The sequence below is a fragment of the Brachybacterium tyrofermentans genome (assembly GCF_039526165.1).
GTDB lineage: Bacteria > Actinomycetota > Actinomycetes > Actinomycetales > Dermabacteraceae > Brachybacterium > Brachybacterium tyrofermentans.
In genome coordinates this window covers 1-227,103 of record NZ_BAAAIR010000006.1, presented here as the reverse complement: position 1 = coordinate 227,103, position 227,103 = coordinate 1, and the positions used below count along the sequence as shown (strand labels likewise).

Annotated in this window: 193 protein-coding genes and 7 tRNA genes; 89 read left to right on the top strand and 111 right to left on the bottom strand. The window is 69.8% G+C overall.

Annotated elements, in window-relative coordinates; translation table 11 throughout:
- The first annotated feature begins 115 nt into the window (after positions 1 to 115).
- The 3 genes from ABD093_RS02060 to ABD093_RS02050 all read left to right on the top strand — a co-directional run bounded on the left by ABD093_RS02060 (position 116) and on the right by ABD093_RS02050 (position 3,143).
- A complete protein-coding gene (locus tag ABD093_RS02060; RefSeq protein ID WP_377802374.1) occupies positions 116 to 1,249 on the top strand; it encodes a quaternary amine ABC transporter ATP-binding protein in 1,134 nt (377 codons plus the stop codon).
- Complete coding sequence (locus tag ABD093_RS02055; RefSeq protein ID WP_193116725.1) at positions 1,246 to 2,154, top strand: ABC transporter permease; 909 nt, start codon at positions 1,246 to 1,248, stop codon at positions 2,152 to 2,154. The genes ABD093_RS02060 and ABD093_RS02055 overlap by 4 nt, the downstream gene beginning before the upstream one ends.
- 65 nt (positions 2,155 to 2,219) lie before the next feature.
- A complete protein-coding gene (locus tag ABD093_RS02050) occupies positions 2,220 to 3,143 on the top strand; it encodes a glycine betaine ABC transporter substrate-binding protein (protein ID WP_193116724.1) in 924 nt (307 codons plus the stop codon).
- A 116-nt stretch (positions 3,144 to 3,259) separates the two neighbouring features.
- Here the strand turns inward: ABD093_RS02050 and ABD093_RS02045 are convergent, their stop codons facing one another.
- Both ABD093_RS02045 and ABD093_RS02040 read right to left on the bottom strand, forming a co-directional pair.
- Positions 3,260 to 4,372 carry a Gfo/Idh/MocA family protein gene (locus ABD093_RS02045; RefSeq protein WP_343922134.1) on the bottom strand — a complete coding sequence of 371 codons (1,113 nt, stop codon included), beginning with the start codon at positions 4,370 to 4,372 and terminating at the stop codon, positions 3,260 to 3,262.
- A 136-nt stretch (positions 4,373 to 4,508) separates the two neighbouring features.
- The gene (locus ABD093_RS02040) at positions 4,509 to 5,699 is read right to left on the bottom strand and encodes an ROK family protein (RefSeq protein WP_343922132.1); all 1,191 of its coding nucleotides are present in this window, start codon (positions 5,697 to 5,699) and stop codon (positions 4,509 to 4,511) included.
- Between the two features lie 111 nt (positions 5,700 to 5,810).
- Here ABD093_RS02040 and ABD093_RS02035 point away from each other — a divergent pair, with 111 nt between their 5' ends.
- Genes ABD093_RS02035 through ABD093_RS02025 form a run of 3 tightly spaced genes read left to right on the top strand, consistent with a single transcriptional unit; the run spans position 5,811 to position 9,022 of the window.
- Positions 5,811 to 7,091 carry an ABC transporter substrate-binding protein gene (locus ABD093_RS02035; RefSeq protein WP_343922130.1) on the top strand — a complete coding sequence of 427 codons (1,281 nt, stop codon included), beginning with the start codon at positions 5,811 to 5,813 and terminating at the stop codon, positions 7,089 to 7,091.
- A gap of 36 nt (positions 7,092 to 7,127) precedes the next feature.
- Complete coding sequence (locus ABD093_RS02030) at positions 7,128 to 8,084, top strand: carbohydrate ABC transporter permease (RefSeq protein WP_343922128.1); 957 nt, start codon at positions 7,128 to 7,130, stop codon at positions 8,082 to 8,084.
- The gene (locus ABD093_RS02025; protein ID WP_193116719.1) at positions 8,081 to 9,022 is read left to right on the top strand and encodes a carbohydrate ABC transporter permease; all 942 of its coding nucleotides are present in this window, start codon (positions 8,081 to 8,083) and stop codon (positions 9,020 to 9,022) included. The genes ABD093_RS02030 and ABD093_RS02025 overlap by 4 nt, the downstream gene beginning before the upstream one ends.
- 260 nt (positions 9,023 to 9,282) lie before the next feature.
- Here ABD093_RS02025 and ABD093_RS02020 read toward each other — a convergent pair whose 3' ends face one another.
- The 4 genes from ABD093_RS02020 to ABD093_RS02005 form a co-directional block, all read right to left on the bottom strand.
- Positions 9,283 to 9,843: a hypothetical protein gene (locus tag ABD093_RS02020; protein WP_343922126.1), complete on the bottom strand. Its 561-nt coding sequence runs from the start codon at positions 9,841 to 9,843 to the stop codon at positions 9,283 to 9,285.
- A complete protein-coding gene (locus tag ABD093_RS02015; RefSeq protein WP_343922124.1) occupies positions 9,843 to 10,139 on the bottom strand; it encodes a Dabb family protein in 297 nt (98 codons plus the stop codon). The genes ABD093_RS02020 and ABD093_RS02015 overlap by 1 nt, the downstream gene beginning before the upstream one ends.
- Positions 10,140 to 10,181: 42 nt before the next feature.
- Entirely contained in the window at positions 10,182 to 11,810 is a 1,629-nt protein-coding gene (locus ABD093_RS02010) for an HNH endonuclease (RefSeq protein WP_343922122.1), read from the bottom strand.
- Between the two features lie 369 nt (positions 11,811 to 12,179).
- Positions 12,180 to 14,039, bottom strand: coding sequence for an FGGY family carbohydrate kinase (locus tag ABD093_RS02005; RefSeq protein WP_343922120.1), 1,860 nt, complete (start codon positions 14,037 to 14,039; stop codon positions 12,180 to 12,182).
- 199 nt (positions 14,040 to 14,238) lie between these two features.
- Between ABD093_RS02005 and ABD093_RS02000 the strand changes: the two genes are divergently transcribed.
- From ABD093_RS02000 to ABD093_RS01990, 3 genes are all read left to right on the top strand, one after another.
- Positions 14,239 to 14,700 (top strand): VOC family protein, encoded by a 462-nt coding sequence (locus tag ABD093_RS02000; protein WP_343922118.1) that lies wholly within the window; start codon positions 14,239 to 14,241, stop codon positions 14,698 to 14,700.
- An 81-nt stretch (positions 14,701 to 14,781) separates the two neighbouring features.
- Complete coding sequence (locus ABD093_RS01995) at positions 14,782 to 15,114, top strand: MazG-like family protein (protein ID WP_193116713.1); 333 nt, start codon at positions 14,782 to 14,784, stop codon at positions 15,112 to 15,114.
- An 82-nt stretch (positions 15,115 to 15,196) separates the two neighbouring features.
- Complete coding sequence (locus tag ABD093_RS01990; RefSeq protein WP_193116712.1) at positions 15,197 to 15,640, top strand: hypothetical protein; 444 nt, start codon at positions 15,197 to 15,199, stop codon at positions 15,638 to 15,640.
- A gap of 66 nt (positions 15,641 to 15,706) precedes the next feature.
- Here the strand turns inward: ABD093_RS01990 and ABD093_RS01985 are convergent, their stop codons facing one another.
- Positions 15,707 to 17,134 (bottom strand): acyltransferase family protein, encoded by a 1,428-nt coding sequence (locus ABD093_RS01985; RefSeq protein ID WP_343922114.1) that lies wholly within the window; start codon positions 17,132 to 17,134, stop codon positions 15,707 to 15,709.
- A gap of 204 nt (positions 17,135 to 17,338) precedes the next feature.
- Between ABD093_RS01985 and ABD093_RS01980 the strand changes: the two genes are divergently transcribed.
- Entirely contained in the window at positions 17,339 to 17,572 is a 234-nt protein-coding gene (locus ABD093_RS01980) for a hypothetical protein (protein ID WP_343922112.1), read from the top strand.
- A gap of 70 nt (positions 17,573 to 17,642) precedes the next feature.
- Here the strand turns inward: ABD093_RS01980 and ABD093_RS01975 are convergent, their stop codons facing one another.
- The 7 genes from ABD093_RS01975 to ABD093_RS01945 all read right to left on the bottom strand — a co-directional run bounded on the left by ABD093_RS01975 (position 17,643) and on the right by ABD093_RS01945 (position 24,214).
- Entirely contained in the window at positions 17,643 to 18,818 is a 1,176-nt protein-coding gene (locus ABD093_RS01975; RefSeq protein ID WP_343922110.1) for a Mur ligase family protein, read from the bottom strand.
- Between the two features lie 271 nt (positions 18,819 to 19,089).
- On the bottom strand, positions 19,090 to 20,871 hold the full coding sequence (locus ABD093_RS01970) for a hypothetical protein (RefSeq protein WP_343922108.1): 1,782 nt from the start codon (positions 20,869 to 20,871) through the stop codon (positions 19,090 to 19,092).
- A 181-nt stretch (positions 20,872 to 21,052) separates the two neighbouring features.
- Positions 21,053 to 22,045, bottom strand: coding sequence for a phosphotransferase family protein (locus ABD093_RS01965; protein WP_343922106.1), 993 nt, complete (start codon positions 22,043 to 22,045; stop codon positions 21,053 to 21,055).
- A gap of 61 nt (positions 22,046 to 22,106) precedes the next feature.
- Positions 22,107 to 22,406 (bottom strand): hypothetical protein, encoded by a 300-nt coding sequence (locus ABD093_RS01960; RefSeq protein ID WP_343922104.1) that lies wholly within the window; start codon positions 22,404 to 22,406, stop codon positions 22,107 to 22,109.
- Positions 22,407 to 22,456: 50 nt separating this feature from the next.
- On the bottom strand, positions 22,457 to 22,981 hold the full coding sequence (locus tag ABD093_RS01955) for a GrpB family protein (protein ID WP_343922102.1): 525 nt from the start codon (positions 22,979 to 22,981) through the stop codon (positions 22,457 to 22,459).
- Positions 22,982 to 23,073: 92 nt separating this feature from the next.
- Positions 23,074 to 23,244 (bottom strand): hypothetical protein, encoded by a 171-nt coding sequence (locus ABD093_RS01950; protein ID WP_343922100.1) that lies wholly within the window; start codon positions 23,242 to 23,244, stop codon positions 23,074 to 23,076.
- 247 nt (positions 23,245 to 23,491) lie between these two features.
- The gene (locus ABD093_RS01945; protein ID WP_343922098.1) at positions 23,492 to 24,214 is read right to left on the bottom strand and encodes a TSUP family transporter; all 723 of its coding nucleotides are present in this window, start codon (positions 24,212 to 24,214) and stop codon (positions 23,492 to 23,494) included.
- Between the two features lie 575 nt (positions 24,215 to 24,789).
- Between ABD093_RS01945 and ABD093_RS01940 the strand changes: the two genes are divergently transcribed.
- A complete protein-coding gene (locus ABD093_RS01940) occupies positions 24,790 to 24,990 on the top strand; it encodes a hypothetical protein (RefSeq protein ID WP_343922096.1) in 201 nt (66 codons plus the stop codon).
- Positions 24,991 to 25,212: 222 nt separating this feature from the next.
- Here the strand turns inward: ABD093_RS01940 and ABD093_RS01935 are convergent, their stop codons facing one another.
- Entirely contained in the window at positions 25,213 to 25,707 is a 495-nt protein-coding gene (locus ABD093_RS01935; RefSeq protein ID WP_343922144.1) for an NUDIX domain-containing protein, read from the bottom strand.
- A gap of 117 nt (positions 25,708 to 25,824) precedes the next feature.
- Between ABD093_RS01935 and ABD093_RS01930 the strand changes: the two genes are divergently transcribed.
- Positions 25,825 to 26,466 carry an HAD family hydrolase gene (locus ABD093_RS01930; RefSeq protein ID WP_343922094.1) on the top strand — a complete coding sequence of 214 codons (642 nt, stop codon included), beginning with the start codon at positions 25,825 to 25,827 and terminating at the stop codon, positions 26,464 to 26,466.
- A gap of 106 nt (positions 26,467 to 26,572) precedes the next feature.
- Here ABD093_RS01930 and ABD093_RS01925 read toward each other — a convergent pair whose 3' ends face one another.
- Positions 26,573 to 27,583, bottom strand: coding sequence for an IS30 family transposase (locus ABD093_RS01925; RefSeq protein ID WP_425546203.1), 1,011 nt, complete (start codon positions 27,581 to 27,583; stop codon positions 26,573 to 26,575).
- A gap of 1,625 nt (positions 27,584 to 29,208) precedes the next feature.
- Here ABD093_RS01925 and ABD093_RS01920 point away from each other — a divergent pair.
- From ABD093_RS01920 to ABD093_RS01910, 3 genes are read left to right on the top strand one after another with little or no spacing between them, the layout of a single operon-like run.
- Complete coding sequence (locus ABD093_RS01920) at positions 29,209 to 30,384, top strand: phospholipase D family protein (protein ID WP_343922090.1); 1,176 nt, start codon at positions 29,209 to 29,211, stop codon at positions 30,382 to 30,384.
- 39 nt (positions 30,385 to 30,423) lie between these two features.
- Positions 30,424 to 31,359 (top strand): DNA methyltransferase, encoded by a 936-nt coding sequence (locus ABD093_RS01915; RefSeq protein ID WP_343922088.1) that lies wholly within the window; start codon positions 30,424 to 30,426, stop codon positions 31,357 to 31,359.
- The gene (locus tag ABD093_RS01910; RefSeq protein WP_343922086.1) at positions 31,356 to 32,468 is read left to right on the top strand and encodes a DNA methyltransferase; all 1,113 of its coding nucleotides are present in this window, start codon (positions 31,356 to 31,358) and stop codon (positions 32,466 to 32,468) included. The genes ABD093_RS01915 and ABD093_RS01910 overlap by 4 nt, the downstream gene beginning before the upstream one ends.
- 132 nt (positions 32,469 to 32,600) lie before the next feature.
- Here ABD093_RS01910 and ABD093_RS01905 read toward each other — a convergent pair whose 3' ends face one another.
- Complete coding sequence (locus ABD093_RS01905) at positions 32,601 to 33,347, bottom strand: hypothetical protein (protein WP_343922084.1); 747 nt, start codon at positions 33,345 to 33,347, stop codon at positions 32,601 to 32,603.
- Between the two features lie 99 nt (positions 33,348 to 33,446).
- On the opposite strand from ABD093_RS01905, the gene ABD093_RS01900 reads away from it, so the two are divergent.
- From ABD093_RS01900 to ABD093_RS01890, 3 genes are all read left to right on the top strand, one after another.
- Positions 33,447 to 33,866, top strand: a complete 420-nt coding sequence (locus ABD093_RS01900) for a plasmid replication, integration and excision activator (RefSeq protein WP_343922082.1) — start codon at positions 33,447 to 33,449, stop codon at positions 33,864 to 33,866.
- 107 nt (positions 33,867 to 33,973) lie between these two features.
- Positions 33,974 to 35,413 (top strand): hypothetical protein, encoded by a 1,440-nt coding sequence (locus ABD093_RS01895; RefSeq protein ID WP_343922080.1) that lies wholly within the window; start codon positions 33,974 to 33,976, stop codon positions 35,411 to 35,413.
- Entirely contained in the window at positions 35,410 to 36,420 is a 1,011-nt protein-coding gene (locus ABD093_RS01890) for a replication initiator (protein ID WP_343922078.1), read from the top strand. Before ABD093_RS01895 ends, ABD093_RS01890 begins: the two co-directional genes overlap by 4 nt.
- Before the next feature lie 11 nt (positions 36,421 to 36,431).
- On the opposite strand, the gene ABD093_RS01885 is transcribed toward ABD093_RS01890, so the two are convergent.
- From ABD093_RS01885 to ABD093_RS01865, 5 genes are all read right to left on the bottom strand, one after another.
- Positions 36,432 to 37,594 (bottom strand): IS3 family transposase gene (locus tag ABD093_RS01885; RefSeq protein WP_343922076.1). Its coding sequence is split into 2 segments (ribosomal slippage): positions 36,432 to 37,307 and positions 37,310 to 37,594, totalling 1,161 coding nucleotides; the frame shifts between segments, so codons are not numbered across the junction.
- Positions 37,595 to 37,983: 389 nt separating this feature from the next.
- Positions 37,984 to 39,183 (bottom strand): MFS transporter, encoded by a 1,200-nt coding sequence (locus ABD093_RS01880; protein WP_343922074.1) that lies wholly within the window; start codon positions 39,181 to 39,183, stop codon positions 37,984 to 37,986.
- Positions 39,184 to 39,943: 760 nt separating this feature from the next.
- Positions 39,944 to 40,016, bottom strand: a tRNA-Lys gene (locus ABD093_RS01875).
- Between the two features lie 26 nt (positions 40,017 to 40,042).
- Positions 40,043 to 41,071, bottom strand: coding sequence for an acyltransferase family protein (locus ABD093_RS01870; protein ID WP_343922072.1), 1,029 nt, complete (start codon positions 41,069 to 41,071; stop codon positions 40,043 to 40,045).
- A 158-nt stretch (positions 41,072 to 41,229) separates the two neighbouring features.
- Complete coding sequence (locus ABD093_RS01865) at positions 41,230 to 42,738, bottom strand: alanine/glycine:cation symporter family protein (RefSeq protein WP_343922070.1); 1,509 nt, start codon at positions 42,736 to 42,738, stop codon at positions 41,230 to 41,232.
- Between the two features lie 459 nt (positions 42,739 to 43,197).
- Here ABD093_RS01865 and ectA point away from each other — a divergent pair, with 459 nt between their 5' ends.
- The 3 genes from ectA (at position 43,198) to ABD093_RS01850 (ending at position 45,512) form a co-directional block, all read left to right on the top strand.
- Positions 43,198 to 43,638: a diaminobutyrate acetyltransferase gene (gene ectA / locus ABD093_RS01860; RefSeq protein ID WP_343922068.1), complete on the top strand. Its 441-nt coding sequence runs from the start codon at positions 43,198 to 43,200 to the stop codon at positions 43,636 to 43,638.
- 104 nt (positions 43,639 to 43,742) lie between these two features.
- Positions 43,743 to 45,014, top strand: coding sequence for a diaminobutyrate--2-oxoglutarate transaminase (gene ectB, locus ABD093_RS01855; RefSeq protein WP_343922066.1), 1,272 nt, complete (start codon positions 43,743 to 43,745; stop codon positions 45,012 to 45,014).
- Between the two features lie 105 nt (positions 45,015 to 45,119).
- Positions 45,120 to 45,512, top strand: coding sequence for an ectoine synthase (locus ABD093_RS01850; RefSeq protein ID WP_343922064.1), 393 nt, complete (start codon positions 45,120 to 45,122; stop codon positions 45,510 to 45,512).
- A 235-nt stretch (positions 45,513 to 45,747) separates the two neighbouring features.
- On the opposite strand, the gene ABD093_RS01845 is transcribed toward ABD093_RS01850, so the two are convergent.
- Positions 45,748 to 46,392, bottom strand: a complete 645-nt coding sequence (locus tag ABD093_RS01845) for a hypothetical protein (protein WP_343922063.1) — start codon at positions 46,390 to 46,392, stop codon at positions 45,748 to 45,750.
- A 146-nt stretch (positions 46,393 to 46,538) separates the two neighbouring features.
- Between ABD093_RS01845 and ABD093_RS01840 the strand changes: the two genes are divergently transcribed.
- Positions 46,539 to 47,192 carry an IMPACT family protein gene (locus tag ABD093_RS01840; RefSeq protein ID WP_343922062.1) on the top strand — a complete coding sequence of 218 codons (654 nt, stop codon included), beginning with the start codon at positions 46,539 to 46,541 and terminating at the stop codon, positions 47,190 to 47,192.
- Between the two features lie 229 nt (positions 47,193 to 47,421).
- On the opposite strand, the gene ABD093_RS01835 is transcribed toward ABD093_RS01840, so the two are convergent.
- Positions 47,422 to 47,706, bottom strand: coding sequence for a GlsB/YeaQ/YmgE family stress response membrane protein (locus ABD093_RS01835; RefSeq protein WP_193118867.1), 285 nt, complete (start codon positions 47,704 to 47,706; stop codon positions 47,422 to 47,424).
- A 272-nt stretch (positions 47,707 to 47,978) separates the two neighbouring features.
- Here ABD093_RS01835 and ABD093_RS01830 point away from each other — a divergent pair, with 272 nt between their 5' ends.
- Together ABD093_RS01830 and ABD093_RS01825 are read left to right on the top strand one after the other, a co-directional pair.
- On the top strand, positions 47,979 to 51,866 hold the full coding sequence (locus ABD093_RS01830; protein ID WP_343922061.1) for a Pls/PosA family non-ribosomal peptide synthetase: 3,888 nt from the start codon (positions 47,979 to 47,981) through the stop codon (positions 51,864 to 51,866).
- Complete coding sequence (locus tag ABD093_RS01825) at positions 51,863 to 53,194, top strand: M1 family metallopeptidase (RefSeq protein WP_343922060.1); 1,332 nt, start codon at positions 51,863 to 51,865, stop codon at positions 53,192 to 53,194. Before ABD093_RS01830 ends, ABD093_RS01825 begins: the two co-directional genes overlap by 4 nt.
- Before the next feature lie 169 nt (positions 53,195 to 53,363).
- Here the strand turns inward: ABD093_RS01825 and ABD093_RS01820 are convergent, their stop codons facing one another.
- The 3 genes from ABD093_RS01820 to nrdF are packed head-to-tail and all read right to left on the bottom strand — an operon-like array spanning position 53,364 to position 55,728.
- Entirely contained in the window at positions 53,364 to 54,068 is a 705-nt protein-coding gene (locus ABD093_RS01820) for a dTMP kinase (RefSeq protein WP_343922059.1), read from the bottom strand.
- Positions 54,069 to 54,082: 14 nt separating this feature from the next.
- Positions 54,083 to 54,739, bottom strand: coding sequence for a 4'-phosphopantetheinyl transferase family protein (locus ABD093_RS01815; protein ID WP_343922058.1), 657 nt, complete (start codon positions 54,737 to 54,739; stop codon positions 54,083 to 54,085).
- Between the two features lie 20 nt (positions 54,740 to 54,759).
- Positions 54,760 to 55,728 carry a class 1b ribonucleoside-diphosphate reductase subunit beta gene (gene nrdF, locus ABD093_RS01810; RefSeq protein WP_343922057.1) on the bottom strand — a complete coding sequence of 323 codons (969 nt, stop codon included), beginning with the start codon at positions 55,726 to 55,728 and terminating at the stop codon, positions 54,760 to 54,762.
- Positions 55,729 to 56,331: 603 nt separating this feature from the next.
- On the opposite strand from nrdF, the gene ABD093_RS01805 reads away from it, so the two are divergent.
- Together ABD093_RS01805 and ABD093_RS01800 are read left to right on the top strand one after the other, a co-directional pair.
- Positions 56,332 to 57,762, top strand: a complete 1,431-nt coding sequence (locus tag ABD093_RS01805) for a DUF418 domain-containing protein (RefSeq protein ID WP_343922055.1) — start codon at positions 56,332 to 56,334, stop codon at positions 57,760 to 57,762.
- Positions 57,763 to 57,994: 232 nt separating this feature from the next.
- A complete protein-coding gene (locus ABD093_RS01800) occupies positions 57,995 to 59,485 on the top strand; it encodes a sugar porter family MFS transporter (RefSeq protein ID WP_343922053.1) in 1,491 nt (496 codons plus the stop codon).
- Between the two features lie 81 nt (positions 59,486 to 59,566).
- Here ABD093_RS01800 and ABD093_RS01795 read toward each other — a convergent pair whose 3' ends face one another.
- The 7 genes from ABD093_RS01795 to ABD093_RS01765 all read right to left on the bottom strand — a co-directional run bounded on the left by ABD093_RS01795 (position 59,567) and on the right by ABD093_RS01765 (position 68,771).
- Positions 59,567 to 61,108 (bottom strand): MFS transporter, encoded by a 1,542-nt coding sequence (locus ABD093_RS01795; protein ID WP_343922051.1) that lies wholly within the window; start codon positions 61,106 to 61,108, stop codon positions 59,567 to 59,569.
- Between the two features lie 159 nt (positions 61,109 to 61,267).
- Positions 61,268 to 62,041: an IclR family transcriptional regulator gene (locus ABD093_RS01790; protein ID WP_193118873.1), complete on the bottom strand. Its 774-nt coding sequence runs from the start codon at positions 62,039 to 62,041 to the stop codon at positions 61,268 to 61,270.
- Positions 62,042 to 62,154: 113 nt separating this feature from the next.
- Positions 62,155 to 63,306, bottom strand: a complete 1,152-nt coding sequence (locus ABD093_RS01785; protein ID WP_343922048.1) for a D-2-hydroxyacid dehydrogenase — start codon at positions 63,304 to 63,306, stop codon at positions 62,155 to 62,157.
- A gap of 181 nt (positions 63,307 to 63,487) precedes the next feature.
- Positions 63,488 to 65,620, bottom strand: coding sequence for a class 1b ribonucleoside-diphosphate reductase subunit alpha (gene nrdE / locus ABD093_RS01780; RefSeq protein ID WP_193118875.1), 2,133 nt, complete (start codon positions 65,618 to 65,620; stop codon positions 63,488 to 63,490).
- Between the two features lie 5 nt (positions 65,621 to 65,625).
- Positions 65,626 to 66,024 carry a class Ib ribonucleoside-diphosphate reductase assembly flavoprotein NrdI gene (gene nrdI, locus ABD093_RS01775; protein WP_343922047.1) on the bottom strand — a complete coding sequence of 133 codons (399 nt, stop codon included), beginning with the start codon at positions 66,022 to 66,024 and terminating at the stop codon, positions 65,626 to 65,628.
- Between the two features lie 30 nt (positions 66,025 to 66,054).
- Positions 66,055 to 66,312, bottom strand: a complete 258-nt coding sequence (gene nrdH, locus ABD093_RS01770; RefSeq protein WP_193118877.1) for a glutaredoxin-like protein NrdH — start codon at positions 66,310 to 66,312, stop codon at positions 66,055 to 66,057.
- 641 nt (positions 66,313 to 66,953) lie between these two features.
- Positions 66,954 to 68,771: a Gfo/Idh/MocA family protein gene (locus tag ABD093_RS01765; RefSeq protein WP_343922046.1), complete on the bottom strand. Its 1,818-nt coding sequence runs from the start codon at positions 68,769 to 68,771 to the stop codon at positions 66,954 to 66,956.
- A 256-nt stretch (positions 68,772 to 69,027) separates the two neighbouring features.
- Between ABD093_RS01765 and ABD093_RS01760 the strand changes: the two genes are divergently transcribed.
- Positions 69,028 to 69,702 carry a lysophospholipid acyltransferase family protein gene (locus ABD093_RS01760; protein ID WP_343922045.1) on the top strand — a complete coding sequence of 225 codons (675 nt, stop codon included), beginning with the start codon at positions 69,028 to 69,030 and terminating at the stop codon, positions 69,700 to 69,702.
- A 113-nt stretch (positions 69,703 to 69,815) separates the two neighbouring features.
- Entirely contained in the window at positions 69,816 to 70,199 is a 384-nt protein-coding gene (locus ABD093_RS01755) for a universal stress protein (protein WP_343922044.1), read from the top strand.
- Positions 70,200 to 70,397: 198 nt separating this feature from the next.
- On the opposite strand, the gene ABD093_RS01750 is transcribed toward ABD093_RS01755, so the two are convergent.
- Positions 70,398 to 71,891 (bottom strand): catalase, encoded by a 1,494-nt coding sequence (locus ABD093_RS01750; RefSeq protein WP_343922043.1) that lies wholly within the window; start codon positions 71,889 to 71,891, stop codon positions 70,398 to 70,400.
- Between the two features lie 107 nt (positions 71,892 to 71,998).
- The gene (locus tag ABD093_RS01745; RefSeq protein ID WP_343922042.1) at positions 71,999 to 72,496 is read right to left on the bottom strand and encodes a Fur family transcriptional regulator; all 498 of its coding nucleotides are present in this window, start codon (positions 72,494 to 72,496) and stop codon (positions 71,999 to 72,001) included.
- A gap of 277 nt (positions 72,497 to 72,773) precedes the next feature.
- Here ABD093_RS01745 and ABD093_RS01740 point away from each other — a divergent pair, with 277 nt between their 5' ends.
- Positions 72,774 to 73,319 carry an STM3941 family protein gene (locus ABD093_RS01740; protein ID WP_193118883.1) on the top strand — a complete coding sequence of 182 codons (546 nt, stop codon included), beginning with the start codon at positions 72,774 to 72,776 and terminating at the stop codon, positions 73,317 to 73,319.
- Positions 73,320 to 73,389: 70 nt separating this feature from the next.
- On the opposite strand, the gene ABD093_RS01735 is transcribed toward ABD093_RS01740, so the two are convergent.
- The 5 genes from ABD093_RS01735 to ABD093_RS01715 all read right to left on the bottom strand — a co-directional run bounded on the left by ABD093_RS01735 (position 73,390) and on the right by ABD093_RS01715 (position 79,425).
- Positions 73,390 to 75,204, bottom strand: a complete 1,815-nt coding sequence (locus ABD093_RS01735; protein ID WP_193118884.1) for a glycosyltransferase — start codon at positions 75,202 to 75,204, stop codon at positions 73,390 to 73,392.
- A gap of 265 nt (positions 75,205 to 75,469) precedes the next feature.
- Positions 75,470 to 75,542: transfer RNA gene (locus tag ABD093_RS01730), tRNA-Thr, on the bottom strand.
- 151 nt (positions 75,543 to 75,693) lie between these two features.
- Positions 75,694 to 77,340 carry an alpha/beta hydrolase gene (locus tag ABD093_RS01725; protein ID WP_343922041.1) on the bottom strand — a complete coding sequence of 549 codons (1,647 nt, stop codon included), beginning with the start codon at positions 77,338 to 77,340 and terminating at the stop codon, positions 75,694 to 75,696.
- Positions 77,341 to 77,575: 235 nt separating this feature from the next.
- Positions 77,576 to 78,310 carry an ABC transporter permease gene (locus ABD093_RS01720; protein WP_193118886.1) on the bottom strand — a complete coding sequence of 245 codons (735 nt, stop codon included), beginning with the start codon at positions 78,308 to 78,310 and terminating at the stop codon, positions 77,576 to 77,578.
- Between the two features lie 77 nt (positions 78,311 to 78,387).
- Positions 78,388 to 79,425 (bottom strand): ABC transporter ATP-binding protein, encoded by a 1,038-nt coding sequence (locus tag ABD093_RS01715; RefSeq protein WP_343922040.1) that lies wholly within the window; start codon positions 79,423 to 79,425, stop codon positions 78,388 to 78,390.
- Between the two features lie 210 nt (positions 79,426 to 79,635).
- Here ABD093_RS01715 and ABD093_RS01710 point away from each other — a divergent pair, with 210 nt between their 5' ends.
- Both ABD093_RS01710 and ABD093_RS01705 read left to right on the top strand, forming a co-directional pair.
- Positions 79,636 to 80,772 (top strand): histidine kinase, encoded by a 1,137-nt coding sequence (locus ABD093_RS01710; protein WP_343922039.1) that lies wholly within the window; start codon positions 79,636 to 79,638, stop codon positions 80,770 to 80,772.
- A complete protein-coding gene (locus tag ABD093_RS01705; protein ID WP_193118888.1) occupies positions 80,754 to 81,428 on the top strand; it encodes a response regulator in 675 nt (224 codons plus the stop codon). The genes ABD093_RS01710 and ABD093_RS01705 overlap by 19 nt, the downstream gene beginning before the upstream one ends.
- A 72-nt stretch (positions 81,429 to 81,500) precedes the next feature.
- Here ABD093_RS01705 and ABD093_RS01700 read toward each other — a convergent pair whose 3' ends face one another.
- Positions 81,501 to 81,866 (bottom strand): metallopeptidase family protein, encoded by a 366-nt coding sequence (locus tag ABD093_RS01700; RefSeq protein ID WP_193118889.1) that lies wholly within the window; start codon positions 81,864 to 81,866, stop codon positions 81,501 to 81,503.
- Between the two features lie 187 nt (positions 81,867 to 82,053).
- Between ABD093_RS01700 and ABD093_RS01695 the strand changes: the two genes are divergently transcribed.
- The 5 genes from ABD093_RS01695 (at position 82,054) to ABD093_RS01675 (ending at position 84,105) form a co-directional block, all read left to right on the top strand.
- Positions 82,054 to 82,126, top strand: a tRNA-Glu gene (locus tag ABD093_RS01695).
- 139 nt (positions 82,127 to 82,265) lie between these two features.
- Positions 82,266 to 82,339: transfer RNA gene (locus ABD093_RS01690), tRNA-Asp, on the top strand.
- Between the two features lie 244 nt (positions 82,340 to 82,583).
- The gene (locus ABD093_RS01685) at positions 82,584 to 83,606 is read left to right on the top strand and encodes an NADP-dependent oxidoreductase (RefSeq protein WP_193118890.1); all 1,023 of its coding nucleotides are present in this window, start codon (positions 82,584 to 82,586) and stop codon (positions 83,604 to 83,606) included.
- Positions 83,607 to 83,798: 192 nt separating this feature from the next.
- Positions 83,799 to 83,874, top strand: a tRNA-Phe gene (locus tag ABD093_RS01680).
- A gap of 45 nt (positions 83,875 to 83,919) precedes the next feature.
- Complete coding sequence (locus tag ABD093_RS01675) at positions 83,920 to 84,105, top strand: hypothetical protein (RefSeq protein WP_377802383.1); 186 nt, start codon at positions 83,920 to 83,922, stop codon at positions 84,103 to 84,105.
- 2 nt (positions 84,106 to 84,107) lie between these two features.
- Here ABD093_RS01675 and ABD093_RS01670 read toward each other — a convergent pair whose 3' ends face one another.
- Positions 84,108 to 84,470 carry a hypothetical protein gene (locus tag ABD093_RS01670; RefSeq protein ID WP_193118891.1) on the bottom strand — a complete coding sequence of 121 codons (363 nt, stop codon included), beginning with the start codon at positions 84,468 to 84,470 and terminating at the stop codon, positions 84,108 to 84,110.
- A gap of 97 nt (positions 84,471 to 84,567) precedes the next feature.
- On the bottom strand, positions 84,568 to 84,858 hold the full coding sequence (locus tag ABD093_RS01665; RefSeq protein ID WP_193118892.1) for a hypothetical protein: 291 nt from the start codon (positions 84,856 to 84,858) through the stop codon (positions 84,568 to 84,570).
- A 265-nt stretch (positions 84,859 to 85,123) separates the two neighbouring features.
- Here ABD093_RS01665 and ABD093_RS01660 point away from each other — a divergent pair, with 265 nt between their 5' ends.
- Positions 85,124 to 86,806, top strand: a complete 1,683-nt coding sequence (locus ABD093_RS01660) for a formate--tetrahydrofolate ligase (RefSeq protein ID WP_343922038.1) — start codon at positions 85,124 to 85,126, stop codon at positions 86,804 to 86,806.
- Positions 86,807 to 86,854: 48 nt separating this feature from the next.
- Here ABD093_RS01660 and ABD093_RS01655 read toward each other — a convergent pair whose 3' ends face one another.
- Genes ABD093_RS01655 through ABD093_RS01630 form a run of 6 tightly spaced genes read right to left on the bottom strand, consistent with a single transcriptional unit; the run spans position 86,855 to position 93,820 of the window.
- Positions 86,855 to 87,445, bottom strand: coding sequence for a cation:proton antiporter (locus ABD093_RS01655; protein WP_193118894.1), 591 nt, complete (start codon positions 87,443 to 87,445; stop codon positions 86,855 to 86,857).
- Positions 87,442 to 88,092: an MrpF/PhaF family protein gene (locus ABD093_RS01650; RefSeq protein WP_343922037.1), complete on the bottom strand. Its 651-nt coding sequence runs from the start codon at positions 88,090 to 88,092 to the stop codon at positions 87,442 to 87,444. The genes ABD093_RS01655 and ABD093_RS01650 overlap by 4 nt, the downstream gene beginning before the upstream one ends.
- Complete coding sequence (locus ABD093_RS01645; protein WP_343922036.1) at positions 88,089 to 88,625, bottom strand: Na+/H+ antiporter subunit E; 537 nt, start codon at positions 88,623 to 88,625, stop codon at positions 88,089 to 88,091. Before ABD093_RS01645 ends, ABD093_RS01650 begins: the two co-directional genes overlap by 4 nt.
- Positions 88,622 to 90,184, bottom strand: a complete 1,563-nt coding sequence (locus ABD093_RS01640) for a Na+/H+ antiporter subunit D (protein ID WP_343922035.1) — start codon at positions 90,182 to 90,184, stop codon at positions 88,622 to 88,624. Before ABD093_RS01640 ends, ABD093_RS01645 begins: the two co-directional genes overlap by 4 nt.
- A complete protein-coding gene (locus ABD093_RS01635; protein ID WP_343922034.1) occupies positions 90,181 to 90,906 on the bottom strand; it encodes a Na(+)/H(+) antiporter subunit C in 726 nt (241 codons plus the stop codon). Before ABD093_RS01635 ends, ABD093_RS01640 begins: the two co-directional genes overlap by 4 nt.
- The gene (locus tag ABD093_RS01630) at positions 90,896 to 93,820 is read right to left on the bottom strand and encodes a Na+/H+ antiporter subunit A (protein ID WP_343922142.1); all 2,925 of its coding nucleotides are present in this window, start codon (positions 93,818 to 93,820) and stop codon (positions 90,896 to 90,898) included. Before ABD093_RS01630 ends, ABD093_RS01635 begins: the two co-directional genes overlap by 11 nt.
- A gap of 137 nt (positions 93,821 to 93,957) precedes the next feature.
- On the opposite strand from ABD093_RS01630, the gene ABD093_RS01625 reads away from it, so the two are divergent.
- Positions 93,958 to 95,340 carry an MFS transporter gene (locus ABD093_RS01625; protein ID WP_193118900.1) on the top strand — a complete coding sequence of 461 codons (1,383 nt, stop codon included), beginning with the start codon at positions 93,958 to 93,960 and terminating at the stop codon, positions 95,338 to 95,340.
- 102 nt (positions 95,341 to 95,442) lie between these two features.
- Here the strand turns inward: ABD093_RS01625 and ABD093_RS01620 are convergent, their stop codons facing one another.
- A complete protein-coding gene (locus ABD093_RS01620; protein WP_226850789.1) occupies positions 95,443 to 96,402 on the bottom strand; it encodes a hypothetical protein in 960 nt (319 codons plus the stop codon).
- Positions 96,402 to 96,992: a dCTP deaminase gene (gene dcd, locus ABD093_RS01615; RefSeq protein ID WP_193118901.1), complete on the bottom strand. Its 591-nt coding sequence runs from the start codon at positions 96,990 to 96,992 to the stop codon at positions 96,402 to 96,404. Before dcd ends, ABD093_RS01620 begins: the two co-directional genes overlap by 1 nt.
- Before the next feature lie 219 nt (positions 96,993 to 97,211).
- On the opposite strand from dcd, the gene ABD093_RS01610 reads away from it, so the two are divergent.
- Both ABD093_RS01610 and ABD093_RS01605 read left to right on the top strand, forming a co-directional pair.
- Positions 97,212 to 97,282 (top strand) — tRNA-Gly (locus tag ABD093_RS01610).
- A 266-nt stretch (positions 97,283 to 97,548) separates the two neighbouring features.
- Entirely contained in the window at positions 97,549 to 98,124 is a 576-nt protein-coding gene (locus tag ABD093_RS01605) for a TetR/AcrR family transcriptional regulator (RefSeq protein ID WP_193118902.1), read from the top strand.
- Positions 98,125 to 98,195: 71 nt separating this feature from the next.
- Here ABD093_RS01605 and ABD093_RS01600 read toward each other — a convergent pair whose 3' ends face one another.
- The 7 genes from ABD093_RS01600 to ABD093_RS01570 all read right to left on the bottom strand — a co-directional run bounded on the left by ABD093_RS01600 (position 98,196) and on the right by ABD093_RS01570 (position 108,567).
- A complete protein-coding gene (locus tag ABD093_RS01600) occupies positions 98,196 to 100,688 on the bottom strand; it encodes a pyrophosphatase (RefSeq protein WP_343922033.1) in 2,493 nt (830 codons plus the stop codon).
- Positions 100,689 to 100,732: 44 nt separating this feature from the next.
- Positions 100,733 to 102,676, bottom strand: a complete 1,944-nt coding sequence (locus tag ABD093_RS01595) for a thioredoxin-like domain-containing protein (RefSeq protein ID WP_193118996.1) — start codon at positions 102,674 to 102,676, stop codon at positions 100,733 to 100,735.
- 175 nt (positions 102,677 to 102,851) lie between these two features.
- Positions 102,852 to 103,544, bottom strand: a complete 693-nt coding sequence (locus ABD093_RS01590) for an HAD family hydrolase (protein WP_193118995.1) — start codon at positions 103,542 to 103,544, stop codon at positions 102,852 to 102,854.
- Positions 103,541 to 104,245, bottom strand: a complete 705-nt coding sequence (locus ABD093_RS01585; protein WP_343922032.1) for an HAD family hydrolase — start codon at positions 104,243 to 104,245, stop codon at positions 103,541 to 103,543. Before ABD093_RS01585 ends, ABD093_RS01590 begins: the two co-directional genes overlap by 4 nt.
- Before the next feature lie 64 nt (positions 104,246 to 104,309).
- Positions 104,310 to 105,605, bottom strand: a complete 1,296-nt coding sequence (locus ABD093_RS01580; protein WP_193118993.1) for an O-acetylhomoserine aminocarboxypropyltransferase/cysteine synthase family protein — start codon at positions 105,603 to 105,605, stop codon at positions 104,310 to 104,312.
- A gap of 143 nt (positions 105,606 to 105,748) precedes the next feature.
- Positions 105,749 to 107,467 carry an ABC-F family ATP-binding cassette domain-containing protein gene (locus ABD093_RS01575; RefSeq protein WP_343922031.1) on the bottom strand — a complete coding sequence of 573 codons (1,719 nt, stop codon included), beginning with the start codon at positions 107,465 to 107,467 and terminating at the stop codon, positions 105,749 to 105,751.
- A 125-nt stretch (positions 107,468 to 107,592) separates the two neighbouring features.
- Positions 107,593 to 108,567, bottom strand: a complete 975-nt coding sequence (locus ABD093_RS01570) for an N-acetylmuramic acid 6-phosphate etherase (RefSeq protein ID WP_343922030.1) — start codon at positions 108,565 to 108,567, stop codon at positions 107,593 to 107,595.
- A gap of 322 nt (positions 108,568 to 108,889) precedes the next feature.
- On the opposite strand from ABD093_RS01570, the gene ABD093_RS01565 reads away from it, so the two are divergent.
- The 3 genes from ABD093_RS01565 to ABD093_RS01555 all read left to right on the top strand — a co-directional run bounded on the left by ABD093_RS01565 (position 108,890) and on the right by ABD093_RS01555 (position 112,443).
- Positions 108,890 to 109,879, top strand: coding sequence for an N-acetylglucosamine kinase (locus ABD093_RS01565; protein ID WP_193118990.1), 990 nt, complete (start codon positions 108,890 to 108,892; stop codon positions 109,877 to 109,879).
- 182 nt (positions 109,880 to 110,061) lie between these two features.
- Positions 110,062 to 110,847, top strand: coding sequence for a DUF1345 domain-containing protein (locus ABD093_RS01560; protein ID WP_193118989.1), 786 nt, complete (start codon positions 110,062 to 110,064; stop codon positions 110,845 to 110,847).
- A gap of 171 nt (positions 110,848 to 111,018) precedes the next feature.
- On the top strand, positions 111,019 to 112,443 hold the full coding sequence (locus ABD093_RS01555) for a flavin-containing monooxygenase (protein ID WP_193118988.1): 1,425 nt from the start codon (positions 111,019 to 111,021) through the stop codon (positions 112,441 to 112,443).
- Between the two features lie 75 nt (positions 112,444 to 112,518).
- On the opposite strand, the gene ABD093_RS01550 is transcribed toward ABD093_RS01555, so the two are convergent.
- From ABD093_RS01550 to ABD093_RS01515, 8 genes are all read right to left on the bottom strand, one after another.
- Positions 112,519 to 114,336 carry a CopD family protein gene (locus tag ABD093_RS01550; protein WP_193118987.1) on the bottom strand — a complete coding sequence of 606 codons (1,818 nt, stop codon included), beginning with the start codon at positions 114,334 to 114,336 and terminating at the stop codon, positions 112,519 to 112,521.
- Complete coding sequence (locus ABD093_RS01545) at positions 114,333 to 114,746, bottom strand: fluoride efflux transporter FluC (protein ID WP_193118986.1); 414 nt, start codon at positions 114,744 to 114,746, stop codon at positions 114,333 to 114,335. The genes ABD093_RS01550 and ABD093_RS01545 overlap by 4 nt, the downstream gene beginning before the upstream one ends.
- Complete coding sequence (locus tag ABD093_RS01540; protein WP_343922029.1) at positions 114,743 to 115,525, bottom strand: fluoride efflux transporter FluC; 783 nt, start codon at positions 115,523 to 115,525, stop codon at positions 114,743 to 114,745. The genes ABD093_RS01545 and ABD093_RS01540 overlap by 4 nt, the downstream gene beginning before the upstream one ends.
- A gap of 100 nt (positions 115,526 to 115,625) precedes the next feature.
- Positions 115,626 to 117,158 (bottom strand): dihydrolipoamide acetyltransferase family protein, encoded by a 1,533-nt coding sequence (locus ABD093_RS01535; protein ID WP_193118985.1) that lies wholly within the window; start codon positions 117,156 to 117,158, stop codon positions 115,626 to 115,628.
- A gap of 31 nt (positions 117,159 to 117,189) precedes the next feature.
- A complete protein-coding gene (locus ABD093_RS01530) occupies positions 117,190 to 118,182 on the bottom strand; it encodes an alpha-ketoacid dehydrogenase subunit beta (RefSeq protein WP_343922028.1) in 993 nt (330 codons plus the stop codon).
- Positions 118,179 to 119,318 carry a thiamine pyrophosphate-dependent dehydrogenase E1 component subunit alpha gene (locus tag ABD093_RS01525; protein WP_114307570.1) on the bottom strand — a complete coding sequence of 380 codons (1,140 nt, stop codon included), beginning with the start codon at positions 119,316 to 119,318 and terminating at the stop codon, positions 118,179 to 118,181. Before ABD093_RS01525 ends, ABD093_RS01530 begins: the two co-directional genes overlap by 4 nt.
- 94 nt (positions 119,319 to 119,412) lie before the next feature.
- Positions 119,413 to 120,630 (bottom strand): anhydro-N-acetylmuramic acid kinase, encoded by a 1,218-nt coding sequence (locus ABD093_RS01520; protein ID WP_343922027.1) that lies wholly within the window; start codon positions 120,628 to 120,630, stop codon positions 119,413 to 119,415.
- Positions 120,631 to 120,641: 11 nt separating this feature from the next.
- Complete coding sequence (locus ABD093_RS01515) at positions 120,642 to 122,180, bottom strand: glycoside hydrolase family 3 N-terminal domain-containing protein (protein WP_096165205.1); 1,539 nt, start codon at positions 122,178 to 122,180, stop codon at positions 120,642 to 120,644.
- Between the two features lie 293 nt (positions 122,181 to 122,473).
- Here ABD093_RS01515 and ABD093_RS01510 point away from each other — a divergent pair, with 293 nt between their 5' ends.
- A complete protein-coding gene (locus ABD093_RS01510) occupies positions 122,474 to 123,682 on the top strand; it encodes a CPBP family intramembrane glutamic endopeptidase (protein ID WP_343922026.1) in 1,209 nt (402 codons plus the stop codon).
- Positions 123,683 to 123,842: 160 nt separating this feature from the next.
- Here ABD093_RS01510 and ABD093_RS01505 read toward each other — a convergent pair whose 3' ends face one another.
- Together ABD093_RS01505 and ABD093_RS01500 are read right to left on the bottom strand one after the other, a co-directional pair.
- On the bottom strand, positions 123,843 to 125,135 hold the full coding sequence (locus ABD093_RS01505) for a Gfo/Idh/MocA family protein (RefSeq protein WP_343922025.1): 1,293 nt from the start codon (positions 125,133 to 125,135) through the stop codon (positions 123,843 to 123,845).
- A 195-nt stretch (positions 125,136 to 125,330) separates the two neighbouring features.
- Complete coding sequence (locus ABD093_RS01500; RefSeq protein WP_193118980.1) at positions 125,331 to 126,680, bottom strand: MFS transporter; 1,350 nt, start codon at positions 126,678 to 126,680, stop codon at positions 125,331 to 125,333.
- Between the two features lie 515 nt (positions 126,681 to 127,195).
- Between ABD093_RS01500 and ABD093_RS01495 the strand changes: the two genes are divergently transcribed.
- Entirely contained in the window at positions 127,196 to 127,732 is a 537-nt protein-coding gene (locus ABD093_RS01495) for an RDD family protein (protein ID WP_193118979.1), read from the top strand.
- Here the strand turns inward: ABD093_RS01495 and ABD093_RS01490 are convergent.
- The gene (locus tag ABD093_RS01490) at positions 127,698 to 128,813 is read right to left on the bottom strand and encodes a histidinol-phosphate transaminase (protein ID WP_193118978.1); all 1,116 of its coding nucleotides are present in this window, start codon (positions 128,811 to 128,813) and stop codon (positions 127,698 to 127,700) included. The genes ABD093_RS01495 and ABD093_RS01490 overlap by 35 nt on opposite strands.
- Before the next feature lie 113 nt (positions 128,814 to 128,926).
- On the opposite strand from ABD093_RS01490, the gene ABD093_RS01485 reads away from it, so the two are divergent.
- From ABD093_RS01485 to ABD093_RS01470, 4 genes are all read left to right on the top strand, one after another.
- Entirely contained in the window at positions 128,927 to 129,337 is a 411-nt protein-coding gene (locus tag ABD093_RS01485) for a phage holin family protein (protein ID WP_343922024.1), read from the top strand.
- 147 nt (positions 129,338 to 129,484) lie between these two features.
- On the top strand, positions 129,485 to 130,912 hold the full coding sequence (gene purB / locus ABD093_RS01480) for an adenylosuccinate lyase (protein ID WP_343922023.1): 1,428 nt from the start codon (positions 129,485 to 129,487) through the stop codon (positions 130,910 to 130,912).
- On the top strand, positions 130,912 to 131,328 hold the full coding sequence (locus ABD093_RS01475; RefSeq protein WP_343922022.1) for a metal-sensitive transcriptional regulator: 417 nt from the start codon (positions 130,912 to 130,914) through the stop codon (positions 131,326 to 131,328). The genes purB and ABD093_RS01475 overlap by 1 nt, the downstream gene beginning before the upstream one ends.
- Before the next feature lie 16 nt (positions 131,329 to 131,344).
- Positions 131,345 to 132,034 (top strand): DNA-3-methyladenine glycosylase, encoded by a 690-nt coding sequence (locus tag ABD093_RS01470; RefSeq protein ID WP_343922021.1) that lies wholly within the window; start codon positions 131,345 to 131,347, stop codon positions 132,032 to 132,034.
- Positions 132,035 to 132,039: 5 nt separating this feature from the next.
- On the opposite strand, the gene ABD093_RS01465 is transcribed toward ABD093_RS01470, so the two are convergent.
- A complete protein-coding gene (locus ABD093_RS01465) occupies positions 132,040 to 132,765 on the bottom strand; it encodes an SDR family oxidoreductase (protein WP_343922020.1) in 726 nt (241 codons plus the stop codon).
- Positions 132,766 to 132,908: 143 nt separating this feature from the next.
- On the opposite strand from ABD093_RS01465, the gene ABD093_RS01460 reads away from it, so the two are divergent.
- Positions 132,909 to 133,670 (top strand): CPBP family intramembrane glutamic endopeptidase, encoded by a 762-nt coding sequence (locus ABD093_RS01460; protein ID WP_377802387.1) that lies wholly within the window; start codon positions 132,909 to 132,911, stop codon positions 133,668 to 133,670.
- Here the strand turns inward: ABD093_RS01460 and ABD093_RS01455 are convergent.
- The 12 genes from ABD093_RS01455 to mshD all read right to left on the bottom strand — a co-directional run bounded on the left by ABD093_RS01455 (position 133,660) and on the right by mshD (position 146,193).
- Positions 133,660 to 134,280, bottom strand: coding sequence for a rhodanese-like domain-containing protein (locus ABD093_RS01455; RefSeq protein WP_343922140.1), 621 nt, complete (start codon positions 134,278 to 134,280; stop codon positions 133,660 to 133,662). The genes ABD093_RS01460 and ABD093_RS01455 overlap by 11 nt on opposite strands.
- 76 nt (positions 134,281 to 134,356) lie before the next feature.
- Positions 134,357 to 135,739 carry an FtsX-like permease family protein gene (locus ABD093_RS01450; RefSeq protein ID WP_226850831.1) on the bottom strand — a complete coding sequence of 461 codons (1,383 nt, stop codon included), beginning with the start codon at positions 135,737 to 135,739 and terminating at the stop codon, positions 134,357 to 134,359.
- 183 nt (positions 135,740 to 135,922) lie between these two features.
- On the bottom strand, positions 135,923 to 136,249 hold the full coding sequence (locus ABD093_RS01445; protein ID WP_193118971.1) for a rhodanese-like domain-containing protein: 327 nt from the start codon (positions 136,247 to 136,249) through the stop codon (positions 135,923 to 135,925).
- A 369-nt stretch (positions 136,250 to 136,618) separates the two neighbouring features.
- Positions 136,619 to 137,968, bottom strand: a complete 1,350-nt coding sequence (locus ABD093_RS01440; protein ID WP_193118970.1) for an FtsX-like permease family protein — start codon at positions 137,966 to 137,968, stop codon at positions 136,619 to 136,621.
- Positions 137,965 to 138,966: an ABC transporter ATP-binding protein gene (locus tag ABD093_RS01435; RefSeq protein WP_377802388.1), complete on the bottom strand. Its 1,002-nt coding sequence runs from the start codon at positions 138,964 to 138,966 to the stop codon at positions 137,965 to 137,967. The genes ABD093_RS01440 and ABD093_RS01435 overlap by 4 nt, the downstream gene beginning before the upstream one ends.
- A gap of 106 nt (positions 138,967 to 139,072) precedes the next feature.
- Positions 139,073 to 139,858, bottom strand: a complete 786-nt coding sequence (gene pstB / locus ABD093_RS01430) for a phosphate ABC transporter ATP-binding protein PstB (protein ID WP_343922019.1) — start codon at positions 139,856 to 139,858, stop codon at positions 139,073 to 139,075.
- Positions 139,859 to 139,886: 28 nt separating this feature from the next.
- On the bottom strand, positions 139,887 to 141,077 hold the full coding sequence (gene pstA, locus ABD093_RS01425) for a phosphate ABC transporter permease PstA (RefSeq protein WP_193118968.1): 1,191 nt from the start codon (positions 141,075 to 141,077) through the stop codon (positions 139,887 to 139,889).
- Between the two features lie 7 nt (positions 141,078 to 141,084).
- Positions 141,085 to 142,098, bottom strand: a complete 1,014-nt coding sequence (pstC, locus tag ABD093_RS01420) for a phosphate ABC transporter permease subunit PstC (RefSeq protein WP_319021683.1) — start codon at positions 142,096 to 142,098, stop codon at positions 141,085 to 141,087.
- Between the two features lie 99 nt (positions 142,099 to 142,197).
- The gene (gene pstS, locus ABD093_RS01415; RefSeq protein WP_193118967.1) at positions 142,198 to 143,334 is read right to left on the bottom strand and encodes a phosphate ABC transporter substrate-binding protein PstS; all 1,137 of its coding nucleotides are present in this window, start codon (positions 143,332 to 143,334) and stop codon (positions 142,198 to 142,200) included.
- A 256-nt stretch (positions 143,335 to 143,590) separates the two neighbouring features.
- Entirely contained in the window at positions 143,591 to 144,166 is a 576-nt protein-coding gene (locus tag ABD093_RS01410) for a DUF4190 domain-containing protein (RefSeq protein WP_193118966.1), read from the bottom strand.
- Between the two features lie 143 nt (positions 144,167 to 144,309).
- A complete protein-coding gene (locus ABD093_RS01405) occupies positions 144,310 to 145,254 on the bottom strand; it encodes an NUDIX hydrolase (protein WP_193118965.1) in 945 nt (314 codons plus the stop codon).
- A 3-nt stretch (positions 145,255 to 145,257) separates the two neighbouring features.
- Positions 145,258 to 146,193, bottom strand: a complete 936-nt coding sequence (mshD, locus tag ABD093_RS01400) for a mycothiol synthase (RefSeq protein WP_343922018.1) — start codon at positions 146,191 to 146,193, stop codon at positions 145,258 to 145,260.
- Between the two features lie 138 nt (positions 146,194 to 146,331).
- On the opposite strand from mshD, the gene ABD093_RS01395 reads away from it, so the two are divergent.
- The 6 genes from ABD093_RS01395 to ABD093_RS01370 all read left to right on the top strand — a co-directional run bounded on the left by ABD093_RS01395 (position 146,332) and on the right by ABD093_RS01370 (position 151,223).
- On the top strand, positions 146,332 to 147,081 hold the full coding sequence (locus tag ABD093_RS01395; protein ID WP_193118963.1) for a hypothetical protein: 750 nt from the start codon (positions 146,332 to 146,334) through the stop codon (positions 147,079 to 147,081).
- Positions 147,082 to 147,257: 176 nt separating this feature from the next.
- The gene (locus tag ABD093_RS01390; protein ID WP_343922017.1) at positions 147,258 to 147,890 is read left to right on the top strand and encodes a heme-binding beta-barrel domain-containing protein; all 633 of its coding nucleotides are present in this window, start codon (positions 147,258 to 147,260) and stop codon (positions 147,888 to 147,890) included.
- Positions 147,883 to 149,025 (top strand): CAF17-like 4Fe-4S cluster assembly/insertion protein YgfZ, encoded by a 1,143-nt coding sequence (ygfZ, locus tag ABD093_RS01385; protein WP_343922016.1) that lies wholly within the window; start codon positions 147,883 to 147,885, stop codon positions 149,023 to 149,025. The genes ABD093_RS01390 and ygfZ overlap by 8 nt, the downstream gene beginning before the upstream one ends.
- Before the next feature lie 97 nt (positions 149,026 to 149,122).
- Positions 149,123 to 149,557 (top strand): hypothetical protein, encoded by a 435-nt coding sequence (locus ABD093_RS01380; RefSeq protein ID WP_193118960.1) that lies wholly within the window; start codon positions 149,123 to 149,125, stop codon positions 149,555 to 149,557.
- Positions 149,554 to 150,843 carry an FUSC family protein gene (locus ABD093_RS01375; RefSeq protein WP_343922015.1) on the top strand — a complete coding sequence of 430 codons (1,290 nt, stop codon included), beginning with the start codon at positions 149,554 to 149,556 and terminating at the stop codon, positions 150,841 to 150,843. Before ABD093_RS01380 ends, ABD093_RS01375 begins: the two co-directional genes overlap by 4 nt.
- 59 nt (positions 150,844 to 150,902) lie before the next feature.
- Positions 150,903 to 151,223, top strand: a complete 321-nt coding sequence (locus ABD093_RS01370; RefSeq protein WP_193118958.1) for a DUF2516 family protein — start codon at positions 150,903 to 150,905, stop codon at positions 151,221 to 151,223.
- A gap of 111 nt (positions 151,224 to 151,334) precedes the next feature.
- Here the strand turns inward: ABD093_RS01370 and fbaA are convergent, their stop codons facing one another.
- The 3 genes from fbaA to ABD093_RS01355 all read right to left on the bottom strand — a co-directional run bounded on the left by fbaA (position 151,335) and on the right by ABD093_RS01355 (position 153,914).
- Positions 151,335 to 152,360: a class II fructose-bisphosphate aldolase gene (gene fbaA / locus ABD093_RS01365; protein ID WP_343922014.1), complete on the bottom strand. Its 1,026-nt coding sequence runs from the start codon at positions 152,358 to 152,360 to the stop codon at positions 151,335 to 151,337.
- A gap of 136 nt (positions 152,361 to 152,496) precedes the next feature.
- Positions 152,497 to 153,162: a TrmH family RNA methyltransferase gene (locus ABD093_RS01360; RefSeq protein ID WP_377802393.1), complete on the bottom strand. Its 666-nt coding sequence runs from the start codon at positions 153,160 to 153,162 to the stop codon at positions 152,497 to 152,499.
- Between the two features lie 50 nt (positions 153,163 to 153,212).
- Complete coding sequence (locus ABD093_RS01355; RefSeq protein WP_343922013.1) at positions 153,213 to 153,914, bottom strand: DedA family protein; 702 nt, start codon at positions 153,912 to 153,914, stop codon at positions 153,213 to 153,215.
- A gap of 256 nt (positions 153,915 to 154,170) precedes the next feature.
- On the opposite strand from ABD093_RS01355, the gene ypfJ reads away from it, so the two are divergent.
- The gene (gene ypfJ, locus ABD093_RS01350; protein WP_193118218.1) at positions 154,171 to 155,121 is read left to right on the top strand and encodes a KPN_02809 family neutral zinc metallopeptidase; all 951 of its coding nucleotides are present in this window, start codon (positions 154,171 to 154,173) and stop codon (positions 155,119 to 155,121) included.
- Between the two features lie 94 nt (positions 155,122 to 155,215).
- On the opposite strand, the gene ABD093_RS01345 is transcribed toward ypfJ, so the two are convergent.
- Together ABD093_RS01345 and ABD093_RS01340 are read right to left on the bottom strand one after the other, a co-directional pair.
- Positions 155,216 to 155,827 carry an orotate phosphoribosyltransferase gene (locus ABD093_RS01345; protein ID WP_193107329.1) on the bottom strand — a complete coding sequence of 204 codons (612 nt, stop codon included), beginning with the start codon at positions 155,825 to 155,827 and terminating at the stop codon, positions 155,216 to 155,218.
- A 76-nt stretch (positions 155,828 to 155,903) separates the two neighbouring features.
- Complete coding sequence (locus ABD093_RS01340) at positions 155,904 to 156,752, bottom strand: SDR family NAD(P)-dependent oxidoreductase (protein WP_193107330.1); 849 nt, start codon at positions 156,750 to 156,752, stop codon at positions 155,904 to 155,906.
- 74 nt (positions 156,753 to 156,826) lie between these two features.
- On the opposite strand from ABD093_RS01340, the gene ABD093_RS01335 reads away from it, so the two are divergent.
- The 7 genes from ABD093_RS01335 to ABD093_RS01305 all read left to right on the top strand — a co-directional run bounded on the left by ABD093_RS01335 (position 156,827) and on the right by ABD093_RS01305 (position 163,043).
- A complete protein-coding gene (locus tag ABD093_RS01335) occupies positions 156,827 to 157,627 on the top strand; it encodes an exodeoxyribonuclease III (protein ID WP_193118219.1) in 801 nt (266 codons plus the stop codon).
- A 582-nt stretch (positions 157,628 to 158,209) separates the two neighbouring features.
- Positions 158,210 to 159,370, top strand: coding sequence for a septum site-determining protein Ssd (gene ssd / locus ABD093_RS01330; protein ID WP_193118220.1), 1,161 nt, complete (start codon positions 158,210 to 158,212; stop codon positions 159,368 to 159,370).
- Entirely contained in the window at positions 159,367 to 160,707 is a 1,341-nt protein-coding gene (locus ABD093_RS01325) for a TadA family conjugal transfer-associated ATPase (RefSeq protein ID WP_193118221.1), read from the top strand. The genes ssd and ABD093_RS01325 overlap by 4 nt, the downstream gene beginning before the upstream one ends.
- Positions 160,704 to 161,816 carry a type II secretion system F family protein gene (locus tag ABD093_RS01320; protein ID WP_343922012.1) on the top strand — a complete coding sequence of 371 codons (1,113 nt, stop codon included), beginning with the start codon at positions 160,704 to 160,706 and terminating at the stop codon, positions 161,814 to 161,816. The genes ABD093_RS01325 and ABD093_RS01320 overlap by 4 nt, the downstream gene beginning before the upstream one ends.
- A gap of 260 nt (positions 161,817 to 162,076) precedes the next feature.
- Entirely contained in the window at positions 162,077 to 162,277 is a 201-nt protein-coding gene (locus tag ABD093_RS01315) for a DUF4244 domain-containing protein (RefSeq protein WP_193118223.1), read from the top strand.
- Positions 162,277 to 162,672: a TadE family type IV pilus minor pilin gene (locus ABD093_RS01310; protein ID WP_343922011.1), complete on the top strand. Its 396-nt coding sequence runs from the start codon at positions 162,277 to 162,279 to the stop codon at positions 162,670 to 162,672. Before ABD093_RS01315 ends, ABD093_RS01310 begins: the two co-directional genes overlap by 1 nt.
- On the top strand, positions 162,669 to 163,043 hold the full coding sequence (locus tag ABD093_RS01305) for an Rv3654c family TadE-like protein (protein WP_343922010.1): 375 nt from the start codon (positions 162,669 to 162,671) through the stop codon (positions 163,041 to 163,043). The genes ABD093_RS01310 and ABD093_RS01305 overlap by 4 nt, the downstream gene beginning before the upstream one ends.
- Before the next feature lie 11 nt (positions 163,044 to 163,054).
- Here ABD093_RS01305 and ABD093_RS01300 read toward each other — a convergent pair whose 3' ends face one another.
- On the bottom strand, positions 163,055 to 165,544 hold the full coding sequence (locus ABD093_RS01300) for a DEAD/DEAH box helicase (RefSeq protein WP_193118226.1): 2,490 nt from the start codon (positions 165,542 to 165,544) through the stop codon (positions 163,055 to 163,057).
- A 76-nt stretch (positions 165,545 to 165,620) separates the two neighbouring features.
- Between ABD093_RS01300 and ABD093_RS01295 the strand changes: the two genes are divergently transcribed.
- The 9 genes from ABD093_RS01295 to ABD093_RS01255 all read left to right on the top strand — a co-directional run bounded on the left by ABD093_RS01295 (position 165,621) and on the right by ABD093_RS01255 (position 178,210).
- Entirely contained in the window at positions 165,621 to 167,360 is a 1,740-nt protein-coding gene (locus ABD093_RS01295; protein WP_343922009.1) for a DUF7059 domain-containing protein, read from the top strand.
- A gap of 71 nt (positions 167,361 to 167,431) precedes the next feature.
- A complete protein-coding gene (locus tag ABD093_RS01290) occupies positions 167,432 to 168,436 on the top strand; it encodes a phosphatase PAP2 family protein (RefSeq protein WP_193118228.1) in 1,005 nt (334 codons plus the stop codon).
- Positions 168,437 to 168,539: 103 nt separating this feature from the next.
- Entirely contained in the window at positions 168,540 to 171,305 is a 2,766-nt protein-coding gene (topA, locus tag ABD093_RS01285) for a type I DNA topoisomerase (protein WP_343922008.1), read from the top strand.
- Between the two features lie 374 nt (positions 171,306 to 171,679).
- The gene (locus ABD093_RS01280; protein ID WP_343922007.1) at positions 171,680 to 173,026 is read left to right on the top strand and encodes an ABC transporter substrate-binding protein; all 1,347 of its coding nucleotides are present in this window, start codon (positions 171,680 to 171,682) and stop codon (positions 173,024 to 173,026) included.
- Positions 173,023 to 174,186, top strand: a complete 1,164-nt coding sequence (locus tag ABD093_RS01275) for a carbohydrate ABC transporter permease (RefSeq protein ID WP_319021618.1) — start codon at positions 173,023 to 173,025, stop codon at positions 174,184 to 174,186. The genes ABD093_RS01280 and ABD093_RS01275 overlap by 4 nt, the downstream gene beginning before the upstream one ends.
- On the top strand, positions 174,183 to 175,037 hold the full coding sequence (locus ABD093_RS01270; RefSeq protein WP_193118231.1) for a carbohydrate ABC transporter permease: 855 nt from the start codon (positions 174,183 to 174,185) through the stop codon (positions 175,035 to 175,037). The genes ABD093_RS01275 and ABD093_RS01270 overlap by 4 nt, the downstream gene beginning before the upstream one ends.
- Before the next feature lie 139 nt (positions 175,038 to 175,176).
- Positions 175,177 to 176,253, top strand: a complete 1,077-nt coding sequence (locus tag ABD093_RS01265) for a Gfo/Idh/MocA family protein (protein WP_343922006.1) — start codon at positions 175,177 to 175,179, stop codon at positions 176,251 to 176,253.
- Complete coding sequence (tmk, locus tag ABD093_RS01260; RefSeq protein ID WP_193118233.1) at positions 176,250 to 176,981, top strand: dTMP kinase; 732 nt, start codon at positions 176,250 to 176,252, stop codon at positions 176,979 to 176,981. The genes ABD093_RS01265 and tmk overlap by 4 nt, the downstream gene beginning before the upstream one ends.
- Before the next feature lie 20 nt (positions 176,982 to 177,001).
- Positions 177,002 to 178,210, top strand: a complete 1,209-nt coding sequence (locus ABD093_RS01255; RefSeq protein WP_377802394.1) for a DNA polymerase III subunit delta' — start codon at positions 177,002 to 177,004, stop codon at positions 178,208 to 178,210.
- A gap of 41 nt (positions 178,211 to 178,251) precedes the next feature.
- On the opposite strand, the gene ABD093_RS01250 is transcribed toward ABD093_RS01255, so the two are convergent.
- The 4 genes from ABD093_RS01250 to ABD093_RS01235 form a co-directional block, all read right to left on the bottom strand.
- Complete coding sequence (locus ABD093_RS01250) at positions 178,252 to 179,553, bottom strand: DUF3027 domain-containing protein (protein WP_343922004.1); 1,302 nt, start codon at positions 179,551 to 179,553, stop codon at positions 178,252 to 178,254.
- Positions 179,554 to 179,557: 4 nt separating this feature from the next.
- Positions 179,558 to 179,944 carry a cold-shock protein gene (locus ABD093_RS01245; RefSeq protein WP_193118235.1) on the bottom strand — a complete coding sequence of 129 codons (387 nt, stop codon included), beginning with the start codon at positions 179,942 to 179,944 and terminating at the stop codon, positions 179,558 to 179,560.
- 309 nt (positions 179,945 to 180,253) lie between these two features.
- Positions 180,254 to 180,952, bottom strand: coding sequence for an NUDIX hydrolase (locus tag ABD093_RS01240; RefSeq protein ID WP_343922003.1), 699 nt, complete (start codon positions 180,950 to 180,952; stop codon positions 180,254 to 180,256).
- A complete protein-coding gene (locus ABD093_RS01235) occupies positions 180,949 to 181,659 on the bottom strand; it encodes an endonuclease III domain-containing protein (protein ID WP_343922002.1) in 711 nt (236 codons plus the stop codon). Before ABD093_RS01235 ends, ABD093_RS01240 begins: the two co-directional genes overlap by 4 nt.
- 156 nt (positions 181,660 to 181,815) lie before the next feature.
- On the opposite strand from ABD093_RS01235, the gene ABD093_RS01230 reads away from it, so the two are divergent.
- Entirely contained in the window at positions 181,816 to 182,493 is a 678-nt protein-coding gene (locus ABD093_RS01230; protein ID WP_076808401.1) for a Crp/Fnr family transcriptional regulator, read from the top strand.
- A 245-nt stretch (positions 182,494 to 182,738) separates the two neighbouring features.
- Here the strand turns inward: ABD093_RS01230 and ABD093_RS01225 are convergent, their stop codons facing one another.
- From ABD093_RS01225 to ABD093_RS01210, 4 genes are all read right to left on the bottom strand, one after another.
- Positions 182,739 to 183,569 (bottom strand): MBL fold metallo-hydrolase, encoded by an 831-nt coding sequence (locus ABD093_RS01225; RefSeq protein ID WP_193118238.1) that lies wholly within the window; start codon positions 183,567 to 183,569, stop codon positions 182,739 to 182,741.
- 7 nt (positions 183,570 to 183,576) lie between these two features.
- Entirely contained in the window at positions 183,577 to 184,095 is a 519-nt protein-coding gene (locus ABD093_RS01220) for a RidA family protein (protein WP_193118239.1), read from the bottom strand.
- A 4-nt stretch (positions 184,096 to 184,099) separates the two neighbouring features.
- Complete coding sequence (gene sp36 / locus ABD093_RS01215) at positions 184,100 to 184,270, bottom strand: Sp36 family protein (RefSeq protein WP_264298765.1); 171 nt, start codon at positions 184,268 to 184,270, stop codon at positions 184,100 to 184,102.
- Between the two features lie 252 nt (positions 184,271 to 184,522).
- Complete coding sequence (locus tag ABD093_RS01210; RefSeq protein ID WP_193118240.1) at positions 184,523 to 184,825, bottom strand: WhiB family transcriptional regulator; 303 nt, start codon at positions 184,823 to 184,825, stop codon at positions 184,523 to 184,525.
- Positions 184,826 to 185,599: 774 nt separating this feature from the next.
- Between ABD093_RS01210 and ABD093_RS01205 the strand changes: the two genes are divergently transcribed.
- The 6 genes from ABD093_RS01205 to ABD093_RS01180 all read left to right on the top strand — a co-directional run bounded on the left by ABD093_RS01205 (position 185,600) and on the right by ABD093_RS01180 (position 193,148).
- Positions 185,600 to 187,999, top strand: coding sequence for a penicillin-binding protein (locus tag ABD093_RS01205; RefSeq protein WP_343922001.1), 2,400 nt, complete (start codon positions 185,600 to 185,602; stop codon positions 187,997 to 187,999).
- A 1-nt stretch (position 188,000) separates the two neighbouring features.
- Positions 188,001 to 188,939, top strand: a complete 939-nt coding sequence (locus ABD093_RS01200; RefSeq protein WP_343922000.1) for a metallophosphoesterase — start codon at positions 188,001 to 188,003, stop codon at positions 188,937 to 188,939.
- A gap of 57 nt (positions 188,940 to 188,996) precedes the next feature.
- Positions 188,997 to 189,070: transfer RNA gene (locus ABD093_RS01195), tRNA-Pro, on the top strand.
- A gap of 688 nt (positions 189,071 to 189,758) precedes the next feature.
- Positions 189,759 to 190,757: a C40 family peptidase gene (locus ABD093_RS01190; protein ID WP_319021620.1), complete on the top strand. Its 999-nt coding sequence runs from the start codon at positions 189,759 to 189,761 to the stop codon at positions 190,755 to 190,757.
- 368 nt (positions 190,758 to 191,125) lie between these two features.
- Positions 191,126 to 192,535, top strand: a complete 1,410-nt coding sequence (locus tag ABD093_RS01185) for a beta-N-acetylhexosaminidase (protein ID WP_193118244.1) — start codon at positions 191,126 to 191,128, stop codon at positions 192,533 to 192,535.
- A gap of 1 nt (position 192,536) precedes the next feature.
- Positions 192,537 to 193,148, top strand: a complete 612-nt coding sequence (locus ABD093_RS01180) for a LytR C-terminal domain-containing protein (protein WP_343921999.1) — start codon at positions 192,537 to 192,539, stop codon at positions 193,146 to 193,148.
- Positions 193,149 to 193,220: 72 nt separating this feature from the next.
- Here the strand turns inward: ABD093_RS01180 and ABD093_RS01175 are convergent, their stop codons facing one another.
- The gene (locus ABD093_RS01175) at positions 193,221 to 195,185 is read right to left on the bottom strand and encodes an Ig-like domain-containing protein (RefSeq protein WP_193118246.1); all 1,965 of its coding nucleotides are present in this window, start codon (positions 195,183 to 195,185) and stop codon (positions 193,221 to 193,223) included.
- Between the two features lie 86 nt (positions 195,186 to 195,271).
- Between ABD093_RS01175 and ABD093_RS01170 the strand changes: the two genes are divergently transcribed.
- The gene (locus ABD093_RS01170; protein ID WP_343921998.1) at positions 195,272 to 196,780 is read left to right on the top strand and encodes a maltokinase N-terminal cap-like domain-containing protein; all 1,509 of its coding nucleotides are present in this window, start codon (positions 195,272 to 195,274) and stop codon (positions 196,778 to 196,780) included.
- A 25-nt stretch (positions 196,781 to 196,805) separates the two neighbouring features.
- Here ABD093_RS01170 and ABD093_RS01165 read toward each other — a convergent pair whose 3' ends face one another.
- The gene (locus tag ABD093_RS01165; protein ID WP_343921997.1) at positions 196,806 to 197,531 is read right to left on the bottom strand and encodes a hypothetical protein; all 726 of its coding nucleotides are present in this window, start codon (positions 197,529 to 197,531) and stop codon (positions 196,806 to 196,808) included.
- Positions 197,528 to 200,878: an ATP-binding protein gene (locus tag ABD093_RS01160; protein ID WP_226850543.1), complete on the bottom strand. Its 3,351-nt coding sequence runs from the start codon at positions 200,876 to 200,878 to the stop codon at positions 197,528 to 197,530. Before ABD093_RS01160 ends, ABD093_RS01165 begins: the two co-directional genes overlap by 4 nt.
- Before the next feature lie 355 nt (positions 200,879 to 201,233).
- On the opposite strand from ABD093_RS01160, the gene ABD093_RS01155 reads away from it, so the two are divergent.
- Both ABD093_RS01155 and ABD093_RS01150 read left to right on the top strand, forming a co-directional pair.
- The gene (locus ABD093_RS01155; RefSeq protein WP_343921996.1) at positions 201,234 to 202,997 is read left to right on the top strand and encodes a glycosyltransferase; all 1,764 of its coding nucleotides are present in this window, start codon (positions 201,234 to 201,236) and stop codon (positions 202,995 to 202,997) included.
- 3 nt (positions 202,998 to 203,000) lie between these two features.
- A complete protein-coding gene (locus ABD093_RS01150) occupies positions 203,001 to 204,263 on the top strand; it encodes a CDP-glycerol glycerophosphotransferase family protein (RefSeq protein ID WP_343921995.1) in 1,263 nt (420 codons plus the stop codon).
- A 70-nt stretch (positions 204,264 to 204,333) separates the two neighbouring features.
- Here the strand turns inward: ABD093_RS01150 and ABD093_RS01145 are convergent, their stop codons facing one another.
- Positions 204,334 to 206,214, bottom strand: coding sequence for an SIP domain-containing protein (locus ABD093_RS01145; RefSeq protein ID WP_343921994.1), 1,881 nt, complete (start codon positions 206,212 to 206,214; stop codon positions 204,334 to 204,336).
- A gap of 541 nt (positions 206,215 to 206,755) precedes the next feature.
- On the opposite strand from ABD093_RS01145, the gene ABD093_RS01140 reads away from it, so the two are divergent.
- The gene (locus ABD093_RS01140) at positions 206,756 to 207,442 is read left to right on the top strand and encodes an IspD/TarI family cytidylyltransferase (RefSeq protein WP_343921993.1); all 687 of its coding nucleotides are present in this window, start codon (positions 206,756 to 206,758) and stop codon (positions 207,440 to 207,442) included.
- Entirely contained in the window at positions 207,435 to 208,142 is a 708-nt protein-coding gene (locus ABD093_RS01135; RefSeq protein WP_343921992.1) for an SDR family NAD(P)-dependent oxidoreductase, read from the top strand. Before ABD093_RS01140 ends, ABD093_RS01135 begins: the two co-directional genes overlap by 8 nt.
- A gap of 172 nt (positions 208,143 to 208,314) precedes the next feature.
- Here ABD093_RS01135 and ABD093_RS01130 read toward each other — a convergent pair whose 3' ends face one another.
- The 6 genes from ABD093_RS01130 to ABD093_RS01105 all read right to left on the bottom strand — a co-directional run bounded on the left by ABD093_RS01130 (position 208,315) and on the right by ABD093_RS01105 (position 216,802).
- Positions 208,315 to 209,502, bottom strand: a complete 1,188-nt coding sequence (locus tag ABD093_RS01130; protein WP_343921991.1) for an acyltransferase family protein — start codon at positions 209,500 to 209,502, stop codon at positions 208,315 to 208,317.
- A 90-nt stretch (positions 209,503 to 209,592) separates the two neighbouring features.
- Positions 209,593 to 210,471 (bottom strand): ABC transporter ATP-binding protein, encoded by an 879-nt coding sequence (locus ABD093_RS01125; protein ID WP_343921990.1) that lies wholly within the window; start codon positions 210,469 to 210,471, stop codon positions 209,593 to 209,595.
- Positions 210,464 to 211,411 (bottom strand): ABC transporter permease, encoded by a 948-nt coding sequence (locus ABD093_RS01120; protein WP_343921989.1) that lies wholly within the window; start codon positions 211,409 to 211,411, stop codon positions 210,464 to 210,466. Before ABD093_RS01120 ends, ABD093_RS01125 begins: the two co-directional genes overlap by 8 nt.
- Before the next feature lie 271 nt (positions 211,412 to 211,682).
- The gene (locus ABD093_RS01115) at positions 211,683 to 212,489 is read right to left on the bottom strand and encodes a polysaccharide pyruvyl transferase family protein (protein WP_343921988.1); all 807 of its coding nucleotides are present in this window, start codon (positions 212,487 to 212,489) and stop codon (positions 211,683 to 211,685) included.
- Entirely contained in the window at positions 212,489 to 214,516 is a 2,028-nt protein-coding gene (locus tag ABD093_RS01110) for a glycosyltransferase family 2 protein (protein WP_343921987.1), read from the bottom strand. The genes ABD093_RS01115 and ABD093_RS01110 overlap by 1 nt, the downstream gene beginning before the upstream one ends.
- 315 nt (positions 214,517 to 214,831) lie before the next feature.
- Positions 214,832 to 216,802: a glycosyltransferase family 2 protein gene (locus tag ABD093_RS01105; protein WP_343921986.1), complete on the bottom strand. Its 1,971-nt coding sequence runs from the start codon at positions 216,800 to 216,802 to the stop codon at positions 214,832 to 214,834.
- A gap of 391 nt (positions 216,803 to 217,193) precedes the next feature.
- On the opposite strand from ABD093_RS01105, the gene ABD093_RS01100 reads away from it, so the two are divergent.
- The gene (locus tag ABD093_RS01100) at positions 217,194 to 219,065 is read left to right on the top strand and encodes a CDP-glycerol glycerophosphotransferase family protein (protein ID WP_343921985.1); all 1,872 of its coding nucleotides are present in this window, start codon (positions 217,194 to 217,196) and stop codon (positions 219,063 to 219,065) included.
- Between the two features lie 197 nt (positions 219,066 to 219,262).
- Here the strand turns inward: ABD093_RS01100 and ABD093_RS01095 are convergent, their stop codons facing one another.
- The gene (locus ABD093_RS01095) at positions 219,263 to 219,979 is read right to left on the bottom strand and encodes a DUF4194 domain-containing protein (protein ID WP_343921984.1); all 717 of its coding nucleotides are present in this window, start codon (positions 219,977 to 219,979) and stop codon (positions 219,263 to 219,265) included.
- Between the two features lie 161 nt (positions 219,980 to 220,140).
- On the opposite strand from ABD093_RS01095, the gene ABD093_RS01090 reads away from it, so the two are divergent.
- Positions 220,141 to 222,906: a hypothetical protein gene (locus ABD093_RS01090; RefSeq protein ID WP_343921983.1), complete on the top strand. Its 2,766-nt coding sequence runs from the start codon at positions 220,141 to 220,143 to the stop codon at positions 222,904 to 222,906.
- A gap of 111 nt (positions 222,907 to 223,017) precedes the next feature.
- On the opposite strand, the gene ABD093_RS01085 is transcribed toward ABD093_RS01090, so the two are convergent.
- Complete coding sequence (locus ABD093_RS01085; RefSeq protein WP_343921982.1) at positions 223,018 to 223,248, bottom strand: sulfurtransferase TusA family protein; 231 nt, start codon at positions 223,246 to 223,248, stop codon at positions 223,018 to 223,020.
- 143 nt (positions 223,249 to 223,391) lie between these two features.
- Entirely contained in the window at positions 223,392 to 224,471 is a 1,080-nt protein-coding gene (locus ABD093_RS01080) for a YeeE/YedE family protein (protein WP_343921981.1), read from the bottom strand.
- A gap of 104 nt (positions 224,472 to 224,575) precedes the next feature.
- Between ABD093_RS01080 and ABD093_RS01075 the strand changes: the two genes are divergently transcribed.
- Positions 224,576 to 224,947 (top strand): MGMT family protein, encoded by a 372-nt coding sequence (locus ABD093_RS01075; protein WP_343921980.1) that lies wholly within the window; start codon positions 224,576 to 224,578, stop codon positions 224,945 to 224,947.
- A 43-nt stretch (positions 224,948 to 224,990) separates the two neighbouring features.
- Here the strand turns inward: ABD093_RS01075 and ABD093_RS01070 are convergent, their stop codons facing one another.
- Positions 224,991 to 225,872, bottom strand: a complete 882-nt coding sequence (locus ABD093_RS01070) for a helix-turn-helix transcriptional regulator (RefSeq protein WP_343921979.1) — start codon at positions 225,870 to 225,872, stop codon at positions 224,991 to 224,993.
- 101 nt (positions 225,873 to 225,973) lie between these two features.
- Between ABD093_RS01070 and ABD093_RS01065 the strand changes: the two genes are divergently transcribed.
- Positions 225,974 to 227,065 carry an MFS transporter gene (locus ABD093_RS01065; RefSeq protein WP_343921978.1) on the top strand — a complete coding sequence of 364 codons (1,092 nt, stop codon included), beginning with the start codon at positions 225,974 to 225,976 and terminating at the stop codon, positions 227,063 to 227,065.
- The last annotated feature ends 38 nt before the right edge of the window (positions 227,066 to 227,103 follow it).

Below are 227,103 nucleotides of genomic sequence, written 5' to 3'. Positions count from 1 at the left end.
GTTCCTTGCAGATCATCCTCGGGAAGGTGCGTCCCTTGCACGCCACCTCGCCGAGAGCCATCCACAGGTTCTGATCATTCCTCTCGACGCGAGTTTCAGTGTCGACCCCGGTGAGATGTTCGTGGTGATGGGGCTGTCCGGATCGGGCAAATCCACGCTGATCCGCATGGTCAACGGCCTTCTGCCCGCCACTGCAGGCACCCTCGACATCGGCGGCAAGGACCTCAACTCCATGTCTACGGCTGAGGTTCGTGACGTGCGGCGCAAGCGCATCTCGATGGTCTTTCAGCACTTCGCTCTCCTCCCCCACCGCACCGTCGGCGAGAACGCCGCCTTCGGCCTGGAGATCTCCGGCCTCAATCGCTCGGAACGCGAGGCGAAGGCCAGCGAGGCTCTCCAGATGGTCGGCCTGAAGGGCTGGGAGGGCTATCGCCCCTCGGCGCTCTCCGGCGGCATGCAGCAACGTGTCGGTCTGGCCCGAGCGCTCGCGGCCGGCACCGACATCCTGCTCATGGACGAGGCGTTCAGCGCGCTGGATCCGCTGATCCGACGCGATATGCAGGACCAGCTCATCGACCTGCAGCAGCGGCTGGAGAAGACCGTCGTGTTCATCACGCACGACCTCAACGAAGCCATGCGCATCGGCGACCGCATCGCGATGATGCGCGACGGTCGCATCGTGCAGGTGGGCACCTCCGAGGAGATCCTCAACGAGCCGGCGAACGACTACGTCGCGAAGTTCATTCAGGACGTCGACCGCAGCCGGGTCCTGACCGCCTCCGCCATCATGGAGCATCCCCCGGCGGTGCTCGGCGCCGCGCAGGGTCCGCGCACCGCCCACAAACTCCTGCGTGAGACGCAGAATCCCTGGCTCGTGGTCCTGAACCGTGATCACACGCCCGCAGGAGTGATCTGGGAGAACGACATCGCCGACGCCGTCCAGTCCGGCCGCGACGACCTCCCGCTGACCGCCGCGCACGGCGTGCACATCGTGCAGCACGACACCCCGATCGCTGACCTGTTCGCCCCGGCCGCGCAGCACCTCAACCCGCTGGTCGTCGTGGACGACGACGGAAAGTTCGAGGGCGTCATCCCGCGCGTGACGCTCCTGACGGCTGCAGGCGCAGTCGCCGACAGCTCCCCGGCATCGCCGCCCTCACCGGATGCCCCGACCGAGTCCGGGTTCGGACACGGAGCGCAGACCGGCTTCCGCGACACCGCCGACCACGAGGGGAACGAGAACCGATGAACCCTGATGACAGCCTCATCCCCCGCACCCCCGTCGGCGACTGGGCCGAGTCCGGCATCGACTGGCTCACACAGAACGCCAGCGGACTTTTCGACCTCATCAGCACGATGTTCAACTTCCTGGTCGGCAACCTGACCTACGGGCTGACTGCGCTCGAGCCGCTCGTGATGATCGTGATCCTGGCCCTGATCGCCTGGATCGTTCGCTCGTGGAAGCTCGCCCTCGGCACGGCGCTGACGTTCCTTCTGGTCCTGTCCATGGAGCAGTGGGTGCACATGATGGAGACGATGGCCCTGGTCCTCGTCGCGACTGTGATCGCGGTGCTGATCGCCGTACCCGTCGGTATCCTCGCCGCCCGCAACCGGGTCGTCAGCAGCATCGTGCGTCCCGGCATGGACTTCATGCAGACCATGCCGGCATTCGTGTACCTCATCCCTGCCGTCACTTTCTTCTCCATCGGTGTCGTCCCCGGCATGGTCGCGACGATCATCTTCGCGCTGCCCCCGGGCGTACGCATGACCGAGCTGGGCATCCGCCAGGTCGACGGAGAGACCGTCGAAGCCGGTGAGGCGTTCGGTGCGAGCCCCTGGCAGATCCTCCGTGGCATCCAGCTTCCGCTGGCCGTCCCGACGATCATGGCCGGCGTCAATCAGGTCATCATGCTGTCCCTGTCCATGGGCGTGATCGCCGGCATGATCGGCGCTCCTGGCCTGGGCAAGGAGGTCGTCGCGGCAATCTCCAGCCTCGACCTCGCACTCGGCGTCGAAGCCGGGCTCGGCGTCGTCATCCTCGCGGTGTACCTCGACCGCCTCACGGCCGCCCTCGGAGATCGCGGCTCGTACACCGGTTCACTGCTCGCTGCGATCCAACGGGCCCGGGCACGACGCCTCACCCCGACAACCTGACCCGTGCGCGCCCTCGACGGCGCGCACCCCCGACCCACCGCACCTCGATCGAAGGAGAATTTGAAATGCACACCGCACGCACCCCCATCTCCCGCCCGCTCACGCGCCGCTCCGCCCTCGTCGGCTCGGCCGGTCTCATGGGGCTCGGCCTCGCGGCCTGCTCGGACAATGCGAGCACCGGTGGCGCCGACACCGGCGAGACCATCACCCTGGGCTACGTCCCCTCCTGGACCGATGGGCTGAGCACCGCCTACCTGCTCGACAACCGCCTGCAGGCCATGGGCTACAACGTCGAGCACCAAGAGATCAGCGAGCCCGCTGCTCTCTACGCCGCACTCGCCAAGGGCGACATCGACGTGTACCCCTCGGCGTGGCCGGAGGTCACGCACAAGGAGTACATGGAGAAGTACGGCGAGGACATCGATGATCTCGCCACGTACTACGGCAGCGCAGTGCTGACCATCGCCGTTCCGGACTACACCGACATCACGTCGATCGCCGATCTCAAGGGCAATGCCGACATGTTCGGCGGCAAGATCATCGGCATCGAGCCCGGCGCCGGTCTGACCGGGGTCACCCAGGACTCGATGATGCCGACTTACGAGCTCGAGGGCGAGTACGAGCTGGTCACCTCCTCGACCACCGCCATGCTCAGCGAGCTGAAGAAGGCGACCGAGGCGGAGACCGACATCGTGGTCACCCTGTGGCGCCCGTTCTGGGCGAACTCGGCCTTCCCCGTGCGCGACCTCGAGGATCCCGAGGGCGCAATGGGCGACAAGGAGGGCCTGCACTTCCTGGCCCGCACGGGCTTCGGCGACGACTTCGCGGACGCCGCGGAGTTCATCGGCGGCATCAAGCTGGATGACAAGCAGTACAACTCCCTCGAGGACCTCGTCGTCAACGAGTTCGGCGATGGCAAGGAAGCTGAGGCCATCGACAAGTGGCTCGAGGAGAACCCGGATGTCCTGCCGGAGGTCGAGGAGGGCTGAGGGCTCCCCTCGCACCACCACTCGCCCCACCACGCACGGCACGGGCCGATCGCGTCTGTTCGCGATCGGCCCGTGCCGTGTGCTCGTGAGACTCGGCGGGCCCAGCCCGCAGAGGATCAGGCCCCGATCGCGACCTCGGCTCCGGCCTTCGCGGAGGCGTAGCAGGCGTCGATGACCTCGGCGCGGCGCAGGGCGAGCGCCCCGTTGTGCTCGGCCCAGCTGTCCGAGCGCACCTTATGCAGGAAGCCGGCGACGGCCGCGGCATGGCGGCCGTCCTCGCCGACCACGGGCTCCAGCACGGCCGGCATCCCGGCGACCTCGGTCCACACGGTGATGCTGGGCCCGTCGGGCCCGCCCCACTCGATGGTGGCGCCGCCGTCGGCCCCATAGAGGGTGACGTAGCAGAGGTCGTGCGGGATCCACTGGGCCCAGCTCGACTCCAGCAGCAGCGTGCCGCCGCCCTCGAGGCGCAGGAAGGCCGTGGCGAGGTCCTCGACCTCGAAGGGCACGCCCTCCTCGACCTGGGAGATGCCGAAGCCGGAGCCGCCGCGGCCCAGCGGGCCGAACTCGGCGTGGGTGGAGGCCGACGCCGCGGTCACCTCCGGCTCGCCCATCAGGTGCAGGGCCATGTCGAGCATGTGGATGCCGATGTCCATCATGGCGCCGCCGCCGGAGCTCTTCGCCTTGGTGAACCAGGTGCCCAGGCCCGGGATGCCCTGGCGACGGATCCAGCCGGTCTTGGCGTAGTACAGCGTGCCGAGCACGCCGGAGTCCACGACCTGCTTGAGCGCGGTGACATCTCCGCGCTGGCGGTGGTTGAAGGACACGTCGAGCACGCGCCCGGCGCGGTTCGCGGCCTCGACCATGCGCGCGGCGGACTCCGCGTTCTCGGCCATCGGCTTCTCGGTGATCACGTGCAGACCGGCCTCGAGAGCGGCGATCGCCATCGGGGCGTGAAGGAACGTCGGGGTGGCGATCGAGACCGCGTCGAGCTCGGCCTCGGCGATCATCTGCTGCCAGTCCTGGTAGCGCCCGGGGACATCGTGCAGGTCGCCGAACTGCGCGAGGAGGTGGTCCTCCATCGCGGAGAGTGCGGCGAGGTCGACGGTGGGGTCGGCGGCGTAGGCGGCGACGTGCTGCTGGCCGGCCCAGCCCAGGCCGATCACGCCGACGCGCAGTCGGCGGTCGCTCCCCTGTGCTGCGGCATCTGGCTGAAGTGCATCGGTCATCGTGCGTGGTCCTCTCATCGGTGGTCTTCGGTGGTCTTCGGTGGTCTTCGGTGGTCTTCGGTGGTCTTCGCGTCGGCCGGAGGTCCCGGACCGTGTGCGAAGGGCGCCCGTCCCCTCCTCCGAGGGGGCGGGAGATCTACGGACTGGCGGACGGCTCGAGGGACTCGAGGAGCTCGAGAGGGTCCTCCCGCAGGCGCGTGAGGGCGTGCTCGATCGCCCCGCGCACGACGGCGTCGCGCCCCAGACCGCTCGCGACCAGCTCGGGGAACGGCGCGTAGGCGATGTCCGGGAGCACCTCCCGGGCCCGGACCAGCACGGGCTCCAGGGAGGAGGCGACGGCGCCGGCCAGGACGATCCGTTCGATGCCGAGCAGGCTCACGAGGATGGCGGCGATCCGCGCGATGCGCTCACCGATCCGGTCCAGGACGTCCCGGGCGAGGGCGTCCCCGGCCTGCGCGGCGGCGAACACGTCGACCGCGGTGAGGCTCTCGGCAGGCAGCGCCGCGAGCAGGGGCGACTCGCGCCCGGCGGCGAGGCTCTCGAGCGTCCAGCGACGGGCTAGCGACCCCACGCCCTCGGCGCCGATGTCGTCCTGGAGCACCGTCTCGAGGAAGCGCATCTCGCCGGCGCCGCCCAGCGCACCGTGCAGAAGACGCCCGTCGACGATGAGTCCGGCCCCGACCCGCTCCCCCACGAGCAGCGCGGCCATGTTCGCCTCGAGGTGCTGCCCGTGCTCCGCCAGGGCGCTGAGGTTCGCGTCGTTCTCGACGACGACGCGGCCGTCGAGGTGCTCGGGGAACCCCGAGTTCATCAGGCGCCAGAACGTGCCCACGTCGATCGGGGACCTCCCGTGGGTGTCGACGGGTGCCGGGATCCCGATCACGGTGACGAGCAGGGGCGCCGCAGAGGCCGACGCCTCGCGCACCTCCCGCACCAGGTCCTGGACGGTGCTGATCCGCAGCTCGCGGTCCACGACATCCGGATCGAGCTCTCGCCGACCGGTGGCGAGGACCGTTCCGCGCAGGTCCGCGGCCATCGCGCGGTAGCCGCTGCGCCCGGCGTCGACGCCGATCACGAGCCCGGCACCGCTGCGCAGGCGGTGACGGCGCGCCGGCCGGCCGCGACGCGAGAGGCCTGCGGTGCGGCTGTCCTCGACCTCCTCGATCCAGCCTGCCGCCGTGAGCTCGTCGCACAGTCCCAGCACCGTCGCTCGGGTCAGGCTCGTGGCCTCCATGGCCTCGGCGGCGGTGAAGGTCCCGGAGGTGAACGCGTGGCGCAGCAGCGCCTCGATGTTGAGACGACGCAGCACGCTCGTCGACACGTTCATGCCCACCTGCACCCACCTCCTTGACGTCCGCTGTGACGCCAACCATACTTTCTCCAAGCATTAAATCTAGCAACTGAATTTACCAGTTGCGATGCCGCCGAGGAGACACCGTTGTCACCCAGACCCTTCAGCACCGGTCGCCCGACCCGTCGCTCCCTGCTCACCGCGGGAGTCGGCGCCGCCGGCGTGCTCGCCACCGGCGGGCTCGCAGGATGCAGCTCATCGGGCCGCTCACGCGTGACCTTCTACCAGTCCAAGCGCGAGGTGATCTCGCACTTCCGTGAGCTGGTCAGCGAGTTCAACGCCGAGCAGTCGGACTACACCTACATCCACGATGTGGCGACGAACCTGCAGGCCGGATTCGTGCGCTCCAACCCGCCGGATCTCGCCCTCCAGAACTACAACCTCGACATGAACCGCTTCATGGCGCGCGGCGCCCTGTCGGACCTCTCGGACCTTCCCGAGGCCGGCATGGTCCGCGACGACGTGCTGGACCTGGTGGACTGGTACCCCGGGTACGAGGGGCGCACCAGCGTGATCCCCTACTCCGTCGCGGCCTCCTCCGTCATCTACAACAAGCAGATCTTCGCGGACAACGGCCTCGAGGTCCCCACCACCTGGGACGAGCTGCTCTCGGTGTGCGAGGACCTGCTCGCCGCCGACGTCACCCCGATCTACGGCACCTTCCCCGAGCTGTGGACGATCACGCAGGGCCTGTTCGACTACGTCATCGGCGGCCGGGTCGACGTGCGCGAGTTCTTCACCCAGCTCAACGAGATCGGCGAGGACGTCGGCCCCGATTCCGAGGTGTCCTTCCAGAAGACCCTGCTCGAGCCGGTCCAGCAGATGCTGGAGCTGCTGCCCTACTTCAACGAGGACGCCTCCAGCCGCAGCTACGGCGACGGCAACACGGCGATGGCGAAGGGCGAGGCCGCCATGTACCTCCAGGGCCCCTGGGCGCTGGTGGAGATCGAGAAGGCCGGCACGGACGTCGAGCTCGGGTCGTTCCCGCTCCCGGCGACGGACGATCCCGAGGATCTGAAGATCCGCGTGAACATCGACCTGTCGCTGTGGATCCCGGAGCAGGCCGACGAGAAGGAGGGCGCCCGGGAGTTCCTCCAGCACCTGATGCTCCCGGAGATCCAGTTCCCCTACAACGAGCTGGCCCTCGCGTTCTCCACCACCGATGACGCCCCGAAGGTGAGCGATCCGCGCATCTCCGAGATGCAGCCGTACTACGACGACGGCCGCTTCTACATGGGCGCCTCGCAGTTCGTCCCGCCCACGATCCCCTTCCCGAACTATCTCCAGTCGATCGTGTTCGGAGCAGATCCGGAGCCGATCCTCGCTCAGATCGATTCCGACTTCGCCCGGCTCGCCTACCGCGCCTGAGCGGCCCCCATGCCGTCGACCCCAAGGACGCCCACCATGTCAGCGCAGACATCTCCCGCCCCGAGGACCCGTGAGAGCGGGCCCGCCGCCCGTTCAGGGAACTCCCCCGCCCCCGTGCCGAGCCGAGCCCGACGCAAGGTCGACCCGGTCTACTACGTCTTCCTCTTCCCCGCCCTGGTGATCTTCACCCTGGTGATCACGCTGCCGGCCGTCGTCGGCTTCTTCTACAGCTTCACGAACTCCGTGGGCTTCGGCGACTACGAGTTCATCGGCCTGCGCAACTACATCGCGCTGTTCCAGGACCCGAACATCCTCAGCGCCTATGTGTTCACGCTGGGCTTCGCCCTGATCACGGTGATCGTCGTGAACATCATCGCCTTCGCCCTCGCGGTCATGCTCACCGCGAAGATCCGCTTCCAGACGGCGCTGCGCACCATCTTCGTGATCCCGATGGTCATCTCGGGGATCATCATCGCGTTCGTCTTCAAGTTCCTGCTGTCGAACTCGCTGCCCGCCCTGGGCCAGACGCTCGGCCTCGGGGTGCTCTCGGAGTCGATCCTCGCCAACGAGGACCTGGCCTGGCTCGGCATCGTGATCGTGACGGCCTGGTCCGCGATCCCCGGCGCGATGCTCATCTACATCGCCGGCCTGGTCACGATCCCGGCCGAGCTGTATGAGGCGGCCGCGATCGACGGCGCCTCGGGATGGCAGCGGCTGCGGCGCATCACCCTGCCGATGGTCTCCGGCTTCATCCTCATCAACACGATCCTGGGCTTCAAGGGCTTCCTCAACGCCTACGACGTGATCGTGGGCCTCACCGACGGCGGTCCGGGCACCGCCACCACGTCCATCGCGATGTCGATCTTCAAGGGCTTCGGCGGCGGCGACTACGGCTATCAGATGGCGAACGCCGCGGTGTTCTTCCTGATCACCATCATCCTTGCCGGCCTCCAGCTGCGGCTCACCGCCGGGAAAGCGAGCTTCGGAGCATGAGCACCACCCAGTCCTCCACCCCTGTCTCCTCCACCCCCGCCTCGGATCGGTCCACCTCCGGAGCGTCGGGACGCACGCCGTCCACGCGCCGCCCGGGCCGGCGCAGCGGGATCGGCACCGACCGCTTCAACTGGCCGCTCACCGCGATCCTCATCGTGTGCTCGCTCGCGGTGCTGGTCCCGCTGCTGGTCACCGTGAACATGTCGCTGAAGACGACCGCTCAGGCCGTCGACGGCTCCGCATTCTCCCTGCCCGCGCCCTTCTCCCTCGAGGGGTTCCGTGAGGCCTGGCAGCTGACGAACTTCCCGCGCGGCCTGGCGATCTCCGCCTTCATCACGGCGATCTCCGTGGCCGGAGAGATCCTCATCTCCTCGCTCGCCGCGTTCGCGATCGTGCGCAACTGGGACCGTCGGCTGTTCCGCTGGTCGTTCTTCTACCTGCTGGCCGCGATGTTCATCCCGTTCCCGGTGGTGGCTCTGCCGCAGGTGAAGCTGACCGGCATCGTGGGGCTGGACAACCCGCTCGGCGTAGCGATCCTGCACATCGTGTTCGCGCTCGCGTTCAACACGCTGCTGTTCACAGCGTTCCTGCGCTCCATCCCCCTCTCGCTCGAGGAGTCGATGCGAGTGGACGGCGCCACCACCTGGCAGGTCTTCGCGCGGCTGATCTTCCCGCTGCTCGCGCCGATGTCCGCCACGGTGGGGATCTTCGCGTTCCTGGGCTCGTGGAACGACTTCATGATGCCGAGCCTGATCACCACGAATCCCGAGCTGCAGACGCTGCCGGTGCTGCAGCAGATGTTCCAGACCCAGTTCAGCAACAACTACAACATCGCCTTCGCGTCGTACCTGATGGCGATGGCTCCAGCGGTCGTGGTCTACATCCTCACGCAGAAGTGGGTGATCTCCGGCCTCACCCAGGGCGCTGTGAAGTCCTGATCCGTGAAGCCCTGGTCAGCGAAATCCTGGTCAGTGAAGCTCTGGTCAGTGAAGCCCTGGTCAGCGAATTCCTGATCTGGCCGCCCGGAGCCACGGTCCGACGACGCATCGACCGGGCTCTCGCGCACAGGCACAGGCACCGGCCCTCACCTCATCACTGAGGGGAGGGCCGGTGCCTGTTCCGGTGCGGGCTTCGGTCGGACTGCACCGCGACGAGCTGGACCGGGCCACAGGTTGAGCCGGGCGCCTGCATGACGGGATCAGGCGGCGAACCGAGGCGGCACGCCGTGGAGCTCGCACCATCGTCCGTAATGCTCCATCACGGTCTGCACGTCGGGGTGCTGGGCGAGCTCATCGGCGCTGCCGGACGGGAGCAGGAGGTTCAGTCGGTCAGGCAGGACGATCTCGCCGCCGCGCAGGTGCACGGCCACGCGATAGGAGCCGTAAGCGGCGCGCGCAGGTTCCACGGCGTGGACGTCGCGCCAGAGGATGGCGGGGCGGCGGGCACCCCAGGTCTGTCGCATCGACACGCCCTCGTCGTGCAGCGTGAAGGTGGTGCGCAGTGCGCCGACGGCCAGCAGTGCGACGTAGGCGAACAGCGGCACAGCCACCACGCCGACGACGATTCCTACGATGGCCAGGGCTCCGTCGGCGCGAACCGCGGCCACGATGAGGAGCACGAGTGCTGCCCCGAGTGCCAGGAAGGTCAGGACGGCGAGCGAGATCCGCTCCCGCAGCATCCTTCGCCCGCGCACGGTATCGCGCATCGGGCTCAGCTGAACCCGTTCCGCTCCCAGCGAGGCCTGACCTCCCGTGCTCATCAGGAGTAGGCGACGAAGTCGAGCTCTTCGAACTCGGTGACCTCGCTCTGCCACCGGGTGGCGACGAACTCCTGGTGGGCGTCGCTCTGGTCGTAGGCGGCGTAGGCGGCCTGATCCTCGAAGCTCATCGCGAACTGGAAGCGGTAGCTGCTCTTCGGGCTGACCTGCCGGGAGACGACGAAGTCCTGCACCCCGTCGATCGCGCGCAGCAGGGCCGGTGCGCTGGTGAGGAACTCGTGCTCCTCCGCGGAATCGGGAGCGTGCACGAGGGTGAAGGAGACGGTGTGTCGGATCATCGCATCAGCCTACTGAGATTGGCCTGTCGGATCATCCCTCGTTCAGGGCTGGTCCTCACCGCACTCGTCGTCCGGTGCCGCATCAGCGGTGTTGGCTTCGTTCGGTGCCGAGTCGGCCGTGTTGACGCCGTCCAGTGCCGAGTCCGCCGTGCCGGTGCCGTCCGATGTCGCGTCGGCCGTGCTGACGCCGCCCGCCGCATCGCCCCCGGTGCTGCGCTCCGGCTCGATGAGCGGGGACGGGGTCGTGGTCCGCGTCGTGCCGCCGTAGCCGGTCCAGGCGACGCGATGGCCCGGCCGCTCGGGATCCTCGACGCGCTCCACGGCGAGCGCGTCCTCCTCCTTCTGGTTGCAGTGCGCGCAGGCGTCCTGCCCGTTGTCCAAGCTCGTGGGGCCGCCTCGTGCAGAGGGAGTGACATGGTCGTGCTGACGGATCGAGGCATTGCAGAAGGGCCCTCTGCAGGACGTATCGCGCCAGGTCAGGAAGCGAGCCATGGCCGCTGGGAAGGCTCGGGCGCGGGAGTCCTTGGCGACCAGCTCACCGGTGGCGGGGTGTGTGTACAGCCGGCGGATCACCGCACGGATCGCGGGGCCGTCTGCACCGAACGGGTCCTCCTGGGAGTGGGCGGGATCCGCCGTGACGGCGAGCAACTGGGCACGGACCGCGTCCGCCGGGACTGCGCCGTATCCCTCGATCTGGGCGACGTCTCCGCTGCCTGGGTGGAAGAGCGCTCGGTCGGTGATGATCACGCCGACATCGAGCGTCACCTGTCCTGCGCCGTTCTCGGGCGCGAGCACGGCATCGTGCAGCACATCGGCCATGTGCGCGCCATGCGGACCCTTCTTCCCGGCGACCACACGCCGCTCGGCCTCGAGCGTCAGCCTCTTGTGGATGAGGCGCGCTTCGATCGCCGGCATATAGGCGCTGATCGTGGCCATCCCGTGGGCACCGGGGGTGAAGGTGACGTGGCGCTGCTTCCGGGCGCGGCGGTGCCGGAGCGCCTCGCCCTCGGGATCCAGGCCCCCGATTGCCAGCGCGACAGCCTGCTTCCATCGCCGCGTGCCCGCTCCGTCGAGGTCCGGCAGGCGCTCCCCGAGGAGCGCATCGACCTGCGCGCGCTGATCATCATCCAGAACACCGGTCGCCTCGGCGGCCGCGTAGACGGAGTCCGTTGCGGCCTGCCCCGACGCCATCGCCTCGAGCAGGGTGGGCATGGACTCCACGAGCCGCCGCGCGGAGGCCATGGTGCGCCCGGCGCCCGACGGGGATCTCCTGGTCATGAGCGAGATGTCCCGACGGGTCTTTCCGTCAGCCCTGCCGTGCAGCTCCTCGAGCGGAGGCATCGCGGAGAGCTCATGGCCCACGGAATCCTGCGCACTGCGAACCTGCTCGTGCCTGGTCGCGTCCCCGATGGAGACCAGGGTCCGCGCCTCGACCGTGTCGAGGGCGGCGCGCACCTCCTGCACGCTGCGCAGAAGATGCACGAAGGTGTCCCGCCCGCGTTCCTCCACCGCGAACATCGCCTCGGGACCAGAGGCGATCGAGCCGAGGAGGAAGCCGACGTCGCCGAGGAATTCGGCCATCGCACGCGGGCCGCCCGCATGCAGCTCAGCCAGATGCGCCGACGGGCCTGTGGGCCCCTCGGTGGGTTCTGGCGGTGTCGGCATCAGCATGGTTCCATCGTCCAGGAAGCTTGCCGCAATCGAAAGCCTCTTCGAGGATTGTGGATAACTCCGCAGAAATTACCGAACGTTCACCGTATATTCCATCGCGGCAGGTCGGGAACACCTGCGACTCACCTGCGCATTTCACCCGGAGAGACCTTTCCTCCCCAATTAGTCGACCCCGCGGGTACACAGTGACTTTCCGAGGAGAAACCCACGGAGGTGGAGTGGGGGCCGTGGGACGCGCGAATCGGCACGCACAGCTCGGCACGCACAGCTCGGCGCGCACGGGTCAGCACCCGCAGTGCAGCGCACCCGTTGCAACGCACGCGGTACGACGCACGCGATGCCGCTCACGCAGTGCGGCGCACACACGGTTCAGCGCAGCACGCCCACCTCGGCGATGGCGCGGTACAGAGCGCGGTGGCCGCGGCTGAAGCGGGCGTGGCGGCGTACGGCCGACGGGTCCGGATCCACGATGCGGCCGCCCTCCCGTTCGGCGAGGGGGCGCATCGTGTGCTCGAGCTGCAGAGCGTCGGCCGCCGCGAGGGCGCATCCCAGCAGTGCGGCGTCGGCGTCCTCGACGACGCGCATGGGGCGGCCCATGACGTCGGCCAGGATCCGCAGCCACGGCTCGGATGCGGCGCCTCCCCCTGCGACGGCCAGCGGTCTCGGTGCGGACGGTGACACAGCAGGCGAGGCGGGTGGGGTCAGCGAAGCGGGCGGGATGAGCGAGGCGGGTGAGGCAGGCGAGACGGGCGACGCAGGGGGTGTCGGGGCAGCACCCACCGCAGAGCCACTCGTACCGGCCGCGCTCTCGACGGCGGCATGGGCGAGTGCGTGCGCAACGCCCTCGAGCACGGCCGCGTACATGTCGATCGCGGCGGTGCTCGGACCCATGCCGATGATCGCTGCGCGCAGATCCGGCTCGCGCACGGGGTAGCGCTCCCCATGGATCGACGGCAGTGCGAGCAGGCCCGTGGGTCCGCGACCGTGCTCCGCCTCGCGGTGTTCGAGCTGCTCGTCGGCCTCTTCGGGCGTGATCCCGGACAGCAGCGCTTCCCGCGCCCACTCCGCCGCCGCGCCGGCGGCACGCAGGGCCGAGATCCGCAGGGTGCGCGGAGACGCGGAGGGTGACGGAGACGAGCAGGGCGACGGGGATGAGGACGAGGTGGAGGGGAAAGAGGTCACGGATGAGACGGAGGGCGAGGCGGCGGAGTCGTCTCGTCCGCCGATGGCCAGGTGGTGCGAGACGCCGGCGGCGAGTTCGTCGGTGCGCAGCGAGCTCACCAGACCGTCGGCACGCTGCGAGCTCGCGGGAACGTCGGCGCGCTGCGAGCGCACTGGACCGTCGGCGAACGCCTCGTCGCCCAGCCCGTCGCGCCCTGCACCGTCCCCGGCTCTCCGAGCCTCCGGGACCACGGCGGCCAGCCATCCGCTGGTGCCGAGATAGGCGTACTCGTCACCTGCTTCGAGGCCGACGATCCCCAGCGTGGTCGCCCCGGCATCCCCCGGCGCAAGGATCACGGGCAGCCCGACGGGCAGGCCCAGCAGCTCAGCAGCGGTCTCGTCGGTGCGGCCGACGACCTGACCGGTCGCCCTGGTCAGCTCGGGCAGCATCGCCCTGCTCAGCCCGGCGGCGCAGGCGATCCGGTCGCTCCACCGGCGGGTCCGGGCGTCGAGCAGCCCGGTCGCGGACGCGGTGGTCACATCGCACCAGGCCCCGAGGCCCAGAGCGTGCACGAGGTGACCCGCCGGGCCGAAGACGACGCCCCGGGCGCGGCCGACGACCTCCGGCGAGATGCGCGAGAGGCGGCGGAACATCGCGGCGCAGCTGGTCGCGTCCTGCTCGTTGCCGGTGATCTGGTCCCAGTCCGCGCCTGCTGAGTCCCTGCCCTCGCGTCGCAGGATCGTCCCGATCTCTGCGGCCTCGGCGACGGCGCGGGTGTCGCTGTAGAGGATCGCGGGAGCGGGGTCCCCATCGGTCAGGAGCACGAGGTCCTGCATCTGCCCGGTGATGCTGAGGGCGACGGGCTTCTCGTCCGTTCCGTGCAGCAGCTGCGCGATCGCGTCCCGGGCGGCGCGGAGCCAGTCGGCAGGGTCCTGCTCGGCGCCGCCGTCGGCCGTGACGACCGTGGGATACCCGCTGCTGGCCTGCGCTCTCGTCGTGCCGTCGAGGGTGAGGAGGGCGGCTTTGGCGGCAGAGGTGCCGAGGTCCAGGCACAGCAGGGAAGGCATGGGATGAGGGTAGGCCGCGGGCGCCGCATCCGGCCGACGGGCCCGGTGCCCGGGACGCGACGATCGGTGCGGCCCCTCCGATCGCCACGACGGCTCCGATCCCGTTCCCTCAGCGGACAGGATCTGTCCTCGCCGTGATGAAGAGTGGCCCGAACCCCAACCCGATCCCGACCCCGACCCCGCTCTGATGGAGGGCCCCATGAGCAGCACCGTCCAGATCACCTTCGACGCCCGCGATCCACGCTCGCTCTCGACCTTCTGGCGCGACGTGCTCGGCTACGTCCATCCGCCGCCCCCGGGCGTCGAGCTGCAGGACGGCATGGATCCGCTGGTCGCCTGGGACGAGTTCCTCGAGCGAAGCGGCGTTCCCGAGGAACAGCGCAACAGCGCCTCCGCGCTCGAGGACCCGGACGGTGCCGGGCCGCGGATCTTCTTCCAGCAGGTTCCGGAGGGCAAGACGGCCAAGAACCGGGTCCACCTGGACGTGCGCACCGCCTCGGACCTGCACGGGGAGGAACGGATGGAGGCCCTCGAGACTGCCTGCGAGCGTCTGGTCGCGCTCGGTGCCCATCGGCTCGCGCGCCATGAGCCCGCACCACCGATGAGCATCGGCTTCCTCGTCCTCGCGGACCCGGAGGGCAACGAGTTCTGCCTCGACTGATCGACGCCCTCGGGACCTGCCTTGCCCTCCGCGCGGCACGCCGCCCGGCCGCCGCTCCACGAGGTGCGGCAGACTCGTGCGATGGACAGCACCGACCTCTCCCACGGCATCGCCGCGCTCAGCCTCTGGATCGACGAGGGCAACCGGGGCCGGGACCCCGAGGCCGCCACATGGGCCCGGCTCGCGAAGATCACCGAGGAGGCCGGCGAGGTGGTCGCCGCGCAGATCGGCGCCACGGGCCAGAATCCGCGCAAGGGCGTGACCCACACCGAGGCGGACGTGCAGGAGGAGCTGCTGGACGTGGCCCTCACGGCGCTCGCCGCGCTCGAGCACCTGCGCGACCATGACGAGCGCTCGATCGAGCTGCTCACAGACAAGCTCGGCCGCACCCTGCAGCGCGCTGGCCTGCACTGATGACCTCCGGTGCGGCGCGGCCCTCGACCGGCCGCGCCGTCACACGGATACTGGGAGCCACCGCACCCGCCAGGAGGCATAAATGCTCGACGAGGACGATGCGACAGCACACGACGCCACCCACCGCTCCGCCCCGCTGACAGCTCTCGAGCTCCGCGCCCGCGCCGAGATGACGGCCCCTGCGGGCACGGGACGCCACGGAGCCAGACATCGGGCCGACGACTCCGCACCCCACGGGGCCCTGTTCACCCGCCTCGACGACCTCTCGGAGGCGGCCCGGGAGGATCTCTTCGGCCCGCCCGTGCAGCATGCGCTGTACGTGTACTACGCCGAGGGGCCGACGCTCGTGGGCGCCGTGCTGGATCCGCCGGTCGCCGTGCACGCCCCGTCGGCGAGCACTCTCGACGCCAGGATCCGCACCTACGTCGCGGAGCACCGCGGGGTGGTCGAGGCCGACGTGCAGACCTTCGGCCGACGCGTGGAGCGCGATCACGCACTGCGGATCCTGTCGGCCCCGAGGAGCTAGCGGCGCGCGGGGGATCGCAGGCGAGGAGCGTCCGGCCCAGGCCCGTCCCCGTCGCGTCCACGCAGATCATCGACCGGCAGCGCCCGTGACCTGAAGGGTCCCGACGTGCGGCTCAGCCCCAGAAGCCTGCGGTGCCCCAGCAACCTGCGGAGCTCCGGAGACGTGCGGTGATGCGGGAGCCTGTGGCGCCTTGGAAGCGAGCGGGACCCGGGAGACACGCGGAGCCTGGACCCTCGACAGCGCTGTCAGGAACAACCCCGCGGCCAGCAGTGCCGTGAGCACCGTGGTGCCCGCCAGCAGCGGGACCAGCACGCCGGCGAGCGCGAGCAGCACGGCCTGCTGCGCCCGGGACGACGAGGTCGTGGGGTGGTGGAGCCGGCGGCGCTCCATGCCTCCGAGCGCCCAGGCCACGGCGGCGGTGAGCACGAGGGACAGCACGAGCCACGAAGGCCGCAGCGTCCACCACAGCAGCCCGGAGGGATCCGGCAGCAGCAGTCCGCCGTGCTCGGCGAGATAGGCCGAGACCCCTGCCATGGTCAGCAGAACCGGCAGGTTCCACAGGTAGATCGTCATGGTGCGTGCGGTGACGAAGGCGGTGACCGCGCTGAGGCGTGGGCGCTCGATCAGTGCTGCGAGCGTCGGCCGCAGGAGCGTGAACGCAGCCGTCTGCGCGACGCCGACCAGGAGCAGGGCCGAGGTGGGCGGGTTCATCTGCGCGATGAGGTCGGGCGAGAAGATCCCGAGCGCGAACGCTCCGGCCAGGAGCGCGACCGCTCCCGCACCGATCCGCACGCGGGTCACGGGGCGCAGCGCGTCGAGGCGTCCTTCGGCGAGGAAGAAGCCCAGCTGCTGCAGGGCGAGCCAGGCGAAGGCGAGGTTCGCATAGCCGACGGCATCGAGCCCGGTCAGGCTCCGCAGGGCGTCGACGCCCAGGGCGCCTGCCCCGAGCACGGCAAGAGTGCCCAGAGGCGCCCGCTCATGGGCGCGGAGCAGCGTGGGCAGGACAGCCTGGCTGCCCAGGAACACGCCGAGGAACCACAGCGGCTGGCCGTAGCGCACCCCCGCCTCCAGGAGCAGCTCCGGCGGGACGCCGCGGACCTGCAGCACGGCGAGCACGACGCCGACCACGGAGATCGTGACCACGGCGGGCAGCAGGAGGCGGTGCACGCGGCCGACGACGAAGTCCGTCGCGGTGCCGCCCCGGTCGCGGAGCCGCCGGAAGGCGAGCATCCCGGAGAAGCCGCCGATGACGAAGAAGACCGGCAGCACCTGTAGCAGCCAGGTCACCGGCGGGTACCAGGACGCTCCGACGGTGGCGTACTCGAGCACCGGGCCGTGCGGCCCCACGGTGACGCCCATCTGGAGGCCGTGGAGCAGCACGATGGCGACGACGCACAGCGCGCGGACGAGGTCGATCACCGGGTCACGCCCGGTGGCTGCAGTGGGTGATGTCGGCGCGGTTCTCGGGCTGCGGGGCGCCTGGGTGATGGTCATTGATCGCTCTCCTCGGTGATACCGAGGACGGTAGGGACGAGATGGCGGGGCGCACATCACTCCAGCGGATGAAGCGCTCCCCCTACACCGGAGTGATGGGGACGGCCCGAACACACCCCTGTGCGATCTCGTCCGGGGCCTTGCCAGGCGCGCTCCGACCACGTTGACTCTGTGGTGCACCGCACACAACGCGAAGGAGGAACTGTGGCTGGCTACGACGTGGACTCCGGATACGACCCGGATGGGGGCTACGACCCGGACAGCGGCTATGACCCCGATGGGGGTTACGACCCCGACGGCGGCTATGACCCCGACGGTGGGTACGACCCCGACGGCGGCTATGACCCCGACGGTGGGTACGACCCCGACGGCGGCTATGACCCCGACGGTGGGTACGACCCGGACGGGGGCTACGACCCGGACAGCGGCGTGATCTGAGCTGATCGTGTGCGCGGCGTCCGCATCTCGCGGGCGCCGCGCCACGCTGTCCGCTGCCGCACGGTGCGCCTCACAGGGACCGCATCGCCTCGCGGATCACGGCTCGGTCGTCGTGGGGAAGGCGACGGGTGCCCACCAGCTGCTCGGTCTCGTCGCCCTTGCCCGCGACCAGCACCGTGTCCCCGGGGCCGGCCATGAGGAGCGCCGCGATGATCGCGTCCCGTCGGCGCGGGATCTCCAGGCACTCTGGGCACCCGGCACGCACCTCGCGGCGGATCCGCCCCGGCGGCTCTCGGCGCGGGTTGTCGTCGGTCAGGATCACCAGATCCGCGAGGTCGGCGGCGAGGGCGCCCATCTCCGGTCGCTTCGCCCGGTCCCTCTCCCCACCGGCACCGAACACCACGAGGAGTCGGCCCTCCGTGCGCTCCCGCACCGTGAGGAGGGCGGTGCGCAGCGCTCCGGGGTTGTGCGCGGTGTCCACCATCGCGGTGACGCCCCGGCGCTTCGCGATCACCTCGAGCCGGCCCGGCGGCGGGGCGACGTCAGCCAGAGCGGTCGCGACCACGGCCGGGTCTCCCCCGGCACCGACGACGACCGCTGCGGCGAGCAGCAGGTTCGTGATCGCGATGGCGTGCACCGTGGGCAGCGTCGCCTCATAGGCGTCTCCCCCGAGGGTGAGGACGCCGGTGACGCGCCCGTCGGCCTCCTGCGCCGGCGTGAACGAGAGATCCCCTCCTTCGCCGACCACGAGCAGGCGTGCCCCGCGCCGGGCCACGGCCGCCTCGACCAGCTCCCGCCGGGCGCAGTCCTCGGCGATCACGGCGATCCCGTCGGCCCGCAGGTGCTGCTCGAACAGCGAGAGCTTCGCCCCCCAGTACGCCTCGACGCTGCCGTGGACGTCCAGATGGTCGCGCTCCAGGCCGGTGCAGACGGCGACATCGACCGGGACCCGCTCGAGGAGCCCGTCGGCCAGGATGCCCACGAAGGCCTCGAGCGAGAAGGCCTGTGCACCGGCCCGGGCCTGGGCATCGATCATCTCGGGGAGGTAGTCCGGGGAGCGGCGGGGGCGCGCCGTGTGCAACGCGCCGTCGACATCGGTAATGCCCGTCGAGTCGTAGCCGGCGGTGCGCCATCCGACCACCCGCAGCAGCTGCACGGTCGCAGTCGCGACGCTGGTCTTGCCGTTCGTGCCGGTCACGGCCGTGATCAGCGGGCGGCCGACGGGGTGGTTGACGGGCTGGATCATGGGACTCCCGAGCTGGGTGCCGACGAACTGGGGGCCGACGAGACGGACTGCGCGGCCGACGGATTGAGTGGCGGACGAACAGGGCGGCCGACGGGGCGATTGACGAACAACTGGGTGCCCGATGAACTGGGTGCCCGACGAACTGAGTTCCCGACGACGGAGCGCGCAGGGCTCCATCCCATCACAGGGCCGTGCCCCGGGCGACGGAGTTCAACAGACCGCCTGCTCTCCGATCGGGCTCCCGGATCAGCGTCCCGGTTCAGTGTCCGGCTCAGACCCCCGGGAAGAACGGAGCGCCCGGCGCCTGTCCCTGCGGTGCCTGCCCGTGGGAAGGCTGTCCTGTGGGTGCCTGCCCGTGGGAAGGCCGTCTCGTGCTGGGCGTCCCGTCGGCGCGGCGCGTCCGTGCCGAGCGGCGGAACCAGTTCACGAGCATCCCGGGCACGAACCGATCCACGAACGGGGCGCCGAACCGGGCGAGCACCTCGACCAGCAGTCCGATGAAGAAGGCGACCACGGGCGTCCACGGGGCGAGGCCCACGCTGATGCCGAGCTCGCCCACCATCCCCATCTCGGCCTGCATGGTCGTCCAGACCAGCGCGAGCAGAACGGCCGAGCAGCCGAAGTAGGCGAGCGGAAGGGCGACCCAGGAGACGACCAGCGCGAGGATGTTCCCCGTCTCGATCTCACGGTCCCGGTTCCAGAGCAGCGCGACCACCACCGGCATGAGCAGCGCGATCAGCACCAGGGGGATCCACAGGTACCAGGGCAGGTCGAAGAACCACAGGAAGTCGTTGCCGCGCTCGACCCCGAAATCCTCGACGCCGCCCCGTGCGTTCAGATGCAACGGCACGGCCAGCATCCCCAGCCCGGGCAGCATCGCGAGGCCCGTGAGTCCCCAGATCGGGAGCGACAGGAACAGGGAGAGCACGGACTGCCCGTCGCCCTCGACCACCATCCGGATCGATATGCCCGCTGCCATGAGGATCCAGACCGGCACCGCGAAGGCCAGGGCGTGGACGAACGCCAGCCGGGGTGCGGCGGCGAGATCCGCGACCACCGACCACCAGGCGGGCTTCGCGAGCCCCGCGACATGTCCCAGGAACAGGGGAAGCGCGATGAGCACCCAGGTGCCGAAGAACATGTCCACCCCGGCGGAGTGCATCGACAGGGACAACCCGAGCGTGTCGTCCTCGATCGTGAGCGCGGTGACACGGGTGGCGATCACGGCGAAGATCGCGACGGCGAGCCCGGAGATCCCCGACCACAGCAGGGCACCGAGCACGCCGTTCGAGCCCCAGCGTCCGGTGCCCCAACGGCGTTGGACGAGACGGCCGACGACGAAGGCGGTCGCGACCATCGCGACGGTGATCAGCAGCGGCAGTCCCCGCCAGCTCATCGTGGCATTGCCGAAGAAGCCCAGGTTCAGCTCGGCATCGTAGGAGCCGAACGAGGCGAGGGAGACCAGCTGGAACGGCATCCCCACCAGACCCACGATCGCTCGCCAGCCGCCGTCCCCGGACGGGGAGGCCGAGCCGTCGGTCGGGACGGTGCCGCCTCCGGTCAGGTCACCGGTGTCGGCGGTGAGGGCGACGAGCACGGCCGAGATGATCACCAGCAGCGCGGCGCCGAGGGCCACGATGTAGGCGAGCGCCCCGACGGCGAAGGTGGGGAGGGGGTTGCCGATGCCGACCTTCCGCAGGGTGTAGCCGGCCTGCGCTGCGGAGAAAGTCTGCGTTCCCTGCGTTCCCTGTGCGCCCTGTGCGCCCTGTGCGCCCTGTGCGCCCGATGGTGCCGCCGACGCCGAGGGGGCTGCGGCACCCCACGGTGACGGTGCAGCGGATGACGCCGAGGTGGGCGATGTGGGTGGGGCCGCAGAGTCGAAGGAGGGGCCGGAGGTCGTGCCCGGCAGGCTGGAGCCGAAAGCGCCCCCGGAGGGTGACGACGAGAACGGGGCCTCGCCGTGTCCGTTCGATCCGGGCTCATAGGCCGGGAGCTCGCCGCCGGGTCGGTTGTGCTCGTCCCCGTGGCCGTAGGGATAGTTCGTCTCCGGCATGTCTCCCCCTCTCGCGTGACCGGCCATCGTGGGCGCGGCCAAGTACCCCGGATGCCGAGCCTAGCTGGTGGTGGACTCTCACTGAGCCGTAGACGGACGGGGTCGCGATGCGGCGAGGCGAAGGAATCGACCCACTCCCCTGCGGCGACGCACCCACCACCGGGAGGGTGAGCAGAGCTTCCTAACGTGCCCGATCGGCACTCTCCTTCAGCGGCGCCCGACGCAGGTGCGCGGGCCAGGACTCCGACGACATGCCAGCGGTGAATGCGAGGAGATCGATCAACGTCGCACTCCGTGGCGCCGCCCAGTTGCGATCCTCGGACGTGGACGGCTCCTTCAGGAGCCGCGCCAGCGCCAGGTAGAGGTGGTACCAGAGCGCGTCGCGCTCGAGGGCGGTGCCGGCGTCCGGGCCGTCCGCGGACAGCGCGCCTCCGCTCGCCGATCGGTATCCGGCCAGCAGGTCAGGCAAGTCCCGGATTGGCAGGCCGACGAGATCTCGGGCCGGCGATCCCCACTCAGCACAGCCCCAGTCCAGCAGCGCCGTGACCTGACCTCCGTGGTCGATCATCACGTTCGAGGGACTCACGTCGCGATGGAGCAGCACCGGGTCGGCCTGCGTCGGGCCCTCCGGCTGCAGGAGAGCGAACTGCTCGCGGAGCCAGTCGTGCTGGGCGCCGCCGATCTCGCCCGCCTCCACGAGCCGACCGAGCAGCTCCGCGGGTGAGAACGTGTAGGGCTCCGGGATCGCGCCGCCGGGACCGACGTCGCTGCGCCGGATGCGGTGGAGCGCCAGCAGGATCTCGCCGAGGGATCCGAGTGCGCGTCGGCGCCCCATCGGGTCGAGCGTCTGCTCCGCCAGCGTCGCGCCGTGCACCCGCTGCAGGACCATGGTCGGCACGCTCGCGATGCGACGGGCGGGGTCATAGCTGACGAGCTCGGGTGTTGGCACGCCAGCGGCCTGGACCATGGGGATGACCTGGGCCTCCTTCGCGAGCAGCTCAGCGGCCCGGGGCGTGCGCGGGATGCGCAGGACCAGCTCCCCGCCGAGGAGGACCGTCAGGTTCACGGTGCCTTGGATGGGGACCGGCGCCACGTCGGCCTCCGCCACGGAGAAGTGCGTCGCCACGGCCTGCACGTCGTCCGCGAACGGGGCGTCCTCGAGCATGCTCATCATGAGTGATCTCCTCGTCGTGCGCGGCTCGTCGAGGTCGCGCGTGCAGCGGATCGTCCGGCGATCATCCGGGATCGGTGAACGTGACCGGCTTTCCGGAGGCGCGGGCATAGTCGATCTCCCGGCTCGTGGACTCCCCGACGTACCCGCCGGGATTGACGACCACGACCCGATCAGCGAGATCGATCTTGCGCCGGTGCAGAGCGTCCAGCGCCGTCTTCTGCTCGTCGGTGATCACCACGTCGCCGTCGCCGGGGGCCACGACGATGGCGCCGGCGATCGTCAGATCACGGTTCACCTCACGCATCTCGTCCGCGAAGCGCATCGAGCCGCAGAGGCAGACGATCTCAGGTCGATCAGGCACGGTTCTCTCCTTCGGTCCCCATCGGTCCGGTCGACGCAGCGGCCCGAACGCTACTTGTCCCAGGCCGTCACGGGCGGCAGCCCGCGTCTCTGGCGCTCCTCATCGAGCAGCTCCTGGATGAGCGAGCTCTTCGCCGCGGTGTACGCGCGACCTTCGGTGGTCGCGGCGATCTCCTCCTTGAGCTGCTGGTATCGACGGCGGGCGTCCTCGTCGTGGAGGAGCTTGTCGCGGAACAGCCGCTGATTGCACTGCGGCCACTGGTCCTCGCGGAAGACATGCAGGATATGAGTGCGGCGACCGTCGACGCTGCGCACGTACACGGCATGGTTCTTCGGTCCCGCGCCGTGCAGGGCAAATCCGAGGCCCTCCAGCGCCTCCCCCATCCCGAAGGGGTCTGCGCCGCAGGCAGAACGCGCGGCCATGTCGATGATCGGCTTGGCGGGGAGACCGGGCACTGCCGTGCTCCCGATGTGCTCGATCGCGTCGACCCGCCCCACCAGTGCAGCAGAGATGTCACCCGCGGCCTGCGCGAACGAACTCGCCCACAGGGCGTGGTTCGACTGGAGTTCGACCATGCGGCGACACTACCCGCGTGCTCGGGCACCCGTCAGAAAAATGGACAGCTCGCCAGCTCACCGGCTCGACGGGGCGCGTCGTCGGCCGGACGTCAGTTCGGAGTCGTCTCGGTGAGCCAGTCGAGGATCTCGTCCTTCTCCACGGCACCGACCGTCACCTCGTCGGCTCCACTGGTGCACGTCACCCAGACGCTCTCCCCGTCGGCCTGGAGGGTGAGGGAATCGTTGTCCCGATCTGACAGCTCAAGGGGGAGTTTGCTCATCCTGGGTCCTTAGATTCTCTGGTGGTGCAGGAGAACATAGCGCTTCCGACGCGTGGATCGACAGTGGACGCCCTACCACTCGATCAGACCCATGGCTGCCGTCACGACAGGTGTGACCTCAACGGTCCCCGCATGACCTGGGCCCCATGGTGAAGTGGCGATCGCGCCGAGGCCGAGGCCTTTCCCGGCGGGACTCGAGCAGCGCGGTACCAGGCGCCCGTCTTCCTGGACCGGTCCCTCGCCGAATTCAGATGAGCGCCTGGGCGATCGTCATCACCGCACCCGCGATGGACAGGGCGAGTACGACCCGCATCAGCGTCTTGCCCGCGAAGCGGCCGGCAAGTCGCTGCCCGATCGCGGCACCGACCAGGATCGCCGCGATCGTCACCACCCAGCCCGACCCTTCCATCGAGGGCAGTGACCCCTTCGCGACCAGCGAGAGTGCGCTGAGGAGCAGGAAGTGAGCCTGCGCCGACGCTGCGAAACCCTTATGGGCCCACCCAGTGGCGGCCGCATAGACGGCCAACGCGGGACCACCCACGCCTGCTGTCACGTTCATGAAGCCCGAGGCTGTCCCGAACCCGGAGCTCACCGGGAGGCCGTCGGTCACGGCCCCGGGCCGGGCGACCACGGTGACGCCGATGGCGATCAGGATCATCACTCCGACCAGCACAGCCAAGGGATCCGCGGGAAGCACCTGCAGCACGAGCACTCCCAGCACGATCCCCACCAACGAGAACGGGGTGAAGCGCAGCAGGCGTCGCCACTCGACGTCGCGGTGCACGAGCCCGAGGTTGAGGAGCGACGACACGACACCGCACGCGTTCGTCACCAGCACGCCCTCGACGGGCCCCGCTGTCAGGACCAGGAAGGGTGAGGCGACGAGGGCGAATCCCATGCCGGTGAGCCGTTGGAGCCCCGCTCCGACGCCGATGATCGTCGCGAGAAGAGCGAGGTCGGCGAAGGTCACCGGGCAAGCCTACGGGGGCGATCCACCGAGGACAGGGCGAAGCATCCCGAACGACGGCTCACTCAGTCGGTGCCCTTATCCGAACCGGACTCATGACGCTCTGCCCGCCGCAGATCAACGTCGAGCAGCTGACCGACTATCGGGGCCTTGGCGCGGGTGTCGTCACTCCACCCATCCGCCGTCGCGGCGGCGCGTACTTTGGCGTCCAGACAGATGGCATGCGCCGTCGGCGAGCATCTGCTGTCGCGGAACTTTCGACGCCTGCTGAAGGGGGTCGAGCGCGTGAGGCGGCCCGTCACTGCTTCTAGCGCGCTCCTGGCCTCGATCTTTCATCGGGTCAGTATCCGGGCTCGGTGTCGCCGTAGGCGGCGGTCCTCCTTTCCGAGCGAGTTGTGCGCGCGGCCCACCGGCCCCCGATCTCCCAGGAAGGCCCGTCATGAACCCCGCCGCCCCGTCCAGATGTGAAGCCGTTCACAGTGCGGCTCGCTCCTCGTGACGAAACCGGTCGCCGTGACGTCCTCACGCGTAAACGACCCACGTGCTGCAACCCAGCGCCTACCCCTTCCGGAGACATCATGTTCCCCATCGAGCTCAGCGACCACGACGGCGACGCCCTCACCATCACCACCCGCGGCACCGACGTGTGGATCACGTGCACCACTGAACGGTCCGAAGTCACCATCGGTCCCATCCCCCGCTCTGCGCTCCGCGACGCACTCGCCGACAACCCCGTGGACAGCGACGTCGCCAGAGCCCCCAGCGAGAATGGAAGCTGACCGGCTCATGACGCCCCGGGATGATTCTGAGCGCGGGAAGCGGTTGCGGCGCACCGCGACCACTGACGAATCTGGGCGGGCAATGACGTCGAAGCTACTACGTCGAAGCGAGCTGGTGCGGTCTGAGCTCGACCCGTGTGGCGGCGCTTCCGGCTCGCGCGGCCCGAGGCAGAATGAAGATCAGCTCGGGGGTGAGGAGCTCTCCCTGGCTCGTCGACACCGTTATCCGCGGCCAGAGCCGGTGGTCCCCTCATCGCGATCGAACTCCACGAGACCGCCCCGGTCCAAGGACTCCAGTCCTGACTGGACGAACCGGAATGCCAGTGGACTCAGCAGCTGATGCAACTCCGCGTCCTCCAGCCGGGCGACACTCCGGATCTCGTCGTCCGCCAGGTCGAGGCTGTCGAACGTGGACGGGCTCATCGGGGCGTCATAGATGAATGCCAGCGCTCCGTGCGGGTCCTCCGCTCCGGGTTCGATATGCCCGACGGCGAACAGTCTGCCGAGGTCGATCGAGACACCCAGCTCTTCTCGGCACTCGCGGATGCACGCGTTCGACGGCGACTCTCCCTGCCCCACGGTGCCGCCCGGGAGATGCCAGGTGCTTTTGTAGGTGGGTTCGATGCACAGCACCCGACGATCCTCGGCGACGATCAACGCGCTGGTGATCACCCGCTTCCGCGGCAGGCTGGCCAGGTACTCGGCGTGCGGAACCATCGGAGGAGGCGGCAGACGGTGCACCATGCCTTCGAGCGTACGGCGAAGCGCGGCGTGAACGAGGGCATCCTCAGTCAGCGCCTGAGACGAGTCGCGTGTGGTCAGTAAGCTGCGGTCGTGCCACTTGCGATCTTCGATCTGGACGGAACTCTTGTGGACCAGGCGGCCGCCGCACGGGACTGGGCACGCGGGTTCGCGCAGGCATGGAGCCTTGATGAGCGGGATGCTGGCGTCATTGCCGCCGCGTCGGCCCAGCGCCGCCCGAAGGGCGAGATCTTCTCGATGATCGTCCAGTGCTTCAGCCTTCCTATGACACCCGAGGCCGCATGGAGCGACTATCGCGCTCACATGCCGGATCTCGTCCGATGCTCCGATACCGACCGATCAGCGCTGAGGGCACTCCGAAACGCCGGATGGCGACTGGGGATCGTCACCAACGGCATGGTCGATAACCAGGAGGGCAAGATCCGGAGCACGGGTCTCGCGGATCTCGTGGACGGATGGGTCATCTCCTCCGAGTTCGGAGAACGCAAACCAGAGCCGAGCATCTTCCACGAGCTGGCCCGACGTCTCGAGTGCCCGCTCGACGGATGGATGGTGGGCGACAGCCTCGAGACGGACGTGGCGGGAGGGCTGGCGGTAGGCCTCGAGACCGCTTGGATCACGTCGGCCCCGGCAACCGATCCCCGGCCCGCTCCCACGGTCTCTGCGCCGACCGTGAAGGATGCCGTCGACAAGATCTTGACTGGCCAGCGATGATCGCGGTCAGCTCCGCGCCGTCCAGCGTACGGCCTATCCGCCCAATACGCCCGCTGCGCAGTGAAACCTGGCATAGCCCGAGATATCGCGTTGCAGGACGGTGGTGTCAAAGCGTGGAAGCAACATGGGGTTCGCCGGCCAGTAGTCGGGCGAAGGATTCTGTCGGTGTCAGGAAGCCGAGTCGGCGTCGGGGTCGGTTGTTGATCTCTTCGGCGATGGTGGTGAGGTAGGGCTGGTGGTCGGGGATCGCGGTGCCCTTGGGGAGGTACTCCCGGTAGAGCCGGTTCGTGTTCTCGTTGCTGGGCCGCTGCCAGGGCGAGTGGGGCTCAGCGAAGTAGACCGGCATGTCCGTGGCCAGGGAAACCTTTGCGTGCTGGGCCATCTCGCTGCCCTGGTCCCATGCCAGCGACGCCTTCATCATCTTGGGCAGCTCGGTGAAGTACTCGATGACCGCGTCCGCAGTGCCCTCGGCGTGCTTGGAGGGCAGGGCAAGCAGTCCGGTGAAACCGCTCATCCGCTCCACCAGCGTCGCCGCGCACGAGGACCCGTTCTTCCCGATGATCAAGTCGCCCTCCCAGTGCCCCGGAACCCGCCGCTCCGCGGCATCCTCGCTTCGCTCCGAGATGGGCACCATCCCCACGATCGGTCCGCCCCGGGTGCGGCCGGGTGTGCGGGGTCGGCGCTTGGTCCGTTTGGACTGCAAGAAGATCCCTCGCGTGGCGAGTTCCCCGCGGGGGATCGCGTAGATGTACTGGTAGATCGCTTCTCCGCTGACGGTGCGGCCCTGAGCGTTCGGAGAATTCGCCATGCGTTCAACGGTCGGGTCTGCGGCCTCCAGACGCAAGCGACCCGCGATCTCGTTCGGCGTCCACGACGCCGCGAGGTCGGCGTTCACCCTCGCCTGGAGCACCGGGTCCTTCGCCACTTTTCGGACTTGTGGGCGCGAGCGTTGGCGTTGCGCTTTCACGTCCGCGGTCACCGCTTGATAGCCACGGGTCTTCGTCGAGTTCCGTCGTAGCTCCCTGGAGACCACTGACGGGCATCNGAGATCTCCATCCGCTCCGTGAACGTGAGCCGCCGCCGCACCATCCCAGGCCTCCTCGCCTCGAGCCCCCACCGACCGGGAGTGTTGCTACGACGCTATGACACCACCGACGTCGGGCGGTGCATTGGTGGGCCCGGTGGGGATCGAACCCACGACCCGCGGATTAAAAGTCCGCCCCGACACCCAGCGCGATGCAAGTTGCGGCAGGTCAACGCCACCAGGTCGCCCATCCGCTCCCACTCGACTCTGCCGCGTTGCTGTCAGCGTTGCTGTCAACCTGCGAGCCTCCCCGTCTCTTGGAGACGGTCCCGCCCGAAAGCCGGCGCCCCAGCCTAGAGTGTCCTCATGGCGTGGGCGTGGACTGAGGAGGAGCTCGTACCGGCGTGCGCGCTGGTCCGAGACAACAACTGGCGAGGGCTCCACGCCAATGGCCCTCGGGTCCAAGAGCTATCAGCCATCCTCCGCCGGGCGACCATCACCCCCAGAAGGGCCGCCCCGACTCCTTCAGGCCTGCGAACAGCGTCCACAGGAAGACCTGGGACCTTGCGACCCGCCATCCGGACTACACCGGGAAGCCCACTCGCGGCAACCACCTCGATGCCGAGGTACTCAGACGTTTCTTGGCCAGCGAAGACGACATGGAGCTGCGAGCCAGATCGGTCAGAGGGCGCCTCAGCACCGCGACACCCTCGAGTCTTTCGGCGCCCGTCACGCCTACGCCGTCATCGCCAGCTCCAACTCGAAATGTGTGGACGGTAGAGGAGATGATTCTGGCGGCTGATGTGGCAGACGACCTATCTCGGGGACGAGTCAACGCAGCGAAGCCTGAGGTCATCGCGCTATCTAAGCTTCTGCGATCGGCCGAGATCCATGTTGGGCATCCGCCGATCCAAAGTTCCGATCGCCAGGCAGCGTCGGCATGAAGATCAACAACCTCCGAGCTTCACACCCGTCCCATTCGGGCAAAGGCCTTCGATCCCCCAAGGCGGAAGAGCCGATCGTGCGGGACTTCGTCGCAGACCGAGCCGCTATGAAGGAAGCTGCTGCCGAGTTTCGCCGACGGAGCGCTGTACAAGCCAGTCCAGACAAGGATTTGCCCACACCCGACGAAGAACTAATTGGTGCCGCCGCTGAGGGTGGTGCACTCGCCGTTCGAGTCCTGCGCCGTGAACGGGATCCCAAACTCCGCCGAGCCAAGCTAGCCCGAGTGAAGGCCGATGGTCGAAGCATCGCCTGTGAGGTCTGCGGCTTCAACTTTGGGACACAGTACGGAGCACGCGGAGAGGGCTACATCGAGGTCCACCACAGGCTGCCACTCCATGTGAGCGGCGCCGTGACAACGACGCTCGCTGCCTCGCACTACTCTGCGTCATTTGTCATCGAATGGTCCACTTTGGCAAGTGGATCAGCGTTGAAGACTTGCGGGAGATCCACCGCAGTCCAGGGGCCCGGCGATCATGAGGGCTCGGAGTACAGGTCGGCGGCACAGCAGCCGAGGCCCGCAGCGGAGCGAGGACACGAGGCCTGCTGTGTCGCGGGGGCGGCGAAGCCGCCCCCTTGAAGGAGTAGAGAAACTTCTCACCAGGTGCGGGTTGTGACAAACTGCGCAGACGACAACCTCTTCGGATCGGAAGCTAATGCGACTTCAAATTATCCCCCAACCGTTCTCTGCACAGATCGGCACCCACCTATCCGAGGTGCTGCGCGACGACCAAATCCAGGACTACTACATCGTAGCGGCATGGGCAAAAGCTTCCGGTCTAAGGAGAGTCGGACGCGACCTCCTTCATGCCATCGACCGCGGGGCACAGGTGCATGCAGCAATAGGCGTCGACCAGGGCGGAGCGTCCATCGAGGGACTTGCCGCACTCAACAAACTAACTACCGAGTCGTTCATATTCTTTAATCCTGGGTCACCAAAGCGCACATTCCACCCCAAGTTCTACTTTGGAATCGGAGACCGCAAGGCTGAGGTCATACTCGGATCCGGGAATCTCACAAATGGCGGGCTCTACTCGAATTATGAACTCGCGACCAGGGTGACGGTCAGCGGAGATGATCCTGAGGGATGGCGCTTCGTCGATGAAATATTTGAATACTACATGCTCGTGACGGGTGACCCCGAGTCATGCCGCCCGCTCAATGCCGAACTAATTGAAGAAATGAAGAACGACGATCGGATCCTTCTAGGCAGCGAGCGTCGCAGATCGCCCTTCAGCGGTGCGGGACGTAGACAGGGGCGGATATTCAACCCCAGCAATGAGCCCTTAATGATCCCACCGAAGCCATCAATCGACATCGATGGAATGATCGACATCCTAGATGACGACGCGAGCCCGGTAGGGCAGGCGAGCCAGTCGCCAGCAGGCGGTCGAAATCGCAGCTCAGAATCTAGTCCAGATGTTCAAACAGTAGCCGGTTCAGAATTGGAAAGTGGCGATAATCGCTGGGCAAAATTCTTTAAGCGCCTCTCGAGATTCGACGCCAGCCTCAACACCGCCCCGGGGCAAATAGTAATTCCGAAAGCATTTGCTGACTTCTTCGGCGAACTGGAGATTGAACTTGACGGAAGCGAAGCAACTGGAAGTCGACAGCGCGCTAGAAAATTCAGAGCAATACTTGTCGGGGACACACGAACAGTCGTCGCCGAAGACGCGAGAATCATCGAGTATGTGCCCGCACCAACACATAAGCGCACCAATACCGAACTCCGATTCGCCTTTCGCACGCCGGAAGTTCGCGGGATGCTGGCCGAGGATGACTACCTTACGTTCGAGTGGCTCGACGATGGGACACTGCAGGTCGCTCTGACGCAGAGCAACCCCAGTCCGGACGACCAGCTACGATACGGGTGGCTAAGCTCTCCTCTGTGAGGTCTGGTCAAACCACATGGATGCAACTAAGCTACCTCCATGACAGCCGCACCCAGCCGAGCCCGCGTAGACTACCCCTGCGTTCGATGCAACAACGAGACCGACGCCTTTGTCGGCACTGAACGCCTCAAGGCTGGGCTCTGCCGCGATTGCTATGGGAAAAAGCCGGACTTGCGGCCACGCGAACTTAACGATCTAAGCGGAAAAGAATGGGCTCAGTCCAGCAGGAGCATCCAAGAATATCCCGACACACGTTCACCTAAGCAGCGGGAGCACGGTGCCGCATTCCCGATGTCACTCGCAAAGCAGCAAATCTCTGTCTACACGAAGAAGGGGCAGACGGTACTCGACCCCTTCGTTGGAGTAGGGACAACACTAGACGCGTGCGCAGATATTGGCCGTCGCGGCATCGGAATCGAGCTAAACGACCATTATGCCGACCTGGCCGAAGCGGACCTCACTAGCTCCGATCAGGTACTCATTCGCGGGGACGCAATGAAGCTCGATTCCTACGTCGCGAATGAGTCCGTTGACATGGTTCTCACCAGTCCGCCCTACGGAGATTTACTTAAGAACGTCAAAGGCGCCTTTGCGCACAAGTGGCGGGAACACAGCACTATCGCCCCACTAGCAAATCCCGAGCCATACTCAGACAGTGAAGACGACCTTGGCAACATGAAATACGACAAGTTCCTAGATGCCATCGAAGTTGTCCTGCGGAAGACCCACGCGGCCCTTAAGCCGGGTGGCTACGCAGTATGGGTGGTTAAGGACTTCCGAGCCATGAAGGCTAAAATTCCTTTCGTTCCGTTCCACATGCATGTAATGGAACGTGCCGAAGCGGCTGGATTCCGACTCTGGGATATTCAGATCTACGATCAGACACGATTTCGTCCGCTTGTATGCCTAGGGTATCCTTCAAGTAACTACTACCTCAATATCGGACATTCCTACAACTTGGTTATCCGCAAGTGAAGGATTATTCACGGCTATCCGAGTTCTTTGCCGATCTGGACACATTGCCGTCGCGCTCTGAATCCCCTCATCAGTTCCACCCCTACCCGGCCAAATTTAAACCTCAGATTCCTGCAGAGCTAATCGCTGCATTTTCTTCTGAGGGTGATACCGTACTTGACCCGATGTCTGGGTCGGGCACAACAGCGGTGGAGGCGCTCCGTCTTGGACGGAATGCGATGTCGTCTGATTCAAATCCGATTTCTGCGCTGATCACTCGAGCGAAAACAACTCGATTGAGTGAGACCTCTCGCTCCCAGCTAGAAGATCTGCCTGATGCAATTTACTCTAATGAAGCGACAACGGCCGGCGCTCCAGATTTTCTCAACAGGGAACACTGGTTCTCTCTCCCGGCAACTGCGGCACTCGTTCGAATAAAGTCAGCGATTCGTGAAATTGACGATCCGGCGGCTAAGGATGTTGCTCTCGCGACGATGAGCGCGATACTTGTCGGAGTATCAAACCAAGAGAGTGAGACCCATTGGCGCCGTGTGGAGCGCGAAGTGAACGTCGACCTAGTGCTCGATCGTTTCATACGAAAACTCCGCACGAACGTTGAGTCTTTGGCGTATTTGGAAGAGGTCGATGGTACGTCCAAGACACTACTCGCGGACGCCAATAATCTTCCGCTTGACAACGCGTCGCAGGATCTTATCGTAACATCGCCGCCTTATGCGAACTCTCACGACTACTATCTATACCATAAGCTTCGACTTTTCTGGCTCGATTTTGACGTCCGCAAGACTCAGGAAGTAGAGTTTGGATCACGCAATAAGCACTCGGATAAGAAGCAGCCTGTCGAAGCATATCTGTCCGCCATGGAGACTGTATTTAGTGAATGCCGTAGGGTATTGGTCCCGGGAGGCCATCTAGCTATGGTTGTGGGCGATTCTGTAATTCGAGGAGAGTTTTTCGATATGGGAGAACTTCTTGTCGGGGTGGCAAGGAATTGCAACCTAGGTCTAGCGTATTCTACGAGCTACGACCAGCGTAGGTACTCGCGCGTTTTTAGGCAGAATCGCTACACAGCCATTCAAAAGCGATCCCATGTTCTGGCCTTTCAGAGATAACGCTATTGGTCTGTTCCCATTCCGTCGCACACGCCGAGGATCCGATTGTGAATGATCCCTTTAGTAATTGACGTCACTTGACGGTCGAGTTACACTTCGCGATCCTCGTCGCGGCCCAATACCTCGTGGTGATCAAGTGCGCGAGAAAACTCCGGCCTGTTCGATCGTATGCCGCTCGAACTCAAAATATTCAGCGTGATTGCCGCTGAGACGGGACAGTGCGTGGTTCACTAGGCTCGGCGAGACGCCTGAGATTGCTCTTCTACTTTCCACGCTCAGGGCGCTCACGCCGGTATACCCGCGCAACGGGTTCGGGTCGAACTTAGATTCCACCAGCGTACGATCTCTCCAACCCTCGCCGTGCAGCACGCCGGCAGTCTCATCGATGAAGGCCGTAAATGCGTTGCGAATATCCGCACGCAAGCGGTAATCATGCCGGGCCTGGTCATTTCGATCGCGAAGCATCTCATCATCTACAGACGGGAAGGCGGTCTCGACGAGATCGAAGGACACTCGGTCGCTCAGAAGGGACCTGACGGCTTCTAGGTGAATCGGAGCGTACCTGCGCCGCAAATTCCCCGGGGTGACTCTTTGCCAGCTCGCAACCTCCTGCAGGCTGGGCCGCTCGCTAGCGACGGCGTGAGCATAAGCCGTCAGTAGCGTCCGGAGATCCTTTGCCTCGCGCTCGGACTCGTTCGCGAACCCGAGAGACGCCAGGAGGAACAGCTCGTCGCGCTGCCCCGGCTCGAGCTCCTCTTTCGCTGCCTTGCACGTCTCGAGCGCACGCAACCTCATCTTTTCTGCCAAGTCGCGGATTGGCTCGGGCAGCTCGAAGACGTCTCCGACCTGCACGTTGGTAGCGATGTACGGCTGGCTCATGCGCTCATCATACCCATCACTCCACATTGTCACTTGACAAGAGTCAAGCGCCGTGTGTCTACTGATCTTGCAGTTGATCCCAACCCAAGGAGGCCAACCATGGCTGTGCAGACTCGTTTCCCCGTCCAGATGGAGGACGTGTTCCCGCAGGGTGCGTACATGATCGGCGAGGTCATCGCCGCCGATGACTTCGACAAGAAGAGGGCAGGCGAGGTCGACCCTCAGCTGCGAGACAAGATCTCGGGCCAGCGTGTCTGGCAGGTCCGGATGCTCGATCCCGACCCGGAGAGTCGGAAGGGACAGGCCGAGGTGACCGTGAAGGTCTCCTCCGACCATCAGCCGGTGCCGCCCAAGGGACCGACTACCGGTCCCTTCCGCGCTGTTGCCTTCGAGGGGCTCACCCTCACGCCGTACGTCGACACCAACGGGAACTTCCCGAAGATCGCGTACTCGCTGCGGGCCACGGGCTTCGCCGAGGCCAAGACCTCCGCCCGCACCTCGAGCACCGAGGCGGCGTGATCATGGAGCGGAAGGCGATGCGTCTGCTCAACGTCGCAGCGATCGGGCTCCTGCTCTGGCAAGTCATCCCGCTCGGCTGGCAGCTGGCGTTCGGGGGTGCGTGAGCGATGCACACCGCCTCCCTCGCCTTCCGCTTCGGCCTCGCCGAGCTGCGATGGATCACCGCTGGCCTATGGGGCCACGTGCGATGGTTCCATCGGTTATGGTTCGTCGTCACGATGTTCACCTGGCTCGCGGCCGACCTGCTCGAGAGCTGGAAGCCCTTCGCCATCGTCGGAGCCATCGCGCTGTACTTCGCGCTCTGGGCCCGGTTCTACCCCGAGACCTACTACCGAGCCATCTCTCGCCCTCTCTGGCGCCGGGAACTCTGGCTGGATCTGATCGAGACCTGGCCGCTGCTCATGGAGGAGTGCGGGCTCACCTCGGTCGTGATCGACCCGGCGGGCGAGAAGCACCTGCGCGTTCCCTCGATAGCCAGCAAGCACTGGCGTCACAACGAGCTCGTTCTCGCTCCCGGGCTCCTCACCGGACAGACTGTCGAAGACTTTCAGGCGGCCGCTGATCGGCTGCGGACCACTGTGGGCGCGACTCACATCCGGGTGACCGGAGACCTCTCCCCCACGCTCAGCTTCACCTTCGGCGATGCCCTCGCCGAGACCGTGAACCGTGGCCTCCCCGATGCTGGAGAGCCGTGGGGCGGCCGCTCGGTATGGATGGGGGTCGACACGACGGACGATGACTTGTGGCTCCGCATCGCGGGTACCCACACCCTCGTCGCCGGCTCCTCCGGCTCCGGCAAGGCATCGCTCGTCTGGGGCGTGACCATCGGCCTCGGTCCCGCCATCGCTCGAGGTGAAGCACAGGTCCACGGGATCGACCTCAAGGGCGGCGTGGAGCTGGGCATGGGCAAGAGCCTGTTCACCCGCTACGCCGTGACCCCTGCGGAAGCCGTGGTGGTCCTCGAGGACGCCGTCAAGGCGATGAGCGCTCGCCTCGAACGAATGGCCGGGAACACCCGCCAGCACACCGCGAGTGTCGATGAGCCGCTGGTCGTCGTCCTGATCGACGAGGTCGCAGCGCTCACGTCGTACATCGAGGACCGCGATCTCAAGAACCGCGCCCGCACCGCGATGTCACTGCTCTGCTCCCAGGGCCGCGCCGTCGGCTACACCGTGGTCGCCTGCCTCCAGGATCCCCGGAAGGAGACGATCCCCAACCGCGGCCTGTTCACCCAGATGGTCGGGCTTCGGCTGCGTGACCGCGAGGAGACCTCGATGGTCCTCGGCGACGGCGCTATCGCCTCCGGGGCTCTCTGCCACAAGATCCCGCTCGCCTCACCAGGCATCGGCTATGTGGTTCCCGAGGACGGCTCCGAACCGGTCCGCGTTCGCGCCGCCTTCGTCAATGACGACCTGATCCGGGCTGCGGCCGAGCGGTTCCCCGCCCCGTCGACGGTCCCCGTGGTGCTCCCGGAGCCGACGGAAAAGCCGCGCAGCTCTCGGGCACGCACTCGGACCAAGCCCGACACGGAAGGAACGGCATCGTGAGCGCCAGCGATCTCTACTCCCTCGACGTGGAAGAACCGACCGCCCTCACGCGGATGCTCTCCGACGGCTTCGAGGACTGGTCCAAGCAGGCCGCCTCGACGGGATTCTGCTCCCGCCCCATCCGCCTCTTCGGACAGGCACGCACCTTCGATCGCCGGTCCGGGCAGCACCTGAGCACCTTCGACAGCCGCGAACTGCCCGACAGCGTCCTCTACGTCCGCTGCGGCAATCGCCGTGCCTCCCGCTGCCCTTCGTGCTCCCATGAGTACCAGGGCGACATGTGGCACCTCCTCTCCGCAGGGGTCTCCGGCGGGGACAAGGGGGTCCCGGAGAGCGTCGCCACGCACCCGCTGGTGTTCCTCACGCTGACCGCCCCCTCGTTCGGCGCAGTCCACTCGTCGACTCGCCCGGGTGCGAAGCCTCGGCCGTGCACTGCCAACGCTGCGCCGGGGCTGTGCGAGCACGGACGCCCTCGTCGATGCACGGAGCACCACGACGCCGACGATTCTCGGGTCGGTCAGGCGCTGTGCTCGGACTGCTACGACTATGAGGGCCAGGCGGTCTGGCAGTGGCGCTGCCCCGAACTTTGGAGGAGGTTCACGATCCGCCTGCGCCGCCTCGTTGCCGGGCACCTCGGCATGAGTGAGAAGGCCTCGAGAAACCTACTGCGCGTGCAGTTCGCCAAGGTCGGCGAGTATCAGAAGCGCGGCGCGATCCACCTGCACGCGCTCGTGCGCCTCGACGGTGCCCCGTCGGACGACGATCCCTTCCCCTCCCCCGCTGTCGACGTGCCCGCTTCGTGGCTCGCCGAGCGGTGTCTCGAGGCTGCACGCGACATCGAGGTCGATGCTGCTCCGGTCGACGCCTACGACTCCGCCCGCGTGCTCCGCTTCGGTCGCCAGGTCGACGCTCGACCCGTCCAGCGCCACTCCGACGATGAGGGTGACGTCTCCCCCGAGATGGTGTCTGCCTACCTCGCCAAGTGGGACTGCCGCACGTTTAGGTGACAGTTGGGGTGTCAGGCCGCGAGTGCGACCGGGTTCATGATGGTCTCGTATTCGATGGGGGTCAATCGACCCAGGCGAGCCTGCCGGCGCCGGCGGTGATAGGTCCTCTCGATCCAGGTGATGATCGCGATCCGCAGCTCTTCTCGGGTCCGCCACCGCTTGCGGTCCAGGACGTTCTTCTGGAGCAGCGCGAAGAACGACTCCATCGCGGCGTTATCGCCGGCAGCGCCGACCTGGCCCATCGATCCGATGAGGTGATGACGGTTCAGGGCGTGCACGAATTTCCGTGACCGGAACTGAGATCCTCTATCCGAATGCAGGATGCAGCCGGCGGCGTCGGGGCGCCTGGATATCGCGTTGTCCAGGGCGTTCACCGCGAGGCGAGCCTTCATCCGGTCGCTGATCGAGTAGCCGACGATCCGGCCGGAGAACACATCTTTGATGGCGCAGAGGTAGAGCTTGCCCTCGTCGGTCCAGTGCTCGGTGATGTCGGTCAGCCACAATTCGTTGACGTCATCGGCGGAGAAGTCCCGCTTCACGAGATCGTCGTGAACCGGCGGGCCGGGGCGCTTCCCGTTCTTGCCGCGCTTCTTACCGAACACCGACCACCACTGGTTGTCCCGGCAGATCCTCCACGCCGTGCGCTCACACATCTCCTCACCGGCCTCGGCGGCTTCGTCGACCAGGAGCCGGTAGCCGTACTCGGGGTCGTCGAGGTGAGCGTCCAGCAACGCGTTGGACCGGTAGGCCTCGACCACCTCGGCCTTGGTGACTTGCTGGTGCCGCCAGCGGTAGTAGGGCTGGCGGGAGAGCTTCAGGACCCGCAGGGACACCGCGACGGGAATGCCGTCAGCGGCGAGCTCGCTCACGAGCGGGTAGAACCTTTTCCCGGCAGGTTCGCCTGGGACAGGTAGGCGGCGGCACGGCGCAGGACCTCGTTCTCCTGCTCGAGCAGCCGGATCTTCTTGCGGGCGTCGCGCAGCTCGGTGGAGTCCTCGCGGGTCTTTCCGGGGCGGCTTCCGTCATCGATGTCGGCTTGACGGATCCATTTATGCAGCGTCATCTCGTGGACGCCGAAGTCCTTCGCGATCTGCGCGAGAGTGACGCCGTCCTCACGGGACCGGGCCACACGCACGACATCTTCGCGGAACTCCTGGGGATAGGGAGCAGGCATGGTGCACATCCTTCCAGGCCGCCCAGTGGGCAAGCCAGATCAGATGTCACCTATCCGTGCGGCAGTCCCATCGTATGGGTAGGGATCCCTGGGCTGACGCTGCAGTCAACCACGCTGCTCGCAGATGCTTGGCTGGACGCTGATGAGCTAACGTCCCACGATGAGTGGAGACGCTTCGCTGACCCGGCGGCCGCTGCATTAAGTCCCTCTTCGCGTCCGGCGCAGTGAGTATCGCGGGCCACGAAGTAGAGAGGTGGCGTCTGAGACTACATCCGGTGGGCCTTCCTCATCATGACCTGCGCCCCCTCCTCGCGGCTGGAGCGGTTCTCCCAGTCCCGAGTACGCGTCAGCTGCTCCTCGTCCGCGAAGACGTCTACCGAAGCGACCGCCTATGGCACGCGCGACAGTTGGCGATCGCGAGCGAGTAGGACCGTGACAATGAGCAGGAGACTGAGAACGACGGTGATAGCGAGGTAGCCCGCTTGCACGGACCATTGATCGACCAGCTGGCCGATGAGGGGAGCAGCAATAGCAGTGCCTAGAGCACTGGCCGATCCAGTCCAAGTGATTGCTTGGACATAGAGCGAGGCGGGAGCGGCCTCCTGGAGCTTGACGGCTGCGGGGATCACGATCGGGGATACGCACGCTCCTGCCAGCGTGGTCAGCAGCACGAGGGAGACGAGACCGTGCGACTGGCTGAGTCCGAAGCAGAACAGAACGAGTCCTGCCGAGCCGAGGAGCATGACCGGCGCTGTCCCGATCCGGTGGGATGACGCGCCATAGACGAAGCCGGCGAGCAACCCCGCGGCTCCCGCGCCGGCTGCTATCAGGCCCGCATACGGGGCTACTCCGAGAGACAGCGCTGCTGCCGTCAGGCAGATCGTCATCCCACCGAAGTAAATGCCCAGCAGTAGATGCAGCGCCGGAAACGGCAAGAGAGCCCTGTCGAGCAGCCTGGCATCGAGAACAAGACCAGGCCCGCGCGCCTGGCTCGGAGGTTCGGAGTCGCGACATCTAACGAGCACGGCCGTGAAGACCGCGACCAGGCCCGCCGCGACCACCAACCCCATCGCGGGATGAATGGTGGCGCTGAGCGATGTCACGAGCACTGGACCGACCATGAAAGTCACCGTGTTCACGGCGGCCTCGAGCGCCAGCGCTGTCGACATCTGCGCGCCGCTGTCGGTGAGGTGTCGCCATCGCGCGGCAGCCAACGAGCCGATCTGAGGACACGAGACACCAGCTACACCGCTGGCAATCAACCACACCCATACAGGGGCACCTAGCCAAGTCGCCAGGACAAGAGTGACTGCGGCGAGGCCGAACACTGGCAGCTGGAAAGCTGCGACGGTCCCCTGACCATGGCTGTCGACAAACCGTGCGACTTGAGGAGCGAGCAGAGCCTCCGTGACGGCGAAGGCGCCGGTTGCGATGCCGGCGACGGCAAACGAGCCAGACGCCCCCTGGACAGCCCACAGGATCGCGAGGCTTTGCATCGCCACACCGAGCCGAGCGAGAGCAGCAGGCACGAAGAACCGCCCCGCGCCCGGGATGAGAAAAAGTTGCCGATAGTTGGTAAGAGCCGACACTGGCCACCGCACCTTCACGCGGCAAGCCGTCAGACAGGTCGGACTGAGAAATCGGCTTACGCCCCCCATCTTTGCCGACCCACGCCAGTGCCGCAAGCCGGACACGATCAAGGCCCACTATGAGCGTCGAGACGACGCCGAGAGTCGGAACCGGCCATTAATCCCGCAGCCCAGGCGATGACGAAAGCGGGATGCCCTGATGGCTTTAGAGGCCGAGGGTTGGATCCACTGAGCTAATGCTCTTGCACCTCTCTCTCGCGTACGCAATTTCACACCGCGTTGCCGATCCGAGGTATCCACCTTCGCTCACCACTCGCACCTCGTCCGACACGTCGATACGCCGTAGATGCAGCTCCCCCAGAGCCTCACGTCGGGCTGGCGTCAGGTCTTCATCGATCGCCTCGGGCGCGAGCACGATCATCCCGAGCGCAGTAAGACGACGCCGCTCCGACTCGAACAGGCCCTGGAAGCGCAGCGAACCGCAGAGGCAGACAACTCTGGGCCGTTCGGCGGCACCCATGCACATACCTCCGTGACTGAGGAGCTGATGTTCGGAATGCTCGCCCGCCTTCCACCAGGACTTGGAGGACTGTGGCCGAGGCATGCTCAATCTGCTCCGACGGCGCTCGCGGAGTGGCGAAGGATCGGATGCTGCCACCCCTCGCCCAGCACAGTACACACAGCCGCGTTGCTGTCAGCGTTGCTGTCATCGTCCTTGTAGGGGCCGCTCATGGAGTCACAAACACGGCTCTGACCAGGGTGGGCCCGGAGGGGATCGAACCCTCGACCCGCGGATTAAAAGTCCGATGCTCTGCCGACTGAGCTACAGGCCCGCGCCCGCTGAGCGAGCCAGACCATCCTACCCGCGCGTGGCGGCGCTGGAGAACGCCGGACGCGGCACACTGGCCTGCTCGCTGAACTCCGGAGTGCGACGTCGGGCCGGCCACGCATACAGGAATCCCGTCGCCGGCCGGATCAGGATCGCGAGCACACAGACCCCGATCGTGACCAGGTAGAAGATCAGGTAGCTCGCCGCGCTCGGCGGCACGTCCAGGTGCCGGCAGAGGAGCTCGATGACGGGGAGGTGCACGAGATAGGCGACGATCGAGTTGCGGCCCAGCCACTCCACGGGACGGGTGAGGCGCATCCGCGGGAGACGCTGCGCGAGCCCTATCGCGGCGATCACGGACACCAGCACGACCACCTGGGTCACCACGGGCACCGAGGGCTCGATATCGCTCAGCGCCGCCCACAGCGCCCAGGCGGCCGCGAGGGCAAGTGCGGGAACCAGCAGGGCGAGCGGGATCATGCGTGCGGTGAGCACGTTCCGAAGCGCCGCCCCGGCGAAGAAGTACACCGCGTAGTAGATGAATTTGTCCGGCCGCGGCCCGTCGACGTCGTGCTCGATGCCGAGCAGGGGCAGGGCCGTCCAGACGGCGACGCTCGCGAGCGCGATCCATCCCGGGGGGATCCAGCGGGCGAGGAGGCCGACGACGTAGTACAGGAACAGCGCCATGAGGAACCAGGTGTACAGGCCGTTGATCCACCACAGCGGATCTGCGCCGTTGACCCACCCCAGGATCGGGAGCATGATCGCCGACCACAGCAGCCACGGCCACAGCAGGCTGCGGACCTTGCCGGTGAGGTAGCGACCGGCCGGCTTCTCGAGCGACCTCGCCAGCAGCATCCCGGAGGCGAACAGCAGCGCCGGCATCCGGAACGGCGCGAGCGCCTCGGAGAGCTCGACCATCGCCCAGGGCGCGGAACCGTCCCAGATCTGTTGGACCAACCGCAGGTGATGGGCGATCACGAGGAGGATCGCGCCGCCCCGCAGCAGGTCCATCCAGTGCTGGCGCTCAGGGGCAGTGGGCGGCGTCGGAGAAATCATCGCGCCAGAGCGTAGGAAGCCGAGACCGCGCCACGGTGAACGGCAGGGGAACGCACTGTGGAGATCGGGTGCGGGAACCTTCCCGCACCCGAGCTCCGCCGCTCAACGGTCGGCACCCGCAGGCCGACGCTCGGTGGACGTCGCTGAACGCCCGCCGCTCAACGGGCTGCGTCCAGCTCCCGCTGCTCCTGGTAGTCGCACACGTCCTCGTCGACCCAGACCTCGATGTTCTTGATCTCGGGGAGGTCCGAGGCCAGGAAGATCGGGTCCAGGCCCTGGGCGCGCTGGGCGTTGTAGTGACGCAGCAGCTTGAACGCCGTCGGCGCCAGGATCGCGATCACCACGAGGTTGACCAGGGCGATGAACACCATGGACACCCCGGCGATGGTCCAGGCGAGGTCCACGGCGATCACGGAGCCGATGAGCACCAGAGCTGTCACGGCGGCACCGAAGGCGATGTGCCAGCCCCGCTTGGAGGTGATGAAGTGCATGTTCGCCTCGCCGTAGGAGAAGTTCCCCAGCACCGAGGTGAAGGCGAGCAGGAACATGATCACTGCGAGCAGGATCGCGGCCCAGCCGCCGAGGTTGTCGGTGAGCGACTGCTGCACCATCACCAGACCCTCGCCGCCGGTGGAGACATCCGGGAAGGCGACCAGGACGATGAATGCGGTGATCGAGCAGATCAGGATCGTGTCGAAGTAGACGCCGAGAGTCTGCACCAGGCCCTGCTTGACCGGGTGGCTGACCGATGCGGTCGCGGCGACGTTGGGGACCGAGCCCATGCCGGCCTCGTTCGAGAGCATGCCGCGCTGGACGCCGTTGACGATCGCGGCACCGATGCCGCCACCGATCGCGGCCTGCGGGGTGAAGGCCTCGGTGACGATCTGGCTGACCACGCGGGGCAGCTCGCCGATGTTCATGCCCACGATGAGGATCCCGAGCAGCAGGTAGATCACGGCCATGATCGGGACCATGTTCTGGGCGACGGTGGCCACGCGGCGCATGCCGCCGAAGACGATCACGCCGGTGAGCACGGCCAGCAGCACGCCGAGCACGATGGGCAGCCACGGCAGACTCTCCGGGTCGGTGTAGACGGCGACAGCGCCGGTGACGGCATCGACGATGGTGTTGGCCTGCAGCGAGGTGAAGGCGAAGGCGAAGCAGAAGATGAACAGGACCGCGAAGAACAGACCGAACTTCCGGCTGCCCAGGCCGCGGGCGATGTAGAACGCCGGGCCACCCTTGTAGGTATCGGCGGCGCGGGTCTTCCACAGCTGCGCGAGCGTGGATTCGATGAAGCTGGCGGCGCTCGTGAGCAGGCACATCACCCACATCCACAGCACCGCGCCCGGACCACCGAGGAAGATCGCCCCGGCCACGCCGGAGACGTTCCCTGTGCCCACACGCGCTGCGGCGGAGATGGAGAATGCTTGGAAGGCGCTCAAGGACTTGGTGCGCTCCGTGCGCCTGCCGCCCTCCTTGATCTCCTCGCGCTGGGCCTTCTGGGTGATCGCGCCGAACATCGCCGGGATCATCCGGAACTGGACGCCCTTGCTGCGGATCGTGAAGTACAGACCGAGCACCACGACCACGGGCATGCCGGCCCAGGTCCAGAGCCAGCCCTCCGCGTTTCCGAGGAACTCGTTGAGTGATTCGAGGGGGTTCATGACCTAGACGGTACCGAGGCCTCTCCCGCCGGCGCGGCGGATCTCCGTGATCGAGACGCCCGCAGACGCCGAAGTCATCCCCGCGCGCGAGGACGGGTCAGCAGCGAGCCCGCAGTGACGCACCCCACACCGGGCAGTCGTCGCACCCCGGAAGGCACCCCGGACTGCGGACAAACCTCCAGGTCGCCAGGCATGATCATGCGTTGTCGGACAATCCGGAGATCGAAGGACCGGCGGTCACGTTTGCGTCACGACACTCCGAGGAAGGTGCGTTGCACCACGGCCCGGGCTCCACATTTGTCGCTGGTCTCGATAGCGTTGGTGAGCGTTATGGGCCAACTGACGACACGTTCCGACGACCACCCTTCACCTCGAGGTACGACACGATCTGCTGCTGAGACTGCTGCTGAGAGCTCCGATCCGGAGATCATCACCCCCATCCACCGCCACGGCGCCGAGATGTGGCGCGTGGCCCGCGACAGCGGGACGCTGGATCTGAACACCTCCTACGCCTACCTCCTGCTCGCACGGGACTTCGCCCAGACCTCCCGTATCGCCGTCCACGACGGCGCGGTCGTCGGCTTCGTCATCGGCTATCTCCGACCCGCCGATCCCGACTGCCTGTTCATCTGGCAGATCGCCGTCGACGAGTCGATGCGCGGCCGCCAGGTCGCCCGCCGGATGCTCGACGCACTGCTCGGCGACCTGCCGCACGTGCGCACCCTGGAGACCACCATCACCGAGGACAACACCGCCTCCCAGCGGCTGTTCGCCTCCTTCGCCGAGCGTCACGGCGCCGACCACCGCATCAAGCCGCTCTTCGAGGAGACCGACTTCCCGGACGCCGGGCACGGCGCCGAGCTGCTCCATGTGATCGGAGAGCTGCACGCCGGCTCCTGACCCCGACCCGTCGCACGACCCGTCGCCACGGGCGCTCCGGCGCGCCCGCAGACCGCGTCCCTCCGGACACCCAGACCACCTGCACACCCACCAAGGGAGACACCATGACAGCGATCGCCCCCATCAACTCCACCTCGCTCGAGTCCGAGGTCCGCAGCTACTCGCGCAGCTGGCCCGTGAGCTTCACGCACGCCAAGGGCTCCACGCTCGTCGCCGAGGACGGCCGCGAGTACACCGACTTCTTCGCCGGCGCCGGCACCCTGAACTACGGCCACAACCACCCCGAGCTGAAGAAGGTCGTCATCGACCACTTCCTCGAGGACCGCGTCGTGCACGGCCTGGACATGTTCACCGACGTGCGCAGCCGGTTCCTGGAGACCTTCAACGACCTGATCCTGTCCCCGCGCGGTCTCGACTACAAGGTCTCCTTCCCCGGCCCGGGCGGCACGAACGCCGTCGAGGCCGCCCTGAAACTGGCCCGCAAGGTCACCGGCCGCGAGTCGGTCGTGAACTTCACCAACGCCTTCCACGGCATGACGCTCGGCGCCCTGTCGGTCACCGGCAACTCCCTCAAGCGCGGCGGCGCCGGCATCCCGCTGGTGCACGCCACGCCGATGCCCTTCGACGACTACTTCGGCCAGGTGGTCCCGGACTTCATGTACCTCGAGCGCCTGCTCACCGACGGCGGCAGCGGGCTGAACAAGCCCGCCGCCGTGATCGTCGAGACCGTCCAGGGCGAGGGCGGCATCAACGCGGCCCGCGCCGAGTGGCTGCGCGGCCTCGCCGACCTGTGCACGACCCACGGCATCCTGCTGATCGTCGACGACATCCAGATGGGCTGCGGCCGCACCGGCGGGTTCTTCAGCTTCGAGGAAGCCGGCATCACGCCCGACATCGTCACCCTGTCGAAGTCCATCAGCGGCTACGGCATGCCCCTCGCCCTGACCCTCCTCAAGCCCGAGCTGGACATCTGGGAGCCGGGCGAGCACAACGGCACCTTCCGTGGCTTCGGCCCCGCGTTCGCCTCCGGCGCCAAGGCCTTCGAGCTGTTCTGGAGCGATGACGAGCTGGAGAAGTCCACCATCGCCAAGGGCGCCTACGTCGAGAGCCGCTTCAACCAGATCGCCGCCCGTCACGCCGACCGGCACGAGCTGATCGTCAAGGGCCGCGGCCTCGCCCGCGGCCTGCAGCTGCCCACCGGCGAGCAGGCCGGCCAGGTCACCTCGCGCGCCTTCGAGGAGGGCCTGCTGGTGGAGACCTCCGGTCCGTCCGACGAGGTCGTCAAGCTGCTCCCCGCGCTCACCATCCCCGATGAGCAGCTCCGCGACGGGCTCGACATCCTCGAGAAGGCCGTCGACGAGGCGCTGACCGCCTGATCCCCCAGTACCCGTCGGCCCGCTCCCTCCGAGGGACGGGCCGACGTCCCTGAGCGCGAGCTCAGGCGCAGGACCCCCAGACCATCCACGGAGAGGACCATCCCCATGCTCGTTCGCACCCTTGCAGAGGTCGAAGGCACCGACGCCGACATCCAGTCGGAGAACTGGCGCTCCAAGCGCATCATCCTGGCCAAGGAGGGCGTGGGCTTCTCGGTCCACGAGACCACCCTGTACGCCGGGACCGAGAGCTACTTCTGGTACGCGAACCACATCGAGGCCGTGTTCATCACCCAGGGTGAGGGCACCATCGAGGATCTCGCCACCGGTGAGATCCATGAGATCGCCCCGGGCAGCCTCTACCTGCTCAACGACCACGACAAGCACATCGTGCGCCCCCGCACCGAGATCAAGTGCGTGTGCGTGTTCAACCCGCCGGTGACCGGCCGCGAGGTGCACGACGAGAACGGCGTATACCCGCTGGTGACCGAGGACGCCTGAGTCCTCGCCCACCGCCGCCGGGCATCGCGGCACGGTGAGAGCGCAGCGATCACCCGCAGCAGCTGCGAGACTGGCTGGCTGGCTGGCTGGCTGGCTGCGCGACTGACTAGCTGAGTGACGGTGCGAGAGGGGCCCACCGGGAGCACGAATGCTCCCGGGTGGGCCCCTCTCGTCGTGCCGGGATCCTGCTCGATTAGCCGAGGCGCAATCCCCTGACGCTCATGCCATCATCCCGTCACGCCGTCACGCGGCGCTTGCGCACGATCAGCAGGATCACGCCGATGGCGAGGAGCACGAACCCGAGGAAGCCCCCGCCCACGGCGAGCAGGATGCCGCCGACGGCGCCGAAGATCCCGCCGAGGGAGACGGGCGGGCCGACGGCGACCGGGGTGCCCGCGCAGTCGACGGTGTACTCGCCGGCCTCGTTCGCGGTGATCGAGTCGAAGGACTCCCACTGCCGGCCGTCGATCGTGGTCGAGCTCGTCTGCGCGGTCCCCTCACCGATGGCCTCCGCGGACGGTGCCGTGATGTCGCAGCTGGGCACCTCGGTCCCGGTCTCGACGTAGTACTGCAGCACATCGCCCTCCTCGGCCGTGACCGAGCCGGAGCCGCTGTCGAACACCTCGATGTCGCCGATCCCACCGGCGGTGGTGCTGATCCCGATGACGGCGAGCACCGCCCCGATGACGACGGCCAGCGCCAGGATGATGCTGCCGAGGATGATGAGAATCTTCGGGGCCTTGCCTGCTCCCGAGCGCTGCGGGGGCTGACCCGGGTGCTGACCGAAGTTCTGGCCCGAGTTCTGACCGAAGTTCTGGCCCGGGTTCTGGCCGGGCTGCGAGCCCTGGGGCGGATAGGGCGGGGAGAGCGGAGCGGTCACGGGGTCCTCCAGGACAGGTCGGATAGCGGCCACGGTGCGGCGACGCCCAGCGTAGCGCGACGGCACGTGACCGCGGCTCCGGGCAACAGTCCCAGGCCACAACACCGGGCGATGGCCCGGGCCCGGAGCCCGCCTAGACTCGACCTATGCCCGAACCCCTCGTCCTCGCCGCCGACGTCGAGACCGAGCTGGTCGAGAAGCGCTCCCGATTCCTCACCCGCCTGCATCGGGTGGGGTCCGTCGAAGAGGTCGACGCCCTGGTCCGAGCCGCACGCCGCGAGCATCCCGATGCCCGGCACCACTGCACCGCGCTGGTGATCGGCGAGACCGCGCAGTCCGCCGAGGTCAACCGCTCGAGCGACGACGGCGAACCCTCGGGGACCGCCGGGATGCCGATGCTGCAGTCGCTGCTGCATGCCGGACTCGTCGACACCCTCGCGATCGTCATCCGCTATTTCGGCGGGGTGAAGCTGGGAGCGGGCGGGCTGGTGCGCGCCTATACCGCCGGGGTCGAGCAGGCTGTCACCGCGGCGACGCTGCTGCGTCGCACCGAGCTGATCATCGCCGAGCTCGAGGTGCCGCTCGCCGAGGTGGGCATCGCCGAGAACGCGGTGCGGATCTGGGCCGGGGCGCACGCCGCCCAGGTCGAGCCGACGAGGTATTCCTCCCGGGTCGCGGCCCTGACCGTGCTGCTCACCCCCGAGCTCCTCGAGGACCTGCGTGCGGATACCGCGCGGTGGTCCTCCGGACGCACCGGGGTGCGGGATGCGGGTCGTCGCACCGCAGATGTGCCGCTCTGAGTCGCACCGAGTCGCGCTGAGCCGACGGGTCACTCGGATCCGACGGGTCGCTCCGGGCCGACGAGTCGCCCTGGGTCGACGGGCCGCCCTGGGTCGACGGGCCGCCCTGGGTCGACGGGTCACTCTGGTCCGACGAATCGCACCGGGTCGGCGGAACACCCCAAATGCGACGGCGGCGCCGCCCCGGAGATCCGGGACGACGCCGCCTTGTCGAAGACGCTGCCTGAGGTCAGGCGCGGTTCTTCGTGACGAGGTTGTAGATGAACATGACGATGAGGGCGCCGATCACCGCGAGCAGGATGGTCCAGATGCTCCACGGGTTGTCGAGGATGCCGCTGACCCCGTTACCGCCGAGCAGACCGCCGATGAAGCCACCGACGATGGCGCCGATGACGCCCAGGACGATGGTCAGGCCCAGGCCCATGGCCTGCTTGCCGGGCATGATCGCTCGTGCGATGAGGCCGATGATGCCGCCGATGATGATCCAGGAAATGATGGCCCAGAGAAGTCCCATGATCGGTTCTCCATTCTGTGAAGGGGAAGGGAAGGATTACTGCACCTATAGTGTGCACCGTTGTGAACGCATAATGCGGGATGCACGCATCTATGCAGGTCACACGGACGACCACGCGGTCTATGTGATCTGTTCGAATCGTCCGACTTTCTTCCGGGGGCGGCATCGGGGAAAGTCGAGACGTTTCGAGCACCCGCCTGACGTGCGCGGCGTCACGTCCAAGTCGGCGTTCTGGACACCTTCTCGTCACTTCGACGTACGACACTCCTGGCGTGACCCCCGCCCCGTATGGCCTCCTCCCTGAGCTCCTCGCCGCAGACCGGGCCCCGGCCCCGAGCACTCTCGTCGAGATCTTCCGCCGCACCGTCGAGACCTGCGGTGACTCCCCCGCGGTCGACAACGGCATCGACCCGCTGACCTACACCGAGCTCCACGAGGCCGCCACCGTGCTCGCGACCCGGCTCGCCGCGGTCGGCGTCGGCCCCGGGGACACGGTCGGCGTGCGCATCAAGTCCGGCACCACGGACCTCTACGTGGCGATCATCGGCATCCTCCTCGCCGGCGGCGCCTACGTCCCCGTCGATGCGGACGACCCCGACGAGCGTGCCCGGGTGGTCTTCGAGGAGTCCGCCGCCGTGGCCCTGGTCGGCAACGACCTGGCCATCACGCCCACCGCCGTCGGCCGCGCCGCCGCCCCCACGCCCGCGCGCGAGGTGCGTCCCGAGGACGACGCCTGGGTGATCTTCACGTCCGGCTCCACGGGCAGGCCCAAGGGGGTCGCCGTCACCCACCGCAACGCCGCCGCCTTCGTGGACGCGGAATCGGCGATGTTCCTCCAGGAGCAGCCGATCGGCCCCGGCGACCGGGTGATGGCCGGGCTCTCCGTCGCCTTCGACGCCAGCTGCGAGGAGATGTGGCTGGCCTGGGCCTATGGCGCCTGCCTGGTCCCCGCACCGCGATCGCTCGTGCGCTCGGGGGTCGACGTCGGCCCCTGGCTGGTCGCCAACCGCATCACCATCGTCTCCACCGTCCCCACCCTCGTCTCCCTGTGGCCCAACGAGGCCCTCGCCGAGGTGCGGCTGCTGATCATGGGCGGCGAGGCCTGCCCGCCCGAGCTCGCCTCCCGGCTCCAGGCCGAGGGCCGGGAGGTCTGGAACACCTACGGGCCCACCGAGGCCACCGTCGTCGCCTGCGGAGCGCTCCTGGACGGCTCGGATCCGGTGCGGATCGGGCTGCCTCTGGCCGGCTGGGACCTCGCTGTCGTGGACGTCGAGGGCAACCCCGTCGCCCCGGGCGAATCCGGGGAGCTGATCATCGGCGGGATCGGGCTGGCCCGCTACCTCGACCCGGCGAAGGATGCCGAGAAGTACGCCGCCATGCCCGCGCTGGGCTGGGATCGCGCCTACCGCTCCGGGGACATCGTGCGCAACGATCCCGCCGGTCTGCTGTTCGCCGGTCGCGCCGACGACCAGATCAAGCTCGGCGGCCGACGCATCGAGCTCGGCGAGATCGACGACCAGATGCTGCGGCTTCCCGGAGTGGTCTCCGCAGCGGCCGCCGTGCGCTCCACCCGGTCGGGCAACAAGCTGCTGGTCGGGTACCTCACGGTCGACGGGCGGTACGACGCGGCCGCCGCCAAGGAGCTGCTGCGAGCACGGATGCCGGCCGCTCTCGTGCCGCGCCTGGCGGTGCTCGACGAGCTCCCCACCCGCACCTCCGGCAAGATCGACCGCGATGCCCTGCCCTGGCCGCTGCCCACCCGGCACGAACCGGCGGCCGCGCTCGCGGGCACGAGCGCCCGGATCGCGGAGATCTGGGCCGAGGTGCTCGGCGCCGAGGTCACCTCCCCCGCCGACGACTTCTTCGACGCCGGTGGCGGCTCGCTGAGCGCGGCCCAGGTGGTCAGCCGGCTCCGGGAGACCCACCCCGAGGTCACCGTCGGCGACATCTACTCCCAGCCCACGGTCGCCGCTCTCGCCGCCCACCTCGACGCGATGGGCGCCACGGTGACCCGCTCCGATCGCACGGTGCGCCCGCTGCGCCGCCGCAGCCAGCTCGCCCAGCTGCTCGCGCTGGTGCCTCTGCGGGCACTGGCCTCGATGCGCTGGATCACCTGGCTCATGATCGCCTCGAGCCTCGGCGCCGCCCTGACCCCGGTCCCCTGGCTCACCGCCTTCCCCCTGTGGACGATGATCGTGATGGGAGTGCTGTTCGTGCTGCCTCCGGGACGGATGGCGCTGGCCGCGGTGCTCGCCCGGCTGCTGCTGCACGGCGTGACCCCGGGCAGCCACCCCCGCGGCGGCCGGGTCCACCTTCAGCTCTGGCTCGCCGAGAAGATCCAGGAGGAGCTGGGCGCGGCGGGCCTCGCCGGGGCCCCGTTCTTCCTCCCCTACGCCCGCCTGCTGGGCGCACGGATCGGCCGCGACGTCGATCTGCACGCCCTGCCCCCGGTCACCGGGATGCTCACGATCGGGGCGGGCGCCTCGATCGAACCCGAGGTCGACCTCGCCGGCTACTGGATCGACGGCGATCTGCTCCATATCGGGGAGGTGCGGATCGGCAAGCGGGCACGGATCGGTGCGCGCAGCATGCTCAACCCCGGTGCGACGATCGGACGGGAGGCGGAGGTCGCACCGGGCTCCTCCGTGCTGGGCGAGGTCCCCGCCGGAGAGTTCTGGTCCGGCTCCCCCGCCGAGCACCAGGCCGCCTCGCGCGGCCCCTGGTCCACGGACGCCCCACCCCGCGGCACCGCCTGGCTGCTCCTGTACGCCCTGGTGGCCGGCATGATCGCGGCACTCCCCGCGATCGCGGTGCTCGCCGGAGCGGCCGTGCTCCTGCCGGCGCTGTCCGGCACACAGGGCCTCGGCCAGGCTCTCGGCGCGGCCCTGCTGAGGCTGCCGCTCGCGGCCCTGGCCGGCTACGCCCTGCTCATCCTCCTGGTGCTCGGACTCACCAGGCTCTTCGGGCTCGCCATCAGTCCCGGCCACCGCCCGGTGCGCTCCCTGTCGGGCCTCGCGATCTGGGGAACGCTCCGGCTCCTCGACGAGGCTCGCACCTGGCTCTTCCCGATCTACTCCGGAGCCCTCACCCCGATCTGGCTGCGGCTGCTCGGCGCCAGGATGGGCACGGGCGTGGAGGCCTCCACCGTGCTGCTGATCCCCTCCCTGGTCACCGTCAACGACCACGCCTTCCTGGCCGATGACACCCTGATCGGGCCCTATGAGCTGGGCGGCGGCTGGATCCGCGTCGAACGGGTGAAGGTCGGCAAGCGGGCCTTCGTGGGCAACTCCGGCATGCTCGCCCCGGGCCGCAAGGTCCCCAAGCAGTCGCTCGTCGCGGTGCTCTCCGCCGCCCCGCGCCGCGCCCAGGCCAAGGCCGGGACCTCGTGGCTGGGCAGCCCGCCGCGGAAGCTGCGCCGGGCACGGGACGAACAGGACGACAGCCGCACCTACGCGCCCTCGCGCCGCCTGCACGTGTATCGCGGACTGGTCGAGACCCTCCGGGTCGTGCCGATGCTCCTGGCCGTGCTGCTCCGCCTGGGCGTCGGCGTGCTCCTGTACCTGATCCTGCGGACGGGCCAGGTCGAGGGCGTCGGGATCCTGCCCGCCCTGCTCCTCGGCGGGCCCGTGCTGATCGCCGGCAGCCTCGCCGCCGCAGCGGTCACGGTGCTCGCCAAGTGGGCGATCGTGGGCCGTCACCGCAGCGGCGAGCACGCCCTGTGGACCTCCTTCGTGTGGCGCAACGAGCTCGCCGACACCTTCACGGAGGTGCTCGCCGCCCCGTGGTTCGCGCAGGTCGCCTCGGGGACCGTCGCCCTGAACGCCTGGCTGCGCCTGCTGGGCGCGAGGATCGGCACGGGGGTGTGGTGCGACTCCTACTGGCTGCCCGAGACGGACCTCGTGGAGCTCGGGGACGGGGCCACCGTCAATCGGGGCTGCGTGGTCCAGACCCACCTCTTCCACGACCGCGTGCTGAGCATGGACACCGTGGGTCTGGGTGCAGGTGCGACGCTGGGGCCGGGCAGCGTGATCCTTCCCGCCGCGTGGATCGACCGCCACGCCACCGTCGGACCCGTCTCGCTGGTCATGCGAGGTGAGAGAGTGCCTTCTGGAACACGCTGGACCGGCAACCCGATCGGTCCCTGGGAGGACGACGCATGAGCAGCACGCACTCTTCGACCGACGCCGGGAGCGATCCCTATGTGCCCGGACATGGCGACCGGAGCTTCGACGTCCTTCACTACGACCTCTCGCTGGTCTACAAGGTCGACTCGAACCGTCTGGACGGCGACGCCACCCTGCGGTGCCGCGCCGCCGGCGACACCGACGTCCTCCACCTCGACCTCCACGCCCTGCGCCCGCAGAAGGTGCTCGTGGACGGCCGTCCGCAGAAGGTCACCCACCACAAGGACCGCATCGTCCTGAAGCATCCGGTGCGCGCGGGCGAGGAGTTCGAGATCCGGGTGCGCTACTCCGGCAAGCCGAAGCCGGTGCCATCTCGGCTGCACGGGAGCACCGGTTGGGAGGAGCTGGCCGACGGGGTCATCGTCGCCGCGCAGCCCCATGGCGCCCCGTCCTGGTATCCCTGCAATGATCGGCCCGACAACAAGGCCACCTACTCCCTGGCCGTCGCGGTCCCGCCGGGCTATCACGTAGCCACCGCCGGCGAGCAGACCGGGACCCGGCGCAGCGGGGCCACCGTGACCTGGTGCTCCGAGCAGGCGGTGCCGATGCCGACCTACCTGGCCACGGTGCAGATCGGCCGGTACGAGGTGACCGAGCAGCGGGACGCCCCGATCCCCGTGCGCACCATCGCCCCGCCCCAGCAGGACGCCGAGGAGTTCGCGGCCTCCTTCGGCCGGCAGCCGGAGATGATCCGCTTCTTCGCCCGCCTCTTCGGGCCCTACCCGTTCCTCTCCTACACCGCGGTGATCACCGAGGACGAGCTCGAGATCCCTCTCGAATCGCAGGGACTGTCCACCTTCGGCCAGAACTTCGTGGACTCCGACTGGGAGGCCGTGCGCCTGGTGGCCCACGAGATCTCCCACCAGTGGTTCGGCAATGCGGTGACCCTCGCCCGCTGGCAGGACATCTGGCTGCACGAGGGCTTTGCCTGCTACAGCGAATGGCTCTGGGCCGAGGAGTCCGGCGTCTCGACGGTGCAGGAGCAGGTCGACGAGCATCACGCGAAGCTGGCGGGCCTCCCGCAGGACCTCCTGCTCGCTGACCCCGGCGCGGCGCTGATGTTCGACGACCGGATCTACAAGCGCGGCGCACTGACCGCGCATGCGCTGCGGGTGCGCGTGGGCGATGCGGCCTTCTTCGAGATCCTCCAGTCCTGGATCGCGGAGAACAGCGGCGGCAACGTCACCACCGAGATGTTCCGCGAGCACGCGCAGCGCGTGGCCGGCGAGGATCTCGAGGGCCTGTTCACGCCCTGGCTCGATGCCCTCGAACTGCCTCCGTGCCCGCGCGGCATCCGCGCCTGAGCCTGCTGCGGCCGGTGTTCTCGCCGCCTAGCTGGTGCGGGACAGAAGGATGTTGTCGTCCGGTCTGCACGGTCGCCCCAAGAGTGCCTCGATGAGCTGTTTCGGTCGACTCGACATCGACCATATGTTCCCGCCCGTGGTGAGTCCGACCACGCCTGCCGACTGGTGCCTATGTACGAGTCGCCTTCTCCACGAACTGCTGATCGATCTCGGCGAGAACAAGAGAGACCGCATCATCAGGCGAGACGTCGAGCGTATCGATCACGGTGAGGTCGTACTGCACGGCGACGTCGCGGTAGGCACGGAGGTTGGCCCGAACATGGTCGTCCTCGTAGAAGGCCTCCCGCGCGTCGCTGCGCGCTGAGATGCGCTCGATGACGACGTCGGTCGGCGCGTCAGTGATCACGCCTACGTCCGGACGCATCACGTGCTGGTAGAGCTCGAGCATCCATCGCTCATCGTCAAAGCCCCTGGTCACAGTGGTGACCATCTGCGTAAAGACATATCGATCGCACAACACCACCGCGCCACGCGCCAGCGCCGGTCGAACCACACGGTGAATATGCTGCAACCGGTCTCCAATCAAGAGACACAGCAGCGCGCGGTAGTCGATGTCGTCGCGACTCTCGGGCCGAAACAGGAAATCCCGGAAAGCACTGGACTCACGCGCCTCCGTCGTCGGCTGTCGCGTGGCCAGGACCTCGTGCCCACGCAACCGGAGTTCACTCTCCAGGCCGGCAAGCAACGTCGTCTTACCGGTTCCGTCACTGCCGTCTACGGCAACCAATAATCCCGGAAGGCCATGCCTGTCCAGCTCCACCTTCGCCAGACGGTCAGTGAACGGCGTCGAGCCAGCGACAATGTCCCTCTGCATGGCAGCACGTTACGCTATCCGACCGAGCCGACGTCAGGGCCTCCTCCACCCAGCCGACGCGGGCCGTCGAGCGCGACCGCCGCGACGAATCCCTGCGGAGCCGGCACATCGACCACCTGGTGCTCGAGCAGGTCGACCTGCACCATCGCCACCGCGAGGCCCGTGCCGAGCGCCTTGAGCACAGCCTCCTTGCGGGTCCACATCCGCGCCTGCTCGAGCGCGGTCGTCGCGAGGCCCAGTTCGCTCGGATGCGCGACGAGCGCCTCGTCCCAGCGGGAGGTGACCGCGCGGATCTCCTCGATGTCCACGCCGATCGGGCCGTCCGCTCGCACGGCGGTGGCGAGATGGGGACCGGAACGGGACAGGCTCACGCCGATCGACGTGGCGAGGTCGGCGACGCGCGCCCAGGGTCGGCCGTGCGCCGCAGAGCCGCACCGGGGGCAGAGCCGGCCGACGTGGATCGCGACAGCGGCGTCGGCGTCGGACGATCCGCGGGTGCTGGTGGCCGCACCGAGCAGCTCCGCGACGCGTCGGCGCAGGATGGCGTCGGCGTCCTGTTCGACGGCGTGGAAGCGCACCATTCCTCGAAGGTCCTGGGCCAGCCCCGGGACGTGACGCGCCGACGGCGCCGGACCCGCAGGTCCGACGCCGTCGGCAGGGTGTGCGGGCATGTGCTGCTCCGCGGTGGGGCTCAGAAGTCCCAGTCGTCGTCCTCGGTCTCGACGGCCTTGCCCATGACGTAGCTCGATCCGGAGCCCGAGAAGAAGTCATGGTTCTCATCCGCGTTCGGGGACAGCGCCGCGAGGATCGCCGGGTTGACCTCGGTCTGGTCCTGCGGGAACAGGCCCTCGAAGCCGAGGTTCATCAGCGCCTTGTTCGCGTTGTAGCGCAGGAAGGTCTTGACCTCCTCGGTCCAGCCCACCGGGTCATAGAGATCCTCGGTGTACTCCTCCTCGTTCTCGTACAGCTCGAACATGAGGGACATCGTGTAGTCCTTGAGCTCCTGGCGGCGCTCCGGAGAGGCCTTCTCCATCGCCTTCTGGAACTTGTATCCGATGTAGTAGCCGTGGACCGCCTCATCACGGATGATCAGGCGGATGATGTCGGCGGTGTTCGTGAGCTCGCCGTGGGCGGAGTAGTGCATGGGCAGGTAGAAGCCCGAGTAGAACAGGAACGACTCCAGCAGAGTGGAGGCGACCTTGCGCTTCTCCGGGTCATCGCCCGCGTAGTAGCCCATGACGATCTGGGCCTTCTTCTGCAGCGGCTCGTTGAACTCGCTCCAGCGGAACGCCTCGTCGATCTGCTTGGTGTTCGACAGCGTCGAGAAGATCTGCGAGTAGGACTTCGCGTGCACCGACTCCATGAACGCGATGTTGGTGTACACCGCCTCCTCGTGGGGGGTGATCGCGTCGGGGATCAGCGAGACCGCGCCCACGGTGCCCTGCACCGTGTCCAGCAGGGTGAGCCCCGTGAACACGCGCATGGTCAGGTTCTTCTCGGTCTCGGGAAGCCGGTTCCAGGACTGGATGTCGTTGGACAGCGGCACCTTCTCCGGCAGCCAGAAGTTGCCGGTCAGGCGATCCCACACCTCCTGGTCCTTCGGGTCCGGAATCCGGTTCCAGTTGATCGCCTGGACCGTCGTCTTCAGGTGGTCGTTCACCGCAGCCTCACTGTCGCAAAAATCGGGGGCCTAGCGCCCCACCAGGGGTCTAGTTCCCCGCCAGTCTAGGCAGTAGACGGGCTCGGCCGGGGCAACCCCGCTCCCCTCGGACGGGTGTCTCTGGACACCACCTCCGCCCCGTGGCCACGACCTGCATCGCGGTCCCCGGAACGACGCTGCGGCGTCCAGAGATCTGCCTCCAGAACCTCGTCCCGGCGCGTCGTGTCGCCCGCCGCGTCGCCACTGATCGCAGAGCCCCTCGATGCCCGGACCGCTCCGGCTCGACCCTGACACCAGTCACACCGATCCATGACAGGCACCCGACTTTGGTCGCACGACTTCCGCCCAGCGCCTCACTAGGTTCGAGGGACGACGCGAAGCACCCTCAGCGAGCAGTGCTGGGAATCCGTGTGTGCCGCCGCAGCGGAAGGCCCCGACGTGACCGACGTGCCCACTCCGGCCACCGGCCCGACCCCGTCCGATCCGATTCGCTCGGAACAGATTCCCTCCGATCCGGCTCGGTCCGACCCGACGTCGGCGCCACCGTCACCTCCGGTCGCCGCTCCGCCGAGGTCCCTGGCCACGGACATCGCCCGTGGGCTGATGCTGGCGCTCATCGCGATCGCGAACGTCTCCTGGTACCTGTGGGGGCACGAGGGCTCCGTTGGCATGACCCCGCATGTCCCTGCCCAGAACGTCGCCGACTGGGCGGTGCAGGTCGCCATGACCATCGCGGTCGATCACCGGGCGATGCCTCTGTTCGCGGTCCTCTTCGGCTACGGGATGGTGCAGTTCTACCGATCCCGCCTCGACCGCGGCATGGAACCACGCATCGTGCGCGCCATGATGCGCCGCCGCCACTGGACGATGCTGCTGCTGGGCCTGCTGCACGCCGCCCTGCTGTTCTACGGGGACATCCTGGGGGCGTACGCGGTGGCCGGGCTGCTGATGGTGTGGATCTTCTTCGGCCGACGTACGCGCACCCTGCTGATCTGGATCGGGGTGCTGGTCACGCTGATGCTCCTGTTCGCCCTGTTCAGCATCCTCAGCGCCATCTCGCTGGCCTTCTTCGCGCCGCCCGAGGCGATCGCGTCCGTGAAGTCCGGCAGCTTCGGAATGGGCCTCGTGCGGGACTTCGCGTACGGGCAGCCGTATCTGGTCTCCGTCCTCGCGCGCCTGGCGATCTGGACCATGGGTCTTCTGCCTGGCGCTCTGCTCCTGACCCCGGTGTCGATCCTGGTGGGTTGGGTCGCCGCTCGCCACCGGGTGCTGGACGAGCCATGGCGTCATACCCGCCTGCTGACGCGCGTGGCGATATTCGGCATCGCCATCGGCTGGCTCGGCGGCGTGCCCGACGTCCTGCTGATCACGGGGGTCATCCCCCTGCCGGACGCGGTGGGCTGGGCGTTCAGCGGCCTCAACTCGCTGGCCGGCATCGCCTGCGGAGTCGGCTACGCCGCAGCGTTCGGTCTGCTCGCAACCCGCCTGGAGGGACGTGCTGCCACGAGTACGACGACCGATCCTGCCCGTGACCCGGGCTCGGGCTCAGGCTCGGGGGACCGTCCGCTGGACACGGCTGCTCGGCGGGAACGACGCCGGGAGGCCGCCGCTGCGGACGCGGCGCGGGTCCCTGCTCAGCGCGCCTATGGCGTTCCCACCTCCGCACAGGCCCGCGTTCCCGGGGCCTCCTCGACGGGGACCTCGGCAGCTCGGACCGGCTCGCTGGTGCGTGCGCTGAGCGCCGTCGGGCAGCGCTCGCTCACCTTCTACCTGTTCCAGTCCCTGCTGCTGGCGCCGCTGATGGCGGACTGGGGGCTGGGGCTCGGCGTGCACCTGAGCACTGCTGGCGCGGTGGGGAGCGCCCTCGTGGTCTGGCTGCTCTCCCTTCCCATCGCGGCCTGGATGGACTCACGGAGCCTGCGCGGCCCGGCGGAGATGCTGCTGCGGCGCCTGACCTACGGCAGGCTCGATCGACGGGCGGGCCCGGCCCGCGGCACGGAATCACCGGTTCGTCGGCCCGCACCCGAATCCTGAGCGGCTGCACCTATAAGCGTCTGAACGGTTGCACCGTCCGAACAGGATCGGTGGCAACAGAGTGGAACCGGACACGTTATAGCGCCTCGTCCCGTATCGCGGAGCGCCCCTCCCCCACACGATCGCGCCACGACCGCTAACGTCGACCCGCCAGTGACGGCCGAGGTTCCGCGCCGTCGTGAGTTCCCCTCGGCCCGGTCCTGCCCGACCGCCCGACCATCGGAGTGAACTCATGCCCCCAGAACGCAGCAGCATCGCCCCAGAGCCGTCGACCCTCAGCGCCCCACGACGCTCGGAACGTGCCCTGAACAGACGAGTCCTGGCGCTCGCGATCGCCGGCGCCCTCGGCGGCTTCCTCTTCGGCTTCGACTCCTCCGTGGTCAACGGCGCCGTGGGCGCCATCGAGGGCCAGTTCGACCTGAATCCCGCGATCACCGGGTTCGCCGTCGCGAGCGCTCTGCTCGGCTGCGCCGTGGGCGCCTACTTCGCCGGCCAGCTCTCCAACCGCTGGGGCCGCATCCCCGTGATGCTCCTCGGATCCGTGCTGTTCCTGGCCTCCTCGCTCGGCGCGGGTCTCGCCGTCGGGGTCTGGGACCTCGTGCTCTGGCGGATCGTGGGCGGGCTCGGCATCGGCATCGCCTCCGTGACCGCCCCGGCCTACATCGCCGAGATCGCGCCACGCCAGATCCGAGGTCGGCTCGCCTCGCTGCAGCAGCTGGCCATCACGATCGGTATCTTCGCCGCCCTGGTCTCCAACGCCCTGCTCGCCGGCGTCGCGGACGGCGCCGCCGAGCAGCTCTGGCTGGGACTCGCCGCCTGGCGCTGGATGTTCCTCGTCGGCGTCATCCCCTCCGTCGTGTACGGCGTGGTCGCCCTCGTGATCCCCGAGTCGCCGCGCTTCCTCATGCTCACGGGCAAGGAGGCCAAGGCCCGCGAGGTCCTCGCCACGATCGTGCCCGAGGACCAGATGGAGCGCGAGCTGAGCGATATCCGCTCCGTGCTGAAGGACGAGGAGATCGCCCGCTCCGGCTCGCTGCGGGGAAGCCTGCTGGGGCTGAAGCCCATCGTCTGGATCGGCATCGCCGCCGGCATGCTCCAGCAGTGCGTGGGCATCAATGCGATCTTCTACTACTCCACCACCCTGTGGCAGTCCGTGGGCTTCACGGAGTCCGACTCGTTCACGATCTCCGTGGTCACGGGGCTGATCAACATCGCCGTCACCTTCATCGCGATCGGTCTCGTCGACCGGATCGGGCGCCGCAGGCTCCTGATGATCGGTTCGATCGGCATGGTCGTCACGCTGGCGACCCTCGCGATCGCGTTCTCGCAGTCCGTCGACGTGAACGGTGCGCCGTCGCTGCCCGAGCCGTGGGGCCCGATCGCCCTCGTCGCCGCGAACCTCTACGTGGTGTTCTTCGGTGCCACCTGGGGCCCCGTGCTCTGGGTGCTGCTCGGCGAGATCTTCCCGACGCGCCTGCGCGGCAAGGCGATGGGGGTGGCGACCGGCATGCACTGGATCGCGAACTTCATCGTGAGCACCACGTTCCCGGTGGTCGCGGACTTCTCGCTGGGCGTGGCCTACGGGATCTTCACCCTGTTCGCCGTCATCTCGGTGCTCTTCGTGCGCCTGATGCTCCCGGAGACGAACGGCCTCTCGCTCGAAGAGGCGGACACGCTGCTGCCGGCGACCCGGCGCTCCGAGCGGTACCGCCGACGCTCCTGACCGGGGCGCGCACCAGCGACATATGAGGGAGGGGCGCAGGGATCTCGATCTCTGCGCCCCTCCCTCATGCTGAGGAGACCGTCATCTCCGCGCGAGACGGCGAGAGCGCCCGGCTGCGGACGCCGAACCCTCTGTCGGGTCGTCCTGCGTCGGGTCGCCCGGCCTCGGGTCGCCCGTCGTCGGGTCGCCCGTCGCCGAGTGACCGGTCGCCGAGTCGTCACCGACAGGCGTGCCCGTCTCGTGCACATGGTCGTGCTCCTCCGTCGAGACGCGCAGGGCGTCCTCGGTGCGCAGCAGGTCGCGGCCGCGAGTCTCCGGCACCAGGAACGTGGCGGCCACGGTGATCGAGGCGAGGGTTCCCATGTACACGGCGAGCACGATCCAGTTGCCGTCGGTCCAGGCCAGCAGGGCCGCACCCAGCACGCCGGCCAGGCCGCCGGCGAGGACCGCCGAGATCTCCCGGGCCATGGCGACGCCGAGGTAGCGGTGACGGGCGCCGAACAGTTCGGGCAGCATCGCGCACTGCGGGCCGAGCATCGTGTTCACCGCGATGCCGAGTCCGATCGCGATGACCGCCACCGCGACGGCCTCGCTGCCGATGGACAGCAGATACCAGGCCGGGAACGTGTACGCGAGCATGAACACCGCGCCGGCGCGGTAGACGGGCACCCGCCCGAAGCGGTCGGAGAGATGCCCGCTCAGCGGCACGGTGATCATGCCGAGGAGGGAGCCGAGGGTGACGCCCCAGGTGACGATGCCGCGGTCGAGCCCGATCGCGGCGGAGGTGACGAAGGCGAGCGCGAGCGACTGGAACATGTAGCTGCCGCCGTTCTCAGCCATGCGCAGGCCGATGCCCACGACGACCCCGGGGCGGCCGCGGGTGAAGATCTCCCGCAGCGGGCGCTCGGCGACCTGCTCGTGCTTCTCGAGGTGCACGAAGGTGGGAGTCTCGCGCAGGTGGGAGCGGATCAGCAGCGCGACGATGATCAGCACGAACGAGGCGAGGAACGGGAGGCGCCAGCCGTAGGCGAGGAAGGCGGCCTCGGGCATCAGCGTGAGCAGCGTGAAGACGAGCGCCGCGAGCAGGGTGCCGGCCTGGATGCCGATGAACGGCAGCGCGGAGAAGAAGCCGCGACGTCGCACCGGGGCGTACTCGGCCATCAGCACGGTGGCTCCGGCCTGCTCGGCGCCGGCTCCGAGCCCCTGCAGCAGGCGCAGGATCACGAGGAGGATCGGGGCGAGGTAACCGGCCTGGTGGAAGGTGGGCAGCACCCCGATGAGGGTGGAGGAGCCGCCCATGAGCAGCACCGTGACGACCAGGACCCACTTGCGTCCCACCCGGTCCCCGAGGGTGCCGAAGAGGAGCCCGCCGAAGGGGCGGGCGACGAACCCGACGCCGTAGATCCCGAAGGCGGCGACCGTGTTCATCGCCGGGTCGCCCTCAGGGAAGAAGAGGGTGTTGAAGACCAGGGCGGTCATCAGGCCGTACATCGCGAAGTCGAAATACTCCATCGCGCTGCCGATGCTCGAGGAGAGCGTGGCACGGCGGAGATTCGCGGCGTACTCCTGGTCGGACAGATGCTGTGCGCCCTCGGGCCGGGGTGCTCTCGTCGTCGAGCTCATGGCATCTCCTTCGATGCGACGGGTACGTGCGGGGAGTGCTGGAGCGCGGTGGAGCCGCGCGACGCCGCCCACTGTACCCAATATCGAACTCAGTGCAACAGGTTGAACACACGCCGAGCCGCACGATGCCCCGGATCGACCGATGCAGCGGGTTCGCCGTCAGGCGGGTCGGCGCGAGAGCGGGTTCGTGAGCTGCGCGGAGACGTCGAGCAGTGCGGCGCCGACGGCGGCGATGGTCGCCTCGTCGGCCTCGGACGCTCCGAGGGCGACGCCGACCGCCATCCGCGGATCACCCGGCTGCCAGGGGTCCAGGGGCGCGGCGACGCCCAGGATGCCCGCGAAGGACTCCCCGTGGTCGACGGCATAGCCGCGCGCGCGGCCGTCGGCGACCTTCGAGCGCACCTGCTCGGGCGTGGCCACGGAGCGCTCCGTCTTCGGAGTGAAGGTCGACGCCGCCAGGACGGCCTCGACCTCCTCCTCCCCCATCGCCAGCAGCATCGCATTGCCGACCGCGCAGTAGACCAGGGGCAGCCTGGAGCCCAGCGGCGTGCCGAGACGTTCGGCGCGCCCCTCATGACGGGCGAGGTAGATGGCATCCGGCGCATCCAGCATCGCGATCTGCACGACGTGGGTGCGCAGCAGCGGATCCGCCTCGACGACGGAGAAGAACTCTCGCACCTGGTTGAACTGGGCGGCGAAGGCCCCGCCGAGCTCGGCCGTGCGCAGACCGAGCCGATAGCCGTTCTCGGCGCGCTGGATCACGCCCTCCCCCTCGAGAGCCTGGCAGATGTTCGAGGCGGAGGACTTCGCGATCCCGACCTCGCGGGCGATCTCCGAGAGCGTGAGCGGCACGCGGGCGACCTCGAGGGCCCGCAGGATCCCCAGGGCTCGGGAGACGGCGGGCGACGGGTCGCGGGTCTCAGGGCTGGACATGACAGGTCCTTCCTTCCGGAACGTTCGGCACGACGTTCGGCAGAGCGTTCAGGGGAACGCGTTCAACTCAGCAGGACGCCGGCAGGACGTCAGTAGAACTTGACGGGGTCCACTCAGTAGAACTCGACGGTATCCACCACGTTGCGCAGCTCTGCGCCGTCGAGGAAACGGCCGAGGTTCTCGAGGAACAGTCGCACGATCCGCTCCTCCTCACGTGAGCTGAGAGCGGCGGTGTGCGGACTGACGAGGACACGAGGATGATCCCACAGCGGGCTGGTCGACGGCAGCGGCTCGGTGGCGAACACGTCGAGCGCGGCGAAGCCTATGCGGCCATCCTCGAGCGCCGCGAGGAGCGCGTTCTCGTCGACGACGGTGCCGCGCCCGACGTTCGCCAGGATGGTTCCCGGTCGCACGGCGCCGAGTACCTCGGAGCCGATGAGGCCTTCGGTCGCCGCGGTCCCGGGCAGGGTCACCACGATCGCGTCGGCCCGCGCGGCGGCCACGACGAGCTGGTCGGCAGGCACCAACTCGTCGACACCGTCCACGGGCTCCCCGCTGCGGGTGGTGCCGAGCACGTGCGCGCCCACTGCGGAGAACAGGCCCGCACAGGCGCGGCCGATGCCGCCGAGGCCCACGATCAGCACGGTCATCTCGTCGAGCTGCCTCATCTCCCAGCGGTCGCTCCACTCATGGGCCTGCTGCTGGGCGGTGAGCTGCGGGAGGGTCTTCGCGCCGGCGAGGACACCGAAGAGGGCGAACTCCGCGAGCGGGCGGCCGTGGACCCCGGCGGTGGTGGTGACGGAGATCCGCTCGAGCGCAGCCGGGTCGAGGGCGGCAGCCCTGACCTGCGCACCGCCTCCAGCGGCCATGGCCTGCACCCAGCGCAGGCGCGGGTTGGCCTCGGCCGTGCGGCGCAGGGCGGAGGGGTCGACGTCGGGCAGCGAGAACAGCACGTCGGCGGAATCGACCATCGCGTCGTAGGCCGCCTGCTCCTCGGGAGTGCGGACATGGTCGGGATCGCCGGCCCAGTCCGCCGGTCCGCGGCGAGGCCGATAGAGCGTGTGGTCGCGGATGACCTCGACGCGGGGTTCGGCCTCGGCGATCTGCTGGCAGAGCTCCTCGGGGAGGTCCACGGCGATGACCACGCGGGGCCGGGAGCTGTGTTCCGGATCGTCGGCGATCGTGGGAGTTGATCGGACAGCCGGCCGGGCAGTCGGTGCACCCGCCGGGAGGCCGGACGAGGCTGCAGATTCTTCGGCATGCATGAGAGCTCCTTCGCTCCAGGGAGGACGGACGTCCGCCCCAGCCTACCCAGTCCAGACAGCCTGTTGGACACCGTTCTCCCTATTGTCCACCTGGCGTGCCCTCGCCGCAGCGCCGTCGGCACGACGAAGGGCGGGCATCCGGTGATCCGGATGCCCGCCCTTCGTGATCGGGGTCAGAGACTCACAGCATGCAGCTGACGCAGCCCTCGACCTCGGTGCCCTCGATCGCCATCTGGCGCAGGCGGATGTAGTACAGGGTCTTGATGCCCTTGCGCCATGCGTAGATCTGCGCCTTGTTGATGTCGCGCGTGGTCGCGGTGTCCGGGAAGAACAGCGTCAGCGACAGGCCCTGGTCCACGTGCTGCGTGGCCTCGGCGTAGGTGTCGACGATCTTCTCGTAGCCGATCTCGTACGCATCCTCGTAGTACTCGAGGTTGTCGTTGGTCATGTACGGCGCGGGGTAGTAGACCCGGCCGATCTTGCCTTCCTTGCGGATCTCGATCTTGGAGACGATCGGGTGGATCGAGCTCGTCGAGTGGTTGATGTACGAGATCGAGCCGGTCGGCGGGACCGCCTGCAGGTAGGCGTTGTACATGCCGTGCGCCTTGACGTCCTCACGCAGCTGCTTCCAGTCCTCCTGGGTGGGCAGGTGCACGCTGGAGCTCTCGAACAGACCGCGGACCTTCTCGGTGCGGGGCTCCCACACCTTGTCGATGTACTTGTCGAAGTAGGTGCCCGTGCCGTAGGTGGAGTTCTCGAAGTCGAAGAACACCTCCTTGCGCTCCTTGGCGATCCTGTTCGACGCCTTGATGGCGTTGTAGGTGACCGCGTAGAAGTACATGTTCGTGAAGTCCAGGCCCTCTTCGGAGCCGTAGAAGATGGACTCGCGTGCGAGGTAGCCGTGGAGGTTCATCTGGCCCAGGCCGATGGCGTGCGACCTGCGGTTGCCCTCGGCGATGGTCGGCACGGACTCGATGTCGGAGTTGTCCGAGACCGAGGTCAGACCACGGATCGCGGTCTCGATGGTGCGCCCGAAGTCGGCCGAGTCCATCGCCTTGGCGATGTTCATCGAGCCGAGGTTGCAGGAGATGTCGCGGCCCAGCTCGTCGTACGTCAGGTCGACGTTCATGGTCGAGGGGGTCGAGACCTGCAGGATCTCGGAGCACAGGTTCGAGTGGGTGACCTTGCCCGGGATCGGGTTGGCCCTGTTCACGGTGTCCTCGAACATGATGTACGGGTAGCCGGACTCGAACTGGATCTCCGCGAGGATCTGGAAGAAGTCGCGTGCCTTGATCTTCTTCTTGGCGATCTTCGGGTTGTCGACCATCTCGCGGTAGGACTCCGAGACGTTCACCTCGGCGAACGGCTTGCCGTACTCGCGCTCCACGTCGTACGGGGAGAACAGGTACATCGGCTCGTTGTTCTTGGCGAGCTCGAAGGTGATGTCGGGGATGACCACACCGAGGGAGAGGGTCTTGATGCGGATCTTCTCGTCCGCGTTCTCGCGCTTGGTGTCGAGGAACCGCAGGATGTCCGGGTGGTGGGCATTGAGGTACACCGCGCCCGCACCCTGACGCGCACCGAGCTGGTTCGCGTAGGAGAAGGAGTCCTCGAGCAGCTTCATCACGGGGATGACCCCGCTGGACTGGTTCTCGATCCGCTTGATCGGCGCACCGTACTCGCGCACGTTGCTCAGCAGCAAGGCGACGCCGCCGCCGCGCTTGGACAGCTGCAGCGCGGAGTTGATGGAGCGCCCGATGGACTCCATGTTGTCCTCGATGCGCAGCAGGAAGCAGGAGACGAGCTCTCCGCGCTGGGCCTTGCCGGCGTTGAGGAAGGTGGGGGTGGCCGGCTGGAAGCGACCGTCGAGGATCTCCTCGACGAGGTTGCGGGCCAGCTGCTCATCGCCCTCGGCGAGGGTGAGGGCCACCATCACGACACGGTCCTCGAAGCGCTCCAGGTACCGCTTGCCGTCGAAGGTCTTCAGCGTGTACGAGGTGTAGTACTTGAACGCGCCCAGGAAGGTCGGGAAGCGGAACTTCTTCGCGAAGGCCTGCTCGGACAGCGACTCCACGAAGGAGAAGTCGTACTGCTCGATGACCGCGGCCTCGTAGTACTGGTTCTCGATCAGGTAGTCCATCTTCTCGCGCAGCGAGTGGAAGAACACCGTGTTGGGGTTCACGTGCTGCAGGAAGTACTCGCGAGCGGCGAGCCGGTCCTTCTCGAACTGGATCTCACCGTCCGCACCATAGAGGTTGAGCATCGCGTTCAGCGCGTGGTAGTCGAGCTGCCTGTTGTGCTCGACCGGGGGCATCTCGGTCAGTGTCGCCAAAACTCTTCCAATCCGTCGTGGACCCGCTGCACGTCGCGAGGGGTACCGAACAGTTCGAACTTGTACATGTGCGGGACGCGGCACTTGGCGGAGATGATGTCTCCGGCCAAGCAGTACGCCTCCCCGAAATTGGTGTTGCCAGCACCGATCACGCCCCGGATGAGGTTCCGGTTGCGTTCGTCGTTGAGGAACTTGATGACCTGCTTGGGGACGGCACCGTGGCCGTTCCCGCCGCCATAGGTCGGGGTCACCAGGACGAACTCCTTGTCGGCAACAAGGTGCTCGTCCCGGGGATAGAGCGGGATCCGGGATGCAGGCATCCCGAGCTTCTCGACGAAGCGGTGGGTGTTGCCCGAGACCGAGGAGAAGTAGACGAGGTCAGTCACGCCGATTCGCCCTGCAGCTCCGGCGGCCGATCAGATCGCGGCGGCGCTGCGCTGAGCGCCCGTGGCCGCCACGACGGCCTTGATCTTGTCGGGGCGGAAGCCGGACCAGTGGTCCTGCTCGGTGATGACGACGGGCGCCTGGACGTAGCCCATCGACTTGATGCGGGCGAGCGCGTCGGCATCCTCGGTGATGTCGACGACGTCGTAGGCCACGCCCGCCTTGTTGAGGGCGCGCTTGGTGGCGTCGCACTGCACGCAGAGGGGCTTGGAGTACACGGTGATGTCCAAGGGAAGGGGCCTTTCTCGAGCGCCGCGCCGGCGGCGCGAAGAGGATGGTTCTTGCTGATGGTTCTGGTGGTCCGAGGACCGTGTCGCGACGCTCTGAGACCTCCCCGCCACCTCCGCCACGAGGGCTTCTGATGCGGTGGCAGGTCCCCGGGAAGCCCGGATCGCTGCGACAACGTCAACACTACACCTAGTGGTGCCTCAGTGGAACGACCACAAGATGTACTGAGTTACAACCCTGTCATCCACAATCGGCTGTTGATGGGCTGTGGACAGATCGGGAGGGATGGGGACAACTGCCGGGGCCCACGCACGAAAGCCGGGAAAGCATGCACAGTGCAGTGTGGATGAGGGGTCCGACAGCCCATCGCTGCGGTGGACGACGGGCTCCGGCGAGCGCCGCGGATCACTCCGGGACGTCCTCCACGTGAGGAGGATCCCGGCGTGTCCTGACGACACCCGGGCGTGTCGTCGCCATGTCGCTCAGCGGTCGCGGCGTGTCGCCGCGACGGAGCTCGTCGCCCCGAGGGCGGGGCGACCCAGGACGCGACGATCCCCGCCTCTCCGGACGATCGGAGAAGCGGGGATCGGCGCCTCCCTGGACGGGAGGCCTCGTCGTGCTGGCGGGGCTGGAACAGACGGCCTCAGGGACGCGACGGGTCCTCCGGCCGGTCTCCGGGCGTCTCCGGATCCGAGCCCTCGGTGGTGTCTCCGTTCTGCCTCGCCGGTACGACCCAGGCGTTGACCACGGGGTCGGCGGGGAGGAGCTTCGACTCGGAATCATCTGCGGGCTCGTTCGCCGGCTGTGCACCGGCGTCGGCAGCAGCAGTCGTGTCGGCAGCAGGAGAAGCAGCCGTCGCCTCGGAGGCAGAAGCAGCAGTCGTATCGGCGACGACATCGGCCCGGTGAGACGGGTCGGCGTCGTCGGCCCGGTGCGACGGCTCGGCGGCACCGGCGCGGTGAGACTGTTCAGCGTCATCAGTCATGCCGGTCCCGTCGGCCCCATCGGCCCCATCGGCCCCATCGGTCCCATCGACCCCATCGACCCCATCGACCCCATCGACCCCATCGACCTCATCGGACCCGTCCGACGCAGCGACCGCGCCGGCGACGTCAGCGGTAGCGCCGGATCCGCCAGGCGCCTCGTCGGATCCGCCGGCGGCCGTGGCGACCGCAGCCGGCGCGGTGACCATCATCGACGAGCCGTCGGGGGTCGAGCCGGGTCCATCGGCCGCCGTCCCGTCCGTTGTGTCGGGTCCGTCCGTCGACCCGCCGTCGGCAGAGTCCTCGCTGGCCGTTTCCTCATCGGAGGGGTCCTCGTCCGTGGGCTCCGCCTCGAGGCTCCGTCCGTCGGCGACCACGATCGTGGAGAGCACCTCGCGCAGCAGCGCGACCTGGGTCTGCGCCTCGGCGGCGCCGGAGTAGGGCAGCGTGCCCTTCTCGACGAAGGCATGGAACGCCTCCCACATCAGCTCCGCCGAGCCCTTGGCCGCGGTCGTGGAGGTCTCCTGGACCACGCCGGCCTTCTTCTCCCGCAGCGAGACCGTGGATCGACGATCGCCGTGCGAGGGAGCCGGCAGCTCGACCTGCATCCGCCGACGGGCGGAGAGCACCTCGATGGTCTCGGAGTACTCCGGCGCGAACGGGAGGTAATGCCAGACCAGCCGCACCTGCGCACCGCCCTCGAGCTCGCCGAGCAGCTCGAGGGAACCGGGGATCACGCCCTTGGGCCAATGACGCACCGCGACCAGGCGCGCGACCGGACCGTACACGGCCTCGAGCACGGCCAGCTGATGAGCCACCCCGGTCAGCAGACCCTTGACGTAGAGGTCGCGATCGCGCTGAGTCGCGCCGTCGCCGGAGCCGGCGACCACTGCCGCCTGGAGATTCGTGCGGCGCTGGGCGCGCACCTCAGAGGGGAGGTCGTACGACGAGGTGGTGACGTGCGCGCCGCCGAACAACGGCTGGCTCGCCGGCATCAGCACCTCGTGGTCCACCATCCGCAGGTCCTTGGTGGCGATCTGCTCGGCCATCCGCGACACGGAGTCGTCGTACTGCTGCGGATAGGCCATCATCACGAGGCGGCGACCGGTCATCCGCTCGAAGTCCGCCACCCGCGCGATCTCGTCCTCGGAGTAGCCCAGGGGCGGCTCGACGAGGATCGGGAGGCCCCGCTTCATCAGCTGCAGCAGATCATCGACATGCAGGCCATCGGTGGACAGCACCACCGCATCCACGCTGACGCTCTTCGCACGCACCGCGGCGATCAGGTCGGCGACGCTCTCGTAGCGCGCCTCCTCACCGATCCCCCACACCTCGGAGGACTCCCGGCGACGACGCGGGGAATGATCCACCAGGGCGGTGACCGCGAAGCGGTCCCAGCGCCGACGCAGCACCGGAAGGTGCACGGCCTGCGCCATGGTTCCGGCGCCGATCACGGCGATGTTCAAGGTCTTCGGCATCGACAGGCTCCTCGGGATCGACGGGAACAGCGGCAGCACCGCCGACCTGCGGCGGGCGCATCGGCCGTCCCCGGCTCCGCGCCTCGGATTCGGCGCGTGACGCACGCCTGTTCTACCACATCAGCCCGTACCCGCCCCGCCCGCTTCACCGGTGCGACCTGCGCATCATCTGTGGGCTCACACCGACCTTCGGCACCAGGCACCGCCCCGACGGGGATATCGTGGTGCGCGTTCTGAGCCGACCCAGGAGGACCACGTGACCCAGCGCTTCTACATGGGAGTCCGCACCGCCGTGCGCCCCTTCGTCTCGCTCATCTGGAGCCCCCGGGTCACCGGGCTCGAGAACGTGCCGGCCGAGGGCGGCTTCATCATCGCCTCCAACCACCTCTCCAACATCGACAGCTTCGTGCTCCCGGTGGCGTTCCCGCGCCAGATCCGGTTCGTGGCCAAGGAGAGCCTGTGGAACCAGAAGGGCCTCAAGGGCAAGGTCCTGAAGTGGTTCTTCACGGCGGTCGACGCCGTGCCCGTGGACCGGGACGCCCTCGCCTCGGGCAAGGGCGCGCTGCAGTCCGCGCAGGTCATCCTCCGCGAAGGGGCGGGCTTCGGCATCTATCCCGAGGGGTCCCGCTCGAAGGACGGCATGCTGCATCCGGGGAAGCAGGGCGCCGCCTGGCTCGCCCTGGAATCCGGTCGGCCGATCATCCCCGTCGGGCTCAAGGGCACCCCCGAGCTCATGAAGAAGAAGCTTCCCGAGCGCGGCGTGGTCAGCGTGCGCATCGGCCGCCCGATCGACTTCAGCGATATCGACCCCGCCGCGTCCAAGGGGCTCAAGCGACGCCTCATGACCGCGCGGATCATGGACGAGATCCAGCAGCTGTCCGGGCAGCAGCGCTCCGAGACCCCCAGCTCCGGCTCCGGCACCGGGGTCTGACAGGAGTCTGACAGCGGTGCCGGTCCCCTCGCGGTGCCGTCAGCCCGTAGGATCGGAGCTGGCCGCCCCCTCACGGGCACGGCCGACGCCCGGACCGCACCCGAGGAGAACAGATGGCAGTCGTCGTCGGATTCATCCCCACCGACGTGGGTTTCAAGGCGCTGGCAGCTGCACGCGAACAGGCTGAACGGCGCGGCGGCCCGCTGATCGTGGTCAACGTGGTGCGCGACGGCGTCACCTCGGACCCTCGCCACGCGAATGACCAGCAGCTCGAGATCGCTCGTGACCAGCTCCGTCAGGCCGCTGTGCGCGTCGAGATGCGCCAGGACCACACCGATGACGACATCGCCGACGTGCTGCTGCGTGTGGTCACGGAGGAGAAGGCCGAGCTGCTCGTGCTGGGCATCCGCCGTCAGAACGACCTCGCCCGGCACCTGCTCGGACTCACCGTCCAGAAGCTCCTGCTCGCCGCCCCCTGCGAGGTCCTGGTCGTCTGAGCGCCTACGAGGTCCTGCTCGCCTGAGGGCCCGTGGGGCCCGTCGTCCCGACCGACCCACGCCGACGCCCTCGGCACTGACAGCCCCCTCAGCACTGACAGCACCCGCCAGGTGCACGAACGCGGCGCGTCCCCGATATCGGGGACGCGCCGCGTTCTCGTGCGGATCACCGGGCCGTCATCGTCGGCCCGGGGCGGGTCAGCTGTTCAGCGGGTCGCCGCCGGACATCTCGTCGGCCGCGGCGGTGCCGATGGCCTTCTCGATGCGCTCACCGACGGTCTGGTCGATGTTCTTCCAGTACTGGATCGCGTTGGAGAGCACGGGCTCCTCGACGGTGCTCAGGCCGCCGGAGACGGTCTCGACCAGGCGGTCGCGGTCGCCGTCGTCGAAGACCTCGCGCACCAGGATGCCGGGCTGGACGAAGTCGCCGTCCTCGGAGTGGAGGGTGTAGGCGGCGCGCACCAGCTCGCCGTCAGTCTCCCAGCCGTTGTCGACGGGGCCCTGCTCGTCCTGATACGCACGACCGTAGGAGTTCGGTGCGTACACCGGCGCGTCCCCGGAGTGCAAGAACTGCATGAACCCCTCCTTGTCGTAGGAGTTCGTGGGCACGACGGGCTGGTTCACCGGCAGCTGGTTGAAGTTCGTGCCGATGCGGTGACGCTGCGCATCCGGGTAGGAGAACACGCGGCCCAGCAGCATCTTGTCCGGGGAGACCCCGATGCCCGGCACCAGGTTCGAGGGGCTGAAGGCCGCCTGCTCCACCTGGGCGTAGTGGTTCTGCGGGTTCTTGTTCAGGGTCATCTTCCCGACCTTGATCAGCGGATAGTCCTTCTTGGACACCGTCTTGGTCAGGTCGAAGATGTTGAAGCGGTAGGTCTTCGCCTCCTCGTAGGGGATGACCTGGACGGAGACGGTCCAGCTCGGGTTCTCGCCGCGGTCGATCGCTTCGAACAGGTCGCGACGGTGGTAGTCGCCGTCCGAGCCGGCGATCTGCTCCGCCTCCTCGTTGCTGAGGAACTCGAGGCCCTGATCGGTGTGGAAGTGGTACTTGACCCAGAACTTCTCGCCGGACTCGTTGACCCACATATAGGTGTGCGAGCCGTAGCCGTTCATGTGGCGCCAGGACTTGGGCAGACCACGGTCACCCATGAGGTAGGTGACCTGGTGGGCGGACTCCGGGGAGTTCGACCAGAAGTCCCACTGCATCGTGTTCGAGCGCAGGCCGGAATCCGGGAGGCGCTTCTGGGAGTGGATGAAGTCGGGGAACTTCATCGGGTCACGGAGGAAGAAGATCGGCGTGTTGTTGCCGACCAGGTCGTAGTTGCCCTCCTGCGTGTAGAACTTCATCGAGAAGCCGCGCACGTCACGCCAGGTGTCGGGCGAGCCCAGCTCACCGGCGACGGTGGAGAAGCGCTGCAGCATCGGGGTCTTGCGACCGGGCTGGAACAGATCAGCCTTGGTGTACTGCGAGACGTCCTCGGTCACCTCGAGCACGCCGAAGGCACCGGAGCCCTTCGCGTGGGGGCTGCGCTCCGGGACGCGCTCACGGTCGAAGCGGGCGAGCTTCTCGACGAGGGCGACATCGTGCAGCAGCAGCGGGCCGTCGGCGCCGATGCTCAGCGAATTCGAGTCGGACTCGCGCGGAGCGCCGGACTCCGTGGTGCTCGGGATCGTGGGATCGAAGTCGTTCATATGCGTCTCCTGGTGGTCGTGATGGTTTCTGACACGTTGTAACGATAAGTGCTGACAGTGACGTTCGGACAGTGACGGTCGGGGACAAGGACCCTGACCCCGGAGGGTCAGGGGGATTCGGGGGCGGTATGCGCGCCGGGCGCGGCATCCTGTGCGCGAGGCGTGGCGGCAGGATCGGCCGACGCCTGCGCGGCGCGGCACCGGGAGCAGATGCCTCGGTAGACGACGTCGGCGATCTCGATCTCGAAACCGTGGTCGTCGGAGGGGGTCAGGCACGGCGAATGGCCGACGGAGCAGGGCACGTCCTCCAGGCGCCCGCAGCTGCGGCACACCAGGTGGTGGTGGTTGTCGTGGCGATGCAGCTCGTACTGCATGCTGCGGCCGCCCACGGAGACGCGGCGCAGCAGCTCCGCATCGGACAGGGCGTTGAGCACGTCGTAGACCGCCTGCCGGGACACCGTGCCCAGCCGCTCGCGGACCGCCTGGGCGATCATCTCGGCGTCGGCATGAGGATGCTCGGCGACCGCGGACAGCGTCGCGAGCCGCGGGGCGGTCACGCGCAGTCCTGCCTCACGCAAGGCGGAGGGGTGGTCGAACGTCGGCATAGCCCTACCCTAGCCCGCTCTCTGGACTAAATCAAGAAAAGGGCCACGGGCCTGCCCCACGGCACGCCTCCGACGCACCCGCCGTCCGCGCACGTCCCAGGACGACAGGAGATGCAGGCAGGGCGGGTGAACTGCGCAGCTCGCACCAAGGACGTCGGTGCCCTGCGATGGCGCGCACCGCAGTAGATTGTTCCCCGGTCCGCGCGCTCGGGCCGCAGGACGGCACGACGGCACGACGGCACGGCGCAGACACCACGATCACAGGGATACGACACACATGAGCACACCGACGAAGAATGTAGCCGCCTGGACCTCGACCCTCGCCCAGGGCGAACCGGTGACCTTCCGCTTCTCCCGTGTGCGGGGCGCGCTGCTCGCACTGCTCTGCGTGTTCCTCATCCTGGTCGGCCTCGTCCTGGGCCTCGCCGCCAGCGGTGTCCTCATGCTGCTCGGCTGGTTGGTCGTCCTCGGATGCCTGGTCCTGATGGTCGTCCATCTCCGCCGCGCCATCAGCCCGGCCGTCGGCCTCACCGTCGCCCCCACCGGCCTCACCATGACGACCGCGCGGGCGGGCGAGATCCCCTGGTCCGAGATCCTCCAGGTCGAGACGATCACGCAGGACTCCAACCGCCAGATCGAGCTCGGCGTGACCAATGCCGAGGCCCAGCGGCAGTACGACGCCGGCCTGGTCACGGTGTTCGATCGCGAGAAGACGGATGGACGCATGCAGAAGGCGCTGTGGCTGCCCGCCGGCCTCGCCGCGTCCAAGCCCGCGCTCACCTCCTGGATCGACGAGGAGCTCACTGCGCGCAGCCGCTTCTGAGCGACCGCTCGACGTCAGCACGATGGCGCGAGACCTCGGAGGCATCGGCACCCGCAGCGCTGCGTGGCGGTCAGGCCTCGCGACGGATGCTGACGTTCCCTCCGGCCGTGGTGTACGGCGCGAGACCATCGCGAGCCGGAGGCATCTGCTCCTTCGCGCTCGCGATGCGCGCACGGCCCCAGGTCCGGGCGCCTCGAACGAACACATAGAGGTCCAGCACGGATCGGCCGACGATCGCGGTGAGCTGCTCCGCCGTGAGGAGCGCCTCGACGATGCAGCCGTCGGAGGTCGGCTTCACCCTCGCCCGGACACGTCCGTAGGCGTCTCGGCCTCGCCCGATCCACCCGACCATCGCCTCGGGCCTGCGACCCCACGGACCGGCGACCACCTTGAGCCGGAGCCGGAGCCCCTTCTTCGAGAGCTTCGCAGAGAGCAGCGTCGCGTCGACCTTCTCCCCCCGGAGCGCGCGCTGACGTCGTCGAGCCCGGGCGAGCTCCTTTCCCCAGATCTTGGCGACGTTCTCGGGCGAGAAGTCCTGCGCGCGCCGGATCGCCGCCGTACGCATCCGCGCCCGCTCCCGGGCCGGCATGCCATGAACTCTCACCAGGGCGTCGGCCATGGCCTGGATGTCCCCCGACGGCACGAGGAACCCGTCGACACCATCGGTGACCACGTCGCTGGGACCGAACTCGATGTCATAGACGATCGGGATGCATCCTGCTGACATCGCTTCCAGCAGTGCGACCGGATGCCCTTCGTAACGGCTGCTCATCAGCGTGAACACCGCCGTGCCGAATCTCTGCTTCGCGTTCGCGTCATACCCCCTCCACCGGACGACGTCCCCCAGGTCGAGCCGCTCCGCCGTCCTGGTGAGCCGCCGGGTCAGCGGTCCCAGGCCGAAGATCTCGACCTGCGTGTCGACTCCCTCGGCACGTGCGAGCGCCAGAGCGCGCAGGGCGTGGTCGAGCCTCTTCTGCGTCGTCTGACGTGCCACGATGACTCCGCCGGAACGGCGCTGCTCGGCCACGGGCTCCGCGGCCGGGCAGGCGAGCATGTTGGGAGCCACGAAGCTGTTCTCGGCGACCACCCCAGCGTCCACGAAGCCCGCCTGCTGACGGGGGGTCAGGATCGCCACGGCGTCGAACCAGTCCAGATGGCTCAGCATCCGCATCACGCTGGGCGCCAATCCGCCCCGTTCATCGGATCGCATCTGGAGGAGATGGTGATTGTGGATGGCCTGGACGGTGGTGACGTTGTCACGCTGATAGTCGAAGAATCGGCTCCCGGCCGTGGCGGAGTCGACGATCAGGATCGATTCCTCCTCGCCGATCACCCAGTCGAGCCATGCGTGATAGAGCCTGCGTTCGCTGCGCCACTGTGCGAGCGGTCGTCCGTCCCGGGTGAAGAGCGTGATGAGGCGACCGCTCCGCACCCCGCGCTGCCCGGCGTCCCGTTCATCGCAGATCGCCCGCGTTCCATCGGAGCGGAAGCGGTCGATCTGGAGGACGTCCTCGGTGTCGCCGAATCGCCGTGGCTGCCGGGTCCGATCAGGATCGGGCAGCTCATCAGCGGCAGGCAGCACAGGGTCCACCTGCGACCGGAGACCCACCAGCTCCTCATCGGGCTGCGTCCCCAGATCCGACCAGACGTTGCGGATCCGCACGTTGCCGCTGATCTGCCCGGTGCTGCGCAGCTGCTGCGTGCGCACATCCTGGTCGACCATGTTCGGAGACTTCGTGAGGATATCGATCCGTCGACCGTCGAGGTCGGCGAACGCAGAGCTGCGCTGCAACGCGACGGTGACCATTCCGCCGAACGTGTCCGGGATGATGCTCACGAGCTCGTAGATCGGTACTTGCGGAAGATACTTCCTGCGGCGTACCACGCAGACTCCTTCAGGGTCATCGAAGCCCGAGAAGCGTCACGATGTCGGCGCATGCCGGGCATGTACCGTGCTGAACCAGGCCGTCCACAATATCTGACATGTGTCCATTTGTCGCCCCCCGCGACGCCGCGGTCCCTGTGCCTGCTCCTCGCGAGCAGCCCGACGGTGCTGAACACGGTCCCGAGCAGGACGACGAGCGCGCGCGGGAGCGACGACAGCAGAAGACCCCCACACCTGCGAGGTGAGGGGGTCTTCTATCACTCGGAGCCGCCTACCAGAATCGAACTGGTGACCTATTCATTACGAGTGAATCGCTCTACCGACTGAGCTAAGGCGGCGTTTCCGCCGTTCACACGGCGGATTGGTTCACTCTACGGGACACCGGGCGACCGGTGCAAAGCGCGGGAGCGCGATCCCCGTCACGCTCGGCACCCGAGCCTGCCGCGGCGGCCGACGCCAGGCCCGAAGGATGCAGCGGACGGCTCATGGTCAGCAGCTGAAGCCGTCCTCCGGCACGGTGTCCTCCAGGAGGTAGGCGTCGACCTGCTCCTCGATGCAACCGCCGGAGCGTCCGTAGGCGGTGTGCCCGTTGCCTTCCCAGGTCAGGTGCACGCCGCTGTCCAGCTGCTCGGCCAGTGCTGTGGACCAGGCGTACGGGGTGGCCGGGTCCCCGGTCGTGCCGATCACCACGATGGGTGCGGCGCCCTCGGCGGAGATCGGTGCGGGGTCGCGCACCGGGGCCTGCGGCCACTGCGCGCAGTCGTCCTTGGCGATGTTCGATCCGAAGGTCGGGAACTCCTCCGTGATGCGGGCGGTCTCCTGCGCCGCCCACTCCTCGTCGGCGACTCGGGGATGATCCAGGCAGTTCACCGCGGTCATCGAGAACGCGGAGCTGGTGCGGTACGAGCCGTCCAGCTGGCGCTCGGCGGAGCGGTCGTCCATCTCCAGCAGCTGGCTGCCGTCGCCGTTCATCGCGGCGGTGAGCGCCTCGCGGCCCGTGGGCCACAGCTCGTCGCTGTACATCAGCGCCAGCACGGCGGAGCGGGCGAGGGAGCCCGTGAGGGGCCGCTCGGGGTCACCGCTGTCCACGGGCGATTCGTCGGCGGCCGCGAAGAACGCGTTCAACTGCTTCTTCGCCTCGGCGACGTCACCCTTGAGGGGACATTGCTGGGCAGTGTCCAGGCAGTCCTGGAGGAAGACGTCGGCCGCCTTCTCGAAGCCCTCCGACTGACCGGCGACGAACTCGTCCATCGTGAGCGTGGGATCGATCGCCCCGTCCAGCACGAAGTGCCCGACGCGATCGGGGTACAGATCGGCATAGCTCGAACCGAGGTAGCTGCCGTAGGAGTACCCGAGGTAGTCGAGCTGCTCACTGCCCAGGGACGAGCGCAGCACGTCCATGTCGCGGGCGGAGGAGTAGGTATCGAGGTAGGGCAGGACCTCCCCGGAGTTCTCCTCGCAGGAGGCGGCGATCCGTGCGCCCCACTCCTCGTAGAGCCGCGAGGACTCGGCGGAGACGGGCTGCCCCTTCACCGCGCGGTACTCGTCGGTCTCCTCATCGGTCAGGCACTGCACGCCCTCGGAGCGGCCCACACCGCGCGGGTCGAAGCTCACCAGGTCATAGGTGCCGAGGACCTCCGGGGAGATCATGTACGGCGCGGATTCCATGTAGTTGACGCCGGAGACGCCGGGGCCGCCCGGGTTGAACACGAGCGATCCGGTGACCTGCCCGGAGCCCGGGATGCGCGCCACCGCGAGGTCGATGTCCGTGCCGCCCGGGTCATCCCAGGCGAGCGGGACCGTGAGGATCCCGCATTCCAGCCCCTCGGCGACGACACCCTCGCAGTCGTCCCACTCGATGTCCTGCTCGTAGTACTGGGCGTACTCCGGATCGGTCGACGGGTCGCCGGGCAGATCCTGCGCGGCCGACGTGCCGAGCTCGTCCAGCGGGAGGTCCTGCTCGCCGTCCGGGGCCTGCTGGGCGGAGCCGCCGCCGTCGCTGGTCCCGTCGCCGGCACCGCCGCCGTCCTCCGCTCCCTCGCCGAGCTGCGTGCAGCCGCTCAGCAGCAGCACGGTCGCGGCCAGGGCCGCCGTGAGTCGGGAGAGGGACCGTCGCGGCCGGGCGGCGAGTGTCATACGTGGCTTCCTTGTCCTGGGGGCGGAGCTGGACCTGGTGGACGCGCCGGGAGATCGGGGCGCATCCCGTGGGGCTGATCGCCGACGGCCTCGGCCGCGGTGGGACGGGCCGGACCGGGGAGATCGCGCGACGGCCCGGCCATCCTAGGCCCCAGGGATGACCGGGTCGGCGAGCTCCGTGCGAGCCGGGCCGGGGCGAGTCAGGACGGGCCGGGCCGAGCCGAGCCGGGACGAGTCAGGCCACTTCGCGGTTGTTCCAGCGCCACGCCCCGTAGACGGCAGGGAGCACCACGAGCAGGACCAGCGGGATCAGCTCGAAGGCCGTCGCGTCCCCGGAGGCGAGCACGGTCGCGGCCGTCTGCAGATCCACCGCGCGCACAACGTCCATGAGGACCTCGGACCCGGTGAGCATGGCGACCGCCGTGGCGGTGCCGACCACGAAGGGAATGCCGATCGCGGCGACCAAGCCGACCACGGTGGACTGCAGGGCGATGCCCACGGCGAGCGAGAAGAGCAGGATGGCTGCGAGACCGATGAGCTGGGTGGTCAGCGCATCGCCGAACGCGGAGAAGATCGCGCCCTCCCCGATCAGCTCACCACCGATCCAGGTGGTCAGCGCCGCGAGCGCGTAGGCGAACGCCACGATCGCAGCGATCACCACGACAGCAGCGATCACCTTGGAGGCCAGCACCCCGAGACGCCCCGGGCGCTGCAGGAAGGTCAGCTGGATCGAGCCGTCGGACCACTCCCCCGCGACGATCAGCACCGCGATCACCGGGATGATCAGGGACAGCGGAAGGCTCAGCACGATGAGGGTCAGGTTGATGTCGGAACTGGAATCGGCCAGGAAGAGGGGCTGCAGGAGCCCCCCGAGGGCGGCGAAGCCGACGATGAGGATCAGCGAGATCGTCATCAGGATCGCGGAGCCGCGGGTGTCGAGATGGGCGCGGAGGTCGAGTGCGGGTCTCATGGGAGGTCTCCTCGAAGAGGTGGGAACGGTGCGATCGCGAACGAGCGATCAGGACGAAGTGCTCAGGAACGGGGTGATCAGGAGGATGCGAGCTGAGCCGTGGCATCGGAGCCGGTCGGGGTGTCGGGACCGGCCGGGGCGCTGGACTCCGAGTCGGGGTCCGCCTGGCCAGTGAGCGCGAAGAAGACCTCCTCGAGCCCACCGTGGTCGGTGGCGCCCAGCGAGGTGAGGACGATCTGCTCGCGCAGGGCGAGGCGTCCCATGTCCTCCGGGGCCAGGCTCACCTCGAGCTCGTCCCCGGAGCGGCGCTCATAGGCGATCCCATGGGTATCGAGGGCCGCGCGGAGGGCTCGGGGGTCCAGGGCACCCACACGCGTGCCGCCCTCGCTGGTCAGCTCATCCAGCGTGCCTTCGCGCACCAACCGACCCCCGGCGATCACGACCAGGCGGTCCACGGTGGCCTGCACCTCGCGCAGCTGGTGGCTGGACAGCAGCACAGTGCCGCCGGCGTCGGCGAAGGAGCGCAGCAGGCGGCGCATCCACCGGATCCCCTCGGGATCCAGCCCGTTGGCGGGCTCGTCGAGCACCAGCACGGCGGGATCACCGATCAGCGCCACCCCGATGCCGAGGCGCTGGCGCATGCCGTAGGAGTAGCCGCCCACCCGCTTCGCACCGGCGTGTCCCAGGCCGACGGTCTCGAGGACCTCGTCGGCCCGGGAGGCGGGCATCCCGATGGCGCGCGCCGCCAGGCGCAGGGTCTCCAGGCCGGTTCGGCCGCGGTGGAGCGCGCCCGCATCGAGCATCACGCCGATGGTGCGGGCGGGGTGCTCGAGGCTGCGGTAGTCGACACCGCCCACGAGCGCCCGGCCGGAGTCGCCCCGGGCGAGGCCGGTCAGGACCCGCAGCGTCGTGGACTTCCCGGCGCCGTTGGGGCCGAGGAAGCCGGTGACGCTGCCGGGCAGGCAGGTGAAGCTCAGGTCATCGACCACGGCGCGGTCGCCATAGCGCTTGGTCAGGCCCTGCACCTCGAGGGCAGCAGAGGTGCTGCCGGCTGCAGAGGTGCCGCGGACCGCGGAGGTGCCGCTGGATGCGGAGGAGCTGGTCTGTGAGGTCATGCCCCTACTGTCCGCCGCGGCCACCCCGCTCGGACAGCGACCGCGGGTCAGCCCGAGCGCGACGATCGTCGGCCACAGGCGGGCCGGCTGGGTCACGACCCCCGACCTGCGTCGGGGGTGGGTCGTCCGCGGGGCCGACCTCCGGCTGGAACCTCGGCCGACGGGCCGCCCGCGCGGCTCCGTCCCCGCCTGCGCCGATACAGTGAGCGCGTGGAAGAACTCGGAGCGCCCGTGCGCCGGACCTGGCAGGACGTGGTGCTCCTGGCACTGGTCCTGGCAGAGGTCGTGCTGTCCGTGGTCGTCGCCGCCTCGGGCTGGGACCTGATGCGCGCAGGCCTCACCGTTCTCCTCGGTGCGGCCCTCCTCCTGCGCCACCGGCACTGGCCGTGGCTGCTCCCCCTCGTCCTCGCGCTCAACACCGTCGCGTGGTCCCTGGTGATCCTGATCGTCGTCCCGTTCGCCTTCGCGACACGCAGCAGCCGGCGCGCGCGCACCCTGCTGGTCGCCCTGCTCGCCGTGGCGTCGGGCATCGTCCCGGTGCTGTCCGTGAGCGGGATCGGCGTCGAGATCGTGGGGATCACGGGCGTCGTGGTCACGACGCTGATCGTCGCCGCCTCGGCGTCGCTGGGCATGTACGTCTCGACCCGCCGGATGCTGCTCGCGCAGCTGCAGAAGCGCGCCGACCAGGCGGAATCCGGCCAGGCCGTCGCCCAGGAGCAGGCCCGACGCGCAGAACGCACACGCATCGCCCGCGAGATGCACGACATCGTCGCCCACAAGATCTCCCTCGTCGCCCTCCAGGCGGGCGCCCTCGAGGTGAACCCGAACCTCGAGCGGGAGCAGGTCCAGCAGTCCGCGGGGCTGATCCGGCAGACGGCCTCCACCGCTCTCTCCGAGCTGCGAGAGGTGCTGGGCGTGCTGCGCGGCGACGGCGAGGAGGCCCCGCTGGCCCCTCAGCCCACCTGGGAGGACGTGCGGCGCCTGGTGACCACCTCGCAGGAGGCGGGCATCACCGTGGACCTGTTCGACTTCATCGACGATCCGGTGCCCGATCAGCTCGCGCGCACCGCGTTCCGCGTGGTGCAGGAAGGGCTGACGAACATCCACAAGCACGCCCTGCACACCAAGGCCCGAGTGGCACTGATCGGTGAGCCGGGCACCGACCTCGTGATCGAGGTCAGTAATGTTCTTCCCAAGGGGTTCACGACGGATCTGCCGGGGGCCCGCATGGGGCTGTCCGGGATCGAGACCCGCGTGACGCATGCCGGCGGCACGATCGCGTCGGGCCCCACCGATGATGGACGCTTCGAAGTGAGGGCGGTGATCCCATGGCCGATGACGACGTGACCCGTGTGGGGCTGGTCGATGATGATTCCCTGGTGCGCGCCGGGCTGGCGATGATCCTGGGTGCGGACCCGGCGATCGAGATCGTGGGCCAGGGCGGCGACGGCTCCGAGGCGGTGACGCTGGTGCAGAAGCACCGCCCCGATGTGCTGCTGATGGACGTGCGCATGCCCGGGCTGGACGGCATCGCCGCCACCAGGGCGGTCTCCGCGTTGCCGAACCCGCCGAAGATCATCATGCTCACCACCTTCGACATGGATGAGTACGTGTTCCAGGCGCTCGAGGCAGGGGCCGACGGCTTCCTGCTCAAGGACACCCCGCCGCAGGACCTCGCCCGCGCCGTGCGCGTGGTCGCCGGCGGCGATGCGATGCTCTCCCCCACCATCACCCGGCGCATGCTCTCCCACTTCTCCGACGCCAACCCCGGCACCCGCCAGGACCGTCACCCCGGGATCGACCAGCTCACCGAGCGGGAGACCGAGGTGCTCGGCGCCGTCGGGGCCGGGCTGTCCAACGCCCAGATCGGGATGCGGCTGTTCATGAGCGAGGCGACCGTGAAGGCGCACGTCTCGAAGATCTTCGCCAAGCTGGACTGCACGAACCGGGTCCAGATCGCGATCATCGCCCACGAGGCCGGGCTCAGCGACCTCGAGTCCTGAGCACGCTGGGGAGCACGACGGCCAGCGCGGAGCCGGGGCGCGCCCCGGCCAGCGCGGAGTCACGTGCGGCGGTCAGCCCCAGCCGAGCTCGTGCAGCCGCTTGTCGCTGATTCCGAAGAGGTGGCCGAGCTCGTGCAGCACGGTGACGGCGATCTGCTCGACGAGGTGCTCACGGGAGACGGCCACGCGCTGCAGCGGCCCACGGAACACGAAGATCCGGTCGGGCTGGGCGTAGCCGTCGAACACGGAGCGCTTGTCCAGCGGAACACCCTCGTACAGGCCCAGCAGCTCGGTGCCGCCCGCATGCTCGAACCGGGGCTCCTCCTCGATGAGGATCGCGACGTTCGCCTCCGCGATCGCCCGGGCGATCTCCTCGGGCAGCGAGTCGAGGGCGTCATCGACCGCTTCCTCGAACTCTTCTCGGCTGATCCGGATCATGCACCCATCGAACCACGCCATCGGCCGGCCCGGGAGCCGCTGCCCTCGACCCAGCGGCCGGCCGCACCCCGCACGACGACACCCCGCCGACAACCGTTTCGTGTCGCGTATGCCGCATCGGCGGGATTCCCGCAGACGCGCAGCGCCATCGATGGGTATGCTCTGCGTCGGGCACGTCGTTGCCCGGGCCCCCATCGTCCAGTGGCCTAGGACACCGGCCTTTCACGCCGGCGACACGGGTTCGAATCCCGTTGGGGGTACTCGTACGGTTCGATCGATGTCCTGGTCAGCCGCATGAGACCGGAGTGCGAGGCGGCTCACAGTAAAAGTGGCCGGGAGCCCCGAGAACGTCCGGTAGAGTTGGTCAGGTCGAAGCGCGCGAGTGCAGAGATCACGTAAGGCCCTGTAGCTCAGTTGGTTAGAGCGCCGCCCTGTCACGGCGGAGGTCGCCAGTTCAAGTCTGGTCAGGGTCGCCCGCACAGGAAGCCCCGGAACATCGTTCCGGGGCTTCCTGCATTCCCCGACGCGCCCCGCCGGCCCACGGGACCCCTCACCCACCAGACCCATCAGCGCGACCGGCGTCGGCCGCCGACGCGTGGGACTCGCGTCACGCCGACCAGCCGTTATGTGCCCGGCGGCGGATTCCCGCTCACGCTGTCGGACCCCTCACAAGGTCTCCCCCGACCACGTCGCCGGCCGCCGTTCTACGCTCGGACCATGAGCACCACACGCCTGAACCACCGCATCCGCCTCGCCGCCCGCCCGCACGGCGAGCCCACGGCCGCCGACTTCGAGCACGACGCCGTCGAGATCGCGTCCCCCGAGGAGGGCCAGGTGCTGCTGCGCACCCGGTACCTCTCTCTGGACCCCTATGTGCGCGGCCGCATGAGCGCCGCCAAGTCCTACGCCGCACCGATGGAGATCGGTGACGTGATCGTGGGCGCCACGGTCTCCGAAGTCGTCGAGTCCGCGGCCGAGGGCTTCTCCCCCGGTGACACCGTCCTCTCCTACGGCGGCTGGCAGGAGTACAGCCTCGAGACGACCGGCCACCTGCGCACGCTCGACCCGGAGGCCGCGCCCGTCACCACCGCGCTCGGCGTGCTCGGCATGCCCGGCTTCACGGCCTACGCCGGCCTGCTCGCCATCGGGGAGCCGCGAGCCGGAGACACCGTCGCCGTCGCCGCCGCGACCGGCCCCGTGGGCTCCGCCGTGGGTCAGATCGCGAAGATCCACGGCGCCCGCGCCGTCGGCATCGCCGGCGGCGAGCACAAGGTCGCCCTGCTGCGGGAGCTCGGCTTCGACGAGGCTCTCGACCACCGCACCCCCGATCTGCCCGGTCGCCTCGCCGCCGCCACCCCCGACGGCATCGACGTGTACTTCGAGAACGTGGGCGGCGCCGTCTGGGATGCCGTGCTGCCGCAGCTGAACACGTATGCGAGGGTGCCGGTGTGCGGTCTCGCCGCGAACTACAACTCGACCTCCCTGCCCGAGGGGCCGGACCGCAGCGGCCAGCTGATGGGCGCGGTGCTCGCCAAGAGCCTCACCCTGCGCGGCTTCATCCAGATCGAGTTCGTCGAGGCGCTGTACGAGGACTTCCTGCGAGACATGGGCGGCTGGGTCGCCTCCGGCCAGGTGCAGTACACCGAGGACATCACCGAGGGTCTCGACAGCGCTCCCGATGCCTTCGTGGGGATGCTGCACGGCCGCAACCTCGGCAAGAGCATCATCCAGGTCTCCTGAGGCGTCGGCCCGCGGCCGGTGGAGCGGGCGGCCGCTCTCGGGGGCGAGCCGTGAGGTGATGTACGGGGTGGTGCGATGCACTGCGCGGACGTCCCCTCGCCTGCCCGATGGTGGTGTGCCTCTCACCGGCCCCAGCCGGTTGGGATCAGCCCCGGAGCCCTGTTAGTCTTGTCCTCGGCCGCTCGCGGCCACGGCTCTGTAGCTCAGTTGGTAGAGCGTTCGACTGAAAATCGAAAGGTCACCGGATCGACGCCGGTCGGAGCCACCACCACGAAGACCCCCCGCCAGTGGCGGGGGGTCTTCTGCTGTCCGGGTGCCGCATCGCCGTGTCCCCGCGCTCAGGGCTTTAGCCCCGGCGCGGATCCACGTCAACACCAAGCAGAAGTATCTCGGCCTGCTCGACGAGGACAAGGTGGAGACCCGCCACCCCCTGGAGACACTCGATGAGATCTACCAGCACGCCGACGAGATCCGCGCGGCCGTGCAGCGCTACCTCTGACCTCACGCACGACTGAGCCGCTCCTGCAGGTCGGGCCAGACCACGCGCGTCGTGTCCGTGGGCATCAGTCCCTTGGTCGCGTAGTAGTCAGCGAGCAGGACGCCGTGCGGCGACAGCTCGATCACGGTCAGCCCGGCGATCTCGTCGGCGGTTCCCGCGTCCAGCACCCACTGCTCGGCGAGCTCGGCCAGGCTGAATCTCTCCACCAGTCGCTCGCCGGAGTCGTAGTCGACCGGAGCGCCCACGGCATGCCCGAGGAGCGATCGTGGCTGCACGAGGTCGTAGTCGTCGGTCACCGGCTCCAGGTAGCCGACCGTCTCCCGGTCCTCCCGGGCGATCGCGACCCATCCACTCGTATCCGTCATGGACGAAGAGCGTACCGACCTCCACCCCTCGGTTGCGCCTGCACTGCGCAGGCCGAACGGAGGACGGACTCGCGGAGGACGAGTGCGAAGAAGGTCGTCACTCCCCCAGCTCGGCCTGGACAGCGGCGATGGTGAAGGACCCACCGAGCAGGAACAGCGCTCCCAGGCACAGCTGCAGCAGCGGCGGATTCCGCCGCACCATCTGCAGCGTGGTGCGCAGGGTGAGGGTCCCGGAACCGGCCGGCACGACCTCCCGGGTGGTGCGGAAGCAGATCCAGTACAGCACCAGCGCCACCACGGCCAGGACCACCGTGGCCAGCGTGAACGTCAGCCGGACCCCGTCGGCTGTCGTGTCCTCGAACTGAGAGGACAGCACCAGCGACAGCACGACACCGGTGATCGATCCGCCCGGCCGCCGCACGGCCCGGTGCGGAGGGTTCCCCCGTTCGCGGCGATCAGGAGCTCGACAGGACGGGGACAGGTCAGTCCGCGGCCTCTCGGCTCACCGTCTCACCGCCGCCACCTGATCCCCAGCAGACACAGGCTCTTGCCATCCCGCCGACTCGCCCTCATCGCTTCGCGAGGCGTCATAGGCTGACCGGGACGACGAGTCTGCGGCGACCCCGCCGGCAGCCGAACCCTGGAGGACGACGATGTCAGCCGAGAACCCGGATCTTGCGATCGCCCAGGCGGCGACCCTGCTCCCCATCACCGAGATCGCCGAGACGGCGGGCATCCCCGCCGAGGCGCTGGTGCCGTACGGCTCCTACAAGGCCAAGGTCGACGTGCGGCAGATGCAGGGCCTCGCCGACGCCCCGAGCGCGAAGCTCGTGCTGGTCTCCGCCATGTCGCCCACCCCGGCAGGTGAGGGCAAGTCGACCACCACCGTCGGCCTCGCCGATGCCTTCACCCTCAAGAAGATGTCCACGATGGTGGCGCTGCGGGAGCCTGCGCTCGGCCCGATCATGGGCATCAAGGGCGGCGCCACCGGCGGCGGGTACGCGCAGGTGGTGCCGATGGAGGACATCAACCTGCACTTCACCGGCGACTTCCACGCGATCCAGATCGCCAACAACACCCTCGCCGCGCTGATCGACAACCACATCCACCAGGGCAACCAGCTGGGCATCGACCCCCGACGCATCCAGTGGAAGCGCGTGGTCGACGTCAACGACCGCGCCCTGCGCTCGATCGTGGTGGGCCTGGGCGGGCCCACCCAGGGCGTCCCGCGGGAGGACGGCTTCGACATCGTGGTGGCCTCCGAGATCATGGCGATCCTGTGTCTGGCCACGGACCTCGCGGACCTCCAGGCACGTATCGACCGGGTCGTCGTCGGCTTCACCTACGAGCGCGCGCCGGTGAGCGTCGCGGATCTCGGCGTGGGCGGCGCGATCACGATGCTGCTCAAGGACGCGCTGCTGCCGAACCTGGTGCAGACCCTCGGCGGCACCCCGGCCCTCGTGCACGGCGGGCCGTTCGCGAACATCGCCCATGGCTGCAACTCGCTCGCGGCGACGCGCCTGGCCCTCGCCCTGTCGGACATCACCGTGACCGAGGCCGGCTTCGGCTCGGACCTCGGCGCGGAGAAGTTCCTGGACATCAAGTCGCGCCTGGGCGGCCTCTCCCCCGACGCCGCCGTGGTGGTCGCCACCGTGCGCGCGCTGAAGATGCACGGCGGTGTCGCCAAGGCCGATCTCGCCGACGAGGACATCGAGGCCGCGCGCGCCGGGACCGTGAACCTCGCCCGCCACGTGGAGAACCTCCGCAAGTTCGGGCTCGAGCCCGTGATCGCCCTGAACCGCTTCCCCACCGACACCGAGGCAGAGCTCGAGGCCATCCTCGACTGGGCTCGCGAGCAGGGCTTCCGGGCCGCGCTGTCCGAGGTGTGGGCCAAGGGCGGCCAGGGCGGCCTCGCCGTGGCCGACGAGGTGCTCGCCGCGATGGACACCGTCGAGGGCGACGGCTTCCATCACCTCTACGATCCGGCCGACGGGATCGAGGCGTCGTTGCGCACCCTGGCCCGGGAGATCTACGGGGCCGACGACGTCGTGCTCGAGGGCAGGGCGCCCGCGCAGCTGCGGATGCTGCAGCGCAACGGATGGGACACCCTCCCGGTGTGCGTCGCCAAGACCCAGTACTCCTTCTCCGACGACCCCTCTCTGCTCGGGGCCCCGACCGGGCACGTGCTGCATGTGCGGGACCTGGTCCCCAAGATCGGTGCCGGCTTCGTGGTCGCGCTCACCGGCGCGATCATGACCATGCCGGGACTGCCGAAGGAGCCCGCCGCCCTGCGCATGGGCGTCACCGAGTCCGGGGAGTCCGTCGGCCTCTTCTGAGTCGGGCAGATCCACCCTGCCTGGGTGTGTGCCGTGCCCGGGAGGCGGTCAGTGCCGGGGGTCGCGCTCGGCGACCTCCTCGGCCTCCCGCTCGGTCTCGTCCTCGAGGTCGACGTCGATGACGTCGTCGTCGTCGATGTCCTCGGCGCCGGTCTCCGGCTTCTCCCAGTTGCGATCGGTGATCGCGCCGTCGGTCGTCGCCACGATGTTCTCGGGGAACTGGTCCTCGCGGTCGGAGGCCATGCCCTCATGGTCATCGCCCTCGTCGTCGATGAAGCCGTCCTCGTCGTCGTCATCGTCCGTCGGGGTGGCGAGGCGGTCGCTCAGCTCGTCGATCGCATAGTCGCCCCCGCGCACGAAGCCGCGACGGAAGGCGGCACGGCCCACCATCACGCTCGCCACCGGGATCGTGATCATCTGGGCGAGGAGCACCACGAGCAGCAGCCCCGCCAGCGCCCAGGAGCCGACCACGAGGCTCACCCCGGCGAAGACGAAGATCAGGCCCAGCACCTGCGGCTTGGACGCGGCGTGGATGCGCATCAGCACGCCGTCGAAGCGGTTCAGACCCACGGCTGCCAGCACGGCCAGCAGCATCCCGGCGCCGATCAGCACGGCGGCGATGATCTCGATGGCGGTCATCGCGTCTCCTCCGTCGTGCCCGTCGAGTCCGACGAGCTGGTCGAGCTGGTCGAGCTGGTCGAGCTGGTCGAGTCCGACGAGCCTGGAGCATCGGTCACCTCGTCGTCGTGCGCCTCGACCTCGAAACCGCGGGAGCCCGCCTCGGCCCCGAACCCACGCTCGAAGTGGTCGGAGTGCCCGGCGCCGTCGGCCCCGTCGACCCCGACAATCCCCTCCGAGCTCCCGGCACCCTCGGAGATCGCCTGCTCAGCACCGATCACCGCGACCGGTTCTGTGTGAGCAGGAGCGTGCTCCTCGCCGCGGTGATCGACATGGATGGCATCCAGGGGGCCCGTGCTGGTGCTGGACTCCTGACGGTGTCGTCGCAGCTGCGGCGTGCGCGGCTCCTCACGGCCCACGAAGCGCGCGAAGGTGACGGTGCCGATGAAGGCGAGCCCGGTGAGCGCGAGCATCGCGGGCCCCGCCCAGGAGGCCTTCGCGGACGCCGTGTAGAGGGCCATCGCGATCACGACCAGCACCACCAACGAGTCCGTGGAGACTGCGCGGTCCAGGATCGTGGGACCCACGACCATGCGATAGACGACGGTCAGCGCCGTCAGCGCGAGGACCGCGCCGTAGATGACGAGGATGATGTCGAAGGTGCTCATCGCAGACCAGCCTCCTCGAGCACCTCGCGGCGGCCGAACGCCCACAGCAGGCGCTCCTCCTGCTCGCGGACGGTGCGTCGCGCCTTCTCGGCTTCCTCGGGGGTGCCGGTGCCGATGGTGTGCAGGAACAGCGTGCCGGTGGCGCGCTGGGCCTCGACCACCACGGAGCCGGGGATCAGCGTGCACAGCACACCGGTGAAGCTGAGGAAGAAGTCGGAGCGCGATGCCATGGTCACGGCGATCACGGAGCTGGGCGGCTGCGGGGCGGGGCGGATCGAGTACCAGCCCACCTCGATCGCGGATTCGCACAGGTCGTACAGGAAGCGCACCAGGAAGAGCAGGAAGCGCACCGGGCGGATCGTGAGCTCATGGCCCAGCGGCGGCATCGGGAACAGCACGAAGACGAGCAGCGCCGCCGCGAGTCCGCCCAGCAGGTTCTTCAGATCCAGCCCGCCCCACAGCAGGCACCACAGAGCGACCGACACCAGGATCCAGATCCAGGAGCGGGTCAGTTCGGCGAATCGGCGCTTCATCGGTCCTCCACCCTCTGCCCGTCCTCGCTGATCTTGTACACCAGGGCGTCCGCGGCATCGTCCCCGAGCACCGAGCTGACGTAGGGGACCCGCTCCAGCACCGAGGCGGCCGCCTCGTTCGAGTAGGTCATGATCGGTCCCGCGAGCACGGTCAGCAGCAGCGAGAAGCCGATCATCGCGGCGGTCGCGCCCGTCATCACCTTCGGGATCCGGACGTCGCGCTGCACGATCTCCTCGCTGGGCTCCTGCCAGAAGGCACGGTTCCAGATCTTCGCGATCGCGTAGAGCGTCAGCAGGCTGGTCAGCACGCTGATGGCGATGAGGATCCAGCCCGCGGCCAGGTTGTACTGGATGCCGGCCTCGATCAGGCCCACCTTGCCGATGAAGCCCGAGAACGGCGGGATGCCGGCGAGGTTCATGGCGGGGATGAAGAAGAGGATCGCGATGAGGGGGGCGAGCTTCGCGAGGCCGCCGAGCTTGATGAGGTTCGTGGTCCCGCCGCGGGTCTCGATCAGACCCGCGCCGAGGAACAGCGTCGACTGCACGGTGATGTGGTGGGCGACGTAGTAGATGGTCGCGCCCATCCCCAGCTGGGTGCTCATGCCGATGCCGAACAGCATGTAGCCCATGTGCGAGACCAGGGTGAAGGACAGCACTCGCTTGAGGTCCGTCTGCGCGACGGCTCCGAGGATGCCGATGAACAGGCTCAGTCCCGCCGCCGCCAGCAGCAGGTTCTGGATCTGCGAGGCCGGGAACAGCAGCGTCTCCAAGCGGAGGATCGCGTAGATGCCCACCTTGGTCAGCAGGCCCGCGAACACGGCGGTCACCGGAGCCGGGGCGGTCGGGTAGGAGTCCGGCAGCCAGGCGCTCAGCGGGAAGATCGCGGCCTTGATCGCGAAGGCGACCAGCAGCATCAGCTCGAGCATCATCCGCGTGCCGGGCTCGAGCCCGTCCAGGCGCACCGCCAGCTCGGCGAGGTTCACGGTGCCGGTGGCCGCGTAGACGGCGGCGATGGCCGACAGGAAGATGATCGAGCTGAGCAGCGAGACGATCACGTACATCGTCGCGGCGCGGATCCGGCTGGCGGAGCCGCCGAGGGTGAGCAGCACATAGCTCGCCGCGAGCAGCACCTCGAAGCCGACGTAGAGGTTGAACAGGTCCCCGGCGAGGAAGGCCATGGACACCCCGGCCACCAGCGCCAGATAGGTGGGGTGGTAGATCGCCAGCGGGGTGCGCCCGGTCTGCTCGCTCACCGCCTGCGCGCTGGAGTACACCAGCACGGCGAGGGTGACGAAGCTGGAGACCACGAGCATCAGGGCGGTGAGCCGGTCGGCGACCAGCACGATGCCCAGCTGCGGCGTCCAGTTGCCGATCTGGAGGACGAGCACGCCCGCCTGGGTGACGTAATAGCCCATCGCCAGCGCGACGGTGAGGATCGCGACGAGCGTGAGGATCGTCAGCCACAGCTGCACGCGTGCGTGGTGGCGCAGCAGCAGGGTCACCGCGGCGCCGCCCAGGGGGAGCATCACCGGCAGGGCGAGGAGGAGCTCGATGCTCATGCGTCCCCCCGTTCGTCGGGCCGTTCGTCGGTGTGCTCTGAGTCGGGATCGAGGTCGGGGTCGGCATCGGTGGCCGGTCCCGCTCCGGGCGCCCGGGCCGCACCGCCGTCGTCGACCCGGTCCCGGGCACTCCCCCGGTCCGGGCCCTGATCGCGTGCGCGGCGCCGGAACGTCGGCCGCGGGGCGGGCTCCTGGCCCTCGTCGGCCTCGGTGGCGTCCTGCGGGACGTCCTCGGCGCTCGTGAGGTCGGAGCCGAGCTGGTCGTCGGCAGGGGCGAAGCCCTGGGAGTGCAGGAGCGCGCCGCGTCGCGACTCCTCCGAGAGGGCCTGCGACCAGGGCAGCTTCTCGGCATCTTCCGAGCGGCGGCGCCGACGACGCAGCACGCGCCGGTCCTCGACGTCGTCGGGGACCTCGTCGTGCCCGAACAGCTGCCAGGCACGGTAGGCCAGCGCCATGCCGAAGGCGGTGATGCCCAGCGAGATGACGATCGCCGTGAGCACCATCGCGAAGGGCAGCGGATCGGTCATCTCGCCCGGTTCAGCGGTGCCCTCGAACGGAGGCTTCCCGGGCGGGCCGGCGGCGACGATGAACAGGAGGTTCACCCCGTTGCCGAGCAGCACGAAGCCGAGGATCACCCGGGTCAGGGTGCGTTCGAGCACGAGGTACACGCCGCAGGCGATGAGCACCCCGGCGGTCAGGAGGAGGGCGAGGCTAACGGACATCGGACTCCATCTCCTGCTGCTGGTCGATCTGGGACCCGAGGGACCGCAGGAAGTCGAGGAGGACGCCGACGACGACGAGATAGACGCCCGTGTCGAACAGCAGCGCGCTGGGGAAGTGGAGCTCCCCGAGCAGCGGCACGTGCACGATCGGTGTGGCCGTGGCGAACACCGTCCCGCCGAAGAGCACCGGCAGCACGCCCGCGGCGACGGCGATCGCCATCCCGGAGCCCAGCACGAAGCCGGCCTGCACGGGGGCCGCCTCGGAGAGCTCGTAGCGCCCGCCGGCGAGATAGCGCAGCGCGAGGGCGAGACCCGCGACCAGGCCGCCTGCGAAGCCGCCGCCGGGGAGGTTGTGCCCGGCCATCAGCAGGTACAGCGAGAACATCATCATCAGCGGGAAGGCGATCCGCGTGGTGACCTCGAGGATCACCATCCGGCGCTCGGGGGCGAGGGTCAGCCCGGCCGAGAGCCAGGTGCGCCACCGGTTGCCGCCGGCGACGTCGTCGGGCCGCGCATCGAAGTCGAGGGCGTTCTGCGGCAGCGCGGAATCGGCGCGGCGGCGCCAGATCGAGGTGCGCAGGTCCAGGTCCCGCACCCGGGAGATCGACTGCTCACGACGGGTCACGAAGATCAGCGAGGCCACGCCCGTGGCGACCACCAGCAGCACCGAGATCTCGCCCATCGTGTCCCACACGCGGGCGTCGACCAGGGCGACGTTGACGACGTTGTGGCCGCCGCCGATCGTGTAGGCGGTCTCGATGAGCCCCGGGCCGAGCGGGTCGAGGTAGCGGGCGTCGGCCGCATACAGCGCCGCGCCGCACAGGACCACGGCCGTGCTGATCGCGATCGCCCAGCGGCCCCAGGCACCGATCCGCAGCGGCCGGCGGGAGAAGTGCGTGGGCAGGCGGCGCAGCACGAGGACCAGCACCACGGTCATCGCGGTCTCGACGAGGACCTGGGTGGTCGCGACGTCCGGGGCGCCGGCGACGAGGAACAGCACCGCGACCGCATAGCCGGTGACCGAGATGAGGAAGACCGCGCGCAGACGGCGCCGGGACCGGGCGGCGCCGAGCGCCGCGAGGGCGGCGACCGGGAGCATGATGAGCTCGACCGGATGGTGGAAGAGCACCAGGTTGTCCGGCAGCGGGGACTGCGAGATGGCGATCGGGGCCACGAGGGCGATCAGCACCAGCAGCATCGTGCCCAGGGTGTACGGCAGGGAACCGCGCTGGAACAACGGGGTCACGGCGACGGAGGCGGCGTCGATACTGCGCATCAGGCGGCGGAAGCCGCGCTCCGCATCGATCCGGTCCAGGACCTCCTCGCCGGCCCACGTCTGCGGGGAGACCTGCTTCTGGAGCACCGCGAACGGCCTCGCGAGCAGGCACAGCACGACACCGAGGCCGAGCGCGACGACGGAGGCCAGCAGGGGCACGCCCAGGTGCGGGATCACGACGAGATGGATGCCCTGGCCGGTCTCGGGCAGCTGCGCCGAGAAGCCCCGCAGAACCTTCTCGAGCGGGCCGAGGAGCAGAGGGAAGGCCACGGAGAACACGGCCACCACTGCCGGCGGCAGCCAGAACAGCACCGGGATCCGCGGCGCATCGACCGCGGGCGCGCCCGGAGCGGCTCCGAAGGCACCGTGGACGAAGCGCCAGGAGTAGGCGACGGTGAGGATCGACCCCGCGACGAGCGCGGCCAGCAGGAGACGGTGCCAGGGCGCGCCCTCCCAGAGCGCCGTGAACAGCGCCTCCTTCGCGACGAAGCCGAACAGCGGCGGCACGGCGGCCATCGACGCGGCCGAGATGGTGCCGATCAGCGCGACGACCGGCGCGACCTTCCACACCCCCGACAGCACCCGCAGGTCACGGGTGCCGAACTTCTTGTCGATGATGCCCACGACCATGAACAGCGGCGCCTTGAACACGGCGTGGGCGATCAGCATGGCCAGCCCCGCCAGCAGGGCGTCATGGGTGGCGAGCCCGGCCACCGCGGAGAGGAAGCCCAGCTGGGAGACCGTCCCGTAGGCCAGCAGGAGCTTGATGTCCGTCTGCCGCAGCGCTCGCCATCCGCCCAGCAGCATCGTCGCCGCGCCGAACACGGCGATGACGATGCTGATCGCCTCGAGGTGGGTGAGCGCCGGGCCGAATCGCAGGATCAGGTACACGCCGCCCTTCACCATCGCCGCCGCATGGAGGTAGGCGGAGACGGGGGTGGGCGCCGCCATCGCACCGGGCAGCCAGAAGTGCGTCGGCACGAGAGCGGACTTCGTCATCGCCCCGGCGAGGATGAGCAGCACGGCGATCACGAGGTACGGGCCGGCGTCGACCCACATCGGGGAGACCAGGATCTGCGACATCCGCAGCGACCCGGCCTCCGCACCGATCATCAGGAGCCCCACCAGCATCGCCAATCCCCCGGCCGTGGTGGAGATCAGGGCGTTCATCGCCGCACGGCGCGAGGCCTGCCGGTCCTGATAGTGCCCGATCAGCAGGTACGAGAAGACGGTGGTGAGCTCCCAGAAGGTGTAGAGCACCATGACGTCGTCGGAGAGCACCAGGCCGATCATCGCGCCGGCGAAGGCTGTCAGCACACCGGCGAAGCGACCCAGGCCGGGCTCGGTGTCCTGGAAGTAGCGCGCGCAGTACATCAGCACGATCGCCCCGATGCCCGTCGCGATCATCGCCATCACCCAGCTCAGCGGGTCCAGGCGGAAGGCGAGCTCGATGCCGAAGGCGGGGATCCAGGGGACGGAGACGTCGAGGGGGCTGTGCGCGAGGGCGACGGGGTCCAGCGTCGCGAGCCACACGGTGGAGGCCGCGGGGACCGCCGCCAGGACGAAGAAGGCGTTGCGCCCCATCAGCCGCACCAGGACCGGCCCTGCGAGCGCGGCCACCAGATGGGCGAGGAGCATCGTGTACACGCAGTCTCCGTCCATCGACAGCAGGGGAAGGGGCCTCGACCATTCTACGGGAGAGCGGCTGTGCTTTTCTGAGGCCCTTCTCCCACTTCACGTGCCGACCTGGGCTCCGCGCTCCGTACAGTGAGCCCATGGCCACCACCCCGGAACCGGGAGACCGCATCGTCCCGGACCCCGCACCGAGATCCCGTCGTCGCCCCGTCGTCTCGTTCGCCCTGTGGGACGGGGGCATGAGCGCCTTCAGCTCCGTGATCCTCACCTTCGTCTTCGCCACCTATGTCGCGAGCGCCGTCGCCTCCGAGGGCGCCGTCGGAGAGGAGGCGATCAAGGCCGCACAGGACCACGGCTCCCAGGTGCTGACCACCTGGCAGTCGATCGGCGCCGTCGCGATCGCCCTGCTCGCCCCCCTGCTGGGCAACCTCGCCGACCGCGGCGGGGTCCGCAACACCCTGCTGCGCGTGACGACCCTGGCCACCGTGCTGGTGGTCGCCCTGATGCCCCTGGTCGCGCTCGACGCGGACGATCTCGTGCTGGGAGCCGCCCTGATCGCCCTCGCCGTCGTGTTCAGCGAGCTGGCCGGAGTGTTCGTGAACTCGGTGCTGCCCGAGGTCTCGACCCCGGAGAACCGCGGCCGGATCTCCGGCACGGCCTGGGCGGTCGGCTACTGGGGCTCGATCGTGTGCCTGGGCGCGGTGCTGGTGCTGTTCGTGATGCCCGGCACCGGGCTGCTCGGGATCACGGGGGACGATGGTTGGAACTTCCGGGCGATCCCCCTGTTCGTGGCGCTGTGGATCCTGCTGGGCACCCTCCCGCTGATGATCTGGGCGCCCAAGCATCCCGCGACGGCCCCCGCGCAGCGGTGGACCCCGCTGCAGGGGTACGCCAGCATCGTGCGCCGCGTGATCAGGGCCTTCCGCGAAGAGCCGGTCATGCTCCAGTACCTCGTCGCGTCGGCGATCTACCGCGACGGCCTCGGAGCGGTGTTCTCCATCGCGGGAGTGCTCGCCGCGAACGCCTACGGCTTCTCCACCGTCGAGATCATCATCTTCGGGATCGCCGCGAACCTCGTCGCCGGGATCGGCGTCTTCCTCGGAGGGCGGGCCGACGACCGCATGGGCACCCGGTGGCTGATCATCGTCGGCTGTCTCGGGATCATCGTGCTGGGGCTCGTCGTCCTCGCGTTCGGATCGGCTCTCGTGTTCTGGATCGCCGGGCTCGCGATCTGCCTCTTCGTCGGCCCCGTGCAGTCCGCCTCCAGGAACCTGCTCACGCGCCTCTCGGAGCCCGGCCGCGAGACCGAGAACTTCGGCCTCTACGCCACCACGGGCAGAGCGCTCGGCTTCCTGGGCACGGCGGCCTTCGCCGTGACGGTGGCGATCTCCCAGGACACCCGCACCGGGATCCTCGGCATCGTCATCGTGATCGCGCTGGGTCTGCTGGCGTTCCTGCCGATCAAGCTCGGCGCGGCCGGTGCCGCGCCCGCAAAGGTCACGAGGGCCGCAGACGCCGGCTGACGCCGGATCGGGCGGGAGCGGCAGGATCACGCGCGATCAGCAGTATCACGCGCTATCAGCAGGATCAGGCGCGATCAGCAGGATCAGGCGCGATCAGCAGGATCAGGCGAGATCGGCGGGATCCACGAGGAAGCCCTCGAGATCCACGACATACCCGCCGACGGTCTCGGTGAGCAGCCCTGCGATCAGTCCGATGCGACGGTAGGCGTGCGACCAGCGCGCGGCGGTCTCCGCATCCGGACTCTCGAGGTCGAGCTCCGCCTCATCAGCCGGGAGGTGCACGAGCTCGTAGTCGACGGCGGAGTCCGTCCAGCCGAGCGCGCTGAGCGCGGGATGCCTCGTGCTGCGCCCCACCCGGACATGGATCGCGTCGCCCTCGACCGACGAGCCCGGCGTGGTCAGCGGGATGGTGACGCTGTAGCCGGTCCGCACGACCTCCGATGGCACCCGGTCCAGCTCGGCTTCGGGCTCGAGCGGTGCGATCAGCTGGGCGAAGGCCTCCGGGGCCAGCGCATGAGGGCTGACGACGATCAGGTCGCGGACATGGAACGGGTGCGGCTCGAGGCGGGCCCCGCCGTCGGTGACCACGGCCCCGTAGAGGCGACGGCTCAGCGACCAGACCAGATCCAGGGCGCGCCGTTCCGCCGCGAACGGGAGTCCCTCCGGGAAGGCCTTCCCGTACCCATGGGAGTCCCCGAGACCCTCAGGGAGGGGATCCTCGCGCACCCGCGGGGTCTCGATGGTCCAGCGACCGGCGCCGCGGGGCGACGGATCGGGCACCAGACGGGTGTCGTCACCGATCTCGATCGTCCCGTCCTCCCCCAGCACGGCCTGCGGGCGCACATTGCGCACCATGGCGAGCACGTCCGCCGCGGCGGTGCCCCGGGGCAGCTGGAGCCGATGCTCGGTCCGAGCTCCCTCCGCGCCGGAACCGGCCGAGGTCTCGTCGACGTCGTGGCCCTCCACGGCGTCGACGCCGTCCGCGCCGGCGCTGGCGCTGGCGCTGGCCGAGTCGGTCGTGCCGGTGCCGTTCCTGTCGGCGTCCTCCGCGATGTCTCTCATCAGTCCTCCTGGACGGGGATCACGGTGCGATGGAAGTTCTGCGCGGAGCGCGAGGGCGTGGGGCCGCGCTGACCGAGGTAGCGGTTGAGGTTGCCCGCGCTGCCGTAGGGACGGTCCGAGGCGCTGGAGAGCTGGAAGAAGCACAGCTGCCCGATCTTCATCCCGGGCCACAGCGCGACCGGGAGGGTCGCCATGTTCGACAGCTCGAGCGTGATGTGGCCCTGGAAGCCGGGGTCGATGAACCCGGCGGTGGAGTGGGTGAGCAGGCCGAGGCGGCCCAGGGAGCTCTTGCCCTCCAGCCGCGCGGCGACGTCGTCCGGCAGGGTGATCTGCTCGTAGGTCGACGCGAGCACGAACTCCCCCGGGTGGAGCATGTACGGCTCCTCCGGGTCGACGGCGACCTCGCGGGTCAGATCCGCCTGCTCCATCGCCGGGTCGATCATCGCGTGCTTGTGGTTGTCGAAGAGTCGGAAATACCGATCGATCCTCACATCCACCGACGCAGGCTGGATCATCTCGTCATCGAAAGGATCCAGGCGCACTCGCCCGGCCTCGATCTGGCCTCGGATGTCATGGTCGCTCAGCAGCACATCGCACAGCCTATCCGCCCGCCACCGGGGGCGGCGCTGCTTCCCACCGCCGCTCCCGCTCCCGCTGCGGCCCCAGCGCCCCTCCAGCCCGTCCGACCCCGCACCTCGCCCCGCCCTCCGGACCCGGTTCGCGGAGCACCGCCACCTCAGGTATGCTGATCTGCGTTCGCTCGACGATGGCCGATCCTCCGGGACGGTGCACTGGTCGGGAGGCATTTCGCGGGTGTAGTTCAATGGTAGAACTTCAGCTTCCCAAGCTGATAGCGCGGGTTCGATTCCCGTCACCCGCTCGATCAGGACCGTCGGCCATCGGCCGGCGGTCCTTTCCGTCGATCGCGGTCATCCCTGTCCGTCACGGACCTCTGCGTCGACCGCGGTCCACGCTTCCGACCCCCTGCCGAGCCGTGCCTGTCCGCGTCGATCCGTGCCTGCCCGCGTCCATCCGCCGGTCGCCGCCTCGCCTCCCGAGGCGTTTCGGGGCGATGCACCTCCGGGAGGAACGCCCTCCCCCTCCGGCCGGTACGCACAGGCTTCTGTCGAAGTGTAAGAATGCGTCATGCCCAAGATCATCGGAGCCTCCCTCGAGGAGCACCGCGAACGCACGCGCGACAAGATCTTCGCCGCGCTCGCGGAGCTGCTGGAGACCCAGGACTTCGAGTCCGTCACGTTCTCGAAGATCGCCACGGCGGCGGACGTCGGCCGCACCGCGATGTACAACCACTTCCCGGACCGCGAGACCCTCCTGGTCGAGTACGCGCTCCACGAGACCTCCGACTACATCGCCCAGCTGCGGGCCGGCGTGAGCGACTCCGCCTCACCGCGGGAGGCCGCGCGCGCCTATGTGCGCACGCAGCTCGAGCTGAACGTCTCGTTCCACATGCCGCAGTCGATGGGCAAGGCCTCGCTCACCGACAGCGCCGCCGCGCGCATGCGCGAGCATGTCCTGCTGATCGAGGACGTTCTGCGCACGATCGTGCGGGACGGCGTGGTCAGCGGCGACTTCGCCGCTGACCTCGACATCGACGCGACCGTGCGGGTGGTCAACTCCCTGCTGGTGGGCTCGACCGCGCGCCGGTTCTCGGCGTCCGCGCTCGAGGATTTCGTGCTGCGGGGCCTCGGAGCCCAGGCCTGACCCTTCCCCCGGCCCATCACGAGCCAGGAGCCAGGAACCAGGAACCAGGAACCAGGAACCAGGAACCAGGATCAGCCCTCGGAGTCGCGCCCCGAGTCCTTCTCGGCCGCCGCCCGGCGTGCGCCGCGCTTGGACCTGGCGGACTTGCGCGCCGGGACCGTGACCTGCCGGGAGGACTCGCCCTCGGACTCCCAGTCCATGGCGTCCAGGGTGTCCTCCGGGCCCTCCTCGGCGCGGGCGAACAGCGGCTTGGAGATCTCCCCCTCGCCATCTTCGAGGTCGACCTCTGTGGCGGTCGCGGAGACCACCCAGCAGGTCAGCGCGATCACCAGGGCGACCACGGCGATCCCCCAGCGCAGGAAGACGTTGGTCCCGTCCGTGGCCATGCCGACCACGGAGCTCACGACGAGCGCGGCGAGGAGCGAGGTGACCAGCACCAGCGGCAGCGCCACGGACCCGATCGCGGCTCGCAGCGTCCCGGTGAGCACGGCGCCGCCCAGCGCGCCGGAGTGGCCCCAGGAGCCCGGGCCGCCGTAGCGTCCCTGGCCGATGACCGTGGAGGCGTTCGCGAGGGTCGAGCCGGCGCCGAGGGTCCAGAGACCGAGTGCGGCAGCGCTCAGCACCACGCCGACCACGAGGCCCGGGAGGGCTGCGGGGCCCAGTCCGAACCCGGCGACGAGCGGCATCAGCACGACGACCACGAGGGCCGGCAGCACGGCGCGGCGCACCATCTCGGGCAGATCGTCCAGGTTCACGCCGCTGCGCTTCTCGAGCATCGCGGCGCGGGTCTCGACCACGGCCTCGGCTCCGAGCCGGCGCGCGCCGTCCAGCAGGCACGAGGTCACCAGCAGCACGGTGAGCACGCCCAGTCCCACGCCGGCCAGCACGGGCAGCGAGGCGGGGCTGAGGGCATGGAGCGCCCGGTCCTCCCAGACCGTCGTCGCACGGGCGGCGGTCTGCAGCGCGTTGACCACGGGCCACAGCGCCGCGAGGGCGGTCAGGACGCCGGCGAGCAGCATCGCCGCCCGGGGGCCGGTCGCCGCTCCGGACGCGGCATCGCGGAGCCCGCGCTCGATGCCGGGGCGGTCCACCAGGCTGGGTGCCATCAGCGACCCGGCGTAGGCCACGGCCACCACGAGGGCGCCGAGGCCGGCCTGGGCCAGCAGGGCGAGGGCCAGGGTGGGGACCCCGGCGCTGAGCACGGAGATCACGCCGGCGATGACGATCACCAGGGCGAGCGCGCCCGCTGCGATCAGCGCGGTCGAGCCGAGAGCGGAGGTCACGCCGAGGGCGCCACCGGTACGGCTGGTGCGGGCGGCCCGCAGCACGGTCCCGCCCGTGCGGTGACCGGTGCGGTCCAGCAGCAGCACCGCGGCCAGAGCGGCCAGGACGCCGAGGCCCAGGGACGCGGCCACGACGGTGCTCGGGGACACGGTGTACAGGGTGAGCACGTCGAGGAAGGCGCTCGCGTCACGGGTCTCGTCCGTGGTCTCGATCCACTGGCCCATGTCCGCCACGGCCTGCTCGATCTGCGGCTCCAGCTGCGCGCGCGGGAGCGGTTCGGGGCCGGCCACGGCCGGGTCCGTGAAGTTCTCCATGCCGACCTGGGCGAAGCGCAGCTCCTTGTAGGCCGACGGGAGCCACAGCGCTGCCGCGACGACCATGCCGACGCCGCCGAGCACGGCCGGGACGAGACCGCCCAGGCGCAGCGCTCCGCGTTCGTGTCCGGCGCTGCCCAGGTGCGGGACCACGGCGACGACGCCGGCGGCGAGCATCGCGACGCCGAGCGCGAGCAGGACCACCAGGATGCCCTCGCCGGCCAGCACGGGGACTCCCAGCAGGATGCCCAGCGCCGCGGCGGCGGAGGTCAGGGCGACGAGGTCGGCGCTCAGCCCCGCCCCGCGCCGGAACATCCGAGAGGCCCGCAGGTGGGGCATGCCGAGGTTGTCCTCGTCATCGGCGCCGATCTCGTGCTCGTCGGTGCCGACCAGGACGGTCGCGGCGGCGGCCGCCGTGTCCAGCGGCGCCGAGGTCACGCGGATCGCGAGCGCCGAGATCGCGGCGCCGGCGGCCAGGGCCAGGAGGGCCGAGGAGCCGGAGGCGTGCAGGAACCACACGACGAGGACGATCGGGAGGATCGCGACCGCGAGCGCGCCGGTGACGGCGAGAGCCCCCAGACGCGAGATCAGCGCGGGCCGCCGCTCCGTGTCGAGCCCGAGGGCGGAGAGCTGCACGGCCAGTCCGCGCCAGGCGGCGAAGGGACCCAGCAGCAGCCCCACCAGCATCATCGCCGAGCGCAGGATGCGGTCGTCGGTCGATCCGGGTACCAGGTACAGCAGCACCAGAGCGGGCAGACCCACCCACAGGATGAGGGAGCCGGCAGCCGTCAGCTGCCTCCCGAGGCTGCGGCCGAGGCCGTCGTCCATCTCGGGTGCGTCCTCGTCGCGGCGCAGGCGGCTGGGGACGACGGCGCCGGCGACCAGCGCGGCGACGGCGAGGACGCCGAGCACCAGGAGGGTCACGGCGATGTCGTCGCCCAGGGGGAATTCGGTGATCAGGTCCACAGGTCAGCTTCCGACGTCGGGGCTCAGCGGGGTCAGCGGTCGACTCAGGCGAGCAGGGACAGGTCCAGATGGGTCGGGGCGCCGTCGACGACACGGATCGGCACGCCCCAGTCCTGCTGGTGCATATGGCAGGCCGGGAACTCCACGGCCGGATCCGCATCGCAGGAGGCGGCGCGCGCGTTCACGTGCAGGACGCCCTCGGAGTAGGCGGGGTCCAGCTCGAGCGTGCGCTCGAGGTCGGTGCCCACTCCGCTGCCGGCGGTGAGCATGGCCGACGGGGTGGTCGAGACCGTCACCTGGGTCGACGGGCCCAGGGAGTTGTCGAGCTTGTGGCCCTCGGGAGGGGTGAACAGGACGCGCACGGTGAGGGGGCCGGGGCCGACCTCCGTGACCGGCCGCTCGGAGCGCAGCGCGCCCTTGTCCAGGACACGCTCGGCGGCCTTGGCGACCGGCACCCAGGTGACGCGATGCGCCCCCGACTCCACGACGATCAGCTGGCCGATGCCGTCGACCGGCGGGCCGACGATCGCCGCGGAGGGCTCGTCGAGATCGGTCGCGACCGTGACGACGGTGACCTCGGCGGTCACCTCGGGGTCCTGGAGGTCATGCTCCTCGATGATCCGGATCGCGCCGTTGTACGTGTCGGCCACGGCGATCCTGCCGTCGGGCAGGGCGGTGACCGCGAGGGGGTGCTGGAGCCGGGCGACGCCGTCGGGCCCGGCGGGGCCGTCGACGTGGCCGAAGTCGAACAGGCCCTGGCCCACGAGGGTGCCCACCTGCATGGTGTGGGGATCCAGGATGCGCACGGCAGAGGTCTCGGAGTCGGCCACGGCGATCCGCCCGTCGGGCAGCTCGTCCAGACCCGAGGGCTGCGCCCACCAGGAGGTGACGGCCGGGCCGTCGACCAGGCCTTCCTGGGTGGTGCCCGCGAGCACGAGGAGCGCGCCGGTGACGGGGTCGTAGGTCCACAGCTGGTGGATGCCGGCCATCGCGATCACGGCCCGGTTCAGGACGTGGGACCAGGTGAGGTCCCACGGGGTGGAGAGCGCGTAGTCGCGGGCATCGCCCTCGCCCCGGGGCAGGGGCTCGCCCTGCATCCACTGGGCTCCGCTGCCGGCCACGGTGAACACCTCGGTCGCCGTGCGGGAGCGCAGCAGGCGATCCTGGCCCACCTTCACCCCGCGCAGGAGGTGGTTGGCTGTATCGGCCACCAGCAGGTCGTAGCCGACCTCGACAGCGACCTCGTGCGGGAGGGCGAGCACGCCGTTGGGTTCGGTGAACTGGGCGGTCTCGGAGTCGCCGTCGGTGTGGCCGCGGGTGCCGGTGCCGATCACCTCGTCGACCGTCTGGCCGTCGTCCTGGAAGACCACCAGACGGTGCTGACCGGCGTCGGAGACCACGAGGCGGCCATCGGGCAGCGGCGTGAGCTTCGAGGGGAACCGGAGGGTCTGCGGGGTCCGTTCGGTGAGCACCGTGGGCGCAGGACCGCGCCGCAGGGAGCTGTCCGCCTCCCCTTCGGCCACGAGCCGCTCGATCAGCTGGTCGAGGTTCGCGGCGTGCCCCTCGCCGGAGAGGTTGCCGGCGATGCGTCCGTGCGTGTCGAGCACCATCAGGGTGGGCCAGGCGCGGGCGCCGTACTCGGTCCAGGTCTCCAGCTCCGGGTCGTCGATGACCGGGTGGGTGACCTCGTAGCGCTCGATGTTCGCGGCGAGCGCGTCCGGGTCCTTCTCGAACTCGAACTTCGGGGAGTGCACCCCGATGACGACGAGCTCATCGGCCCACTTCTCCTCGAGCGGCCGCAGCTCGTCGAGGACATGCAGGCAGTTCACGCAGCAGAACGTCCAGAAGTCCAGCAGCACGATCTTGCCGCGCAGGGATTCCAGATCGAGGTCGACGCCACCGGTGTTCAGCCAGCCGCGGCCGCGCAGAGCGGATCCATGGGCTCGGGCTGTCAGCGGCGCGGAGGGGTCGTCGTGCGGAGTGGTCATGGGGTCCAGTGAACACTGCCCCGCGGCATCGAGGCCAACTCAGGTGACATGCGTGGACATCCTCGTGCGCGAGGAGCCATGACCAGCGACGACGCGGACTCCTCGGGAACAGTTCCCGCCACGGCCCTCGCCGCCCCGCGCCCGACGGGCCTTCCGGCCCCTCTCCCCTCGGCTCTCACCAGGTGGCGATCCAGGACGCCAGCTCCGGATCGGTGAGGTCCCCCAGGACCAGATCGGCCGACGGGACGGGGTGGCCGGGCGCGGGCACGGCGATCAGGCGCAGTCCGGCGTCGCGGGCGGCCTGGGCTCCGGTCCCCGAGTCCTCGAAGGCGAGGGTGCGCACCGGATCGGCGCCGAGGGCGCGGGCCGCCGCGGCATACATGTCCGGGGCCGGCTTGGCGCGCTCGACGGTGTCCGAGGCCTCGAGCACGGTGAAATGCTCGCGCAGGCCGCCCAGGACCAGCTTCTCCTCGAGGGACTCCAGCCAGGAGTTGGAGGCGCACCCCAGCGGCACCGTCGCGCCGGTCAGGCGCACGATCTCCTCGGCGCCGGGCATCAGCCGGATCCCGGTGCCGAGCTCCCGGTCGAACTCACGGCGCAGGTCCGCATCGATGGCCTGCGGGTCCTGCCCGGCCCGCGCCGCGATCAGCGCTGCGGCGTCCTCGAGCGTGGACCCGTGCAGCGCGGCCTCGTCGGCCGCGGACAGGGTCACGCCGCGGGCGCCGACGACGGTGTCCTGGGCGCGCTGCCAGACCGTCTCGGTGTCCAGCAGCAGGCCGTCGCAGTCGAAGACGACGGCCTGCGGGGTCCAGTCGCCGAAGGCCTCCGTGAAGCGGTTCGGCGCGGAGGCTGCGCTCGTCGGGCTCATCGGGTGCTCTCCCAGCCGGCGATCCAGGTGGCCAGCACCGGGTCCGCGAGGGAGTCGAGCCGGCGCGGCGCACGCGGGTCCTGGCCGGGGATCGAGGGGACCGCGATCAGCTGCAGGCCGGCGGCGAGCGCGGCCTCGGCCCCGGTCTCGGAGTCCTCGAAGCCCAGGCACTCGGAGGGCTCGGCGCCCAGCGCCCGGGCCGCGGCGAGGTACATGTCCGGGGCGGGCTTGGGGGCGTCGACGTCCTCGATCGCGATCGAGGCGTCCACGACGTCGGCGATGCCGAGGCCGACGAGCTTGACGTCGAGCAGATCCCGCGGAGAGTTCGAGGCGACGGCGACGGGCCGCACGGCGGCGATCGCCCGCAGCGTGTCCAGGGCGCCGGGGATGGGGGTCAGCTTCTCGCCGACGGTGCGTCGATGCTCCTCCACCAGCTCCTTCCCGACCTCCACGGGGTCCTTGCCCACAGCCTCCGCGATGGTGACCACCACGACCTCGGCGGCCCGACCGGTGATCGCGCGACGGGTCGCAGGATCCAGGGCGGCGCCGTGGCGGGCGAGGTACCGATCCTGGAGGGCCACCCACTGGCCCTCGGTGTCCACGAGGAGGCCGTCGCAGTCGAAGATCGCCGCGGCCGGGGTCCAGACCGGGGGCCATGCGGCGAGCGGTGAGGGCGGCAGGGTCGCGAGGTCGGAGTTCATGCCTGCCAGCCTATCGACGATGCCTGCATGCCCGCTCCGCGAGCCGTCGTCCCGCAGGCCGCGGTCAGCTCGCGGCGACGAGTCCCTGCTCGATGTCGGCGAGGATGTCGTCGATGTGCTCGATGCCGACGCTGAGGCGCACGAAGCCGGGCTCGATGCCGGCGGCGCGCTGCTCGTCCTCGGAGAGCTGGGAGTGCGTGGTCGAGGCGGGGTGGATGACGAGGCTGCGCACGTCGCCGATGTTGGCGACATGGGAGTGCAGGGTCAGCGCGTCCACGAAGCGTCGGCCGGCCTCGAGCCCGCCGGGCAGGACGAAGCCGAGCACGCTGCCCGCACCCTTGGGGAGGTACTTGTCGGCGGTCGCCTTGTACGGCGAGGAGTCCAGGGAGGCCCAGGTCACCGAGGCCACACGATCGTCGGCCTCGAGGGTGTCGGCGACGGTGCGGGCGTTGGAGAGGTGGCGCTCCATGCGCAGCGGCAGCGTCTCCAGGCCCTGCCCGATGAGGAAGGCGTTGAACGGGGAGACGGCGGGGCCCAGGTCGCGCAGCAGGTTGGTGCGGGCACGCGTCGCGAAGGCGGCGGGCAGGCCGGCGAAGACGAGACCGTTGTAGGACTCGTCGGGCTCGTTGAAGTGCGGGTACTTCTCGGCATGGGCGGCGAAGTCGAAGCTGTCGCCGTCCACGATCACACCGGCGATCGAGGTGCCGTGGCCGCCGAGGAACTTCGTGGCGGAGTGCACGACGACGTCGGCGCCGTGCTCGAGCGGGCGCAGCAGGAACGGGGTGGCGACCGTGTTGTCGACGACCAGCGGCACTCCGATCTCGTGGGCGACGTCGGCGATGGCGCGCAGATCCGGGATGTCCTGCTTGGGGTTCGGGATCGACTCGACGAAGAAGGCGCGGGTGGTCTCGTCGGCCGCCGCCCGCCAGGAGGCGGGGTCTGTGGGATCTTCCACCCACTGCGGGGTGATGCCCAGGCGGCTCAGGGTGTGCTTGAACAGGTTGTACGAGCCGCCGTACAGGCTCGGGGAGACCGCCACGGAGTCCCCGGCGCCGGCGAGGTTCAGGATCGACAGCGTGATGGCGCTCTGCCCGGAGGCGACCAGCAGGCCGGCGGCGCCGCCCTCGAGGGCCGCCACCCGGTCCTCGACCGCACCCTGGGTGGGGTTGTTGATGCGCGAGTAGATGGGGCCGGCCTCGGCGAGCGCGAAGCGGTCCGCGGCGGACTCGGCGCTCGGGAACACGAAGCTCGTGGTCTGGTGGATCGGGAGCGCACGCGATCCGGCGTCGGAGTCCGGGGTCTGGCCGGCATGGATCGTGAGGGTCTCGAACTTCTGGGGCTGCGCGGGCGTGGCAGACATGGTGGCTCCTTCGGAAGACGGGTTCGTGCCCAGCGTGGCCGATACCCGCGGTGTCGGCGAGGAACATGAACCTGTGTGACGGCGGAGGCCTGTCCTGCCGCCTCGACCGGTCAGCCGCCCGGTGCGAGCACCTCCTCGACCGGTCAGGTGCCCAGTGCGAGCACCTCTCCCTGCCAGCGGCTGCGCAGCCAGCGGTCGTGCGAGGCGATCAGCACGGTGCCGCCCCAGTCCTCGAGGGCCTTCTCGAACCGGGTCGCGGTGACCAGCGCCAGGTGGTTGGTGGGCTCGTCGAGCACGAGCAGCTCGGGCGGGTCCAGCAGCAGCGCCGCGAGCATCACGCGGCGCAGCTGCCCGCGGGAGAGCAGGTCGAGCGGTCGCGTGAGGTCCCGTGGGTGCACGAGTCCGAACAGCTCGGGCACGGCGCCGTCCTCGGGCGGCGGCTCCTCGGTGCCGGCGGCGGCCGCCCGCAGGTGGGCGCCGACGGTGCGGCCGGGCACGGCCTCGTCGTCCTGCCCCAGATGGCCGATGCGCAGGCTGCGTGGTCGGTCCACGCTGCCCGACGTCGGGTCGAGCAGTCCCGTCACCGTGTCCAGCAGGGTGGATTTCCCCGAGCCGTTGGCACCGGTGACCAGCAGCCGATCGCCTGTCGAGAGGCTGAAAGAGGTCGGGGCGAGCCGTCCCTCGACCGCGACGCGGCTCGCGGTGAGCATCACGGAGCCGGTGCCCGCTCCCCCGCCGCGGCCGCGCCCCGGAGCATCCGGCAGGTGCGTGAGGTGCAGCTCCGCCGGGGGCTTGCGCACCTGCTCCTCCTCGAGCTGCGCGAGCCGTGCCCGGGATTCCCGCAGTCGCCGCGAGACCACGGCGGCATTGCGGTCCGCATAGAACTTCTTCGAGGCCCGTGCTTCCGTGCGGGGCGCCGCACCGGCGTGTCCGACGGTCTCGGAGTCCTTCACGGCCCGGCGGAGCACGGTGAGCTCCTCCTGCTCGGTGCGGAAGCGGTGCTCCCAGCGATCACGGGCCTCGAAGCGCGCCAGCAGGTAGTCGCTGAACCCTCCCGTGTACACGCTGAGGCCGCCGATCTCGGTGCGCAGCGGGGACTCGGCGGGGTCCATGTCCAGCTGCGCCGTCGTCGCGTCGTCGAGGAAGGCGCGGTCGTGGCTGGCGATCAGCACCGGTCCGGGATGGGCGGCGATCGCTGCCGTGAGGAAGGCCGCGCCGTCGTCGTCGAGATGGTTGGTGGGCTCGTCGAGCAGCCAGGTGGTGGGGCGCGAGATGAGCAGATGCGCGAGCGCGAGACGCTCGCGCTGGCCGCCGCTGATCGACCCCAGGGCGGTGAGCGGGTCGATGCCGGCGAGGCCGAGCCCGGCCAGCACGGTCTCCGCCCGCTGGTCGGCGTTCCAGACATCGGCCAGGGTCGCCTCGGCGAGCAGCTCGTCGAAGCGACGGCTCGCCTCCGGGGTGGGATCGCCACCGCCGGCGCCGAGGGCCTCCCCCGCCTCGGCGAGCTCCCGTTCGAGACGGCGCGAGCGGTCCAGGGCGTCGGCGACGACGGCTGCCAGGGTCGCCTCGGATCCGAAGGGCAGCTCCTGGTGGAGCACGCCGAGGGGGCCGGGGGCCGATACCGCGCCGCCGTCGGGTGCGAGGTCGCCGGACAGCACGCGGAGCAGCGTGGACTTGCCGCTGCCGTTCTCGCCGAGCAGGCCGGTGGGCCGGCCGGCGGGCACCACGAGGCTCACGTCCGTGAGGACGCGGCGGTCGGGGAACGAGAAGGAGATCCCGTCGGCCCGCAGATGCAGGGCGGGGTCGCCGGTGCCGGTCGGGGCAGCGGCGAGCGCAGAGGGGTTCAGGGGTGATGAGGGCATGGATCAGCTCCGGTTCGCGAGGGCGCGTGTGGGTCAGGGGCTGATCAGAGCTTCACGGGGACGAGTGTAGGAACCGGCTCGAGCGGGAGTCCAGGGAATTACCGCGGACGTGCGGCCACCCGGTCTCAAGGCTGCTTGGCGAGCGCGGCGACGGCCGAGCGGATGCCGGCGGGGTCACCGGCGCGCCGCGGATCCCGAGGATAGTCGGCGAGGGCGGCGGCCGCGCGGTCGACGTCGGCCCCGGAGAGCAGGGCGACCAGCGCGACGCGCACGCTGCCGCCGGCGGCCTGGAGCACCCGCCCGGCCTCCTCGGCGCTGGCGCCGCTGGCCTGGACGAGGATCCGCACAGTGCGTCCCACGAGCTTCGCGTTGGTGGGACGCACATCGATCATGAGGTTCCCGTAGGTCGTGCCCAGGCGCACCATCATGGCGGTGGACAGGGCGTTCAGGGTGAGCTTCTGGGCGGTGCCGGCCTTCATGCGCGTCGAGCCCGTGACCACCTCGGGGCCCACGTCCAGCAGGATCGGGATGTCCGCGTCACCGGCGAGCTCGGCCCGAGGATTCGCGGAGATCAGCGCGGTGGGCATCCCGGCGGCCCGGGCGGCCTGCAGCGCCCCGCGCACGAACGGGGTGCGCCCGCTCGCGGCCAGGCCGATCACGACGTCGCCTGCGACGCACACCTCGTGCACGAGCGCGGCTCCTGCCTCGGCATCGTCCTCGGCTCCCTCCACGGCGGTGAGGAACGCTCCGGCGCCACCGGCGAGGTGGGCGGCGACCATCGACTCGTCCGCGTTGAAGGTGGGGGCGAGCTCGACGGCGTCCAGCACCGCGAGCCGACCCGAGGTGCCGGCGCCCAGGTAGTGCACGGTCCGCCCCGCGGCGATCGCCCCCACGCAGACCTCGACCAGCTCGGAGATCGGGCCGGCCTGCTCCTGCACCGCGCCGGCGACCGTCGCATCCTCGCCCAGGATCACGTCGACCATGCCGCGGGCGTCCAGGGAATCGAGCTCGGCGCTGGCCGGGTTGCGCTCCTCGGTGGGGGAGGACAGATCCACGAGATCGAGGGGGATGGCGGCGTCGTCGGGGCGGGGATCGGTCACGGGGGCTCCTGGGGTCGGATCGAGGTCGTCGTGGGCACCGGTCGGTGAGAGGCGGGCCGAGGAGGATCGCGCTGCAGGATCATCCGTGACCCCGGAACGACCTCGCCGCCACGGACCAGGGTAGCCAGTGATCCCCCCGGGGCCTGCCCTCCCGCGCCGAGGTGCCTCCCGGTGACTGCTCCCCGTGGTGGCTCCCGGCGCTGGTGCCCGGTGACGCCCCGCGACAGCTCCAGGTGGCGGCTCCGCGGGAGGCGCGGCCGCCTTACGATGGGGATCCGCGACGAGGGGGATCCGCGCGGAGAATCGCCGGAGGGAGACCACCATGGACGCTGAGACGACCACGTCGACGCCCGTCGTCATCGCCGGGGACATCGGGGGCACCAGCTCACGCCTGGTCCTCGCACCGCTCGTCGGAGACGCGATCGCGGAGGCGGAGGGCCCCGGCGCGAACCTGCGCTCCTCGGGAGCTGCGGCGCTGGACCATATCGCCGAGACCGTCCGCGAGGTCCTCGCATCGGGCCGACGCACGCTGGGTGAGGGCCTTGAGGTCGCGGCGGTCGCGCTGGGCATCTCCGGGGCCGGGCCGGCGCGGGCCGACGAGGTGCAGCGCGCCGTGGCCGAGCGGCTCGCGCAGCTGGGCATCGACGCCCGACGGATCCTGATCACCGACGACCTCCGCACCGCCTTCCTCACCGGGGGGGTCGGGGACGACGGCCTGCTCGTGCTCGCGGGCACGGGCGCGGTCTCCGTGCGCTTCCAGGGCCGGGAGGCGGTCGCTCGCCGCGACGGGATGGGCTGGCTGCTCGGCGACATCGGCTCCGCCGTCTGGCTGGGCCGACGCACCGTGCAGGCGGTGGCCGCCGACCTCGACAGCCGGGGACGGCGCACCCTGCTCACCGAGTCGCTCGGCGACATGCTCGACCTCGACCTCCGCGATGGGCTGCTGCCGCCCTCCCCCACCGGCGATCCCCGCCAGGACCTGATCCGCGCTCTGGACGATGTGCTGCCCTCCGGCTCCCCCGCCGCGCTGGGCCGCTTCGCACGGCTGCCCGGCGCGCTCCCCGAGGATCCTGCGGCCCGGGAGATCCTCGATACCGCCATCCGGCACGTCATGGACACCGTGCGCCACCTGGATCCCGACTGCGGCCTGCCCGTGGTGCTGGCCGGTTCCGTGCTCGCCACCGCCGGCCCGATCCACGACGAGGTGATCATCGGGCTCGAGGCCGACGGGCGCCGCTACACCACCGCGCCCACCGGCCTTCCCGGCGCCCTGCAGCTGGCGCGCGAGAAAGCCGCAGCCGTGCTGCCATGACGTCCTCCGGCGCGCCGATGAACCGCCCGCGAGCTGTGGCCCGCCCCCGCGTCCCGCGCGCGGTCGGCCTCCTGACGACGTCTCGGGTGGAACCCGCGGGGCGGGCGGAGCTCCGCCGTCGCGCCGAGGCAGCAGAGCTCCCTGGCGGGGAGCCCTCTGCCACGGAGCTGACGGCCCCGAGCTTGACCTCCCGACCATCGGCCCGTCGATCGCGGCTCGCCCGCTGGTTCCGCCGGCTGCGCAGGCCACGCCCTGTGCGCGACCGGTTCCTCTCGGAGAACCTCCGCGTCGCCGTCCCCCTGCTCCTCGCCTTCCCGGCGGGCATGCTCATCTCGCTCGTCGTCGTCCCGAGGCTGGGCGGACCCGGCCTCGGCGGCGACGACGAGAGCCTGTCCGCCCTCCTGCTGCTGCTGATCGTCGTGATCTCGCTGCACTCCCTGCTGTTCTCGGGCCTGACGTACTACGCGCTGACCGGTCAGCCGCGGGAGCGATTCGTGGGGACCGCCCGGCTGTCCCGGACGCGCAAGCAAGTGGGGCTGTACCGGTGGTCCGTCGGGCGCAGCGGGGCCAGCGGCGAGGTGCTGCAGCTCCTGCTCACCGCAGCCCTCGCCATCGGACTGCTGGTCACCCGGCCCGCAGGGGTGCCGATCCAGGTCCTGCTCGCGGTGACGGTCGCCGCCGTGATCACCGCCTGGATCGGCACCGTGATGACCTTCGCCGTCGAGTACGCCGCGGAGGACGCCCATGGCGAGGCCTTCGCGATGGCGGGCACCTCAGGACCGGATCGGACCCTTGCGGACTATGTGTACGGCGCAGTCATGATCCAGGCCTCCAGCGGCGCCTCGGATCTGGTTCCGCTGCGACCGAGTGCCCGTCGCCTCGTGCGCGACCATGTGATCCTCGCGCACGTCACCAGCACGATCATCATCACCCTGGGAGTCTCCGCGCTGCTGACCAGCTTCAGCTGAGATGCCGAGCGGGACGCGAGCGCGAGATCACGCAGGCAGGGCGTCCTGCGAAGTCCGGTCCGGTGGGAGACTGGTGACCCCTAGAATGGCCAGCGTCCGCCCGCCGCTGAGCCGGGTGTCCGGGGAACGTCCCGGGCACCGCGCGCCGCCCGACTCGGAAGGCTCTATTCGATGCCCGACCATCACGACCAGATCCCCAGCCGCGAGAAGGTGCTGATCATCGGTGCCGGTCCTGCGGGCCTTGCGGCCGCAGCGGCCCTGAAGGCGCTGGAGGTCCCCTTCGACCTGGTCGACCGTGCCAAGCACGTCGGCGGAATCTGGAACGAGGAGCGTGCGGACTCCCCGATCTGGCCCTCGATGGAGATGATCTCCTCCCGGGAGTTCACCCAGTACGAGGACATGCTGCAGCCCGTGGCCTTCCCGGAGTTCCTCAGCCCCGGGCACATGGCGAAGTACCTGCGCGCCTATGCCGCCCGCCACGAGCTGACCGCTCACTTCCGCCCCGGGATCGACGTGCGCTATGCCCGTCCGTTCGAGGACGGCGTGTGGCAGGTCGAGCTGTCCACCGGCGAGGTCCTGATCTACCGCGCGGTGGTCTCGGCGCACGGGATCGCCGAGCGGCCGCATCGCCCCGACTGGGCCGCCGACGTCCCGAAGTCCGTGCAGGTCATCCATTCCAAGGACTGGACCGGGCCCGACGGGCTCGAGGGCAAGCGGGTTCTCGTGGTCGGCTCCGGCCAATCCGCGGCGGATATCTCCGTCGACGCCGCCCGCCGCGCCCTCGAGGTGCGCTGGTCCATCCGGACCGGCCACTGGGTGGTGCCCCGCCGCATCGGCGGGGTGCCCGGAGACGTCGCCGCATCCCGTGAGCCCGCACTGCTGGGCGGCCTCAACGAGAAGATCGCCGAGGCCGTCGTGAGCCGCACCGTCGGCGCTCCGCAGGATGCCGGCCTGCCCGAGCCCGTCGCGCCCTTGCTCGAGGACTCGGTGATCATCTCCGATGATGTCCTCGCCCGCGTGCGGGAAGGGCGCATCACCCCCGCCGGCGCGGTCACCAGCGTCACCGAGGACGGCACCGTCTTCCACGACGGCCCTGCCCACCACGCCGGGCACCTGCGCTACGCCCCGAACCTGATCGTGCTCGCGACCGGCTACGAATCCGGTGCCGGCCACCTTCCCGAGGACGTCGTGCCCCGCACCGCGGGCGGTGACCTCGACCTGTTCCTGGGAGCCTTCCCCCGGGGCCGCGACGATCTTGTGGTGCTCGGTCAGCAGCGGGTCGCCGGTGGCGCCCTGCCCGTGCTGGTCGAGCAGGCCGATGTGGCCGCCTATGTGCTGGCGGCGACCCTGGAGGACAGCTCCTCGGCGTTGCGGAGGTTCCAGCAGCTGCGCGCCGGATCCGAGAGCGCCGTGCCCGTGACGGACTCCTCGGCCGGCGCCGGGGTGCTGGGTCGCCTCAGCGGCGTGTTCGGCGCGCACAAGGTGACCGCCCGCGCCACCGCCACGACGCCCGGGACCGGGGAGAAGCTGGTCCCGGCCGCGGACCGCGACACCCTCCTGGCGCGTCTGCGCTCGGTCCGGGACCTCTTCGCCTGACCTGCTCTGCAGCGCGTCAGCTCGGCTGGGCCCGGCGCCTGCTGAGGTCCCCCGGCGAGCGATTGCCGAGGTCCCTCAGCGAGTGCTCGTCGGTGCCGCGACCGGCGTCGCGGCAGGTGCGTCGGCGACCGTCCCGTGTCCGCGCAGCGCGATCGTCGCGCCGAGCCCGGTCACCACGCTCACCACGAGCACCCCGATCCCTCCACGCTGCTGATCGGCGAGTGCGTCGGGCAGCCAGGTGCGACCGGTCGCGCCGAACCAGCTCGCAGCCAGGAGCAGGTCGGTGCTGAGCAGGAGGATCCCTGCCGCGAGGCCGAGCGCGCACGGTGCCGCCGCGGCGAGCGCACGCCGGCGGGTGCCCGGCACGGTGCGCACGGCCAGCGTCATCAGCACCCCGCCGCACAGCGCCAGCATCTGCAGCGCCAGGTGGGCGGCGTGCCCGTCGAGCGCGATACGCAGGAACGGTCCCGCATAGGCGGCACCGAGGAGCGCCACCGGGGCGGCCGCCACCAGCGCCGCGAGCCACACCCGAGGGGCCAGGAGACGGCGCAGCAGCCCCGGAATCGTGACCGCGCTGCCGATGAGCACCCCGGCGACGGCCAGCAGCAGCACGTGCTGCAGCAGATGTGCCGAGACCAGCACCTTCCCGTACACGTTCAGCGGGCCGCTGGTCAGCAGCACCAGCGTGAGCCCACCGAGGACCAGTCGGATGCTCGCGGCGCGATCGCGCCGCGGGCCCCGCGGCCGCCACCACACCAGCAGCAGCACGCAGGCGAGCATCATCCCGAAGGGATCAGGGCGCCAGGCCGTGAGCACCGTCCCCAGGTCCGGGGCGCCGGGCAGCGGATATCCGGTGAGCACCCCGGCGGGACCTGCCGGCGGGGTGCCGGCGTCGGCCGGAGGCGGCGAGGAGCTCATGGCGGCGGCGATCGCGACGGCCAGCCCCATCAGCGCGAGCTCGAGCCCGGCGAGCCGCCGATAGGTGCCCGCCGCCTGTGTGCCGGCCGCGCTGGAACCGAAACCGGTCGCGACCTGTCGGCGCTGGAGCGCGCCGAACACCGCCAGGACGATCAGCAGCACCGCCTTGGCGACCCCGAGCTGCACATAGGCGCTGGTGAGGATGTCCGACGGGGAGTTCATGCGCACCACGAGGGCCCACGCGCCGCTCAGCGCGAGCGCGATCCAGCAGATCAGGGCGAGATGGGAATAGCCGCGCACCACGGCCATGTCGTCCCGCGAGGTGGCCGGCAGCAGCTGGAGGACCGCGAGGCCGCCCAGCCAGATGCCGACCGCGAGCAGGTGCACGAGCATGGTCGAGGTGGCGACCTCGTGGTCCTCTCCCCCGCCGGCGTGCCCCGTCATGGCGCTGGAGAAGGCCACCAGACCCGCGGCGACCGCGACTGTCCGCGCGGTGCCGCGCGAGGTCCCGGTGACGGCGATGGTGGTCGCGGTCGCGGCGATCGCCACGGCGGTCACGAGCCAGATGCCGAGATCGGTCGCGAGGAACACGTTGAGGTCGGAGCCGAAACGGGCGGAGCCGACACTCTGGCCCGTCGCCACCGCATAGGAGAAGGCCAGGGACATGCCCCGGGCGAGGGTGGTGGTCGCGGCGCCGATCGCGACCAGGGTCATCGCCCGGGCGCGGTCGGCCTGCTCCCGCAGCAGCCAGCCGCTCACCACCGCGCCGCCCAGCGTGAGGGCGGCCGCCAGGTCGGCGATCATCGAGGCGATCGGGCCGCCCGCGCGGGACAGCGCCCCCGCGTCGCGCAGCACGAGATTGTCCCCGCTGGCGGCATCGGCCGCGAGCACCGAGATCAGCGCCAGCACGAGCAGCGTGACCAGCACGAGCGCGATCACCGGTGCCGAGACGCGCCGTGGAACGGCAGCGGTCACGATGCGATCACCAGACCGATCCACAGCGCGGCCATCCCGATGCCGATCGTGAGCAGGAAGTACCCGACCGAGATCGCGAAGCTGTCGCGGCGGATCAGATCGACGACGTCCATGGCGGCGGTGGAGAGCGTGGACAGCCCTCCGCAGAAGCCGATGCCCACCAGCAGGAAGCCGAGCTCGGCCGCCCCGGAGACGGCGGACCCCAGACGGGCCACCGCGATCCCGAGCAGGAAGCAGGCGAGAGCATTGGCGAGCAGGGTCAGCCACGGCTTCATGCGCACGTCGCCCTGGTTCATGCGCCGGGCCGCGAGGCGCATGCCGACCTCGCGGAGCCACCAGCGCAGCGCCGACCCGGCGCCGCCGCCGATGCCCACCAGCAGAGTCCCCAGCAGGACGGTCCCCGCGCTCATGGCTCCTCCCCCGTGTCTCCCGCGTCCCGATCGCCGCGACCGCCATGATCTCGGTGGTCTGCGTGATCCGAGCGATCCGAGCGAGCTGAGCGAGCTGAGTGATCTGAGTGATCTGAGTGATCTGGGCGAGCCTCCAGCTCGTCGTACGTGTCCATGTCCTCGACGACGATCAGGTCGTCAGGATCCGTCGACTCCTCCGATCCCGCCGATCCCGCCGATCCCTCCGACGGACGCCGGGCGTCGAGAGCCAGGGCGGCACGTCGCCCTCCGAGGAGCCCGGCCACGGTCGCGAGCAGGCAGAGGACCACGGTGAGCAGGGCGTAGCCGAAGGCCTCCAGGGGGAAGTCCGCCCCGACCATCGCAGAGCCCTCGAGGACCACCGTGGACATCGTGGTGAACCCGCCGCAGAGCCCGACGCCGAGCAATGGCTGCACCCAGGGCCTCCCGGGCCTCGCCTCGAGCACGCCGGTGAGCGTGCCCAGCCCCAGGCAGCCCAGCAGGTTGACCCAGAGCGTGGCCCAGGGCAGCTCGACGAGGGTGGGGGTGCTGACGGTGGGGACGATCAGCACGACCGCGAACCGCAGCATGGCGCCCGCTGCCCCGCCCGCTGCGACCAGCAGTGCGATCTTCCAGGAGGGCAGCGGGACCTGCACGGGGCCGGAGCCGAAGGTGTCCGTGGTCTGGTCGACATCGTCGAACCGCAGCGCAGCCATCTCGACCGTGTGCATCCGCGGATCCTCGCGGCGCGGGATCGAGGGAGGGGGCGGGCTCGGAGTCACCGGATCAGGGTACCGAGGACAGCGCCGGGGCGATCACAGGATCCACAGGATCTGAGGTCCCTGCGCGGTTCCTCACGCGCCACAGCGCCGCACCGGTCGCTCAACCCCAGACCAGGCCCAGGGCGGGATCCTCCAGGACGGCAGAGATGTCGCGGAGCAGCTCGGAGCCGAGCGCGCCGTCGATCAGGCGGTGGTCGAAGCTCAGCGCCAGCTGGGCGACCTTGCGGATCTCGATCTTCCCATCGACCACCCAGGGCTTCTCCTTGATGGCGCCCACGCCGAGGATCACGGACTCGCCCGGGTTGAGGATCGGGGTGCCGGAGTCGATGCCGAACACGCCGAAGTTGGTGACCGTGATGGTCCCCTCCCGGGTGTCGGAGAGCGAGGTGCGCCCGGCCCGGGCGGTCTTCGCGAGGTCGTTGATCCCCTCGGCCAGCTCCCGCAGCGTCATCAGGTGCGCGTCCTTGAGATTCGGCACGATGAGCCCGCGCGGGGTCGCCGCGGCGATGCCCAGGTTCACGAAGTGCTTGTAGACGATCTCCTGGTCCTTCTCGTTCCAGGACGCATTGACCTCGGGGTTCCGGCGGATCGCGACCAGCAGCGCCTTCGCGATCACCACCAGCGGGCTGATCTTGACGTCGGCCCATTCCCGGGAACCTCGGAGGTCCGAGACGATCTGCACGGTGCGGGTCATGTCGATCTCGTTGAAGACCGTCACGTGCGGGGCGGTGAAGGCCGACGCCACCATCGCCTCCGCGGTCCGCTTGCGCACGGAGCGGATCGGCACCCGCGTGGTGCGGTCATCGCTCGTGACCCCGGCGAAGGACTGATCCCGCGTGGACTTCATCGCGCCTCCCAGGCCTTCGGGGACCTGCGGCGACTCCTCGGGGAAGTACTCGCCGTCCTGCGGGGCGCCACTGGTCGGGACGTCGCCTCCAATGGCCCGCTGCTGCGCGGCGAGCACGTCGTTGCGGGTCACGGTGCCGTCGGGGCCGGTCGCGAACACATCGGCGAGGGCGACGCCGAGGTCCCGGGCGAGCTTGCGCACCGGGGGCTTGGCGAGGATGCGGTCGATCGGCACCTGCGGGCCGTCGTCCTGTGCGCTGCGACGCCGACGGCGACGCTGCGGGGCCGCCTTCGCGCCATAGCCGACCAGGTTCTTGGGCTCGCCGTCGGCATCCGACGTTGCGGCTGGCGCAGCGTCCGTCGGGCTCTCCTGCGGAGCGACCTCGGCGGCGGTCTGCACGTCATCCGCGGCCGCAGGGGCAGTCGCCGCAGAGCTGTCCGCGCCGGCAGGCGGGGCTGCAGCTGCGGTGGTGGACGGGGCGCCGCCCCCGACGGAGGGCGCCGGCCCGCCCGCGGTGTCGACGCGGAGCAGCGGGGTGCCCACGGGGACCTCGTCGCCCACGGCCACCAGGATCTCGACCACGGTGCCGGCCACATGGCTCGGGAGCTCGACAGCGCTCTTCGCGGTCTCCACCTCGACCACCGCATCGTTGATGGCGATGGTGTCGCCCACGGCGACCTTGAGGTCGATGATCTCGGCCTCGGTCAGGCCCTCACCGGGATCGGTGAGGGCGATCGTCACGATCGAGGAGGAGGGAGTCGCAGTCTGGTCTGACTCGTGTGTCATGGGGCAATCCTTTCACGCAGGCGCGCGGACGTCAGTGCTCGAGCAGGCGGTCCACGCCGTCGAGCACGCGGTCGAGGTCGGGGAGGTAGGCGTGCTCCATGCGTGCCGGCGGGTACGGCAGGTGATAGCCGCCCACCCGCATCACGGGGGCCTCCAGGTGATAGAAGCACTCCTCGGAGATGCGGGCGGCGATCTCCCCGCCGAGCCCGCCGAGCACCGGTGCCTCGTGGGTGATCAGGAGGCGCCCGGTGCGCTTCACCGAGGCGGCGATCGTCGGATAGTCGATGGGTGCCAGCGAACGGGCGTCGATGACCTCCAGCTCGATGCCCTCCTCGGCGGCGGCCTCCGCGCTCTCGAGCGCGAGGGGCATGCTCGGCCCCCAGGCCAGCAGGGTCGCATCGGTCCCCGGACGCACCACCTGGGCCTGCCAGGGGGAGATCTCGGGGCGATGGTCGGGGTCCACGTCGCCCTTGACCCAGTACCGCTTCTTCGGCTCGAAGAGGATCACGGGATCCTCGCACTCGATCGCCTGACGGGTCATCCAGTAGGCGTCCTGCGCGTTCGAGGGGGCCAGGATCCGCAGGCCCGCAGTGTGCGCGAACAGCGCCTCCGGGCTCTCGGAATGATGCTCGATCGCGCCGATCCCGCCGCCGTGCGGGATCCGGATCACGATGGGCATGTGCACGGCCCCCGCGGTGCGGTTGTGCATCTTGGCGACCTGGGTGGTGATCTGGTTGAACGCCGGGAACACGAACCCGTCGAACTGGATCTCGACCACGGGTCGGTAGCCGCGCACGGCGAGGCCCACGGACGTGCCGACGATCCCGGCCTCGGCCAGCGGGGTATCGACCACGCGCTGGCCGCCGAACTCGGCGTGCAGGCCGTCGGTGACGCGGAAGACGCCGCCGAGCACGCCGATGTCCTCACCCATCAGCAGCACCTTGTCATCCGCGTGCATCGCGTCGCGGAGCCCTGCGGTGATCGCCTTGGCGATCGGGAGGTTGGTGGTCGACGTCGCGCTCATGCGTGCTCCCCCGTCTGCTCGGCGTCCTCGTCATCGTCCTCGAACTGCGCGATGTACTCCAGATACTGGTCGCGCTCGGCCTCGACGATCGGGTGGGGCTCGGCATAGGCATGGGTGAACATGCCCACCGGGTCCGGATCCTCCATGCCGTGGATGTGGTGGTGCAGCTGCATCGCGAGGTCGTGGGCCTCCTCGTCGCAGCGGGCGATGAACGCCTCGTCGATCTCCCCGAGCTGCTCGAGGTGGCGGCGCAGGCGCAGGATCGGATCCTTCTCGCCCCACTCCTCCTCCTCGGAGGACGGGCGGTAGCGGGAGGCGTCATCACTCGTGGTGTGGGCGGCCATGCGATAGGTGACGGCCTCGATGAACCGCGGGCCCTCCCCCGCGCGGGCGGCGTCCAGGGCGGTGCGCACGGCGCCGAGCACGGCGAGCACGTCGTTGCCGTCGACCCGCACCGAGGGGATGCCCCAGCCGCGCGAGCGCTGCGCGAGAGGCACTCGCGACTGCACCGAGGTGGGCACGGAGATCGCCCACTGGTTGTTCTGGGTGAAGAAGACGACCGGGGCCTGGAAGGAGGCGGCGAAGGTGAAGGACTCCGAGACCTCTCCCTCGCTCGAGGCGCCGTCGCCGAACAGCGCGAGCACGGCGGTGTCGGTCTCGGGGTCGCCGGTGCCGACGACGCCGTCGCGCTGCAGCCCCATGGCGTAGCCGACGGCGTGGGGCGCCTGGGAGCCGAGCACGATCATGTAGGGGTGGGTGCGCAGCGCGTTCGGGTCCCAGCCGCCGTGGCTTACCCCGCGGTACGACTCCAGCAGGCGCCACGGCTCGATGCCGCGGGCCCAGGCGATCCCGTGCTCGCGATAGGTGGGCACGAGGTAGTCCTGCTCGCGGGAGGCATGGCCGGCGCCGATCTGCGCGGCCTCCTGCCCCAGCGCGCTCGCCCACAGGCCGAGCTGGCCCTGACGCTGCAGGTTCGTCGCCTCGAGGTCCGCCCCACGGATCATCACCATGTCGCGGTAGTAGCCGCGCAGGCGCTCCGGGGAGGCAAGGTCGTCCTCGCCGCCGGAGCCGGCCAATGCGGCGTCGAGGTCTGCGTGCGGGGTGCGGGTGCCATCGGCTGCGAGGAGCTGGACCATCGGCTCCTGGGCCGCGACATCGGGGATCGTGGATCGGAAAACACTCACGGCGGGAGCGTAACCTACGGTGCCGTAAGGAGGAAAGAGGCCCTGCTCAGCGGTGCGTCGTGCGCGTCGATCGGCCCGGGACGATCTCGAGGCGGCCGACGGGGACCTCGTCGGCAGGGCCGTGCGGCAGCGCGCTCAGGCCGCGCGGCGGGGTGAGGGATCCGAGCACGCGCGGGCCGCGCGCACCGGTGTGGGCGGGACCGTCGGGGCCGGCCAGGGTGCCGGGCAGACCGTGGGCGCCAAGGTAGCCGAGCAGGGCGATCAGCAGAGCCTCCTTGCCGTCGGCCGGGATCCCCAGCTCATCGGCGTCCAGCAGCGGCACCGGGCCCAGGTGGTGGGCGAGACGCTCGCGCAGGAGCGGATTGCGGATCCCGCCGCCGGAGGCCACCACCCGGCTCGCGCCGAGCTCGCGGATCGCCTGCGAGATGGTCACGGCGGTGAGCTCGGTGAGGGTCGCGAGCAGGTCGGGCAGGGCGAGCGCGTCCGCCGCGTCCCGCCCGAGCAGTCGGCGCACGTACTGGCCGTCGTAGTGCTCGCGCCCGGTGGAGCGCGGCAGCGGCTGCGCGGAGAAGGGATCAGCGAGCAGGGCCTGCAGGGCGGGGCGGTCGACGGTGCCGGTGCGCGCGATCAGGGCGTCGTGGTCCGCGGCGCGGCCGGTCGCGGCGTGGACGGCGGCGTCCAGCAGAGCGTTCCCCGGCCCGATGTCCCCGGCGATCACCTCTCCCGGCCCGTTCCCACCGCCCACCAGGCTCACGTTGGAGATCCCGCCGATGTTCAGCACGGCGGTGCGCTCCTCGGGGTCGCCGCCGAGCAGCAGCTGGTCCAGCAGCGGTGCCAGGGGCGCGCCCTGACCTCCGGCGGCGACGTCCGCGCTGCGCAGGTCGTGGATCACAGGGAGGCCGGTGGCCTCGACGAGGCGGGAGGGGTCCCCGATCTGCAGGGTGCTGAGCGTGCGACCGTCCTGGACGTCGTGGTACACGGTCTGCCCGTGCGTGGCGACCAGGTCGGCGTCCCCGTGCTCGGCGAGCACCGCGGTGGCAGCGGCGGCGAAGGCGTCCCCCACTGCGGCGTGCAGGCGGCTCCAGGTCGCGACGTCCGCGGGGGCGGGCGGCAGCACGGCGCGCAGCGACGCGCTGGTGGCGGCCGGCCAGGGCTGTTCCCCGAGGTGCAGCGGACGGGCGGTGAGGAGGGACGGATCGGCGGGGTCCCGCGTGAACTCGACCAGAGCCACGTCGATCGCGTCCAGGCTGGTCCCGGACATCATCCCGAGCACCCTCATCGCCGGTCCCCGTGCAGCAGCAGGTCCACGGCGGCCCGCATCATCGTGCGGCCCGCGCCGTGGGCGAGGACCAGGCGACGATGGTCGGGGGCGGCGTCCGGCACGCCGACGTGCACCACGATTGTGTCGGGCCGACGGGCGAGCAGCGCGGCCAGCCGCCGCCCTTCGTCGGGATCGCTGCGCGGCAGGCGGGTGAGGGCGAGGACCTGCGGCCGATCCGCCACCGGGCCGGGAGAGCCGGGCTGGCCGGGCTGGCCGGGCCGGTCGGGCTGGCCGGGCTGGCCGGGATAGTCGGGCACGTCGGCCTGCACCCCCTGATCGCGCAGGGCCTGCACCAGCTGCTGGGAGCGCGCTCCGGAGGCGTGGTGCGCGGCGGCTCGCAGATCGAGCACCGCCACCGGGCTCAGGTCGAGGCGTGCTCCGCGCCCGCGGACGGCCCGCGAGGCGGCGTCGGCTCCCAGCTCCTCGGCGTGCCGCAGCGCATCCTGGAGATCGGGAGGAGGCACGAAGCTGCGACGGGTGCGCAGGCTGCGGCAGTGCGCGCGGGTGCCGGCGGCACGTTCACGCAGCGTCTCGCGGCGAAGACGACCGCTCTCCACCGCCGCCACCACCGCGTCGTGCGCCTCGCGGACCATCTGCTCGTCGTCGCGACGGATCGAGGTGCCCAGACACAGCAGGTCGGCGCCGGATTCGAGGGCACGCACCGCAGCCTCCCCGAAGCCGGGATCCGCAGCCACGGCGGCCATGTCGAGGGCATCGGTGATGAGCAGGCCACGGAAGGTGCCGCCGGCGGTGCGGTCCAGCAGCGGGCGCGCCCACGGCGAGATCGAGGCCGGTCCGTCGCCGAAGGCGGGGACGAGCACGTGGGCGGTCATCACGGCGTCGAGCCAGGGCACGATCCGCCAGGGCGCGAGGTGCTCACGCTCGAACTCGGCGCGGTCCAGCGCGATCAGCGGCAGCGCGGTGTGCGAATCGGTCGAGGTGGCTCCATGGCCCGGGAAATGCTTGGCACAGGTGCCGAGCCCCGCCTCCATGAGACCGGTGGCGAAGGCGCGCGCATGGGCGGCGACCCGATCGGGGTCGTCGCTGTAGGCGCGGGTGCCGATCACGGGGTTCGCCGGGTCCGTGGAGACGTCCAGCACCGGGGCGAGATCGAGGTCCACGTCGCAGGCCGCGAGCACGTCCCCGAGCGCGTGGCCGGCGTGCCGGGTCAGCTCGATGTCGTCGGCCTCCCCCAGCGCCCAGGCGGTGGGCAGCGGGGAGCCGGTGGCCGCCTGGATGCGGGTGACGTCCCCGCCCTCCTCGTCGATGGCGACCACGCAGTCCTCGGAGCGGGCATGGACGGCTCGGGCGAGAGCCCGGGTGGTCTCGGGATCGGGCGTGTTGTGGCCGAAGAGGATCACGGAGGCCAGGCCCGCCTCGAGCACGTCGCCCATCCAGCCGGGGAGGTCGGTGCCGGTGAACGGCGCCATGAGCACCCCGAGGACGTCCGCGTCCCACGGGGTCGTGCCGGCATCCGCCGGAATGCTCGTCATCAGTCCTTCACCGCCCCTGCTGTCAGGCCCGAGGCGAGGGTGCGCCGGACCAGCACGAAGAAGATCACCATCGGGAGCGTGATCAGCGCCGAGGCTGCCCTCACCGGTCCCCGGTCCGCGATGTTCAGCGTGACGACGGTGCGCAGCCCGACCCCTCCAGTGTACGTCCGTCCCCCGGACTCCCCACCCGAGGTCGGCGTCGCACCACGACCAACGCCCATCGACGGGCGACCATCGTCTACAGCCCGGCCCATGTCGTTGACCAGGGGTTCTCGGAGGACGACGGTGGAGTCATGCCCTCCTCATCACAGCCGTCCAGCTCTCGTCCCGAGACTCCGCCGCACCCGTGGACCGCTCCCGGAGCGGCCCCGCCGCCCCCTCGCCGGGACCAGGAGGAGGCAGGCGCGCGACCTGCCGGCAGCGCCGCCCCAGACGCACCGCACGGCGCCGCGGATGCGCAGGGCGGGACGTCGCTCCCTCCCGCGGCGTCCCTGACTTCCCCGGCTTCCCCGACCTCCTCTGCTTCCGCGAGCGCGGCGCGCCGTCGCGTCTCCTGGCGCAGCGTCGTCATCTTCGGCGCGGTGGCCTACGGCCTGCTGGCGCTCTGCGCGGCACCGTTCTGGGTGCTCGAGGGCGGCATCGCCCATCCGCTGTACACGCTCGTGATCGGCGCGGGGATGTTCGCTCCGACGATCGCCTCGGTCGTGGTCGCGAAACTCGTGGACCGCACCTCGTGGCGCGATGCCGTGGGCCTGCGCTTCCGCGGGAAGTGGAAGCGGATCCTGCTGTGGGCTCCGCTCGCGGCGCTGATCATGTTCGCGATCAATCTCGCCACCGCCGTGATCATGGTGCTGCGCGGAGTGCCCGGCGATCTCACCGGCAGCACCTGGGCCGCCGAGGTCTCGCGCGCGATGGCCGAGAACGGCGCCGAGATGCCCACGGCGGCCGCGGTGGCCCTCATCCTGGCCGTCACCTTCCTCGGCATGCTGCTGACGGTGGTGCCCGCGCTCGGGGAGGAGATCGGCTGGCGCGGCTGGCTGTGGCGCGAGCTGAAGCCCCTGGGCGCCTTGCCCGCGATCGTGCTCGGTGGAGCGATCTGGTCGCTGTGGCATCTCCCGATCACGCTCATCGGCCACAACTACACCGGCGAGCCCCGCTGGGCGGCGGTCGCCATGTTCATCCCGGCGTGCATCGCCCTGAACTACCTCTTCGTCGCGATCACCGAGCGTGCGGGTGGCAACCCGATCCCGTCGGCCTTCGCCCATTCGGTGCTGAACTCGACCCTGGGCCTCACGCTCAGCGTGGTCGCCACGAGCGACACCGTCGCCTCGCTGAACTGGTTCGTCGACACCCCGCTGGGCCTCATCGGGATCGTGCTGACCGCCGCCGTCGCCGGCGCGATCATGCCGCGGCACGCCCGCCCCGACACCGGTCTTCCGGGCGCCGCTGCCGGGCACGGCGACGGCGAGCACGCACCGGCTGCTCCGACGGCGGGCGGCTGAACCGCTCAGCGCCCGGTCTCCGACCGGCACAGGCTCTCCGTCCGGTGCAGGCTCTCCGTCCGGTGCAGGGCTCGGCCCGGCGGCAGCATCTGCCGCCGGGCCTCCCTCTGCATCGGGCCGCGCCGCCGGATCATCGCGCCGACCGGTGCGGCGCCGCGCGTCACTCGACGGCGACCTCCGTGCGGGCCTCCTGCTCGGAGTAGAGCGCGTCGAGGTCCAGCGGCTCCTGATCGGCGTCGAGGTCCTGGACCGGCAGCGGGCAGTCTCCGAGGTCGCGGATCTCCAGGCGCTCGCCGCCCTGGTTCATCGACTGGTGGGCGATGACGCCGGGCAGGGTGTAGCGGGCGGCCTGCCAGGCGTTGACCATGGGCTGCTTGCCGTCGACCACGGCACGCGCGAAGTCGTCGACCAGGAAGTGGTGGGCGCCCTCGTGACCGTTGGGCATGCCCAGGAACTCCTGGGGCAGGCGCGCCTGGTGGTGGGAGCGGGCGGCGCCCGCCACGAAGGCGTCACGCAGCGTCGGCGAGACGTCCGCGAGGCGAGGATCGTCCAGGCTCATGGTCCGATCGGTGCGGATCAGATCCGTCACCTCGAGGACACGCTTCTTGTCGTGCCAGTAGGTGACGTCGATGGTCTCCTCGAAGGAGGACTCCTCGCCGAAGAAGCGGAACCGGGATTCCCGCTTGTGGCTGGGGTAGCCCACGCGGCGCAGCTCGTTCGTGCGGAAGGCTCCGCCGTTGTCCATCCCGAACAGGGCGAAGGCGTTGGAGACGTCGTTGCCGAACATCGAGACGTCCTTGTCGAACACCCCGTCCCCGCGAGTGTCGGGCCGGCCCAGCGCCGAGACGGAGACGGCATGCCGCTCCCCCAGCACACCGAGGATGCCGCCGATCGAGTGGGTCGGGTACAGCATCGGCGGGTAGGACGCGGTGGACTTCCAGGCGTCGCCACCGGAGTACTTGTAGGCGTCGTAGAAGCCCAGATCCATGTCGTGGACATAGTCGCCCTCGGCGTAGAAGACCTCACCGAAGGCACCGGAGCGGTGGATGCGACGGGCCAGCACCACGGCGGCGTTGTACTGACTGGTCTCGCCCATCATGTAGACCAGGCCCGTGCGCTGCACCTCTTCGGTGATCTGCCGGATCTCGTCCTCGTGGATCGCCATCGGCACCGCGGAGTAGACGTGCTTGCCGGCGCGCAGGGCGGCCAGGGCGTGCTGTCCATGGGTCCAGCGCTGGGTGAAGATCGCGACGGCGTCGACGTCGGAGGCGAGCAGATCCTCGTAGGTGTCGAAGCGTCGATCGAAGGTGACGCCCCGGGCTTCGACGGCGTCGATCCGCTCGGGAACGGCGTCGACGGCGTAGAGCGCATCGATCTCGGGATGGGCGGCGAACAGCTCGGCGAAGTGCGATCCGAACTGACCGATCCCTACGATGCCCAGGGTGAACGACATACTTCCTCCTTGAAATTAAGTGTTGGGAGGAACGCTACGTCACCGGGGACCGGCACAGCAAGGGGCTTTTCGGACGGCCCCTGATCCGTTGGGGATGGCGCGCTCAGATCCGACGCCAGCAGTCGTTCAGATCCGACGCCAGCCGCCGGTCAGATCTGGCGTCTGCGTCCGTTCGGACCCGGCGTCTGCGACCGATCAGATCCGGCGCCAGCGGCCGTTGCGCCACACGTCGCGCCACGGCGGAACGACCTTCCCGGTGGCGGCCATCCGGCGTCGGAGCCTGCGTCGGGTGATCAGCATGCCGGCGGTCCCGACCAGCAGCATCGGGATCTGCACGGCGAAGGCGGTGCGGAAGGCGACGAGGTCGTAGTTCCCGTCCGGCCGCATCAGGTCCAGCACCATGCCGATCAGGAGGATCGAGATCAGGCCCCCGAGGAACCCACCCATGATCACCATGCCGGTCGCAGTGCCGAGGCGATGCTTGGCGAGGTCGGTGCGAGGGAAGTCGAAGCCGACGGAGGAGGCGGGTCCACCGATCGAGAAGCCCGCCACCAGGAACAGCAGCAGCCAGATCGGCGCCGGCCCGGGCCACAGCACGAGGGCCACCAGCGGCACCACGATCGTGGCCAGGATGACCAGCACGAGGCTCGAACGACGCAGCGGATGGCGGGTGGTCAGGGCCCCGATCGCCGGACCGGCGATGATCGAGACCACCACCAGCACGGTCATGATCGCCGAGGCGGCCGGGCGGCTGAGCCCCTCCCCTGCGGTGAGATACGGGTAGCCCCACATCATCGAGAAGGCGATGCCCGTGAAGCCGGCGGTGAAGTGGGTGAAGAAGCCCAGCTGGGTCGCCGGGTGCTTGATGATGCGCCCCAGGACCAGCGGGATCCGCGTGAGGTTCTGCTTCGTGCGGGGCCGCGGGATACCGGCCGGACTGGCCCGCACCACGAGCAGCGCCAGCAGGGCGGCACAGGCGCTGACCCCGGCCGCGGTGGAGAAGGCGGTGCCCCAGCCGGCGATGGTGAGCACGGCGACGAACGGCACCGCGGAGGCGATCTGCCCCACCTGGCCGAGGATGCCGGTGAGCTGGGTGAGGATGGGGACCTTGCTCGCGGGGAACCAGGCGGGGACCAGGCGCACGGCGCTGGAGAAGGTCAGCGCGTCCCCGGCGCCGACCACGATGCGGGCGACGATCGCGACCGAGACCAGATCGGTCTGGGAGATCAGGAGCTGACCGAGGGCCATGAGGATCGCACCCGCGGTGAGGGTGACGCGCGAGCCGTAGCGGTCCAGGAGCAGACCGGCCGGGATCTGGGCGAGGGCGTAGACCAGCAGCTGGAGCACCACGAAGGTGGAGACGATGGTGGCCGAGGTGCCAAAGCGCTCGGTGGCCTCCAGGCCGGAGACGCCCATCGTGGTGCGCTGCAGGACGGCCACCGAGTAGGCGAGTATCGCGGCGATCCAGACGACGTAGGCGCGACGACCCCCGAGCCGACCGCCCCTGTCGGGATCGATCGTCGTGGCCCTGCTGCGCCCCTGCATCGTGGTCCTCTCCTGGCCACCGGAGCCGTCCGCTCCGGTCGCGAGTGGCCCACAGGTCGGCCTCGTTCTGCTGCGCACCAGGCTACCGGCCGCGCCGCGCAAGGCGCAGCGGTGTCCACTGCTTGCCACCCGGGCCACAGGTCAAAGATGTCCGCTGCCTGCCGGCCGGGCCTTGGGCGGAGCCCTGCCAACCCTGGGCCCGAAGCCGTAGGTGTCCGCTGCCTGCCGCCCCGGGGGCCGAGGTCGAAGATCCCCCGCTGCCTGCCGCGCCGGGGTCCGCGGCGGAGCCATACCGGCCCCGCCCGATCCCGCGAGGCGCAGATTCCACGGAAACGTGCCCCCAGCGACACGTTTCCGTGGACTAGGTCGGCGCGTCCTGACGTCGACCGGGGAGCGGGCGCTTCTGAATGCCGCGAGGTCCGTGGGAGGGCACGGCCCTTCCCCTCCCACTCCCCCTCCCCGTCCTCCCACGCCTGACCATGGACCTCGGTGACGAGGACTGCTTGGATGGGCTCATGCACCCGCTCGTCCGACGTCGAGTGACCGGGTATCTGCGCGACTGCGCCGGGTACCTGGGGATCGCTGCGGCCATGATCCCGCTCGGCCTCGCCGTCAACGCGGTCACCGACCTCGGTCAGAGCCGCACCTATGCGTATGCGGTGAGCGTCGTGCCGCCGGCGATCGCCACGGTGATCGCCGCTCGTGCGGAGTCCGGGCCCCGTCAGGCGACGTGGGGGAAGCACCGGGTCGGACTGCGGGTCAAGGACGTCGCGGACGGCGGCCAGATCACGCTCGGGCGAGCACTGGCACGGAACTCGCTGAAGATCCTGGTGCCCTGGCAGGCCGGTCACATCACCACCATCGCCGCGATCTGGGGCGGCTTCGAGGAAGGCGACCGGATCGCCTATGCGGCGACGGTCCTCGTGTACGGGCTGATGGCGGCCGAGGCCGTGACCTGCCTGCGCGCCAGCGGCCGCGGCCCGCACGACCTCGTGGCCGGGAGCGTCGTGGTCGACGTCAGCGCTGCCGCCACTGCCCCGCGATCTCGATGAGCAGGTCGTTCGCCTCCTGCTCGGCGATGGTGGCCCGCACGCCGTCGGTGCCGTAGGCGCGCAGCACCAGGCCGCGGGAGTCGGCGAACTCCGCGAACGATGCCGTCTGCTCCCCGAGCGGGAAGTACACGAAGTTCCCCTGCGCGGACGGCATCTGCCACCCCTGCGCGGCGAGCGCGGCGAGGACCCGCGAGCGCTCGTCCCGGATCCACACGGCCCGTCGGCCCAATTCCTCCTGCACGTCTCCGCGCAGGCTCGCGAGCGCCGCAGCCTGGGCGGGGACGCTCGCCCCGAAGGGCACGGTGACCTGGCCCAACGCTGCGGCGAGGCGGGGATGGGCGACCGCGTAGCCGATGCGCAGGCCGGCCAGACCCTGCAGCTTGGAGAAGGTGCGCAGCAGCACCACGTTCCCGTGACGGCGGAAGATCCCGGCGGTGCCGGCCACCGTGGCGGGATCGTGGAACTCGCGGTAGGCCTCGTCGATCGCGACCACGACGTCCTCCGGGACCCGCTCGAGGAAGCCCTCGATCTGCTCGGTGGTCAGCGAGGCGCCGGTGGGGTTGTTGGGGGTGCACAGGATGACCAGGCGCGTGCGATCGGTGATCGCGGCCGCCATCGCGTCGAGGTCGTACTCGAGCTCCTCGGTGAGCGGCACCTGAACCGGGACGCCCCCGTGGGAGCCCACCAGGATCGGGTAGGCCTCGAAGGAGCGCCAGGGGTAGACGACCTCGTCGCCCTGGTCGACGAGCGCCCGCACGAGGTCACCGGTCACCGCGACCGAGCCGGTGGACAGGGCGATCTGCGACGGGTCCACCCCGTGCTTGGTCCCGAGCGCCTCCCGCAGCTCGCGAGCGGCGGCGTCCGGGTAGCGGTGCGTGCCCTCGAGCGCCGCGGTGGCGGCGTCGCGCACGGCCTTGACCGGCGGGAACGGCGACTCGTTCGAGGAGACCTTGAAGCGTCGCATCCCGTCGTCGGCGGCGGGCTTGCCGGCCACGTAGGCGGGGAGCTGCTCGAGCGTGGAGCGCAGGCGGACGGTCTCGGGCGGTGCCGGGACGGCGTCCCGGTCGGGCGTGGTGGGCATGCCCCCAGGGTAGGCGGATTGCCGGACCTGCCGTCGGCCGTCCGTGTCGCGATCGCCCACATCATGCGGGTTTCCCCCATGCAATCAGCCGCCGCACCGGGGACAATGGAGCCATGCGATTCCTCGGACACATCATCGTCACCGGCCTCGCGCTGTGGGTCACCGCCCTGATCCTGCCCGGCATGCATCTGGGCGACGACAGCGCCACGGTGCTCACGCAGGTCATCACGATCGCCGTGATCGCGCTGATCCTGGCGCTGATCAACACCATCGTGAAGCCGATCCTGTCGTTCCTCACGTTCCCCATCACCTGCCTCACCCTCGGGCTGTTCCAGCTGGTCATCAACACGTTGATGCTGCTGCTGACGAGCTGGGTCTCGGGTCTGCTGGGCCTGACCCTGGACTTCGACACCTTCTGGTGGGCGCTGCTGGCCGGCGTGATCGTCGGCATCCTCTCCGCGATCGTCGAGGCCGTGACCGGCATCGGCGATGAGGGCGGCAGCCGCCGCGAGGTGCGCGACTGAGAACGGTCAGGCAGATCTGACCTCAGCATCCGGGCCGTCCAGGAGCATCCTCGCTCCCGGGCGGCCCGTCGTCCGTCCCGCTCTGCGACGGCCGCCAGTATGCGAGCCGCCGCCCACCCTGCGCAGAGACTCTGGGAGAATGCCCCCATGGCTCATTCCTTCGCGGACATCACGCCGCCGATCGCCCTGACCCCTCTCGACGGCCGCTACCGCGCGCAGGCCGCTCCGCTGGTCGACCACCTCTCCGAGGCCGCGCTGAACCGCTCGCGCCTCGTGGTCGAGACCGAGTGGATGATCCACCTGCTCGACGGCGAGGTGATCCCCGATCTGCGCACCCTCACCGAGGACGAGCGCGCCCTGCTGCGCGCCATCCCCGAGGACTTCGGCGCCGAGGGCATCGCCGAGCACGCCGAGATCGAGCGCGAGACGGTGCACGACGTCAAGGCGATCGAGTACTACGTCAAGCGTCGCCTGGCCGGCACGAGCCTCGAGCCGCTGGCCGAGGTGGTGCATATCTACTGCACCAGCGAGGACGTCAACAACCTCTCCTACGCCCTGATGATCAAGGGCGCCGTCCACGAGGTGTGGCTGCCGGCCTTCGAGGACCTCATCGCGGACCTCACCGTGCTCGCGAAGGACACCGCCGAGGTGCCGATGCTCTCGCACACCCACGGCCAGCCCGCCACCCCCACCACGCTGGGCAAGGAGATCGCGGTGTTCGCCCATCGCCTGGGCCGTCAGGCGCGCCGCATCCCCGCCAACCAGACCCTCGGCAAGATCAACGGCGCCACCGGCACCTACGCCGCCCACGCGGTCGCCGTGCCGTCGGCCGACTGGGAGCGGATCTCCCGTACCTTCGTCGAGCACCTCGGCCTCACCTGGAACCCGCTGACCACCCAGATCGAGTCCCACGACTGGCAGGCCGAGATCTACGCGGACATCGCCCGCGCCGGCCGGATCCTGCACAACCTGGCCACCGATTTCTGGACCTACATCTCGATGGGCTACTTCCGCCAGCGGCTCTCCGCCCAGGGCGGCACCGGCTCCTCGACGATGCCCCACAAGGTGAACCCGATCCGCTTCGAGAACGCCGAGGCGAACCTCGAGATCTCCGGGGCGCTGCTGGACTCGCTCTCGCAGACCCTGGTCACCTCGCGCCTGCAGCGCGACCTCACCGACTCCACCACCCAGCGCAACGTCGGACCGGCCCTGGGGCACTCGCTGCTGGCGATCTCGAACCTGCGCCGCGGCCTGGCGGGCCTGGACGTGGACGCGGACGCGATGGCCGCGGATCTCGAGGGCAACTGGGAGGTGCTCGGCGAGGCCGTGCAGTCGGTCATGCGCACCCTCGGCGTGCAGGGCACCACCGGCATGGACAACCCCTACGAGCGGCTGAAGGACCTCACCCGCGGCCACCGCGTGGACGGCGAGGGCATGCGGGAGTTCATCGGCTCCCTGGGCCTGCCCGACGCGGAGCGCGATCGCCTGCTGGCGCTGAGCCCGCACACCTACGTCGGCTACGCCGCCGCGCTCGTGGGCCACCTCGACGACGTCGACCCCGGCGGGCGGGCGTGATGAGCGCCGACGACGCCGTCCGGGCCGACGGCGGCAGCGCAGAGGGCGCCGACTCAGCGGGGGTCGACTCCGCGACGAGCGACGCCGAGGAGCAGGTGCCCTCGCCGCAGCCCGGCGACCACGGCACCCAGGGCGACCCCGGGTACCACGGGTCGAAGTCGCCCTACCTGCGACGCCTCAAGCTCATCGAGGGTCAGGTGCGCGGCGTGCACCGCATGGTCGAGGAGGACACCTACTGCATCGACGTGCTGACGCAGATCTCCGCGGTCACCAAGGCCCTGCAGTCGGTGGCGCTGGGCCTGGTCGACGATCACATCCACCACTGCGTGCACGACGCCGCGACCTCGGGCGACCGGGAGGAGCTGGACCGCAAGATGGACGAGATCATGGGCGCCGTGAAGCGGCTCATGAAGTGACTGAGTACCTGCCCGCATGACCGAGGATCCCGTCGCCGCCGCTCCCCTGCCCCGGGAGCTCTTCGACCGCCCGGTGCTCGAGCTGGCCCCGCTGCTGCTGGGCTGCGTGCTCGTAGGCCGGGGCGTCGCCCTGCGGATCACCGAGATCGAGGCGTACGTCGGCGCAGAGGATCCCGGCTCCCACGCCTTCCGGGGGCCCACCGCCCGCAACGCGACCATGTTCGGCGAGCCCGGGCACCTGTACGTGTATCGACACATGGGACTGCACTCGTGCATGAACATCGTCGCCGACGCAGAGGGCACGGGCACCGGGTGCCTGATCCGGGCGGGCGAGATCGTCGGCGGGACTGATCTGGCCTTCGCGCGGCGCCGGGCGACCGGGGTGTGCCGCACCGAGCGGGATCTCGCCCGCGGCCCCGGCCGGGCCACCGTGGCCTGTGGCATCACCTTCGCCGACGACGGACTGGACCTGTGCGCCGCGGATCCGGTCCTCTCCGAGGCGATGCACCTCCGCGGCAGGCTCGACCCGCGGGACCGGGCCGACGGGGAGCTGCCGGGCGAGGCGCCGTTCATGCCGCATCCGGCCCTGGCCGTCGGCCCCCGGATCGGCCTGCGCGAGGAGGCCTCGCACCCGGAGCTGTTCCCCTGGCGCTTCCGGATCGCCGGCGACCGAACAGTCTCCGGGCCGGGTCCGCTGAACCGCTGACCAGTTCAGCGAGGCCGGATCGAGACCGACTCGATCGACGCATCCGCCGGCAGGCGCAGCGCGAGGCCCACGGTGGAGGCGACCGAGCCAGGCTGCAGGTAGTTCTCCTCCTGATACTCGCCTCCCTCGTAGGAGCGCAGCTCACGCTGCATGTCCGTGGCCACACGTCCCGGATGGATCGAGGTGACCCGCACCCCGTTGTCCCGCTCCTCGGCGCGCAGCGAATCGGCGAGACCGCGCATCGCGAACTTCGAGGCGCTGTACGCGCCGCGCGTGCGCACGGCATTGATCCCGGAGCCGGAGTTGATCATCACCACGGTGCCGCCGGCGGCGCGCAGGGCCGGCAGCAGCAGCCGCGTCAGCTCGGCGACGGCCACCACGTTGATCTCGAAGGACTGTGTCCACTGGCCCGGCGCGGACCCCTCCACCGTGCCGTTCTCGAGGATCCCCGCGGAATGGACCACGCCCGCAAGGCCGTTTTGCAGATCGAGGCCGTCCACGGCGCGGGCGACAGCGCCGTAGTCGGTGAGCTCGGCGACGAAGGTCCGGGCCGACGGGAACTGCGCGGCGAGCTCGTCGAGCGCCTGCTCGTCGCGACCGCCCAGGATGAGGTGGTGGTCCGCGGCGAGCTCGTCGGCGACGGCGCGGCCGATCCCGCGGTTCGCCCCGGTGATGAGCACGGCCGGACGGGAATCGCTGGTGGCGGCCTGGTTCTGCGAAAGATCAGTCATGCTCCGAGTCTGTCATGACCGGGTTCGGAGGCGATCCGGCAGGCACCGGGCGCCGCGCAGGGCACAGGGCACCGGGCGCCGCGCAGGGCACAGGGCACAGGGCACAGGGCACAGGGCGCCTCGGCGGTGAGACCATGGGCAATGTGCAGACCGTGACTCCGAGCAGGACCTGGGTGCGGGTCGAGGTGGTCGTCGTCCTCGCCCTCTCCCTGGGGCGCAGCGCCGTGTATTCGCTGATCGCGCTGGTGCAGGCCCTTGCCGCCGGGCCGCTGTCCACGCAGTCGACCTCGCTGAACACATCGATCCGCGAGAACCCGTGGCTGGATCTCTTCTACCAGCTGCTCTCGATCACGTTCACGCTGGTGCCCGTCGTGCTGGTGGTGCTGCTGCTCGCGATCACGGCCGGTTCCCTCGCCCAGGCCCTGAAGGATCTGGGCCTGGATCTCGGCCAGCCCGGTAAGGACCTGGCCTGGGGCGTGGCGCTCACGGCCGGGATCGGGCTGCCCGGGCTGGCGGTGTATTACATCGGCCGTGCTATCGGGGCGACCGTCGAGGTGATCCCCGCAGCGCTGGACACCCACTGGTGGACCGTGCCGGTGCTCGTGCTGCACGCGCTGAAGAACGCCGTACTCGAAGAGGTCATCGTCGTCGGCTACCTCTACCAGCGCCTGGAGCGGCTGGGCTGGTCGGGTCGGAAGATCATCATCGCCTCCGCAGTGCTGCGCGGCGCCTATCACACGTACCAAGGGATCGGCCCGGGCCTCGCAAATCTTGCGATGGGCCTGGTGTTCGGCGAGTTCTACCGTCGTACCCGGCGCACGATGCCGCTCGTGGTCGCGCACACCCTGATCGACGTGTTCGCCTTCGTGGGCTACGCGCTGCTGAAGAACCTCATCAGCACCTGAGCGGCGTCACGCCTCCGCGCCCCGGCAGGGGTGCGACCGCAGCCGCAGTCGCCATCGCCATCGCCATCGCCATCGCCATCGCCATCGCCATCGCCACAGCCAGGACCACGCCCACCGATTCCCTCGAAACGTGCCGCCAATGCCACGAATCGAGGGAATCGGTGGGACTGGAAGGCTCCGGGAGCTGCTGAGAGCGATCGGGGGGAGCTGGCGGACGGGGCGAGCGCACACCGCCACCGATTCCCTCGAAACGTGCCACCGGTGACACGAATCCGTGGACTCGGCGGGTGCCCACCGTCGTGTCGCGACAGGCGGAGGGGTCGCTCAGGGCACGGGATCGCTCGGTGAACCAGATATCCATGTCACCGGCGACGTTGATCGCCTCGAAGCCGTTGGCGTTCAGCCACTGGGCGACCTGGAAGCTGCGGCCGCCGCTGCGACACACGATGTCCAGCTCATCGTCGGTCTCGGGAAGCTTCTCCAGGCTCTCCGCTAGCGTGCTGGGCGGTGGGCGGTGGGCGGTGTGTGCTGGCCGGCAGGTGCTGGGCGGTGGGGGCTGGGCGGTGGGCGCATGGCCCGCGTCCTCTTCGGACCGCTCGCGCACATCGATCAGAAGCGCACCGTCGGGGCGGGTCGGTGCGGCGTGCGCCGCTCAGCCGCGCGCGCCGCGCAGCCGCGCGCACCGCTCAGGCGGCCCGCGTCGCGTACCGCTTCACGAGCGGCGAGCCCACCAGTACGGAGAGGATCAATAGCGCATACGCGCCGAGCACGCACGCCAGGTACTGCACAGCCATCGTCGGATCGCTCGGTGCGCCGAAGACCGTCGTCAGCACCAGGAGTGCGGTGCCCGTGGCGATGATCGAGCTGAGACCGACGGGGACGGCGATCTCGGCGAGGCGGGCACGATGCAGCTGGCCCACCTCGGCGCCCGCGATGTGCTGGGCGCGCAGGCGTGGGGCCTGGTCGATGACCCGGACAGTCTGGACGACGCCGGTGCTGACCGCGGCGAGCACCGCGGCGATCCCCAGGGTGAGCAGGCCTCCGGTGGTCATGGCGGTGAACATCATCGCGTCCTCAGGGCTGGAGGCCTCCCCCAGGGTCGCGATTACGGTCAGGAACCCCGCGATGACCAGCGCGAAGGTAATACCTGAGACGGCCCGCCACCCGGCCCGGGGGTCTCCGGCGAGGCAGCGTGCGCCCACCAGCAGCGAGGGCGTGGGGGCGATCTTGGCGAGAACGAGTGCGGTGACCCAGACGATGAAGGGTCCCACCACGTTGATCCCGGCAACGATCGCCCCGATGAACAGGATCATGATCGCGACCCCGACCGAGCCGAGCAGCATTCCGCCCATGTTCATGAAGATCATGAAGCCCGCGATCAGGAGTGCCCAGATCACCAGGCGGACGATGGACAGGCGCACCACCCGGGAGTCACGGGCGACTCCCAGTGGGCTGAGGACCACTCCGGCCAGCGATACCACGGCAGAGCCCGCGGCGATCAGCACCATAGCGACCACCAGCAGCGGGTACGCCCACCACGGCAGCAGCAGCTCCGCCACGGTGAAGGGGGTGATGCCGAAGTCGAGCCGGGCCAGTGCAGGGGTCACCGCCAGGTGCGCCCCCAGCCCGAAGACCGCCCCCAGCAACGACTGCGCGGCGACGTCGAGCACGGCCACCGAGCCGACCTGGGCGCCGGTGCCACCCACCAGGCGCATCGTGGCGAGGTCCTGCTCCCGGCGGGCGAGGGACAGCCGGGCCGCCGATCCGCCCAGCCCCACGGCACTGGGGACCAGCAGCACCGAGGCGAACACTGCGAAGATCAGCAGGAACCGCATGATCGAGGCCTCGCCCGTCATGGGCGTCTCTCCGGACGGGGTGCGAGCGGCGAAGGCGGCGGCCCCGCCGACGACTGTCGCGATGATCGCGGTGGCGGCGGTGAAGGCGATGACGGGGAGGATGTCCGCCAGGGCGCCGCGGCGGCGCAGCAGCAGGGGCGCAGTGGCCAGCAGCGCGGTCATCGAGGTGCTCGGGCCCGTCGGGGCGGAGGATGCCAGCGGCGCGATGTTCATGCGCCCCAGAATCCTGCCCGCACCCCTGCAGGCACATCGGCCCCTGGATCGATATCCCCCCACCGGTGTCAGACCGTGGTCTTACGGGCTGCGCCCTCAGCGTGATCACGCTCCACGCGCCCACCCCGCCTGGGGGGAAAGGGCGGTTTCTCGCTCCGTGTCGTCGCAGGCGGAAGACCTCGCTCAGAGGACGAAGGCGTCGCCCTCGCCATCGGACTCCATCGGCAGGCCGGACTCGAACCAGATGTCCATCCCGCCGGCAACGTTGATCGCCTCGAAGCCGTTGGCGTTCAGCCACTGGGCGACCTGGAAGCTGCGGCCGCCGCTGCGGCACACGATGTACAGCTCGTCATCGGTCTCGGGCAGCTTGTCGAGGTTCTCCATCAGCGTGCTGGCCGGCAGGTGCTGGGCGGTGGGGGCATGGCCCGCATCCCATTCGGACTGTTCGCGCACATCGATCAGGTGCGCACCTTCAGGGACGGCGTTCGGGGCGACAGACTCAAGATTCATGGCTCCACCCTAGTGGCCTGCGTCCCGGCGAATGCGCGTCGACGGCACCGCGATGACGGCACCGCGATGACACAGCTCTGCCGGGACGACGAGGACGAGCGGCCGGCCCGGGAAGGGGTCGGCCGCTCGCGGTCTCGAGGCCGCCTGGTCACCCGCGACGTAAGCCATTCCACCCGGCCCACGCGGCCCAGACGGATCGGACAGTTCTCCCCGGTCGAGCAGTTCAGCCCGGTCAGACAGTTCAGCCCGGTCAGACAGCTCAGTCCGGTTCAGACGGTTCAGACGGTTCAGACGGTTCAGACGGTTCAGACGGTTCAGACAGCTCAGTCCGGTTCAGACGCTTCAGACGGTTCAGACGGGCCAGACGGTTCAGGCAGTGCGCATCGCGTACCGCTTCACGAGCGGGGAGCCCACCAGCACGGCCAGGATCACCAGCGCATACGCACCGAGCACGCACACCAGGTACTGCACGGCCATCATCGGATCGTTCGGGGCCCCGCCCAGGAACGTCGTCAGCACCAGCAGGGCGGTGCCCGTGGCGATGATCGAGCTGAGACCGACGGGCACGGCGATCTCGGCGAGCCGCGCCCGATGCAGCTGGCCCACCTCGGCGCCCGCGATGTGCTGGGCGCGCAGGCGAGGGGCCTGGTCGATGACCCGGGCTGTCTGCGAGACCCCGGTGCTCACGGCAGCAAGCACCGCGGAGATGCCCAGGGTGAGCAGCCCGCCGGTGGTCATGGCCACGAACATCATCGATTCCTCCGGGGAGGAGGCCTCACTCAATGTCGTCATCATGGTGAGGAAGCCGGCGATGACCAAGGCGAAGGTGATACCTGAGACGGCCCGCCACCCGGCCCGGGGGTCACCGGCGAGGCGGCGTGCGCCCACCAGCAGCGACGGTGTCGGGGCGATCCTGGCCAGAGTGCGCGCCGTGATCCAGACGATGAACGGGCCCACGACGTTGATGCCGGCGACGATCGCGGCCACGAAGAGCACCATGATCGCGATGACGGCCATCCCGCCTCCCGCGTTGCCCAGCAGCTGCCCTCCGACGTTCATGAAGACCACGAACCCCAGGATCAGCGCGGCCCAGATGATCACCCGGATCACGGACATGCGCACCACGCGGGAGTCGCGAGCCACGCCCAGCGGGCTGAGGATCACGCCGGTCAGCGACACCGCGGCCGAACCGGCTGCGATCAGCACGAGCGCGACGACCAGCACCGGATAGGCCCACCAGGGCAGCAGCAGGTCGCCGACCGTGAACGAGGAGATCCCGAAGTCGAGCCGGGTCAGGACGGGGGTCACGGCGAGGTGGGCGCCGAGTCCGATGAGCGCGCCGAGCAGCGACTGGGCGGCGACGTCGAGCACGGCCACCGAGCCGACCTGGCCGCTGGTTCCGCCCACCAGGCGCATCGTGGCGAGGTCCTTCTCGCGCCGGGCGAGGGACAGCCGGGCGGCGGATCCGCCGAGGCCGACGGCGCTGGGCACCAGCAGCACGGACGCGATGATCGCGCACATCACGAGGAACCCCATGATGGAGGCCTCGCCCGTCATCGGGGCCTCTCCGGAGGGGAGACGGCCGACGAAGGCCGCGGCCCCGCCGACGACGGTCGCGATGATCGCGGTCGCCGCGGCGAAGGCGATGACGGGCAGCACATCGGCGAGCGCGCCCCGTCGGCGCAGGAGCAGAGGCGCGGCGCCGAGCAGCGTGCTCATCGGGTCACCTCGCCCTGCTGAAGGCGCTGGGCCGCTGCCTGCGCCGACTGCCGGACTGACGCGGAGGCGGACGGCTCGACGGACGCGGCGGCGGACGTCTGGGCAGGAACTCCCTGTGCCGTGGCGTCGGGGCGGACGAACTCCTGGGCGATGCGGCCGTCGCGCATGGCGACCGTGCGGCGGCAGACGGCGGCCACCTTCGCGTCGTGGGTGACCATGACCAGGCTCGCGCCGGAGTCCCGGCAGGACTGGACGAGGATGTCGAGCACGGCCTGGCCGGTGGCCTGGTCCAGGGCACCGGTGGGTTCATCGGCGAAGACCACCGAGGGGCGCCCGGCGAGGGCGCGGGCGATGGCCACGCGCTGAGCCTGCCCGCCGGAGAGCTGGGTGGGCCGGCGCTCGTGCATGCCCTGCAGGCCCAGCCGGTCGAGCCAGCCGCCGGCCTCGGCGGTCGCGGTACGGCGGGAGACGCCCGCGAGCATGCGCGGCAGGATCACGTTCTCGATGGCCGTGAGCTCGGGCAGCAGCTGACCATCCTGGAAGACGAAGCCGAAGTCGCTGCGGCGCAGTCGGGTGCGCGCTCGGTCGCCGAGAGCGGCGAGATCGGTGCCGTCGTGCTGGACGGTGCCGGAGGTGGGGCGCAGGATCCCGGCGAGGATGTGCAGCAGGGTGGTCTTGCCGCAACCGGACGGGCCCATGACCGCCAGGGAGTCGGCCCGGGCGATGTCGAGGTCCACGCCGGCGAGCGCGTGGGTCGCGGTCCCCGTCGTGCCGTAGGTCATGGTCAGGTGCCGGGCAGAGAGCACCGGGGCGTGGTGCCCCGCGCTGAAGCCCGGGTGACCCTGGTGCTGGACCGGTGCGTGGCCGGCGGTGTGCGGGAGCTGCGCCGCGGGCACGGCGTTCGCCGGCGTCGCGGCGGGTGCCGGCTGGTACGGGCCGACGGGGGTGTCCGTGGGTGCGGGGAACGGAGCGGATGCGGGGAACGGAGCGGTGTTCATGCATCCCAGCATCGTGCGCACGGGGGCGACTCCGCGTCGACCCGGAGATCGATATCCCGCCCCTGATGTCAGACCCTGGGTGGACACCCACGGCCCATCGGCAGGATCAGCCGAAGCGGCCGGAGATGTAGTCCTCGGTCTGCTTGTTCGAGGGGTTGGTGAACATCTGCTGGGTGTCGTCGATCTCGATCAGGTGACCGGGCTTGCCGGTGCCCGCGATGTTGAAGAAGCCGGTGCGGTCCGAGACGCGGGATGCCTGCTGCATGTTGTGCGTGACGATCACGATCGTGTACTCCTCCTTCAGCTCGTGGATGAGGTCCTCGATCGCGAGGGTGGAGATCGGGTCCAGCGCCGAGCAGGGCTCGTCCATGAGGACGACCTCGGGCTTGACCGCGATGGTGCGGGCGATGCACAGGCGCTGCTGCTGGCCGCCGGAGAGACCCATCCCGGGCTTGTCGAGGCGGTCCTTGACCTCGTTCCAGAGGTTGGCGCCCTTCAGGGAGCCCTCCAGCAGCTCCTCGGCCGCGCTCTTGGAGATCCGTCGGCTGTTGAGCTTGACGCCGGCCAGCACGTTGTCGCGGATCGACATCGTCGGGAAGGGGTTCGCCTTCTGGAAGACCATGCCGACGCGACGGCGCACGTTGACCGGGTCGACGCGCGGGTCGTAGATGTTCTCGCCGTTGATCTCGACCTTGCCCTGCGCGTAGGCGCCGGGGATCACCTCGTGCATGCGGTTCAGCGTGCGCAGGAAGGTCGACTTGCCGCAGCCGGAGGGCCCGATCAGGGCGGTCACCGAGCGGGGGCGGATCTGGACGTCGACGCCCTCCACGGCCAGGAAGTCGCCGTAGTAGATGTTGAGGTCCTCGACGTTGATCGGCTGAGGGGCTGCCATCAGGGGTCCTTTCGGGTGGAGCGACGGCTCAGCGGGTGAGCTTCGGGGAGAAGTAGTAGCTGACCAGTCGGGCGACGATGTTGAGCACCATCACGATGACGATCAGGGTGAAGGCCGCGGCCCAGGCACGATCGATGTTCGTCGTGATCGAGCAGGCGTAGACCTCCTGCGTGACCGGGTTCGTGACGGTGTCGTTCATGCAGTTGGCGCTGCCGGCCCGGTACTGCTGGTTGATGAACGTGGGCAGCGTGGCCATGCGGCCGTCGAACATGTTCCAGTTCACCGAGGTCACCATGCCCACGGTGAGCAGCAGCGGGGCCGTCTCGCCGATCACCCGGGCGATCGCGAGGGTGATGCCGGTGGTGAGGCCGGCGATCGCGGTGCGCAGCACGACCTTGACGATGGTGAGCCACTTCGGGACGCCGAGCGCATAGGACGCCTCGCGCAGATCCATCGGGACCAGGCGCAGCATCTCCTCGCTCGAGCGCACCACGGTGGGGATCATCAGCAGCGACAGGGCGACCGCGCCCATGATGCCCATGCGCACGCTCTGGTCGGGCATGAAGGCGATGAACAGGGCGAGTCCGAACAGGCCCGCGACGATCGAGGGGATGCCCGTCATCACGTCGACGAGGAAGGTGACGCCCTGTCCCAGCACCCGGCGCCAGCCCTGGTCCGCGTACTCGACCAGGAAGATCGCGGTGAACAGGCCGATCGGGATCGAGATGATCGAGGCCCACAGGGTGATCAGGAGGGTGCCGATGGTCGCGTGGACCACGCCTCCGGCCTCGGCGCCGCCGATGATCCCGGACATGTCGGTGGTCCAGAAGGCGAAGGGCGAGGGGGCTGCGGCGAGGACGCGGGTCAGGCCCCGGCCGATGACGGCCCAGAGCAGCGAGACCAACGGGAACATGGCGATCGCGAAGGCACCGATCACCACCAGGGTCATCAGCCGATCAGTCGCCCAGCGTCGCCCTTCACGGATCCGGGAGTAGAGGTACCCGAACGCCAGGTGGAGGACGAAGCCCAGCAGGATCGCCGCAGGGATCGAGAGCGAATCGAAGATCGCCAGCAGCGCGACCGCGACGAGCAGCCCGGCCAGGCCCGTGAGGACCAGGTGGAACCAGGGCAGACGGCGCTCGTCGTGGGGTCGCCGCAGGACCGGCGACCCGGTCTGCTCAGGCGGGGCCGCAGGGCCCTTGGTGCTCGTGGTTGTCATGGGGACCTCAGCTCTTGACGCCGCTGCGGGCGACGATCCAGCGGGCAAGGGCGTTGATGATGAAGGTCAGGACGAACAGGACCAGGCCGGTGAAGATGAGCAGCGACATGTCGGTGCCGGAGGCCTCCGCCTGCTTGGAGGCGATGTTCGCCGCGATCGACTGGTGCATCCCGACCTCGAGGATGTGGAACGAGAACGTCGCGCCGGGCGCGAGGATCATCAGCACGGCCATGGTCTCGCCGAGCGCACGGCCCAGGCCCAGCATCGAGGCGGCGACCACGCCGGACTTGCCGAAGGGCAGGACCACGGTGCGGATGGTCTCCCAGCGGGTGGCGCCGAGGGCGAGAGCCGCCTCCTCCTGCAGGCGCGGGGTCTGCAGGAAGATCTCGCGGGCCACGGCCGTGATGATCGGCAGGATCATCACGGCGAGCACGATCGCGGCGGAAGCGAGGTTGCGCATGGGGGCGGTGGGGTCGCCGGCGAACAGGGCCACGACCGGCTCGCCGCCCACGAAAGGCACGAAGCCGGGCCAGGAGGGCCAGGTGCCGAGGGTGGAGTTCAGGAAGAGGTAGAGCGGCTCGAGCTTGGGGACCAGCCAGATGCCGCCCCAGAGCCCGTAGACCACCGACGGCACTGCCGCGAGCAGGTCGATCATGTATCCCAGGCCGGAGGCCAGCCGCCGCGGAGCATAGTGCGAGATGAACAGCGCGATGCCGATCGAGACCGGGATCGCGATGGCCAGGGCGATCGCCGCGGCGAGGATCGTGCCGAAGATCAGCGGGAGCGTGGTCTCCAGGAGGGAGAACGCCGAGGCATCCCCGATGATCTCCTTGCTCTCCATCACGGCGGGCATCGACTCGGTGGTGAGGAAGACGGCCACGAGGGCGAGGGTCACGAAGATCAGGAGGCCCGAGCCGATGCTCAGGGCGGAGAAGACCGAGTCGCCCATGCGGCGGCGGCTGCTCGCCATGGAGGGAGAGGTCGCCTCCGGGGTCTTCGGCGTGACGTCAGTGGTGCTCACAGGGGCCTTCCTCGGAGCTCACGGAGTGGGGGGCGGTGGCGCGGGTGTGCCGCCGGGCCAGGACCGGCCGGGCGGCACACCCGCGCGCAGGAGAAGTGATCAGCCGACGGAGATCGCGTCGACCGCCTTCTGGGCCTCGGCGGACATCTCGGAGGACAGCGGCGCGGAGCCGGCGTTCTCGGCGGCAACCTGCTGGCCCTCCTCGGAGACGAGGTAGGAGGCGTAGGCCTTCACGGCGTTGCCCTCGGCGGAGTCGGCGTAGGAGCCGCACAGCGCGAGGTAGGAGACCAGGACGATCGGGTAGGTGCCGGCCTCCTCGGTCGTGCGATCGAGGTCCACGACGATGTCGTTGTCCTCACGGCCCTCGGCACGCGGGGAGACGTCGACGGCCTTGGCCGCGGCGTCGGCGCTGTACTCGACGAACTCGCCGCCGACCTTGATGGCGGCGGTGCCGAGGTTGCCGGCCTGGGAGGCGTCGGCGTAGCCGATGGTGCCGTTGCCGCCCTCGACGGTGGAGATCAGGCCGGAGGTGCCGTCACCGGACTGGCCGCCCTCGATCGGCCAGGTCTCGATCGGACCGTGGGTCCAGGCATCGGGGGCCGTCTCGGAGAGGTACTCGGTGAAGTTCTCCGTGGTGCCCGAGTCGTCGGAGCGGTGCACCGGGACGATGTCCAGGTCAGGAAGCGTGGCGTCGGGGTTGTCCGCAGCGATCTTCGGGTCGTTCCAGTTCGTGATGTCGCCGGCGAAGATGGCGCCGATGACCTCGGGCGACAGGTTCAGCGAGTCGACACCCTCGATGTTGAAGACCACGGCGATCGGGGAGATGTACACGGGCAGGTCGAAGGCCTGCTCGCCGTTGCACACCTCGGCGGAGGCTGCGAGCTCCTCCTCCTCCAGGGCTGCGTCGGTGCCGGCGAACTTGACCTGGCCGCTGAGGAACTGCTCGCGGCCGGTGCCGGAGCCGGTGGGGTCGTAGGTGACCGTGAGGTCGCCGCCCTCGGCCTGGGTGAGACCCATGAACGACTCGGTCCAGGCCGTCTGCGCGTTCTGCTGCGAGGAGGCGCCGGAGCCGGCGAGGTTGCCGGTCAGCTCGGCGTAGCCGCCGCCCGCGGCGGCGCCGCCGCCGTCGGATCCGTCGCTCCCGGCGCCGGAGGAGTCGCCGCAGGCGGAGAGGGCGAGACCGCCGACGAGGCTGAGCGCGGCGAGGGAGACGAGCTTGTTCTTGCGAACGTTCACTGCAGGTCCTTTCGGGGGCCGAGGGCCCGAGAAGATGTGGAGACGTCGTGCGGGGATGTCTGACGCCGCTGACGCTAAGGAGCGCAGGTGACACCGCGCCCGCCCTTGCATGAACTCCAGATGAACAGCCCGATAGTCCCCATGAACTCGCAGGTCAGGGGGTAAGGACGATCAGGTCACAGTTGGTGCACGGCGGCACCCGGCCCCGGTGGCCACGGGCTGGCCAGGAGGCGATCACGAGGTGAGCGGAAAGTGCTCAGGCCGACTCCACGGCGGCCAGGATGACGAACAGCAGCACCATCAGCAGGAGGATCCCGAGGATGAGGATGTTGAGGACCAAGCCGGCGATGGCAAGGCCGCGGCCGCCGCGGGGAGTGCCGCGCGTAGGTGAGGTGTCGCGCATCCCGAGGATCGAGAAGACGATGCCGACGGGAGCCAGGAGTCCGGGGCAGAGGAGGAAGGAGAGGATCCCCAGGATGAATCCGGTGATCGCCGACCCCGAGGTCGCGGGCAGCGGGGCGTACAGCCCGCCCGGGTAGCCGGCGTGCTGGGGCCCTCCGGCGAGGCCTGTCCCGGGCTGACCCGGATAGCCGGTCCCCGGGTAGACGGAAGCGGGGCCGTAGGGAGAGGGGTCGTAGGGAGAGGGGCCGACGGACCCCTCCGGGACGACCGCGTAGGGATCGGTCTCGCGCGGTCCCTCCACGTGCTGCCCCTCAGGGAGGTGTCCCGTCGCGTAGGGGTCGGCAGCCGGATACCCGTCCCAGCTCGTCCCCTGGTTCTCGGGGTACCCCCGGTCGTCAGACCTTCCGGAGTTCACGTCCCACTGATTCATGCTGATCGTCCCCTCGTCCGTCGTCCGTCGTCCCTCGTCCCTCGTCCGTCGGCCTTCGTCACGGCGTTCTCACGTCACCGCGTTCTCGCGCCGCGGCGTCCGTTCGCTGCGGCGTCCCCTCGCCCTGCCGCGGCGGCGACCGCTCACTCGATGTTGGGCAGGTGCCGTTCGATCGCGACGACCGCTCCCTGCGGCGTCGTATGCAGCATCAGCGCCTCGCCCGCGGCGAGGAACGGGTTCGACTTCGGGAGCTCGAGGGCCGCGCTCGCCTGCGCGACGGCCCGTACGGCACCGATCACCGTGGGCAGCACCGGGCGGTGGGTGCACACCACGGTGCCCCGACCCTCGTGCAGCACTCGCTCGATCACGGCACGGGTCCGGGAGGGGTGCTCCTGGTGCGCGTGCTCGGTGAGCTCGTCCTTCGTGCGGATCTTCAGGCCCTCCACCCGGGCCAGCGGTTCGATGGTGGACACGCAGCGTTCCCACGGGCTGCTCAGCACGCTGCGGGGATCGAAGGCGTCGATCAGCGGCGGAAGGGCGAGGGCCTGCTTGCGGCCCTTCGAGTTCAGCGGGCGGCTCGCCTCCCCCTTGCGCCACTTCGCGCGGGAACGGGCCGCGCCGTGCCGCTGCACGATGATCGGCACGGTCACGAGCTCCACGTCCTGCTGGAAACGACGCAGGGTCGCCAAGCAGACCTGGTCCCCTTGACGGGTCAGCAGCTTCTCGGCCGCGTCCAGACGGACCCACTTCACCTCGTCGATCTCCTGGGCATCCACGGGGCCGGGGGCCGACTTCGCCCGCACGGTGCCGCACCAGTACTGCACGATCTTGGTGCGACCGTCGGGCAAGAGGTACACCGCGGCCGGCAGGGGGCGGTGCAGACGCACCCGGTACCCCGTCTCCTCGACGACCTCGCGCACGGCGGCCTCGGGGAAGGTCTCCCCCTTGTCGAGCTTCCCCTTGGGGATCGACCAGTCGTCGTAGCGGGGCCGGTGCACCAGCAGCACCTCGAGGCCCTTCTTCCCCTCGCGCCAGGTGAGGGCACCGGCGGCGAGGACGGGGGGCGGCTTCCCGGGAGCAACGCGCATCGATCAGCCTTTCCCTGTCGGACGCATCTGCACGTCGCGGCCCGAGACGACGAAGCCCCAGTTCTCGTACAGGCGCAGCGCCGGGGCGTTGTCGGCCTCGACGTACAGCTCGACGCCCGGCACGTCGGCGGTCCGGAACCGCTCCAGCGCCGCCGCCAGCAGGAAGCCGGCCACGCCGTGCCCCTGCATCGAGGGGTCGGTCGCGACCACGTAGATCTCCGCGTCCGACGGCTGGACATCCGTCGGCTCTGCGCCGCCCTCCGCGGCCTGCTCGGGCGCCTGGCGCTTGATCCAGACGAAGCCGACCAGCTCTCCCTCGTAGCGCGCCACCACCATGTCCTGGGGGTCGAACCAGGGCTCGGCCATGCGCTGGTCCAGATCGGCGCGGGTCAGGGCGCCCTGCTCGGGATGGTCGGCGAAGGCGAGAGCATTGACCTGGACCCAGCGGTCCGCGTCCCGGTCCGCGTCGAAGGCATCCAGGTGCAGCCCCTCGAGCCGCGGCGCGGGAACCGGAGCGAGGGGATGATCGGCGTCGAGCGGGCGGTGCAAAGTCAGCAGCCGACGGGTCTCCTGGAGACCGGCGGCGGCGAGGAACGCGAGGGACCCCTCGAGCGCACCGTGTGCCCACACGCCGGGCTCGTCGTGCAGGTCGAGGGCCGCCTGCAGCAGCGCGGTGCCGTGCCCGCGTCGGCGGTGCGCGGGATGGACCATGCCCTGGACCGTGCCGTCGGTCAGCACGCTCGCGTAGCCGAGCAGCCGATCGCCGTCGGTCTCTCCCGTCGGCTCGTGCTCGAGGAGGAGATGGTGTGCGTCTCCCCCGGCGACAGCGAGTCGTGCCGCTTCATCCAGAGGGGCGACTCCATCGTGGGCGGTGACCGTATCGAGCAGGTCACGGGCCGCGTCGCGGTGGGTCTGCGACAAGGCAGCCGTCGTGATCATGAGGTCCTTCCGAGCATCAGAACGAGGTGCCGAGTATGCCCCTGCCTGCGGGCACTCGTAGACTGACACTGTAGCGCCCGTCCGACCACGCTCGTCGGCGACTGCGAAGAGACCGGAACCGAGTGCGAGGGAGGCATCATGACCGCTCCCGAGCGCGCCCCGCTCAGCGCCGCTCTCGCGCTCCTGCTGACCCTGGTCTCCCTCACCGGCCCCGCCTCGCCCGTCCTGATGGGCATCGCCGTCGGGGCGATCGCTCTGCTGGCGGGCATCGGCTGGCCCAACCTCCTGGAGCTTCCCTCCGCCCTCGGCACACGGATCGTGATCACCACGGTCGGGATCGCGGGCGCCGCCGTCGCCGTCTCCGCCCCTGAGCGCTTCACGCCCGTGTCCGGGATCCTGATGGTCTGCGCCATCGGCGTGTTCGCGGCGTTCGTCCAGCAGATGCTCCGCGCGGATCGTCGTGAGCTCACGGCCTCCCTCACCGGGACGGTCGCCGGCGTGTTCCTCACCGGCACCGCGGCCTGCTGGGTCATCGCCCAGGTGGAGGCCGTCCAGCTGGGCCGCGAGGGCCTGGTCGCGTCGATCACCGCGGGTCTGGCGGCGACGCTCCTGCTCAACATCGCCCCCATGCCGGCCACGCTGCGCTTCGTGGTCGCCCTCGCCGCCGGCACCGGCATCACCGCCCTGCTCGCCACGAGCCTGACCGGGATCGCGCTGCCGATCGCGATCGGTGCCGGGCTCCTGACCGCGATCGGTGCCGCCTGCACACAGCTCCTCGTCGGCTCCTCGCTCGTCGCGAAGGAACCGCTTCCGTCACTGGCGGTGGGTGCCGTCCCCGTGGCGACGATCGGCGTGGTCGCCCACCTCGCCGTGATCCTCATCCCCTGATCTGTGCCGGTCACCACCCATGCCTCACGGGTCGATCCGGGGCGATAGACTCCGGGTATGAGCGCTCTCTCCCTGTTCTTCATCGCACTGGTGGTCCTGGTGGGCCTCGGAACCCTGGCCTTCGCCATCCTCGTGCTCACCCGCCTGTTCAACCGCTGATCGTCTGAGCAGCCCCCATGCCCATCTCGCTCGACACCTCGCTCCCTGAATCGCTGTACCCGCTGGCCTGGCTGGTGGGCACCTGGACGGGTGAGGGTGCGGTGCATCGCCCCGGGGACACGGACGTTCCCGACCGTCGCATCGAACAGCAGCTGGTCTGCACCGCCCGTGAGGACGGCACCCTGGCCTGGCGGTCCACGATCCACGAGGTCGACGACCCCGCACCGTTGCCGCCCACCAGCGCTTTCGCCCGGGACGACGCCGCTGCGCCCGCCCCCGCGGGATCCGGCGAGCGCACGCTGCTGATGCGCGAGGACGGCATCTGGTCCGTCGGCGACGCCGTCCCCGGTCAGGACCTCGCCGCGGCGCGTGCCGCCACGCCCGGCGACCCGGCCGCCTTCGTGTCCCATGCGCTGCAGGCGCGCTTCGAGCGCCGCGACGGCGCCGAGGAGAGCTGGGCCGGCGAGGTCCGTGGACCACGCATCCAGCTCGCCCGTGCCGCGCAGGAGGGCGCCGAGGTCACCGACACCCGGATGTTCGGGTACATCAACGGTCGCCTCATGTGGCTGTGGGAGCACCTGGTCCCCGCCACCGACACCGAGGGGTCGACCATGGCCCCCTACCTCTCCGTGGAGCTGAACCGTGCCTGATCCGTCCTCACCCCTTCCCCGTCTTCTGAGCGCGGGGGCCGTGCTCGGCGAGGGCCCCGATGCCGCCGTCCCCGCCCACTACGGTGCGCCGCTGCGGGAGCAGCGCCGCCTGCTGGATCACCGGGCGGTCGTCGACCTGGGCCAGTTCGAGGTGCTCGAGGTGCGGGGAGCGGATGCCCGCTCCTGGATGACCACGATCACCTCGCAGGTTCTGGCCGGGACCCCCGTCGGCTCGTCCTCGAGTCTCGCCGTGCTGTCCCCGCAGGGTCGCGTCGAGCACCTCGCCTCGGCGGTCGTCCTCGACGAGGACGCCCTGCTGCTGGTGCTGGACGCCGGGCGGCGCGCCGGCCTGCGCACCTACCTGGAGATGATGCGCTTCGCGGCGCGCGTCGAGCTGATCGACCGTGATGACCTGCGCGTCCTCGGCGCCCTGGCACCCGCCGCCGAGGTGCTTCCGGAGCTCGGCCTTCCCGATCCCGTCGCCGTCTGGTCCGAGGCCTGGCCGCAGGTCGCCCCGGGCGGCGTGGCGTACGGCCCGGATCCGGAGGATCCCGTCGGCGCCGTGCTGACCGTGCTCGAGTCCGAGTTCCTGCCCGGGCTGCCGTGGCGCGCAGAGCACCTGGCCGGGATGAGCTCCTGGGAGGCGCTGCGGATCGCCGATCATCGCGCCCGTGCGACCCGTGAGGTCGACGAGCGCACCATCCCCCATGAGCTGGATCTGCTGCGCACCACCGTGCACACCACCAAGGGCTGCTACCGGGGGCAGGAGACCGTCGCGAAGGTCCTGAACCTCGGGCAGCCGCCACGCCGCCTGGTGATGCTGCACCTCGACGGCTCCCGGGACGTGCCCGCCGCGCCGGGCGGAGAGGTGCGCCTGGGTGGGTCCGACGGCAAGCTCGTCGGCACCGTCACCTCCGCGGCGCTGCATGCGGACCTCGGCCCGATCGCCCTCGCCGTGGTGCGTCGTGCGGTCCCGCTGGATGCGGCCCTGTCGGTGCAGGTCGTGATCGGCGCGTCCGACGACCAGGACGAGGCGTCGATCTGGCTCGACGCCTCCCAGGAGCCGATCGTGGTCCAGCGCGACCACGGCGAACGCCCGGCCACCGCCAAGCTCGGAGCCACGCCGGGACGCTGACATCTTCCGGCGCGTGCACGTCCCCACCACAGGATTCGCACGGCCCGGCCACGGCTTCCCCGAGCGCTCGTCACGCGGACCTGGAACAATGGATCGCATGAATGCACAGGGCGACCAGCAGGACTGGACCCGACACCGGCAGGAGGTGTTCGCGGTCAAGGAGCGAGCGCTGCACGCCGCCCGGCAGGCCGAGCACAAGAAGGCCACCGCGATCATCCGAGCGGCGATCGAGCAGTTCCGCGCGGCCGGCATCGCCCCGATCCCGCTGCGCGCGAAGCCCTACACCGGCTCCGGCAGCATCCGCACCGCGCTCGAGGGCTGGTACCTCAAGCAGGACCAGTCGCTGGCCGTGGACGCCGAGGGCCGGTACTACGTGATGCGGGTCGAGGGCGGGCTGCGGGCACGGCTGCAGGGCTCCTCCCCCGAGCCGACCCTCGCACCGCTGGTGGTAGGTCGCGGTGCACGCGACGGCGACACCTTCAACCTCGAGGACCTGCTGCAGATGCGGCTCGAGGATCCGGTGCGGCGATGAGCCCGAGCAGCGCCTCCCACCCGTCACGGCTCGAGCGGGCCCGCGGCGCGGTCGTCGGCTGGTTCAGCACCGGCCTGAGCCGCGGCCGCAATGACGTCCTGACCGTCGGCCGCGCCGCGGTCGCCGCCGCGCTCGCCTATGCGATCAGCGGCCTGCTCTGGAACCACGAGTTCCCCTTCTTCTCCTCGATCGTCGCCTTCATCATCATCGGCTTCGGCATCGAGAAGAAGATGCGCAAGATCGTCGAGATGGCCTCCGGGGTGATGTTCGGGGTGCTGCTGGGCGAGGTCGCCCGCTCCGTGATCGGATCCGGCACCTGGCAGATCCTCGTGGTCGTGTTCTGCGCCGGGATGACGGCACGCTTCATCGACAAGTCGAACCTCTTCGGCTTCCAGACCGCCATCCAGTCGCTGCTGGTGATGATCATGCCCATCACGCCCGGGATGACCCCGGGCGGCCGGGTGCTGGATGCCGTGACGGGTGTGGTGGTCGCGATCATCATCCATCTGCTGCTCTCCGGGGACCCGCGACGCCTGCAGAGCCGCGCCGCGATCTCCTTCTACCAGGAGCTGGAGGACACCCTCGTCTCGCTGGCCCTGGCCGCGCGCAGCGGCGACCGGGGCGTCGCCCAGGCGGCGCTGGTGTCGATCCGGGACACCTCCCAGAAGTACACCGATGAGTGGATGCTCGCGAACGACGTCGCCAACGAGATGGCGACCTTCTCCCCCACCGGGCTGCGCCATGCCGGCGACGTCGGGCGCCTCGAGCACCTGCTGATCGGCTCCGACCGGGCGATGCGCAACATGCGGGTGATCGCCCGACGGGAGACCGAGTTCCTCGATGCCGTGCACGGGGATGCGCACTCCACGCTGGCCGATGCGCTGCTGGCCGCACGCGATGCCGTCACGGAGCTGGCCGCCGCGGTCGCGCACGACGAGGTCGACTTCACCACGGCACGCCGCAAGCTGCGCCTGTTCTGCTCGTACCTGACTCCGGAGATGCTCCTGCGCAACGACGAGGGCGTCCGGCCCGGCCGCGCCGGGCACTTCGAGGGCGTGACCCTGGCGATCCAGCTGCGCTCCCTCGCGATCGACCTGCTGCAGGCGACCGGTCTGACCTCCGTCGAGGCCAAACAGTTCCTGCCGAGCCTGGTCGTCGCCGCCGATGGCGATGCGATCGGTCCGAGGCCGATGACGCAGGAGATGCGAGCCCTGGAGCCGCCGGCCACCACCGAGGCGATCGAGCTGCTGATCTCGGACCGCTCGGATCCGGACCGCCGACGCTGATCCGGGATCCGGGATCCGGGATCCGGGATCCGCCCAGCCGGCCCCCGTATCCTGATCCGATGGTCGCTGTCATCCAGATGTGGATCTTCCTCGTGCTCTCCCTGGCCCTGCTGGCTGTGGAGGTCTGGGCGTTCGTGAACGCCCTGCGCTTCCGCGCCGACGCCTACGTCGCCGCGAGCAAGCGCACCAAGGTGTTCTGGTGCGTCCTCACGGGCGTGGCCATGCTGCTCGGCTTCCTCTCGCTGCCCTATCCCATCGGCCGCGGCGGCACGTCGATGCTGTTCATGCTCATCGGGATCGTGATCGCCGGCGTCTTCCTCGCCGATGTGCTGCCCGCCCTGAAGCGAGTCATGGGGCGCGCCGCCGGCAACCGCTGGTGACCCCCGGCAGCTCGTCGCGAACTGCATGAGAGAGGACCCCGGAGCCGTGGCTCCGGGGTCCTCTCTCATGCGTCGTGCCGCCTGGCTGGAGGCGGCTCAGCTCATGGCTGCTCAGACGTGGGTGCCGGCCGAGCGAAGGTTCTCCGCCGCCTCGACCAGGCGTGCGGCCAGTCCGGCCTCAGCCTTCTTGCCCCAGGCGCGCGGGTCGTAGGCCTTCTTGTTGCCGACCTCGCCGTCGACCTTCATGACGCCGTTGTAGTTCTCGAACATGTGCGAGACCACCGGGCGGGTGAAGGCGTACTGGGTGTCGGTGTCGATGTTCATCTTGATGACACCGTTGTCGACGGCGGTCTGGATCTCCTCGATGGAGGAGCCCGAGCCGCCGTGCATGACGAGGTCGAACGGCATGTCCTTGCCGTACTCGGCGCCGACGGCCTTCTGGATGTCCAGCAGGATCGACGGGGTCAGCTTGACGTTGCCCGGCTTGTACACGCCGTGCACGTTGCCGAAGGTCAGGGCGGTCAGGTAGCGACCGCGCTCGCCCAGGCCGAGCTTCGCGGCCGTCTTCAGGCCGTCCTCGGGGGTGGAGAAGAGCTTGTCGCCATCGACATCGGCGACCACGCCGTCCTCCTCGCCGCCGACGACGCCGACCTCGATCTCGAGGATCTTCTTGGCCTCGACGGACTTCTCGAGCAGACGCTCGGCGATCTCGAGGTTCTCGTCGACCGGCACGGCGGAGCCGTCCCACATGTGCGACTGGAAGAGCGGGTTCAGGCCCTTCTTCACGCGGTTCTCGAGGTCCCACTCGATCAGGGGCTCGACCCAGGTGGGCAGAACCTCCTTGGCGCAGTGGTCCGTGTGGAGCGCGACGTTGATCGGGTAGTTCTTGGCGACCGCGTGCACGAACTCGGCGAGAGCGAGCGAACCGGCGATGCGGTCCTTGACGGTGGAACCGGAGAGGTACTCGGCGCCGCCGAAGGACACCTGGATGATGCCGTCGGTGTTCGCATCGCTGAAGCCCTGCAGGGCGGCGATGGCCGTCTGGGAGCTCGAGACGTTCACAGCCGGGTAGGCGAACTTGCCCGCCTTCGCGCGGTCGATCATCTCTGCGTACTGATCCGGGGTTGCGACTGCCATGGGGCATTCTCCTTCGCTGAAGAGGGTCTGAGACGACCGGCGGCGTGGAGTTGCCGCGCAGGGTCGTTCGATCGTGCCCATTGTTCCACAGTGCGCTGGGCGACCACCGGTCGGAGGTCCCTGGCGGACACCGCCCTCAGCGCAGGGGCAGGTCGGGGATCTCCGCGTGCTGCAGGATCCAGCTGTGCATCGCGATCGCCGCCGCCGCGGCCACGTTGATCGACCGCGTGGATCCGAACTGGGTGATGCCCACGACGAGGTCCGCGGCGTCCAGGATCTCGGCGCTCACTCCGGGGCCCTCCTGGCCCACCACCAGCAGGGCGTTGCGAGGCAGCGCCGTGCGCTCCAGGGGCATCGCCCCGGGCACCAGATCGATCACCACGAGGGGTCGCCCCTGCTCCCGGGCCCATGCGATGAGATGCGCGGCGTCGGGATGGTGGATCTCGTGCTGGTAGCGGTCGGTGACCATCGCGCCGCGCCGGTTCCAGCGACGTCGGCCGACGATGTGGAACGCCCCCACCGCGAAGGCGTTCGCCGTGCGCACCACCGAGCCGATGTTCGCGTCGTGCTCGAGGTTCTCGATCGCGACATGCAGCTCATGGCGATGGGTGTCGAGCTCGGCGATGATCGCCTCGCGCCGCCAGTACCGGAAATGGTCCTCGACGTTGCGCCGGTCGCCGGCGGCCAGGAGCTCGGGATCGAAGTGGTCGCCCTCCGGCCACGGGCGCGGGTGCGGGCCGACGCCGACCACGCGCTCGGAGGCCGACGGGATCTCGGAGGCCAGCTGGGGCTCGGGGGTCAGCGGCGACTCGGGGGATGGCTGGGGCTCGGGAGGCGTCCCGGACTCCGCAGTCACCGGGCCGCCCCGGAGCCCGGGTCGCCCTCGGCGCTCTCCTGCTCCTGCTCGTGCTCGAGGATCTCCTCGTCGGGGTCCGGGAGCCCGAGCTTGCGGCGCCGGACCTCGCGGCGGATGATCTGGACCGCGAACACCAGGATGATCAGGGCGATGATCGCGTAGACCACGTTGGAGAAGATGTCGGTGTAGGGCTCGATCACCGTCCAGTTGCTGCCCAGGTAGTACCCGAAGGTCACGAACACGGTGTTCCAGATGGCGCTGCCGGCGAGGGTGAGCAGGCTGAAGGTCCACAGCGGCATCGCATACAGGCCGGCCGGGATCGAGATCAGGGAGCGCACCCCGGGCACCATGCGGCCGAAGAAGATGGCCTTGTGCCCGTGCTTGTCCATGAAGTCGACGGTCTTGTCGTAGTCCTTCACGTGCAGCAGCGGCAGCTTGAGGAAGATGGTGCGCAGGCGCACCGGACCCAGCAGCCGGCCCAGTCCGTACAGCAGCCATGCCCCGGCCAGGGATCCGACGAGCGAGGCGATCAGCATCGCCCAGTAGTTGTGGTTCGGACCGGCCGCGGCCACGCCGGCCAGGGGCAGGATCACCTCGGACGGGATCGGCGGGAAGACGTTCTCGAGGAAGATCAGCAGGCCCACACCCAGGGCGCCGAGGGTGTCCATGGTGCTGACAGCCCAGTCGACGATGTTCATGCAGATCTCCTCCGTGTGCGGACCGGCCATCAGCGGCGGATCGGTCGTGGCGGCGTACCGGGAGCGGGGTGCCGCCGAACGCCTGGTCGGATGCTCCGGCCGGCGTCACGTCGCCTCGCGCGGAGCAGGGTGCCGCCCCGCCACCCATGCTAGATGCGGAAAATCCTCTGACGTGGCACCGCATGCCCGGTTGCGCAGGACCTTCACGAATACTGTTCCGCCTGACCACGGCGCCGCCGCGGTCTACTCTGTCGCCATGACCTTCAACCCGAACGCGGAGATCCGCTCAGATAACGTCTCCCGCGCAGGTGGCGGCGGGGGAGGTGGTGGTTTTCGCCCCGGCGGTTTCCGCCCTGGGGGCCGCGGGCGCGGCGGCCTGAAGCTCGGCGGCGGCGGCGGTTGCGTGCTGGTCGTGATCCTGGTGATCTACATCGTCATGGGCGGCAACCCGCTCGATCTGCTCGGTGGATCCGATCCCACGACCACCCAGCAGGGCCCGGTCGCCGAGGGCGGTGCCCTGGAAGAGTGCCAGACCGGCGAGGACGCCAACCAGCGCGACGACTGCCTGGTGCAGGCGACCGTCGAATCCGCGGACTCCCTGTGGGCACAGCTCGCCCCGGAGTCCGGCATCGATTTCGTCGAGCCCACGGGCGCGATCTTCGACAGCACGGTCCAGACCGGGTGCGGTGCGGCGACGGCGGACGTCGGCCCGTTCTACTGCCCCGCCGACTCGACCCTGTACGTCGACGTCTCCTTCTTCGACTCCCTGAGCTCGCAGTACGGGGCCGACGGCGGCCAGCTGGCGAAGATGTACGTCGTGGCCCACGAGTACGGCCATCACATCCAGAACCTGTCCGGCACGATGGATGGGCTGGATCGTCAGAGCACGGGGCCGCAGTCCGACGGCGTGCGGCTCGAACTCCAGGCCGACTGCTACGCCGGGGTCTGGGCGAATCACGCCTCGACCTCCACCGACGACAACGGCCAGACGATGCTGTCCCCGCTCACCGAGGACGACATCGACTCCGCGCTGTCCGCGGCGAGCGCGGTGGGCGATGACCACATCCAGGGTGACGTCGCCGGTGGCGAGGTCCGCCCGGAGACCTGGACCCACGGCTCCTCGGAGCAGCGACGGGCGTGGTTCACCACCGGCTATCAGGAGGGCACCGTGGCATCCTGCGACACCTTCTCCGCCGATCAGGTCTGAGGGACCCGCTGGGCGGGTGCGAGCCGCTGGACAGACGAGAGCCGCTGGACAGACGAGACCTGCTGGGCAGGCGCGATCTGCTGGACCGGCGCGGTCAGATCTCCAGCTCGGAGATGTCGTAGGCGTAGAGGTAGCGGTACCCGGCGGCCTCGACGGCCTCACGGGACGCCTCGGAACGGTGCACGATCACCGCGACCGCGGCGATGTCCGCACCGGCCTCGGTGAGCGCCTCACAGGCGGTCAGCACGCTGCCGCCGGTGGTGGAGGTGTCCTCGACGGCGATGACCCGACGCCCGGAGACCTCGGGGCCCTCGATGCGACGCTGCAGGCCGTGGGCCTTGTTGGCCTTGCGCACCACGAAGGAGTCCAGCGGGGCGCCCGAGCCGCCCGCTGCGGCGTCGTAGGCGGACGCATGCATGATCGAGGTGGCGACGGGATCCGCGCCGAGGGTGAGCCCGCCGACGGCCTCGACGCCGGGCACGAGGCCCTCGCGGCGCAGCAGATCCAGCATCACGCGACCCACGAGCGGAGCCGCCTCATGGTGCAGGGTGATGCGGCGCAGGTCGACGTAGTGGTCGGCCTCGGCGCCCGAGGAGAGGATGACGTGACCGCGCACCACGGCGAGGTCACGGATCAGCTCGCGCAACCGCTCACGCGCGACATCGATCGGGGCGGACGGGTCAGGAGCTGAGGTGGTCTGGCGCATACGGACAGGATAATGGACCGTGCCGCCTCCCCTCCTGTCGACCGTCCGCCCTGTGCCTAGTCCTTATGCCTCGTCCTCATGTCTCGTCGTCCCGCTGCCACGGCGCCCGGAGCGCGCGGCGGGACGCCTTCCGCTGGGACTGGAGCACTGCCCGCTGCTGGAACCGGCGGTACCAGTTCGGGGAGGTCATCGCCCGGATGAGCGGCCTGGGCGCGATCCGGGAGAACTCCCCGGCGGTCCGGTACTTGACCGAGGGGATCGACAGCACGGTGCCCTTGGCGGTGTCCTTGAGGGCCTGCTCGACCACGAACGGCGCCTTCAACCAGGTGACGCGGGGCATGCCGTCCATGGACATCGCGGCGCGCTCATGGAACTCGGTCTGCACGAATCCGGGCAGCAGGGCCGTGGCGGTGACGCCCGTACCCTTGAGCTCCATCGCGAGCGACTCGGTGAAGACGGTGACCCAGCTCTTGGAGGCGGCGTACGGGCCGGCTGTCGTATAGCCCGCCAGCGAGCTCACGTTGAGGATCGCGCCGCGCCGCCGCTGCACCATGGTGCGGGCTGCGGCATGGGAGAGCACCAGGACAGCCTTCATGAGGGTGTCCATCTGCTTCTCATGGTCCTCGACCCCGATGTCGAGGAAGCCTCCGCGCAGTCCGTAGCCGGCGTTGTTGATCAGCAGATCGATCCGGTCGACGGGATCGGTGAGACGGACCGCGACCCGCTCCAGCCGCTCCCGTTCCGAGAGGTCCGCGGGGAGGATCTCGACACGGACGTCGTGGACGTCGCGGATCTGCTCGGACACAGCATGGAGCCGGTCCTCATCCCGTGAGACCAGCACGAGATCATGACCTGTGCCTGCCAGCTGCCAGGCGAATTCCAGACCCAGTCCTGATGTCGAACCGGTCACGAGTGCGCGCGCCATGGGCATATCTTACGACTGCCCGGAGCGTCCCGAGGCCCGCTCTGCACCGTCCCGCGCCCCGTAGGATCGTGGGCATGCGTATCGCCACCTGGAACATCAACTCGCTGCGGGCACGGATGGACCGTGTGCTCGCCTTCCTGGAGCGTCACGAGGTCGACGTCCTCGCTCTGCAGGAGACCAAGGCCAAGCCCGAGCAGCTGGACCTCACGGCGCTGCAGGACGCCGGGTACGAGGTCAGCGCTCATGGCCTGAACCAGTGGAACGGGGTCGCCCTGATCTCGCGCGTCGGCCTGAGCGACGTGCAGACCCAGCTGCCGGCGGTCCCCAGCTATCCCGAGGACGAGACTGGGGTGGTCGAGGCCCGCGCGCTCAGCGGGGTCGTCGGCGACGGGCTGCGGATCTGGTCGCTGTACGTGCCCAACGGCCGCGAGGTGGACCATCCCCACTACGCGTACAAGCTGCGATGGCTGGAGGCGCTGCGCGCCGAGGGCGAGCGCGAGCTCACCGCCGATGAGGCCTCCCGCACCGTGCTGGTGGGCGACTTCAACGTAGCCCCGCTCGACGAGGACGTGTGGGACATGGACGCCTTCGAGGGGAAGACGCACGTCACCGAGCCCGAGCGGTCGGCGTTCCGCTCGATCGTCGACGCCGGCTACGCCGACGTGGTACGACCTGACCACGAGGGCCCCGGCGTCTACACCTACTGGGACTACCAGGCGCTGCGGTTCCCGAAGAAGGAAGGGATGCGCATCGATTTCGTGCTCGGCTCCCCGGCGGTGCAGTCGGCGGTGACCGGATCCTTCATCGACCGCGAAGAGCGCAAGGGCAAGGGCGCCTCGGACCACGCGCCCGTCGTGGTCGATCTGGATCTCTGAGACATGGACTTCTGAGACGGAGCGGAACCGGGCTCACAGAGCGGTGAGCCCGGGACGCCGCCCGCGGGTTCGGACGCCGCCCGCGGCCCCAGGAGGCCCGTGGCGGGTTCGAGAGGCGGTCCGTGAATCCGGCGCCGACCGTGAGCTCGAGGAGCCCTGTCTCTGGCGGGCACTGACTCCGCGCGGTACGGCCGGGCGTCGCCTTCGCGGCAGGGCCTCGCCGTGATGCCAGGGCGTCGCCCTGAGGGGCGGCGGAATCGCCCGGCGCAGAATGATGGAGCGGTGTCGCGATCACTCGCGACACCGCTCCGCACGATCCGTGAGCATCGGTATCAGGCGTGCAAAGTGTTTGGCTGCGGTGGCGCTTTCGACGCCTCACAGCCGGTCCGTTGCGGGGACCAGTCGCACGTGGGTTCCGGTGCCGGTATTCGTGTTGTGCAGATCACACTACGCTGGACTTGAGGGGCACGCAAGCCCTCGGCCCCGGTGTCCCTCCGCCGTCCTTTCCTCCCCAGAGGGTGGTTGTCCACCGCCGTTGGGCCAGCCCTGCACAGAGCACCGCAGGGCGTCCACGATGACGGCATGACCAGCACCTCAGCACCATCTCGACGAGCCATCGCGTCCGCTTCCGAGGTGCTCGACAGCGGCGCGAGAGCGATCCCTGCGGGCGCACCGACCGGCAGCCCGGTGCGCCGGCCCGCACGCTTCCCCGGAGCCTCACCGACCCCTCCCGCCTCGGCCGACGGGGCTGCTCCGCGAGCGCTCTGGGTCGGCGCGGATCCGGCCTTGCAGGAGCTGGTCCGCGACCACGCCACCGCCGTCGGCATCGAACTCCTCGACACCGCCGGAGACGCTGCGGTGAGGTGCCTGGTGACCGACGACGTCGCGCTCGGAGGGGACACGGCACCCGCCGCCCCGGGCCGCCTCCCCCTGCTGGTGGTGACCTCGCAGACCGACGTGCCCCGCGCACTGTGGGAGCGGGCGCTGGCCGCCGGTGCCCGCGCCGTGCTCGCCCTCCCTGACGGCTCCGAGGAGCTTCTCTCCCAGCTGACCGAGCTCGCCCGGCCTCGCGCGGCCTCCACGGTGATCGCCGTGGCAGGTGGATGCGGCGGCGCCGGCACCTCGAGCTTCGCCGCCCGGCTGGCGGCTGCGGCACGGCCCTCCGGACCCGTCGTCCTGATCGATGCGGACCCTCTGGGAGGAGGCCTCGACCTCCTGGTCGAGGGCACCGACGCGTCCGGCATCTCCTGGGAGGACGCGGCCGGCCTCGGTCCGGACGACGGGGTCGCGCTGCGGGACGGTCTTCCGCAGATCGACGAGATCGGGCTGCTGGGATCCCGGGCCCAGCTCGGGCCGGAACCGCCCGCCCTGTCACGCGTCCTCTCCGCGCTGACCCCGCTCGGGGGAACCGTCGTCGTGGACCTGGCCGACGCCCTGGTGCCGGTCGCGGCAGAGCATGCCGATCACCTCCTCCTGGTCGTCCCGGCCTCCGATCATGCGGTGCGTGCCGCCGCGCGCAGGCTGCGTACCTGGCGCCTCCCCGACGCCATCACCCAGGTGGTCGTGCGCCGACGGGGACCTCTGACCCCTGCCGAGGTCGCCGATGACCTCGCGCTCCCGCTGGCGGCCTCCTTCCGCGACGGCCCACGGGGCGCCGTACCGCTGCTCGACGTGCGCCGTCGAGGCGCCGACCGGGCAGCGCGCCGGCTGCTGCAGCGCCTGCTCGCGGAGAGCCGGTCATGAGCCCGGCGACGAGGGTCGGTCCTGATCAGGCACTCGCACCTCTCATAGATCTCGTCCGTGAGGACCTGGTCCGCAGCCCAGGAGTGGTCGACGTCCCGCGCGTCGCTCAGGCTCTTCGCCGCCAGGGCAGGGTCCTCGGCGCGGCCGCGACCCTCGATCTCACCGCCCGCATCCGCGACCACATCGATGGGCTCGGCCCACTGCAGCCCCTGGTCTCCGCCGGGGTCACCGACCTCCTGGTCAACGACGACGGGTCGGTCTGGATCGACGATGCGGACGGGTTGCATGCTGCCGATCTGCACCTGGGCCCACAGCAGGCCCGCGATCTCGCAGTGCGCCTGGCCACCTCCGGAGGTCGCCGCCTGGACGACGCCGTGCCCTGGGTGGATGCGCATCTGCCCTCGGGGATCCGCCTCCACGCTGTGCTCCCGCCGCTGTCTCCCGGTGGTGCGATCGTGTCGCTGCGCCTGCCCGGCGGCGACGCGCTCGATCTCGAAGCGCTCGAGGCGCTCGGCGCCTTCGGCACGCACGGCCGGGACGTGCTGCTCGCGATCATCGCCTCTCGCCTCCCGTTCCTGGTCACCGGAGGAACCGGGACCGGGAAGTCCACGCTGCTGGCCGCCATGCTGCGAGAGGTCCCGCACGGCGAGCGGATCGTCGTGGTCGAGGACGTGCTGGAACTGGCCGTGGATCATCCGCACGTCGTGCACCTGCAGTCCCGTCATGCGAACAGCGAAGGCGCGGGAGCCGTGGACCTCGTCGCCCTGGTGCGTCAGAGCCTGCGCATGAGACCGGACCGGATCGTGCTCGGCGAGTGCCGGGGCGCCGAGATCCAGGAGCTGCTGCAAGCCCTGAACACCGGCCACGAGGGAGGCTGCGGCACGGTCCACGCCAACACGGCGCACGACGTCCCCGCCCGTCTGGAGGCCCTCGGCGCCCTGGGCGGGCTGGACCGCAGCGCCCTCGCCGCACAGGTCGCGAGCGCTCTCGAGGTCGTGATCCACCTCGGCCGCCGCACGGGGCGGCGGGTCCTGGAAGAGATCGCCCTGCTCCATCGCGCCGACGACGGCATGCTCCGGGCGACCACCGCCTGGCACATGGACGGCGCGGAGCTCCGGGACGGCCCGGCCGCCTCGGCGCTCGCGGCCCGGCTCGGCCGCACCGCCCCGGAGCACGGGCCGGCTCGACCCGAGACGCCGACGAGCCCCACGGCATCCGGCCTGTCCTCGCTCCCGGAGCTCGACGCGCGAACCGGTGACGTCCACGAGGGCGCTCACGAGGGCGCCCAGGGGACATCGGCCCATGGGTCCCACCGCTCCGGCAGGAGAGCGGCATGACCCTCCTCCTGGCTCTCACGGTGCTGGCTCTCCTCACCACGCTCGCGGTGGCCTGGGGCGCCGCTCCCCCGCCCCTCGCCATCGGGCCCCGGGCCCGACCGGGGCGGAACCGGCGGGCAGCCGCCGGGCGCCTCGAGGTCGCCAGGATGGTGGAGCAGCTGGCCACGGTGATCAATTCCGGCGCCGGTCTCCGGCAGGCATGGAGCGCCGTCGCCCGCTCGCTCCCAGCGGGCGAGCTGACCGACCTGGCACGTGCGGCGGGCGCCGGCGCCGACCCTCGACGCGCCGCCACAGGCACTCTGGCCTCCTCCGAGGCGATCAGCTCCCTGGGCGCTGCGCTCGCCGTGGCCGAACGCACCGGCGCGCCCACCTCCGGACTGCTGCAGAGCCTGGCGGAGGCCCTGCGCGACCTGCACGATGCCGCCCAGGCACGCCGCAGCGCCTTCACTGGCCCGCGGTCCACGGCCCGGATCCTGCTCGTCCTGCCTCTGGCCGGTCTCGGGCTGGGCATGCTGCTCGGGGGTGATCCGCTGCGCCTGCTGATCGACTCGCCCGCCGGGAACCTGCTGGGTGCTCTCGGCATCGCGCTGACGGGCCTGGGGTGGTGGTGGATGCAGCGGCTGATCCGTCGGGCCGATCCCCCGTCGACGGAGCGTGTGGATCCCTCGGTGGTGCTCGAGCTGATCGCCGGGGCGCTGGAATCCGGGCTGCCGCTGGCGCGCTCCGTCCGCTCGGTCGCCCAGGCCCTCGCTGCTGGGCCCGACGCCGAATCGCTCACCCGAGCGGCGACGGCCCTCGAGGCCGGGCTCGCCCCCGAGCTCGCCACAGCGGACCTGCCCCCGGAGTTCGCCGCGCTCAGAGAATCCGCGATCCTCGCCGAATCGGCTGGCGCCGACCTCTCCCGGGTGCTGCGCTCCGCCGCCCGGGACGCCCGCCGGGGCCGGGCCCGGGACTCCGAGGTGCGAGCGGCCCAGCTCGCGGTGCGCCTCGTCCTGCCCACCGGGGTGGCGCTGCTTCCCGCCTTCGTGGTCCTCGGGATCATCCCGACGGTGATCTCCCTGCTCGGGGGCACTATCGCCCTCACCACGACGGGAGGCACCCCGCTATGAGCCGGGCGTCCACCCGGCCCGTGCCCTGCCCTTGCTCTGCCCCTTCTCGCCCCGCCGAGCGCTCCGTCGTGTGCGCCATCGCGCACCCCGCCGTGCGCTCCGTCGTGAGCAGGGCTCCCTCCGTGCGTCGGTCCCTTCCCGGGTCGACGCCGGGCAGCCACGGCTGCCTACCCGGACCGCCATACGACGGTCCGAACCGAGCGGCGCCCGCCGCTCGCCACCGGGCGGTGCCCACCGCCCACGAAGAGTAGGAGAACACCATGTCCGCCACGAAGAACCGGATGCGCCGCTCCCTCGATCGCGTGATGCGCGACGAGACCGGCGCCTCCACCGCGGAGTACGCCATCACGGTCCTCGCCGCGTGCGGGTTCGCCGCTGTCCTGGTCGCGCTGCTGGCCTCCGGAGAGGTGCGCGAGCTCCTGATGGGCATCATCACCTCTGCGCTGTCGATGGGGTCGTGATGCCGCGGTCCGCCCGGTCGTCCCGTCTGCGGGACGACCGGGGGTCCGCCACGGCGGAGACGGCGATCGTGCTGCCCGTCGTGGTGATGATGGTCGTCGTCATCCTGCTCGCCGGTGCCGGGCTCGGGGCACAGCTCCGTCTCGAGAGCGCCGCCCGAGGGGCCGCACGCGAGATGGCTCGTGGGGAGGACTCTGCTGCTGCGGTCGCCACGGCGCAGCGGATCGGCGGGCCCGGCACGCAGGTGCAGATCTCCGGTGCCGGGGCATGGGTACGGGTGGACACCTCCCGCTCGCTCGAGGCCCCCTCCGGCTATCTCGGCGGGGCCCACTGGGAGCTGAGCGCTGACGCCGAAGCACGCCGGGAGCCACATCTGATCAGCGGCGGTGACGGATGAGCACGGGCGCGGCCGGAGTGCTCGCCTGGACGGGGGCCGCCACCGCGGTGGTGGCCGGGCTGTCCCTCCTGGGCACCGGCACCGTGGCGCACTCACGCGCCGTGACGGCTGCGGACCTCGCCGCGCTGGCAGGGGCCGACTCCCTGGCCGCCGCCAGCGGCGAGCCATGCGCGATCGCCGCCGAGGCCGCCACCCGCAACGGCGCCCAGTTGCTGCAGTGCGAGCTGCGCGAGTGGGATGTGCTCGTGCAGGTCCAGGTCGAGGCGTCCCCGCTGCCCCCCGCGACCGCCCACGCCCGCGCCGGCCCAGGACCCAGCCCCAGCCCCGGCCCAGGCCCTACGGATCTTCCCGTCTCGCGAGACCAGCCATGAGCCCGGCGACCTCAGGGATGGAGCAGGCCCAGCAGGCGTTCGGCCTCACGCTTCGACAGCGGCTCGTTGCCGTTGCCGCACTTCGGGGACACCACGCAGGCGGGGCAGCCCGCCTCGCACCCGCACTCGGAGATCATGTCGGCCGTCGCCCGCAGCCAGGCATCGGCGTCATCGGCCCCGCGCTCGGCGAAGCCTGCTCCACCGGGCGCGCCGTCATAGACGAAGATCGTCGGCTCCCCGGTGTCCTCGTGCAGGGCGGCGGAGAGCCCGCCGATGTCCCAGCGGTCGCAGGTCGCCAGCAGCGGGAGCATCGAGATCGCCGCATGCTCGGCGGCATGCAGGGCGCCGGGCAGCTCCTCCCCGGGGATCTCCGCGCTGTCGGTGGTCGTCCGCGGGATCACCCACCACACCGCCTTCGTGGTGAGGGTGCGCGGGGGCAGGTCCAACGGGTGCTGGGCGAGCACAGCCTGGGTGAACACGTCCCGCACCTGATAGCCGGTGACCTGATCGGTGACATCCACCGTGCCGAAGCACAGCTGCACCCCACCGGACCACTCGACCTCACGGTCCGTCTGCCGGATGCGCACGGTGGACGTCGACTGCGGGTGGGTGGAATGCAGGGGGTCCTCCCGGTGCACGAAGGCGACCGCGCGCTCCACGTCGAGATGATTGACCACATAGCTCGTGCGCTGGTGGAGATAGACGGCGCCGTCGTGGACCTGGGTATGGGCGCTCGCCGCATCGACGGTGCCGAGCAGGGTGCCGCTGGACTCCTCGACGATCCGCACCGGCTCCCCGCCGCTGCCTCGCAGATCGGTGAGCTCGTGGGCGGATTCAGTCATCGTCCAGAACCAGCCCGTGGGTCGCGCCCGCAGCACGCCCCGGGCCGCCAGCGTGGTCAGCAGCTCCCGCGCGCTCGGGCCGAAGATGCCCTCCTCCCCGTCCCGGATGGCGAGCTCGGAGGCGGCGGCGCACAGATGGGGCGTCATCACGTAGGGGTTGCCCGGATCGAACACCGCCGCCTCCACCTCTGCGCCGAAGACGGTCTCGGGATGGTGGACGACGTACGTGTCCAGCGGGTCCTCTCGCGCCACGAACAGCGCCAGCGCGCCGCCGTCACGATCCTGGCGTCGGCCGGCGCGGCCGAACTGCTGCCACAGGGAGGCGCGGGTCCCGGGCCAGCCGGCGATCACCACCGCGTCCAGGCCCGCGATGTCGATCCCCAGCTCGAGGGCATTCGTCGAGGCCAGGGCCTTCAGCTCCCCGGAGCGCAGGGAGTCCTCCAGCTCCCGGCGCTCACGTGCCAGGTACCCGCCGCGGTACGCCGCCACCCGTCGGGCGCTGTCCGCCAGCTGCGGGGAGAAGGTGTGCTCGGCCTTCTGCTCGAGCAGACGCCGCGCGCCGCTGGAGACCAGCTCCGCCCCGCGCCGGGAGCGTGCGAAGACGAGAGTCTGGACGTCCCGTTCGACGAGGTCGGCCAGCAGCGCGCCGGCCTCGCTGGTGGCCGAGCGCCGCAACGGCTCCTCGGACGAGCGCCGACGCGTGCCGCCCGTCGCCGAATCGTCCTCCGGGTCAGTGCCCGCATCCACCTCTGTGTCCGCACCCGCTCCCGCGCGCAGGTCCGTGCCCCCGTCATCCACACGTCCGGCGGTCATCGGACCCCGCCCGTCGACGCGGGCGATCGTCCCCGGCTCCCAGAGGCCGATCGTCAACCCGGCCCGCGGGGAGCCGTCCTCGGTCACCGCGGTGACGTCCTGACCGATCAGCCTGCTCGCCGACAGCTCCGGGGTCGCGGTCGTCGCGGAGGCGAGGATGAACGTGGGCTCGGCCCGGTAGTGGGCGGCGATCCGGCGAAGGCGCCTCACCACCATCGCCACGTGGCTGCCGAACACGCCCCGATAGCTGTGGCACTCGTCGATGACCACATAGCGCAGCGCACGGAAGAAGCTCGCCCACTGCTCATGGCCGGGGAGGATCCCGAAGTGCAGCATGTCGGGGTTCGTCAGCACGATGGTGCCGTGCCGGCGCACCCACCGCCGCTGCTCGGTCGGGGTGTCCCCGTCATACACCGCGACGCGGGCGTCACGGATGCCCGCCCCGTCGGCCATGGCGGTGATGTTGGTGAGCTGATCGGCGGCGAGCGCCTTCGTGGGCGAGAGGTAGAGCACGGTCGAGCGGCGCGCCGACGGCTCCAGCTCCCGCGCCCCGACAGCCGTGAGCGCGGGCAGCAGATAGGCGAGGGACTTGCCGGAGGCGGTCGCCGTGGCGAGGACCACGTTCGTCCCGTCATGGGCGAGCTGCGCCGCCTGCTCCTGGTGGATCCACGGAGCGGTGATCCCGCGCTCGGCCAAGTGCTCGAGCAGGCGAGGGTCGGTCCAGTCGGGGAAGCTGCCCTGCCGCCCGGGCCTCGCAGGGCGCTGCTCGACGTGGGTGAGGCAGCTGCGACGGGTCAGGGGGCCGGTGAGATCGGTCAGGAGCTCAGACGCTCTGCCTGCCCGCATCGACTCCTCATTCCCTGTGCATTTCCCACACCTGCGCTCCGTTCCGGAGGCAGGCGGCTGGGGCACAATCGTAGCCATGTCCCCCGACATCTCCACCGCACCCCCGCAGGCGCTGCCCGACCAGGTCGCCGCCCTGCGCGCCGACCTCCGTGCGGCCCGTTACACCGTCGCGGCCACGGAGTCCCTCCTGGGCCCTGTCGCGCTCGCCGCGCTGCGCCGCGAGAACCCCATCCCCGCGCGACGTGCACTGGCCACGCAGTCGGATCCGGCCGCCGTGCTGTTCCGGCTGTTCATCCTCGGAGACGCCGTCACCTGCTCCCTCGTCCGCGCGGTCCTGCCCACCCTCGGGGCGGACGGTGCGCTGCAGCTGGGGCTCGTCGGCCCAGCGGCGCTCGCCGCCCCTCGGGGCGAGGACGATCGCGAGGCCGGCGAGCCCGACGAGACCGACGAGACCGACGACCCCGACGACCGCGACAGCCCGCTGCGCGCACTGGTCGATCTCGCGCCGTACTCCGCGAGCGACGACGTCGGCGAGATCTCCTGGTGGATCGCCTCGGACCTCTCCGAGCTGGCCACCGGCCGCGCCCTGGGCCCGGAGCATGTGCTGGGGGTCGGCGGCGCCTCGCTGACGCTCGCGCGGATCACGCCGCGAGTCGCGGTGGGCCGCGTGCTGGATCTCGGCTGCGGCGGCGGCATCCAGGCGCTGCACGCCTCCCGCCACGCCGAGCACGTGGTCGCGACCGACCTCTCCGAGCGCGCCCTCGCCTTCGCCGCCTTCAACGCGGCCCTCAACGAGGTCGACCTCGAGCTGCGTCAGGGCTCCCTGCTGGACCCCGTGGCGGGAGAGACCTTCGACCTCATCGTCTCCAACCCGCCCTTCGTGATCACCCCGCGGCGTGCGGCGGCAGTGCCGGAGCACGAGCACGAACACGAACACGAACACGAACACGAGCCGGCAGCCCCCGGGACGACCTGGACCTACCGCGACGGGGGCCGCGCCGGCGACACCCTGCTCGCCGAGCTGCTCACCGGCCTGCCCGTGCACCTGGCACCGGGCGGCAGCGCCGTGATGCTCGGCAACTGGGAGATCCCCCACGGCGGCGACTGGGACGAGCACCCCCGCGCCTGGCTCGCCGCCGCCTCGGCGGACGGCGTGGACTCGTGGGTGATCCAGCGCGAGCAGGAGGACCCCGCCCAGTACGCGGAGACCTGGGTCCGCGACGGCGGCGTCACCGACCGCGATCCCCGCTGGTCGGACCTCCAAGGAGCCTGGCTCGACGACTTCGCCGGACGGGACGTCGAGGGCATCGGCTTCGGCTACCTCCTGCTGCGCCGACCGGCCGGCCCCGATGCTGCGGTCTCGGACACCGCCGGCACCGACTCTCCGGGGTCCCACAGCACAGCGCCGCGCCCGGGTGTGCTGCGCACCGAGGAGGCCACCGGCACCGGGACCGGGACTCTCGGCGTGCACCTGGCCGAGAGCTTGCGCGCACTCGACGTCCTGCACGAGATGGACGACGACTCCCTCGCCGCGCGCCGACTGGTCCGCGCCGACGACGTCGTCGAACGCCGTCACCTCACCCCCGGCCAATGGGACCCGATGCTCATCGAGCTCGTCCAGGGCGCGGGCTTCGCCCGCACCGTCCGGGCCGACCAGGTTCTCGCCGGGGTCGTCGGCGCCCTCGATGGGACTCTCACCCTCGCCCAGGTGCTCGCCGCCGTGTGCGCCCTCACCGATGCGGACCCCGACGAGGCACGGGACCAGGTGCTCCCGGTCGTGCGCGACCTCGTCCGCACCGGGATGGTCCAGCTGTGAACGCGCCGGACGATCGCGCCGGGACCACTCCCCCGGAGGATGACGGGGCCCCACCCCAGGAGGACGACGCCATGACTCCTCCCCCGGAGCCCGGAGCTCGCACCCGGCGCCGCCGCACCGGCGCCCTCGCGCGTCCGCTGCTGGCACTGCTGTGCGCGGCGATCTGCGCCGGTCTCGCCGTGCTGCTGGCCCGGACCTCGGTGGGCACCGCGAGCGGACAGCGCCTGGACCAGCTGATCCTCTCCGGTGCGCAGGACCACCAGGGCCGCCTCTCCCACTACGCAGAGCTCGCGGTGGGGACGGTGAGCGTGCCGGTCATGGCGGGCCTGCTCGCCCTCGCGCTGGTCCTGGTGCTGATCCGGCGTCGGCTCACCCTGCTGGTCCCGCTGGCTCTCCTGGTGGTCGGCGCGAACATCACCACCCAGGTGGTCAAGCATCTGGTCGTCACCCGCGAGGCGCTCGGTCCGGGCATCGAGGTCACCCCGAACTCGTTCCCCTCCGGGCACACCACCCTCGCAGCGACCGCGATGATCGCCGTCGTGCTGGCCTCGGGCCGGCTCCGCGCTCTCCTGGCACCGCTGGGAGTGATCTGGACCGCTGCCGCAGGCGTCGGCACCCTGGTGCTGGGCTGGCACCGGCCCAGCGACGTCGTCGGGGCGATCGTCATCGTCGCCGGCTGGACCGTCCTGGTCCTCGCGATCGACGGCCTGCACACGCGGCACCGGCTGGCGCGGGATGCGACGCGCCCCGGGCGCGGGCGCCGGCGCCGCGACGCGTCCCGGGTCACGGGTCCCACCGCAGAGTCCACCACCCTGCTGGACCTGCGCACCGGGGCCGCCGACCGCGTCGTCGCCGTGCTGCTGGGCCTGGCCGGGCTGGCGGGGGTGGTCTACGGCGCGTTCGAGCTGGCGACCCTGGGCCTGCCCCTGGATCTTCAGGACGCCGCGCAGCAGACGTCATCCTTCGTCGCCACGGCCTCTCTGATCGCGGGTGGCACGGCGTCCTGGATGGCGCTGGTGCTCGTTCTGCGCACGCCGACATCACACAGGAGCAGCCCCGGCGACCGTGTACCGTGAACAATCGCCGAGCGCAGATGATGCGTCCGGCTGATCCCGGACCACGGCATTCGGCCACGGCGGACGGGCCGCGACGACTCGCGGCGAGGAAGGACATATCAACGTGACTGGCGGACGGCATCTGGTGATCGTCGAGTCCCCTGCGAAGGCGCGGACCATCAGCCGATACCTGGGGGACGACTACATCGTTCAGGCATCGGTGGGACACATTCGTGACATCCCGGTGCCGCGCGACCTTCCCGCGGAGATGAAGAAGGGCCCGTACGGCAAGTTCGGGGTCGACGTGGACGGCGGGTTCGACCCGTACTACATCGTCAGCCCCGACAAGAAGAAGACCGTCGCGGACCTCAAGAAGGCCCTCAAGGACGCCGACACCCTCTACCTCGCCACGGATGAGGACCGGGAGGGCGAGGCGATCGCCTGGCACCTCCTGGAGACCCTCAAGCCCAAGAAGTCCCTGCCCGTCAAGCGCATGGTCTTCCACGAGATCACGAAGGACGCGATCCTCGCCGCGCTCGAGAACACCCGCGAGATCGACTCCCATCTGGTCGACGCACAGGAGACCCGTCGCATCCTGGACCGCCTGGTCGGCTTCGAGCTCTCGCCCGTGCTGTGGCGCAAGATCAAGCCGTCCCTGTCGGCCGGTCGCGTGCAGTCCGTCGCGACGCGCCTCGTGGTCGAGCGGGAGCGCGAGCGCATGGCGTTCGTCGCCGCCGACTACTGGGACGTGACCGGCACCTTCGGGGCCCAGTCCGAGCAGTTCACCGCGAAGATCGCGACCGTCGACGGCGCCCGTGTCGCCTCCGGCAGCGACTTCGCCGACGATGGCACCCTCAAGCCCAAGGCCGCCTCGGCGACCGTGCTCACCGAGGAGTCCACGCGGACCCTCATCGAGGCGCTGACCGATGCCCCCGCCACGGTCTCCTCGCTCGAGTCCAAGCCGTACACCCGCCGCCCGGCGGCACCGTTCACCACCTCCTCGCTGCAGCAGGAGGCCTCGCGCAAGCTGCGTCTCGGCGCCCGCCAGGCGATGCGGGTCGCGCAGTCGCTGTACGAGAACGGCTACATCACCTACATGCGTACCGACTCGGTGACGCTCTCCGGCGAGGCCATCAAGGCGTCCCGGGCCCAGGCCGCGGAGCTCTACGGCTCCCAGTACGTGCCGGACAAGCCGCGCTACTACCAGACCAAGTCGCAGAGCGCCCAGGAGGCGCACGAGGCGATCCGCCCCGCGGGCGACCGCTTCCGCACCCCGGCCGACGTGTCCGGCTCCCTCTCGGGCGACGAGTTCCGTCTCTACGAGCTGATCTGGAAGCGCACCGTCGCCTCGCAGATGGCCGACGCGAAGGGCACCACCTCGACGGTCGAGCTGCAGCTGGAGCAGAAGGACCGCACCGCGACGTTCCGCGCCGCCGGCACCGTGATCACCTTCCGCGGCTTCCTCGCCGCCTACGAGGAGGGTCGCGACGCGAGCCGCTACGGCTCCGACGAGGCCGAGGGCAAGGGCGACAAGCGCCTGCCGCAGATGGAGGAGGGCCAGAAGCTCGACACCCGCGAGCTGACCCCGGACGGCCACTCCACCACGCCTCCCCCGCGGTACACCGAGGCCTCGCTGGTGCGGGCCCTCGAGGAGCGCGGCATCGGCCGTCCCTCGACCTACGCCTCCACCGTCGCCACCGTGCAGGACCGTGGCTATGTGCTGCGCCGCGGCACCGCCCTGGTGCCCAGCTGGGTGGCCTTTGCGGTGGTGCGCCTGCTCGAGGAGCACTTCGGGGCGTTCATCGACTACGCCTTCACCGCGCAGATGGAGCAGCAGCTGGACCGTATGGCCCAGGGCGAGCTGAGCCGGTCGGAGTACCTCAAGAACTTCTACCACTCCGATGGCACCGACGGTCCGATCGGCCTCAAGCCGATGGTCGACGACCTGGGCGACATCGACGCCCGCGCGATCAACAGCATTGCCATCGGCGAGGGCATCACCCTGCGGGTGGGCCGCTACGGCGCCTACGTCGAGCGCGCCGCCCGGGACGAGAACGGCGAGCTCATCGAGGGCGCCGATCCGCAGCGGTCCTCCGTCTCCGATGACGTCGCCCCCGACGAGCTGACCGTCGAGCTCGCCACCGAGATGCTCGAGCGCGCCAAGGACGACGGCAAGGTGCTGGGCACCGATCCGGAGACCGGCCACGAGGTCGTCGCCAAGGACGGCCGCTTCGGTCCGTACGTCACCGAGATCCTGCCCGATCCGGAGGAGACCGGCGGCAAGAAGGTCGCCAAGGCCAAGCAGCCCAAGCCCCGCACCGGCTCGCTGCTGAAGACCATGGAGCTCTCGACCATCACCCTCGAGGACGCCCTGAAGCTGCTGAGCCTCCCGCGGGTGGTCGGCACCACGGAGGACGGCACCGAGGTCACCGCGCAGAACGGCCGCTACGGCCCGTACCTCAAGAAGGGCACGGACTCGCGGTCGCTGGAGTCGGAGGAGCAGCTGTTCACCGTCACCATGGAGGAGGCGGAGAAGCTCTACGCGCAGCCCAAGACCCGGGGTCGCGCCGCCGCGAAGCCGCCGCTCAAGGAGCTCGGCACCGATCCCACCAGCGAGAAGCCGATCGTGATCAAGGACGGCCGCTTCGGTGCCTACATCACCGATGGCACCACGAACGTCTCGCTGCGCGCGTCGGAGAGCGTCGAGGAGATCACCGAGAAGGTCGCCATCGAGAAGCTCGCGGAGAAGCGGGCCAAGGGTCCCGCGAAGAAGCCCGCCGCGAAGCGCAAGGCTCCCGCCAAGAAGAGCACGACCGCGAAGACCACGACGGCGAAGAGCACGACCGCGAAGACCACGACGACGACGAAGAGCACCACCGCGAAGAAGTGAGGCCGCCCGGACCCTGAGCCACAGGGTCCGAGCGGAGGGCTCCGACTGCGAGCCTGCGAGAACCAGGGGCACGGACCATGCGGTCCGTGCCCCTGTCGTCGTCCGCGCCGTCGTCGTTCGCCCGGTCCCAGCCCGCCCGGATGTCGCACTCCCTGCCGTCGTCGGCCCGTGCCGTCGTCCGCCTCTCCCGCCCGACAGCCATGACCGGAATGTCAGGAATCGTCCCCGTCACGGTCACAGCTGCTCACCACGGGTCACGAGGTGGTCACAGGGGGCTTCAGAATCGTGTTCGCAGAGCCGCTATGGCGCGATCACCTGCGGAAGCGGCCTACAGTGTGACCAAGAGCTCGTTGTTGACTCACGAAGGAGTGATCATGGATCGACGTCTCAGCCGGCGCACGATCATGACCGGCGCCGCGGCCACCGCGGCGCTGGGGATGACCGGATGCCTGCAGAACCCTGACCCCAGCGGCGGCGGTGGTGGTGGCGGGGGCGAGAAGTACACGCCCGGCGACACCCCGGGAAACGGCTCGGTGAGCATCCTCGGGGCCTTCGGCGGCCAGGAGCAGGAAGCCTTCATGGCCTCCCTCGAGAAGTTCGAGGCCGATGCGAAGATCACCATCAACTACACCCCCGACAAGGACTTCACCAACACCATCCAGCAGCGCGCCGGAGCCGGCGACGCACCGGACATCGCCCTGTTCCCGCAGCCCGGCGGCATGTTCGACCTCGCCGGGAAGGGGCTGATCACGCCGATCGACGCGTTCCTGGACTACGACGCCCTGAATTCGACCCTGATCCCCGGCTTCCTCGACTCCGCACGGTTCGAGGGTCGCGTCTACGGCGCCCCGATGCGCATGGCCTGCAAGTCGCTCATCTGGTACCCGAAGAAGGCGTACGAGAAGGGCGGCTACTCCGCGGAGCCTGCCACCATGCAGGAGCTCACGACGATCACGGAGAAGATCAAGGCCGACGGCATCGCACCGTGGTCCGACGGCTGGGACGACGGCCAGGCGACCGGCTGGGTGGGCACCGACTGGATCGAGGAGTTCATGCTCCGTGTGCACGGTCCGGTCGTCTACGACGACTGGACCAAGCACCGCATCCCCTTCAACGCCAAGGAGGTCGTCGAGGTCTTCGACATCGTTGGCGAGCTCCTCAAGGGCAAGGGCAACGTGCTGGGCGGGACCGACGCGATCATCAACACCCCCTTCTCCGAGGCGCCCCTTCCCCTGTTCGAGGATCCGACCAAGGCGATGCTCGTGCGCCAGGGCAACTTCGTCACCGGCTTCTTCCCCGAGGACATCCAGGCGAACATGGACGACGAGGTCGGTGTGTACGCGATGCCCACCTGGGAGGGCGGCTTCGACGGCCAGCCGATCCTCGGCGGCGGCGACCTCGCCTCGCTGTTCACCCTCAACGACGACACCGTGAAGGTCATGGAGTTCCTGACCTCGGATGCCTTCGGCGGCGAATGGGCGGCGGCCGGTGGCTGGCTGAGCCCGCATCGCACCTTCGACCAGTCCCTGTACTCCGACTCGATCACCCGGCAGGTCGCCGAGATCGCGTCAGGGGCGGCGGTGTTCCGTTACGACGGCTCGGACCTCATGCCGACGGCCGTGGGCGGCGGATCCTTCTGGACGGGCATGGTCCAGTGGCTGCAGGGCACGAAGACCTCTCAGGAGGTCTGCGACGAGATCGAGGCCGGGTGGCCGAAGTGACCACCACGGCCCCCACTCGTCATGGGTCCGACGGTGCAGCGCCTCTGGAGCGGAACGAGCGCAAGAGCTCTCCGGCCCGTCCGGCGCGGGTGATCATCGGTGCGGTCGGCATGGCCGTCACGGCCTGGTTCGTGTGCAACGCCTTCCTCGCCTTCGCGTACTACCCGCAGTGGTTCGCGAACTCGGGGATCCTCGTCGGGGTCCTCGGGCTGGTCATCGGCATCGGCGGCTCGCTGCTGTTCTTCTACTTCCTGAACCTGTGCATCGAGGGCTTCCCGTCGAGGTTCGCCGAGGGGCTCATCCCGTACGCCTTCCTGCTGCCGGGATTCAGCCTCATCGCAGTGTTCCTGCTCTATCCGACGGTCCAGACGATCATCTACTCGTTCGCGAACGATGATTCGACGGCCTGGGTGGGGCTGGACAACTACCGGGCGATCTTCAGCAGCGGCGCCTTCTGGTCCTCCCTGCTGAACAACTTCCTGTGGATCCTCATCGTCCCGGTCGTCACCGTGGCGTTCGGCCTGGCGGTCGCGGTCCTCGCAGACAAGCTCTCCCCCACCGGGGAGAAGACGGCGAAGTCGTTCATCTTCCTGCCGATGGCGATCAGCTTCGTGGGTGCGGCGACGATCTGGGGGCTGGTTTATGCCTACAACTCGCCCGGTGAAGCACAGACCGGCCTGCTCAACGCGATCGTCACCGCCCTCGGCGGGGATCCGCAGCCCTGGTACCAGATCGACACCGCGCGGCTGAACTCGCTCGCGCTCATGGTGATCCTCATCTGGCTGCAGACGGGCTTCGCGATGGTGCTGCTGAGCTCCGCGATCAAGGGCGTCCCCGAGGACACCGTCGAGGCGGGCCGGATGGACGGCGCCAGCGAGATCCGGATCTTCTGGCAGATCATCTTCCCGCAGGTGAGGACCACGCTCATCGCCGTGCTGATCACGGTGCTGATCCTGGTGCTGAAGGTCTTCGACATCATCTACGTCACCACCAACGGCCTGTACAACTCCGACGTGATCGCGAACCTCTTCTTCCGCAAGCTGTTCACCGATCAGCAGGCCGGTCAGGCCTCGGCCGTCGTCGTCGTGCTCCTCCTCCTGGTGATCCCGATACTGATCTACCAGGTCAAGAGCTTCAGGGACCAGGAGGCGAACCGATGAACGGGACCATGAAGGACGGGCGCAAGCGCTCGCTCGTCGCGACCATCACCATGCCGCTCCTGGCACTGCTGTGGACGATCCCCACGCTCGGTCTGCTCGTGACGAGCTTCCGTTCGCGGGAGGCCGCCGCCTCGACGGGCTGGTGGAGCAGCCTCTGGGAGGGCGGCTGGACCTTCGACAACTACGCGACGGTGCTCGGGGATCCCTCGATCTCCGGCTCGTTGATCAACTCGATCGTGGTCGCCGTGCCGGCCACGGTGCTGCCGATCATGTTCGCCGCCTTCGCGGCGTATGCGTTCACGTTCATCGAGTTCCGTGGCAAGGACTTCCTGTTCATCGCGATCGTCGCGGTGATGGTGGTGCCGATCCAGGTGTCCTTCCAGCCGATGCTGGATCTGCTCGGGCCGCGCGGGCTCGGGATCAACGGACAGTTCGTGGCGGTGTGGATGCTGCACACCGGCTTCGGGATGCCGCTGGCGGTCTACACGCTGCGCAACTACATGGCGACCCTCCCGACCTCGGTCGTGGAGAGCGCGAAGATCGACGGTGCCTCGCACTTCCAGACGTTCTGGCGGCTGGTGGCGCCGATGTCCTCGCCGGCGATCGCGGCCTTCGCCACCCTGCAGTTCCTGTGGGTGTGGAACGACCTGCTCATCGCCAAGCTGTTCCTGGGCGGCGGCGACAACAAGACGGTCATCGTGAGCCTGCAGCAGATGCTGGGCACCCAGGGGCAGGGCGCCGAGCTCCTGACCGCCGGCGCCTTCGTCTCCATGGTGATCCCGATGCTCGTCTTCTTCGGGCTCCAGCGGTTCCTGGTGCGCGGCATGACAGCAGGCTCTGTCAAGGGCTGATCGACGTATCGCGAGGAACGAGGGAGAGGAGACCAGCCGGAAGTCAAGGGCTGATCGACCGATTGCGCCGACGGCGGACGTCTCTCCACAGCGACCCCGACACCTCCGCGGTGTCGGGGTCGCTGGGTAGATTGGTCCCATGAGCGAGTCCGACGCATCCCGAGGCAGCGACGCAGCGCCCACCCTGGCCCTTCCTGCCTCCACCGTTCCCGATCCGGCCGGCGCCCCCGGTCTGCGCTGGGGCGTGATCTCCCCGGGGCACATCGGTGACCAGTTCACGGCGACGGCGCACCGCGCGACGGCCTCCCGCGTGGTCTCCGTCGTCTCCCGCTCCCAGCAGCGGGCCGAGGACTTCGCCGCGAAGCACGGCATCGAGAGCGCCTTCGACGCGGTCGAGGAAATGCTCGCCGCGGGCGGGCTCGACGCCGTCTACGTCGCCTCCCCGCACGCGCAGCATCATGAGCTGACCCGTCCCGTCCTCGAGGCCGGCATCCCGGTGCTCGTCGAGAAGGCCTTCACGCTCAACGCCGGCCAGGCCCGTGACCTGCTGGGCCTCGCCGGTGAGCGCGGCGTGTTCGCCATGGAGGCGATGTGGGCACGCTTCCTGCCCCAGTACGACGTGCTGCGCCAGGTGATCGCCTCCGGCGTTCTCGGCGACGTCATCGAGGTCGCGGCGGATCACGGGCAGACCTTCCCTGCTGATCCGTCCCATCGCATGTACAACCCTGATCTCGGGGGCGGCGCACTGCTCGACCTCGGCGTGTACCCGATCTCCTTCGCGCAGATGGTGCTGGGCGATCTCTCCGGCCTCGCCGTGCGCGGTGACCTCACGGATACCGCGGTCGATGCCTACTTCGGCCTGCTCGCGACAGGGTCCGAGGGCGGTCGCGCCCGGCTCTCCTCCACCCTGCTCGCCCGCACCCCGACCGAGGGCGTGGTCAGCGGCACCGCAGGGTCGGCCCGGCTCTCCGGGGCCTTCTTCGCCCCGGGGACCCTCACGGTGTCCCTGCACGACGGCCGCTCCGCGACGTTCTCCCATCCCGGCGAGCCCGGTGACGGCATGGCGTACGAGATCGCGGAGGCCGCCCGTCGGATCTCCGCCGGGGATCTCGAGTCGCCGCTGATGAGCTGGGCCGATACCCTCAGTGTCATGGAGACGATGGATGCCGTACGCGCCGAGCTCGGCGTGGCCTACCCCTCGGAGGCGCACCCATGAGCCTCCTCGACATGTCCCGCGGCCTGCGCATCCCGGCGCCGCATCCGCCCAAGCGGGGAGTATTCATCTCCTTCGAGGGCGGCGAGGCCGCCGGCAAGACCACGCAGATGCAGATGCTGCGGGACCACCTCGTCACAGAGCGCTTCGTCGCCGAGGACCTGATCCTCACCACCCGCGAGCCCGGCGGCACCGAGCTCGGCGCGAGCATCCGTGAGCTCCTGCTGCACGGCGAGCACGTCGACCCCCGCGCCGAGGCCCTGCTGTACGCCGCGGACCGCGCCCACCACATCGCCACACTCGTGCGGCCCCATCTGGCGCGCGGCGGCCTGGTGCTCGGCGACCGCTATCTCGATTCGTCGATCGCCTATCAGGGAGCAGGTCGCTCCCTCGAGCCCGACGAGATCGGATCGCTCTCCCTGTGGGCGGCCGACGGGCTCCTCCCCCACCGCACGATCCTGCTGGATGTGCCCACCGATGCCCTCGACGAGCGCCGGGTCTCCGCGGACCACGATCGTCTGGAGAAGGCGGGCCAGGACTTCCATGCCACGGTGCGCCAGGAGTTCCTGGACCTCGCCGCCGCCGATCCCGAGCGCTTCGCCGTCATCGACGGCACCCTGCCGCGCGAACAGGTCCACGCCCAGGTGCTCGAGGCCGTCAACGGGGTGCTGGGCATCTTCGACCCGACCTTCGAGCCGGCACCGCCCACGAAGCACCGGGACGAGATGTGACCGCCCCCAGCACGAACGGGATGTCCGGGAACGCTCCGACGGCCGCTGATCCCGCCGTAGCCGGCCACGCAGCTCCCGGGGGAACCGCGCCCGGGGTATGGGCCGACGTCGTCGGTCAGGACGCCGCGGTCGCCCAGTTCCGTCGGGCCGCCTCCCCGCAGGGCTCCCTCGCGCAGGCCTGGCTGATCACCGGGCCGCCGGGCTCCGGCCGGTCCACGGCGGCACGCGCCTTCGCGGCGACCCTGCAGTGCGAGACGGGCACCGGCTGCGGGCACTGCCGCAGCTGCCGGACGGTGCTGGCGAACACCCATCCGGACGTCACCGTGGTCGCGACCGACAAGCTCTCCATCGCGAAGGAGGAGGTGCGCGGGCTGGTGATGACCGCCCAGCGCGCCCCGGCGACGGGGCGGTACCGGGTGCTGATCGTCGAGGACGCCGACCGCATGAGCGCAGGCACCTTCAACGTGCTGCTGAAGTCCATCGAGGAGCCTCCCCCCTCGACCGTGTGGATGCTCTGCGCCCCGTCGGCCGAGGATCTCGCCCCCACCATCAAGTCCCGGTGCCGTCTGGTGGCCCTCTCGGTGCCGCCCTCCGACGTCGTCGCCGAGCTGCTGCGGCGACGGGACGGCGTGGACGAGAACCTCGCGATGCGCTCCGCACGCGCCGCGCAGGGGCACATCGGCCTCGCGCTGCGCTACGCCACCCAGGAGGGCGCCCTCGCCGCCCGTGAGGAGTCGGCCCGCACGCTGCTGGGACTGCGCGGGGCGGGTGAGGCCGTGCTCGCGGCCCAGGCGCTCGTGGACCGCGCCACGGCGGAGGCGAAGGCCCATGCCGACACGGTCGCCGTGGAGGAGAAGGAGCGCTTCCTGCGCTCCGCCGGCATCGACGACGGCAAGGTCCCGCCCTCGCTGCGCTCCCAGGTGCGACAGCTCGAGGAGGACGCCAAGCGACGCCAGACCCGCCTCGTGCGTGACGTGCTGGACCGCTATCTGCTCGACGTCCATTCGGTGCTGCGCGACGTGCTGAGCCGTCAGCTCGGCAGCGGCAGCGAGCTGGTGAACGTGGAGGTCGCCGACGAGATCGAACGATCCGCGGGCGGCGGCTCGGCGAAGACCACGCTCGGGCTGCTCGAGGCGGTGCAGGAGACGAGGGCACGCATCAGCGGGAATGTTCCCCCGCTGCTCGCTATCGAGGCCCTGCTCGCCCGCCTGGCGGTCTCGCAGCGCTGAGGCCCGCTCGCCTCTGAGCTCACCTCGAACTCACGCCGAGCTCAGGCCTCGGTCGGAGCCGCGTCCCCATCCTCGGAGGCAGCCGGGGCATCGCCTGCTACACCCGAGGCATCGGTGTCGCCCGTCGACTGCGCCGGCGCGTCGGCGTCACCCTCCGGAGCAGCGTCCGCCGCTGGAACGTCGTCTGCCGCCGGAGCAGCGTCCGCCGCTGGAACGTCGTCTGCCGCCGGAGCAGCGTTCGCAGCGGGAGCTTCCGCCGCGGCCTGCTGGACCTCGGGCGTCGCGGCCTGCACGTCCTCGGCGGAATCCGCCTCGGGCACCTCTGCAGCGGACGCGTCGGTCACGGGGGCGGCGGTCGCCGGAGCGTCCGTCGCAGGCACATCGGTCGCCGGGGCATCCGTCGCAGGCTCCTCCGGCGTGGCCTCGCCCGTCGCGGGCCCGACGGTCACGACAGCGTCGACAGGCTTCTCGGCAGCATCCTCGGATGCTGCGTCCGGCGCCGCATTCGGCGCGGCGTCCGTCGTCGCCTCCGAGGCTTCGTCGGAGGCGCTCGTCTGGAGCTCGACATCGAGCTCATCGACCACGACGCCGCCGGCGCGCGGGATCTCGCGGTCGGCCTCCTCCTGGCCGGTCTCGGAGTGCGACCCGCAGCCGAAGCCCAGGTGCACGACCTTGCCGTCGGCCGGGGACCACTCGTTGGTGCACACCCCGAACTTGCCGCGCAGCGAGCCGGAGAGCTTCGAGAGGAACCCGCAGCTGGAGCAGTTCGCCGAGATGGTTCCGCGTCGGCCCCGGCCCGAGGTCTCCCGCGGGCCGAAGTCGCCATCGATCCATCGCTCAGCGGCCTCGGCGCGCCCCTGCGGGGACAGCACGCGCGGGCGGCCCAGGCCGAGCTCCCACAGCGCGACCGCGTCGGCGTCCTCCTCGTCGGTGGCCTCGTAGCCCTGCTCGAGCCGCGGGTCCTCGTCGCGGTACGGGAGCAGGTCGTCGGCGCCGATGTCCTCGGGCTTCAGACGCTCCGACCAGGGCTCCCACTCGGGAGCCAGGATCGCGTCCTCGCCCGGGAGCAGCGCGGTCTCCGCCACCGTGGCGGCCTTGGCGCGCGCCGCACGGGTGACCACCACGACCCAGGACCATCCGCGGTATCCGGGCATCGTGCACTCGAAGACATGCGTGACGATGCGGTCCCCGCTGGCCTCGGCACGCAGGTGCTCGCCGACCTGGCCGGGCTCGGTGACCTCGAGCAGCGCCTCGCGCGCGAGCTCGACGGCAGCAGCCGCCACCGCGTCCAGCCGGGGCCGGACGGTGCGGGGGCGACGGGGGGCGGTGGTCGGCTGGGTCATATGTTCAGGCCTCGAAATTATCGGCGACGGCGCGGAGCACGGTGGAGATCTTCTGCGAGTGCCCGCGATCGGGGTAGCGGCCCTGGCGGAGGCCGTTGGATGCATCGTCCAGCAGACGGATGAGGTCTTCGACCATCCCCGCCATCTCGTCGGGCTTGAGCCGGCGCGCACGGCTGACCGACGGAGCGGGCTCCATCAGCTGCAGCGACAGCACCTGCGGGCCACGACGGCCATCGACCATATCGAACTCGACCCTGGCCCCGGGACGGAGCGCAGTGGCTCCCTCGGGGAGGTTCGAGGCGTGCACGTACACGCTCTGACCATCCTCGTCATCGAGGATGAAGCCGAAACCCTTCTCGGCGTCGTAGAACTTCACCTTGCCGCGTGGCACGTGGATCCCATTCCTTGTCTGCTGATGTCGGTCTGCTGGTTCAGGTGCCCGGGCGATCACGGATCCGCTGGGGATCCGACGGAATCCGTACGTTCCCCGGGCGTGCCGGAGACCGTCCGGCAACAATCCAGTCTAGCGTGCGCGGCACCGCTCGGGGCGAGCGCCTTTCCCGAGTTCGTGACCGTGGCCACGGGCGTCGCCGCCCGATCGCCCGGGCGAGGGCTCAGCAGCGTCCGCGCGAGCCCTCAGCGTCCCTCTGGAGAGCACTCAGCGCCGTCGGACGGCCGCTCAGCGCCGTCGGCTGGGCACTCAGCGCCGCCGCTCGGGCGGTATCTCGCGAGTCGCGGCGCCCGGCGGCACCGGATCCAGGCCGAGGCCCACCAGCATCTGCTCGAGGATCATCGCGGTGAATCCCCAGACGAAAGCATCCCCGGGGAGGTCGAACACGGGGCCGACGCCCTGACCGTGCAGCAGCCCGCGCCATCGGTGGGCGGGGTCGGCGAGGGACCCCGCTCCGGTCAGCGGCGCCCACACCACACGTTCCACCTCGATCGGGTCCTGCACCCCGAGCTCGGGAACCGACGGGGACCAGCTCAGGACGGGCGTGACCCGCTGCGCGCGCCACGGCATCGGGATCGGGGCGAATGCCCCGATCACCTCGACATCCTGAGGGACCAGGCCGGTCTCCTCCTGAGCCTCGCGCAGGGCCGTGTGCACATCGTCCCGGTCGCCGGGGTCGGCTCCGCCTCCGGGGAGGGAGAACTGGGCGGGCTGCGAGCGCAGGGCATGGCCGCGCTCCTCGAGCACCACCTGCGCGTCGTCCAGCCCGGTGCCGGCGATATGGATCAGCACGGCGCTGCGCCGCGCCGGCGCACCGTCGACCGGTGGATCGCGGGGGTCGGCGTCGCGCCGCACGAGCACCTCGCCGCGGCGGGCCCGCTCGGCGAGCGGGAGGAGGAAGCCCGGCAGCGCGGCGGAGCGCCCGCCTCCGGGACGGAGTGCGGTCATGCGACACCTGCCTGCTGGGTCAGCCCGATGCGCGGACACACGTCCACGAGCACGCAGCTGCCGCAGTCCGGCGCCCGGGCGGTGCAGACGCGCCGCCCGTGGAGGATGAGCCGCAGGCCGAGGACCGCGAGGTCCTCGTCGGGGCTGCCGGTTCCGTCGGCGGCGACCCGGCCGACGACGTCGGCCTCGACCTTGCGCGGGTCGGTCTGCTCGGTCCATCCCAGCCGGCGCGAGAGTCGACCCACATGCGTGTCGACGGCGAGCAGGGAGTGGCCGAACCACGCGCCCCGCAGCACATGGGCCGTCTTGCGACCCACCCCGGGCAGTGCTTCCAGGGCGGTCTGAGAGTCGGGCACCTCGCCGCCGTGCTCGGTGACCAGGCGCTGCGCGAGGCCGATGATCCGACGCGCCCGGGTCGCTCCCATACCGAGCGGACGCACGATCTCGGTCACATCAGCATCGGCCGCCCCGGCGAGCGCTTCCGGATCGGGCCAGGCGGCGAAGAGTGCAGGGGTCACCTGGTTGACGCGCACATCGGTGGTCTGGGCGGACAGCACCGTTGCGACCAGCAGTTCGAAGGCGTCGGAATGGTCGAGCTCGGTGCGGGCGTCGAGGTGGAGATCGCGGAGCCGCGAGGCGACGATGCCAGCGTCGGCCGGTCCGACGGGGCGGCTGGCGGCACCCGGTCGAGCGCTGCTCTGCACCATGCGAAATGCTCCTCATCCAGCGTGTGACACATAACAGGGGCTTCGGCGCGATAGTGTTTGTCCATCATGTGACAGCCACCACCGAAGTTAGTGGCATCGGTCACAGGGAAGCACAGTACGGTCCCGGCAGTCGGGGCCCCACCATCAGGAGGTTCCGTGGACGAGAACATCGTACGGTCATCGCCGCTGTTCGCTGCACTCGACGAGGACGGCAAGCAGGCCGTGCTGGCGTCGATGAAGCAGGAGGACTATCACCGCAGCGCGATCATCTTCCGCGAGGGTGATCCCGGCGATCGGCTCTTCATCATCGGCTCGGGCAAGGTCAAGGTCGGTCACGCCTCCGGCGACGGCCGCGAGAACCTGCTCGCAGTCCTCGGCCCGGGCGAGACCCTCGGCGAGCTGTCGCTCTTCGATCCCGCACCGCGCAACGCGACCGCGACCGTGGTCGCCGAGTCGACGCTCTACTCGCTGTCGCAGCAGGACCTGTACCGGGTCCTCGCGCAGCGTCCCGAGGTCGGCCGTCACCTGCTCGCCTCGCTCGCGCGGCGCCTGCGCAAGACGAACGAGTCGCTCGCCGACCTCGTCTTCGCCGACGTCCCCGGTCGCGTGGCCAAGAACGTCCTCGACCTCGCGCAGCGCTTCGGTCGCCAGACCGACGACGGCGTGATGGTCGCCCACGGCCTCACCCAGGAGGAGCTCGCCCAGCTGGTCGGCGCCTCCCGCGAGACGGTCAACAAGGCACTCGCGGACTTCGCCTCGCGCGGCTGGATCCGCCTCGAGGCCCGCGCCGTCCTCATCTCCGACGTCGAGCGACTGCGCCGCCGCGCCCGCTGATCGGCACCTGTCGGGCGCACACGATCCGACACGCACGTCGAATCCCCCGTTTCGCACCGTGATGGTGGCGAAACGGGGGATTCGACGTTCTTGGGGAGCCGTCCGGGCCGTGCCGGGGTTCCAGCTGCACGCCAGGCGGAGTCGTGCATGGCCGCCGCGTCGGCAGTCCTGGCCCAGCGCGCCACCCTGGCCCGGCGCACCTTCCTGTCTCAGCGCACCTTCCTGGCCCGGCGCACCTTCCTGTCTCAGCCCGCCTCGGCGAGGTAGTCGAGCGTCGCCCGGAGATTCCAGCGGGCGGCCTTCTGCAGGGACTCGGGGAGATCCGACCCGTAGACCGATCGCAGCAGGCGCTCCAGCGTGAGCACCCCTGCGGTGCGGGCACGACGCACCTGGTCGATCCGTTCGTAGCGGTGCGCGAGGGCGGTCTCGATCGCCTCGAGCGCGGCGAGGGGGTCCTCGTAGGCCGGGCCGTGGCCGGGATGGATCGAGCCGATCCGCCCGTCCAGCGCCATCGCCCGCAGGATCGAGAGCGACTGCAGGTACTCGGCCAGGTTCCCGCCGTCGTCCGGCACGATAACGGTCGAGGAGCCACCCAGCAGCGTGTCACCGCTGAGCAGGCGGCCGCCGTCGACGAGCACGGCGACGGAGTCATCCGTGTGGCCGGGGAGGTGGATGATGTGCCCGACCGTTCCCTGGTCGCCCTCGAGGGTCGAGGGCAGGGGGCGGGAGCCGGGCAGAGCGGTCCGGTCCGCGGCCCACAGGGGCACGTCCCGCCCGCTGCGCGCGGACAGCTGACGGGCCAGGGTCGCGGCGCCGGCGGTGTGGTCGAGGTGACGGTGGGTCACGAGGACCCCCATCGGCCGCGCCTGCGCACCGCAGGCCACCAGCAGATCCGCGAGGTGCTCCGGGTCCTTGGGGCCGGGATCGATCACCCAGACCTGGTCCTGGTCGCGCAGGATGTAGCTGACGGTCCCGGTGAGCGTCATCGGGCCGGGGTTCCCGGCCCGGACCGCGATCAGCTCGACGGCGCCGACCTCCGGGTCCCGCTGCGGCAGGTCTTCGGATGCATCCGCCATGGCGCGCTCAGACCGCGGGGGCGGAGTCCGGCGCGGCAGGGCCGTCCAGCTCCACCAGCAGATCCAGTTCGACCGGAGAATCCAGCGGGAGCACGGCGACCCCGACCGCGCTGCGCGCATGCCGACCGGCGTCCGCGAAGATCTCGCCGAGCAGCTCGCTGGCGCCGTTGATCACGGCGGGCTGCGCTGTGAACGACGGGTCGGAGGCCACATAGCCGGTGAGCTTCACGATCCGCACCACGCGGTCGAGATCGCCGATCAGGTCCTCGATCGCGGCGAGTGCGTTGAGGCAGCTGGTCGCGGCGAGCTCGACAGCGCGCTCTGGGGTGACCTCCGCCCCGACCTTGCCGGTCTCGGGGAGTGCGCCGTCGATGAACGGCAGCTGTCCGGAGGTGTGGACCTGGTTCCCGCTCGCGACCGCCGGGACGTAGGCGGCGACGGGAGCCGCGACGGCGGGCAGGCTCAGACCCAGCTCGTCGAGCCGTGCCCGGACCCGCGTTCCTGGGCCCTGTGCTGGGGTGCTCATCGGCTCAACCCGCAGAGAGGGGACGCTTGAGGTACGCGACGAGATTCTCGGGGTTGGGTCCGGGGACGACCTGGACCAGCTCCCACCCCTCCTCGCCGTAGTTGTCGAGGATCTGCTTGGTCGCGTGGATCAGCAGCGGAACGGTCAGGTACTCCCAGCGGGTCATGGTGCTCATGGGGCGAGCCTACCGGCCGGACGCGACGACGGAGGGGTCGGGGCGCGCGCCCCGTCCAGAACCGTCAGCCGCGTCCCGAGCCACCGACCGCGTCCGGAATCGTCAGCCACCCGGCAAAGCATCGGCTACCCGGCGGCCGTCAGCCACCCGGCAGGTCATCGGCCGCCCGGCGGGCCGTCAGCCACCCGGCAGGTCATCGGCCGCCCGGCGGGCCGTCAGCCGCCCGACGTGCTCCCGAACGCCCGGGACCCTTCAACTGCCCACGGCCTCCTGCGTCGCGCGGCGCAGCACGGAGGACCAGTCGCTGACGTCAGGGTTCCGGCGCAGCAGCCGACGCCGCTCTCGCTCCGTCATCCCGCCCCACACCCCGAAGTCCACGCGGTTGTCCAGAGCATCGGCGAGACATTCAGTCCTCACCGGGCATGCTCCGCACGCCGTCTTCACTGCATGTTGCTCCGCGCCCTGCACGAAGAAGCCGTCCGGATCCATGGTCACGCACGCTCCGCGCGTCGCCCAGCTCGAATCCTCGGTGATGGGAATGGCCCCGATCGTCATGTGCATCCTCTTTCGGAATCCTCGTTGACCCGTTTTCTCTGACCACTGTATGGAGACGCACGCCACAGTGCAAAATTTGAGGCCATCGCGTGACCTTCGCGTGATAATCACGCCCGATATCCGGACCCCGTCGGCCCCACTGCCAGCTCCTGTATCGGCCACTCTGTCAGCCTCTCTCTCGGCCCCGTCTCGGCCTCACGTCGACCCCGCATCGGCCCCGCATCGGCCCCGCATCGGCCCCAGGCTCGCGCCCGGTCACCGATTCCACTGATCCGTGCCACCAGCGGGACGTTCTCGTGGAATGGATCGGCGTGTCACCCCAGCTGTCCAGCGCCTCGCCCCCGCCAACGCTTCCCGGCACCCAGCACCCAACACACGGCACCCAGCACCCAGCACCCAGCACTCAGCACTCAGCACCCAACTTCCGGCCCCGACGCCCATCTCCTTCCCCCGTCCCGGCAACCGGGCGTCCCCCCGGTCACCGATTCCACTGAACCGTGCCACCAGCGGGACGTTCTCGTGGAATGGATCGGCGTGTCACCCCGGCCGTCCCACGGCACCGCGACTCTGCGACCCCACGTCACCGCGACTCTGCGATCCCGCGACCCCACGGCACTGAGACTCCACGGCACAGCGACCCCGCACCCCTGCGGCACCGCTGCCGCGCGATCTCGCCGTCCCCGCACGTCTCGGACGTGCACCGAGTTCGTGAAGATTTCCTGAGCTTGGGCACGTCTCGTGGCCTCGCGGGTGTCCTCGCCGTACTGTTGGAGCATGGCCAGTACTCCGTCCAGCTCCGGTTCCGGACGCTCCCTCCCCGTCGCCCTGGCGCAGACCATCTACCTGCTGCTGGGGATGCTCGCCGTCTCCGCTCTGGCCGGGGTGCTCCTGGCCGCGTTCTTCCTGCCGGCGGTCTCCGCCTCCTCGAAGGTCGCCGAAGATGGCGTCGCGCTGTTCGAGTCGTATCCGACCGAGCTCGAGGTCGAGCCGTTGAACGAGGCCAGCCGCATCGAGGCCTCGGACGGCTCCCTGCTGGCGACCTTCTACACCGAGAACCGCATCATGGTGCCGCTCGAGGAGATCTCCCCGTACATGCAGCACGCGGTGATCGCGGTCGAGGACCGCCGCTTCTACGAGCACGGCGGCGTGGACGCCAAGGGCATGATCCGCGCCTTCGCCTCCAACGCGAGCGGCGGCGCGACCCAGGGTGGCTCCACGCTCACCCAGCAGTATGTGAAGAACGCTCTGCTCATGGACGCCGTCCAGAAGGGCGACCAGGAAGGGATCAACGAGGCGACAGCGCAGACGTACAGCCGCAAGGCGAAAGAGGCGAAGCTGGCGATCTCGCTGGAGAAGCGGTGGAGCAAGGACGAGATCCTCAACGCCTACCTCAACGTCGCCCAGTTCGGCCCCTCGCAGTACGGCGTCGAGACCGGTTCGCGGCACTACTTCTCGAAGAACGCGAAGGACCTCAACCCCGGTGAGGCGGCGCTCCTGGCCGGGATCACCAACGGCCCGAACCAGTACGACCCGGTCAGCCACCCGGAAGCCGGCGAGAAGCGCCGCAACGAGGTGCTCGGCGATATGAAGCGCGAGGGGTACATCACCGACGAGGAGTACGACAAGTACACCGCCCAGCCCGTCGAGGACATGCTCAAGATCCAGAATCTGCGGGCCGGATGCGCCGACGCCGGTGACGGCGGCTTCTTCTGCGATTACGTCACCCGCTCGCTGCTGAACGACCCGGAGTTCGCCCCGACCTACGAGGAGCGCCGCAAGCTGCTCTACGGCGGCGGGCTCACGATCAAGACCACCCTGGACCCGGAGAAGCAGGCCACGGCCAAGGACATCCTCCAGCGCAAGGTCCCCGGCGACTCCGAGAACGGCTTCGGTCTCTCGATCGTCACCGTCGAGCCGGGCACCGGCAAGATCCTCACCATGGCGGAGAACCGCACGTTTAATCCGTACCAGGACGCCAAGCCCGGCGAGACGGCGATCAACTACAACGTGCCGCAGGCCCTCGGCGGGTCGAACGGATTCCCCGTCGGCTCGACGTTCAAGCCCTTCGTGCTCCAGGAATGGCTCAAGAGCGGCCGCAGCATCCAGGACAAGGTCAGCACGAAGCGGGAGTCGATGCCGAGCTTCCCGGCGCATTGCCTGCCCCGGGGGGCCTGGCGTGAGCAGCCGGGATACAACCCCGACAACGCGGTCTCGGTGCAGATCGCGCCGATGGAGACCGTCCTGAACGGCACCAAGTTCTCCATCAACACCGCCTACGCGAACATGGCCCGCCAGATCGATCTGTGCGACATCGCCGACGGGGCGCGCGATATCGGCGCCATCCCGGGCAAGTACAACCCGTACGACAGCACCACCTGGGACATGGACATCGCCGATATGTACGGCCAGACCCTGGCCCCCTCCGCGGTGGTCCTCGGCCAGCTCCAGGTCTCCGCCCTCGACATGGCGGGCGCCTACGCGACCTGGGCCGCCGGCGGCACCTACTGCAAGCCGCAGTCCATCACCGAGGTGACGGACCGCAACGGCGAGGCGATGGGGATCTCCGGATCCGAGTGCCATCAGGTGGTCGACAAGAAGGTCGCCGACACCATGGCCTGGACCCTCCAGCAGGACCTCGAGGACCCCAAGGCCACCGGTAAGGGCAAGATCATCCCGGGCCATCCGGCCGGCGGCAAGACGGGCACCTCGAACAAGCAGTACCACACGTGGTACGTCGGCTTCACCCGTCAGATGTCCACCGCCGTGTGGTTCGGCCACCCCCAGGGCGACAAGCGTCCCGGCGGCTTCACCGTCGACGACACCATGCTCCGCAGCGGCCACGTCTGGGGCAACACCGTCTCCCTGCCCACCTGGCAGGAGTACATGACGAAGGCGCACGAGGGACTGCCGAGCAAGCCGTTCCCCGCCGCTCCGCCTGCGACCAAGACCCAGGCGAACGGGTCCGTGGAGAAGGGCAAGGTGCCCAGCGTGTCCGGCAAGTACCTCTCCGAGGCCAAGTCCGCGATCGAAGCCGCCGGGTATGTGCCGGAGGTGCGCAACGAGCCTTCCAGCACGGTCGGCAAGTGGTACGTGATCGGCACGGATCCCGCCGCTGGCAGCTCGCTGCCCGAGGGGGAGACCGTGGTCATCCGGCAGTCCACCGGTAAGGGCTGAGATGCGGCCGCTTCTCACGGCCGCAGGTTCGGTGGGCCTCGCGGGACTCGGAGTCGGCGCGGCGGCGCATATCTGGGCACGCCACGTCGAGATCCACCGGTACACGCTGCGTGAGCTCACGCTGCGGATCCTCCCGCCGGGCACCCGGACCATCCGCGTGCTCCACATCAGCGACATCCACCTGGTGCCGGACCAGGAGCGCAAGATCGCCTTCCTGGAGTACCTCGGGGCGCTCAACCCGCACCTGGTCATCGACACCGGGGACAACATCGCCTCGGCAGCAGCGATCCCCGTGCTCGCCGAGGCTCTGGATCCGCTGCTGCGGCGCCCGGGCGCCTTCGTGATGGGCTCCAACGACATGTTCGAGCCCGCCCCGAAGAACCCTGCCCGCTACCTCCTCCCGGATCCTCGCCCGGACGGCATGACCGCACCGCGGGATTTCACCCTCCCCACGGAGGAGCTCGCGCGTCGGCTGACCGCTCACGGGTGGAAGGACCTCACCAACTCCCGCGCTGTGATCGAGCTCGGCGGGCTCGAGGTGCGTCTGGCCGGTGTCGACGACCCGCACCTCGAGCGCGACGAGATGCCGGCTCCGGCGGATCCGGCCCCCTCGGACCCTGCTCACGGCCACGTACTGCGACTGGGAGTCGCCCATGCGCCCTATCGCCGGGTGCTGGACGCCCTGACTGCCGATGGCTCCGACCTCCTCCTGGCCGGCCACACCCATGGCGGGCAGCTCCGCCTGCCGGGGTTCGGCGCGCTGGTGACCAACTGCGATCTGCCCCGGCAGCAAGCACGAGGCCTGTCCACCTGGCAGGACGTGCCGCTCCATGTGAGCGCCGGCATGGGCGCCAGCCCCTACTCGAACTATCGGCTGTTCACCCCACCCGAGGCGACCTTGCTCACGTTGCGCGCCCGCGAGGCGAGCACGGGTTCCTGACACTGCAGAACCCCTGCTAAAGTTTCTCTTCGATGCACCGCTTCGGCAGCGCATCACCGGGGTGTGGCGCAGCTTGGTAGCGCGCCTCGTTCGGGACGAGGAGGTCGCAGGTTCAAATCCTGTCACCCCGACCGGTTCTCAGGGCCGCGATGCTGGCAACAGCATCGCGGCCCTGAGTCATTCGCGCCTCCATCCACCCCGGGCCCGGCCTCCCGCGGATCATGAGCCTCCGGGCCATCCGAGCCATTCGCCTCTGGGCCGTTCACAGCCGAGGCCCTCACCCCTGAGCTGCTCGCCTCCGGGCCCTTCGCCTCGGAGCCGTTCACGTCCGGGCTGCTCTCGCCGGAGCCGCGCCTGGGAACAGTCGGCGCCCGCCGTCCGGCACACCGAGAGGGCGAGAACGGGCTCCTGAATTACATTGGTGTAACTATCACAGTGATGTCCGAATTGTGTGGACAACACGTCGAGGGTTCCAGATTTCTTACAAAATCTTGGTAAAAACGTCGGACTTCCTGAGTAAAGCCACCTGTGGGCTGGAAACTCCCTGCACATACAGTGACCTGTGGTGCTGCCTCGAGCTGGGCACCGACCGAGTCGCCGCCTTCCCGTCACCGGCCCGGTCCCTTCCTCGCTTCCCTGGGTGACGGGCGCAGGTTTCTCACGCGCGCAGCGCGCGAGAATTCCACGAGGCGCCGGAGAAAGTGATCGCTGCAGATGTTCCGCACCGCAACTCGAGGTACGCACCGGGCAGCCGGCCGTGCCGTGATCGACTACCGGGGGCTTGCTGCTCCGGTCGGTCGAGGCGTGGGAGGTGTCGCCGTGATCGGCGCCGTCTCGGCCACCGCCGCCATCACGGGCACCGCCACTGCGACCGCGCAGCCCGCCGCCCCCGCGGCACCCCAGGGCACTGTGCGCGCCGCTGCACCGGCCGTCGCGCCCGCAGCCCCCACCCAGTCCAACTATTCGAGCGTCAAGCTGCGTCTCGGGGCTCGCGGCGATGCCGTGAAGCACCTGCAGAGCCAGCTGAACTCCCATGGCGCCTCGCTCCGGGTCGACGGATCCTTCGGCTCCTCCACCCTGCGCGCCGTCAAGGCTCAGCAGTCGTCGGCCAGCATCAACGTCGACGGCGTCGTCGGGCCGGTGACCTGGAACTCCCTCAGCGGCGGATCCTCGTCCTCGGACTCCTCGTCGTCGTCGTCGCAGCCGAAGCTGCGTCAGGGAAGTCGCGGCGGCGCCGTGAAGACCCTCCAGTCGCAGCTCAACGCCCGGGGCGCCTCGATCGCGGTCGACGGCTCCTTCGGCCCGGCGACCGCCTCCGCGGTCCGCTCCCTGCAGTCCGCCGCCGGCATCCGCGTGGACACCGTCGTCGGGCACAACACCTGGAACGCCGTCTACAGCTCGGTGCGCATCTCCAACAGCGCTCCCAGCCGAGATGACGACCGCGGACCGAGCACCGGGAACTCGATCAACGGGCAGGCCATCGTCAATGCGGCCCGCAGTCAGGTCGGGGTCGGCTACACGTGGGGCGGTTCCTCGCCCTCGACCGGTCTCGACTGCTCGGGCCTGGTGTACTACGCGTACAACCAGGCCGGCAACTCGATGCCGCGCAAGACCGCCAAGGGCTACACCTTCGGCGGCAGGATCATCTCGCAGTCCCAGGCACAGCCCGGTGACCTCGTGGCCTTCACGGGTAACGACTACGGCCACATGGGCATCTATGCGGGCAACGGGAAGATCATCGACGCCTCCGGCTCACAGCAGCGGGTCGTCGAGCGCTCCATCTGGGGCGCGCCGCATGTCTTCGTCACCTACCGCTGATCCTCGGACCAGCTGCACGGACTGACGTCCAGGACCACGACGGCCTGCTCGACGCGACAGCGTCAACGGGAAGGAGCAGGGCGACGTGAAGGAGCCCGGTCGGCACTGCCGACCGGGCTCCTGTGCGTCCGGAGTCCATCGGGCACCCGCGAGGTAGGGCGACCGACCACAGAACATCCGACGGCGACGCAGCGGGCAGCAGGCAACAGGCAACAGGCAACAGGCAACAGGCAACAGGGAACAGGGAACAGGGAACAGGCAGCGCACTGGCTGATGCGGAGGTCTGCACAGCGGGCACGGTCCACCGTGACGGGCGTCTCATGGCAAACTGGGATCGACCACTCGATGTCGCTGTTCAGGAGAAGTTGATGCCCGACCCTCTCGCCCTCGTGCCGTACCCGCAGTCCGTCATCTGGTCGGACGGGACCTGGGAGACCAGTTCGCCGTGGGACGAGATCTCCGTCGGGATCACCGAGGACCTCCCCCGCACCGAGTACGCGCTGTCGATCTCCCCCACCGGGGCGAACCTCACTGCGGGCAGCGAGGCCGCCCTGGCCGACGGACGCAACACCTTCGCCCAGATCGTCACCGGCTCCGAGGGGTCGATCCCCTGCGTGACCATCAGCGACTATCCCCAGCACGCCTGGCGCGGCATGCACCTGGACGTCTCCCGGCACTTCTTCGCGGTAGCCGAGGTCGAGACCTTGATCGACGCGATGGCGCTGCACCGGCTGAACGTCCTTCACCTCCACCTGACCGATGACCAGGGCTGGCGGGTCGAGATCAAGGGCTACCCGAAGCTCACCGAGATCGGCGCCTGGCGCGAGCAGTCGCTCATCGGTCACATGAGCGGCGAGGAGTCCGCCTGGGAGTTCGACGGCACCCCGCACGGCGGCTTCTACACCCAGGAGGAGCTGCGCGGCCTCGTCGAGTACGCGCGCCGCCGCGGCATCATGATCATTCCCGAGGTGGATCTGCCCGGGCACATGCAGGCCGCGATCGCCGCGTATCCGACGCTCGGCAACTTCCCCGACCAGCGGGTGGGGGTGCGCGAGGTCTGGGGCATCTCCGACCACGTCCTCGGGGTCTCCGACGAGGTCTTCGACTTCCTCCGTGACGTGCTCACGCAGGTCGCGGACATCTTCCCGGCGCCCTACGTCCACATTGGCGGCGACGAGTGCCCGCGCGTGGAGTGGGAGCGCTCCTCGGCCGCCCGCACCCGGATGAACGAGTGGGGCCTGACCCGGGTCTCCGAGATCCAAGGCCGCTTCACGCAGTTCGCCGCCGACGTCCTCTCCGAGGCGGGCAAGCGGATCATCGCCTGGGACGAGGTGCTCGAGAGCCACCTCCCCGACGACACCGTGATCATGAACTGGCGCCACGGCAACGGGCTGAAGTCCGCCACCGGTCGCGGCTTCCGGACCATCATCGCGAACAACGAGCACACCTACTTCGACCACTACCAGGCCGATCCGAAGGGCGAGCCCCTCGCCATCGGCGGCCTCACCACGGTCAAGGACGTCTACACCGCCTCGTTCACCCCGCAGAAGCTCGACGAGGACCAGCAGAAGCTGCTGATCGGCCTCCAGGGACAGCTGTGGACCGAGTACATGCCCACCGCCGAGCAGGTCCAGTACATGGCGTTCCCGCGCATGTGCGCCCTCGCCGAGCGCGCCTGGGGATCGCCCGAGCAGAGCTGGGACGAGTTCGAGGAGCGCCTCCGGGCCCACCTCCCTCGCCTCGACGCGTTCGGCATCCGCTACCGCCCGCTGGACTGATATGTCCACATCCCACCGTGATGCCCATCCCTACGGGCGCTCGGCCGATGACGTCCGCCGACGCGAGCAGCGCGTCCGGCGGACGCGTCAGCTGCGTGCCACGCAGCTGGGCATCTTCTCCCTGCTCGCGCTGCTGCTCATCGGCGTCGGCGTGTACGCGGTCGGGCAGTTCCGTGAACCCGTCCAGGAACCCGGGGTGATCGGGGCGACGTCCGCCACCGAGGAGTCGACGGGCCTCACCTGCCCGGAGCCGGGCGCTGTCCCGCTGCCGCCGAAGTCGGTGACCGTCACCGTGCTCAACGGCACCGGACGCGGCGGGCTCGCCGGGGACATCACCGAGCAGCTCGCGGAGCGGGGCTTCGCGGTCGGGGACGCCGGGAACACGAAGAAGGCGAGCGGAGCCGCCACGGTGGTCTACGGCCCGAAGGGCTATCTCGCCGCCCAGTCCGTGCAGGCCCAGGTCCCCGACGCCGCCCTGCAGCTGGACGAGCGCGAGGACGAGACCGTGGACCTCCTGCTGGGCAACGGGTTCTCCACCCTCGTCGAGCAGAAGGACGCGACCGTCGCCCTCGAGGAGCCGGTCGAGATCCCCGAGGGCTGCCCGACGAGCTGATCGATCGGACGCTCAGGCGGACCCGAGAGGCTGGGGCGGGCCGGGCATGCTCCCGGCACCGCCCTTCGTCGCTCAGTCCTCCCAGCGGCGGCGCTCGTTCTCCATGCGCAGGCCGATCCACAGCGCGACGCCGCCGCCGAAGAGCAGCAGGGTCACGATGGTGCCGAACACCAGCGAGGTGGCAGGGGCCGAGGGCATCAGCCCGGAGAGCAGAGCGTTGATCCCGGTGACCTGGTTCGCCGACTCCTTTGTGCCGGTGAGAGCGCGGTCCACCTCCACCACGAGGTTCGCGGAGGTGGTGTTCCCCGTCGCGTCGAGCACCTCGTACCGGATCGGGGTGGTGCGGCCGAAGAAGCCGTCCTCGGGCATGAACGTCACGGCACCGTTCGCCATCACGGTGAAGGTGCCCTCCCCGGGGATCACCAGCCTCTTGCCGCGGCTGTCCGTGAGCTCGGTGAGGTTCGTCGCCGAGAGCGAGGCGATCTGCACCGACTGCGGGAGCAGTGCCTGTGAGGCGCTGCCGGCGGTGTCGTTGCCCAGCAGGTCCACGGTGACCGAGGTCCCCGGCGCGGTGCGCTCCTCGTCGTCGCGCATCGTGGCGAGCTCGGGGGCGAACCGAGCCGTGAGGGACGCACGGACCTCGTTGTCGGCGAAGATGCCCTGGGCGGTGATGCCCACCGGTTCCGCCCGGCCCGTGAACCCCTCCACGGGGGTCATGGTCACCGCGCGCGCCTCGAAGTCGATGTTCCACGTCCCCTCGCCGTCGACGACCGCTGTCGTGCCGTCGTCCGAGATCTTCGCCCCCGGTGGCAGCGAGTCCGGATCGAACCGGAGGGATTCCGAGCGGACGTCGCGCACGCCCGTGGTCAGGTCGAACTGGACCACCGATCCGGGTGTGGCCGCCGCGGATCGGTCCATGAGCATCGGGTAGGCGGTGCTGAGCAGCGCGACCGCGGAGGTCGCGCCCTTCCCGTCCCCGCCGGAGATGCCCATCGGGGCGGCATCCTGCACTTCGGCGCTCTCGGGGGAGAAGCGCACCGTGGCGCTGGCACGATCCAGGGTCCAGGAGCCCTGCCCCGGGACCACCACTGTCGTGCCCTCGTCCGTGATCTCGACGTTCTCCTCGCCGGTGAGGGGCACCAGCTCCAAGGTGCTGGGGTCGATGAACTGCTGGCCCTCCCCCACCACGAACAGGATGTCCTCGCCGTAGGGGGCGGACCAGTCGAGGTCGGAGATGATCGGGACGGTGAGCCGGGCCTCGATCGCGCGCAGCACAGTCCCCTCCTCGTCCTGGACGACCAGTCGCATCGGATCGACCTGCCGGCCCAGTCCCGGCCCTGCCGGCGCGTGGCTGAGCGTGTTCCCGTCCGCCGAGAGCTGCCAGATGCCCTGGTCGGGAACGATCGCACGGCTCCCGTCCGCGACGAGCGTCGACCCCGGAGGCAGCCCGGCCAGCTCGAGGCGGGCCTTCCCGCCCTCCGGGATCTGCCCGTCCAGCGGGATCTCCGTGTTCTGGCCGGCCGAGCCGCGCACCGGGATGTTCTCGAGCTCGACCAGCTCCGGGGTGAACTCCGCGGGCCGTGACCGCACGTCGTGGAGGCCCTCGATGGTGAGCGAGATCGGGACGGCGGGTCCCTCGACCCCTGCCAGCGGGGTGAACACCAGATCGGCCCCGAGCAGGGTCCAGGTTCCCTCTCCGGCCACGGTGAGGCTGCGGCCGTCCTCCGCGACCTCCATCAGCCCCTGGACGGCGGGGTCGCTGTCCTCCGGGACGGCGAGGAGGGCGGTGCTGAGGTCGACCTCGGCCTCGAGCTGGTCGTCGATGAGCGCGCCCAGCGGAACGTGGGTCACCGCCCCGGGCACCATCGCAAGGGTGTCGGTCTCGGCCGGGAAGTCGAAGGGGCCGTCCTCGCCCAGAGCTGCGGCCGGCAGGGTCAGGGACGCCATGAGCGCTCCGGCCGCGCACAGCGCGGAGACGCGCGCGGCGGCCTGTCGCAGGCCCGCGCGCGAACAGGGACGCGACGTCGGCTCGGGCACGTCCTCAGCGTAGCAAGCGAGCAGGGTCCGCCGACAAAGTGGTCGGGTCCCCGTCCGGGCGACGGGCCAGCCCCTACAGTGACCATATGGACGAGCCGAGCTCCCCCGCCACTGCTCCTGAGTTCGACGCCACGGCGATGCCGCCGATGGATGAGCTCCTCGATGCCCTCACCTCGCCCCTGGCCGACTGGATGCCGAATCAGCGGTGGTTCGCGCACATGGGCGCAGGGACTCCTGAGGTCTCGATCCGGGGCTGGGCCCCGCTGCGCGTCGCACCGGACCACGTCGTCGTCCTCGTGGTGGTCGGCGCGAGGTTCGCCGGCACGGAGCCGGCCGAGGCCCTCTACCAGGTGCCCCTCCTGATACGGCCTGAGGACTCCCCGGCCGCCGATCGACGCACCACCGACCAGGACGAGGGCTCCGAGGTGTCCGTCCTCGAGACCCCGGCCGCCCGCGTGCGGGTGCACGACGCCCTGCGTGACGTCGACGGTCGTGCGGCCGTGTTCGCCCTCCTGGCCTCCGACGAGCAGGCGCAGGGGCCCGGGATGAGCGTGCTCGCCCACCGGACTGCGCCGGGATCTCCGCTCCCCCTCGGCCCCGGACTGCGCAGCCGGATCCTGTCCGGGGAGCAGTCCAACACCTCGATCATCGTCGAGCCCGAGGGGACGTCCCCGATCATCCTGAAGCTGTTCCGTGTGCTCCATGACGGGGAGAACCCCGACGTGGTGCTGCAGGGGGCGCTCACCGCGGCCGGCAGCACCCGCGTGCCGCGGCTGATCGGATCGGCGAGTCTCGAGCTCGGCGATCTCCGCACCCATTCCCTGTTCGCCCAGGAGTTCCTGCCGGGCGTCGAGGACGCCTGGCGCACGGCTCTGCGGCTCGCCGTCGCGGGCGAGGACTTCAGCGCGGCCGCCCGCGGACTCGGCGAGGCGGTGTCCGAGGTCCATCGCGACCTCGCCGGCGCCCTGGGCACGACGATGACCGACGACGCGCTGCGAGCCGGGATGGTCGAGCAGATGCGCTCCCGAGCGGCGATGGTCGCCGCGGAGGTCCCCCAGGTGGCCGCGCATCGGACAGCGCTCGACGCCCTGCTCGATGCCGCGCTCGACGTGCCGTGGCCGCCGATGCAGCGCATTCACGGGGACCTGCACCTGGGACAGGTGCTGCTGGTCCCGGACCGCGGCTGGGTGCTGCTGGACTTCGAGGGCGAGCCGCTGCGCCCGCTCGCGCAGCGCTCGCTGTCCGACTCCCCGCTCCGGGACGTGGCCGGCATGCTGCGCAGCCTCGACTACGTCGGCGGGGCGGTGGCCCTCGAGCAGGGCGCGGACGCCTCCTCGTGGGTCCGGACCGCCCGGGCGGCGTTCCTGGAGGGCTGCCTGGGAGCGGCCGACGGGATGATCGTCACGGCGGCGGCCCAGGCCGATCCCCGTGCCGACACCGACGTCGACACCGCTGGTGATGCCCTCGGCGTGCTGCTGGCGGCCTTCGAGGCCGACAAGGCCGTCTACGAGGCGCTGTACGAGTCGCGGAACCGCCCGGACTGGCTGCCGATCCCGCTGGCCGCCCTCGAACGGATCAGTGCACGGAACGCGTAAGGCGAGCAGCCGGTCCGCGGACGGATCAGCCGACGGAACGCGAGGGGCGGGTCGTCGGGCTCGTCGACACCACCACCGGGGAGGCCGCTGCGGCCAGGAACGGCGCGCTGATCACGCGGACGGCGACCTGCACCCCGACGATCACCTCGAGGAGGTCTCCCCTCCCGGTGCGCCAGGTGGCGCCGCTGATCCCCTGGGACTCGGATTCCGACCGACGGCGCAGTCCCCGTGCCAGAGCCGCTCGATCGGCGGCAGCCAGCAGGTCCCGGGCGCTGTCCCCGCTCAGGTCCGGCGCACCGGAACTGGCCAGCAGGGCGCTGACATGGCAGAGCGTCCCCGTCCCGCGCCAGGTCTCCCCCGAGGAGCGATCGCGCTGGGGCCGCCGGTCGACGAAGCCGCCCAGCTCGGGCTGCTCGTCCAGCACCGCGTCGGTCACGCCCGTGAGGAGCCCGCGGACCCAGTCGTAGATCTCATGCTGCTCCGGCAGGGTCGCCGGGGATGCTGTGGGCGCTGTCGACATGCGTGCCCGCCTCTCGCGTCGCGCGCCGTCGGGGTCGCCGATGCGCTGTGCAGCCGGCCCGTCCGGGGCTGAGCTGTCGATCAAGTCGTGGATGGTCATCTCGTCGAACTCGTCGAACCCGTCGATCACGCCGAACTCGCCGATCCTGCTGATCCCGCCGACTCCGCGGTCCAGCGTAATCGTCGCCCGGGGGGCCACCGATGGGGAGAACTCCCCACCGGCGGCTTTCATTCCTGGACGGGGACGAACTCCACCGGGGCGACCGAGGAGTAGCGGTCCTGCCGGATCGAGACGACTCCCACGCCGCCGATGAAGGGGGCCAGGGCCTGGGGGTTCTTCCCCGGGTTGGCCAGGATCACCTGGAACCCGAAGTGACGGAAGGACTCCATCGCCGCGGTGATGAACTTGCCGGCGCCCTTGGAGAAGGCCTCGTCGATGATGATCGGGGCGAAGCGCGGCACCTCCTGGCCGGTGCCGGCCAGCTGGTAGCGCAGCGCCGCGGCGAGGCAGAAGGTCGCCAGGCGCTCGTTCTGGCCGCCCGAGAGCGGGCCGCCGGACTCGTGCGCATGGACCACGGTCCCCTCGGCGTCGACCTCCTCGGCATGGAAGTGGACGTGGCGGCGCACATCGAGGATGACCCGAGAGATCTGGTCGTCCCGTGTGCGGGCCGCACCGATCATGTCCATGAGGTGGCGCAGGGAGAGGAAACGCTCCTCCGCCAGGTCCCGATCTCGGCTGATGTCGTTCAGCGCCATGTCCGCGACGGCATCTTCGAGGGCACGCTTGAACTCATCGAGCGCGGTGAGGTGCACGGGACGCATGGACAGCTGCAGGAACCGGCCGGAATGGAACTCGACCTGGGACAGCAGGGCGTTGATGCGCTGCAGGCGCTTGCGGATCTCGGCGGGCTCGCGGGCGATGGCCGTGGCCAGGGCCTGCACGTCTCCGAGGGTGTTGCCGGTGAAGAACTCGAAGAAGCGGTCCTCGACCTCGGGCAGCTTCTCCTCCTCGATCCGCTGGAGGATCGCCAGGAAGTCGTCGGCCGCCTCCAGCGTCGCCGCGGTGTCCCCGGCCTGCGCGGGCCAGCGCCGGGAGAACTCACGCATCACGGTGCGGATGTCCTCCTCGGTGCGGGAGGTGCGCCGGGTCAGGGCCATCAGCTCCGCGTCCAGGGTCGCCGAGGCGTCCTTGGTGACCTGATCGATGTTCCCGATCAGCAGGGTCGGGGCGATCGCCGTGAAGCGCTCGGCCAGCTCCGCCTCGACCTCGGGCGCCAGGCTGGACTCGGCGACCCGGTCCCGGGCCTCGACCAGGCGCTCCTCGGCGCGCTCGGCCTGCTCGCCGAGCTTGCCGGCGGTGCGCACCACCTCCAGCAGCTCCTCGTCGGAGTCCGCGATCGAGCGCTCGACGTCGTCGATCTGCCGTGCCAGCTCGCTCAGCGCCGCCGAGCCGTCCTCCGCCGCGCGCACCATGTCGCGCAGGTTGGACACGCGCCGGGCGACCGAGGCGGCGTCGATGTCGTCCCAGGTGACCGAGCTGATCGACTGCAGGGCGTAGAGCCGCTCCCGGCGCTGCTCGCGCTCGGACTCGACGTCCTTGCGACGGGCCTGCGCCTCGAACAGGGACTGCTCGGCGCGGGTGCGCTCCTGCTCGAAAACGGCGCGCTTGGCGCGGTTGTCGAAGCCGAGCACCCACTGGGAGCGGTCGTTGATCTGGCGGTCGGTGTTCTTCTCGTGCCGCGACGCGGAGTGCTTGATCTGGCCGGAGCGCAGCACCGCACGGTTCAGCCGGGTGAACTCCTCCAGGGTCTCCGCGCAGGTGTAGTCCATGCGGGAGGCGATCTCGCTGGTCAGCCACACGTGGAACTCGCCGTCCTTGACCTCGAGCTTGGCGGCCAGTGACCGCTCGTCGATGGTCTTGGACGGGCGGCGCAGGTCGGTGTTGACCCGGTTGTAGGAGATCCGCCGACGCAGCTTGGTGCGGTCGATGACCGCCGCCACCTCGCGGTAGACACGGTCCGGCACCAGGATCGAGCGGGCGAGCCCGCGCAGCGCCTGCTCGGCGGCCGCGGTCCATTCCTCCTCGCCGCCGCGCACCTGGAGCAGCTCGGCGGCGAAGGGCAGCTCGGTGGGGGCGATGCCCACCTCGGACGCGATGTGGTCGCGCAGGGCGACGTCCTCGGAGTGCAGGTTCGAGGCGCGCGAGGTCAGGGAGGCGAGCTCCTCCCGGGTGCGGGCGAGGGTCGTGGAGAGCTCGCGCACCATCGCCTCCGCCTCCCAGCGGGCGGAGTCCGCGCCCTTCTCCTCGGCCTCCAGGGCATCGCGCAGGGCGTCGACCTCGCGCTGCAGGGCCAGGAACATGTCCTCGCCGGAGGGGGTGCGCAGCTCGACGGTGGCCAGCAGGGCGGCGAACTCGGTGCCGCGCTCCCGGCGTCGGTCGCGCTCGACCTCGAGGCCGGCGATCTGCTGCTTCCAGTCGTCGATCTCTCCGCCGCCGGCCCGCTTGCGCTGCTCCTTGAGCTGGGCGAGGTCCGAGCGGGCCTCGGCGACATCCTGGGTCAGCCGTCGCTGCTGAGCCCCGAGCCGGTCGCGCTCGAGCTGGAGCCTGCCGGTCTCGTCACCGAGCAGGCGCACGAGGTGCTGGGCGGCGTAGACATCGATATCGGCGCGGCGGTCCACGAGCTCCCCGCCGCGCGCGCGCATCGCGGTCCAGTCCTCGTGGTTCTCCCGCAGCCCCCGCAGCAGGTCGCGCTGCTCCCGGGCGGTGACCAGGGCCTGGTAGACCTCGGAGAGGTTCTGGAAGTTCGCGAGCGCCTGGTCGGCGAGCTCGAAGGTGCGCGGGGCGTCGAGCATGTAGTCGCGCAGGAGGGCGTTGACGTCGCCCAGCTCCTTGGCGGACTGGATCTTGTGCAGCAGGCCCAGGGCCTTCTCGTCCGGGATGCCCAGCAGCTGGCTGAAGGCGGCGCGGTACTCACGGAACTGGCGGAAGGTCTCCGTGCCGGGGTGCGCGTTCTCGAGCGCCTTGCCCTCGATCTGCGTGGAGACGAACTGCCGCAGGTCGGTGACGTCCAGGGGCGTGCGGGAGATGACGTAGAGGCTCTTCACGTCGGAGTCCGAGGTGTGCCCGGCATGCAGCAGGAGCAGGCGGGAGAGCTGGACGATGCCGCCCATCCCGTCGGAGTAGCGCATGGTCAGCACCGACAGGGTGGTCTTGTCGCGCAGCACCTCCTGGCTGAACTCTCCGGTGGCCTGGTCGTAGTGCATAGCCCAGGCGCCGCGCACGTAGCTGGCCACCGTGCGGCGGTACTTCGAGCGGGCCGGGCCGGCGTCGGACGCCGCGGCATTGAACTGCAGCGTGCGCGGCGGGGTGAGCAGGGCGCTGACGGCATCGAGCAGCGTCGACTTGCCGGTGCCGGGGCCGCCGGTGAGGAAGAAGCCCTTGGAGGAGATCTTCAGGTCATGGGTGCCGTGGAACGTCCCCCAGTTCGACACCTGCACCGCGATCAGGCGCCACTGGCCCGGATGCGGATGGTCGGGGTCGGTGCCCACCCGGGCGCTCGGCGCGTCGGCCTCGGGCATGCCCGGAAGATCGAGGGTCTCGGCTGCGGAATTCACCCTTGCAGGGTACCGGGACGGAGGGCTGTTCCGTGGCGCCTCCGCGGCAGTGCGGTTCGGCGCGCCGATCAGCATCGCGATGGCGTTCATGCGGAGTTCACATTGCTATAGTCCAAGTCCCGGCCGTCCCGGGGGTTCTCCTCGCATGCGGCGTCACCGCCACACTCGGCGTCTCCCCCGCGAGGACAACGCTCGAGCCCCTGATCCAGCACACGCGGGAGGAGCGTCGACGAATGGCACCCAGCCCGCATCGACGCCTCAGCGCTCCCTCGGGATTCCCCGTGAGCAGCGTCCCCTCGGGTCACCCCGTGAGCGCCACATGAACGCCGCACCGGATCCCTCGCCCCTCCTTCTCGCCTCGTGCACCGTCGACGCCGCCGAGGACGCGGCAGGCACGGCCGGGCTCGTGGCAGGCACGTCGAACACTGCACAGACCGCACAGACTGCAGGGACTGCAGGGACCACCGCCACGGCCTCGCTCTGGGAGCAGGCCTTCCCGGTGTCCGTCTGGCGCACCGTGCTCGGCGCGAGCACCGTCGCCGTACAGGTCGAAGGCGCCCGCGCCACCTTGTGGGGATCCCGGGACGGGCGTCGTCTCCCTCTGGGCCCCCTGGTCGACGGGCACCGGGAGATCTCGCTCGCCGCCGACGACCACGACTGGCTCTGGGTCGAGGGCGAGGTGCGCTCGGTGGCCTGGACGACCGCACGTTCGATCACGACCCCGCAGGTCACCGTGGTGATGCCGACCTACCGCCGGGAGGCGGATGCGGTCGCGCAGGCCGCGCGTTTCGCCCGGATGCAGTGCGTGCAGCACGTGATCGTCGTGGACCAGGGCGACAGCCTCGCGGACCACGACGACTTCCGTCGGCTCCAACGATCTGCCCCGGAGATCCAGCTGATCACGCAGGCGAACCTGGGCGGTTCCGGGGGCTATGCCCGCGGCATGCGCGAATCCGAGAGGTTCCCGCAGGATGCCGTGCTGCTCTCGGACGACGACGCGATCATCAGCGAGGAGTCGCTGCGCCGCATGGTGACCTTCCAGTCCCTCGCCGCGCAGCCCACCATCCTCGGCACGCCGCTGTTCTCCGCGCAGGACCCGATGCGGCTGACGGCCCTGTCCGAGGCGGTGCGCGCGAACGACTTCCAGTGGCATGCGGCCGACGGGGTGCGCGGCCCCGTCGACCTCACCGGGACGTCGCCTGATCGCTGGACGTTCCTGCGTGCCCGCGGCGAGGCCAACTACACGGGATGGTGGGCGACGCTGCTCCCGCCCGGAACCGTCGCCGAGCTGGGCCTGCCGGCGCCGTTCTTCCTGAAGTGGGACGACGCTGAATACGGCCTGCGCGCCACCCGCCACGGCTACCGCCACGTGGTGCTGCCCGGGACGAGCGTGACGCATCCTCCGTGGGATGCGTTCCGTACGCAGATGTCCTGGACCTCGCGAGTCCTCCATCGCAACCGCCTGGCCACCGCCGCCGCGTATGACGCCGGTCGCGGCGTGATCCTCTCCTCGCTGCTGCACCAGCTCAAACACATCCTGTCCGGTCACCACCTGACCGCGACCCTCTGGGACCACGGCATCGACGCCTTCCTCGCCGGGCCGTCCAGCTGGCTGGGCCTGGATCTCGAGCGGGCGCGCGCCGACGGGCAGGAGCTGGTGACGCGGTGGAACGCTCGGAACCCGACCTCCGCGGATGCCCTGCCCACCCCGCGCGCCGCTCCCCTGCCGCTGGCTCCCGCGCTGCTGCGTGCCCTGCTGCGGATCGTCCGGCCCGATGCCGAGCCCCGGGTCGTGGTGGCGATGACCGCCGAGCAGCTGCACTGGCGCACCGCGCTGGGCGCCGACGCCGTGATCATCACCGACGGGGGCAGCCCGGACGGCGCCGTCCACCTCGTGCGGGGGTCGACGGCCCGCCATCTCCTCACCCGGACCCTCGGACGCCACCTGCGGATGGCTCTGCGCTGGTCGTCGCTGCGCCGGCAGTACCGGCGGGACCTCCCGCGCGCCACCACCAAGGCGGCATGGGCCGAGCAGTTCGACCGGTCCGTCGCCCCGTCGCACGCCGAGAACGGGGGCTCATAGGTCATGCAGCCCCGGGAGAACACCCTGAACCGTCGCATCCGCAGCGCCGGTGGCAAGTTCCTGCGCAGATACGGCCTGCTGCCGGGCGGGATGCCCGACGGGCTCGGGGACGACGCCACCCTCCGCGACAGTGCGCTGGACGGCGAGGTGATCGTGTACTTCGCCGACACCGCCGACAGCCTCTACCAGCTGCGCGGCTGGTACGGGCCGCTGCGAGAGCTGCACCGTGCCCAGGGGGTGACCATCGTCTGCATGGACTCCCGGGTCGCGGCGACGATCCGGGAGGAGTCCGGACTGCCGGTGGTGACGATCGCGCAGGACGCGACGCTGGATGCGCTGATCATCCGCAGCGGCACGAAGCTGATCCTGTACGTGAACTACAACCCGCTGAACATGGCACCGCTGCGGGCGCGCTCCGCACTGCACGTCTCCCTGCTCCACGGGGACTCCGACAAGGGCGTCTCCGTCTCGAACCAGGTCAAGGCGTACGACTACTCCTTCGTCGCCGGGCAGGCGGCGATCGACCGCTTCGCCCGGTACACCTCCCTGTTCGACGCCGAATCGCGCTGCATCGAGGTGGGCCGCCCCTCGCTGGACACCGACAGGGTGGAACCCGGCACTGCTCAGCGGCGCGGCGACGATCCGGTGGTGCTGTACGCCCCCACCTGGGAGGGCGGGCAGGCGAGCGTCGCGTACAGCTCTCTGCAGACGCATGCCGACGCCATGCTGCGCTCGCTGCTCGCGAAGGGCTATCGGATCATCTACCGCCCCCACCCGTTGACGGGCGTGCGCGTCCCGGAGTTCGGGGAGGCGGACCGCGCGGTGCGGGAGCTGCTCGAGGGCGGCTGGCACACCATCTCCGGCGATCGTGCGCTGCAGCGCGACTTCGCCGAGGCGGATCTGCTGATCTGCGACGTCTCCGCGGTGGCGAACGATTGGCTGGCCACGGGCAAGCCGGTGATCGTCACCCGCTCCGCCGGGGCCGATTCCCGCGATGCGGGCACCAGGATGCTCGAGGTGCTGCCGCGCCTGGACGCCGCCGATGCCGAGCATGCCGGGGAGATGGTCACCGAGCAGATCGAGGTCGATCCGGATCGCGAGGAGCGCCGGCGGCTGACCGAGTACTACCTCGGCGACACCCGTCCCGGCGCCTCGCTGGCGCGCTTCCTCGCCGCCTGCCGCGACCTCAGCGTCCAGCGGGATGAGCTGTGGAAGCAGATCACGGAGAACGAGCACCCCTCGGATCCGCGGACTGCGACCAGCTGAGCCGCGCGGGGCACGCCCCGTCTCTACGGCCTATAGCCCTACGGCCCTACGGGCGGGCGGACGGGCAGGCTCAGTGCTCCGGACGCCCTGCACGCCAGTAGCCCATGAAGGACACCTGCTTGCGGTCCAGGCCGAGATCGCTCACCAGGTGCCGGCGCAGCGACTTGATGACGCCCGCTTCGCCCGCGAGCCAGGCATAGAACGCGCCGTGTCCGGTCGTGGTCTCCCACAGGATCGAGGAGTCGACGTCGACGTCCTCGAGGGCCTCGGGACTCGCGGCCCCTGTCGAGGCATACGTCGTGGCGTCGGCGGGCGTGCCCGTGCCCCGGAAGGCCTGGGCGTTCTCCCCCATGAGACGCTGCACCTCGGCGGCGAGCAGCTCGCCATGGGGCCGATCCCCCCGGGGCAGCCAGCGCATCTGAACCCCGGAGCGGGTGAGGATCCGCTGCTCGTCGGCGGCGTCCGGGATCTCCACGAGGGCATGCCCTGTGATGGAGGCCGGCAGCGATTCGAGGATCGAGCCGATCGCCGGGAGCGCGGTCTCGTCCCCCACGAGGAGCACGGTGCGCGCGGTGCCCGGTCGGAACTCGATGCCGGCGTAGTCGGGGCCCACGAGATGCTTGTTCGGGCCGAGCATGGAGATGGTGTCCCCCACCTGCGCCTGCTGGGCCCATCGGGCCGCGACGCCGCTGCCCTGCGTCACCTCCGGCTCGAGGTGGAGCACGAAGTCGACGTCGATCTCGGGGTGCTCCCCGTGGTTGCCGGGGTGGCCGGCCGCCCGGGCATCGCGCACGGTGTAGGTGCGCATCCAGCCGCGGTCGAGAGGATCGATCTGCAACCACGTGCGGTACCACTCGTGCTGGGTCGCCGGATCGATCAGGCCGCCCGGCCGCACGGAGACGAAGTGGTCCCGGCTCGTCTCGGGCCCGGGGACGATCAGCTTGATGCGCATGTCCAGGGGATGGCAGTTGGCCCCGAAATGGACCAGATCCGCACCCGTGAAGGTGAAGCGCACGAGGTTCTTCCCCAGCTGCTGACGGGCGGCGACGGTGAGCTCGAAGGCGAGCAGGGGGCTGTGCTCGAGAGCGGGAGCCAGGTCGGTGACAGGCGCTGACGGGTCAGTGGTGATCGTGGTCATGGCGTCCTCCTCGGAGGCGTCGTGGTGGGTGCGCCCTCGCCCGCGAGGCAGCACCATGGGCGTGCCCGAATGGGGGTCCGGGGCGATATGGCAGTCGAGGGCGAAGACGTCGTGCACCATCTGCTCGGTGATGACGTCGGCCGGTGGGCCCTCGACATGGATACGGCCGTCCTTGACGGCGATCAGGTGATCGGCGTAGCGGGCCGCGAGGTTGAGATCGTGCAGGACGATGCCGACGGTGGTGCCCCGCTCGCGGTTGAGGTCGCGCACCACGTCCAGGACGTCGAGCTGATGGGTGAGGTCCAGGAAGGTGGTGGGCTCGTCGAGGAGCAGCACCTCGGTCTGCTGGGCGAGCGCCATGGCGATCCAGACGCGCTGCCGCTGCCCGCCGGAGAGCTCCGCGACGGGTCGGTCCTGCAGATCCGTGGTGCGGGTCGCCGCCAGGGCATCCTGCACGGCCTGCTCGTCGTCCCCGCTCCACTGCGAGAAGAGGCCCTGATGGGGGAAGCGGCCGCGGGCGATGAGCTCGCGCACCGTGACGCCGTCGGGGGCGAGCGGGGACTGCGGGAGCAGACCGAGCCGCCGGGCGAGCTCCTTGCCGGCGAGGGCGTGGATGTCCTTGCCATCGAGCACGACGTCGCCTCCGCGCGGCGCCATCAGCCGGGACAGGCCGCGCAGCACGGTGGACTTCCCGCAGCCGTTGGCCCCGACGATGATCGTGATCTGCCCTTCGGGCAAAGTCAGATCGAGGTCGTGGACGATCTCCCGACGGTCGTAGGCCAGGTGCAGCCCTCGAGCTTGGACCAGTGCCATCAGCCGACCACCTTCCCGTCGCAAGCTTCTCCGTGGCGTCCACGGTCCGTCGGGGTCGGAGACCCTCCCCGCACCGGGACGCCCCCGCGCACCGGTGTGCGATGAGGCAAGCCTGACCTTATTCCGCAAGGCGTGGGTGACGCAATTGCCGTCCACCGACGGGATCGCCGCCTCCGTCATCGATGCACGCCGCAGGCCCGGACGCTCGCGGGGACGTGAGCGGGATCATGCGGACGGAGCCTCAGGACGGGGAACAGAGCCGCCACAGGGCGGTCGCAGTGCAGTCGTAGGGCGGTCGTAGGGCGACTGCAGGGCGGCTGCTCCACGGCGGCGGGGCCTCCCGCAGGCCCTGCGGCGACCGTGAGAGGAACCACGGATTCCGTCGGCTCTCCGCGAGCCGCAGAACAAAAGCCCATCGACCTCGTACAGTGAACATCGAGGGTCGCGCCGGTTGCGGCCCAGTGAACTCGACGGATGCGGTTCCTGCAGATGACCGTCGGTCATCCGGCAGCGCCGCCGACCCGCACGAAGGAACGACTCTATGTACTCACTCATCCTCCTCAACGGCGGAATAGGCAGTCGCACGGGTGCTAGTCAGCCCAAGCAGCTGCTCAAGCTCCGCGGCATCCCGATCCTGGTCTACGCACTCGTCACGGCCGACCGTGTCGAGCAGATCTCCCAGATCGTGGTCAACTACCCGCCGCAGTGGCGGGAGCAGATCGAGGAGGTCCTCGAGGCCTACGCGATCTCGACCCCGGTCACCCTGGTGGAAGCCGGCGATTCCCGGCATTCCTCGGTCGCCGCGATGCTCCCGCATTGCACCAACGACGACGTGATCATCCACGAGTCCGCTCGCCCGCTGGTGCGTGAGCGCGACTTCCGCAATCTCATCGACTCCGAGCACGCGAACGTCTCGCTCATGTCGCCGATCTCCTTCACGGTGGCTCCGGTCGACCCGGAGACCTCCGAGGTCACCGGGTCCCTGGACCGCGACCGACTGCGCAACGTCCAGCTGCCGCAGAAGTTCTCGAAGTCCGACCTCGAGGCCGCGCACACCCGTGCGGTCGAGCAGGGCATCGAGTTCACCGAGGACGCCACGCTCGTGGCCGACAGCGGGTTCCCCGTCTACTTCATTGATGGCTCGGACGAGAACTTCAAGGTCACCACCAGCACGGATCTGAAGATGGCAGGGTTCCTCCTGCGACCTGAGGAGGACGACGATGAGTAAGACTGCACTCGTGACCGGGGCGTCGCGAGGCATCGGCCTCGAGACCACCCGCCGGTTCATCCTGAACCACGACGACATCACCACCGTGGTCATGTTCGCCCGTGACTCGGAGGACTTCGACAACAACGTGAAGGAGCTCGAGAAGGAGCTCCCGATCGGCCGCAAGCTCGTGCCGTACAAGGTCGACGTCGGCGACCGCTCGGCCCTCAAGAAGGCGGTCAAGCAGGCGTACGACGAGGTCGGGAACATCGACATCCTCGTCAACAACGCCGGCTACACCAACCCGGTCCCGCTCCAGCAGGTCAAGATGGCGGACTTCGAGAAGACGATGAGCGTGAACCTCTACGGCCCGTTCACCATCGTCAAGACGCTGCTGAACCGGGGCAACCGCTTCGATCTCATCGTCAACATCGCGTCGACCGCGGGCATCAACGGCCGCTCCGGCTGGCTCACCTACTCGGCCTCCAAGGCCGCGGTGATCAACATGAGCCAGGTGATGCGCGAGGAGCTGTCGATCTACGGCACCCGTGTGGTCTGCCTGTCCCCCGGCCGGACGGCGACGGATCTGCGCAAGACCCTCGCCCCCGACGAGGACCCCTCGACGATCATGCAGCCCGAGCATGTCGCCCAGGTCATCAGCACCCTGTCCTCCGGCGTCGGTCGCTACATCGACTCGGAGAACATCGTCGTGCGGCTCTGACCTGACGCAGGGGCCCGCTCGACGGGCCGTTCCACCACAGTGGGCGCGCCCCCGATTCTGGATCGGGGGCGCGCCCACTTCGTGTCTCCCGCGGCAGGAGCCGGCCTGCGCGGACCGGCAGCGACGACTGGCCAGCGGGCCGCCTGGCTGGTTGCGTCGACCGTTGTGCGGGTCAGCTCCCCTCGGGAGCTGCGGGCACCCTCGCGGACGCAGCGGAGGGCGCCTCTGACCGCGCAGTGGTGAGGGCCTCGGAGGACGGAGCGGGCACGGGCGGCGCCGAACCCCCTCCGTCACGCCCCGGCCTCTCAGAAGCATGGGGCGGTGCCATCGCCTCGGCAGGCAGCACCAGGTCGACGATGCGCTGCAGGAGGCCGACGAAGCGTCCGAGGGTATTGGCGAACAACCAGGCCCAGAAGCGTCGAGAGGTCGGATTCTTCTCGACGACCTGATGCAGGCCGTAGGCGAGGGCGACCACGAACGTCAGGATCAGCGGGTACACGAACCACTTGTTCTCTTCGGTCGCGAACCGATCCAGGAGCATATAGCCGATGTGCGCATGCAGGAGGTACAGCGGGTAGGTCAGGGCGCCGGCCGTCTGGGACCCGGGAAGTCGCAGTCGGCGCACGGCCGGGCTGAGCGTCACGAGCAGGATCACGAAGATCAGCGTCTTGAGACCGCTGAGGAGCGTCAGCTCGAAGTGACTGATCGGGAGGTAGGCGGCAAGGAGCCCCACGACCTTGTATGCAGACCATCCCGAGTCGACGATCGACGCGATGATCGCGCCGCCGGCGAACCAGATGAAGTAGCCGCCGAGGTACGGGGCGCTGCTGGTCATATCGGGGGCGGCCATGGTCAGGTAGAACATGAGGATCGCCCAGGCCGGCATGAGGATCTCGAGCCGCTTCCCCTGGCGGAACAGGATGAGCAGGAACACCAGGAAGTAGAACTGCACCTCGTACAGCAGCGTCCAGTACACGCCGTCGACGAGGGGCTGGTCGAGCAGCTTGGGGACGATCGTGAGGTTCGCGAGGAACTGCGGGAGGTTCACGGTCATCATGTCCCCGCCGAGGAACAGTGTGAAGACGGTGGTGATGATCAGCGCGACCCAGAAGGCGGGATAGAGGCGCAATGCGCGCCCCACGGCGAACTGCTTCGCCGTCTTCCCCCGCGCCGAGGCGAAGATGACGTACCCGCTGATCATGAAGAAGAAGTTCACGCCGAGATAGCCGTACTGCGCAACGGCTGCAATCGGCTCGTGGTCGATCGAGTCGACCTTGCCGTTATGGATCCCGTTGTACAGGTAGTGGAAAGCCACCACCGAGACTGCGGCGAGGAGACGCAGATAGTCCACGATCTCCACGCGCTGACGCCTAGGGGCGGGTCCTGTTCTATCGGTCATCATAAACGCTCTCAGTGTGGACGGGACCTCCAAGGCCCCCGCCGAGGACGATCAGCCCTTGGCCTTCGGTTTCGCCTTGGCGTTCTTCTTGGACTCCGCCACGAACCTCTTGTAGCGCCCGCAGACCTCCTTCGGATCTCCGTCCATCACGAGCTTGCCCTCGTGTACCCAGAGCACGCGGCTGCACATGCTCTGGATGGTCCCCAAGGAGTGACTCACCAGGAACACGGTGCCGGCCTGCTCGCGGACCGCATCCATCTTGGCCTTGCTCTTGGCGCGGAACGCAGCGTCGCCGGTGGCCAGGGCCTCGTCGATCATGAGGATGTCCGGGACGGCAGAGGCGGAGATCGCGAAGCGCAGTCGCGCCCCCATACCGGAGGAGTAGGCCTTCATCGGCAGGTTCACGAAGTCGCCGAGATCCGCGAAGTCCACGATCTCCTGGTAGCGCTCGTTGACCTCCTTGGTGGTCAGGCCCAGCGCGAGCGCACCGATCATGATGTTGCGCTCGCCCGTGAGGTCCTTCATGAGCACGGCGTTCACGCCCAGCAGCGCCGGGGAGCTGGCCACGTGCACCGTGCCGGAGGCAGGCGGTATGAGGCCCGCAATGGCGCGCAGCAGCGTCGACTTGCCCGAACCGTTCACACCGATGATGCCGATGGCCTCGCCGTGCTTGGCGGAGAAGGTGATGCCGCGGACGGCCTTCACCTCACGGACCGCGGGCTGGCTCGCTCCGCGCCGGAGCAGCTTCTGGAAGAAGCCCTGCTTACGCTGCGGCCCGTGGCCCACCTTCTTCGCACCGAACACGCGATAGGTCACGTGCAGATCGTTGACGAGCAACGACAGCTGTTCCGAAGGGACTGCGACGACAGGGGCGCTGTCGAGGTCCTCGGGGTCGATCTCGAAATCGACTTCGTCCTCGATATCAGTCACGTCCGTACCGCTCCTCTCCGCGCCAGAACACCACGAAGCCGACGATCGCGAAGATGATTGCCCATCCGATGCCGAACAGCCACATCGTGAGCGACGGCTGGTACGCGGGTTCGTTGAGCAGGCAGGAGCGCACCAGATAGAGGTACACCGCCACCGGCTGGTACTGCGCGATCCAGCCCCAGCTGAACTGGCCCAGGTACCGGTCGATCGAGAAGATGACGCCGGAGGCATACATGAGCACGCGCATGATGTGCGGGATGATGTTGTCGAGGTCCGGGGCGAGCGCCACCCACCGTGCGACCAGGAACGCGCAACCGGTGGAGAAGATCCACATCAGGGTGATCGCGGGGATCGTGAGAAGCCAGTACCAGTCGATGGTGACCTTGCCGGCGAAGGGCAGGAAACCGGAGACGTACGAGATGACAGCCATGACCACGACGGCCGGGAGCAGGATCGTCAGCTCCGTGAGCACCCCGGCGATCGGCAGCACGGCGCGGGGGAACTTCACCGACCGCACCAGGTTGAGGTTCTTGTTGATCGAGTGGGCGCCGGCCATGACGGACCGCTCGAAGAAGCGGAACATGAACACGCCGCACACGATGAACGCGATGGTGTTCTCGATGCCGGCACGACCCAGCTGCAGGATGAAACCGAAGATGACCACGTACACCGCGGCGTTCATCATCGGGGAGAAGAGGGTCCAGAGCTGGCCCAGGTAGGTGTTCTGGTTCTCGGCCTGCGCCTTGGACACGGCCATCACCTTGATGAAGGAGCGGCGGGCCCAGAGATCCTTGATGTACGGGATCAGATGCGGGCGCACGCCGATCTGCTCGAGACCGTTCTCCCGGGCCGCGGTGTCGACCTCGGCCTGGTCGTAGGCGCGCTCCAGCGGCGCCGGCACCCTCGGTGCGGTGACGCCCTTCGCCTCGCCAGCAGTCAAAGTGCTGCTCCCATCTCGCCGGGTACTGTCCATCCGCGCCGCAGGAGCCTCGGACTACCGGCCATGATAGCGACGCCGTGTTCACCAGAACGCCCTGCCGTGCTCATCCCCACGTCATCGTGAGACCTGTGACAGGTCCTCGAGCTGGCATTCCCGGACCGTCGGACTCCGCGTACGACGACTGCAACGGCCATCGCGGGCATGACCGCCAGGACGGACATGGTCGATCCTGCGACAGAGGGGCCTGGCGCACGTCACGGATCGATCACTCTCAGAGCTCGCCCAGAGAGCGGACGAGGCCTTCCTGCAGATCCGACAACCCCCTGGGGGCCACGTAATTACCCCCGATGCTGTCCACGACAGCTTGGAGCGACCCGAGCCCATCCGCTGACGGGACGTATTCGCGGTAGCGGTCCGCGCCGGAGAAGGCCGAGTAGTAGTCACCGAACTTGTAGAGCCCGCCCTTGACCTTCCCGCCGAGGCGCACATGCGCGTTGGGGACGCCCAGCGCGTCCGAGAAGATCAGTCCGTGCAGACTCGACGAGATCACGGCATCACACGAGGCGATCTCCCGTGCCACTTCCTCTGGCGTCCAGCCCACGTCGATCACCCGCACGGACGATCCGATCCCTCGGGCACTCGTCACGAACTCCGACTCCGCATCCTTGTAATGCGGGATGACGCCCAGCGCGTATCGCTTCTTCACCGCGCCGTGGAGGAACAACGGTGCCAGGAGTCCCGGGTCTCCGAGACTCACACCCGACCCGACGCTGCTCTCGATGTTCGAAAGAGTTCGTTCACCTCGCACCGCACTCGCACGGACCGTCGGCAAGTCTCCGCGGAGATGCGGATCGTCGATGAACCCGCTCCCCCACGCCAGGGGGTCGTTGTCCCCTCTGCGCTTGATGAGCATCTGCATCACGGATCCGGCTCCGATCAGATCGCAGCGGTCCGGCGCGGCCCACTTGACGGTCCGGCCCGTGATCCGTTCGACCAGCGGCGCGGTGATCTCATCACCGAAGTTCAATCGTTGCGGCGGCTTCCAACGCCACCAGAAAACCTTCACCGTCGCCGCCATCAGCGACCACTCCGCAGCTTCTTGGCGACCCGCGTCGCGAGGCCCCCGACCACGGGAACCGACTTCACCAGGGATCGAGCCCCGCGGCGCGATGTCTTCGCGGTCTCCTGGAAGCGGGAGACAGCCGGTGACAGTGCCTGCTTGAGATCCGATCGAGCCGTGGATCGCACGGGAACGTCCGTGACGGTCAGGGTTCCTCCGATGTCGGTGAGGCCGAATCCCGCCGCCCTCGCCGGCCAGAAGTCGGCACCCTGGAGCGCCAATCGCGTCGGCTCGCCGCCCAGGACTGCCGAGACGGTCAGCGAGGCTCCCTGCATCTGTGCGGTCAGGGGAAGGCGCAGCCCGATCGTCCGGACTCCCAGGCGAACGGTCGGAAGGAGCATGCGGCCCCCGTACGAGGGGGTGTTGTCCAGATGCGCGAAGAACTCATCCTTCGGCTTCGGTGCTCTGGTCAGATGGACGATGGCCACAGGACGAGCGTTCTCATCGATCGTGAGCCCCACGACGTCGGCCCTGGCGACATCCTTGTGCAGGACCGAGCCGACATCGATCGACAGATTCCCCGCACCCTGGGTGAAGTACGCAAGGACGCTGTTCCTGGGCGAGGGCTCCTCGGACGCGTTCGAGACACCCTCCGGCGGGATCTTCGCATTCCGAGCGGATCCGAAACGAATCTCCTTCTCGTAGGACCCGATGCCCACCAGGACGAACACGTCCCACACCCCGCGCCCGAGCTGATCGAACTCTCCCGAGGTGAAAAAGTTCTCCGTTCGCGGCGCGAACTCCTCGTCGACGACGTGGGCATCTCGGACTTCGCCGGACGTTCTGTGACGCGCTCGCACGGCGAGCCGATCGGGCACGTCCACGAAGCCGGGGATTCCGACCGACACGGAGACCGACGTCCTGCCTCCCGCGACCGAGACCGCCTCCAGCCTGCACGTCATCTTCGGTGCAGGCTCTCGACGATCCTCCACCGGAACAGCTTCGCGAAGGTCCCCCGGCAGCACTGCCCGGAAATCGCCGTCTCGCCACTCGATCTTGCGAGCGTCCGGGGTGGAGAGGAACTTGATGTACTCGCTCAGCGCGGTCAGATCCGCAGACAGCACCAGATCGGTCCGTACTCGAGTCTCCGGACGCACCAGGGCTCGAACACCTTCGGTGTACAGATACCCGATGCTGTCCCGGATGTAGGCGGCCAGTTCCCCCTGCCGTTCACGGCTCATGGTGTTCCAACGCCGATCCATCGCCCGCGGCAAGGACCAGTCGAAGGGGCGACGGATCAATGCGTCGCGCACCTCGCCCGGATCCGTATATTTCTCGATGACTCGAGAAAGTCTGATCGCCACCTCGGCATGCGCAAACGAATCCTGCTTCGTGAAAGTGATGTTCCCGCGATCCGGACGGTGCTGGGTCAGGTAGTAGTCCATATCGGCCAGAACCGAGATCTTGGAGGCATTCAGATATACGGCGGCCATGAACGGCTGATCCTCGCCCACCTTCTGGTCGGTCGGGAAACGAAGTTCCAACCTGTCGATCAGGTCTTTGCTCACCAGCTTCGTCGGCCCCAGAGTGTTGAACACCTTGTCCCGGACGACATCCGCGTCGAGGACGGTCGACCGGAACATGCTCGTGGGGACTCGTCGGCCGTCGATGCTCGCAATCTTCCCGAGCACCACTTCAGACCCTTCGGCAATCGCAGTATCCACCATTCGTTCCAGCGCCCGCTCGGTGAGCTTGTCATCGGCGTCCAGGAAGAACACATAGTTCCCCCGCGCAGCACGGATGCCAGGATTGCGCGCCCCGCCGGGAGTCCCAGAATTCTCCTGGAAGAGCACATGGATCCTGGCGTCTTCCCGCGCGAGCTCACGGACGATATCACCGCTGCCATCTGTCGAGCCGTCGTCGATGATCACAATCTCTACACGTTCAGGAGAGATGGACTGCGACTGAACCGATGCGACCGCCTGCCCGACGTAATCGACGGCGTTATAGACGGGAATGATGACCGAGACATCAGGGGAATCCATAGGTGCTCACCTAACACGTCAAACCGGCAGCGACTGTCAGTCGAGCCACGATGGAAGCGAGCAACGCGGTTCGCGTTGCACGCCATGCTGGGTGCTCACCCAACCTGCCGGATCGTACCAAGGTGACGGCCTGACTACTGCTCTGTCACGGGGAGGACCGGGTCCTCCCCACGCTGAGACGTGCTTTCGGTCATCGCGGACCACCGTCCGATCGACATCGCGGGCGACCCCAGAACTCCTCAAGTGCACCTCCGATGCGACTTTGCCGGCACCTCGACTCGACGCCAACTGCTAGCGGTGGTCTCGAGCGTTCGGCTACGCCTGGTGACGACGCGCCACCGCCTTCCTGATCTTCTGGAATGCTCTACGGCCTACAACGAGGATCCCGTACATCGAGTGGCGTAAGACATCGACGCTCGTCTCATCGTCTCTCCAGCGCTCGGAGGAATCGGCCGGCCGCGGCCCACGCGCCGTCATAACGCGATCGCTCCACCCAAGAGTCCTCTCCTCCCCATCGGCCCGGACGACGAGCCCTGCAGAATTGTCCTCGAGAGGGAGGTCGGAGGGGATCTCGAGCAAGAAGAGCTGACTGTCCACCGCGCTCGATGCGATGCGGCGCCGATCCTTCCCCAACTCGGACACGCGGGAGACGAAGAATTCCGGCGAGTCGTCACTGGCCACCGAGACAACGGCCAGGCGGGGCCCGTCGGCACTGGCCACGACACCTCGCACCTCCACCTCGGGAAGGGCATTGCCGGTCTGCGTGTAGCCGACGTCGAGGGAAAGATACCCGCGACCCCGTGTGTAATAGGCCTTCCCCAACGCCTCCCCACCCTCTCCGTTCGCGAAGACGTGAACGGGCTCGGCGATGAACCCCTTCCGGCGCTTGGAACCGAGCCTCGTGACGACCTCGGCACTTCCGAACTTCTGGACGAGATGGGCGTCCCAGACTCCGTGGGCGAGCGGTCCCAGATCCACCTCCGCGCCCAAGTCACGGCCGGTCCCGGATGAGGTGTCGACCCGTCGAGCATCCGTTGCTTCGACCTCGATCGACTCCTCGCTCCACCTGTTCACAAGGCGCAGGCGAACGTCGTCCGGTGGCTCCGTGGCGCCCAGGGCGATTGCCCGCGCCTCGACTCTCAAAGTGGAACCATCTGCGGACACCCTCCTCAGAGTGACGTCCGCCTTGGCATCGACTGCATGCATCCGATGCTCGCCGAGCCTCTTCCTCAGGCCTGCGGGCAGGTCAAGGACGAACGACTCCCCTGTATGGACGAGCTGACGGTGACCGACCCCGGCCTCCCAGCCCATGACCTCACGCAGGGCCTCCACGTCACCATCGAGCGCGAGCTCCACCTTGGTGCGGGTCAGCGCGTCGAGATGTGCGGCCGTCGCCTCGTTGTACAGCGGGGTGATCGTCTCGCGGAGCTGGTCCACGACGCGTTGCTGGGTCGCCTCGTCCAGCGCCAGGAACCCGGTCCTCATGCTCTTGGTCAGCGTGTTCCGGAAGGGGCGCCGCAGCAGACCGTCCCGGAACGCTCCCGGCTCCGTCCCCGCGACGATGACGGGGATGAGCAGCACCAGAAGGTCCATGTAGTCCTGCGGAGTCCTCCGCGTGGAGGTGATGTTGGTGCCGTCCTCCCGAGTACGGATCAGCACGTAGTCACGATCCGCGCAGATGCTGACCTTCCCCGCAGCGAGGAAGAGAGTCGCGACGAACGGCTGATCCGATCCGATGCGCAGGCTCGTCGGGTGCAGCGCCCCTGTCCTGTGCAGCAGCTCGGTCCGGAAGAGCTTGACGGCGCTGAGCGTATTGAACACACGGTTCTCCACCAGGTCCGCGTCATACACCGTCTTGGCGAAGACCGCACCCGGAGTGCGGCGCCCGCCGATGCCCCCGAGCCGTCCCAGGACGATGTCGGATCCTTCGCGCTCCGCGATCCCGGCCAGGTCGCGCATGGCGTTCGGGGTCAGCACGTCATCGGAACCCAGGATGAAGAAGTACTTCCCGCGTGCCGCATAGGCTCCGACGTTGCACGGGGACGCCGGACCACCCGATGGCGCCTGATGGATGACTCGGAAGTTCGGGTATCGCTGGGCATAGTCATCCACCATCTTCTCGGAGCCGTCGTCGGATCCGTCATCGACGACGACGATTTCCAGCTCCGTCTCCGAGAGACCCTGCACGAGCATCGAGTCGAGCGTCTCGGCCAGATAGGACACGGAATTGAAGACGGGGATGACCACCGACACGAGCGGGGTCGGGGCATCAGTGGGAGTCGTCATGGAGTTCTCCAATCAGCTCGCAGGGGTGGGACTGGGACCTGGATCTGAGCGCGATCACCTCAGATCCTGTGGGCGTCGTGGCCCGGCCTGTGACAGCAGGCGTCCACTATAGGAGTGACCTCCGTGGACAGGAAGGCTCGGTCGGCCGGCGCAGACGCACTCTCCGACACACGAGGCCCTACCTGGGTTGTCGGGCAGAACCCACGGATGGGATGCCTTCGTAGCCGGGAGGTGAAGCACAGGTGGCCGGTCGCCAAAGTACAGTGATCCCTTGTCGACCTCCGGACCGCGACGTCAGCAGCAGCCTCTTCACCCGGGTGCTTCCTGCGCACGCCTCGGTCCGACGGGACGACAGCCCCCGATCAGATGTCCACCAAGGAGCCCCTCGGCGATGACCCAGAACGACAGCCCAGGCAGCGAGGCCGCGCCCGGCCGCCGGATGTCCATTCCGTGGCAGCGGATGGCCGGACTGCGCCGCCGCCTCACGCAGACGGTCTTCGCGCTGGCCCCGCTCGTGCTGCTGGCCATCGGCGTGCACCCGGCGATCGCGGCGATCCCGGCCGTGTACCCGTTCTTCATCCTGATCCGTCGCGGGTACCGCCGCCTGCGCAAGCGCGTGACGCGCACTGCCCTCTCGGGCGAGCACGGGATCCGCCTCGCGCTGGGCCTGCTCCCGCTCGGGATCGCCTGGAGCATGGGGACCGCAGGTCCGGTCGGCTGGGTGGCGCTGAGCTTGTTCGCGCTGGTACCCCTTGCAGAGCCGGTCGTCACCCGCGTCGCCCCGGGCCGGAAGCTCCGCGTCGCGAACCTCCCGGGGATCACCGACACCCGCGGACCGCGGATCCCCGTCAACGTGGTGCTGCTGCTCGATCTGACGCTGACCGCTCTCGCGAGCATCCTGCTCCTCCTCCACGTCCCCGCCGGAGCGCTGATCCTGCTGCCGCTCATCGCGCTGGGAGTGGCCGGGTACTCGGCGCTCGATTCCTTCCGTCGTATCCGGGAGTCGGTCAACTCCGACAACGATCTGTACGGGGCCGTCGAGGCGTACGACCCGAAGTTCGTCCTCTACTACGGCGTCCCCTCCGGCTCCTCGTACCAGGTGAGCATGTGGATCGACTATCTCGAGCGCATCGGCGAGAAGTTCATCGTGGTCCTCCGCCGCACCTCCGCGTTCCGCGAGATCTCCCGGCTCACCGACGCCCCCGTCGTGGTCCGCACGAACATCTGGCAGCTGGACGACGTGATCACCCCGACGATGACAGCCGCCTTCTACGTGAACAACTCCGCCCCGAACGTGCACCTGGTGCGGTATCCGCACCTGACGCACGTGCAGCTGCTGCACGGTGACAGCGACAAGGCCTCGAGCTTCAACCCCGTCACCGCGCTCTACGACCGGGTCTTCGTGGCCGGCCAGGCGGCGATCGACCGCTACGAGAACAACGGCGTGCACATCCCCGAGGAGAAGTTCACGATCGTGGGGCGCCCGCAGGTCGAGACCGTCGAGCAGCAGGGCCCCGAGAACCTCCCAGTTCGCACCGTGCTCTACGCCCCGACCTGGGAGGGGCACTATGCCGATACGAACTATGGCTCGCTGCCCGTCGGCCCCGCGCTCATCCGCGAGCTGATCGCCCGGGAGCAGACGGTCGTGTTCCGCCCCCACCCCTTCAGCTACCGCAACCCGACGGCCAGCGCGAACATCCGGGAGATCAAGCGGCTGCTGCGTGAAGACGCCGAGGCCAGCGGCCGGGAGCATCTCTTCGGTGCTCCCGCCGAGAAGCACCTGGACGCCTTCGGATGCTTCAACGCGGCCGACGCGATGATCTCCGACGTCTCCTCGGTGGTCCCGGACTTCCTGTATTCGGGGAAGCCGTACGGGCTGGTCACGATGACCTCCACCGTGGAGGAGTTCGAGACGGCCTTCCCGCTCGCCCGTTCCGCGTACGTCATCGACCGCGAGCTCACCACCCTGCAGAGCGCGCTCGACGAGCTGCTGCTCCACGACTCCAAGGCGGAGCAGCGCAAGGCGACCCGTAAGTACTACCTCGGCCCGTTCCCGCCCGAGAACTATGCCGAGGCCTTCGTCGGCGCCGCACGCCACGTCGTGCTCGAGGAGCGCAAGTCCCTCGCCGCCCAGAACGCCCCCTCCGAGCGTGAGGAGGGCGGCGGCGCCGACCCGTCCGGCACCCCGGGCGACCTGGCGGCGACCGACACCGCCTCGCAGGACGAAGGCGATGAGGACACCGACGGCGGCGAGGAGAACTGACCTGCTGACGAGTCACCGCACGGCGGTGACACGCTGATGCCCGGACCCCAGAGGGTCCGGGCATCGCTCATGCGGGGGCACGTCGACCACGGCCGTGCCGGGGATCCGTGCAGGTCCCCGGTGGGGATCGGCTTTCGCGGTGAGGGCCTGGCCGCGGATCCGGACCGCCTGGTCGGCTCGAAGGGGCGGCGGGTCGCTCAGGCCTCGTCAGCGGTGGTGGGGCCCCCGGCGTCGGAGCCCGCGTCCTCGCCGTCGTCGTCCTGATCGCCGTCCGTCGGATCCTCGAGGCCGCCCACGCCGGCCTGGCGATACAGCGCGATGAACTCCCGCGCGGTATCGGGGCCGATCATCAGGCGCAGCACCGGGGAGACCTCGTAGTCGTCACCCTGCTCGTCGAGGAGCCCGGCGCGCTGGATCTTGGCGATCGACGCGCGGACCTCCTTGGCGAAGCCCGCCTCATCGGTGGAGGTGGTGCGCCGGTAGGCGGCCAGGGCCTGCTGGACCTCCGCCTCGGAGACCACGGTGCGCTGACCGCGGGAGGACTGCGTGAGCAGCATCTGACGCAGGACCAGCAACAACACCGAGTCCAGGCGGTTCAGTCCGGTGAGCCGTCGCAGCAGCTTGGGGGCGTCGGGGTCGGACTCGCTCTGGCGCACGAAGGCGACCTGTGCGTCGTCGTCGACCACGAGCTCGAGGAAGAGGTCCGCGAGGCGCACCTCGATCGCCGCACGGTCGCGCAGCAGCTGGGCGTAGCGCGCGGGATCACGACGTCCGTCGAGGAACGGGCCCTGCATCAGGTGGACGAGCACCCGTCGGGATTCCTCGACCAGTGCGGCACCCGGCGCCGACGGCGTGTCGCCGTCCCCGGCGTCCTGGTCGACATCGGCTGCGTATCGAATCGCTGAGCTGGTCACAGCCCTACCTTACCGGCGATGACGACGGCGAATCGTTCGGCCCGATGAACGGGTTCAGGCCGAACGCTATGCATCCGGCCGCGGTTTCTGGTGGAATCAGGCTCGAGAGCAGGATTCCCTTCGCTCGATCGTGCGAAGGAGCCGACCGCAAGGAGCTGACGATGAACAACCTCCCCGTCTCATTGCCCGTACTCATCGGAATCATCGTGCTGGTGCTCCTCCTCCTGGTCATTCTGATCGTGGTGGGCGTCGTGATGTCCAAGCGACGCCGGGCCCGCCAGGAGGAAGAGAACCGCCGCCGTGCCGCCGAGCTCCGGGAGCAGACAGCCCGTGACGAGCAGAAGGTCAAGGAGCGTGAGCTCGCCGCCAAGGAGACCGAGGTCGAGGCCGAGCGCGCCGATCTCGACGCTCAGAAGAAGGCGAAGGAGGCGGAGCAGGAGCAGATCGCCGCCGAGCGTCGCCGCGCCGACGCCGACAAGCAGCGCTCCGCCGTCGACGAGGACCGCAGCTCGCTCGAGCAGCGCCGCGCCGAGGCCGACCGCCTGGACCCGGATACGCCGACGGACGGCGCGGGCGCAGGCGCTGCCGGCACCGCAGCCGGTGCGGGCGCAGGATCCGCTGCCGTAAAGGACAAGAAGGACAAGAAGGACAAGCACGACAAGCACGGTTCGCGCGACGACGTCGCCGATGCACGTCGTGAGGACGGCACGCACGCTGGTGCTCCGGCCACCGACGACCGAACAGCTCGCGAGGGCGCGGCAGATGCTCCCCGCGAGGGCACCGCCGACGCTGCTCGCGAGGAGCACGGCCACACCGGAGCCGCAGCAGCGGGTGCCGGCGTCGCCGGTGCAGGCCTCGGAGCCGCCGCCGTCGCCTCCCATGACGGCGACCGCGACAAGGACCGTGACCGTGACCGTGACCGTGACCGTGACCGCAGGCATGATGACGCCGCCGGTCACGAGAACGCCCCGGTCCGGTCATCGCCGACCGCTCGCCCGGTCGGCGATGACCGGACCGCACGTGACGGCGCCCCCGTTGCCGGCGATCCGGCACACCGGGACGACCATACCGCTCGCCCGGTCGGCGATGACCGTTCAGCACGCGCAGCCGGCGACGACCGGGCCGCCCGTGATGGCGCCCCGATCGCCGATGACCGACGCACTGCCCGTGAGGGTGCGCCCGTCGCCGGCGACCAGGCACTCGGAGACGACCAGGGCGCCCGCAACGGCGCTCCGATCGAGCACGATCGTGCAGCTCGCGAGGGCACCGCTGGTGCTCCCCGCGAGGAGCACGGCCACGCCGGAACCGGAGCCGCAGCAGCAGGTGCCGGTGTCGCCGGCGCAGGCGTCGGCGGAGCCGCCATGGCCGCCCACGACGGCGACCAGGACCGTGACCGTGACCGTGACCGTGACCAGGAGGACCGCGGCCGTCGGCGAGATGACACCGCTGGTGCTCAGAAGGCACCCGAGCGGGACGAGAACGCACCTGTGCGTGACGACCAGGCACGCCGCCCGGCCGTCGATGACCGGGCCCCCCGCGACGGTGCACCCGTCGCCGGTGACCAGGCACTCCGAGACGACCAGGGCGCCCGCGACGGCGCTCCGGTCGCGGACGATCGTGCAGCTCGCGAGGGCGCCGCTGGTGCTCCCCGCGAGGAGCACGGCCACACCGGAGCCGCTGCTGCAGGTGCCGGTGTCGCCGGCGCAGGCGTCGGCGGAGCCGCCATGGCCGCGCACGACGGCGACGATGACCGTGACCGTCGACGCGGCGACCACGCCGGGGTCGAGGACCGCGCAGAGCGCGGCGACGACTCGCTCCGGGGCGACCGTCCGGCCCGCGACGCGGAGGTCACCGACCGACGTCAGGACACCGCTGGCGTCTCCGGTGGCCACCGTGCTCCGGGCGCCGCCGACGGTGCCCGCCGTGATCCGTCCGAGCCCTCGGGCGATCCCCTCGACGACAGCACGATCGAGGAACGAGTCGCCCGTGGCCAGAACCGCTCCGAGGCGGATCTCGACTCCCGGAGCGATTCCCGCGAATCCCGTGAGCCCGGTCAGCCGATCTCGGAGCGCGAGGCGGGCCGTCCGGCCCAGGAGTCCTCGCACTCCGGTGCCGGCACCGGGGCCGCAGCAGGAGCCGCCGGCGGAGCTGTCGCCGGTGGCGCCGCAGCAGGCGGCGCTGCGGGCGACGACGACGCGCGGGCCGCGGAATTCGGCGAGCAGCCGGACCGTCGGGCGGCGGATACCCAGGGGTACGACGCAGAGCGCACCCGCGGTCCCGTCGGCCAGGAGCCGGTCGCACAGCAGCCTGCGGGCCGTGACCAGTTCGGTCAGGATCCCGCCGGGCGCGAGTCCACCGGTCACGACACCGCCCCTCAGGGCGCGGTCGCGCCGCAGGGTGAATCCGACGTCCCGCACGGCCGCCGGGCAGCAGGCTCGGAGGCCACGGCTGATCAGGTCGACAGCGGCCACGGACGGCCGCTGGGCGGGAGCCCCCAGGGTGCTCCCTCCGAGCAGGGCGCACACCAGGCATCGCAGCAGCCCTCCTACCAGTCCCCGTACGGGGAGGGTCAGTACGGTGCGGAGCCGCTGGAGTTCCAGCAGGGCGGCTACGACCAGGAGGCGCAGTTCGGGCAGTCCCGTGAGGCCCATCCCTCGCGTGGCCAGCTGGGCCAGGATCAGCAGTTCGGGCAGCAGGATCAGCAGTTCGGCGAGAACCGCGACCCGCAGCGCGACCAGCGGTACGCCGAGCAGTACGGCCAGCAGGACCAGGCGTACCGCCAGCGGCCGGAGGCCCCGCAGGGTCAGCAGGTTCCGGGCGAGCAGCAGGCTGCTCCCGAGCAGCCCCTGACCGACGAGAACGGTGAGCTCCCGCCGAAGGCTCCGGAGTTCCGCGCTCCGGAGGACGGCACCGAGCCGCGCCGCTGATCTCAGCCGGCACCACGGACGGCGGCCCGGGAATCTGATCAGGTTCCCGGGCCGCCGTCCGTGTCGGATGCTGCTGGAGTCAGGCGCTGTTTCGGTCAGGCGCCGCTCCGGTCAGGCGCCCTTGCGCACCGTGATCGTCCAGCCGGCATCGCCGACGCGGTCGAAGGCGACGACCTCATGGCCCGCCTCCGTGGCCCACTGCGGGAGCGAGTCGGTGGCCTGGGTGCAGTCGAAGCCGATGATCAGGTCGTCACCGGTGGTCAGCTGCTCCATCGCGGTCTTCGCATCGATCAGCGGGAAGGGGCAGACGGCCCCGTTGGTCTCGAGGGTGTAGGCGGCCATGGTTTCCTCCTGAGGAGTGGGATCTGTGTTCTGGTTCGAGGTCATGCCAGAGGCGGCGGGCCGGCAGAAGCCAGCGGGTCGGGTGTCGACGGGCCTGCGGTCAGCGACCATCGGGCCCGGGCCCGGTGTCAGCGGGCCGGCTGTCAGGCGGCCGGGGTGAGCACCGGGGCGGGGCGCGAGGCGGCGGCGGCCTTCTGCGGCCGCACCAGCACCACCCAGGCGGCGCCCCAGGTGCCGAGCATGATCGCGACGAACGAGACCCAGCCCTGGTAGCTGAACAGGCTGGTCTCCACGAGGGAGTTGCCGATGGTGCAGCCGCCGGCGAGCGCGGCGCCCACACCCATGGCGACGCCACCACCGGCGCTGCGCAGGATGGTGCCGGCGTCCGGCACCCGCCAGCGGAACTCTCCGGAGAGCTTCGCGGCGATGAACGAGCCCAGCAGGATGCCGAGCACGAGCATCACGGACCAGTCCACGAGGGTCACGTCGCCCGTGGTCAGGAAGGTGACGATCTTCGCCGACGGGGTGGTGATGCCGAGGCCGCCGTTGCGGCCGGCCGCGGTGGAGGCCACCCAGGCGATGATGGCGATCAGGCCCAGCAGCACGCCGCCCACCCAGGGGCTCCAGGGAATGTCGGCGAGGTAGTGGCCCAGGCCCGTGCGGCGGGCCGGGAGGGCGACCGAGGAGCGGCCGCCGGTGCGGGCCGAGTTGCGGCGCACCTGCCACACCACCAGCGCGGTGACGAGGCCGGAGAAGATGACCGTGGGCACCCAGACGCTGACGCCGAGGGTCTCCTGGATGGTGGCCTCGCCGACGGTCCGGGCACGGGCGGCCTCGGTGAATCCGCCGAGTGGCCCGAACTTCATGACGGCGGCGAACAGGGCGTAGAAGACCAGGGCGACCCACGAGCCGATCAGGCCCTCGCCCGCCCGGTAGTAGGTGCCGGTCGCGCAGCCCCCGGCGAGGACGATGCCCACGCCGAAGATCAGCCCACCACCGATCACGGCGAGCGGGGCGAAGGGCGCGGCTTCCGGGGCGAGCACCCCTGCGCTGGTGAGCGCGGCGACGCCCACGGCCTGGATGGCGATCGCCAGCATGAACGGGGTGAAGTAGCGGGTGGAGCGGGAGAGGTAGATGTCGCGGAAGGCGCCGGTGACGCAGAAGCGGGACCGCTGCAGCACGTAGCCGAGCACGGCGCCGATGAGGAGGCCGGTGAGGATCATTGGGCACACGTTAGCTAATGAGCGTCATAAGGTGAACCCTCATCTCGTTCTGTGACGTCGACGTCGCCCGCGCTGCCGTGCGGAGCAGTGCCAGACTGTGGCACATGGCACCGGACCTCCCTCGCACCCGCATGGACGACGTCACCGTCGAGCGGGTGCTGCGCGTGGTCGAGGCGATCCCTGCCGGCCACGTCGCGGCCTATGGCGAGGTCGGGTCGGTCGTCGGCGTCGGACCGCGCCTGGTGGGTCGGATCCTGCGCACCTGGGGGTCGGGCGTGCCGTGGTGGCGTGTCACCAACGCCTCCGGCGACCACCCGCTGCTGGCCCGCGCGCTCCCCTACTGGGAGGCCGAGGGCATCACGGTCAAGCCCAACGGACGCGGCTGCCGGATGGCGGAGTTCGGGGCGGATCTGACGCTGCTGCGGCAGGAGTCCGCAGCCTCCCTGGCGGAGCTGGATGACGACACCGCGCCCTGACCTCCGTCCGCGCCACACGTCCGGGCACGCAGACGCCACCGGGTCAGCTCGCCTGCGGTGCCTGGACCTCTTCCCACGCGGTCCAGGCCGGCGCGGCCTCGAGCAGAGCCGAGAAGCGCTCGAGCCGTTCCCGGGTCACGTCGTCGGCCGGGACCATCGAGATCAGGCGCGTCCCTCGATCGAGGTCGATCCAGAGGCTCTGGAAGTGCACGGTCAGGTGTCCGGCATGCGGGGAGTCGTACTCGCGTACCCGCGGCTGGTCGTCGGCCACCTCGTACCTGTCCCAGAGCGCACGGAAGTCCGCGGAGTGCGTCAGCAGTCGGTCGACGAGCTCGTCCCAACTCGGCTCGCCCCGATGCTCGGCCCGGCGGGCGCGGAGCCGGGCGACGATGTCGGGGAGCACGAGGGTCTCGTCCGGCAGGCTGCCGCGCCAGACAGGATCGGTGAACAGGAGCCAGGCGCAGTTGCGGTCCTGGACCGGCAGCGCATCGAGGTCGCTGAAGAGGTATCGATAGGCCCGGTTCGAGGCGACGATCTCGTAGGCATCCGTCTGCACCGCGGCCGGGAAGGGGAGCAGCTGCTCGAGCAGGGCGGTGTGCTCGGGTCGCAGAGCCATCAGCGGGGCGGCCTTGGAGGGCGCGCGATCGGCGAGCACGAAGAGGTGGTTCCGCTCCGCCTCGGTCATCCGCAGCACCCGGGCGACGGCTTCGAGGACCTGATCGGAGACCCCCGTGGCCCTGCCCTGCTCGAGCCAGGTGTACCAGGTGGTGCCGATGCCTGAGAGCTGCGCGACCTCCTCGCGTCGCAGCCCCGGCGTGCGGCGACGACCCAGCGGCGGCAGGCCCACCTGCTCGGGTGTGACCTTCTCGCGGCGCGCCCGGAGGAAGGCGCCCAGCTGCTTGCGTCGTTCGGCGGAGCTCTCCATCCCTCCAGTGTGCGACGTCGCGCCCGTTCCTGCCAGGTGGTGCTGGTACCAGTATGAGCAGGCTCCTGGTTCCAGGATCCGCACGCAGGGACCGTGCATCCATGTCCTGCGAAACCCTCACCGCTCCTCCCGCTCCAGTGCCACCGGGCCGAGCAGACCCTCCTGCTCCGACGAGCTCAGCCGCTCCCCCGCCGGCGCCGTCGCTCACCGCCTGGGGTCTGGGTGTGCTGCTGGTCGCCTATGCCCCGGTGAACTTCACCTTCGGCTCGGTGAACGTGCTGGCCGATGCGATCGGCCGGGATCTCCGGGCCGACGCCGCCGGGCAGCAGCTCGTGCTCGCCGCCTACACCACGGCCTTCGCCGCGACCCTGGTCATCGCCGGCCGGCTCGGCGATCGCTGGGGCCGACGCCGTCTGCTCCTGCTCGGCGGTCTCGGCGTCGCCGTGATCAGCATCGCCACCGCGTTCGCCCCGGGACTGACATCCGCCGTGGCGCTGCGCGTCCTGCTCGGCATCGCGGCCGGGCTGCTCACCCCGCAGGTGCTGGCGACCATCCAATCCACCTCCTCGGGCACGGCCCGCACTCGAGGCCTCATGCTGTTCGTCGCGGTCAGCGGGGCGAGCACGGTGGTGGGGCAGATCGTGGCCGGGGCTGTAGCCCACGCGCTGCCGGAGCACCTGGGGTGGCGGGCCGTGCAGATCCTCACCGGGCTCATCGCCCTGACCGCGGTCGCCGGGCTTCGCACCGTGCCGCGCACACGCTCGACCGCCCCGCTCTCCCTCGATGCGATCGGCGCCTCCGTGCTCGGCGCGAGCCTGCTGCTGATCGTGGTGCCGCTGACCCTCGGGCGCTCGCTCGGCTGGCCATCCTGGACCTTCATCTCGCTGCTGGTCGGCGTGGCACTGCTCGCAGCCTTCTGGGTGCTGCAACGTCGCGCCGAACAGCGAGGCACGGTGCCGGTGGTGCCGCCGTCGGTGCTGCGGCTGACGACGGTGCGCCGCGGGCTGCTCATGACACTGCTGTTCTTCACGACTTACGGTGCTTTCCTCTACGAGCTCTCGGCCTTCGCCCAGCTCCGGTACACGCTGGGAACGCTGGGGCCGGCTCTGCTGGTGCTCGGATTCGGCATCGCGTTCATCGCCGCGTCCCTAGCTGTTGCGGGTCATGACGTTGTAGTCACGGATCGGGGATGAAGGAACGGGTCCCTGACCGGCACGATGGGTGGTGCTGA

Coding starts and splice junctions, on each gene's coding strand:
- ABD093_RS02060 (WP_377802374.1), top strand. CDS start 116: ATGTTCGTGGTGATGGGGCTGTCCGGATCGGGCAAATCCACGCTGATC.
- ABD093_RS02055 (WP_193116725.1), top strand. CDS start 1,246: ATGAACCCTGATGACAGCCTCATCCCCCGCACCCCCGTCGGCGACTGG.
- ABD093_RS02050 (WP_193116724.1), top strand. CDS start 2,220: ATGCACACCGCACGCACCCCCATCTCCCGCCCGCTCACGCGCCGCTCC.
- ABD093_RS02045 (WP_343922134.1), bottom strand. CDS start 4,372: ATGACCGATGCACTTCAGCCAGATGCCGCAGCACAGGGGAGCGACCGC.
- ABD093_RS02040 (WP_343922132.1), bottom strand. CDS start 5,699: ATGAACGTGTCGACGAGCGTGCTGCGTCGTCTCAACATCGAGGCGCTG.
- ABD093_RS02030 (WP_343922128.1), top strand. CDS start 7,128: ATGTCAGCGCAGACATCTCCCGCCCCGAGGACCCGTGAGAGCGGGCCC.
- ABD093_RS02025 (WP_193116719.1), top strand. CDS start 8,081: ATGAGCACCACCCAGTCCTCCACCCCTGTCTCCTCCACCCCCGCCTCG.
- ABD093_RS02020 (WP_343922126.1), bottom strand. CDS start 9,843: ATGAGCACGGGAGGTCAGGCCTCGCTGGGAGCGGAACGGGTTCAGCTG.
- ABD093_RS02015 (WP_343922124.1), bottom strand. CDS start 10,139: ATGATCCGACACACCGTCTCCTTCACCCTCGTGCACGCTCCCGATTCC.
- ABD093_RS02010 (WP_343922122.1), bottom strand. CDS start 11,810: ATGCTGATGCCGACACCGCCAGAACCCACCGAGGGGCCCACAGGCCCG.
- ABD093_RS02005 (WP_343922120.1), bottom strand. CDS start 14,039: ATGCCTTCCCTGCTGTGCCTGGACCTCGGCACCTCTGCCGCCAAAGCC.
- ABD093_RS02000 (WP_343922118.1), top strand. CDS start 14,239: ATGAGCAGCACCGTCCAGATCACCTTCGACGCCCGCGATCCACGCTCG.
- ABD093_RS01995 (WP_193116713.1), top strand. CDS start 14,782: ATGGACAGCACCGACCTCTCCCACGGCATCGCCGCGCTCAGCCTCTGG.
- ABD093_RS01990 (WP_193116712.1), top strand. CDS start 15,197: ATGCTCGACGAGGACGATGCGACAGCACACGACGCCACCCACCGCTCC.
- ABD093_RS01985 (WP_343922114.1), bottom strand. CDS start 17,134: ATGACCATCACCCAGGCGCCCCGCAGCCCGAGAACCGCGCCGACATCA.
- ABD093_RS01975 (WP_343922110.1), bottom strand. CDS start 18,818: ATGATCCAGCCCGTCAACCACCCCGTCGGCCGCCCGCTGATCACGGCC.
- ABD093_RS01970 (WP_343922108.1), bottom strand. CDS start 20,871: ATGCCGGAGACGAACTATCCCTACGGCCACGGGGACGAGCACAACCGA.
- ABD093_RS01965 (WP_343922106.1), bottom strand. CDS start 22,045: ATGATGAGCATGCTCGAGGACGCCCCGTTCGCGGACGACGTGCAGGCC.
- ABD093_RS01955 (WP_343922102.1), bottom strand. CDS start 22,981: ATGGTCGAACTCCAGTCGAACCACGCCCTGTGGGCGAGTTCGTTCGCG.
- ABD093_RS01950 (WP_343922100.1), bottom strand. CDS start 23,244: ATGAGCAAACTCCCCCTTGAGCTGTCAGATCGGGACAACGATTCCCTC.
- ABD093_RS01940 (WP_343922096.1), top strand. CDS start 24,790: ATGTTCCCCATCGAGCTCAGCGACCACGACGGCGACGCCCTCACCATC.
- ABD093_RS01935 (WP_343922144.1), bottom strand. CDS start 25,707: ATGGTTCCGCACGCCGAGTACCTGGCCAGCCTGCCGCGGAAGCGGGTG.
- ABD093_RS01915 (WP_343922088.1), top strand. CDS start 30,424: ATGACAGCCGCACCCAGCCGAGCCCGCGTAGACTACCCCTGCGTTCGA.
- ABD093_RS01905 (WP_343922084.1), bottom strand. CDS start 33,347: ATGAGCCAGCCGTACATCGCTACCAACGTGCAGGTCGGAGACGTCTTC.
- ABD093_RS01900 (WP_343922082.1), top strand. CDS start 33,447: ATGGCTGTGCAGACTCGTTTCCCCGTCCAGATGGAGGACGTGTTCCCG.
- ABD093_RS01895 (WP_343922080.1), top strand. CDS start 33,974: ATGCACACCGCCTCCCTCGCCTTCCGCTTCGGCCTCGCCGAGCTGCGA.
- ABD093_RS01870 (WP_343922072.1), bottom strand. CDS start 41,071: ATGATTTCTCCGACGCCGCCCACTGCCCCTGAGCGCCAGCACTGGATG.
- ABD093_RS01865 (WP_343922070.1), bottom strand. CDS start 42,738: ATGAACCCCCTCGAATCACTCAACGAGTTCCTCGGAAACGCGGAGGGC.
- ectA (WP_343922068.1), top strand. CDS start 43,198: ATGTGGCGCGTGGCCCGCGACAGCGGGACGCTGGATCTGAACACCTCC.
- ectB (WP_343922066.1), top strand. CDS start 43,743: ATGACAGCGATCGCCCCCATCAACTCCACCTCGCTCGAGTCCGAGGTC.
- ABD093_RS01850 (WP_343922064.1), top strand. CDS start 45,120: ATGCTCGTTCGCACCCTTGCAGAGGTCGAAGGCACCGACGCCGACATC.
- ABD093_RS01840 (WP_343922062.1), top strand. CDS start 46,539: ATGCCCGAACCCCTCGTCCTCGCCGCCGACGTCGAGACCGAGCTGGTC.
- ABD093_RS01835 (WP_193118867.1), bottom strand. CDS start 47,706: ATGGGACTTCTCTGGGCCATCATTTCCTGGATCATCATCGGCGGCATC.
- ABD093_RS01825 (WP_343922060.1), top strand. CDS start 51,863: ATGAGCAGCACGCACTCTTCGACCGACGCCGGGAGCGATCCCTATGTG.
- ABD093_RS01820 (WP_343922059.1), bottom strand. CDS start 54,068: ATGCAGAGGGACATTGTCGCTGGCTCGACGCCGTTCACTGACCGTCTG.
- ABD093_RS01815 (WP_343922058.1), bottom strand. CDS start 54,739: ATGCCCGCACACCCTGCCGACGGCGTCGGACCTGCGGGTCCGGCGCCG.
- ABD093_RS01805 (WP_343922055.1), top strand. CDS start 56,332: ATGCTGGCGCTCATCGCGATCGCGAACGTCTCCTGGTACCTGTGGGGG.
- ABD093_RS01800 (WP_343922053.1), top strand. CDS start 57,995: ATGCCCCCAGAACGCAGCAGCATCGCCCCAGAGCCGTCGACCCTCAGC.
- ABD093_RS01795 (WP_343922051.1), bottom strand. CDS start 61,108: ATGAGCTCGACGACGAGAGCACCCCGGCCCGAGGGCGCACAGCATCTG.
- ABD093_RS01790 (WP_193118873.1), bottom strand. CDS start 62,041: ATGTCCAGCCCTGAGACCCGCGACCCGTCGCCCGCCGTCTCCCGAGCC.
- ABD093_RS01785 (WP_343922048.1), bottom strand. CDS start 63,306: ATGCATGCCGAAGAATCTGCAGCCTCGTCCGGCCTCCCGGCGGGTGCA.
- nrdE (WP_193118875.1), bottom strand. CDS start 65,620: ATGCCCCCGGTCGAGCACAACAGGCAGCTCGACTACCACGCGCTGAAC.
- ABD093_RS01765 (WP_343922046.1), bottom strand. CDS start 68,771: ATGCCGAAGACCTTGAACATCGCCGTGATCGGCGCCGGAACCATGGCG.
- ABD093_RS01755 (WP_343922044.1), top strand. CDS start 69,816: ATGGCAGTCGTCGTCGGATTCATCCCCACCGACGTGGGTTTCAAGGCG.
- ABD093_RS01750 (WP_343922043.1), bottom strand. CDS start 71,891: ATGAACGACTTCGATCCCACGATCCCGAGCACCACGGAGTCCGGCGCT.
- ABD093_RS01745 (WP_343922042.1), bottom strand. CDS start 72,496: ATGCCGACGTTCGACCACCCCTCCGCCTTGCGTGAGGCAGGACTGCGC.
- ABD093_RS01740 (WP_193118883.1), top strand. CDS start 72,774: ATGAGCACACCGACGAAGAATGTAGCCGCCTGGACCTCGACCCTCGCC.
- ABD093_RS01725 (WP_343922041.1), bottom strand. CDS start 77,340: ATGACACTCGCCGCCCGGCCGCGACGGTCCCTCTCCCGACTCACGGCG.
- ABD093_RS01720 (WP_193118886.1), bottom strand. CDS start 78,310: ATGAGACCCGCACTCGACCTCCGCGCCCATCTCGACACCCGCGGCTCC.
- ABD093_RS01715 (WP_343922040.1), bottom strand. CDS start 79,425: ATGACCTCACAGACCAGCTCCTCCGCATCCAGCGGCACCTCCGCGGTC.
- ABD093_RS01705 (WP_193118888.1), top strand. CDS start 80,754: ATGGCCGATGACGACGTGACCCGTGTGGGGCTGGTCGATGATGATTCC.
- ABD093_RS01700 (WP_193118889.1), bottom strand. CDS start 81,866: ATGATCCGGATCAGCCGAGAAGAGTTCGAGGAAGCGGTCGATGACGCC.
- ABD093_RS01685 (WP_193118890.1), top strand. CDS start 82,584: ATGAGCACCACACGCCTGAACCACCGCATCCGCCTCGCCGCCCGCCCG.
- ABD093_RS01670 (WP_193118891.1), bottom strand. CDS start 84,470: ATGACGGATACGAGTGGATGGGTCGCGATCGCCCGGGAGGACCGGGAG.
- ABD093_RS01660 (WP_343922038.1), top strand. CDS start 85,124: ATGTCAGCCGAGAACCCGGATCTTGCGATCGCCCAGGCGGCGACCCTG.
- ABD093_RS01655 (WP_193118894.1), bottom strand. CDS start 87,445: ATGACCGCCATCGAGATCATCGCCGCCGTGCTGATCGGCGCCGGGATG.
- ABD093_RS01650 (WP_343922037.1), bottom strand. CDS start 88,092: ATGAGCACCTTCGACATCATCCTCGTCATCTACGGCGCGGTCCTCGCG.
- ABD093_RS01645 (WP_343922036.1), bottom strand. CDS start 88,625: ATGAAGCGCCGATTCGCCGAACTGACCCGCTCCTGGATCTGGATCCTG.
- ABD093_RS01640 (WP_343922035.1), bottom strand. CDS start 90,184: ATGAGCATCGAGCTCCTCCTCGCCCTGCCGGTGATGCTCCCCCTGGGC.
- ABD093_RS01635 (WP_343922034.1), bottom strand. CDS start 90,906: ATGTCCGTTAGCCTCGCCCTCCTCCTGACCGCCGGGGTGCTCATCGCC.
- ABD093_RS01630 (WP_343922142.1), bottom strand. CDS start 93,820: ATGCTCCTCGCCCATCTGGTGGCCGCGCTCGCAGGGCCGGTCCTGGTG.
- ABD093_RS01625 (WP_193118900.1), top strand. CDS start 93,958: ATGGCCACCACCCCGGAACCGGGAGACCGCATCGTCCCGGACCCCGCA.
- ABD093_RS01620 (WP_226850789.1), bottom strand. CDS start 96,402: ATGAGAGACATCGCGGAGGACGCCGACAGGAACGGCACCGGCACGACC.
- ABD093_RS01605 (WP_193118902.1), top strand. CDS start 97,549: ATGCCCAAGATCATCGGAGCCTCCCTCGAGGAGCACCGCGAACGCACG.
- ABD093_RS01595 (WP_193118996.1), bottom strand. CDS start 102,676: ATGACCACTCCGCACGACGACCCCTCCGCGCCGCTGACAGCCCGAGCC.
- ABD093_RS01590 (WP_193118995.1), bottom strand. CDS start 103,544: ATGAGCCCGACGAGCGCAGCCTCCGCGCCGAACCGCTTCACGGAGGCC.
- ABD093_RS01585 (WP_343922032.1), bottom strand. CDS start 104,245: ATGAACTCCGACCTCGCGACCCTGCCGCCCTCACCGCTCGCCGCATGG.
- ABD093_RS01580 (WP_193118993.1), bottom strand. CDS start 105,605: ATGTCTGCCACGCCCGCGCAGCCCCAGAAGTTCGAGACCCTCACGATC.
- ABD093_RS01575 (WP_343922031.1), bottom strand. CDS start 107,467: ATGCCCTCATCACCCCTGAACCCCTCTGCGCTCGCCGCTGCCCCGACC.
- ABD093_RS01565 (WP_193118990.1), top strand. CDS start 108,890: ATGGACGCTGAGACGACCACGTCGACGCCCGTCGTCATCGCCGGGGAC.
- ABD093_RS01555 (WP_193118988.1), top strand. CDS start 111,019: ATGCCCGACCATCACGACCAGATCCCCAGCCGCGAGAAGGTGCTGATC.
- ABD093_RS01545 (WP_193118986.1), bottom strand. CDS start 114,746: ATGAGCGCGGGGACCGTCCTGCTGGGGACTCTGCTGGTGGGCATCGGC.
- ABD093_RS01535 (WP_193118985.1), bottom strand. CDS start 117,158: ATGACACACGAGTCAGACCAGACTGCGACTCCCTCCTCCTCGATCGTG.
- ABD093_RS01530 (WP_343922028.1), bottom strand. CDS start 118,182: ATGAGCGCGACGTCGACCACCAACCTCCCGATCGCCAAGGCGATCACC.
- ABD093_RS01525 (WP_114307570.1), bottom strand. CDS start 119,318: ATGGTCCAGCTCCTCGCAGCCGATGGCACCCGCACCCCGCACGCAGAC.
- ABD093_RS01520 (WP_343922027.1), bottom strand. CDS start 120,630: ATGATGTCCGGGACCAGCCTGGACGCGATCGACGTGGCTCTGGTCGAG.
- ABD093_RS01515 (WP_096165205.1), bottom strand. CDS start 122,180: ATGACGAGCATTCCGGCGGATGCCGGCACGACCCCGTGGGACGCGGAC.
- ABD093_RS01510 (WP_343922026.1), top strand. CDS start 122,474: ATGCCCTCCTCATCACAGCCGTCCAGCTCTCGTCCCGAGACTCCGCCG.
- ABD093_RS01505 (WP_343922025.1), bottom strand. CDS start 125,135: ATGTCGTTCACCCTGGGCATCGTAGGGATCGGTCAGTTCGGATCGCAC.
- ABD093_RS01500 (WP_193118980.1), bottom strand. CDS start 126,680: ATGCAGGGGCGCAGCAGGGCCACGACGATCGATCCCGACAGGGGCGGT.
- ABD093_RS01495 (WP_193118979.1), top strand. CDS start 127,196: ATGCACCCGCTCGTCCGACGTCGAGTGACCGGGTATCTGCGCGACTGC.
- ABD093_RS01490 (WP_193118978.1), bottom strand. CDS start 128,813: ATGCCCACCACGCCCGACCGGGACGCCGTCCCGGCACCGCCCGAGACC.
- ABD093_RS01485 (WP_343922024.1), top strand. CDS start 128,927: ATGCGATTCCTCGGACACATCATCGTCACCGGCCTCGCGCTGTGGGTC.
- purB (WP_343922023.1), top strand. CDS start 129,485: ATGGCTCATTCCTTCGCGGACATCACGCCGCCGATCGCCCTGACCCCT.
- ABD093_RS01475 (WP_343922022.1), top strand. CDS start 130,912: ATGAGCGCCGACGACGCCGTCCGGGCCGACGGCGGCAGCGCAGAGGGC.
- ABD093_RS01470 (WP_343922021.1), top strand. CDS start 131,345: ATGACCGAGGATCCCGTCGCCGCCGCTCCCCTGCCCCGGGAGCTCTTC.
- ABD093_RS01465 (WP_343922020.1), bottom strand. CDS start 132,765: ATGACTGATCTTTCGCAGAACCAGGCCGCCACCAGCGATTCCCGTCCG.
- ABD093_RS01450 (WP_226850831.1), bottom strand. CDS start 135,739: ATGAACATCGCGCCGCTGGCATCCTCCGCCCCGACGGGCCCGAGCACC.
- ABD093_RS01445 (WP_193118971.1), bottom strand. CDS start 136,249: ATGAATCTTGAGTCTGTCGCCCCGAACGCCGTCCCTGAAGGTGCGCAC.
- ABD093_RS01440 (WP_193118970.1), bottom strand. CDS start 137,968: ATGAGCACGCTGCTCGGCGCCGCGCCTCTGCTCCTGCGCCGACGGGGC.
- ABD093_RS01435 (WP_377802388.1), bottom strand. CDS start 138,966: ATGAACACCGCTCCGTTCCCCGCATCCGCTCCGTTCCCCGCACCCACG.
- pstB (WP_343922019.1), bottom strand. CDS start 139,858: ATGGCAGCCCCTCAGCCGATCAACGTCGAGGACCTCAACATCTACTAC.
- pstA (WP_193118968.1), bottom strand. CDS start 141,077: ATGACAACCACGAGCACCAAGGGCCCTGCGGCCCCGCCTGAGCAGACC.
- ABD093_RS01410 (WP_193118966.1), bottom strand. CDS start 144,166: ATGAATCAGTGGGACGTGAACTCCGGAAGGTCTGACGACCGGGGGTAC.
- ABD093_RS01405 (WP_193118965.1), bottom strand. CDS start 145,254: ATGCGCGTTGCTCCCGGGAAGCCGCCCCCCGTCCTCGCCGCCGGTGCC.
- mshD (WP_343922018.1), bottom strand. CDS start 146,193: ATGATCACGACGGCTGCCTTGTCGCAGACCCACCGCGACGCGGCCCGT.
- ABD093_RS01395 (WP_193118963.1), top strand. CDS start 146,332: ATGACCGCTCCCGAGCGCGCCCCGCTCAGCGCCGCTCTCGCGCTCCTG.
- ABD093_RS01390 (WP_343922017.1), top strand. CDS start 147,258: ATGCCCATCTCGCTCGACACCTCGCTCCCTGAATCGCTGTACCCGCTG.
- ABD093_RS01380 (WP_193118960.1), top strand. CDS start 149,123: ATGAATGCACAGGGCGACCAGCAGGACTGGACCCGACACCGGCAGGAG.
- ABD093_RS01375 (WP_343922015.1), top strand. CDS start 149,554: ATGAGCCCGAGCAGCGCCTCCCACCCGTCACGGCTCGAGCGGGCCCGC.
- ABD093_RS01370 (WP_193118958.1), top strand. CDS start 150,903: ATGGTCGCTGTCATCCAGATGTGGATCTTCCTCGTGCTCTCCCTGGCC.
- fbaA (WP_343922014.1), bottom strand. CDS start 152,360: ATGGCAGTCGCAACCCCGGATCAGTACGCAGAGATGATCGACCGCGCG.
- ABD093_RS01355 (WP_343922013.1), bottom strand. CDS start 153,914: ATGAACATCGTCGACTGGGCTGTCAGCACCATGGACACCCTCGGCGCC.
- ypfJ (WP_193118218.1), top strand. CDS start 154,171: ATGACCTTCAACCCGAACGCGGAGATCCGCTCAGATAACGTCTCCCGC.
- ABD093_RS01345 (WP_193107329.1), bottom strand. CDS start 155,827: ATGCGCCAGACCACCTCAGCTCCTGACCCGTCCGCCCCGATCGATGTC.
- ABD093_RS01340 (WP_193107330.1), bottom strand. CDS start 156,752: ATGGCGCGCGCACTCGTGACCGGTTCGACATCAGGACTGGGTCTGGAA.
- ABD093_RS01335 (WP_193118219.1), top strand. CDS start 156,827: ATGCGTATCGCCACCTGGAACATCAACTCGCTGCGGGCACGGATGGAC.
- ssd (WP_193118220.1), top strand. CDS start 158,210: ATGACCAGCACCTCAGCACCATCTCGACGAGCCATCGCGTCCGCTTCC.
- ABD093_RS01325 (WP_193118221.1), top strand. CDS start 159,367: ATGAGCCCGGCGACGAGGGTCGGTCCTGATCAGGCACTCGCACCTCTC.
- ABD093_RS01320 (WP_343922012.1), top strand. CDS start 160,704: ATGACCCTCCTCCTGGCTCTCACGGTGCTGGCTCTCCTCACCACGCTC.
- ABD093_RS01315 (WP_193118223.1), top strand. CDS start 162,077: ATGTCCGCCACGAAGAACCGGATGCGCCGCTCCCTCGATCGCGTGATG.
- ABD093_RS01310 (WP_343922011.1), top strand. CDS start 162,277: ATGCCGCGGTCCGCCCGGTCGTCCCGTCTGCGGGACGACCGGGGGTCC.
- ABD093_RS01305 (WP_343922010.1), top strand. CDS start 162,669: ATGAGCACGGGCGCGGCCGGAGTGCTCGCCTGGACGGGGGCCGCCACC.
- ABD093_RS01300 (WP_193118226.1), bottom strand. CDS start 165,544: ATGCGGGCAGGCAGAGCGTCTGAGCTCCTGACCGATCTCACCGGCCCC.
- ABD093_RS01295 (WP_343922009.1), top strand. CDS start 165,621: ATGTCCCCCGACATCTCCACCGCACCCCCGCAGGCGCTGCCCGACCAG.
- ABD093_RS01290 (WP_193118228.1), top strand. CDS start 167,432: ATGACTCCTCCCCCGGAGCCCGGAGCTCGCACCCGGCGCCGCCGCACC.
- ABD093_RS01280 (WP_343922007.1), top strand. CDS start 171,680: ATGGATCGACGTCTCAGCCGGCGCACGATCATGACCGGCGCCGCGGCC.
- ABD093_RS01270 (WP_193118231.1), top strand. CDS start 174,183: ATGAACGGGACCATGAAGGACGGGCGCAAGCGCTCGCTCGTCGCGACC.
- ABD093_RS01265 (WP_343922006.1), top strand. CDS start 175,177: ATGAGCGAGTCCGACGCATCCCGAGGCAGCGACGCAGCGCCCACCCTG.
- tmk (WP_193118233.1), top strand. CDS start 176,250: ATGAGCCTCCTCGACATGTCCCGCGGCCTGCGCATCCCGGCGCCGCAT.
- ABD093_RS01255 (WP_377802394.1), top strand. CDS start 177,002: ATGTCCGGGAACGCTCCGACGGCCGCTGATCCCGCCGTAGCCGGCCAC.
- ABD093_RS01250 (WP_343922004.1), bottom strand. CDS start 179,553: ATGACCCAGCCGACCACCGCCCCCCGTCGCCCCCGCACCGTCCGGCCC.
- ABD093_RS01240 (WP_343922003.1), bottom strand. CDS start 180,952: ATGACCGCACTCCGTCCCGGAGGCGGGCGCTCCGCCGCGCTGCCGGGC.
- ABD093_RS01235 (WP_343922002.1), bottom strand. CDS start 181,659: ATGGTGCAGAGCAGCGCTCGACCGGGTGCCGCCAGCCGCCCCGTCGGA.
- ABD093_RS01225 (WP_193118238.1), bottom strand. CDS start 183,569: ATGGCGGATGCATCCGAAGACCTGCCGCAGCGGGACCCGGAGGTCGGC.
- ABD093_RS01220 (WP_193118239.1), bottom strand. CDS start 184,095: ATGAGCACCCCAGCACAGGGCCCAGGAACGCGGGTCCGGGCACGGCTC.
- sp36 (WP_264298765.1), bottom strand. CDS start 184,270: ATGAGCACCATGACCCGCTGGGAGTACCTGACCGTTCCGCTGCTGATC.
- ABD093_RS01210 (WP_193118240.1), bottom strand. CDS start 184,825: ATGACGATCGGGGCCATTCCCATCACCGAGGATTCGAGCTGGGCGACG.
- ABD093_RS01205 (WP_343922001.1), top strand. CDS start 185,600: ATGGCCAGTACTCCGTCCAGCTCCGGTTCCGGACGCTCCCTCCCCGTC.
- ABD093_RS01200 (WP_343922000.1), top strand. CDS start 188,001: ATGCGGCCGCTTCTCACGGCCGCAGGTTCGGTGGGCCTCGCGGGACTC.
- ABD093_RS01185 (WP_193118244.1), top strand. CDS start 191,126: ATGCCCGACCCTCTCGCCCTCGTGCCGTACCCGCAGTCCGTCATCTGG.
- ABD093_RS01180 (WP_343921999.1), top strand. CDS start 192,537: ATGTCCACATCCCACCGTGATGCCCATCCCTACGGGCGCTCGGCCGAT.
- ABD093_RS01170 (WP_343921998.1), top strand. CDS start 195,272: ATGGACGAGCCGAGCTCCCCCGCCACTGCTCCTGAGTTCGACGCCACG.
- ABD093_RS01165 (WP_343921997.1), bottom strand. CDS start 197,531: ATGAAAGCCGCCGGTGGGGAGTTCTCCCCATCGGTGGCCCCCCGGGCG.
- ABD093_RS01160 (WP_226850543.1), bottom strand. CDS start 200,878: ATGCCCGAGGCCGACGCGCCGAGCGCCCGGGTGGGCACCGACCCCGAC.
- ABD093_RS01155 (WP_343921996.1), top strand. CDS start 201,234: ATGAACGCCGCACCGGATCCCTCGCCCCTCCTTCTCGCCTCGTGCACC.
- ABD093_RS01150 (WP_343921995.1), top strand. CDS start 203,001: ATGCAGCCCCGGGAGAACACCCTGAACCGTCGCATCCGCAGCGCCGGT.
- ABD093_RS01145 (WP_343921994.1), bottom strand. CDS start 206,214: ATGGCACTGGTCCAAGCTCGAGGGCTGCACCTGGCCTACGACCGTCGG.
- ABD093_RS01140 (WP_343921993.1), top strand. CDS start 206,756: ATGTACTCACTCATCCTCCTCAACGGCGGAATAGGCAGTCGCACGGGT.
- ABD093_RS01135 (WP_343921992.1), top strand. CDS start 207,435: ATGAGTAAGACTGCACTCGTGACCGGGGCGTCGCGAGGCATCGGCCTC.
- ABD093_RS01115 (WP_343921988.1), bottom strand. CDS start 212,489: ATGGCGGCGACGGTGAAGGTTTTCTGGTGGCGTTGGAAGCCGCCGCAA.
- ABD093_RS01110 (WP_343921987.1), bottom strand. CDS start 214,516: ATGGATTCCCCTGATGTCTCGGTCATCATTCCCGTCTATAACGCCGTC.
- ABD093_RS01105 (WP_343921986.1), bottom strand. CDS start 216,802: ATGACGACTCCCACTGATGCCCCGACCCCGCTCGTGTCGGTGGTCATC.
- ABD093_RS01100 (WP_343921985.1), top strand. CDS start 217,194: ATGACCCAGAACGACAGCCCAGGCAGCGAGGCCGCGCCCGGCCGCCGG.
- ABD093_RS01090 (WP_343921983.1), top strand. CDS start 220,141: ATGAACAACCTCCCCGTCTCATTGCCCGTACTCATCGGAATCATCGTG.
- ABD093_RS01085 (WP_343921982.1), bottom strand. CDS start 223,248: ATGGCCGCCTACACCCTCGAGACCAACGGGGCCGTCTGCCCCTTCCCG.
- ABD093_RS01080 (WP_343921981.1), bottom strand. CDS start 224,471: ATGATCCTCACCGGCCTCCTCATCGGCGCCGTGCTCGGCTACGTGCTG.
- ABD093_RS01075 (WP_343921980.1), top strand. CDS start 224,576: ATGGCACCGGACCTCCCTCGCACCCGCATGGACGACGTCACCGTCGAG.
- ABD093_RS01070 (WP_343921979.1), bottom strand. CDS start 225,872: ATGGAGAGCTCCGCCGAACGACGCAAGCAGCTGGGCGCCTTCCTCCGG.
- ABD093_RS01065 (WP_343921978.1), top strand. CDS start 225,974: ATGTCCTGCGAAACCCTCACCGCTCCTCCCGCTCCAGTGCCACCGGGC.